The following is a 163,643-nucleotide window of genomic DNA, read 5'->3' on the forward strand; positions in this document are numbered from 1 at the left end:
GCGTCGGCGGCGCCGTTGTTCTTCGTGATGTCCAGCCGGAAGTGCTTGTAAGCCGTATCCGTAGTGAAATCGTATGATTTGGTCTGGGCGGCCGCAGAGATGCGGCCGCCCCTCACTCGTGAGTCCTGCAGCAAGTTTCGGTGTTCGCGGTACGGATCAGGGCCGGGCGGACCGACGCCTGCCGAACCGGGGGTTCACTGGCCCTGTTCGTCGCGGCGGCGCTGCCACCGTTGCTCGATCCGGTTCATCATCGACCGGCGCTGCTTGGGATGTCGGCGTTCGCCTCCGCCCCCGCTCTCGCTCCCCGCCTGCGGCTGCTCGCCGGGCTTGGGCGCTTTGCGCCACCCGGTGACCGCCAGCACGGCACAGCCCAGCATGACGAGGAAGCCCACCACGCTGATCCAGATCTGCTGGGCGACCATTCCGGCCATGAGGAGCGCGATACCCACCAGAAAACCGGCCACCGCCTGGTAGACCCGTCGCCGGGTGTACCTGCGCAGCCCGCTTCCCTCAAGCGCTGTCGCGAACTTGGGATCTTCGGCGTACAGCGCTCGCTCCATCTGCTCGAGCATTCGCTGCTCGTGCTCCGAGAGCGGCACGGAGTCCTCCTCGTCGTCGGCCGCGGGGGGCGACCGGTATGCGGCCCTTCCAGAATAGGCAGGGATTCGCCCCCGTGAAACCCGCCCTCTAGCCATAGCCAGTCCGGACCGCCATGTCGGTCCGGCTGCTGAGGCGTAGATTCCCCGACCGCCGATCCGTCATGCCGGATGGTGTCACCCGATCATACGGGGCCTGCGCCCCGATCGGGTGTTCTGGGCCGTACTCCGTCTGCAGCTGCGTTGCTGATCAGCCGTGCTCCGGCCGCTCCACGGCCGCGTTCGGGCCGTGTCCGCGTCATCGCTCAGGCGCGCTTCTCGCCCAGAACGTGCAGCTGGGTCGCCACCGAATGGAACGCCGGCAGTTCCGCGACGGCGGCCTCGAGCCTCAGGAGCGCATCCAGCGCGCCCGACTCGGTGTCCACGAGAACCCCCGGCACGAGGTCCGCGAACACCCGCACACCGTGGACCGCGCCGACCTCCACCCCTGCGGCCGACACCAGCCCGGCGAGCTGGTCGGCGGTGAACCTGCGCGGCACGGGGTCGCCCTCCCCCCAGCGCCCCGCCGGGTCCGTCAGCGCCTGCTTGGCCTCGGTGAAGTGCCCGGCGAGCGCGCGGGCCAGGACGGCACCGCCGATACCGGCGCCCAGCAGGCTGAGCGCACCGGACGGGCGAAGCGCGTCGACCGCGTTCCGTACGCCTTCGGCGGGGTCGTCCACGTACTCCAGGACACCGTGGCACAGGACCGCGTCGTAGCCGGTGCGCTCCACGACGTCGAACAGGCCGAGGATGTCGCCCTGAACGCCGCGGACCCGGTCGGCCACCCCGGCCTCGGCGGCGCGGCGCTCCAGCGCGAACAGCGCGTTGGGGCTGGGGTCGACGACGGTGACCCGGTGACCGAGACGGGCGACGGGCACCGCGAAGTTGCCGGTGCCGCCGCCCGTGTCCAGTACGTCCAGGGCGTCCCTGCCGGTCGCCTTGACGCGGCGCTCGAGAGCGTCCTTCAGGACCTCCCAGACCACGGCGGTACGGAGGGAGGCACGGGGGCGCAGCTGATCCGACACGGCAGTTGACTCCTCGGCACGATGCCGCCACGGACGGCGGAGCGTGAACGGTGCAGGTGGTACGGGCTCTCCACCCTATTGCCTTGCACCGCCGTCCCGGTCACCCCGCGTCGCACCGCCTCCCGGCCTGTTACCGGGGCCGGTCCTTCCGTGGCTGCGGAAGGACCGGCTGGAGCACCAGGAGCCGCTCGACCAGGCGCAGGAACATGGCGGCGTCCCTCAGCAGATCGTCGGCGTCGCGGCTGGTGGCCGCGCCCGGTATACCGGCCTCCGCCCGGGCCCTGCGCGGGGCCCCGGAGGCGAACAGGGCGCTCCATTCGGTGAGTTCGGGGGCTATCTCCGGGAGGACCTCCCAGGCGCTGCGGATCCTCTCCCGGCGGCGCCTGCTGGTTTCGGGACGGCCACGGGCGGCGAGCACGGCGGCTGCGGTACGCAGCGCGGCGAGGTGAGCGGTGGCGTACCGCTCGTTCGGCACGTCGAGTACGGCGGCCTCGTCGAGGCCCGAGTGGGCCTGGACGAGCAGATCGAGAGCGGCGGGCGGCGCAGTGGTGCGACGCGTAACGGGGTGGACGTCGGTTGCCGGACCGGTCAGTGAGGGGGCAGGGCTGCCTGCGCGGCGCCGCGGAGCGGCGGCTGCGGACGAGCTGGCCATGACGAACCTCCTGTCGTCGTGTGACGGCTTCGTGGCCGTATGTATCCATCGTGACGGCCACCACTGACAATCCCTTCCCTGCTATCGCTGACCTGGCACTTTGCTTCGAGCGCGAGTTCGGGCTAGTTTTTTTGCACTGACTGGTCAGTTCAAAAATGGGGGTGGGGTTGTGGACAGCCCGCACGGGGCGGAAGTGAGCGCCGAGGACTTCGGGCTCGAAGGGCCGCGCGGCTGGGCCTTCCGGGGAGTGGACTTCACCGCGGATCCCGGAACGCTCGTCGCGATCGAGGGTCCGTCCGGCTCGGGCCGTACCTGCCTGCTGCTCGCGCTCACCGGCCGGATGCGCTCCACTCAGGGGCACGCGGAGGTCGGTGGTCAGCGCATGCCCGGCCGGCTCGCCGCCGTCCGAAGGATCAGCTCGCTGGGCCCGGTGCCCGGGGTCAGCGAACTCGACCCCGCCTTCACCGTCGCCGAGCATCTGCGTGAACGGGCCCTGCTGCAGCGCCGCTTCGACGGATCCCTGGGCACCCTGCTGGAGCCCCGGGCCCGGCGGAGGGCGACGGCCCGGGCCGCCGTCGACGCCGCGCTGGAGGCCGTCCGTCTGGACACGTCCGCCCTGCCCAAGGCCGAGCGGACCTCCGTACGGGACCTGGAGAGGCTCGAAGCCCTGCGGCTGTCCCTCGCCCTCGCACTGATGGCCAGGCCCCGGCTCCTCGCGGTGGACGACACCGACCTCAAGCTCTCGGACGCGGACCGTGCCGAGGCCTGGGAGCTGCTGGGCGCCCTCGCGGACGCCGGGACGACGGTGCTCGCCGTGTGCAGCGAGGCACCTGAGGACGCGTTGACCGTACGGACCGGAACAGGCGCCACGCGCGAGCAGCCGGACGGAGCGGCCGGCGGCTCCACCGGCGAAAACGACACCGCCAGGAACGACACCGCTGGGAACGACACCGCCGCGACCGACACCGCCGGGAACGACATGAGCGAGAACGCGCCGACCGAGGACGACACGACCGGAGAGGGGACGGCCGATGCGATCGCCGAAACTGGCCGCGCTTGAGCTGAGGCGGTTCGGCAGGGGCCGGATGCCGCGGGCCGCACTCGTGGCCCTCCTGCTGCTCCCCCTGCTGTACGGGGCCCTGTACCTGTGGTCCTTCTGGGATCCGTACGGGCGGCTCGACAGGATTCCCGTCGCGCTCGTCAACGACGACAGGGGCGCGAGCGCGGAGGGCAAGCGCGTCGCGGCAGGCGACGAGATAGCCGGCAGGCTCCTCGACTCCAAGGTCTTCGACTGGCACGAGGTCGACTCCGCCGAGGCCCGCAGGGGCGTCGAGGACGGAACGTACTACCTCTCGCTGACCATGCCGTCCGACTTCAGCAGGCGGATCGCATCGAGTTCCGGCGACTCCCCGGAGACCGGCGCCCTGCAGGTCCGTACGAACGACGCCAACAACTACATCGTCGGGCAGATCTCCCGGACCGTGTTCGCCGAGGTCCGCAGCGCCGCGTCGACGAAGGCCTCACGCGGTTTCCTCGACCGGATCTTCATCAACTTCTCCGGCCTCCATGACGCGACGGCGAAGGCTGCCGCGGGCGCCGACGACCTCAAGGGCGGCGTCGCCAAGGCGAAGAAGGGCTCGAAGGACCTCGCGGCCGGGCTCAAGGACGCCAAGGCGGGCAGCGGCACCCTGTCCGCAGGGATCGTCAGGCTCAACAAGGGTGCCGGCGACCTCGAGACCGGATCCCGGCAGGTCGCCTCCGGTACCCAGCTCCTCGCCGACAAGGTCAACAAGGTCGCCGGCGACGTCCGTCCGTTCCTGAAGGACAACGGCAGGACGATCGGGGCCACGGCGCGGCTGGTCGCCGACTCCTCGAAGACCGTGCGGGACAACCTCGATCTGCTGGTCGAGGCCGCGCCCACCGCGTCGGCCGCCGCCCACGCGGCCTCCGACGATCTGGCCGACGTCTACCGCATCCGCTGCACGGAGCAGCCGCTGCCCGACCCGGGCGTGTGCCCGCAGCTGAAGCGCGCCAGGACCGCGGCTGCCGATGTCGCGAAGGTCTCCGACGACCTGAACACCCTGGCCACCAACCAGAACGGGGACCTGAAGAAGCTGCGCGCCCAGCTGACCACCCTGCAGAAGCAGGCCGACGCCCTCGCCGAGCGTTCGCCGAACCTGGACACGGACCTGGAGTCCGCCGTCTCGAAGATCAACTCGCTCAACACCGGTGCCCACAAGGTCGCCAAGGGCGCCGACGCACTTCACACGGGGCTCGGTACCGCGAAGACCGGGTCCGCGAATCTGGACAGCGGGCTCGGGAAGCTCAAGAAGGGGGCCAAGAGTCTGGACAGCGGGCTGTTCCGGCTCAGTGACGGGTCCGCGACCCTGGCCCAGGGGCTGAACGACGGTGTCGGCAGGATCCCGGACTACGACAAGAAAGACCGCGACGCCCGTACCGGTGTCATGGCCGACCCCGTGCAGTTGGCCTCCTCGTCGCTGCACGCGGCTCCCAACTACGGCACCGGCTTCGCCCCGTACTTCATCCCGCTCTCCCTCTGGGTGGGGGCGATGGTGGCGTACATGCTGATCCAGCCGCTCAACCGGCGTGCGCTCTCGGCCGGCGCACCGGCCTGGCGCATCGCCCTCGCCGGCTGGCTGCCGGTCGCCGCGATCGGCCTGCTCCAGGTGGTCGCCCTGATGTCCGTGCTGCACTGGCGGCTCGGCCTGCAGATGGCGCACGCCGCCGGGACGATCGGCTTCCTGGCCCTGGTCACCTGCTGCTTCGCCGCGATCGTCCAGTGGCTGAACGCACGCTTCGGCGCGGCGGGACGGATCCTCGTGCTGGCGGTGCTGATGCTCCAGCTGACCTCCGCAGGTGGCACGTACCCCGTCCAGACCAGCCCCGGCTTCTTCGGCGCGATCCACCCCTACCTGCCGATGACGTACGTCGTGGAGGGGCTGCGCCGGCTGATCACCGGGGGCGGGCTCGGCCCGGTCTGGCAGGCCTGCGCCGTGCTGCTGGCCTTCACCGCGGGGGCTCTGGCACTGACGGCGCTCTCCGCCCGCCGCAAGCAGGTGTGGACCCTGGACCGGCTGCATCCGGAGCTCAGTCTGTGAGTGCGCCGGGACCTGTGAGAATCGACCGTATGGACAGCAGTAGCACCACGCGCCGCCAGGCCACGCGGCAGAAGCTCTACGAGGCGGCTGTGACCCTCATCGCGGAGAAGGGCTTCTCGGCGACCACGGTGGACGAGATCGCCGAGCGTGCCGGGGTGGCCAAGGGCACGGTCTACTACAACTTCAAGAGCAAGACCGAACTCTTCGAGGAGCTGCTGCGGCACGGCGTCGGACTGCTCACGCAGTCGCTCCGCTCCGCGGCCGAGGAGACCGACGAGCGCGACGGCACCCGGGTGGAGGCCCTGGACGCGATGATCCGGGCCGGTCTGGTCTTCATCGACCGCTATCCGGCCTTCACCCAGCTGTACGTCGCCGAGCTCTGGCGCACCAACCGCGCCTGGCAGTCGACCCTCCTGGTGCTGCGCCAGGAGGCTGTCGCGGTGGTCGAGGGCGTGCTCCGGGAAGGTGTCGCGAACGGTGAGCTCAGCGAGGAGATCGACATCCAGCTGACGGCCGCCGCACTCGTCGGGATGGTCCTGGTGGCGGCGCTCGACTGGCAGGCGTTCCAGCCGGAGCGGTCGATCGACGACGTGCACTCGGCCCTGTCCCTGCTGCTGCACGGGCGCGTCAGCGGACGCTGAGGCGACCCGGGAGCACACGGCACACGAAGACGCCGGCCCGGTGGAATTCGATCCCCCTCGAATGTCCACCGGACCGGCGTCCTCGGTGCTTTCGCGGCGCCCTTCCCCGTGACCCCGATTCCCCCGTGGTCCCCGGGCTCCGCGTCGTACACCCCCGTTGCGTCCGGAGTGCCGCGCCGTTCCGCCGCCCCGTGCCGGCGGTCCGGGCACTGCGCCCCTTCCGTGGTCTCCACTCTGCCGTCCGTGCAGGTGGAGGCCCATCCGCGTCCCTACTCATCTCCCCCACTAGGTACGCATACTCAGAGCTGTGTGCGGGGGCCCACCCGGGGCCGGCGGCGACTGGTTACGATCGCGTCCGTGTCCGTACTCCCCCTGGTGTTCACGAGTGGCTGGGCGAGCGGGATCAACGCCTACGCGGTGGTCCTGCTGCTCGGCGTCTTCGGCGCGACCGGGCTCACCGACGAGGTGCCCGAGTCGCTGCAGCGCACCGATGTGCTCGTGGCGGCCGGGGTGCTCTTCCTGCTCGAGGCGGTGGCCGACAAGATCCCCTACGTGGACTCGGCCTGGGACGCGGTCCACACGGTCGTACGCCCGGTCGCCGGGGCGGTCGTCGCGGCCCTGCTGGCGGGCGAGAGCGGATCGCTGCCGGAGCTCGCGGCCGCGGCGGTCGGCGGTTCCACCGCGCTGATGAGCCATCTGGTGAAGGCGGGCACCAGGATGGCGGTCAACACCTCACCCGAACCGTTCAGCAACGTCGCGGTGAGCGTCGCGGAGGACCTCGGAGTCGCCGGAATCATCACCTTCGCCCTGTTCAACCCCGTGGCCGCGGCCGTCATCGCCGCGACGCTTCTGGTGCTCGGCCTGGTGATACTGCTCTTCCTCGCCTCGCGCATCCGGCGCTTCCTGCGTCGCAGAGCACAGCGACGCGAAGAGAAACGCATGGCCGAAGCGGGCGGGCACCGGCCTCAGGAGTGAGCTGTCGGTGCCACCCCTTAGGGTCACTGACATGGCACGAATTGCGGTGATCGGCGCCGGGGCGGGCGCGATGGCAGCGGCCGCCCGGCTGGCCGTGGCAGGCCACCGGGTGACGGTGTACGAGCGGTCCCGGACCTTCGGCGGCTCGCTCGGCCGGTATGCCCGTGAGGGGTTCGTCTTCGACACCGGGCCCTCGCTGCTGCACCTTCCCGCGGTCTATCGCGACCTGTTCGTCAAGACCGGCAAGGAACCCCTGGAGCAGCGTGTCACGCTCACCCAGGTCGACCCTGCGAGCCGCCACCATTTCGCGGACGGCACCGCGGTCTCCCTGCCGAACGCCTCGCGGGCCGGGGTCGTCGGCGCACTGGACGGGGCACTCGGCAAGGGAGCGGGAGCCCGCTGGGGGGAGTTCCTGGACCGGGCGGGGACGGCGTGGGACCGTTCGCGCAGGCCGCTGCTGGAGGAGCCCCTGCGGGACGACCGGCAGGTGCTGGGCCGCGATCCCTACCCCGCGCTCCGCCGACGCAGGCTGCTGTCCGTCCGGGAGGCGGGCACGGTCGCCGAGATCGGTGCGTGGGAGCTGGCGGACCCCCGGCTGGCCGCCCTGCTCGACGGGTACGCCCTGTCGTACGGCCTGGACCCCCGCCGCGCCCCCGCGGCCGCCGCCCTGCTGCCCTACATGGAGGAGACCTTCGGCAGCTGGTACGTCGCCGGGGGCATGCGTGCGCTCGCCGAGGCGGTGTACGAGCGGTGCCTGGCGCGCCGTGTGACGTTCGTCTTCGGTGCCGAGGTGGTCCGGGTGACCGAGAAGGACGGACGGGCCACGGGCGTCGAACTGGCGGACGGCGAGAGCGTCGAGGCCGATCATGTGGTCCTGGGCGCGCAGCCGTGGCCCGGGCTGCTGTCCGGTCAGGAGGGGCGGCCCGGCCCGGAAGCAGGAGAAGCACAGGAGGACGGGCAGGGTCCGGTGCCGGGCCGCTTCCTGGTGCTGCTGTCGCTGCGCGGCGCCCGGGAGGCAGGTGCGGTGCACCGGAGCGTGGTGCACGGCGAGGACGGGGCCGCTGAGCAGGACGCGGTGTTCGGCGGACGGACCGCGGAGCGGCCCACCGTGACGGTGCTGCGTCCCGACGACCCCACGACCCGCCCCGACGAGGCGCACGAGGCGGTGACCCTGATGGCGACGGTGGCCCCGCACGGTCCGGTCGACTGGACGGACGCGGCGCTGCGCGAGCGGTACGCGGACGTGCTGATCGATCGCGCCCGCGTAGCCGTTCCCGGGCTGCGGGAGCGCATACTCCACGCCGAGGTGCGCACCCCTGCCGAGACCGCCGCCGAGACCGGCGCCGAGGGCGGTTCGGTGCCCGCGCCCGCGCTGGCGGGAGCACGGGGCACGTACCTGCACTCCGGGAACCGCACCGGAATGTCCGGCCTGTATCTGGCGGGCGGCTGGTCGCATCCCGGCGGCGGACTGGCGCACGCCGGGATGTCGGGTGCCCTGGTCGCGGGGCTCGTGGTGGAGGGTGACGGCTTCCGCGGCTCGCAGTGAGCCGCAGAGCGCTCGTCGTCGTGACCGGCCCTGACCGTGACCGACCCTGACCGTGGACGGTCAGTAGCGGTACTGCTCGTTCTGGCCGGTGTCGTACCCGTTGCCGTACGGGGCGGGCTGCTCGGGCGGCAGCGGGGGGTACTGCTCGCCCTCGCGCTGCTGCGGGACCCAGACGCCTCCCGGCGGCGTCTCCGGTGCGTACGGCTCGGCGTAGGGGGCCGTGTACTGCTGCTGGCCCCCGTAGCTGTCGTAGCCGTTGCCGTAGCTGTCGTACGAGGTGTACTGGCCGGGGCCTGCTGCCGCGCCGGTCCCGATGTACGGGTCGGAGTAGGGGGCGTAGTCCGGCGCCGGTGTGCCGTAGTCGTACTGGCCGGTGTAGGAGTCCTGGCCTTGGCCCTGGTAGGCCTCCTGGCCCGGATAGTCACCCTGGCCCTGGTAGGCGCCCTGGCCGCTGTAGGTGTCCTGGGCCGGCTGCGCGTAGTCGGTGTACGGGTCGTAGGCGCCGTACTGCTGCTGCTCGTCCTGCTGCTCCCGGCTGCCGGCGGCTGCGTAGGCGGCATCGGTGTATATGCCGTACTGCCCGGTGTCGTCCGGCAGCGGCTGCGGCTCGTAGACCGCGGATGCCGCGGTCTCCTCCCCGGCGTCCGGGACGGGTTCCTGGTACTCCAGGCCGGAGACCTCGAGCGTGGGTTTCCGGCCGGGTGCGCCGCCGGGCGCTCGGCGACGGCGGCTCTCACCGGGGCTGCCGCCTATGGCCCAGCCCGTCGAGAAGCCCCGCCGGAAGGAGAGGGTCACATACGTCTGGCCCGTCGCGAAGGCGATCGCGCCGAGGGCGATCACCAGCACGGAGGGAATCAGCACACCGAGAACCACACCGAGGAAGCCGCCGAAGGCGAGCAGCCGCCAGCGCAGCCGCGCCTTGTACTGCAGCAGCACCTCGCCCAGCAGCCACAACGCCACGACGCCGAATGCGATGTAGAGGACCGTCCAGCCCACGCCCGCCCCCTCCTACGGCCACCGCCCCGGTTGGTGGCGGGTACGGCCGGTCACGACTGCTTGTGCAGTCCGAGATTCTCGTAGATCTCGAGTGTTGCCGTCGAGTTGTTGAGCGTAATGAAGTGCAGCCCCGGGACACCCTCGGAGAGCAGCTTCGCGCAGAACTCCGTGGCGAACTCGATGCCAATGGAGCGTACAGCGGCGGGATCGTCCTTCGCGGCGAGGATGCGCTCTTTCAGCGAGGAAGGCAGGGACGCGTTGCTGAGCTGCGCGAATCTCTCCAGCTGCCGGACGCTGGTGAGCGGCATCACCTCGGGAATGACGGGGGTGTCGCAACCGGCAGCGACGACGCGGTCACGCATCTGCAGATAGCTCTCCGGCTGGAAGAACATCTGGGTGATCGCATAGTCGGCACCCGCGCGGCACTTGTCCACGAAATGCCTGATGTCGGTGTCCCAGTCGGCCGACCGCGGGTGCATTTCGGGAAAGGCCGCGACGCCGACGCAGAAATCGCCGGACTCCTTGATGAGTCGGACGAGATCCGCCGCGTACCGCACGCCCTGCGGGTGCTCGACCCACTCGGCCATCGGGTCACCCGGCGGGTCTCCGCGCACCGCGAGGATGTTGCGGATGCCTGCGTCGGCGTACTGCCCGACCATGTTGCGCAGCTGGGCGACGGAGTGGTCGACGGCGGTGAGGTGCGCGACGGGGGTGAGCGTGGAGTCGGCGGCGATCTGCTGGGTCGCCCGCACCGTCCCCGCACGCGTCGAACCGCCGGCTCCGTACGTCACGGAGACGAAGCTCGGGCCCACCGCCTCGACCCGCCTCAGGGCGTTCCAGAGGTTCCGTTCGCCCTTCTCGGTCTTGGGCGCCCAGAACTCGAACGAGTACGACGTTTTGCCGGTCGCGAGCAGCTCACGCACGGTGCGAGCGTGATCTGTCCTGGTGGAAGGTGTGCCGAGAGCCATACTGGGAGGTTAACCAGGGCTCGGCGGTACCCCAACCAGACCGGGCCTTTTCGCCCGGATTAATGGGATTGCTGTCCACCCCTCGGACAGCCGCTCCCCCGGAGCGCGAGGCGCGCCCTGCTCAGGCCGTGCGCGCCCTGACGCGCGCGGCGAGTGCCGCGGCCGCCGCAGCGGGATCCGACGCTTCGGTGATCGCCCGCACGACCACGACCCGTCGTGCGCCCGCGTCCAGCACCTCGTCCAGATTGCCCGCGTCGATTCCGCCGATGGCGAACCAGGGGCGCGGCTGGTCGAGTGAGGCGGCGTAGCGGACGAGCCCCAGACCCGGGGCGTGCCGGCCGGGCTTGGTCGGGGTGGGCCAGCAGGGGCCTGTGCAGAAGTAGTCCACGCCCGTTTCGGCGACGGCGGCGTCGACCTCGGACTCGGCGTGGGTGGAGCGGCCGATCACCGCCTCGGCGCCGATGACGGCGCGGGCGGCGGGCACCGGCAGATCGCCCTGCCCGAGGTGCAGCACGTCGGAACCGATGGCGTGGGCGACGTCGGCCCGGTCGTTCACCGCGAGGAGTTTGCCGTGCCGCTTGCAGGCGTCCGCGAACACGGCCAGGTGTTCGAGCTCCTCGGCGGCTTCCATGCCCTTGTCCCTCAACTGCACGATGTCGACGCCGGAGGAGAGCACGGCATCGAGGAACGCGGGAAGGTCGCCCTGCTGTCTGCGGGCGTCCGTGCAGAGGTAGAGCCGGGCGTCGGCCAGCAGCGAGCGAGGCGTGGACATGGTGGATTTCCCCCCGTTGAGTAGGTCGTCGGCCCGGCAGGCCGACGACCCGATGGTCGCCGGCCCGGCGGGTGCCGGTCACGGCAGAGTGCGGGCCGTGCAGCACGGCCCGCACCCCGCGAACGGTCGTCCGGTCAGACGGCGAGCGCCTGGGCCCGGCGCTTCACCTCCGTACCGCGATTCTCACTCAGCGCCTGCGCGGGCGTACCGGGCAGGCTCGGGTCGGGGGTGAAGAGCCACTCCAACATCTCTCCATCGCTGTAGCCGTCGTCCCTCAGGAGCGTCAGGGTCCCTGCGAGTCCCTTGACCACCTTGTTGCCGTCGATGAAGGCGGCAGGTACCTGGAGCGTCCGCCTCTCACCACGTCGTACGGCGATGAGCTGGCCCTCCTTGACCAACTGCCGTACGCGCGTCACCTCGACATCGAGCATTTCCGCGATGTCGGGAAGGTGGAGCCAGTCGGGGACGAGAACATCGATCTTTGCGTCAATCTCGGTCACAGGGACAAGCCTGCCATCCCGGACCGACAGTCGGTAGCCGGGCCGCCCGTAAGGAGGTACCCGGGTCCTACAGTGCCGCTGTCCTCAGCGGTACGGAGGGGTCCGCGGCACGCACCGGATCGACGCGCGCCCCGGCTTCGATGAGCTTGCGGGCCTGGGCGAGGTCGCGCGGCCGGCTGACGGCGATCACCGCCACCAGAACGCCTTCGCGCAGCCAGCAGACCGTCCAGGACGGGTCCGCCGGGTCGCCGCGCCACAGCATGGTGTCGGCTGCTGCGTGGTGACCGGCGTACTGCACGAACCGGCCGAACTGCTCGGACCAGAAGTAGGGCACCGGGTCGTATGTCCGGGGCTGCCCGTCAGCGAGGGCGGCTGCGAGCGTCCGGGGCCCCTGGAGGGCGTTGTCCCAGTGATGGACGAGCAGCCGCTCGCCGTAGCGGGCGGAGGGGAACGAGGCGCAGTCACCCACCGCGTACACGTCGGGCAGGGAGGTGCGCAGCGAACCGTCCGCGGTGATCGAGCCGTCCGGGCCGAGCGCGATGCCGGAGTCTTCCAGCCAGCCGGTGGTGGGGCGGGCGCCGATGCCCACGATCACCGCTCCGGCGGGGATCACCCGGCCGTCCGCCAGGTGGACGGCTCCGGGGTCGACGCGCGCCACCCGGGCGCCGGTGAGGAGTTCGGCTCCGCTGTCGGCGTACCAGCGGGCCATCGGAGCGGCGACGTCGGCGGGCAGGGTGCCCGCGAGGGGGCGTTCGGCGGCTTCGACGACGGTGACCGCGCAGCCCGCGGCACGGGCCGCGGTGGCGAATTCGGCACCGATCCAGCCGGCTCCCACGACCACGACGTCGTGCTGCCGCTCCAGGACGGGCCGCAGCCGTGCGGCATCGTCGACGGTGCGGAGCAGATGGACACCGGGCACACCTTCGGAGCCGGGCAGGACGACGGGCTCGGCCCCGGTGGCGAGGACCAGCACGTCGTACGGGACGGGGCCCTGGGGGGTGTCCAGTTCGTGTGCGGCGGCGCGCAGTCCGCTCACGTCGAGGCCCAGGCGCAGCGTGATGTCCAGCGCCTCGAAGTCGACGTCGAATGCGGAGTCCTCGGCCTTGCCGAGCAGGACCGCCTTCGACAGGGGCGGCCTGTCGTACGGCTGGTGCGGTTCCGCGCCGATCAGGGTGACCTGACCGGCGAAGCCCTGCTCGCGCAGGGCCACGGCGGTCTGCACGCCGGCCATGCCCGCGCCGACGACCACGACCCGGCGCGGCTGCTGTCCCGATTCCCGCTGTTCCGTCTGCTCGCTCACCCGGCCACCCTAGTCACCTGACGTTGCGTCAGGTGGGGAGCTCCTCCACCACGCTCGTCCCGCTGCCCTCCTGGGACTCCCACTCCCACCGCTCGTCCAGTCGCACCCGGCCGTCGGGAAGTTCCGTGACGGTCGAGACGCAGTGGCCGCCGGAGGTCGTTCCGTCCTGCTTCAGCTGCACATAACGGAAGTCCAGGGTGTCTCCCTCCCTGGTGCCCACGAGGTGTCCGCGAACGACGTCACCGCCCGCGTACGCGGCCCAGATCCGTCCCTCCCGCTCCCGGTAGGCGAAGCGTGTGCGGGTGCCGACCTGGCCGGGTGCCTGGTCTGCGACGGGCGACAGGACGAGTCCGTCGAGTGAACGGGCCACGGCGGCTGCTCCCTTACTGGCTGCGGGCGGCGGGGTTTAGGGTGGCCAACGTAAGGCACTCGCGGGAGCCCGGACGCACCGGGCTGAGAGGGAGGCTGGCCGGCCTCCGACCGTACGAACCTGATCCGGGTCATGCCGGCGAAGGGAGGGGCTGGACGCCCATGCGCATCTCCGAGAACGGATCCGACGTCCTTGTCGTCGGGGGCGGCATCATCGGCCTGGTGACCGCGTGGCGGGCGGCCGGGCGCGGCATGTCCGTCGCGGTCGCCGATCCCGATCCGGGCGGCGGGGCGGCCCAGGTCGCGGCCGGAATGCTCGCCGCCGTCACCGAACTCCACTACGGCGAGCAGACGCTGCTCGGCCTCAATGTCGCCTCCGCCGCACGCTATCCGGCGTTCGTGGCCGAACTGGAGGAAGCGAGCGGGCAGGAGACGGGCTTCCGTGCCTGCGGCACGCTGGCGGTCGCACTGGACTCCGACGACCGGGCCCATCTGCGGGAGCTGCACGCCCTGCAGCAGCGTTCGGGGCTGCAGTCGGAGTGGCTGAGCGGCCGCGAGTGCCGCCGGCTGGAGCCGATGCTCGCCCCCGGCGTGCGCGGCGGGCTGCGGGCCGACGGCGACCACCAGGTGGATCCCCGCCGGCTGGCCTCGGCCCTGGTCACCGCGTGCGAGCGGGCCGGTGTGGTCTTCCGCCGGGCCCGGGCGGAGCGGCTCAGTGTGACGGGTGGCCGGGCGGCCGGAGCGGTCCTCACGGACGGTACGGAGCTGAGCGCCGACCAGGTCGTGCTGGCCGCAGGCAGTCTCAGCGGCAGGCTCGCCGGGGTCCCCGAGGAGGTCGTGCCACCGGTCCGCCCGGTCAAGGGGCAGGTGCTGCGGCTGGCCGTGCCGCCCGCGTACGCCCCGTTCCTCAGCCGGACCGTACGGGCCGTGGTCCGCGGCAGTCACGTCTACCTCGTCCCGCGCGCCAACGGCGAGCTGGTCGTGGGCGCGACCAGCGAGGAGATGGGCTGGGACACGACGGTCACCGCGGGCGGGGTCTACGAACTGCTGCGCGACGCCCACGAACTGGTGCCGGGCATCACCGAACTGCCGCTGACCGAGACCCGCGCGGGCCTGCGTCCCGCATCTCCGGACAACGCCCCGCTGCTGGGTCCGACGGCCCTGCCGGGCCTGCACCTCGCCACAGGTCACCACCGCAACGGGGTACTGCTGACGCCCGTCACCGGTGACGTGATGGCCCACGTGCTGACCACCGGCGAACTTCTCGCGGAGGCCCGCCCCTTCGCGCCGAGCCGCTTCGCGCCCTCCGGCCGGGGCCCCGCCTCACCGAACACCTCCCCCGGAGCCCTCACTTCAGCACCTCAGGAGCAGCCCGCATGACAGAGCCCCTGCCCACCACCGTTTCTGCACCTGCGTCGTCCGCGTCCGCGTCCGTCTCCGTCTCCGTGAACGGGGAGCACCGCAGCGTCCCGGCCGGTACCGCCCTGGACACCCTGGTCGCGACCCTGACCACGGCGCACTCCGGTGTCGCCGCCGCGGTCAACGAGGCCGTCGTGCCGCGCAGCCAGTGGCCCGTCACCGCCCTCGGCGAGGGTGACCGCGTCGAGGTCCTCACCGCGGTCCAGGGAGGCTGACCATGTCGGACGATCTCTTCACGCTCGGCTCCACCACCTTCTCGTCCCGGCTGATCATGGGAACGGGCGGTGCGCCCAGCCTCGAGGTGCTGGAGCGCTCCCTGATCGCCGCGGGAACCGAGCTGACCACCGTCGCGATGCGCCGGCTCGACCCGACCGTTCAGGGCTCGGTGCTCTCCGTCCTGGAGCGGCTCTCCATCCGCGTCCTGCCGAACACCGCCGGCTGTTTCACCGCGGGCGAGGCCGTGCTGACCGCCCGGCTGGCCAGGGAGGCGCTCGGCACCGACTGGATCAAGCTGGAGGTCGTGGCCGACGAGCGGACTCTGCTGCCCGATCCGATCGAGCTGCTCGACGCCGCCGAGACCCTCGCGGACGAGGGCTTCACCGTCCTTCCGTACACCAATGACGACCCGGTCCTCGCCCGGAAACTCCAGGACGTGGGGTGTGCGGCGATCATGCCGCTCGGCTCCCCCATCGGCTCCGGGCTCGGCATCCGCAACCCGCACAACTTCCAGCTGATCATCGAGCAGGCCGCGGTTCCGGTGATCCTCGACGCGGGGGCGGGGACCGCTTCGGACGCCGCGCTGGCGATGGAGCTGGGGTGCGCCGCTGTGATGCTCGCCTCAGCGGTGACCCGGGCGCAGGAGCCGGAGCTGATGGCGGCGGCGATGCGGCACGCGGTGGACGGCGGGCGCCTGGCGTACCGGGCCGGCCGGATCCCGAGGCGGCATTTCGCCGAGGCGTCCTCGCCCGCCGGGGGCCGGGCGGTGCTGGATCCGGAGCGCCCGGCCTTCTGACACGGCCGCCCGACCGGCTCGCACGGCTGCTCCACCGGCCGCTCCCAGGTCACAACACGTACATGCCCCTGTCACGGCTCGGCTTCAGAACGGTCCCCGGGCTGCCCCGGCCCGTCCGTCGTGTCCGTGGCGACTCGTAGACTCGACCCGTGGATACGACCCTCCAGGACCCCCTCGTCGGGCAGCTGCTCGACGGCCGCTACCGCATCGATGCGCGCATCGCCGTCGGCGGTATGGCCACGGTCTACCGGGCCGTGGACACCCGTCTCGACCGGGTGCTCGCCCTCAAGGTGATGCATCCGGCCCTGGCGACCGACGCCGCGTTCGTCGAGCGCTTCATCCGTGAGGCCAAGTCCGTGGCCCGGCTGGCGCACCCCAATGTGGTGGCCGTCTTCGACCAGGGCGCCCAGGGCGCGTACGTGTACCTGGCGATGGAGTACGTCGCGGGGTGCACCCTGCGCGATGTCCTGCGCGAGCGTGGCGCCCTGCAGCCGCGGGCCGCACTGGACATCCTGGAGCCGGTCCTCGCCGCGCTCGGCGCCGCGCACCGGGCGGGCTTCGTCCACCGCGACATGAAGCCGGAGAACGTCCTGATAGGGGACGACGGCCGGGTGAAGGTCGCCGACTTCGGTCTCGTACGGGCGGTGGGCACCGTCACGGACACCACCGGCTCGCTCCTGGGCACCGTCTCGTACCTCGCGCCGGAGCAGATCGAGCACGGCACGGCCGATACCCGCGCCGACGTGTACGCCTGCGGAGTCGTGCTGTACGAGATGCTGACCGGCGGCAAGCCGCACACCGGTGAGACCGCCGCACAGGTCATCTACCAGCACCTCAACGAGGACGTCCCGGCCCCGTCCCGTGCGGTTCCGGGCCTGGCCGCCGGGCTGGACGAGCTGGTTGCGGGCGCCGCCGCCCGCAACCCCGAGGCCCGGCCCCATGACGCGGTGGCCCTGCTGGCCCGGTCCCGCGTGGTGCGCGCCGGTCTGACCGAGGAGCAGCTGGACGCGATGCCTCCGCAGGCGATCGCCGAGGCGCATGACGGCGCCGACGACCGTACGAGTGTGATCCCGCGGGTCATCCCGGCCGGCCAGGGCACCGCGCACCACACCAGCCGCCTGGAGATGCCCCCGCTGCCGCCGCGGACGGGTGGCCGCAGGCGGCGGTTCGCCGCCGGATCCCGGCGCGGGATGTTCACGGCGCTCGTGGCCCTCCTGCTGGTCCTGGGAGTCGGTGCGGGTGTCTGGTACATCAATTCGGGGCAGTTCACCCGGGTCCCTTCGCTGCTGGGCCAGACCCAGACGGCGGCGGAGAAGCGGCTCGCGGGCGCCGGTCTCGACGTGGGGGGCGTCAGGCGTTCCTACAGCGACACGGTGGATCGCGGCAGGGTGATCAGCAGCGATCCCGGATCGGGCGAGCGGATCCGTGGCAATGACGCGGTGGGGCTGGTGATCTCGCGCGGGCCGGAGATCGTGCAGGTGCCCGACGTCGAGGGCATCGCGCTCGCCGATGCCCGACGCGAGCTGAAGAAGGTCGGCCTGGTGCCGGGGATGGTGACCCGGGAGTTCAGCGAGGAGATCGCACGGGGCGAGGTGATCCGTACGGATCCTGCCATCGGTACCGATCGCCACCCCGACTCGGCGGTCGCCCTGGTCATCAGCAAGGGCAGCCCGGTCGACGTCCCGGACGTCACGGGGCTCGACGTCGAGGCGGCGAGGGCAGCGTTGGAGGAGGCGGGTCTCAGAGCCGAGGTGCTGCCCGACCGGGTCGACTCCGTCGAGGCCGAGGGCACCGTCGCCCGCCAGACGCCCGGCGACGACGCGGAGGCCGCGGAGGGCGACACCGTCGAGCTCACGGTCTCCAAGGGCCCGCGCATGCTCGACGTCCCGGATGTCACCGGGAAGGACGTGGACGAGGCCAGGAGCACACTGGAGGAGGCAGGGTTCGAGGTCAAGGTCGACCGCGCGTTCCTCTCCTTCAGCGACACGATCGCGAGTCAGTCGGTCGACGGCGGCGAACAGGCCCCGGAAGGCTCCACGATCACCATCAAGACCAAGGGTCTCTAGTACGCATGCGCAACCCAGTTGGCGGTCACGTCCCGGTGGCGGGGGGCCTCGCGAAGGTCGGCCTCGGCTATGCGAGGGAGCTGGCGGCGGAGGCCGTACAGGTCTTCGTCGCCAATCCGCGCGGGTGGGCGGCACCGCAGGGAAACCCGGCGCAGGACGAGCTGTTCCGCTCGGAGTGCGCGGCGGAGTCCATCCCCGCGTACGTCCACGCCCCGTATCTGATCAACTTCGGCTCGCACACCGAGGCCACCGTCGAGAGGTCCGTCGAGTCGCTGCGCCACTCGTTGCGCCGGGCCAGGGAGATCGGCGCCCTGGGCGTGGTGGTGCACACGGGGTCGGCGACCGGAGGGCGACCGCGGTCCGAGGCCCTCGCCCAGGTGCGTACGCACATGAGGCCGCTGCTCGACGAGCTGACCCATGACGACGATCCGTTTCTGCTGCTGGAGTCGACGGCCGGGCAGGGATTCTCGCTCTGTTCACGGACCTGGGACTTCGGCCCGTACTTCGAGGCCCTGGACTCCCACCCCAAGCTGGGGATCTGCCTGGACACCTGCCACATCTACGCGGCGGGCCACGACCTGGCGGGCCACGGCGGCATGCGGCAGACCCTGGATCTGCTGGTGGAGACGGTCGGCGAGGGCCGGCTGAAGCTGATCCACGCCAATGACTCCAAGGACGTCGTGGGCGCGCACAAGGACCGTCACGAGAACATCGGCGCGGGCAACATCGGCGCCGAACCCTTCCGGGAGCTGTTCTCGCATCCGGCGACCGAAGGGGTGCCGCTGATCATCGAGACGCCCGGCGGCAAGGAAGGGCACGCGGCGGACGTGGCGCGTCTGAAGGAACTCCGGGGCCCTGTCGGCCTGTGAGGTGAGCGCGACGGGGTACTCCGTGCGGGTGTACCCGGCTGCCGCGGGGTCAGAGCTCGGGGCCGTCCCCGGGCTCCTCCTGGTAGGAGTAGCGCTGCTCGCTCCACGGATCGCCGATGTTGTGGTAGCCGCGCTCCTCCCAGAATCCGCGGCGGTCGGCGCTCATGTACTCGATGCCGCGGACCCACTTGGGGCCCTTCCAGGCGTACAGGTGCGGCACGACCAGCCGCAGCGGGAATCCGTGTTCGGCGGTGAGGAGTTCGCCGTCCTTGTGGGTGGCGAAGAGCGTGCGGTCGGACATGAAGTCGGACAGCCGCAGGTTCGAGCTGAATCCGTATTCGGCCCAGACCATCACATGGGTGACATGGGGTGCGGGCGGCGCCAGTTCCACGACCGAGCGCGCGAGGACCCCGCCCCATTCGGCTCCGAGCATGCTGAACTTCGTCACGCAGTGGAGATCGGCGACGACCGAGGAGTACGGCAGCGCCGAGAAGTCCTGGTGGTTCCAGCAGCGCTTCTCACCGTCCGCCGTGGCCCCGAAGACCCTGAACTCCCAGCGGTCGGGCTTGAACTTGGGCACCGGCCCGTAATGGGTGACCGGCCAGCCACGCTGCAGTCGCTGCCCCGGCGGTAGCCCGGACTGCTCTGCTGTGCCGCGTTCCCGGCTTTCCGGCTGACCCATGCCTCCATGGTGACAGACAGGCAGGGGTGGTTATGACCAGGGGAGACCCGATTCGGGCAACTCGTACTAAGCATGCACTTACTGGACGGCTGCGGGGTGCGATGCAAGGATGCGGCGCAAACATGCCCAGTTCACCGGTTGGAAGGAGCCTCTGCGATGCAGGGCGACCCCGAGGTCCTCGAGTTTCTGAACGAACAGCTGACCGCCGAATTGACTGCCATCAACCAGTACTTCCTGCACGCCAAGATGCAGGACAACTTCGGCTGGACGAAGCTCGCCAAGTACACGCGGGCCGAGTCGTTCGACGAGATGAAGCACGCCGAGATCCTCACTGACCGGATCCTCTTCCTGGAGGGCCTGCCCAACTACCAGCGGCTCTTCCACGTTCGCGTCGGCCAGACGGTCACCGAGATGTTCCAGGCCGACCGCCAGGTCGAGGTGGAGGCGATCGACCGCCTGAAGCGGGGCATCGACGTGATGCGCGCCAAGGGCGACGTCACCTCGGCGAACATCTTCGAGTCGATCCTGGCGGACGAGGAGCACCACATCGACTACCTCGACACCCAGCTGGAGCTGGTGGAGAAGCTCGGGGAGCCGCTCTACATCGCACAGCTGATCGAGCAGCCGGAGAGCTGACCCGCCCGGCCCGTCCGTGGGGCCCGGGTCCGCGAGAGGCCCTGGCGCGCCCGGCCCGCCCGCTCAGGCGGCGTCGGAGAGCCGGATGTCCGGCGGACCGGCGAAGGTGACGGGCGCACCGGCAGGGGCGCCCGTCGGCTCCGTCCGCCCTTCGATGAGCTCGCGACGCGGGCAGTCGCCGCGTCCGAGCAGTGCCTGGATCCTGCGGACGCAGCCGCCGCAGTCCGTGCCCGCCTTGCAGGCGGAGGCTATCTGGCGAGGCGTGCACGCCCCGTCGTCCGCATGCTTCTTGACCTGCTGTTCCGTGATGCCGAAGCAGGAGCAGACGTACACGCGGTTCACCTCCCGACGGGGTCGATCGCTGCGCCGTCCCGATGTTTCGGTGAGGCTAACCTAACCTTACCCGTCGCGCCAGGCCCGCAAAAGCCCCGGCTACGACTGTGGGGCACGGATCACATGGATCCGTGCCCCACAGGTGCTCTCAGCGGTGCTTCCTACTGGTCGCGGTACATCTCGGCGACCAGGAAGGCCAGGTCGAGGGACTGGCTGCGGTTGAGGCGCGGGTCGCAGGCGGTCTCGTAGCGCTGGTGCAGGTCGTCCACGAAGATCTCGTGGCCGCCGCCCACGCACTCGGTGACGTCGTCACCGGTGAGCTCGACGTGGATGCCGCCCGGGTGGGTGCCCAGGGCCTTGTGGACCTCGAAGAAGCCCTTGACCTCGTCCAGGACGTCGTCGAAGCGGCGCGTCTTGTGTCCGGACGCGGCCTCGAAGGTGTTGCCGTGCATCGGGTCGGTCACCCACACCACCGTGGCTCCGGAGGCGGTGACCTTCTCGACCAGCTCGGGGAGCTTGTCCCGGACCTTGTCGGCGCCCATGCGGACGATGAAGGTCAGCCGGCCCGGCTCGCGGTCGGGGTCGAGACGGTCGACGTAGCCGAGCGCCTCGTCGACGGTGGTCGTCGGGCCGAGCTTGATACCGATGGGGTTGCGGACCTTCGCGGCGAACTCGATGTGCGCGCCGTCCATCTGGCGGGTGCGCTCACCGACCCAGACCATGTGACCCGAGGTGTCGTACAGCCGGCCGGTGCGCGAGTCGGTGCGGGTGAGCGCCGACTCGTAGTCCAGCAGGAGCGCCTCGTGCGAGGCGTAGAACTCGACCGCCTTGAACTCGGCCGGGTCCGTGCCGCACGCCTTCATGAAGTTCAGCGCGTTGTCGATCTCGCGGGCCAGGGCCTCATAGCGCTGGCCGGAGGGAGAGGACTTCACGAAGTCCTGGTTCCAGGCGTGCACCTGGCGCAGGTCGGCGTAGCCGCCGGTGGTGAAGGCGCGGACCAGGTTCAGCGTCGAGGCGGATGCGTGGTACATCCGCTTCAGCCGCTCGGGGTCCGGGATGCGGGCTTCCTCGGTGAAGGCGAAGCCGTTGACGGAGTCGCCGCGGTAGGTCGGCAGGGTCACGCCGTCGCGGGTCTCGGTCGACTTGGAGCGCGGCTTGGAGTACTGGCCCGCGATCCGGCCGATCTTGACCACGGGCACGGAGGCCGCGTAGGTGAGGACGGCGCTCATCTGGAGCAGCGTCTTCAGTTTGGCCCGGATGTTCTCGGCCGACACCGCGTCGAAGGCCTCGGCGCAGTCACCGCCCTGCAGCAGGAACGCCTCGCCCTTGGCAACAGCCGCCAGGCGGGCACGCAGCTGGTCGCACTCGCCCGCGAAGACGAGCGGCGGATACGATTCGAGCTCCGCGAGCACATCGCGCAGAGCCTCGGCATCGGGGTACTCGGGCTGCTGCGCCGCGGGAAGGTCACGCCAGGTGTGGGCACCGGCGACGGAGGTATTGGCGTTCACGGTCACAGCCCCAACATTACGGGGTCGCGGAGCGCGTCCGGCCATGCGCTCAACAATTGAGACACACGCTCGTTTGTCCTGTGGATCCGCTAGGGTTCGGGACATGTTCGCGCAGACGATTCAGAACTGGTGGTGGACCGCTCATCCGGCGGCCCGCTGACTCATCGCGCGTACAGACTTCGCGAAGGCCGCCCGAGGGGCGGCCTTCTCTGCGTTTCGGAGCCGGGAGCCGTTCCTCCATCCGGAAGGAACTCCCATGCCCGACCGTGTCACCGACCTGGTTCGCAGACTGCTCCGGGACGACTGCCCTCCCTTCGCGCTGCTGCGCAGGCGTACACCCGGCCGGGACCACGACACCGTCGAGGTCCTGATCGGCGGGGTCCACGAGGTGGACAGGCTCGCCGATCTCCCCGTGGGCGAGCAGCCTGCCCTGGCCATGGTGCCGTTCCGGCAGATCGCCGAGCGCGGCTTCGACGTACGCGACGACGGCACCCCGCTGGCCGTGCTGGTCGCCCAGGAGTCCTGGGAGCTGCCGCTGGACGAGGTGCTGGCGCGGCTGCCCGCCCATGGCGTACGGGTCGAGGACGGTGCCTTCGACGTCCCCGACGGGGAGTACGCGGACATCGTCCGGCGGGTCATCGAGGACGAGATCGGGCAGGGCGAGGGCGCGAACTTCGTGATCCGGCGGACCTTCGAGGGCGAGATCCCGGGCTTCGGCCGGGCCGACGCGCTGGCGCTGTTCCGGCGGCTGCTGGCCGGTGAGCGGGGCGCGTACTGGACGTTCGTCGTGCACACCGGGGACAGGACGCTGGTCGGCGCCAGTCCCGAGGTGCACGTGCGGATGTCCGGCGGGACCGTCGTGATGAACCCGATCAGCGGGACCTACCGCTACCCCGCCGAGGGGCCGAGCGCCGAGAGCCTGCTGGCCTTCCTCGGCGACCGCAAGGAGACCGAGGAGCTCTCCATGGTGGTCGACGAGGAGCTCAAGATGATGTGCACCGTCGGCGACATGGGCGGTGTGGTGATCGGCCCCCGGCTCAAGGAGATGGCCCACCTCGCGCACACCGAGTACGAACTGCGCGGGCGCTCCTCGCTGGATGTGCGCGAGGTCCTCAAGGAGACGATGTTCGCGGCGACGGTCACCGGTTCCCCGGTGCAGAACGCCTGCCGGGTGATCGAGCGGTACGAGCCCGGTGGCCGCGGCTACTACGCGGGCGCACTGGCCCTGCTGCGCCGGGAGCCCGGCGGGACGCAGACGCTGGACTCCCCCATCCTGATCCGTACCGCGGACATCTCGGCCGGCGGCCGGCTGCGGGTACCGGTCGGGGCGACGCTGGTGCGCCACTCCGACCCGGCGGGCGAGGTCGCCGAGACGCATGCGAAGGCGGCAGGTGTCCTCGCGGCGCTGGGCGTCCGGCCCGGCCGGCCCGAGGCGGAGGCGGGCCGCCCGCAGCTGGCCTCCGATCCGCGGGTGCAGGCGGCCCTGGACGACCGGCGCGGCGGTCTCGCCCCCTTCTGGCTGCGCATGCAGGAGCGCACCCGGGAACTGTCCGGGCACGCGCTGGTGGTGGACGGCGAGGACACGTTCACCGCGATGCTGGCGCATCTCCTGCGCTCCTCGGGCCTCACGGTGTCGGTGCACAGGTACGACGAGCCCGCCCTGCGCGAGACGGTACGGGCGCATGAGGGACCCGTTGTCCTGGGCCCGGGGCCCGGCGACCCCGGGGACGCCTCGGATCCGAAGATGCGTCTGCTGCGCGGGCTGACCGCCGAGCTGGTCGCGGAACACCGCCACGGGCTGCTGGGCGTATGCCTGGGCCATGAGCTGATCGCGGCGGAGCTGGGCCTGGAGATCGTACGGAAGACGGTGCCCTACCAGGGTGCGCAGACCCGCATCGAACTGTTCGGCCGGCCCGAGACCGTCGGTCTCTACAACAGCTTCACGGCACGCTGCGACGAGGCCGCCGCCACCGAACTGGGGGCGCACGGCATCGAGGTGAGCCGGGACGCGGGCTCCGGGGAGCTGCACGCGCTGCGGGGCAAGGGCTTCGCCTCGGTCCAGTTCCACCCGGAGTCGGTGCTGACGCTGCGGGGGGCCGCGATCGTCACCGGGCTGCTGGCGGCACTGCCGGTGGCCGGCTGAGGATCCGTGGGGCCCCGGGCGGCCGGGGCCCTACGGAGCGGCCGGGACGAGGACGTTGGCGCTGCGGCGGCCCGCCAGGTAGTCGGTGACGTTCTGCACGGTGGCTTCGATGATCTGCCCCACCGCGTCGCGCGTGTAGTACGCCTGGTGCGAGGTCACGATGACGTTCGGGAAGGTGACGAGCCGGGCCAGGGTGTCGTCGTCGACGCCCTCCAGGGACTTGTCGAGGTAGAACAGCCCCGCCTCCGCCTCATACACGTCGAGTCCGACTCCGGTGAAGCGGCCGGCCCGCAGTTCGGCGACGAGCGCCTCGGTGTCGATGAGCCCGCCGCGGCTGGAGTTGACCAGGATCGCGTCGTCCTTCATCGCGGACAGGCTGTCCTTGCCGATGAGGTGGTGGGTGGCGGGCAGCAGCGGTACGTGGAGGCTGATCAGGTCGGCCTCGGCGAAGAGCTGCTCCCTGTCGACGTAGGTCATGCCGAGCGCGGTGCAGGCGGGGTTCTCCGCGACGTCCCAGCCCAGCAGATTCATCCCGAAGCCGTGGGCGATCCGGGTGAACGCCTCACCGATCTTGCCCGTGCCGACCACACCGGCCGTGCGGCCGTGCATGTCCCGCCCGAGGAGCCCGTCGAGCCGGAAGTCGAAGTCACGGGTGCGGCTCACCGCGCGGACGATGTTGCGGTTGACCGCCATGGCGAGGGTCCAGGCGAATTCGGCGACCGAGTGGGGCGAGTAGTACGAGACCCTGGCGACGCGCAGTGCGAGGCGTTCGGCGACGTCGAGGTCGATGTTGTTGAAGCCGGTGGAGCGCTGGGCGATCATCTGCGTGCCGCCCGCCGCCAGGGTCTGCAGGACGGGGCCGCCGAGGTCGGCGTTGACGCTGGTGGAGATGATCTCGTAGCCGGCCGCGATGGGTGCGGTGTCCTTGGTCAGGAAGACGTCCAGGCAGCGGACGTCGTGCAGTCCGGCGAAGGCCTGCTCGATCAGTGGCTTCTCGTCGGACTGCACACCGAATGCCAGGATTTCCACGACGTCTCCCGGGTTGGGGGTGGGGCCTGTCGTCGCGAATATACGGCCCGCACCCCCGGTGCGCCGGTCAGCCGAAGAAGACCCCGGCCTCCGCGTACAGGGCGGGATCGACGGTCTTGAGGCGGGCTGTCGCCTCCCTGATCGGGACGCGTGCGATGTTCGTGCCCTGCAGCGCCACCATGATGCCGAAGTCGCCGTCGTGCACGGCTTCGATGGCGTGCAGCCCGAAACGCGTGGCGAGCCAGCGGTCGAAGGCACTGGGTGTGCCGCCGCGCTGGACATGCCCCAGGACCGTGGTCCTGGCCTCCTTGCCCGTACGCCTCTCGATCTCCTTGGCCAGCCATTCACCGACCCCGGAGAGCCGGACGTGCCCGAAGGAGTCGTGCGACCCGTCCTTGAGGACCATCTCGCCGTGCGCGGGAGCCGCACCCTCGGCGACCACCACGATCGGCGCGTAGCTCGCCCCGAAGCGGGAGGTCACCCAGTCGCAGACCTGGTCGATGTCGAAGCGCTGTTCCGGGATGAGGATGACGTTGGCGCCGCCGGCCAGACCGGAGTGGAGGGCGATCCAGCCCGCGTGCCGGCCCATCACCTCGACGACGAGGACGCGCATATGGGATTCGGCCGTGGTGTGGAGCCGGTCGATCGCCTCGGTCGCGATGCCGACGGCCGTGTCGAAGCCGAAGGTGTAGTCGGTGGCGGAGAGGTCGTTGTCGATGGTCTTGGGAACGCCGACGCACTTGATGCCGTACTCGTCGGACAGGGTCGCCGCGACGCCGAGGGTGTCCTCGCCGCCGATCGTGATGAGGGAGTCGACCTCGTACTTGGCGAGGTTCTCCCTGATCCGGCGGACGCCCTGCCCGGCGTACTCGGCGTCGAACGGATTGGTACGGGAGGAGCCGAGGATCGTGCCGCCGCGCGGCAGGATGCCGCGCACCGCCGGGATGGAGAGCGGCACTGTCTCGCCCTGTAGTGGTCCGCGCCAGCCGTCCCGGAAGCCGGTGAAGTCGTAGCCGTACTCCTGCACGCCCTTGCGGACGATGGCGCGGATGACCGCGTTGAGTCCGGGGCAGTCGCCGCCCCCGGTCAGTACTCCGACCCGCATGGAAGCATCCCTTCGCCGAAGTGAGCTCTCTACGGGTCACGCTAATGGTGATCCAGCTCACTCCGGGATGGGTCGGACGGTCAATTCCCTTGCAGCGGGGGGTGTTTGTTCCCGTCAGGCGTCGTCGAGGCCGGTCTCGATGGCGTACCGCACGAGCTCCACCCGGTTGTGCAGCTGGAGTTTGCCCAGGGTGTTCTGCACGTGGTTCTGCACGGTGCGGTGCGAGATGACCAGGCGTTCGGCGATCTGCTTGTACGAGAGTCCCTTGGCCACGAGCCGCAGCACCTCGGTCTCGCGGTCGGTGAGCTGCGGGGCCTTCGGTTCGTCGGAGGCGGCCGGGGCGGGGTCGGAGGCGAGCCTGCGGTACTCGCCGAGGACCAGTCCGGCGAGACCGGGGGTGAAGACCGGGTCGCCGGCCGCCGTTGCGCGCACGGCGTCGGTCAGCTCCTGGGTGCTGGCCGATTTGAGCAGATAACCGGTGGCGCCCGACTTCACGGCCTCCAGGACGTCGGCGTGCTCACCGCTGGCGGAGAGCACCAGGACGCGCAGCCCGGGGTGGGAGCCGACGAGCTCCTTGCAGACCTGGACGCCCGGCATGCCGGGCAGGTTGAGGTCCAGGACGAGGACGTCGGGGCCGGCCGCCTTGGCGCGGCGCACGGCCTGCGGGCCGTCACCCGCGGTCGCCACCACGTCGAAGCCGGACTCGGCCAGGTCACGGGCCACGGCGTCGCGCCACATCGGATGGTCGTCGACGACCATCACCTTGATGGTCCGCTCCTCGGATGCCTGGGTGTTCGGTGTACTCATCGGGCCGATCCTGCCTTCCCCCGTGAAACCTTCGGAACCTTCAACTCGACCTCGGTGCCCTGTTTGGGTACCGAGATCAGCTCTGCTGTGCCGCCCAGCTCGCGCAGCCGCCCGCGGATCGACAGGGCGACGCCGAGCCGCCCTTCACCCTCCGCCTGGTCGAGCCTGCCCTCCGGGATGCCGGGCCCGTCGTCCCGGACCGTGACGATCACCTCGCCCGGCTCGTCCTCGACCAGGATCCAGGCCTGTGCGCCCTGCCCGGCGTGGACCCGCACGTTGTCCAGCGCGGCGCTCACCGCGGCGGCGAGTTCACGCGCGGCGGCGGGCGCGAGCAGCACCGGGGCGCCGGGTTCCGCGAAGCTGACCCGGGAGCCCGCGTGCCGGGCGAGGAGGGTGCGCAGGTCGCATTCGGACGGCCCGGACTCCTCGTCGTCGATGTCCACGTCCACGGTGCGGACCACCGCGCCCTCGGCGGTGTCCTCGGAGACCCGGGTGGTGGGCACCAGGCCGCTGGAGACCAGGGTGCGCAGGGCGACCTCCTGCTCGCCCGCCATCCTGCCCAGCTCGGCGGCCTCGCCGCCGAGCGCCGAACCACGGCGCTGCACCATCGCGAGGACCTGCAGCACGCTGTCGTGGATGTCGCGGGCGAGGCGCTCGCGTTCACGGGTGGCGGCCTCGATCTCCAGGGCACGGGCCAGGGTGCGCTCACTGGCGCGGGCCACCTCGACGACGTAGCCGATCGCTATCGACGCGACCCAGACCAGCAGGACGTTGTGGAAGGTGTCCCGGCTGGGCTCGCCGCGCTCGACGATGTTGGCGACGGCGACGAGCGTGGAGGCGAAGGCCGCCCAGCGCCAGCCGCCCTTGAGCGCGAAGGCGAGGACGGAGCCCGCGGTCCAGATCGAGGGGAGGGTCGGGCCGTCGACGTGCTGGGCACTGAAGTCGGCGAGCGGGGTGAGCAGGATCCCCGTCAGGGCGATGGCGAGGTCGATGCCGAGGAAGCGTTTGGTGCAGCTCGCGGCGCCCGCCACCCTGGGGAGTGTGGCCAGCGTCCAGATGCTCATGACCGCGAGAAAGGCGATGGCCACCCAGGGCCGGTCGTACGTCTTGTCGCGGAAGCCCGCGAGCAGCACCGCGTAGATCAGGGTCAGTACGCGGTACGCGGTCAGCGCACGCCACAGCGGCTGCTCGACCGACATCCGTACGACCCGCTCGATCCTGGCCATGTCCCCTCCCCCGTTTCCTGCCCCCGGACGGTGAACGACGCTGTTACGCGCCGGACCGTTCCGTCCCCTTCTTCTTCGCTTCTTCGGCGATCTGACGCTTGGCCGCGGTCGCGTAGATGTCCACGTACTCCTGGCCGGAGAGCTTCATGATCTCGTACATGACCTCGTCGGTCACCGAGCGCAGGATGAAGCGGTCGCCGTCCATGCCCTGGTAGCGGCTGAAGTCGAGCGGCTCGCCGATCCTGATGCCGGGCCGCATCAGCTTGGGCACCACCTGGCCGGGCGGCTGGATCTTCTCCGTGTCGATCATCGCGACGGGGATGACGGGTGCGCCGGTGGCGAGGGCCACCCGGGCGAGACCGCCGGGCTTGCCGCGGTAGAGCCGTCCGTCGGGTGACCGGGTGCCCTCCGGGTAGATACCGAAGAGTCCGCCGCTCTCGATGACCTGGATGCCCGCCTTTATGGCCGCCTCACCTGCGCCGCGGCCGCCGGAACGGTCCACCGGGAGCTGGCCCACACCCTTGAAGAAGGCGGCGGTGAGCCTGCCCTTCACTCCGGGGGCGGTGAAGTACTCGGCCTTGGCGATGAACGTCACCTTGCGGTCGAGGACGGCCGGCAGGAAGAACGAGTCGGAGAACGACAGATGGTTGCTCGCGAGGATCGCCGGCCCCTGTGCGGGGATGTTCTCCAGGCCCTCCACCCACGGCCTGAAGGCGAGCTTCAGAGACCCGCCGATGGAGAACTTCATTGCGCCGTAGATCAACTCGGATGCCTCCTGTTGTGCTGTCCGTCCGACCTTAGCCTGTGAGGCCTCGGCCACTTCCGCCCGGCCTGTGACGGTGCTCACCGCCGCGGGAGGCGCCCCGGGGCGGCCGGCGGCGGGAAAACGACGGCCGGGGACGACGTCTGGGACAGCGACGGCCCTGGTCGGTGTCGGTCCGGTCGCGTACGGTGAAGTAATCCTTTTGCACTCCCCTCGCACGCCCCCGTCCCGCTCATGAACAGGAGACCCCGGTGCCGGTCCTTCCTGGAGCCGAGCCGTTCCGCCACGAGGGCGGAGAGGTCGGCGTCCTTCTCTGTCACGGATTCACCGGATCGCCTCAGTCGTTGCGCCCCTGGGCCGACTACCTGGCGGAGCGCGGCCTGACCGTGTCCCTCCCGCTGCTGCCCGGACACGGCACGCGCTGGGAGGACATGGCGGTCACGGGCTGGCAGGACTGGTACGCGGAGGTGGACCGGGAGCTGCGCGTCCTCCTGGCCCGGTGCGAGCAGGTCTTCGTCTTCGGGCTCTCCATGGGGGGCGCTCTGTCGCTGCGCCTCGCGGCGAAGCACGGCGACTCGATCCGGGGCCTGGTCCTGGTGAACCCGGCGAACAAGGTGCACGGGCTGTCCGCGTACGCCCTGCCGGTCGCCCGGCACCTGGTGCGGACGACGAAGGGGCTGACCAGCGATATCGCGCTGGAGGGTTCCGAGGAGGTCGGTTACGACCGGGTGCCGCTGCACGCCGCGCATTCGGTCCGGAAGTTCTTCCGGCTGGTCGACGCCGAACTGCCGCAGGTCACGCAGCCGATGGTGCTGCTGCACAGCCCGCAGGACCATGTCGTACCTCCGGCGGACTCGGCCCGGATCCTCAGCCGGGTGTCGTCGAGGGATGTCGAGGAGATCCTGCTGGAACAGAGCTACCACGTGGCGACGTTGGACCACGATGCGGAGCGGATCTTCGATGAGAGCTACCGGTTCATCGGCCGCCTCGCACCCAGCGTCGGTAGAAAGGGGAGCACGTCCGGTGGCTGAGCATGACGCGGAGCGAGCAGGCAGTGACGAGGAGCGCGAACCGCGTCCCACGGAGGGGGCGGCCGTCCCCGAGAGCACGGAGGACGTCCGGCCGCTGGACGAGGCCGCGGCCTGGGAGGCGATCGTCGCCGGATACGGCGAGGAGCCGCCGGACCCGCCGGGCGCCAAACCGTTCAAGTCGATCGATGACCTCGCCCTGCTGGAGGACGACCAGCTCAACACCCTGCCCGGTACGGACACGGGCGCGGGTGACGACGCGGACAAGGGTGCGGGCAAGAAGGCGCCCGGCAAGCCGCCGGAGAAGAAGCCGCTCGGAAGTTCGGTGGTCTTCGCTCCCGGGGTGGCGGGTCCGCGCGACTACGACGTGGTGGAACCCCAGGACGGCGACGTCGATGATCCGGACGACAGCGAGGAGGGGCATTTCGTCCCTCCGGAGCCGCCGCCGCTGCCCGAGGCCGATGTGACGGCGAAGTTCGCCTGGCTCGCGGTCGTCGGCGGCCCGGTGCTGATGCTGGTCGCGGTACTGCTGCAGTGGGACATGACGTGGTGGCTCACCACGCTCTGCATCGGCGGCTTCCTGGGGGGCTTCGCCACCCTGGTGGCCCGGATGCCCCACGACGAGGACGAGGACAACGACCCGGGGCGCGGCGCGGTCGTCTGACCCCGACGGGCCTTCAGCCCGCCGCGGGCACTCCGAGGGCGGCCAGTACGGGCAGATGGTCCGTGGCCGCCCGAAGGTCCGCTTCGGTGACTCCGGGCAGACCCGCCGGGACGCCGCATCCGAGCACCTCGATGCCGTCGGTCGCGAAGACCGCGTCGATGCGCTTGCCCGGTGCGTGGGGCGGGAAGGTGTACTCGCCACCCCAGGGGCGTACGGACCGGCAGTCCTGGAGCCGGCCGGCGAGCCGCCGGAACGCCCGCCCTTCCGGTACGTCGTTGAGGTCTCCCGCCACGACGGCGTGGGGGACGTCCATCGCGTCGAGCTGTGCGAGCAGGAGCTCCGCCTGGGCGTGGCGTTCCTCGCGCTGCAGGCTGAGATGGCAGCTCACGACCCCCAGCCTGGCCCCCGCGATCCGTACCACCGCCGTGGCCAGGCCCCGCCGGTGAAGTCCGGGGGTGAGCGGCAGCAGGACGTCCTCGGTGCGTTCCACCGTGGCGCGCAGGGAGCACAGCAGCAGCGGTCCTGCCGCGGGGGCGCCGCCGCCGAGGATCACCAGGTCGGTCATGGCGGCGAGCCGGGCCGCCGCCTTGCGCCAGCGGAAGAAGCGCGGGGCCTCCTGGACGCACACCAGGTCGGGTGCGCAGGCGCGGATGACGCGGGCCAGCGCCTCGGTGTCGTCGCGCAGCGAGCGGACGTTGTAGCTGAGCACCCTGATGACGGCCGAACCGTCCGGCTCGGTACGGGAGTCGGGCAGCGGCATCGGCGTCGTGACCATGCGAAGCACGATACGACGGACGCCCGTCGCGCCCCGCGGGGCGCGACGGGCGTCCGTCGTCGTCGTGCTGACGGGCTCAGCCCTGGCGAGCCAGGTCGGCCGCACCCACCAGGCCTGCCTTGCCGCCCAGTTGGGCCGCGAGGACCTGGGCGTGCGGACGCCACTCGCCGCCGATCAGCCAGCGCCGGAACGACTTGCGGATCGGGTCGAGGACCAGTTCGCCCTCGTCCGAGACGCCGCCGCCGACGATGAACGCCGACGGGTCGAAGAGCGACGCGAGGTCGGCGAGTCCGGCTCCGGCCCAGCGGGCCAGCTCACGGAACGAGTCGACGGCCACCAGGTCGCCCTGCCGGGCGGCCTCGCTGATGTGCTTGCCCTCGATGCCGTCGACCGTGCCGTCGCCGAGCGACAGCAGTATCGCGGCGTTCTCCGGGGTGGCGTTGGCGCGCTGCTTCGCGTACCGGACGAGTGCCCGCCCGGATGCGTACTGCTCCCAGCAGCCCTGGCTTCCGCAGCCGCAGAGCAGGCCGTCCGGGACAACCCGGATATGACCGAATTCCGCCGCCACGCCGAAGCGTCCGCGGCGCAGCTTGTTGCCGATGATGATGCCGCCGCCGAGGCCGGTGCCGAGCGTGATGCAGATGACGTCGTCGTGCCCCTGGCCGGCACCGAAGCGGTATTCGCCCCAGGCCGCCGCATTGGCGTCGTTCTCGACGACGACCGGCAGGCCGACGCGCTGCTCGACCTTGTCCTTGAGCGGCTCGTGGCGCCAGTTGATGTTCGGAGCGAACAGCACGGTGGCGCGCTTGTCGTCGACATACCCGGCTGCGCCGATGCCGACCGCCTCGACTTGGTGCCCCTCGCTCGCCCCGGCCACGGCCGAGCAGATGGCGTCGACGATGCCTTCGGCCGTCGGCGGGGTCGATACCTTGAACATCGAGAGGATCCGGCCCTCTTCGTCGACCACTCCAGCCGCGATCTTCGTGCCGCCGATATCGACGCCGATGGTGAGTCCCATGAATCCCTCAGTTTCGGTCGAGCCCCGCTACGGCCAACCGTACCCGAGCCGGGGACGGGTATTTCCTGCCCACGGTCAGTCCAGGTCGATGTGTTCACTGCCGCCGGGACCCTCGTCACGCGGGTCCGAAGGGTCGTCGGCGGCCTTTTTCGCCGGGCCCGGGGTACTTGTCGTACTACCCGTCGAGCCTCCGGCGCCCTCGGTGCCGCGGGTCCAGCGGCCTTCCTGGCCCTCGACCGCGGAACGGTAGGCGGCGAGAAGTTCGTTGCCGGCGGCGGCGAGATGGTCGAAGAGGTCCGGATTGCGCTCGATGACCGGCTCGACCGCGGACTTGGCCTGCCGGATCACCTGCTGGACGGTGCCCTGGGCGGCCATGCCGAGCAGCGGCGACTGGAGGGAGGTGACCTTGTCGGCCACCGCGTCGATCAGCTTGCGCAGCTCTTCCGCGGCGGATCCGGGCTGCGGCCCGTACTGGGCCCGCCGACGGGCCTTCTCCGCCTCGAGGTCCTCGGCGCAGGCCTCGGCCCACGCGTCGTCGTCGACGGGACGATCGGTGGCTTCACTCATGGCGGACTCCTGCGACGCGGTTGCCTGTGGTGGCCCCACGGGCCACGTACTACCGACGTTACCCGAACGGTGGTACGCCGTTCATCGTGTCCTCGGCCAGAGCGTGGGGTCCGGCGTGAACCGGACACGCAGGACCCCTTCGGTCAGCGCGGCCCCTGAGACGGTGCAGCGGCGCAGCGCGGACTCCAGGCGCACGATCCGGTGGAACGCACCCACGGTGAGGAGCAGTTCGTCACCGCGCCGGACGAGCCGCAGTTCCTCCTTGACGGCTCCGGGCAGGGGCAGGCACCAGACGAGGACGCCGTCGCCCCCCTCGCTCCGGGAGTCCTCCGTCCACGAGGGGTCCCCGGCACGGCCCGGTGTCCGTTCGTCGGGTGCGCAGGCCTCACCCAGGAGGGCGAGGTCGTCGAGGCCCTGCGGGTCACGTCCGAGGTGGGCCACCTCGGTCAGCGGGGTCCCGGGGGCCCATACCTGGTGCCAGCGGTCCAGGCTCTTCTCCTGCTGGGCGGCGAGACCGGCGAACCAGGGGTCGGACGAGTGCCGGGGCAGGACGCGGTTGGCCACCAGCGTGTCGACGCGCAGCCCGTGCAGGGCCAGTCCGGTACGGGCGGCGCCAAGGGTGTCCTCGGCGGCCGGCCCCGGTTCGGCGACCAGCCGCACGGTGGTGGAGCTGTCCTCGATCAGTGCCTCGACCGCGGCGAGCTCGGCGTCCTTGCGGGCGGCGGCCTCGTACAGCCACTGCGCCGGCATGGGGACACCGGCGAGCTGGGCGAGCATAGGGCGCAGTGCACGGGCTGCCTGGCGTTCCTGGGGCAGGAGGCGGCGCAGGTAGCGGCGCAGCTGCCCGGGCAGGGCGAGCAGGGCGAGGGCGTCGGCCAGCGGGGGGAGGTCGACGACGAGCACGTCGTAGCCGTCCTTCGACCAGTCGCCCTCGGCCGCGCGGCGCAGGGTGTGCAGGAGGGCGAGCTGGGCGCTGCCGGGCAGCTCGGTGAGTTCCTCACCGTCCAGCCGGCCCGCGCCGAGCAGGTCGAGCGCTCCGGACGCCCGGTCCTGGAGGGCGACGAGTTCGCTGCGGAAGTGTTCGCCGGAGTCGATGCGGGCGTGGTGGAGCCCGTCGGTGACCTCGGTGGGTCCGGTGCCGGCCGGGAAGCCGGGTACGGCGTCCGCGGAGATCAGGAGGGTGCGCCGGCCGCTGCGGGCCGCAGCCAGTGCGGTCGCCGCGGCGACGGTGGTACGGCCTGCGCCGCCGGGGCCGGTGACGAGGACCGTACGCACGTGATCAGGCCTTCGGGACGGACTCGACGCGCTTCTTCAGTCCGGCCAGGGCACGGTCGATGATGACCTTCTCGGCCTTGCGCTTGATCATGCCCAGCAGCGGGATCTTGACGTCGACGGCCAGCCGGTAGGTGACCTCGGTGCGGTCGCCGCCGACCGGGGCCAGCGCGTAGCTGCCGTCGAGGGCGCGCAGCATCTGGGACTTCACGAGGGTCCAGCTGACCTCGTTCGCGCCGTTCCAGGTGTAGGCGAGGACGTGGTCGTCCTTGATCGCTCCGGCGTCCAGCACCAGCCGGACCTGCTCGGCGCGGCCCAGGTCGTCGGTGGCCAGGATCTCGGCCTCCTTCACCTCGCCGGTCCATTCCGGATAGCGGGCGAAGTCGGAGATCACTCCCATGACGTCGGCCGGTGCCGCCTCGATCGTGATGCTCGAGCTGGTGTGTTCAGCCATCGCCGTGGCCCTCCAGTGCGGTGTACCGGTCGCGTTCGGCAGAGGCCTGCCGTGTGCAGGCTATCGCGTACCCGACGCGGCCCCGGCCACGCCCCGGCCGCAGGCCCGGACCCGCGGCCCTCACCACTCCAGGGCCCAGGGCCGCCCGGTCGACGCGAAGTGGCCGACGTTGACGCACTCGGTGACGCCGATCCGCATCCGTCGTACCAACGGCTGGTGAACGTGGCCGAAAATCGCGTACCTCGGGCGGGTGCGGTGAATGGCGTCCAGGAGCGCGCGGCTGCCGCGCTCGAAGCGGCGGGCCACCGTGTCGTACGTCAGCTCGGGCACATCGGGCGGGATGTGCGAGCACAGGACGTCCACCGGTCCGAGCCCTTCGACCTTGGCTGCGTACTCCTCGTCACTGATCTCGTACGGGGTGTTCATCGGGGTTCTGAGACCGCCTCCGACGAACCCGAAGACCCGGCCGCCGATCTCCACGCGCTCGCCGTCCAGGACCGTGGTGCCGGGGCCGGCGAACTCGGGCCACAGAGCGGGCACGTCGACGTTGCCGTAGGTGGCGTATGTCGGGGTGGGCAGCACGGCGAACATCTCGGCGTACTGCTTGCGCACGGCTCCCAGGATCGCGGCGTTGCGGTCCCTGCCCGCCCACAGGGCGCGGCCGAAATCACGCGCCTCCTCGAAGCGGCGTGCGGTGCGCAGCTCGACGATGCGGTCCGCGTTGTCCTTCCCGAACAGGTCCGGGAAGATGCCGCGCGAGTGGTCCGCGTAGTCGAGGAAGAGGACCAGGTCACCGAGGCAGATCAGGGCGTCCGCGCCGTCCCCGGCGCGTGCCAGCGCCTCCGTGTTGCCGTGCACGTCACTGACCACGTGCACACGCGTTCCGCGGGTGCCGGTTGCGTCTCGACCGTCCGGTCCGCTGGCTCGCATGGAGATCACCCTAGGTTCTCCGCACCCGCGCTGGGTAGAGCCCACCGGACCTGCGGTTACTTCCGGGTCGTGACAGGGGTGGACTAATGTGCACCCGAGGACCACTTGTATGTGTGATGCATAAGACATCTGGCCGGAACCCCCTATCCGGAACCGAGTACTGATGGGTAACGTCCCGCCAGTCCAGTCGTGCTCACCCCACTGAGCATCTGCCAGTCTTGGACCGATCCGGTGCGTCACACAGAGCCGTGGAACCGGAGCCCGATGAGGAGCAGCAGTCTTGCGCGAGTTCAGCCTTCCGGCCCTGTACGAGGTCCCAACGGACGGCAACCTGACGGATCTCATCCGCCGCAATGCCGCTCAGCATCCCGATGTCGCGGTGATGAGCCGCAAGGTGGCCGGCGTCTGGACGGACGTCACGGCCACCCAGTTCCTGGCTGAGGTCAGGGACGCCGCCAAGGGCCTGATCGCGGCGGGCATCGAGCCCGGCGACCGGGTCGCCCTCATGTCCCGCACCCGCTTCGAGTGGGTCCTGCTGGACTTCGCCATCTGGAGCGCGGGCGCGGTCACCGTGCCGGTCTACGAGACCAGCTCCGCCGAGCAGGTCCAGTGGATACTCGGCGACTCCGGTGCGGTCGCGGTCATCGTGGAGAGCGACGCCCATGCCGAGTCCGTCGCCTCGGTGCGCGACGCGCTCCCCGGGCTGGGGCACGTGTGGCAGATCGACCGGGGCGCGGTCGGCGAGCTGACCGCCTCGGGCGCCGTCGTCTCCGACGAGACCCTCGATCTGCGCATGGTGAGCGCCAAGGCCGACGACCCGGCCACCATCGTCTACACCTCGGGCACCACCGGCCGCCCCAAGGGCTGCGTGCTGACGCACCGCAGCTTCTTCGCGGAGTGCGGCAACGTCGTGGAGCGGCTGAAGCCCCTCTTCCGTACGGGTGAGTGCTCCGTCCTCCTCTTCCTTCCCGCCGCGCACGTCTTCGGCCGGCTGGTCGAGGTCGCCTCGGTGATGGCCCCGATCAAGCTCGGCTGTGTGCCGGACATCAAGAACCTCACCGACGAGCTGGCCTCGTTCCGTCCGACGCTGATCCTCGGTGTGCCACGGGTCTTCGAGAAGGTCTACAACTCGGCGCGCGCCAAGGCGCAGGCCGACGGCAAGGGCAAGATCTTCGACCGGGCGGCCGACACGGCGATCGCTTACAGCCGCGCGCTGGGCACGCCGCAGGGCCCGTCGGTGGGCCTGAAGGTCAAGCACAAGGTCTTCGACAAGCTGGTGTTCAGCAAGCTGCGGGCCGTGCTCGGCGGTCGCGGTGAGTACGCGATCTCGGGCGGCGCGCCGCTCGGGGAGCGGCTCGGCCACTTCTTCCGTGGCATCGGCTTCACGGTGCTGGAGGGTTACGGCCTCACCGAGACCTGCGCGGCCACGGCCTTCAACCCGTGGGACCGGCAGAAGATCGGTACGGTCGGCCAGCCGCTGCCCGGCTCGGTCGTGCGCATCGCCGACGACGGCGAGGTGCTCCTGCACGGCGAACAGCTGTTCACGGGGTACTGGAAGAACGACGCGGCGACGGCCGAGGCACTGGCCGACGGCTGGTTCCACACGGGCGACATCGGCACGCTCGACGAGGACGGCTATCTCGCGATCACCGGCCGCAAGAAGGAGATCATCGTCACGGCGGGCGGCAAGAACGTCGCCCCGGCGGTGATCGAGGACCGGATCCGTGCACACGCCCTGGTGGCCGAGTGCATGGTGGTCGGCGACGGACGGCCGTTCATCGGCGCCCTGGTCACTCTCGACGAGGAGTTCCTCTCCCGCTGGGCCGAGGAGAACGGCAGGCCGGCCGGTTCCACGGCGGTGTCGCTGCGCGAGGACGCCGATCTCCTGGCCGAGGTGCAGCGAGCGATCGACGACGGCAACGCGGCGGTGTCGAAGGCGGAGTCGGTGCGCAAGTTCCGCATCCTGGCCCAGCAGTTCACGGAGGAGGCGGGCCACATCACGCCGTCGCTGAAGCTGAAGCGCAACGTCGTGGCGAAGGACTTCGCCGACGAGGTCGAGTCGATCTACCGCGCCTGAGCGCACGACGGTACCGGCCGTACGACAGGGCCGTACACCTGGCAAGGGGCCCGCACCACAACGGTGCGGGCCCCTCCCCGTACGCGGTCAGAGCAGTGTCTTCAGCTCCTCCGCGAGCAGGTCCCAGCGCCACTTCTCCTCGACCCAGGCCCTGCCCCGCTCCCCCATCCGCCGGCGCAGTTCGGGATCACCGAGGAGGGTGATGATCCGGTCGGCGGACTCCTCGGCCGAGCCGCCCCGCACCACCCACCCGGTCTCGCCGTCGAGCACCGCGTCGGGAGCACCGCCCGAGTCGCCCGCCACCACCGGCAGCCCGGTCGCGGACGCCTCCAGGTACACGATGCCCAGGCCTTCGACGTCGAGCCCGCCGCGCCGGGTGCGGCAGGGCATGGCGAACACATCGCCGGCGCCGTAGTGCGCGGGCAGCTCCTCCCACGGCACCGCTCCGGTGAATCGCACGGAGTCCTGGACCCCCGTCTCGGCGGCCAGCTTCTTCAGCTGCCCCGCGTACGGGCCGCCGCCGACGATCAGCAGGACGGCGTCCGGCACCCGCGCCAGGATGGCGGGCATGGCGAGGATGAGGGTGTCCTGGCCCTTGCGCGGGACGAGCCGCGACACACAGACGACGACGGGCCGGTCCGCGAGCCCCAGCCGGGCCCTGACGCGGTCACCGCCCGAGGACGGGTGGAAAGTCGACTCGTCGACACCGGGCGGCAGCTGCACCATGCGTCCCGCGGCTTCGGGGGTGAGGGCCGCGGCGATCCTGGAGCGGGTGTACTCGCCGAGGTACGTGATCGTGTCCGTGCCCTCGCCGATGCGGCGCAGCAGCTGCCGGGACCCGGGCAGCTGGGCCCAGCCCGCCTCGTGCCCGTGGGTGGTCGCCACGATGCGGCGTGCTCCGGCCCTGCGGAGCGCGGGTGCCATCAGGCCGAGGGGGGCCGCCGCGCCGAACCAGACGGAGGAGCATTCGTGTTCGCGCAGCAGCCGGACCGCCTGCCGGGTGACTCGCGGGGTGGGCAGCAGCATCGTCGTACGGTCGCGCACGACGGTGAAGGGCTGTTCCGCGTCGAAGGCGGCGGTGGCCTCCTGGCCCTCCGTGCCGCGCTTCCAGGTGGAGGCGTAGACGACGAGCCGGCCGGGGTCCACGCGCAGGGCCATGTTGTGCAGGAAGGCCTGGATGCCACCGGGGCGGGGCGGGAAGTCGTTGGTCACGATCAAGGTCTTGTCCATCGCCGCCGACAGTACCGGGCTGCCGACCGGCCCTGCTTGACGGCTCCCGCACATCAGGCAACGGCATCATGACGGTTATGCGTCTGCTCCTCGCCACCTGGATCCTCACCCGAGCGGCGCTGCTGCTCTGCGTCTTCAAGGTGTTCACGGTGCCGGGCCCGGACCTCACGAGTGACGTCTCGGTGATCTACCAGGGCTGGTACGAGGTGCTCCGCGCCGGTTCGTACCCGCTGGAGGACGTCACCTGGCAGTACCCGCCCGCCGCCGCGCTGGCGGTGCTCGCCCCGGCCCTGCTGCCCTTCCTGGAGTACGCGTCCGCCTTCTTCTTCGTCGTACTGGCATGCGACGCCGTGGTGCTTCTGCTCCTGCTGTACGCGTCCGGCCGTCCGGGCACCCGTGCGGCGGGCACCTGGGTGTGGGTGGTGGGTGTGCCGCTGCTCGGGCCGACGGTGTACGCCCGGTACGACCTGATGGTGACGGCCGTCGCGGTGGCGGCGCTGCTGGCCGGGGTGCGCCACCCGCGGGTTCTGGGGGCGCTGGCGGCGTTCGGTGCGCTGATGAAGGTGTGGCCGGTCCTGCTGCTGGCCGGTACGCCCCGGGGGCGTGCCACGCGGCGCTCCTGGTCGGCCGCGGCGGCGACGGCCGGCGGACTCCTCCTGGTGGCGGCGGCTCTGCCCGGTGCGTTCGCGTTCCTGACGTTCCAGCGGGACCGGGGGCTGGAGGTCGAGTCGCTGGGGGCGCTGGCCTTCCACCTGGCGCGGCAGTTCGGCTGGGAGGGCCGGGTGGAACTGCGGTACGGCTCGATGGAGTTCGCCGGTGCCCACGTCGGGCAGGTGAGCACCCTGGCACTGGGGCTGAGCGTCCTCGCCCTCGGCTGGCTGCTGGTGTGGCGGCTGCGGGCCCGCACGTTCGCGGTGCACACCCCGGCGGACGCGGCGTTCACGGCGGTGCTGCTGTTCACCACGACCAGCCGTGTCATCAGCCCGCAGTACATGGTGTGGCTGGTCGGTCTGGCCTCGGTGTGCCTGGTGTTTCGCGGAAGCCGGATGGCCCTGCCGGCCTGCCTGGTCCTGGTGGCCACCGGCGTCACCCTGCTGGAGTTCCCGCTGGGGTTCGCGCATGTGGTGGCCAGTGACGCGGAGGGCGTGACGCTCCTCGTCGTACGCAACGGCCTGCTGGTCGCGGCGACGCTGTGCGCCGGGCGGCGGCTGTGGCGGGGGACGGTGCCGGGGACACGGGCCGGTCGCGAGGGCCGGCTCAGCCGAGCCGAGAGCGCAGATACTCCCGCCAGCGCACCGTGAACTCCTCCGGAGTCGTACCGAGCACCGTCTGCATGGCCTGTTCCACCGCCCCGTCCCGCCCGGAACGGGCCCCGACGGCCTTGTAGAAGGCGATCAGCGACTCCTCGCCCCAGTCCTGCGCGATCAGCTCGCAGGCCAGCCAGCCGCCCTCGTACGCCTTCGCGAGGGTGGCCGCGTCCCCGTCGAAGCCGAAGTCCTCGTCCACCGGCAGCCGCGCGGGCAGTTCGGCGCGGCGGACGGCGCCGGTCAGCTCGGGTGCGATCTCCTGGGCGGTACGGCTCTCCTGCCGGTAGGCGGCCCGGTCGGCGAAGCCCTCGGAGAGCCAGACCGGTGTGGCCGCGGAGGTGTGGGCCCTGGTGGCCACGTGGGCGGTCTCGTGGGTGAGAACGACTCTCTGACCGAACTCGCCGAGCATTCCGTACGCCTGCGGATTGACGATCACCCGGTCCGCGGGCGCCCGGCCCCTGCCGCCGACCTCACCGGTGGTGACGGCCGCTATGCCCCGGTAGCTCGCCACGGGTGAGCCGAGGAGGCCCGCCATGTCCTCCACGGATTCCGGCACGAGCACGACCACCCGCTCCGCCCAGGGCTCCGGCCAGCTTCCGGAGACGGCCGGCACGGCCCGGTCCGCGGTGTCCGCGATCCGGCGCAGCTCCCGCTCACGGCGGCCGACGCCGAGGACGAGGCTGTGCGTGCCGCGTACGACCTGGACGTCGCCCTGCTGCCACAGCAGCCCCGGAGCGTCCTGGCCGGCCCGGTCCGCGGCGATGTACCAGGTCCCGTCCTCGCCGCGGCGCACCAGTTCCACGGTGCGGGCGGACGACATCGGGGCGTTGTCGTAGCCCTTGAAGCGGTAGCGCAGCTCGACGTCGGCAGTGACCCGGCCGGAGCCGTTGCCGGTCACGTCCTTCACCTTGTACGCCCAGGACTCCAGGGGTACGTCGGCAAGGTTCTCCAGTTCGGTGCGCTGGGCCGCCCGGAACGACGTGGCCCGCGGGTCGAGCGAGGCCAGGTAGGCGTCGGTGTCGTGCCCCATGACCGCGGCGGCCCTGCGGTCCAGGGTGGTGCCGACCTCCCGGGCGGTGAGGCCGGCTGCGGAGTCGTGCGGCACGGAGCAGGCGGACGCGAGGAGCAGCCCGGCGAGCACGGCGCCCGCCGTGCTCCGTGTGCGGGTGCACCCCCGCCGCGCGTTCCGCGTCCGAACAGCCATCCTGCCGATCGTACGGTCAGACGCGGGTCACCGAGGAGACGGGCATCATGCCGACGGGGTCGTAGCGCACCGGGGCGCCGGGGTACGGGGCGTGGATGACCTGGCCGTTCCCCGCGTACATCCCGATGTGGCTCGCGTCGGCACGGTAGGCGACGAGGTCCCCGGGCATAGCCTCCCCGAGCGGCACCATGCGGCCCGCGTTCCGCTGGGCCTGCGAGGTCCGCGGCAGGCTGACCCCGGCCTGGGCGTACGCCCACTTCATCAGCCCGGAGCAGTCGAACGCGGACGGGCCGTCGGCGCCCCACACGTACGGGCTGCCGAGTGCCTGCCGGGCGGCCATGAGAGCCGCCAGCCCGCGTGCGGAGGCGGCACCGGGAGGAGGGAGCGCCTCCTGTCCGGCGGAGCGCGAAGCGCGGCCGAGGCTCTCGCGGTCCTCGGCGGGCAGTGAGTGCAGCAGCTGCCGGGCCCGGGCCAGCTTGCCCTCGACGGTGCGCTTGTGCCGGGCGACGGCCGCCCGGTTGCGCTCCAGCCCGGCGAGGGCGCCGGTGGCCTCGGCGCGGGTCTGGGCGATCCTGCGCTGGGCCTGCCGGAGTTTGTGCAGCAGAACGGCCCTGCGGTCGCCCAGCCGGTCCAGGGCGGCGGCCCGCTCCAGGAAGGTGTCCGGGTCCGAGGAGAGCAGCAGCGCGAGCGAGGGGTCGATGCCGCCCGAGCGGTACTCCGCACCCGCCATGGAGCCCAGGGCGGTCCGCATCCGGTTGATGCCTTCCTGGGCACGGGCTGCCGCGTCCTGGGCCCTGTCCACCTCGCCGCGCAGCAGGCCGACGTTCTCCCGGGCCTTGTTGAACTGCTCGGTGGCGCGCTCGGCCTCCCCGTACAGCTGGTCGACCCTGGCCTTCGTGCTCTCCCGCGGTCCCTGCGGTTCTGCGCCCGCCGGGGCTGCTCCGAGGGTGGCCGCCGCGGTGGCTGCGGCGGCCGACAGGACGGTGGCCCGGATGCCCCTGGTGGGGCCGGGCCGGGTGGGACGGCGATGCGACACCACAGGAAGCCGCACTCCCTTCCGCTGTACGCAGATGTGCGCAGCCCCTGCCGCCCTGGAGGGCGGACCGACGACCGGGAGCTGCACGGCAGCGCAGACAGTAACCGGACGGCTACGGAGCGACCAAAGGCCGCGCCCGGGTCCGCGCGGGGTAGGAACGGCTCCGCCCCGCCGGTGACCTGTCGGTCTCCGGCGGGGCGGGGCTCAGCGAAGGGTGTGGCGATTCGCTCGTTCGGGCGTCAGATCCGCACGCCGAACTGGAAGGTGCCCATGTAGTCCATCGACTCGTAACGGACCACGGCGCCCGGCTTCGGGGCGTGCAGGATCTGGTTGTTGCCCGCGTACAGGCCCACGTGCGAGGTGTTGTTGAAGAAGACCAGGTCGCCCGGCTTCAGGGCGCTGCGGCCGATCCGGACACCGTCGTTGATCTGGGTGTACGTGGTGCGGGTGATCTGGACGCCGGCTTGGGCGTAGGCCCACTGGGTCAGACCCGAGCAGTCGAACGAGTTGGGGCCGGTGCCGCCGGAGACGTACGGCTTGCCCTGCTGCGTGGAGGCGGCCTGGAGGGCGGCGCCGCCAAGAGCCGAGGCGGGGACCTCGTTGCCGAGGGAGACGCGCTCACCGGCGGCGCGGCTGGCGCGCTGGTCGTCCGCGGCCATCTTGGCCCGCTCGGCGGCGGTGAGGGTGTTCAGGAGCTTCTGGGCGTCGGCGAGCTTGCCCTGGAACTTCTTCTTGTTCTCGCCCAGGGTCTTGCGCACGTCGGCGAGGTCGCCGAGCTTCGCCTGGGCTTCCTTGCGTTGCTGAGCGAGGGTGCGCTGCTTGGACTGGATCTTCTGCAGCGACTCGGTCTGCTTGGCCGTCAGCTGGTCGAGCGCCGAGGCCTGGTCGAGGAAGGTGTCCGGGTCCGAGGCCAGGAAGAGCTGGACGGACGGGTCGATGCCACCGGAGCGGTACTGCGCCGTGGCGAGCGAACCGAGCTCACCACGCATGGTGTTGAGCTCGTCCTGGCCGCGGGCGACCTTGTCCTGGATCGCGTCGACCTGCTTCTTGAGCTTGTCCTGCTGCTCCTTGGCCCCGTTGTACTTCTCGGTGGCGGCCTCGGCCTCGTGGTAGAGCTTGTCGACCTTCGCCTTGACCTCGTTCTTGGTCGGCTTGGGATCGGCGTGCGCAGCCTGGGAAGTCAGGGCCACGGCCGCAGCGGCGGTCGCGGTGAGCACGGTCACGCGGGTGCGGCTCGGCTGCTTGGGACGACGGTGGGACGCCACGAAGGCGAGCTCCTTCTTCCTCGAGCCGCCTACCGGGCTGTGGGGGACTGAATCCCCGGCTCCGTGCACGTCACGGACTCGGCGGTTCCTTCGCTGCCACCCCTGGTGGGTGATCAACCGTGCGAAGGTTCGAGGCCTGACCCTAGTGACCATCCTGTGATCAGTTCAAATCCTCACAGGAAAAATCTCGTCACACCAGGCACTTCTTTACTTTCATCACACCGCGTGTAGTGACGACTTGACGGTACGTTCCCAAAATTCCGGCAAGTCACGCATGTCGCACATGGCGAACTAGACGCGCGAAAGGCGCTTCAGGAGCAATGCGGACGCGACCGGCCGGGCTCCCGCCTTCGCCACCCCGTCGGCCACTTCGCGGTCGGTGGACACCACCACGACGGGCCTGCCCGGCGGTTCCGCGCGGGCCAGCTGCCTGATCAGCTCGTCGGCCGTCACCCCTGCCTTGCTGAACAGCACACGCACCCCGCGCGGCGGCGCGAGCAGGACGGGTGCGGCCAGTTCGGCCCCGTCGAAGACACAGGTCATCTCGGCTCCCGTCTGCGCGGCGAGGACCGAGAGGCCGCCCAGGAGCCGCAACCGCTGCTTCTCCAGCGGCATCTGCGGATAGCCGGTCTTCGTGACGTTGTAGCCGTCCACGATCAGGTGCGCCTGCGGCAGCGCGAGCAGCTGGTCGAGCAACGCCGGATCCGTCTCCGAAAGGGCCCTGGCCGCAATGTCCTTCGGTGACATGCGGCCCGGCTCCACCGCCTCGACACTGTCGGCCGGGCGGATCGACGACGGCGGCAGCGCAAGTTCACGGCGGAGTCCCTGAGCCGCGTCGAGCACGGTGTCCAGGAGCAGCCGCAGCCGCATGTCCTCGACGGAACGCCCTTCCCTGGCCGCCCTGCGGCCCGCCTCGACAGAGGTCTCCGCCTCGGCCAGGCGCGCCTTCAGCCGCCGGGACTCACTCTCGGCGGCGGACACCTGGGCGGCCGCCTCGGCCCGCACGGTGTCCGTCTCGGCGCTGCCCCTGCGCAGGGCCGCCTCGCCGCGTTTCACCTCGCTGAGGGCGCTGCGCAGTTTGCGCTGCAGGGATTCCGCTTCCTTGCGGGCCGCGTCCAGTTCCGAGCGCAGCCGCTCGGTCTCGCTCCTGGTGTGGGTGCGGGCGTGGGCGAGCTCCTCGCGCAGCCTCTCCAGCTCGCGCCGGATCTCCTCGTCCACCCGCTCGGCATCGGCCCGCTGGACCTCCTCGCCCGCCGCGGCCACCAGTTTGACCCAGCCGGCCGGCCGCAGCACGTACGCCGCCGCGGCCACATCGACCGGATCGGCGGCCGCGGGCGGCGCGCCGGACTCCAACGCTGCGGCCAGCTCCGGCTGGCCCTGGTTGATCCGCTCACCGATGCGACGGCGGAAGACCGGATCGCTCTCGAGGGCGGCCGCCATCGCGTTGCCCGCGAACTTGGCACGCCTGGTCGGGGTGAAGCGGGCGTACTGCCTGAGCTGAGGGGGCAGTTCGCCGACGGTCAGACCGCCGAAGGCGTCGGAGACGAGCGCCACGACCTTGCGGCGCACACCCTCGGGCAGCGGACGGTCGAGCGACTCCGCGGCGCCGTCGGCCGCGTCGGCCGGTCCGGCGCCGCCTGTCGGCTGCTCCACCATCCATCACCCCAATATGTCTGTCCGCACGGCCCCGTCAGGAGTCGGCACCCGGCCTGTCGACCAGCTCGATCTGGTCCACCGCGTTGCACCAACGACAGCGCACCGACTCGATGGTCTCACTGACCACCTCCCGCTCCTCGACACTCGACTCCCCGGCCAGGTCGAGGTGGACGTACTCCACGACCTTGGAGGAGCGCGTCACATCGAAGCGGGTGAGATTGCCGCAGAGCGTGCAGCGCCAGCGGGTCCCGTCGGTCGGCGTGGGAACCGTCGTCATCGTTGCGTCCTCTTTCGTCGAGCTCGTACTGCCCAGGTCTTCGATCTCGCGGTGCGCCGTCGAACTGCGAATGTCCTGCGGTAACCCTACGGCCTCGGGTTTACCCATCGGCACGGCGAGGCGATCTGTCATGGTCTCCGCCGGTGCGTCATGCTCTGTACGTGATCGATTGGCGGGATGCCGGGTGGCGGGAGCGGGCCAGGGAGTTCGGGGCCGCGGCCTCGGCGGGCGGCGCACCGGTCACGTACGGCCTCATCGCCGTCTGTTCCGCCGTGTTCCTGATCAGCCCGCTCTCCGGCTTCAACCCGGCCTACGGCACGGCGGACGCCCTGCTCGCGGCGCAGGCCGGGTACTTCGAGCGGTGGGGCGTGATCCCCAGCGAACTCCTGGACGGCTCCGCGCACGCGGCCCTCACCCCGCTGACCGCCCTCTTCGTCCACGGGAGCTGGCTGCACCTGCTGGGCAACATGCTGTTCCTGTACGTGTTCGGGGCGATGGCCGAGGAACGCATGGGCCGGGCCGAGTTCGTCTTCTTCTACGTCTGCTGCGGCTATCTGGCCCTGGTCGTCTACGCGGTCGCGCACTCCGGATCCGACCAGACCCTGGTGGGCGCGTCGGGGGCGATCTCGGCGGTGCTCGGTGCGTTCCTCTACCTCTTTCCCCGGGCCCGGGTCACGAGCCTGTTCCCGTTCCTCTTCTTCCTGCCGCTGCGCTTCCCCGCCTGGATCGTGCTCGTCTTCTGGTTCGCACTGCAGTGGCTGGCGGCGCAGGGCGCGGGCAGCGGCCCCGGCGTGGCCTACCTCGCCCATGTCGCGGGCTTCGCGGCCGGGTTCCTCTACGCCTGGGGGCGCTACCGGGGTGGGGCTAGAGTGAAGTCTCCAGCCACGGCCACCGAGGGAGAAAGCCAGCCGTGATCACCGCGATCGTGCTCATCAAAACCAGCGTGGACCGGATTCCCGAGATCGCCGAGGCCGTCGCCGCGCTGGACAGCGTCAGCGAGGTCTTCTCGGTCACCGGTACGTACGACCTGATCGCCATGGTCCGGGTGGCCAAGCACGACGATCTGGCGGATGTCATTCCCGGCCGGATCAGCAAGATCCCCGGTGTCGAGGGCACCGACACGCACGTGGCGTTCCGTACCTACTCGCAGCACGACCTCGAGGCGGCCTTCGCCATCGGTCTCGACGCGTAGGACGCACGGCGTGCGGCTTCGGCCGGGGACGGGGCAGTTGCCTCCCGTCCCCGGCCGAAGTCGTACGCGGCCGGTTCAGACCTGCGCCGCACCCCTGTCCGGGACGCAACGGCCGTCCTCGGTGCGGTAGGTCCAGCGGGCACCCGCGCCCACCAGCTCGCGGACCGCGCCGAGGAACCGCTCGATGTGCTCGTCCGGCGTACCGGCCCCGAAACTCACCCGGATGGCGTTGAGGGACCTCTCGCCCGGCTCGGCCTCCGGGGCGCCGCACTCGCCCGGGTCCTGCGGCTCACTGCCCAGCAGGGTCCGTACGAGCGGGTGGGCGCAGAACAGGCCGTCACGGACCCCGATGCCGTACTCCGCGGAGAGCGCCGCGGCGAAGTGCGAGCTGTTCCAGCCCTCGACCACGAAGGAGATGACCCCGACCCTCGGGGCGTCGTCGCCGAACAGGGAGAGCACCTTGACCGCGGGGACCTCGGCCAGGCCTTCGCGGACCCGGGTGACGAGCTGCTGCTCGCGCGCGACGAGCTGGTCGAAGCCGGCCTCGGTCAGGGCCTTGCAGGCAGCGGCGATGGAGTAGACGCCGATCACGTTGGGCGATCCGGCCTCGTGCCGGGCCGCCGTGGTGTGCCACTCCACGTCGATGCCGCCGTCGGCGCGCCGGGCCACCTTCCGGGAGGCGCCGCCGCCCGCGAGATACGGCTCCGCGTCCCGCAGCCAGTCGGCCCGGCCCGCGAGGACGCCCGAGCCGAACGGCGCGTACAGCTTGTGCCCGGAGAAGGCGACCCAGTCGACGTCCAGTTCCGCGATGTCCACCGGGTGATGGGGCGCCAGCTGCGCGGCGTCGAGGACGATCCGGGCACCGTGCGCGTGGGCGGCGGCGGCCAGTTCCTTCACCGGCCACAGCTCGCCGGTGACGTTCGACGCGCCCGTCACACAGACCAGTGCGGGCCCGTAGGGGTCGCGGCCGGCCAGCGCGCGCTCCAGCGTCACGACTGCCTCGGCGGGGGTCCTGGGGGCGTCGAGGCAGGTCACCCGGGCGTCTCGCCAGGGCAGCAGCGAGGCGTGGTGCTCGGTCTCGAACACGAACACCTCGCAGTCCGCGGGGAGTGCGGCGGCCAGCAGGTTGAGGGAGTCCGTCGTCGAGCGGGTGAAGACCACCTGGTCCTCGGCACGGCAGCCGAGGAACTCCGCGACGGTGACGCGGCTGCTCTCGAAGAGGTCCGTGGAGAGCTGCGAGAGGTAGCCGGCGCCGCGGTGCACGCTGCCGTAGTACGGGGCGTAGGCGGCCACGTCGTCCCACACCCGTTGCAGGGCCGGGGCGCTGGCCGCGTAGTCGAGGGCGGCATAGGTGACTTCGCCGCCCGTAACCAGCGGAACAGTGACGTCCGCCCCCAGAACCGGCAGGGGGGCACAAATGGTCTGGTCGGCGGCAGCGGTGGAGACAGACATGGCGAACTCCCGTGACAGGCAGGCGAAATCCCGGCGCCGGCAGATGCGCGGCAGCGCAGGGAAAGAGAAAAGGGTGCGCGGAGGAGGGCCTTGAGCCCTATCGCATTCGCTTGCTCACAAGAGGCTCCCTGGGGACCAGGACCCCGGGGGTCGGCATTCACAGATGCCTAGGGGCCCGCGCTTGCCGCAGACCTCGCTGCCTGCGGCCTGGTCTTCACCCGGGGCACCCCGCCACGGACGGAGGGTTGCCGGACAGCGAGCCGGGGCTTATTCGCTGTCACTCATGACCTGCGCAGCATCTTGCCATACCTGACCACATGCGCAAGGGCGCAGTCCGCGATCCGGACTGCGGCCCGCCTCGCACGTCCCTCTTCAGGCGTTGCTGGCGGCCACCCAGCGCTCCAGCGCCCTCTTGGCGGCTCCCGAGTCGATCGCGTCCGCGGCCTTCGCGATCCCGGCCGCGATCTGTTCGTTCAGCGTGCCCTCGCCCGGGTCGAGCGCGACCAGCGCGGCAGCGGAGTTGAGGAGGACCGCCTCGCGTACGGGACCGGTCTCCCCGTCCAGCATCCGCCGGGCCACGTCCGCGTTGAACGAGGCGTCGGCACCACGCAGCGCCGAGACCGGCACCAGGTCCAGGCCGACGTCCCGCGGGTCGAACGCCTCTTCGCGTACGGCCCCGTCCCGGACGATCCAGACCCGGGAGGTCGCCGTGGTCGTCAGCTCGTCGAGGCCGTCGTCGCCCCGGAAGACCAGCGCCGAGTTGCCCCGGTCGGCAAGCACACCCGCGACGATCGGCGCCATCTTGAGGTCGGCGACGCCGACGGCCTGGGAGCGCACCTGGGCCGGATTGGTGAGCGGGCCGAGGATGTTGAAGGTGGTCGGCGTGCCGAGCTCCTTGCGTGCCCTCGCCGCGTGCCGCAGGGCGGGGTGGAACTTCACCGCGAAGCAGAAGGTGATGCCCGCTTCCTCGGCGACCCGGACGACGCCCTGCGGGGTCAGCTCGAGGTTGACGCCGAGCTTCTCGAGCACGTCGGAGGCGCCGCTCGCCGAGGAGGAGGCGCGGTTGCCGTGCTTGACGACCTTGGCGCCGGTCCCGGCGACGACGATCGCCGACATGGTGGAGATGTTGACCGTCTTCGCCAGGTCACCACCGGTGCCCACGATGTCGACCGTGCGGCCGGGCACCTGGATGGTGTGGGCGTGCTCGTACATGGTGCGTACGAGTCCGGTGACCTCGTCGACGGTCTCGCCCTTGGCACGCAGGGCGATCACGAAGCCGGCGATCTGCACGTCGGTGGCCTCGCCGCTCATGATGCGGTCCATGGCCCACGCGGTGTCCTCTGCCGTCAGGCTCTCGCCGCGCAGGAGGGGCATCAGCACGCCGGGCCAGGAACGGTCCGCCACGCTGTCGCCGCCGTCCGGGGTCACAACGTTCATGGTCCGCTCCTGGGGTCCACAGCCGATAAAAGGATCCCCCCACCCTATCCAGCCCCGGGGACGGCGAAGAGCCCCGTCCATCGAATGGACGGGGCTCCTGCCGTGGCGATCAGTTCAGGTGATCAGTGGTGGCCGTGGCCGCTGGTGATCTCCTTGTACTCCTCGGCGGAGGGCTTGGCGATCTGGCTCTGCTCGCCGTAGTAGCTCTTGCTGAGCTTGGCCCGCAGCTTCTGCAGCGCCGAAGGCTTGCGCTCGACACCGTTCTCGTCGACCGTCGGGCCGATCTCGACCGGCTTGTACTGCTCGTGCGCGGTGAGCGTGTGCAGCTGACCCTGGCTGAGCGGCTCGTGGATCTCGACGAACTCACCGTGCGGCAGGCGCTTGATGGTGCCGGACTCGCGTCCGTGCAACACCTTGTCCCTGTCGCGGCGCTGGAGGCCGAGGCAGATCCGCTTCGTCACGATGAACGCGATGACCGGGCCCACGAAGATGAAGATCCGGACGAACCAGGAGATGGCGTTCAGCGACAGGTGGAAGTGCGTGGCCCACAGGTCGTTTCCACCACCGATGAAGACGATGACGTACTCCGTGATCCATGCGACACCGAAGGCCGTACGGGTCGGGGCGTTGCGCGGGCGGTCCAGGATGTGGTGCTCGCGCTTGTCCCCGGTGACCCAGGACTCGATGAAGGGGTAGACCGCGATCGCCGCGAGCACCAGGCCGAAGGCCGTCAGCGGGATGAACACACCCAGGACGAGCGTGTGACCCCACAGGTTGATCTCCCAGCCCGGCATCACTCGGATCAGACCCTCGGCGAAGCCCATGTACCAGTCGGGCTGGGCGCCGGTGGACACCTGGTCCGGGCGGTACGGGCCGAGGGCCCAGATCGGGTTGATCGAGGCGATGCCCGAGATGATGGCGATGACACCGAAGACGAGGAAGAAGAACCCTCCGGCCTTCGCCATGTACACCGGCAGCAGCGGCATGCCGACGACGTTCTTGTTGGTCTTGCCGGGACCCGCGAACTGCGTGTGCTTGTGGTAGAAGACCAGGATCAGGTGGGCCACGACCAGGCCGAGCATGATGCCCGGCAGCAGCAGGATGTGGATCGAGTAGAACCGGGCCACGAAGTCGCCGCCGGGGAACTCCCCGCCGAACAGGAACATCGAGATGTACGTACCGACGATCGGCGTCGCCAGGATCGCGCCCTGGGTGAAGCGGACACCCGTGCCGGAGAGCAGGTCGTCCGGGAGCGAGTAGCCGGTGAACCCGGTGAACATGCCCAGGACGAACAGCAGGAAGCCGAACATCCAGTTGATCTCACGGGGCTTGCGGAACGCACCCGTGAAGAAGACGCGCATCATGTGCACGAACATGCCGGCCAGGAAGATCAGCGCGGCCCAGTGGTGGATCTGCCGTACGAGCAGACCACCGCGGACGTCGAAGCTGATGTCCAGCGTCGAGGCGTAGGCCTCGGACATCCGGATGCCCTGCATCGGCTCGTACGAGCCGTGGTACACGACCTCGTTCATGCTCGGGTGGAAGAACAGCGTCAGATACACACCCGTGAGGATGATGATGATGAAGCTGTAGAGGCAGATCTCACCGAGCATGAAGGACCAATGGTCCGGGAAGATCTTGCGCATGTTGGCCTTGGCCAGGCCGTAGATGCCCAGCCGGCCGTCTGCCCAGTCGGCTACCCGCTCACCGGCGGGCGCCTTGCGCTTTGAATCCGTCGCAGTAGTCATCCGCGCTCCCAGAAGGCAGGACCGACGGGCTCTTCGAAGTCGCCGAGCGCCTCGAGGTTGCCCTCGCTGTTCACACCGATCCGCAGCTGCGGAAGGGCGTGACCGGCCGGACCGAAGATGACGCGGGCGCCGTCGGAGAGGTCGAAGGTGGACTGGTGGCACGGGCAGAGCACGTGGTGCGTCTGCTGCTCGTACAGGCTGATCGGGCAGCCGACGTGGGTACAGATCTTGGAGAAGGCCACGATTCCCTCGTGGGCCCACTCACGCTCACGCTTGTCCTTGATGTTGTCCGGCTCGATGCGGATGATCATCAGGGCAGCCTTGGCGATCTGCGTCTGGAAGTCGTGCGCGTCCTCCTCCAGGCCCTCGGGCATGGCGAAGGTCAGCGAACCGACGACGACGTCCTCGGGGCGAAGCGGCTCCATCGTGTTCATGTTGATGAGCTGCTTGCCCTTGGCCCACAGGGTCGAGCGGAGCTTCTTCTCCGGCAGCGGGCCGAGGTCGCGCAGCAGCATGACGCCGGAGAGCGGCACCAGGGCCAGCGCACCGAACATGGTGTTGCGGATCAGCTTGCGCCGCCCGATCGCCGACTCCTTGGCACCGTCCGCGAAGTCGGCGAGAACCTTCGCCTTGACCTCGGGCTCGGCCTCGATGGCGTGCCGGTCGTCGGCGACCTCCACGTCGGACATCAGGGTGCGCGCCCAGTGGACGGCCCCCGCTCCGATGCAGAAGAGCGCCACGCCCAGGGTCAGGCCCAGGGAGAAGTTGAGCGAGCTCACGTGCCCGAACGGCCAGATGTAGACGATCTGGTCGACCGGGAAGATGACGTAGGAGGCGATGAACGCCACCGTGGCCAGCATGGACAGCGTGAACATGAAGGCGACGGCTCGCTCGGAGCGGCGCGCGGCACGTTCGTCGATGTCCTGGATGCGCGGCCGGTGGGCCGGCAGCCCGGGGTCGGCGAACGGATCGCCGGCTCCCTCTACCGCGCCGTGCGCGGCGTCCTGCTCTGCGGGCAGGACCTCTTCTGGAATCTCTTGGCTACTCATGACTTCTTGGCCTTAGCGGTGTGGGCCGCGACCCAAACGGCAATTGCGACGAGGGCACCGAGCCCGAAGACCCACGCGAACAGACCTTCGCTGACGGGTCCGAGACCACCGAGGCTGAGGCCACCGGGGCTTTCGGCGTCGTCACCGTTGACGGTCTTGATGTACGCGATGATGTCCTTCTTCTGCTGCTCCGGCATGGTGCTGTCGGGGAAGGACGGCATGCTCTGCGGGCCGGTCTGCATGGCCTGGTAGATGTGCTTCGGGCTCACGCCTTCGAGGTTCGGGGCGTACTTGCCGTGTGTCAGCGCGCCGCCCTCACCGGTGAAGTTGTGGCACTGCGCGCAGTTCGTACGGAACAGGTCGCCGCCCTTGGCCACGTCGGCGCCCGCGGGGTCGACCTGGCTGTCGGTGGGGGTGATCGGACCGGCGCCCAGGGACGCGACGTACGCCGCGAGCTGGTCGATGTCGGCCTGGGAGTAGACGACCGGCTTCTTCGGTACCTGGGCACCCGGCTGCTGGGCCGGCATACGTCCGGTACCGACCTGGAAGTCGACGGCGGCTGAGCCGACGCCCACGAGGGACGGCCCGTCGGAGGTGCCCTGACCGCCGGTTCCGTGGCAGCTGGCGCAGCCTACGGAGTAGAGCTTCTTGCCCTCGTCGATGGCGAGGGACTGGGCGGTTTCGTCGGCCTGCGCCTTACCCGCAGGCGCAAACGCGGCGTACAGCCCCCCGGTAGCCGCCAGCGCGAGGAGTAGTACGACGACCGCCGCCAGCGGATGGCGTCGTCGTGCGGAGAGCTTTTTCACGGATTACCCCGGTGTCAGGATCTTCTGCGTCGATGGTGGGTGGGTGCGAGCCCGGTTACTTGATCATGTAGATCGTGGCGAACAGGCCGATCCAGACGACATCGACGAAGTGCCAGTAGTAGGACACGACGATGGCGGCTGTGGCCTGCTCGTGGGTGAATCTCGAGGCCGCGTATGTCCTGCCCAGTACGAGCAGGAAGGCGATGAGACCGCCTGTCACATGCAGACCGTGGAAGCCGGTCGTCAGGTAGAACACCGAGCCGTACGGGTCGGAGGACAGGGAGAGACCCGCCTCCTTGACCAGCTCGGTGTACTCGAGGACCTGGCCTCCGATGAAGATCGCACCCATCACGAACGTGATGATGAACCAGGTGCGGAGCTTCTTCACATCGCCCCGCTCCGCGGCGAATACGCCGAGCTGGCAGGTGAGAGAGGAAAGCACCAGGATCGTGGTGTTCGTCGCCGAGAACGGGAAGTTCAGATGGTGGGCCATCTCCTTCCAGTGAGCGGGTCCCATCACCGATCGCAGGGTGAAGTACATCGCGAAGAGGGCCGCGAAGAACATCAGCTCGGAACTCAACCAGATGATGGTTCCGACGCTGGTGAGGTTCGGCCGATTGACCGACGGGTGCGCGTGCCCGGTTTCTACTGTCGTTGCTGTCGCCACGACCGACATTATGTCGGTCGCTTATCCAGCCCTCACTCCGGGGGGTGCCGTTCGGTGTGTCAGTGGGGTGTGTCCTCACCGAACGGCCCAGCGAAACGCTGGCATCAACGGTGCTGACAGACTGTCCGCCGGAGTACGATCCGCCCAACGGTTCATGCCCCGAGAGCTCAGAGCGCCCCGAAGACACGGATGTCACGGAGGAACAATGCAGCCGACCGCCACGGTCCTGGTCTACAGCGACGACGCCAACACCCGTGAGCAGGTGAGGCTTGCCGCGGGCCGCAGGCCCGCGGCCGACGTGCCTCAGGTGGAGTTCCTGGAGTGCGCGACCCTCCCGGCCGTCCTGAGCGCGCTGGACGGCGGCGGTGTCGATGTCTGCGTGCTGGACGGCGAGACGGCTCCGGCGGGCGGTATGGGCGTCTGCCGGCAGATCAAGGACGAGATCTTCGACTGCCCGCCGGTGCTCCTGCTGATCGGGCGCCCCCAGGACGCCTGGCTGGCCACGTGGAGCCGTGCCGACTCCGCGGTGACCCATCCGGTCGACCCGGTCGACTTCGCGGACGCCCTGGCCGCCCTGCTGCGCGCCAGGCTCTCCGTGGAGGCCTGAGACGGAGGGGCCCCGAACCCCTCCGCGGTGTCCTTCGAGGGCGCGGCGCACTCCCGGCCGGTCAGACCCGCGGGCGCAGCCGCGCCGCCTCGACGTCGGTGCCCGAGTCCGGTGTGCCGCCCCCGTGCAGGGCGCTGCCCTTCCGCCAGGCGTCCCAGTCCAGGTTCCAGTCGCCGAAGCCGTTGTCGAACGGCGTCATCGTCTCGCCGTCACTCCCGACGACCTTGACGATGTCGCCCTCACGTACGGTCTCGAAGAACCATTGGGCGTTGGCGGTGCTCATCCCCGTGCAGCCGTGGCTGACGTTGGCACTGCCCTGTGAACCGGTCGACCAGGGCGCCGCGTGGACGTACTCACCGCTCCAGGTGACGCGTGTCGCCCAGTAGACGGGCAGGTCGTACGACTCCGAGGACCCGGCGGCGATGCCGACGCTCTCCCCGCGCATACGTACGAACTGCTCCTTGGCCAGCACCACCTTGACGCCGTTGCGCGTGTCGAAGCCGGGCTTGCCCGTGGTGACCGGCAGAGTGTTGATCACCTCACCGTTGCGCAGCACGGTCATGGAGTGGTCGGAGGCGTCGGTGATCGCTTCTATGCGGTCGCCGGTGGTGAGCTTCAGCGGTTTCGCGGCGGCACCGTAGAGGGCGTTGGTGACCTTGATGCCCGAGAGGTTGCTGCGTACGTCGATGGTGGCGTCGGAGGGCCAGTAGTCCTTGGGCCGGTAGTGCAGGGTCTTGTCGTCGACCCAGTACCAGGAGCCCGTGACCGCGGGCGTGGACCGGACCTGCAGCCCGCGCTCCACGGTCGCCCTGGCCGCCTTGTCCTTGACCGGAGCGCTGAGTTCCGCTGTGAGGGGCTGTCCGACGCCGTAGGTGCCCGCCTGTGGGCCGAAGGCGACCTTGAGGAACTTCTTGGCCGAGGTCGTCCCGAAGGCGTAGGTGCGGCTGCCGGGGGCTCCGTCGCCGTTCTCGGTGGAGACCTTGACGGTGTACCGGGTGCCGGCGGCGAGCGAGGTGGTGGAGTGCCACCGCCGTCCGTCGGCGGCGAGTTCGCCCGCCAGATGGCGGCCCTGCGTGTCGACGGCCGTCACATCGGTGATGCGTACGTCGTCATCCTTGACGGTGACTTCGAGGGGCTTGTCGGGGTCGGCCTTCTCGCCCTTGGAAGGGCCGTTGAAGGAGACCAGGTCGGCCGCGTCGTACGGCTTCAGCGACAACGGATGGCCATCGGGTTCGCCACAGGCGGTCGCACCTGCAACCAGGGTCACGACCAGCAGAGTGCAGCTCACTACGGTGCGGATGCGCGGCGTGTGGTTCATGAACCCACGCTAAGAAGATTCATCCGATCCAGCGCGTTCAGCGACTGCAAACGGGGGCCCGCCCCGCTCATTGCTGAGCGGGGCGGGCCCCCGTAAGGGTGTAACGGGTCCTACGGACGGCGCGGTCTCACTGGGTGCGGTTCTCACCGCGGTAGTACTCGAAGACCCAGCCGAAGAGGCCGATCAGCAGCAGCGGGGCCGAGAAGTAGGCCAGCCACCAGCCGAAGACGACGCCCAGGAAGAGCAGGGCGCCACCGATGGCCAGCGAGAGCGGCTGCCAGCTGTGCGGGGAGAAGAAGCCCACTTCACCGGCTTCGTCCGCGACATCGGCTTCCTTGTTGTCCTGGGCCATCTTGTCGACCCTGTTGGCCGTGAAGGCCAAGTAGAAGCCGATCATGATGGTCAGCCCGAAGGACAGGACGAGCGCGGTGGTACCCACCGGCTCCTTGGACCAGACGCCGTACGTGATGGCCATGGCCAGCATGAAGACGCTCAGCCAGATGAACAGCTTGCCCTGGATCTTCACTTGCCGGCCTCCTTGCCGCCGACGAGGACCTTGTCACCATCGGAGTGGTGCTCCAGCAGCTCGAGCGCCGCGATCTCCGGGTGGTGCAGGTCGAACGCCGGGGATTCGGAACGGATCCGCGGCAGCGTGAGGAAGTTGTGCCGCGGGGGCGGGCAGGACGTGGCCCATTCGAGCGAACGGCCGTAGCCCCACGGGTCGTCGACCTCGATCTTCTTGCCGTACTTGGCGGTCTTCCACACGTTGTAGAAGAACGGCAGCATCGACAGGCCGAGCACGAAGGAAGAGATCGTCGAGATCGTGTTCAGCGCGGTGAAGCCGTCCGCCGCGAGGTAGTCCGCGTAACGACGGGGCATACCTTCCGCGCCGAGCCAGTGCTGCACCAGGAACGTGCCGTGGAAGCCCACGAACAGCGTCCAGAAGGTCATCTTCCCGAGCCGCTCGTCCAGCATCTTGCCGGTGAACTTCGGCCACCAGAAGTGGAATCCGGCGAACATCGCGAAGACCACGGTGCCGAAGACGACGTAGTGGAAGTGCGCCACCACGAAGTACGAGTCGGAGACGTGGAAGTCCAGGGGCGGCGAAGCCAGGATCACGCCGGTCAGACCACCGAAGGCGAAGGTGATCAGGAAGCCGACGGACCAGAGCATCGGTGTCTCGAAGGACAACGACCCCTTCCACATCGTGCCGATCCAGTTGAAGAACTTCACACCGGTCGGTACCGCGATGAGGAAGGTCATGAACGAGAAGAACGGCAACAGCACACCGCCCGTCACGTACATGTGGTGCGCCCACACCGTCACCGAGAGGCCGGCGATGGAAATCGTCGCCGCGATGAGACCGATGTAGCCGAACATCGGCTTCCGGCTGAACACCGGAATGATCTCGGAGACGATTCCGAAGAACGGCAGGGCGATGATGTACACCTCTGGATGGCCGAAGAACCAGAAGAGGTGTTGCCAGAGCAATGAGCCGCCATTGGCCGCGTCGAAGATATGCGCACCGAATTTACGGTCCGCCTCCAGCGCGAAGAGCGCGGCGGCCAGGACCGGGAACGCCAGCAGGACCAGAACACCGGTCAGCAGGACGTTCCAGGTGAAGATCGGCATGCGGAACATCGTCATGCCGGGGGCGCGCATGCAGATGATCGTGGTGATGAAGTTGACCGAGCCGAGGATCGTGCCGAAGCCGGAGAAGGCCAGACCCATGATCCACATATCGGCGCCGATGCCCGGCGAGCGGACCGCGTCCGACAGCGGGGCGTAGGCGAACCAGCCGAAGTCGGCCGCACCCTGAGGGGTGAGGAACCCGGCCACCGCGATGATCGAGCCGAAGAGGTACAGCCAGTACGCGAACATGTTCAACCGCGGGAACGCCACATCGGGCGCGCCGATCTGCAGCGGCATGATCCAGTTCGCGAACCCGGCGAACAGCGGCGTCGCGAACATCAGCAGCATGATCGTGCCGTGCATCGTGAACGCCTGGTTGAACTGCTCGTTCGACATGATCTGCGTACCCGGCCTGGCCAGCTCGGCGCGCATGAAGAGCGCCAGCAGGCCACCGATGCAGAAGAAGGCGAACGACGTGATCAGGTACATCGTGCCGATGGTCTTGTGGTCAGTGGTGGTCATCCACTTGACGACGACACTCCCCGGCTGCTTGCGCCGTACCGGCAGCTCGTCCTCGAACGAGTCGTCTGCTGCCGCGGCACCCTGGGATTCATTGAGGATGCTCACAGTTTGTTCGTCTCCGCATTCCTGGCCGGGTCCGTCTGCTCGATGCCTGCCGGCACGTAGCCCGTCTGACCCTTCTCCGCCAGCTCCTTGAGGTGCTGCTGGTAACGCTCCGGAGAGACGATCTTGACGTTGAAGAGCATCCGGGAGTGGTCGACGCCGCAGAGCTCGGCGCACTTGCCCATGTAGGTGCCCTCCTTGTTCGGAGTCACCTCGAAGGAGTTCGTGTGGCCCGGAATGACGTCCTGCTTCATGAGGAACGGCACCACCCAGAAGGAGTGGATGACGTCACGCGAAGTCAGAACGAAGCGGACCTTCTCGCCCTTCGGCAGCCACAGGGTCGGACCCGGGTTGCCGTTCTGCGGGTTCCTCGTACCGGGGATGCCCACGTCGTAGACGCCGCCGGCGTCCGCGGGGAAGTCCTTGCGGTACTTGTCGGGGATGGCGTCGAGTTCCTTCGGGATCTCGCCGGTGGAGGGCGAGCCCTCCACGTTCTCGATGTAGTTGAAGCCCCAGCTCCACTGGTAGCCGACCACGTTGATGGTGTGGGCGGGCTTCGGTGTGAGCTCGAGGAGCTTCGATTCATCGCGTGCGGTGAAGTAGAAGAACACCGAGACGATGATGAGGGGGACCACTGTGTACAACGCCTCGATGGGCATGTTGTACCTGGTCTGCTGAGGTACCTCCACCTTGGTCCGGCTACGCCGGTGGAAGATGACACTCCAGATGATCAGCCCCCAGACAAGGACACCCGTGGCGAGCGCTGCCGCCCACGAGCCCTGCCAGAGGGACAGGATGATCGGGGCCTCTTCCGTTACCGGGGTGGGCATACCGAGGCGCGGGAAATCCTCCCAGTTGTATGAACAACCGGAGGCCGTCGCCAGGACCAGGCCCGCAGTCAGCACCTGCGGCAGCTTCCGCCGCATCGGGCGCCGCGACAAGCGGTCGGAGCCGTTGGGACTCACGTAGCGCCTTCCCGAGAGTCTCGCCCGCACGGTCGGCGCGCCCGTCTCACTTGGTCGGTCGCCGGCCCTGACGCGGGCAGGGGTTTGGATGTTTATGCGGACCAAACCCTACTGGACGCTATTTGGGGTCGCGCGGGGAGGGTGCCCAACGCGCCGCCCGACTCCCCGAAGGGGTGGAATCCGGCCCTCCGGCGGTCATCTGACGCTCCCTCTCCCGGCTCGGGCGGCGGCCCGCCCCCAGGTCGGCGCCGGTGCGGGCTAGCGTGGCGGTGTGTCCTACTTCGATACCGCCTCCTCCGCTCCCCTGCACCCCGTCGCCCGTCAGGCGCTGCTTGCCTCGCTGGACGAGGGCTGGGCCGATCCCGCCCGCCTGTACCGCGAGGGGCGGCGGGCCGGACTGTTGCTGGACGCGGCCCGGGAGGCCGCGGCGGAGGCCGTCGGATGCCGGCCTGACGAGCTCGTCTTCACCTCCTCGGGCACCCGGGCGGTGCACTCCGGGATGGCCGGGGCCCTTCACGGCCGTCGGCGTGTCGGCCGCCATCTGGTGGTCTCCGCAGTCGAACACTCGTCGGTGCTGCACTCCGCTGCGGCGCTGGAGGCGGCGGGTGGGTCGTTCACCGAGGTGCCGGTGGACCGGGCCGGTGCGGTAGACCCGTCGGCGTACGGCCGGGCGCTGCGGGCGGACACGGCGCTGGCCTGCCTGCAGTCGGCCAACCATGAGGTGGGGACCGTGCAGCCGGTGGCCGAGACCGCCGGGATCTGCGCCGACGCCGGCGTTCCCCTCCTGGTGGACGCCGCGCAGTCGCTGGGGTGGGGGCCGGTGCCCGGCGGGTGGTCCCTGCTGACCGCCAGCGCCCACAAGTGGGGCGGACCCGCGGGGGTCGGCCTGCTCGCCGTCCGCAAAGGTGTCCGGTTCGCCCCCCAAGGCGCCGCCGACGAACGGGAGTCGGGCCGCGCCGCGGGCTTCGAGAACATCCCGGCGATCGTGGCCGCGGCGGCCTCGCTGCGCGCGGTGCGCGCCGAAGCGGCGGCGGAGTCCGTACGGCTGCGGGCCCTGGTGGACCGTATCCGCACCGCGGTGGCCGGTGTGGTGCCCGATGTGGAGGTGGTCGGCGATCCGGTGCGGCGGCTGCCGCACCTGGTGACCTTCTCCTGTCTCTATGTCGATGGAGAGACCCTGCTGCATGAGCTGGACCGGGCGGAATTCTCTGTTTCATCCGGTTCGTCCTGCACAAGCAGCACGCTGACTCCCAGCCATGTCCTCAAAGCCATGGGGGTGCTCACGGAGGGAAACATCCGCGTGTCGCTCCCCGCCGGGACCACCGACGCCGAGGTCGACCGGTTCCTGGAGGTGCTTCCCGGCCTGGTGGCGGGGGTACGGGAGAAGCTCGGGGCTCCCGCCGCGGTGGTCCCCTCCCCCGCCTCAGCCGCCTCGCTGGTCGTCGACGCACTCGGCAGGCGCTGCCCGATTCCGGTGATCGAGCTCGCAAAGGTGATCGGAGAGGTACCCGTGGGCGGCACGGTGACGGTCCTCGCCGACGACGAGGCCGCCCGGCTCGACATTCCCGCCTGGTGCGAGATGCGCGAGCAGGAGTACGTGGGTGAGGAGCCGGCGGACCGGGGTTCGGCCTTCGTGGTCCGCCGGCTCGTGTGAGCCCGTCCTAGGAGAGGTGCGCCCGGACCTCGGTGGCGGCCTCGTCGCCGTACGCCTTGGTGAAGCGGTCCATGAAGTGGGTGCGGCGCAGGGTGTACTCCTGGGTGCCGACCGTCTCGATGACCAGGGTCGCGAGCATGCAGCCGACCTGGGCGGCACGCTCCAGGCCCACGCCCCACGCGAGGCCGGAGAGGAAGCCGGCCCGGAAGGCGTCGCCGACGCCGGTGGGGTCGGCCTTCCGCTCCTCCTCGGCGCAGCCGACCTCGATCGGGTCCTGACCGGCCTGCTCGATGCGGACGCCGCGGGCTCCGAGGGTGGTGACGCGGTGGCCGACCTTCGAGAGGATCTCCTCGTCGCTCCAGCCGGTCTTGGACTCGATGAGCCCCTTCTCGTACTCGTTGGAGAAGAGGTACGTGGCGCCGTCGAGGAGGATCCTGATCTCGTCGCCGTCCATCCGGGCGATCTGCTGCGAGAAGTCGGCGGCGAACGGGATCCCGCGGGAGCGGCACTCCTCGGTGTGGCGCAGCATCGCCTCGGGGTCGTCGGCTCCGATGGAGACGAGGTCCAGGCCGCCGACGCGGTCGGCGACGCTCTTCAGCTCGATCAGCCGGGCCTCGCTCATCGCGCCCGTGTAGAAGGAGCCGATCTGGTTGTGGTCGGCGTCCGTCGTGCAGACGAAGCGCGCCGTGTGCAGGACCTCGGAGATCCGGATCGATTCGGTGTCGACGCCGTGCCGGTCGAGCCATGCGCGGTAGTCGTCGAAGTCGGCCCCGGCGGCGCCGACCAGGATCGGCTCGGTGCCGAGCAGCCCCATGCCGAACGCGATGTTGGCGCCGACACCGCCGCGGCGTACGTCAAGGTTGTCGACCAGGAAGGACAGCGAGACCGTGTGCAGCTGATCCGCGACCAGCTGGTCGGCGAATCGGCCGGGGAAGGTCATGAGGTGGTCGGTGGCGATGGAGCCGGTGACTGCAATGCGCACGGGGAGGCTGCTCCTGCGGAAGGCGAAGGGAACGCGTGAGCGCGCCCTCCGGGACGGCATGACAGTTCACGCTACCCGGTGGCGCCATCGGACCTGAAGGGGAAAACTACCCGATAGTAGGTCTTTCTACCTGAGCTCCACCGTGCGTACGGTGCGGATATGAGGAACAACATCGTTTCGCGCGAGTCCGAGATGAGCCTGGCTGAGCTGCGAGGTGACTGTGCACGCATGGCGCCCCACTGGGTCGTACCCGTGAAGACTGCCACTGAGCCGGTGACGCCGTCCTTGATTCACGGGGTCACGGTGCCGCCCTCCTCGGCCCGCCTGATCGACGCCATGTCCGAGTACGGGGACTGACCGGTCGTCCGTAGGGGCGGCTCCCCCGCGCACCGCGGTGGAACCGCACGCTCCCCTGCTCCGTCCCACCGTTGTCCCCACTCGGGGGACAGGCGTTGAGCCAGTGGCGGCTATGCAGTCGAAGGAGCGATCCGGTGAGCACCGAGCAACCCGAGAATGACGTGACCGGCCCCCGGCGGCGGCGTTCACCGCTCGCGGTGGCGTCGGTGGCGGCAGCTGTGCTGCTGGTCGGAGGCGGCGGGCTGTACTGGGCGTCGAACACTCCGGGCGAAGCCGGCCCCGGACTCGGCCCCGACCCCGGCTCGCCCCCTCTGCTCTCGCTGAACATCGCTGCGGACAGCGGCCCCTCGGCGCCTCCGCAGGGCATCGCGCCGGGCGAGCCGGATCCCCACGGCGGCGGGACCGTCTACCGCGCCTCGGGAGACCTGCCCGAAGGTCCGGACAAGGCCGCCGTCCACCGCGCGGCGGGGACGGTGACGTCGGCCGAGGTGGCCCGCCTGGCGAAGGCCCTCGGGGTGCAGGGGACGCCGCGCGCCGACGGCACTGCCTGGAAGGTGGGCGTCGACGGGGACGGGTCGGGACCCATCCTGCGGGTGACCGAGCAGGCTCCCGGCACCTGGACCTTCGCCCGGTACAGCCCCGGCGGCCCGGACGCCTGCGAGTCGGTCTCGGTCTGCTCGAAGGACGCGGCACCGGGGACCGGCACCGGCTCGCCGGTGAGCGAGAAGGCCGCCAAGGCCGCGGCGGTGCCGGTGCTCAAGGCCGTGGGGCAGGGCGGCGCCGCACTCGACGCGCGCCAGGTGATGGGCTCCGTACGGGTGGTGAATGCCGACCCCGAGGTCGGCGGGCTGCCGACCTACGGCTGGTCCACAGGGATCCAGGTGGGCGCCGGTGGCGAGGTCGTCGGCGGCAGCGGGCAGCTGAAGGGCCTGGAGAAGGGCGACACCTACCCGGTGATCGGTGCGGACGAGGCGCTGAAGCAGCTGAACGCCGAGAACCGGCGGAACGCGAAGCCGTCCGTCGGCGGCTGCGCGTCACCCGTACCGCTGGAGGGCGACCCGTCCTCGCCGAAGACCGGCTGCGCCTCGCGGAGCGGGGCGCCGGTGGCCACCACCATGACGGTCGACAAGGCTGTTCTGGGACTCGCGGCGCAGTACGTGGACGGGGAGCAGACGCTCGTCCCGTCGTGGATCTTCTCCGTGCGGCCCGACGGCGGTGGCCCCGGGAGCACCGTCACCCAGGTCGCCGTGGACCCGGACTACCTGGCGAAGAAGGACGGCACGGAGCCGGCGCCCGAGCCCACGAAGGACCCGGGGACGGACCCGGGTGACGCGACCGGCAGCGGGCGGCAGGTCATCTCGTACAGCGCCGACGGGCGGACGCTGGACGTGACGTTCTGGGGCGGCGTCTGCAATACGTACGCGGCGCACGCCGAGGAGAGCGGGTCGACGGTCCGGGTGACGGTCACGGAGTCGGAGCCGGAGCCCGGGAAGGCCTGCATCATGATCGCCAAGGAACTGACACGGACGGTGACACTGGACGCGCCGCTCGACGGCCGGAAGGTGCTCGACGCGTCGGGCGCGACGGTGCCGCGCGGCTGAAGCCGCACCGCACGCGGACGACAGCGGCGGCGCTCCCGGGGTCCGGGAGCGCCGCCGCTGTCGCGTCAGGTCTAGCTGAAGGAGTCACCGCAGGCGCAGGAGCCCGTGGCGTTCGGGTTGTCGATCGTGAAGCCCTGCTTCTCGATCGTGTCCACGAAGTCGACCGAGGCGCCGCCCAGGTACGGGGCGCTCATGCGGTCGGTGACAACCTTGACGCCGCCGAAGTCCTTGACGACATCGCCGTCGAGCGAGCGCTCGTCGAAGAAGAGCTGGTAGCGCAGGCCGGAGCAACCTCCGGGCTGAACGGCGACGCGCAGAGCGAGGTCGTCACGGCCCTCCTGCTCCAGCAGGGTCCTGACCTTGTCTGCGGCGGCGTCGGACAGGAGGATGCCGTCGCTCACGGTGGTGGTCTCGTCCGATACGGACATCTGCTTCTCTCCCGGGTTGTACGGAGTGCTTGCCGACGGTCCAACCATCGGGGCCTCGGATTCATTCCGGGCCGGGCGCTTGTCTGTTCCCTTCATGCTCGCACACCGCACCCTCGGCGGGATGCGTCACATCGACGCTATCGGCATCGTCAATCTGACGTGATCCGGTTATGATAGATAGCGTCAATTAGACGAAAAGGCTTGTTCGCAGAGTTCGCAGAAAAGAAAGGGTGCGTGTCGTGACCACCGCCCAGCCCCTGGATGTCCAGCCGACACCCCTCGCCCTGCTGCTGCTCGGCCGCGAGGCCGACCCGAGGAGTGAGCGCGGCGTCGAATGCCCCGGCGACCTGCCCTCCCCGTCCGACCCGGACCTCGTGGAGCGCGCTCGCGCAGCCAAGGAGAAGCTCGGGGACAAGGTCTTCGTCCTCGGACACCACTACCAGCGCGACGAGGTCATCCAGTTCGCGGACGTCACCGGCGACTCGTTCAAGCTCGCCCGGGACGCGGCCGCGCGGCCCGAGGCGGAGTACATCGTCTTCTGCGGCGTGCACTTCATGGCCGAGTCCGCGGACATCCTGACCGGTGACGACCAGAAGGTCGTCCTGCCGGACCTGGCGGCGGGCTGCTCGATGGCCGACATGGCCACGGCGGAGCAGGTCGCCGAGTGCTGGGACGTGCTGACGGAGGCGGGCGTCGCCGACCAGGTCGTTCCCGTCTCCTACATGAACTCCTCCGCCGACATCAAGGCCTTCACCGGCCGGCACGGCGGGACGATCTGCACCTCGTCGAACGCGAAGCGGGCGCTGGAGTGGGCCTTCGCGCAGGGCGAGAAGGTGCTCTTCCTGCCGGACCAGCACCTGGGGCGCAACACCGCCGTGCGGGACATGGGGATGACCCTGGAGGACTGCGTCCTCTACAACCCGCACAAGCCGAACGGCGGCCTCACCGCCGAGGAGCTGCGGAACGCGAAGATGATCCTGTGGCGCGGGCACTGCTCGGTGCACGGGCGCTTTTCGGTGGAGTCCGTCAACGACGTGCGGGAGCGGATCCCGGGTGTCAACGTGCTGGTCCACCCGGAGTGCAGGAACGAGGTCGTGGCGGCCGCGGACTACGTGGGCTCGACCGAGTACATCATCAAGGCCCTGGAGGCGGCCCCGGCCGGTTCGAAGTGGGCCATCGGTACGGAGCTGAACCTGGTACGCCGCCTGGCGAACCGTTTCGCCGCGGAGGACAAGGAGATCGTCTTCCTCGACAAGACGGTGTGCTTCTGCTCGACGATGAACCGGATCGACCTGCCGCACCTGGTGTGGACACTGGAGTCGCTGGCCGAGGGGAACCTCGTCAACCGGATCCAGGTCGACCCGGAGACGGAGAAGTACGCGAAGTTCGCGCTGGAGCGGATGCTGGCACTGCCGTAGGGCGTGACGGGGGCGGACCCGGCCGCGGCAGGGGCGCCTGCCCGGGCCCGGCCGCGCGGCCGTTCCCACACGTCGCCTGAAAGGGAAGGCCCCCGACGCCGTCGTACGGCGTCGGGGGCCTTCCTGTGTCGCTACGAGGGCCGTCAGGCCTTCGCGGGCTCCGGCTCGTCGGAGGTGGCTTCCTCCGGCGTCCCGGGGGCCGTGACGCCCGCCTTCGCCTCGCGCTTGGCCGCCTTCTTCTTGGCGCGGCGCTCCTTGCGGAGCTCGACCATCGCGTAGAGCGTCGGCACCAGGAGCAGCGTCAGCAGCGTGGAGGTGATCAGACCGCCGATCACCACGACCGCCAGCGGCTGGGAGATGAACCCGCCCTCGCCGGTGACGCCGAGCGCCATCGGGAGGAGGGCGAAGATCGTCGCCAGTGCCGTCATCAGGATCGGGCGCAGACGGTGGCGGCCGCCCTCGACGACTGCCTCGACGACGCCCATCCCCTGCGATCTGTACTGGTTGATCAGGTCGATCAGCACGATCGCGTTCGTCACCACGATGCCGATCAGCATCAGCATGCCGATCATCGCCGGGACGCCCATCGGGGTGCCGGTGATGACGAGGAGGCCGATGGCGCCGGTCGCCGCGAACGGGATGGAGACCAGCAGGATCAGCGGCTGGATGAGCGACCGGAAGGTGGCCACCAGCAGCATGAAGACGATCGCGATGGCCGCCAGCATGGCGAGGCCCAGCTTCATGAAGGCGTCGTCCTGGTCCTGGGAGACGCCGCCGATGGATGCGGTGGCGCCGTCCGGGAGGTCCAGGGCGTTGATCTTCGTCTGGAGCGAGGCGCTGACCGCGCCGGTGTTGTCACCGGTCGGCTTGGCGGTGATCGTCGCCGCGCGCTGTCCGTCGATCCGGGTCATCGTGACCGGCCCGGGGACCAGCTTCACGTCGGCGATCTGACCCAGCTGGACCGGGCCGAGCTTCAGGGCCTTCAGTTCGGCCATGGTGGTGGCCGGGCTGGACGACTTCACGATGACGTCACGCTCGGTGTCGTCCATGATCGCCTTGCCGGACGGGGTGCCGCGCACCGCGCCGGCGACCGCCGCGCCGAGCGTGGTCTCGTTGAATCCGGCATCCGCGGCCTTGTCGTTGGCCTTGACCGAGATACGCGGAACGCTCTGCGCCAGGTCGCTCTGGACGTCGGTGACGTCGTCGAGCTTCGCCACCTCGGTCCGGACCGCTTCGGAGGCCCTCTTCAGGATGTCCGCGTCCGCGGCCTTCACCACGACGCTCAGGTCCTGGCTTCCGAAGCCGTCACCCGCGGCGATCGTCGTGTCGCCGATGCCGTCGAGCGTGCCGAGGGCCTCGTCGATCCTGTCCTGGGTGGCGTCGAAGTCCGCCGAGTCCTTGAGGGTGACCTGGTAGGAGGCCTGGTTGGCTCCCGTACCGCCGCCGAAGGCCGCCATGAAGCCGGAGGAGCCGACGGTGACCTGGTAGTCCTTGACGCCGTCGTCGGCCGCGAGGACCTTCTCGACCTTCTGCGCGGCGGCGTCGGCCGCCTCCAGGCTGGTGCCGGGGGTCAGCTCCTGCTTGATGGAGAGGACTTCCTGCTCACCCTGGTCGAAGAAGTTGGTCTTCAGCAGGGGTGCCATTCCGAAGGTGCCGAACAGCACCACGAAGGCGATGACGATGCTGGTGACACGGCGCCGTGTCGCGAAGCGCAGCACGGGGACGTAGAGCCGCTGGAGCCGGCTCGCGGCTTCCTTCTCCTCGGCCTTGCGGCGCGCCTCGTCCGGGTTCTCGGCGGTGCCCTTGGGGGCGCGCAGGAACCAGTACGAGAGGACCGGGACCACGGTCAGCGAGACCAGCAGGGAGGCCAGGAGGGCCGCGGTGACGGTCAGGGAGAACGAGCCGAAGAGCTGGCCCACCATGCCGCCCACCAGACCGATGGGCAGGAAGACCGCGACGGTGGTGAGCGTGGAGGAGGTGACCGCGCCGGCCACTTCCTTGACCGCGGTGATGATCGCCGAATGGCGCTCCTCGCCGTAGCCGAGGTGCCGCTTGATGTTCTCCAGGACGACGATCGAGTCGTCGACGACCCGGCCGATCGCAATCGTGAGCGCGCCCAGCGTGAGCATGTTCAGCGAGAGGTCGCGGGTCCAGAGCACGATCAGCGCGAGGACCACGGACAGCGGGATGGAGACCGCGGTGACCAGGGTCGAGCGGATCGACGCGAGGAAGACCAGGATCACGATGACCGCGAAGAGCAGTCCGAGCGCGCCCTCGGTGGTCAGGCCGGAGATCGCCTTGGAGACGGCCGGCCCCTGGTCCGAGACGACGGTCAGCTCGGCGCCGGAACCGAGGTCCTTGCGCAGGTCGGGGAGCTTGTCCTGGACGGCGTCCGAGATGGCGACGGCGCTGCCGTCCTTGTCCATCGTGGCCATCACGGCGAGGCTCGGCTTGCCGTTCGTACGGGTGATGGAGACCGCGGTGGAGGGCTCCTGCTTCACCGTGGCGATGTCGCCGACGCGGACCGGCTTCCCGGGCTTGCCGGTGGCGGGGTTCTGCGCGGAGACCTTCAGGTCCTCGATCTGCTTCAGCGAGGTGAAGGAGCCGCCGACCTGGATGGTGCGGCTCTTGCCCGCCTCGGAGAAGGAACCGGCCGGGACGGTGGCACCGCCGGCCTGGAGGGCCTGGGCCAGCGAGCCGGCGTTCAATCCGGCGGCGGTGAGCTTCCTGTCGTCGGGGACGACGGAGACCTGGAGTTCCTGGACGCCGTCGACCGCGACCTGGCCGACGCCGTCGATGTCCTCGATGGCCGGGACGACCGTGCGGTCCAGCTGGTCGGCGAGCGCCTGCTGGTCCTTGTCGGAGGTGACGGCGAGGACGACGGTCGGGATGTCGTCCGTCGAACCGGCGATGACCTGCGGGTCGACGTCCTCGGGCAGCTGGATGCGGGCACGGTTCACGGCCTGCTGGATGTCCGCGACGAGCTGCTTGGTGCCTTCGTCACCGAAGTCGAAGCTCGCCATGATGACGGCGTTGCCCTCGCTGGCGGTCGAGGTGATGCCCTCGACGCCGTCGACGGCCTTGATGGCGTTCTCGAGAGGTTCTACGACCTGCTTCTCGACCACATCGGGGGACGCACCCTGATAGGGGGCCAGCACCGACACCATCGGGAGTTCGATGGTGGGCAGCAGCTGCTGCTTGAGCTGCGGGATCGCGATCGCTCCGAAAACGAGCGCGACGATCGAGATCAGCCCGATAAGGGCCCGTTGCGCGAGGCTGAATCTGGACAGCCAGGACATGGGTGGGTCTCTCTTCTGTGGCTTACGCGGCAGATGGGCGGCTGCTCAGGGAGCAGAAAAAAGGGGGACACAGCCCGCCCGCCTATACGATCGCCGATCCCGGGGACGGATTCGTCGCCCCCCGGGTTGCATTCTTATGTCGCGCATACCGCAGCTGGAGTACGCCGGATCTCCACCCGTCACTCCGCCCTGGGACGCACCAGGCCCGATTCGTACGCAATGACAACCAATTGGGCCCGGTCCCGGGCGCCCAGCTTCGCCATGGCCCTGTTGACATGGGTCTTCACGGTGAGCGGGCTGACGGCGAGCCGCTCGGCGATCTCGTCGTTGGAGTGCCCGCCCGCGACCAGGACGAGCACCTCGCGCTCCCGCACGGTGAGCGCGCCGAGCCGCTCGGCGTACGCCGCGGCGTCCGGACCCTCGCCCGCGCTGCCGCCCTGAGCAAGGAACGTGGCGATGAGCCCCTTGGTCGCGACCGGGGAGAGCAGCGCCTCCCCTGCCGCGGCGATGCGGATGGCGTTGAGCAGCTCGTCCGGTTCGGCACCCTTGCCGAGAAAGCCGGACGCACCCGCGCGCAGGGACTGCACCACGTACTCGTCCACCTCGAAGGTGGTGAGCATGACGACACGTACACCCGCGAGATCCGGATCGGCGCTGATCATCCGGGTGGCGGCGAGCCCGTCGGTGCCGGGCATCCGGATGTCCATCAGCACCACATCGGCGCGGGTCGAGCGGGCCAGTTCCACCGCCTGTGCGCCGTCCGCGGCCTCACCGACGACCTGCATGTCGGGCTCCGAGTCGACCAGCACCCGGAACGCGCTGCGCAGCAGCGCCTGGTCGTCGGCCAGCAGCACCTTGATCGGTGTCATGCGCGTCCCCCCGTGCTGTCCGCCGTGCCCGGCTTCTCCGGCTCACCCGTGCGCGTCATGACGGGCAGGATCGCATGGACCCGGAATCCGCCGCCGTAACGGGGGCCCGCGGTGAGGGTGCCGCCGAGCGCGGTGACGCGTTCGCGCATGCCGATGAGGCCGTGGCCGCCGCCGTCGCGCTCCTCGTACGGGTTCGTTCCGTCGTCCGCGGGCCTCGGCGCGCCCCTGCCGTTGTCCAGCACCGTGATCTCCGCGGTGCTCCCGACCCGTACGACGCTCACCTCGGCCTTCGCGTCGGCACCCGCGTGCTTGCGCACATTGGTGAGCGCTTCCTGGATGATCCGGTAGGCCGCGAGGTCGACGGCCGCGGGCAACGGGCTGTCCCGGTCGGTGCAGGCCACCTCGACGGGGAGTCCCGCGTTGCGGAAGGTGTCGACGAGCTCGCCGAGGACCGCGAGGCCGGGGGCCGGCTCGGTGGGCGCCGCGGGGTCGCCGGACTGGCGCAGCAGCCCGACCGTGGTCCTGAGCTCGCGCAGTGCGGAGCGGCTGGCCTCACGGACGTGGGCGAGCGCCTCCTTGGCCTGGTCGGGGCGTTTGTCCATGACGTGGGCGGCCACCCCGGCCTGGACGTTGACCAGGGCGATGTGGTGGGCGACGACGTCGTGCAGGTCCCGGGCGATCCGCAGCCGCTCCTCGGCGACCCGCCGTCGGGCCTCTTCCTCACGGGTCCGCTCGGCCCGCTCGGCGCGTTCCCTGATCGCGTCGATGAACGCGCGTCTGCTGCGGACCGCGTCACCGGCGGCTGCGGCCATGCCGGTCCAGGCGAACACGCTGAGGTTCTCCTGGCTGTACCAGGGCGTCGAGCCGACCACCATCGCCGCCACGGTCAGCACCGCCATCGTCAGCAGCCCGACCCGCCAGGTGGTGGGGCGGTCGGTGCGGGACGCGACGGTGAAGAGCGCGATGACCGCACTCATCACCACGGGGGCGGGCGGGTCCATGAGGGTGAACTCGGCGGCGGACAGCAGCCCGGTCACGGCGAGTACCGCCATGGGATCGCGCCGCCGCAGCACGAGTGCGCCGGCGCCGAGCACCATGAGCAGCACGCTCGACGGTTCGGGGGTGCGGACGCCGAAAATCGGCCCGTGCCCCGGATTCGGTTCGGCGAACGACGCACAGATCATGCAGGCGAGCACGGCCAGGGCGAGCGCCGCGTCGAATACCAGGGGATGGCCGCGCAGCCAGCGTCGGGCGCGCACGAGCCCGGTTCCGAGGGTGGTCACGTCAAGCTACGGTACGGCGTGTCGCGCACATTTCTGTCCCTGCGGTGTGCGGATCCGACCACAGAACGGCCCCGAGCCCCAGAACGCCCGTGCCACTGTGCCCCGCGCCGGTGGGACCGGGCGGGGCACAGTGCGGGAGTGGGGAGCGAAGCGCTCGGTCAGCCGGGGATGAGCCCGTCGTCACGGAGCATGGCGCGCACCTCTTCGAGGGTCGCGTCAGGAGCCGGCAGGATCAGCTCGGACGGCTCCAGGGAGTCGTCCGGCAGCGGCGAGCCGAGCTCGCGCACCTTGTCGAGGAGCGCGTGGAGAGTGGTGCGAAAGCCGGGGCCGTCGCCGCTCTCCATCTCTGCGAGCAGTACGTCGTCGAGCTTGTTCAGCTCGGCGACATGACTGTCGGCCAGTTCTACCTGGCCCTCCCCCATGATCCGTACGATCATGACGCCGCCCTTACTGCTTGTCGAACTTGTGCGGGGACTGCTGCGACTGCGGTGCCGAGTCCTGCGCACCGCCTTCGATGGCCTGCTGGGAAGAGGAGGAGCCGCCGGCCAGTTCGGCCTTCATGCGCTGCAGCTCCAGCTCTACATCCGTACCACCGGAGATCCGGTCCAGCTCGGCGGCGATGTCGTCCTTCGCCGTCCCGGTCGGGTCGTCCAGGGCACCGGAGGCCAGCAGCTCGTCGATGGCTCCGGCGCGCGCCTGCAATTGCTGGGTCTTGTCCTCGGCCCGCTGGATCGCGAGGCCGACGTCACCCATCTCCTCGGAGATGCCGGAGAACGCCTCACCGATCCGGGTCTGTGCCTGGGCCGCCGTGTAGGTGGCCTTGATCGTCTCCTTCTTCGTACGGAAGGCGTCGACCTTGGCCTGCAGCCTCTGGGCCGCGAGGGTGAGCTTCTCCTCCTCACCCTGCAGCGTCTGGTGCTGCGTCTCCAGGTCCGTGACCTGCTGCTGGAGGGCGGCGCGCCGGGACAGCGCCTCTCGGGCCAGGTCCTCGCGACCGAGCGCGAGCGCCTTGCGTCCCTGGTCCTCCAGCTTGGACGACTGCCCCTGCAGCTGATTCAGCTGCAGCTCGAGCCGCTTGCGCGAGGTCGCCACATCGGCGACGCCGCGGCGTACCTTCTGAAGCAGCTCCAGCTGCTTCTGGTACGAGTAATCGAGGGTCTCGCGCGGATCCTCGGCCCGGTCAAGGGCCTTGTTTGCCTTCGCGCGGAAGATCATTCCCATACGCTTCATGACACCGCTCATGGGCTTCGCGCGCCCCCTTCTGACGGACTGAGCTCCAGCACTCCAACAGAACCCACAGTACGGGCCCTGCCTCTATTACCGCACTGTTCGGGTACGGATGTGCTCCTACCCAAGGACGACTGCCACCTGCGACCACTCCCGCCCAGGGAGTAGAGGAACATCAGGGAAACCGGTGGCGACGTCCGTTCTGCCCCTGTCGGGACACCTTTCAGGACGCAGGCCGTTGCCGGATCGTTCCCGCCCGGTCCTGACTTGCCCGGACCGACCCCGTACCCTTGGGTTTTGTGTTCCGTAGCCGTTCCAAGGAAGAGAAGGCCCCCACCAACAAGGTGACGGCGGACCTCTCCAAGCAGCCCCGCGACCCTCAGGCTCCCAAGGGTCGCCCCACCCCCAAGCGCAACGAGGCCCAGACGCAGCGCCGACGTGCTTCGAGCGGCACGCCGACCGATCGCAAGGAGGCCACGAAGCGACAGCGCGAAGCGCGCCGCGCGGACCTGGCCAAGCAGCGTGAGGCGCTCGCGTCGGGTGACGAGCGTTATCTCCCCGCACGTGACAAGGGGCCCGTGCGGCGCTTCGTCCGTGACTTCGTGGACTCACGCTTCTGCATCGCGGAGTACTTCCTTCCGCTCGCAGTGGTCATCCTGATCCTCAGCGTGATCCAGATCAAGAACATCCAGAACATCTCGCTGCTGCTCTGGCTCGGCGTGATCGTGCTGATCGTGGTCGACTCCATCGGCCTCGCGTTCCGGCTCAAGAAGCAGCTCGCCGAGCGCTTCCCGGACACACCCAAGCGCGGCGCCGTGGCCTACGGCCTGATGCGTACCCTCCAGATGCGTCGACTGCGGCTTCCGAAGCCGCAGGTCAAGCGGGGAGAGCGGCCCTGAGCACGGAGACCTCCGGTTTCACGGGGGTCTCTTCGCAATGGCTGGACGGGCTCGGCGGACTGCGCAACACGGTCCGCCAGGAGCTCGTCGCCCGGCAGCTGGACGAGCAGATAGCCGCGCGCTTTCCCGTGGGGAGGCGACTGCGGGTGCTCGATGTCGGCATGGGCCAGGGCACGCAGGCGCTGCGCCTGGCCCGGGCCGGACACTCCGTGACCGGTCTGGAGTCCGACGGCGAGATGCTTCGGACCGCCCGGGAGTCCCTCGCGGGCGAGCCCGAGGGCATCCGGGAGCGGGTGCGCCTCATCGAGGGCGACGGCCGCGACACCGGGGTGCACTTCCTGCCCGGCAGCTTCGACGTGGTGCTCTGCCACGGCGTCCTGATGTACGTGCCCGAGCCTGATCCGATGTTGGCGGGCCTGGCCCGGATGCTGGCGGCCGGCGGGCTTCTCTCGCTGCTCGTGCGGAACGCGGACGCGCTGGCGATGCGGTCCGGGACCGCGGGGGACTTCGGCGGGGCTCTCGCGGCTTTCGACACGGATACGTACACCAACCGGCTCGGCCTCCGTGTGCGGGCCGACCGGCTCGACGCGCTGACATCCACGCTCGCCGGGATCGCCGCACCGCTGCACGCCTGGTACGGCGTGCGGGTGTTCACCGACAACGTGAGCAACGACGACGAACTGCCCGGCGCCCAGGAGCTGGAGCAGGTGCTGGCAGCCGAGGACCGTGCGGGGCGGACCGATCCGTACCGCAGGGTGGCGGCGCTGCTGCATCTGTGCGGGGTGCGCGGCTGAGGGCCGTCTGTCCCCGGCGGGGTTCGGCGAACCCCGGGCCGTACGTCTGATCGGCCCATCAGCGCATGCCCCGTCCTGGGCCCCCTGGCGATACTCCGGGCATGGACGCATCCTCCTCCCGCGGCCGAGCCCGCCGCCTGCTGCTACCTCTGATCGCCGGTGCCTGCGCGATCGCCCTGGCGGGCGGCTGTTCCGGCGCGGGTTCCTCCCCGGCCGGCGCCCCCGTGCAGCAGGGCGCGGTGGCCCGGGCGCCGGGTGATCTCGAGAGCCAGTACCAGAACGTCATCAGGGATGTGTTGCCCTCGGTCGTGCAGATCGGCGCCGGGAACAGTCTCGGCTCCGGCATCGTCTACGACGACAAGGGCCATATCGTCACGAACGCGCACGTCGTGGGAAGCGCGAAGACCTTCGACGTCACGGTCGCCACCGGTGAGAAGGGGCTCAAGGCCTCCCTGGTCTCCTCCTATCCGGAACAGGACCTGGCGGTCGTCAGGCTGAACGACATCCCGGGCGGGCTGAAGGCCGCGACGTTCGGCGACGCCGAAAAGGTCGAGGTGGGGCAGATCGTGCTGGCCATGGGCTCGCCGCTCGGCCTGTCCAGCAGCGTCACCCAGGGCATCGTCTCCGCTTTGGGGCGGACGGTCAGCGAGAGCAGCTCGGGCGGTGGCACCGGGGCGACGCTCGCCGACATGGTGCAGACCTCGGCGGCGATCAACCCGGGCAACAGCGGCGGGGCGCTGGTGAACCTGGACAGCGAGGTGATCGGCATCCCGACGCTCGCGGCGGCGGATCCGCAGCTGGGCGGCAGTGCGGCACCCGGGATCGGATTCGCGATCCCGGTCTCCATGGTGCGGACGGTCGCGGACCAGATCATCAAGTCCGGCAAGGTCACGGACTCGGGCCGGGCGGCGCTGAACATCACGGGTCGCACTGTCGTCGACGACGACTACCAGCCGGCCGGTGTCGCCGTCGTCAGCCTGCAGAAGGGCGGGGCCGCGGAGAAGGCGGGTCTGCGCACCGGAGACGTCATCACCGCGATCGACGACACCCCCGTCACGACGATCACCTCGCTGTCGGAGGCCCTGGCGGGCGAGAAGCCGGGCGGGCGGGTCACGGTGACGTACTCGCGCGGCGATTCGACGAAGACGGTCGAGGCCACACTGGGCGAGATCTGAGCCGATGCCTCACGGCACCCGGCCCGGCACCCTGGCGGGTGGCGGGCCGGATCTCTGTCGCGGGGCGGGGCAGCCGGAAGGCCTAGTCGGCCTGGAGGCTCATCGGGCCGTAGATCTTCGTCGCGTCCTCGAACAGCGACACCTGGTCGGCACCGCCCTCCAGGAGCTCCTTCCAGAACTCACCGATCCAGGACTCCGCATCGCCCTGGGTCGTGAACTCCTCCGGCTGCAGAGCCGGCTCCGTCTCCGTACCGTCGGACTTCTCGAACCGCCACGTCCACGCCATGTCCGCCTCCTGGGTCACGTTGCTGCCCGAAGCCTAGTACCTGGCCCGGGCGCGCAGGTGAAGCATGGACGCGGGAGGATCAGGAGCGTGGAACTGACTCTGCTCGGCACCGGAGCCCCCGACGGGCTGCCGCGGCCCGACTGTCCCTGCGCCGCATGCGCGTCGGCCCGTGGTGAGCGGGCGCGGGCCGCGACCTCGCTGCTGGTCGACGACGCGCTGCTGCTCGACCTCACTCCGGGCGCCGTGTTCGCCGCGGCCCGCGCCGGCCGTTCGCTCACCGGCGTGCGCCAGGTGCTGCTGTCCCACCCGCATGACGGGCCCGCGGTGGAACTGCCCGCCTCGCTCCCGTCCGCGGGCCGCGTACCGGACGGCCAGGAGCTGACGCTGATCAGCGGGCACCGGGTGCGGGCGGTGGCGATGGACGCTCCGGGCACCGGGTACGAGGTGACGTCTCCGGAAGGTGAGCGGCTGCTCTACCTGCCGCCGGGGGCCGCGCCCGCCGGTCTGGCCGACCGGATGGCGGATCCGTACGACATGGTCGTCGCCGATGTGGTCGCGCGGCCGGACGCCGTGGCCCGGCTGCGGGCCGTGGAGGCGATCGGGTCCACCACCGAGGTCGTCGCCGTCCACCTGGACCACGACGCGCCGCCCGGCGACGAGCTGCACCGCAGACTCGCGGCCGCGGGTGCGCGGGCCGTGCCGGACGGGACGACGCTGAGGGTGGGTGAGTACCACGCGGTGCCCGATATGCCCCGGCGCACGCTGGTGACGGGTGGCGCACGGTCGGGGAAGTCGCTGGAGGCCGAGCAGCGCCTGGAGACGTTCCCCGAGGTGGTGTACGTGGCTACGGGCGGCCGGCGGAACGGCGACGCGGAATGGGTGGCCCGGATCGGGCTGCACCGCGAGCGCAGGCCCGCCGCGTGGCGCACCGAGGAGACGTGCGAGCTGGTGGCTCTGCTGGAGGCGGACGGCCCGCCGCTGCTGATCGACTGTCTGTCGCTGTGGCTGACGGACGCGATGGACCGGGTTCAGGCGTGGGACGACGCCCGATGGGCGGACGGTGGCGAGGAGGCACTGCGGGAACGGGTCACGGAACTGGTCCGGGCGGTGCGCGGGACGCGCCGTACGGTCGTCGCGGTGACCAACGAGACCGGATCGGGTGTGGTCCCCGCGACGGCATCGGGGCGGCGCTTCCGGGACGAACTGGGCCGTCTGAACGCCGCGTTCGCCGACGAGTGCGAGCACGTGCTGCTGGTGGTGGCGGGGCGGGCGCTGGTGCTGCGGGGCTGAGCCGCGGGCCGGGGCAGGGCCCGAGCCTCGGGCGGGTGCGGGGACCGGGGGCGCGGAAAGCTGCCGGGTACTGTTCCGCACAGGAGCCCTCGGCCGGGTTCCCGCCCACCATGTGACGACCCGCGAGGCAGACCCCCGTGAATCTGGACGACTTCTCCGACCTCATCGAACGCCCCGACGGCGGCGTACGGCGCGACGCCGAGGAACGCCGGGAGCGGCTGACCGTCCCGCCCGGCGCTCTCGGCCGGCTGGACGAGCTGGGTGAGTGGCTGTCGGCCGCCCAGCAGTCCGTACCGGTCAAGCCCGTGGACCAGCCGCGCGTGGTGCTGTTCGCCGGTGACCACGGGGTGGCGGAGCTGGGGGTGTCCGGCCGGGAGGCCGGCACCGCGCACGAGCTGGTGCGGGCCGCGCTGGACGGGGCGAGCCCGGTCGCGGTGCTGGCCCGCCGCTTCGGCGTCCCCGTACGGATCGTGGACGCCGGTCTGGACTGCGACCCCGCACTGCTGCCCGAGACGGTCGTGCGGCACCGGGTGCGGCGCGGCAGCGGCCGTATCGACGTCGAGGACGCGCTGACGGCCGAGGAGGCCGAGCAGGCCGTTCACCTCGGTATGCGGATCGCCGACGAGGAGGCCGACTCCGGCACCGATCTGGTGGTGCTCGGCGATCTGAGCGTCGGCGGTACGACGGCGGCCTCGACCCTGATCGCGGCCCTGTGCGGCACGGACGCCTCCGTGGTGACCGGGCGCGGCGGTGCGGGCATCGACGATCTGGCGTGGATGCGCAAGTGCGCCGCGATCCGGGACGCGTTGCGCCGGGCCCGGCCCGTTCTCGGCGATCAGCTGGAGCTGCTGGCCGCGGTGGGCGGCGCGGATCTGGCGGCGATGACCGGTTTCCTGCTGCAGAGCGCGGTGCGCCGGATGCCCGTGGTGCTGGACGGGGTGGTCTCGGCGGCCTGCGCGCTCGTGGCCCAGCGGGCGGCCTTCAGGGCGCCGGACTGGTGGCTTGCGGGGCAGGTGAGCGGTGAGCCGGCGCAGATGAAGGCGCTGGACCGGATGGCGCTGACGCCGCTGCTCGATCACGGGGTGACCGTGGGCGGCGGCAGCGGGGCGCTGCTCGCGCTGCCGCTCGTCCAAGCCGCGGCGGCGCTGGCCGCCGAGCTGCCCGAACGGACGGAGGAGCCTGTGGAGAAGCCCGCGGACGAGACCGCCGAGGACACCGTGGAGGAAGCCTCCGGGGAGGGCGAGCCCGCGGAGACCACCACCGCCTGATTTCAGCCCTTGGGGGAGGGCCCCGGCAGCGGTGTCCGGTCGGGGGCCCCGCCGATCAGGTCCTGGAACCTGCGGCGCGGCCCCGCCCAGCGCACATCGTGGTGGTACGCCCTCAGCACCGCCCTGGCGCGCGCCCGGTGCCGCTTGCGGTACAAGCGTCTGGCCCACGGCGAGGCCGGCCTGGCCAGCCGGATCGCGGCGATCAGCGCGATGAACGGAACGAGGGTGCCGATCACGGCCATGCGGGCCTTTCCCTTGAACAGGGCGATCAGCACGAAGCCGAAGTTGACGACGTACGTGAGGATGACGCCCAGTCTGTTCTGCTGCTGATCTCCGCTCAGTTCGTCGACTCCCAGCGGCGAGAATCCGGCGAGGACCAGCACGACGAGCGAGGCGGTGAGGACCACGACCTCCACGCTCTGGCGGCCCTCCTCCGTCCAGTACACGTCGTCGAGGTGCAGGATCAGCGCGAACTCGTCGAGTACCAGACCGGCCCCCACCCCGAAGATCACCGCACAGATCCCGGCGGCGACACCGTGCTGTCCGGAGGCGACCGCGCCGAAGCCGCCGACCACCGAGAGGACGACGCCCGGCACCACGTGGTGGATGTGCACGCCGCCGGGCGTGATGTTGCCGAACGGCCCCTTCCCGGCCCTGATCATGCGGGTGATGACACGGGTGATCGCGAACGTCAGCACGAAGGAGCCCAGCGCGAGAAGCAGCGGGAGCTTGCCCGGTTCGACGATGTTCTGGTTGAGCCAGTGACCCATGCCACCTACTCCCGATGATCCGCGTACGAGTCATTTGTCATGATGTGCCCAATCTAGCGCCGCCCCGCACCGGCTAGCCTGCGCGCGGTGACCTCCCTGAACAGCCACGGCCTGCGTTTCGCCTTCGGCACCCTGACCGTGCTCCCCGTCCGTGTCTCCCGCTGGGACCGCGAAGCCGCCCGCGCCGGCATGCTCTGCGCCCCGCTCGCGGGACTCGTCGTGGGACTGCTCGCGGCCGTGCCCGGGGTGCTGTTCCTGCTCGCCGGATCGGGTCCCCTGCCGGCGGCGGTCGCCTCCGCCGCCGTGCCCGCCGCCCTCACCCGGGGCCTGCATCTGGACGGGCTCGCGGACACCGCCGACGGGCTCGGCAGCGCCAGGCCCGCCGAGGAGGCACTGCGGATCATGAAGCAGTCGGACATTGGTCCGTTCGGTGTCATCACCCTGCTGTTCGTCCTGCTGGCACAGGTCGCCGTCCTCTTCGAGCTGTACGGGCAGGGCTGGGCACACGGCGCCCTGGGGGCGGTCGTCGCCGCGGTCACCGCCCGGCTCGCGCTCACTCTGGCCGCGCGCCGGGGCGTCCCGCCCGCCCGTCCCGAGGGCCTCGGAGCGGCGGTGGCAGGCACGGTCACACTCCGTACCGCACGGGCCGTCGCCGTCGTGGTGGTGGCGGGCTGCGCGGGGGCCGGTGCGCTCCTCGGGGGGTACGGGGCGGTGCACCACGCCCTGGCGGCGCTGGCCGGTCTCGGGGCCGCGCAGCTGATGCTGCGCCACTGTGTGCGGCGCTTCGGCGGGGTGACGGGCGATGTGTTCGGCGCCCTGGAGGAGACGGCGGTCACCGTCGCCCTGGTGGCGCTCGTCCTCGGCTGAGGGCTGTCAGCAGGTCCGGCGCCAGACCCCGAGTTCGTACTTCTTGAGCAGCGAGCTCAGCCGGAGCTTCCGGGACCCGGGGCAGAAGTCCGCCACCGGCACTTCGTACTCCGCGTGGAGGACGGCCTTGCCCGCCTCGATGAACGGTGTCAGGGCCTCGCATTCGTCGTACTGCGCGCACTGTTCGTTGACCGCGAAGTCGAAGTCGTCCACCAGCTCCGGGATCTGGGGCAGGTCGTTCTTCAGGCCGACGGCCAGGTGGTGGCGGTGGGCGAGGCGGGCGATCAGCCGGTTGTAGCGCAGCTGGTCGTCCGCGGTGAGCGGGAAGCCCGTGGTGTTGAGGTAGCCGTCCATGTTGTCCGGCTCCACGGCGTCGAAGCCCTTCTTCGCGCACATGGCGATCCGGGCCTCCATCAGCGGTTCCAGGATGTCGGTGCGGCGGATGTCGAGCCACCACTCCCCCTCCCAGCCGTTGCTCTTCCCGCGTACGGAGGCGGGGAACTTCCCGGCGTCCGGGCGGAAGTCCTCCCACGCGCCGGTGGAGAGGTAGCAGATGACCTTGCGGCCCCGGCGATGCAGCTCGGCCACCGTCTCCGCGTCCTGGTCGAACCCGTCGATGTCGTAGACGGGCGCGTCCACGCTCGTGTCCACCCGGCCCGAGAGCTGCCACTGCCAGTCCACGCCCGGTTCCGGCTGCCAGCGCTGTACGGCCGTCGGCCGCGCCGGCTCCGCGGCCGGGGCGCAACCGGCCAGTACGGCCGTCAGCACCAGCAGGGCGCGGGGCACCGGCCATCGTGTCCTCGTGCCCCGCATGTCGTCTCCCCCGCTCGCCTGCCAGGTCAACGACCCTATCCCCGTGGTCCGTTCCGCCGTACGGGGCCTGCCGGCCCAGGCGGTGTACGGCCGGACGGCCCCGCCCCTGTGAGCCGGAAGCGGACGCGCGCGTAGGCTCGTTCCCGGCGCATTGTCGGCGGCATCTACGATGCGCCGGGCACGGTCGGCCCACCCCTCGACCGGCACACCACTCAACGGAAGCGAGAATTCACCACCGTGACTGCTCTCACTCTCAGCACCGCAGGTGCGGCGACGCTGCGCGCCGACGCACTCGTCGTCGGCATCGCCAAGGGCGCCAAGGGTCCGGTCGTCGCACCGGGCGCCGAGGCCGTGGACAAGGCGTTCGACGGAAAGCTCGCCACCGTCCTGGAGACCCTGGGCGCCTCCGGTGCCGAGGGCGAAGTGACCAAGCTTCCCGCACCGTCCGGTCTCAAGGTCCCCGTCGTCGTCGCGGTCGGGCTCGGCCCGGTCCCCGAGAAGGACGACGCCTACGACGCGGAGGCACTGCGCCGCGCCGCCGGCAGCGCCGCCCGTGCGCTGACCGGCTCGAAGAAGGCCGGCTTCGCGCTGCCGACGGAGTCCTCCGAGGACGCCGAGGCCATCGCCGAGGGCGCCCTGCTCGGCGCGTACGCCTTCACCGCCTACCGGGGCGGCGAGAACAAGCTCGCCCCCAAGGGCGAGAAGGACAGCGGCCCGAAGCTGCCGCTCGCCGAGGTCGCCCTGCTCGGCACCAAGCCGCGTGACAAGGCGTTCAAGGCCGCCGCGGAGCGCGCCACCGCGGTCGTCGAGGAGATCAACCGCGCCCGCGACCTGATCAACACCCCGCCGAACGACCTGTACCCCGAGTCCTTCGCCGCGGTGGCCACCGCGGCCGGCAAGGAGCACGGCATCAAGGTCCAGGTCCTCGACGAGAAGGCTCTCGTCAAGGGCGGCTTCGGCGGTCTGCTGGGCGTCGGCCAGGGCTCGACGCACGGCCCCCGCCTCGTCCGGCTCGGCTACACCCACCCGAAGGCGGAGAAGACCCTCGCCCTGGTCGGCAAGGGCATCACGTACGACTCGGGCGGCATCTCGCTCAAGCCGGCCGGCCACAACGAGACGATGAAGTGCGACATGAGCGGCGCCGCCGCCGTGCTCGCCGCCGTCGTCGCGGCCTCCCGGCTCGGCCTCCAGGTCAATGTCACCGGCTGGCTGGCCCTCGCCGAGAACATGCCGTCGGGCAACGCCACCCGCCCGGGTGACGTGCTGCGCATGTACAGCGGCAAGACCGTCGAGGTCCTCAACACCGACGCCGAGGGCCGGCTCGTCCTCGGCGACGCGCTGACCCGCGCCTCGGAGGAGAACCCCGACGCGATCGTCGACGTGGCGACCCTGACGGGCGCGATGGTCTTCGCCCTCGGCAACCGCACCTTCGGCGTGATGGGCAACGACGACGCCTTCCGTACGGCCATCCACGAGATCGCCGAGGAGGTCGGTGAGGCGTCCTGGCCGATGCCGCTCCCCGCCGACATGCGCAAGAGCATGGACTCCCCGACCGCCGACCTCGCCAACATCGGCGAGCGGATGGGCGGCGGCCTGGTGGCCGGTCTGTTCCTGCAGGAGTTCGTGGGCGAGGGCATCGCCTGGGCCCACCTGGACATCGCGGGACCCGCCTTCCACGAGGGCGCGCCGTACGGCTACACGCCCAAGGGCGGCACCGGATCCGCGGTCCGCACCCTGGTCAAGCTGGCGGAGCGCACCGCCGCCGGGGATCTCGGCTGAGTTCCACACGGCCACACGGCATTCGCTCGCGCCGTTCGCGCGCAGCGATACGGCCCCGGGCATACGTCCGGGGCCGTACGTGTTCACCTCAGTGGCTCTGACCGGCCTCTTTCCGAAACTTTGCACGTACAGCCAACCGTCCGAGCCGGACCTCCGTCCGTCTCAGACCAGGGGCCCGCGTCCCGCTCGCCCTCAACAAGTGCGAAGATGGGTTCTCGGCAGGACAGGGCCCCCACCACAGGGCCGAACAACACAAGCGGCCGAACACCAGCCGACCGGCCGGTCACACCCCAGCGAGGGGCCCGGCGTACGGCGCACATGCATGGAGGACGTGACGTGGCGAACGACGCCAGCACCGTTTTCGACCTAGTGATCCTCGGCGGTGGTAGCGGCGGGTACGCCGCGGCCCTGCGCGGAGCGCAGCTGGGCCTGGACGTCGCACTGATCGAGAAGGGCAAGGTCGGCGGCACCTGCCTGCACAACGGCTGTATTCCCACCAAGGCGCTGCTGCACGCCGGAGAGATCGCCGACCAGGCCCGCGAGGCCGGTCAGTTCGGTGTCAAGGCCACCTTCGAGGGCATCGACATCGCGGCCGTCCACGCGTACAAGGACGAGGTGATCTCGGGTCTGTACAAGGGCCTGCAGGGTCTCATCGCCTCGCGCAAGGTGCACTACATCGAGGGTGAGGGCCGGCTCTCGTCGCCCACCTCGGTGGATGTCGACGGCCAGCGCATCCAGGGCCGCCACGTCGTGCTCGCGACCGGCTCCGTGCCGAAGTCGCTGCCCGGCCTGGAGATCGACGGCAACCGCATCATCTCCTCGGACCACGCGCTGAAGCTGGACCGTGTACCGAAGTCCGCGATCGTCCTGGGCGGCGGCGTCATCGGCGTCGAGTTCGCCTCGGCGTGGAAGTCCTTCGGCACCGAGGTCACCATCGTCGAGGGCCTGAAGCACCTGGTCCCCGTCGAGGACGAGAACAGCTCGAAGCTCCTTGAGCGCGCGTTCCGCAAGCGCGGCATCAAGTTCAACCTCGGCACCTTCTTCGACAAGGCCGAGTACACGCAGGACGGCGTGCGTGTCACCCTCGCCGACGGCAAGACCTTCGAGGCGGAGGTGCTGCTGGTCGCGATCGGCCGCGGCCCGGTGTCGCAGGGTCTGGGCTACGAGGAGGCCGGCGTCGCGATGGACCGCGGCTACGTCCTCGTGGACGAGTACATGCAGACCAACGTTCCGACGATCTCGGCCGTGGGCGACCTCGTCCCGACCCTCCAGCTCGCCCACGTCGGCTTCGCCGAGGGCATCCTGGTGGCGGAGCGGCTGGCCGGTCTCAAGACCGTGCCGATCGACTACGACGGCGTGCCGAAGGTGACGTACTGCCACCCCGAGGTCGCCTCCGTCGGCATCACCGAGGCCAAGGCCAAGGAGATCTACGGTGCGGACAAGGTCGTCGCCCTCAAGTACAACCTCGCGGGCAACGGCAAGAGCAAGATCCTGAAGACCGCGGGCGAGATCAAGCTCGTCCAGGTCAAGGACGGTGCCGTGGTCGGCGTCCACATGGTCGGTGACCGTATGGGCGAGCAGGTCGGCGAAGCCCAGCTGATCTACAACTGGGAGGCGCTGCCGGCCGAGGTCGCGCAGCTCATCCACGCCCACCCGACGCAGAACGAAGCGATGGGCGAGGCGCACCTGGCTCTGGCCGGCAAGCCTCTCCACTCCCACGACTGATCCAGTCCCGGGCGCGACGACCGACCACTTCCGCACTTTCGTAAGGAGCAACTGAAACCATGTCGGTTTCCGTAACCCTTCCGGCGCTCGGCGAGAGCGTCACCGAGGGCACTGTCACCCGTTGGCTGAAGGCCGAGGGCGAGCACGTCGAGGCCGACGAGCCGTTGCTCGAGGTCTCGACCGACAAGGTCGACACCGAGATCCCGGCCCCCGTGTCCGGTGTCCTGGCGTCCATCAAGGTCGCCGAGGACGAGACCGTCGAGGTCGGCGCCGAGCTGGCCGTCATCGACGACGGCTCGGGCGCGCCCGCGGCGGCTCCGGCCGCCGAGCCCGAGGCTGCCCCGGCTCCTGCTGCCGAGGCCGAGCCGCCCGCCGCCGAGGCCCCCGCCGCTCCGGCCCCCGCGGCCGCTCCGGCTGCGTCCGGTGGCGCCGAAGGCACCGACGTCACCCTCCCCGCGCTCGGTGAGAGCGTCACCGAGGGCACGGTCACCCGCTGGCTGAAGGAGGTCGGCGAGGAGGTCACGGAGGACGAGCCCCTGCTCGAGGTCTCCACGGACAAGGTCGACACCGAGATCCCCGCCCCGGTCTCCGGCGTGCTGCTGGAGATCGTGGTCGCCGAGGACGAGACCGCCGAGGTCGGCGCCAAGCTCGCCGTCATCGGTGCTCCGGGTGCCGCCCCGGCCGCTGCTCCGGCGGAGGCTGCTCCGGCTCCCGCCGCCGCTCCGGCTCCGGCCGCCGCCGCTCCGGCAGCCCCGGCTCCGGCTCCCGCCCCCGCCGCTCCGGCAGCCCCGGCTCCGGCTCCGGCGGCGCCCGCCGCCCCGGTCGCGGCTCCGGCCGCTTCGGCGCCCGTGGCCGCCGCTCCGGCACCCGCCGCTCCGGCACCCGTCACCCCGGCACCGGTCGCTGCGGCCGCGCCTTCCGGTGACGACGGCGCGTACGTCACGCCGCTGGTCCGCAAGCTCGCCGCCGAGAACGGCGTCGACCTGGGCGCGGTCAAGGGAACCGGCGTCGGTGGCCGTATCCGCAAGCAGGACGTCGTCGCCGCCGCGGAGGCCGCCAGGGCCGCCGCTGCCGCTCCGGCTCCGGTCGCCGCCGCCCCGGCGGCGAAGGCCACGCCGAAGCTCGAGACGTCCCCGCTGCGCGGTCAGACGGTCAAGATGACCCGCATGCGCAAGGTCATCGGCGACAACATGATGAAGGCGCTGCACTCGCAGGCCCAGCTGACCTCGGTCCTCGAGGTCGACATCACCAAGCTGATGAAGCTGCGCAACCTGGCGAAGGAGTCCTTCGCCGCCCGTGAGGGCGTCAAGCTGTCCCCGATGCCGTTCTTCGTGAAGGCGGCGGCCCAGGCACTGAAGGCCCACCCGGTCGTCAACGCCCGGATCAACGAGGACGAGGGCACCATCACGTACTTCGACTCGGAGAACATCGGCATCGCCGTGGACGCCGAGAAGGGTCTGATGACCCCGGTCATCAAGGGTGCGGGCGACCTGAACATCGCCGGTATCGCGAAGAAGACCGCCGAGCTGGCCGGCAAGGCCCGCGGTGGCGGCCTCACCCCGGACGACATGTCCGGTGCGACCTTCACCGTCAGCAACACCGGTTCGCGCGGTGCGCTGTTCGACACCGTCATCGTGCCGCCGAACCAGGCAGCCATCCTGGGCATCGGTGCCACCGTCAAGCGTCCGGCGGTCATCGAGACCGCCGAGGGCACCGTCATCGGTGTCCGCGACATGACGTACCTCTCGCTCTCCTACGACCACCGCCTGGTGGACGGCGCGGACGCCGCCCGTTACCTGACGACGGTCAAGGCGATCCTCGAAGCGGGCGAGTTCGAGGTCGAGCTCGGCCTCTGAGGCACGCGGCTGTAACCAGCCTCACCAGCGGCGCCCCCGTCCGGAACACTCCCGGGCGGGGGCGCCGCCGTATTGTCTAGACACCACAGGTCGCCCCTGGCCGCCGTGTTGGTGGAGAGCAGCACCGGTTCGCCCCGAAGGAGCCCGTCATGACCCCGCCCGTCGTCCACTCGCTGCGCGAGCAGATCCGCGAGCACATCGTGGACGGGATCGTCAGCGGGCGCTGGAAGCCGGGCGAGCGGATCGTGGAGCGCCGTATCGCGACCGAGCTGGAGGTCAGCCAGACGCCCGTGCGCGAGGCGCTGCGCGAGCTGGAGACCCTGCGGTTGATCGAGTCGGCCCCCAACAAAGGCGTGCGCGTGCGGAATCTGACCGCTGCCGATCTGGAGGAGAGCTATCCCGTACGGGCCGGGCTCGAGCAGATCGCGGCGGAGCTGGCGGCTCCGGCACTCGGCGAGGACTGCTCGGCCCTGACCCCGCACGTGGCGGCCCTGTACGAGGCGGACCGGCTGGCCGACGGCGAGGCGCAGGTGCGGCACACGGTGGCCTTCCACCGGGAGATGGTGCGGGCCGCGGGGAACGCCGTCCTGCTGCACACCTGGGAGGGGCTGGGCATCGAGGTGTTCACGGCCCTGTCGATCCGCTGGCTCGGCACGGTGCAGAAGTCGTACGCGGAGGAGCACGAGGCCCTCATCGACGCGTTCCTGCGGCGGGACCCGCGGATCGCGGTGCTCGTGAAGGAGCACGTCCTGGGGTGCGCGCCGCGCGCCTGAGCCCGATGCGCGCCCCTGGTGCGAACCGGCGCGGAGGCGTGTACCCATCTGCGACATCGAGCGCTCGGGTGTGCAGCTCAGGGCCCGTTTCACCCTAATAATCCCGTCACTCCGTGCCCCATTTCGAGGCACCCCATGCCACTTTCTTCATATCGAGAAGTTTTGCCTTTCATCCTTTGATCGATCATCGATCGGCGACTTACAGTTCAGATGCGGGCCCACCGGCCCCATCGCCCTGTCCTGCCAGCCAGGGCCTTCTCCACCCCCCTCCACTCCGGAAGGCGGCGATCATGACCGACCCCGTAGCAAAACATCCGAGCGAGCTCGACCAGCTCCCGGACCGCGACCCCGAGGAGACCGCCGAATGGGCGGCCTCCCTGGACGCCGTCACCAAGGCCGCGGGCCCGCACCGCGCCGCATACCTGATGCGTCGTTCGCTCCAGCACGCGGAGGGCGCCGGCATCGCGCTGCCCAAGCTGCTGGAGACCGACTACGTCAACACCATCCCCACCTCCGCGGAGCCCGCCTTCGACGGCGACCTGGAGATGGAATCGAGGATCACCGCCTGGAACCGCTGGAACGCGGCTGCGATGGTCACCCGCGGCGCCCGGTTCGGCGTGGGCGGCCACATAGCCACGTTCGCCTCGGCAGCCTGGCTGTACGAGACCGGGTTCAACCACTTCTTCCGCGGCAAGGAGGGGGACGGCTCCGGCGACCAGCTCTACATCCAGGGCCACGCCTCGCCCGGTATCTACGCCCGTGCCTTCCTCGACGGCCGGATCAGCGAGCAGCAGCTCGACAACTTCCGCCAGGAGTCGGGCGGCGAGGGCCTGCCGTCCTACCCGCACCCGCGGCGGCTGCCCTGGCTGTGGGAGTTCCCCACCGTGTCGATGGGCCTCGGCCCGCTCTCGGCGATCTACCAGGCGCGCTTCAACCGCTACCTGGCCAACCGCAACATCAAGGACACGTCGAACTCGCACGTCTGGGCCTTCCTGGGCGACGGCGAGATGGACGAGCCCGAGTCGACCGCTGCCCTCGCCCTCGCGGCCCGTGAGCAGCTCGACAACCTGACCTTCGTCATCAACTGCAACCTGCAGCGCCTCGACGGCCCGGTCCGCGCCAACTTCCGCGTGGTCCAGGAGCTGGAGGGCGCGTTCCGCGGAGCCGGCTGGAACGTCATCAAGACGCTCTGGGGCAACGCCTGGGACGAGCTGTTCCAGCTGGACACCACGGGCGCGCTGATCCGCCGCCTCCGCGAGGTGCCGGACGCGCAGTTCCAGACGTACGCGACGCGCGACGTGGCGTACATCCGCGAGCACTTCTTCGGCACCGAGCCCGCGCTCGCCGAGCTGGCGAAGCTGCTGAGCGACGCCAAGATCGCCGAGTGCTTCTACAGCTCCCGCGGCGGCCACGAGGCCCGCAAGGTGTACGCCGCCTACCGTGCCGCGGTGGAGCACAAGGGCGCGCCGACCGTGATCCTGGCCCAGACGGTCAAGGGCTACACGCTCGGCAAGGGCTTCGAGTCCAAGAACGCCAACCACCAGATGAAGAAGCTGTCGATCGACGAGTTCAAGAGCATGCGCGAGCTGCTCGGCCTCCCGATCCCGGACAGCGCCTTCGAGGACGGGCTGGTCCCCTACGGCCACCCGGGCGCCGACTCCCCCGAGGTCCGCTACCTCCAGGAGCGCCGTGCCGCCCTCGGCGGTCCGGCCCCCGCCCGCCGGGTGCACGCGGCGGCACTGCCGCAGCCGGAGGAGCGCGCCTTCAAGGCCCTGTACAAGGGGTCCGGCAAGCAGGAGATGGCCACCACCATGGCGTTCGTCCGCCTGGTGAAGGACCTGATGCGGGACAAGGAGACCGGGAAGCGCTGGGTGCCGATCGTCCCGGACGAGGCCCGCACCTTCGGCATGGAGTCGCTGTTCCCGTCGGCCGGCATCTACTCGCCTCTGGGCCAGACGTACGACCCGGTCGACCGCGACCAGCTGATGTACTACAAGGAAGCCAAGGACGGCCAGATCCTCAACGAGGGGATCACCGAGGCCGGCGCCATGGCCGACTTCATCGCCGCCGCCACGTCGTACGCGACGCACGGCGAGACGATGATCCCGTTCTACATCTTCTACTCGATGTTCGGCTGGCAGCGGACCGGCGACCAGATGTGGCAGCTCGCCGACCAGCTGGGCAAGGGCTTCATCGTCGGCGCGACGGCGGGCCGTACGACGCTGACGGGCGAGGGCCTGCAGCACGCGGACGGCCACTCGCACCTGATCGCGTCCACGAACCCGGCGTCGCTCAACTACGACCCGGCGTTCGCGTACGAGGTCGCGGTGATCGTCAAGGACGGTCTGCGGAGGATGTACGGCCCCGAGGCCGAGAACGTCTTCTACTACCTGACGGTCTACAACGAGCCGAAGCAGCAGCCCGCGATGCCGGAAGGCGTCGAGGAGGGCATCGTCAAGGGCCTGTACCGCTTCAAGGAGGGCACGCCCACCACGGCGGACGCGCCCCGCGTGCAGCTCCTGGGGTCCGGTACGGCGATCCACTGGGTGCTGAAGGCCCAGGAACTCCTGGCCGCCGACTGGGGTGTCACGGCCGACGTCTGGTCCGCCACCTCGTGGGGCGAGCTGCGCCGTGACGCGCTGGAGGCCGACGAGGCGCTGCTCCGCGGTGAGCAGCAGGTGCCGTACGTGACCCAGGCGCTCTCCGGTGCGCCGGGCCCGGTCCTCGCGGTGAGCGACTGGATGCGCGCGGTGCCGGACTCGATCAGCCAGTGGGTCGAGCAGGACTGGTCCTCGCTGGGCACGGACGGCTTCGGCCTCTCCGACACCCGCGACGCGGCCCGCCGCCACTTCGGTGTGGACGCGCAGTCGATCGTGGTCGCGGCCCTGGCCCAGCTGGCCCGCCGCGGCGAGGTCCCGGCCTCGGCGATCAAGGAGGCCCGGGAGCGGTACGGGCTGTAGGCAGCGGGAGGGCGGGGCAGGTGCCGGACAGGTCCGGCACCTGCCCCGCCCTCGTCGCGCGGCGCCCACAATGGCTCCATGCGTGCTGCCCGCCTCATCAAGATGGTCCTGCTCCTGCAGTCCCGGCCCACCATGACCGCCGCCGAGCTGGCGAGGGAACTGGAGGTCTCGGAGCGCACCGTGACCAGGGACGCCCAGGCCCTGTCCGAGGCGGGCGTGCCCGTGTACGCGGACCGGGGGCGGGCGGGCGGGTACCGGCTCGTCGGCGGCTACCGGACCCGGCTCACCGGCCTGGCCCGTCACGAGGCCGAGGCGCTCTTCCTGTCCGGGCTGCCCTCGGCCCTGCGTGAGATGGGGCTCGACGACGCCGCGTCAGCAGCCCGGCTGAAGGTCTCGGCCGCCCTGCTCCCCTCGCTCCGGGACGCCTCGCAGAGCGCCTCCCAGCGCTTCCACCTCGATGCCCCCGGCTGGTACCACGAGCCGGTCACCCCCGAGCTGCTGCCCGCCGTCGCGGAGGCGGTCTGGGACGACCGCGTGGTCCGGGCGAGCTACCGCCGCGGGGCCACGAGCGGCGAGGTGGAGCGGGAGATGTCCCCGTACGGGCTCGTCCTGAAGGCCGGGGTCTGGTACCTCTGCGCCCGGGTGGCGGACGACTTCCGGGTGTACCGGATCGACCGGTTCACCGCGGTCGCCGTGTCGGCGACCCGGTTCGAGCGGGACGAGCGCTTCGATCTGCCCCGGTTCTGGGAGGAGCGCGCCGCACAGTTCGCCCGGTCGATCCTGCGTACCGAGGTGACGGTGCGACTGTCCGAGGCGGGGGTGCGCCGACTGCCGTACGCCGTGGACAGGGCCGCTGCGGAGGAGGCGCTGGCCGCGGCCTCTCCGCCGGACGCGGACGGCCGGCGCACGCTCACCCTGCCGGTCGAGTCCGAGGATGTCGCGTACGGCCAGCTGCTCTCCCTCGGGCCGGAGTTGGAGGTCCTGGCACCCGCCGCCCTGCGCGAACGTGTTGCCGATGCCGCCGAACGCCTGCGCGACCTCTACGGCTGAAGGCTTCATTTCGGTGTCTCCGCGTGCGTCGCCCGCCGCCAAGGCCGATGCTGGACCAGTGATGGACGAGACGGAGTTCTGGGAGATCATCGACAACACCCGCGAGGCCGCCGACGGCGACCCCGAGGACCACGCCGACCTGCTCGTCGAACGGCTGGTGCGGCTCGATCCCGACTCCGTGCTGGATTTCGCCAGGCACTTCGAGGCCCGCTACAACCGCGCGTACCACTGGGACCTGTGGGGCGCGGCCGCCGTGCTGCTCGGCGGGGCGAGCGATGACGCGTTCGACTTCTTCAGGTGCTGGCTGATCGGGCAGGGCCGTGAGGTCTTCGAGGGCGCCGTGCACGAACCCGACAGCCTCGCCGAGCTGCTCGACGACTTCGACGACGAGCTCGACGGCGACGGCGAGGATCTCGGCTATGCCGCCGACGAGGCGTACGAGCAGCTCACGGGTGTGGTCGCACCGGACCTGGGCCTGCCGCCGCAGGCCACCGAGCCGGCGGGCACGCCCGTCGACTTCGAGGACGACGCGGCGCTGTCGGAACGGCTCCCCGCGCTCTGGAGCCGCTTCGGCCCGATCTGAACCGGCACGCCCCGCGCGCGAAACCGCTCAGGACGGCAGGTCGGCGGGCGGAAGCTCAGGACGACCGCTCAGGGCAGCAGCGAACGGCCCATCAGAACATCGTCGGCGTACCGCCCGTTCAGGAAGAACTCCCCGGGCAGTACGCCTTCGACGGCGAAGCCCTCCGCTGCGTAGAGCTTCCGCGCAGGCATGTTGTGCCCGAGTACGCGCAGCGTGAGCCGCCCCGCGCCCTGCCGCCGCGCCTCCGCGTACGAGGCGCGCAGCAGCTCACGCGCGACACCGTGGCCCCGCGCCCACTCGGCCACGGCGAGGCCCTGTATCTGCCGCACGTGCGCGTTGCAGGCCAGCGGCGTCGCCGGAGCGAGCCGGATGTACCCGGCGATGTGCTCCTCGCCCGCGTCGGTGACAGCTGCCGCCACCAGGAACTCCCCCGGCCGGTGCCGCCCGTCGAAGAACGGCTCGTACGGGGGCCGGGGCCTGGGCTGCACGGCGTGCAGCGTCGACCAGGTGGCGCGGTCGAGCTCTCCGAGCGCGCTCTCGTCCGCCTGTACGGCGGGTCGGACGGGCAGGAGGGAGTGGAACCGCGGCTCGGACATGCGTGCCACTGTGCCACGCCGTGTTCCGCGTGACCGAGGGTCCATGGGGCAGGATGGAGGCCATGCAGCGCTCCCGTATCGCCGTCACAGGATCGACCGGCCTCATCGGAGCGGCGCTCGTGCGCTCGCTGCGGGCCGACGGGCACGAGGTGGTGCGCCTGGTACGCCGCCCCGCCGCGACCGGCGACGAGGTGGAATGGGACCCGAAGCGCCAGTACGTGGACGTGGCGGGCCTCGTCGGATGCCACGCGGTCGTCCATCTCGCGGGGGCCGGGGTCGGCGACCACCGGTGGACCTCGGCGTACAAGCAGGAGATCCGGGACAGCCGCGTCCTGGGCACGGCGGCGATCGCCGAGGCCGTCGCCTCGCTCGACGAACCGCCGAGGGTCCTGCTGTCCGGATCCGCCATCGGCTACTACGGGGACACCGGGGACCGTGCGGTCGACGAGAGCGCGCCGCCCGGCGAGGGCTTCCTGCCGTCGGTGTGCGTGGAGTGGGAGGAGGCCACGGCCCCTGCCGAGGAAGCGGGCGTAAGGACGGTGCACACCCGGACGGGTCTCGTCGTCGCCCGGCAGGGCGGGGCCTGGGGCCGCCTCTTTCCGCTGTTCAGGGCGGGGCTCGGCGGACGCCTCGGGAACGGGCGGCAGTACTGGAGCTTCATCGCCCTGCACGACCACATCGCGGCGATGCGGCACATCCTGGACACCGAGTCGCTGTCCGGCCCGGTGAATCTGACCGGGCCCTCCCCCGCCACCAACGGCCAGGTGACGGCCGCGATGGGGCGGGTGCTGCGCCGCCCGACCCTGTTCACCGCCCCGGCGCCCGCCCTGCGCGTCGCCCTCGGGGACTTCGCCGAGGACGTACTGGGCAGCCAGCGGGTGCTACCCGGCCAACTTCTCGACTCGGGTTTCTCGTTCGCCTTCCCCGGTATCGACGCCGCCATCCGCGCAGCACTGCGCTGAAACCGTCCGCCCGGCCGCACGGCCGGGCCGGCCGTCCCGCACAGCGGCGCAGCTCAGCGGTCCCGGCAGGCCACTTCGACGCCTCCGGCCGGGACGGCCGGCCGCCGCTCCGGCACCGCCCGTGGGGGGTCCGTGCGACCCCGTGCACCGGTGCCCCCAGGTGCGCGCGACTGCGCCTGCACCAGCCATCCATCTAGCCTCGACCCGAACTCCGGCATTCCGGGGGCCTGTTGGGGGCAAGAGCCTCCCACCAGTCGCGCCGACTCGGGGAGGGGTACGTGTTTACGGCACACACGGCACACCACGCGGATGTGGTCATCATCGGGGCCGGGATCGCCGGCCTGTCAGCAGCGCATCGACTGACCAGTGCAGGAGTGAACGTCAGCGTCCTGGAGGCCGCGCCGCACGTCGGCGGCCGGATGGTCACCCACGATGTGGACGGGTTCCTGCTCGACCACATAGGTCCACTGCTCAGCTCCGCGTACCCGGAACTGAGCACCACCCCGGGCCTCGACGGCCTGCTGCTGCGGGACTTCGCCCCCGGGGTTCTCGTCCACAGCGGAGGCCGCCGGTACCGCGCCGGTGACGTACGGAGCGCAAGGGGCGCACTCAAAGCGGTGCGCACCCGATCGAGCGCCCCCCTCGCGCCCCTGGGCGGGGCGATCGAACAGGCCCGGCTGGGTTCCTGGCTCGGCCGCCTCGCCGCCACACCGCCGGCCCGGATCCTGGCCAGGCCCGACCGGACCGCACTCTCGGCCCTGTCGGCGCGTGGTCCCTCCCCGCGGATGGTCAGCGGTTTCCTGCACCCCCTGCTCACCGCACTGCTCAGCGACCCCGCGCTCACCACGTCGAGCCGCTGCGCCGAGCTCGCGCTGCGCAGCTACGCGCGCGGCAGGCTCTGCGTACCGTCGGGCGGTTCCGCGGAACTGCCCCGGCTGCTGGCGGCCGCCCTGCCGCCCGGCACCGTACGCACCGGGGTGCACGTCACGGCCGCAGACATCACGTCCGTGCGCACCAAGGAGCACGGCGAACTGGGTTGCCACTCCCTGCTGCTGGCCACCGGAGCCGGCGCCGCCGCGGAGTTGCTGCCCGGTCTGCGGATGCCGGCCTTCCACCCGGTGACGGTGCTTCACCACACCGCGCCCGCTCCGCCGCCGACGGGAGCGCACCTGCTGCTGGACGCGGACCGCTCGGGTCCCGTCACGCACACCGCCGTGATGAGCGAGGTCGACCCCTCGCGCGCGCCGCACGGCCGGACGCTGATCACCTCCACGGTCCTCGGCCCCCCGCCACCGGACCTCGACCGCACGGTCCGCGAGCACCTCGCCGTGCTGTACGGCACGCCCACGCACGACTGGGAGCTCCTGGCGGCCCATCACGACCCGGAAGCGGTGCCCGCGATGCCACCTCCGCACGATCTGCGCCGGCCGGTACGGGTCCTGGCCGGCCTGTACGTGTGCGGCGACCACCGCGACACGAGCACGGTCCAGGGCGCCCTGCACTCCGGGCAGCGCGCGGCCTCGGCGATCCTCGCCGACCTGGGGATACGGCAGGAGCCCGGGGGCGGGGCCGCGCTGCCCGCCGCCGCGTAGGCAGGCTCAGCCGAGCGCGGCGACCCGGTCTCGGTAGCCCCGCACGGCCACCGCGTCCCGGTACGGCTCGAGCCGGCGTTCGAAGTCCCGCACGTACTCCGTGGCGCGCACCGACCTCATCTCGGAAGCCTGCTGGGCCGCCTCGGCGCCCAGCAGGCAGGCCTGGTCCAGCTCGCCGAGCCCGAGCCGTGCGGAAGCGAGCACCACGCGGCAGAACAGCCTGCTGCGGGCGTACGCCGGAGCGCGCAGCTGGAGCGACCGCTCGGCGTGCTGCACGGCGACCCGGTACTGCTGCAGATCGCGATGGCAGTGGCCGAACTCGTCGGCGAGCTGCGCCTCGTCGAAGTAGCGGGCCCAGTGCGGCACGTCGTCCCCGGGACGCTCGGACTGCAGGGCCCGTTCCGCGCGGACGAGTGCGGCGATGCACGCCCGGGTCTCCCCGAGCACCCCGTGCCCGCGCGCCTCGACCGCGTGCAGCAGTGCCATGACCACGGGCGGCGCCGAGGACCCGATCCCCTGCTGGGCGACCCGGGCGAGCTGCACCGCTTCCCTGCCGTGCCCGAGGTACACCGCCTGCCGGCTCATCGTGATCAGGACGAACGAGCCGTACCCCCGGTCGCCGGCCGCCTGCGCGAGCCGCAGCGCCTGGACGAAGTAGCGCTGGGCGAGGCCGTGCGCGGCGATGTCGTACGAGGTCCAGCCCGCCAGCCGGGTCAGATCGGCCGCCGCGGAGAACAGCCGCCTGCCGACGGCCTCGCCGTAGGTCCCCCGGAGCATGGGCTCGGCCTCGTGCTCCAGGTACCTGACGAGGGCCTGCCGGGCGTGGCCGCCGCCGTAGGCGTTGTCCAGGGTGCGGAAGAGCTCACCGACCGACCGCAGGGCGGCGACGTCACCGTTGCCGACCCGCTGGCCGGGTCCGCGGTCGGTCTGCCGCTGACGGGGTACGCCGAGGGGCGCCTGCGCCGGGGCGGGCGGCCGGGCCGGACCCGGACCCCGGGTGCCTGAACGGCCGCCGTGGGCGGGCGCCCCGGGTGCGCCCCCGGGGCCGTGATGCGTGTGGGCGCCGCCGGACGCGTGGAAGCCGTTCGACGTGCGGACGGCGCCCGCGTCTCCGGGTGTGCGCGGGGCGGGCAGGCCCGCCGTGCCGTGCGCCGCAGCTCCGTTCGCGCTGCTCGCAGGGCCCGCGCCACCGGTGCCGCCGCGGGAAGCGGCTGCCGCCGTCGCCGGTTCTCCGCGTCCGACCCATTCGTCGGCCCGCCCGATCAGCCAGTCCCGGCTGGGCACGACGAGTCCGGCCGGGGTGAACGCGATCTTGCGCAGCTCCGCATGGCTGCCGGAGTCCTTCCGCCACAGCCCGCTGACGATGTCGACGGCCTCGGCGGGCGTGGCCGCGAACTCCAGCCCGGCATAGACGGGGGCGCACGCGTCCAGCCCCAGATCCTGCGCGGAGAGCCGGCGCCCCAGCCGCCGGGTGAAGACCTCCGCGATCAGTGCGGGGGTGGTTCCCCTCGGCTGCTGGCCGCGCAGCCAGCGGGTCACCGAGGTCTTGTCGTACCGCAGATCGAGGCCGTGTTCGAGGCCCAGCTGATCCACCCTGCGGGCCAGACCCGCATGGGAGAATCCGGCTTCCGCGATGAGCGCAGCGAGCCGCCTGTTGGGGGTGCGCTGCGGAGGTCGTTCCGACATCAGCTGTACGGTCTCCTGCCTTCGGGGCCGGGCGGGGAGCCCTTATGGAACGGCGCGAATTTAGCTGTCCCGGCAGCCGCCCCAAGGACCTTCGCTCCACATTCATCCGATCGTGTGAGGATTGTGGACATCGCTGACGCGACGGCCGGGAGAGAACCTGCCGGACGTCCGTCCCCCGAGCGGTCGTACAGTGGCTCAGGGCGCATATCAGTGCATGGTGCCGTGGTCCCGGGGACACCCCCCGGCCTCCCGACACCCGAATAGGGAGGCACCCGAGTGAGTGAGCTGCGGTTCGTCCGTCTGGGATTCGGCGAGGAAGCGGTCGACTACCAGGAGGCCTGGCAGAAGCAGCGGGAGGTGCACGCGGCCCGGTTCGAGGACTCCGTACCCGACACCTGCCTGCTCCTCGAGCACCCGCCCGTCTACACGGCGGGGAGGCGCACGACCGACAGTGAGCGCCCCCTGGACGGCACCCCCGTCATCGACGTGGACCGCGGCGGGAAGATCACCTGGCACGGTCCGGGCCAGCTCGTCGGCTATCCCATCCAGAAGCTGCCGCGGCCGGTCGACGTCGTCGCCCACGTGCGGCGGCTGGAGGACGCCCTGATCCGGACGGCCGCCGACTTCGGTGTGGAGACCTCCCGGGTCGAGGGCCGCAGTGGTGTCTGGGTCCTGGGCGACCCGGTCGAGGAGCGCCCCGCGCTCGGCGGACTGTCCCTGGACTTCGACCCCCGTCTGCACGACGAGGAGTTCGACGCCCGGCTGAACGGCCCCGAGTACGCGCCGTCCAACGCCGGCCAGCGCCGCGAGGACCGCAAGCTGGCCGCGATCGGCATCCGGGTCGCCAAGGGTGTGACCATGCACGGCTTCGCGCTGAACGTGAACCCGGACAACACGTGGTTCGACAGGATCGTGCCGTGCGGCATCCGGGACGCGGGCGTGACCTCGCTCTCGTACGAGCTGGGCCGGGAGGTCACGATCGCGGAGGTGCTGCCGGTCGCCGAGAGGCACCTCCGGGACATCCTGGAGAACGCGGAGCTCGCGCCCCGGACCGTCGGGGCCGCCGCCCCGGGGACCGCGGTCGCCCCCGCCTGAGCACCGGGCCGGGAATAGGCCCTGTCGGCCACAGGTTGGGCAGACGTAAGGCCGTTCTAACCACGGGCGTACCCTGGTGTTCGCCGAAGAATCCAATGCAGCGAAAGCAAAGGGGTGCCGGAGTGTCCGGTGTCGCACCCGACGGGCGCAAGATGCTGCGCCTGGAGGTCCGAAACAGCCAGACCCCCATCGAGCGCAAGCCGGAGTGGATCAAAACCCGGGCGAAGATGGGCCCCGAGTACACGAAGATGCAGAAGCTCGTGAAGAGCGAGGGTCTGCACACCGTGTGCCAGGAGGCCGGCTGTCCGAACATCTACGAATGCTGGGAAGACCGCGAGGCGACCTTCCTCATCGGCGGCGACCAGTGCACCCGGCGCTGCGACTTCTGCCAGATCGACACGGGGAAGCCCGAGGCGCTCGACCTCGACGAGCCCCGCCGTGTGGGCGAGTCCGTGGTCACGATGGATCTGAACTACGCCACGATCACCGGCGTCGCACGCGACGACCTGGAGGACGGCGGTGCCTGGCTGTACGCGGAGACCGTGCGCCAGATCCACGCCCAGACCGCCGAGCGGGCGACCGGCGCCACCAAGGTGGAGCTGCTGATCCCCGACTTCAACGCGGTCCCCGAGCAGCTCGCCGAGGTCTTCTCCTCGCGCCCCGAGGTGCTCGCGCACAACGTCGAGACGGTGCCCCGGATCTTCAAGCGGATCCGCCCCGGTTTCCGTTACGAGCGCTCCCTGGAAGTCATCACCCGGGCCCGTGAGGCCGGTCTGGTGACCAAGTCCAACCTGATCCTCGGCATGGGCGAGACCCGCGAGGAAGTCAGCGAGGCGCTCCAGGACCTGCACGACGCGGGTTGCGAGCTCATCACGATTACGCAGTACCTGCGGCCCACCCCGCGGCACCACCCGGTCGAGCGCTGGGTGAAGCCGCAGGAGTTCGTGGAGCTGAAGGACGAGGCCGACGCGATCGGCTACTCCGGCGTGATGTCGGGGCCGCTGGTGCGCTCCTCGTACCGCGCAGGCCGCCTCTTCAAGCAGGCGATGGAGGCCCGGGGCGCGACCGTCGCGTGAGCGACCGTGGCCGCCCAGGCCGTGTGAATCCGCGCACAAGAAGCTACTGAGCAGTAATGGCTGATTCGATGCGGCCCGTACGCTCCCCGCAGGTCCGGGGCCCGTATGGGCCGCGTCGGCGTGCGCGGCGCCGAAATCAGGGTTTCATTGGTGTTTGACCGACCGGTCATGCACTGGTAACACCAAGCAGTGACCCTAGGTACACACACAGCGGCAGCCCCGAGGCCGCCGCAGTCACTGCTTCCCGCTACCCAGTGCGCGCCCGGTGCGCGCATCCGCTCCGAGGGGGAACAACCACGATGCACGCCGCACCGGTACGAGCCAACGCGATCCCGTCCGTCACCACCGCACTCCGCGCCGTCGAGTCGCTGCTGATGAGCAGCGGCCAGCGCACCGCCCGCCGGAACGCCTGGACGGCGGTCCTCGAGGACCGCCGCAGGGCCCAGGACCGGGTCGAGGCACAGCATGTACTGGAGGCCGTGGCCGACCGCCGTTCCTAGGCCGGTCCGGGGCCACGTAAACTTCAGTACATGGCGAGGAAGGCAAACACCACTGAAGGCGCGGACAGCGCCGAGAACGCGGGGCGGCTCAAGCAGATCGCCCTGACCTACAAGATGACCAGGCGGACCGACCCCAAGATCGGTCTTGTCGTCGCGGGTGTGGGAATCGTCACCTTCGGTGTCCTCCTCGCGATCGGTTTCTTGATCGATCACCCGATCTACGCGGGCATCCTGGGCTTCGTACTGGCCCTCCTCGCAATGGCGATCATCTTCGGACGACGTGCCGAGCGCGCGGCCTTCGGGCAGATGGAGGGACAGCCGGGCGCTGCGGCGGCCGTGCTGGACCGTGTCGGCCGCGGCTGGAGCACCACTCCGGCGGTCGCGATGAACCGCAGTCAGGACGTCGTCCACCGGGCCGTCGGCAAGGCGGGCATCGTGCTGGTCGCCGAGGGCAACCCGAACCGGGTGAAGAGCCTGCTGGCGGCGGAGAAGAGGAAGATGGCCCGGATCGTCGTGGACGTGCCGGTGCACGACATCATCGTCGGCGACGGCGAGGGCCAGGTGCCGCTCAAGAAGGTGCGCACCAAGATGCTGAAGCTCCCGCGGGTGCTGACGGGCGCGCAGGTCACCGCGGCCAACGACCGGCTGCGGGCCATGGGCGACCTGATGAGCAACATGCCGCTGCCGAAGGGCCCGATGCCGAAGGGCATGCGGATGCCGCGCGGCGGAAAGATGCGCTGACGTACTTCGTACGGAACGAGGGCGGCCCCGGACGATATCGTCCGGGGCCGCCCTCGTTGCTCCGCGCTCTCGGGCGCCTGTCTCAGATGCGTACCTGTACGGCGCGGGCCAGCCGGTCGTGGAGACCGCGGCTGTCGCGGTCCCAGACCAGGGCGGGGATGACCAGGAGCAGCAGTACGGTCCGGACGATCACCCGCCCGGTGCCGAGCCGGCCGCCGCCCTCGGCGACGACCCGCAGGCCCAGGATGCGCTTGCCCGGGGTGGAACCGATGGTTCCGACCGTCAGCAGGCTCAGCACGAGGAAGACGCCCAGCGCCCAGTTTCCGGCCGCCTGTTGGTCACCTTGAGCGAGCAGCCCGTATGCGATCACCATGCACATGGTCCAGTCGATGAAGAGTGCCCCGAAGCGCCGGCCGAGCGGGGCCACGGACCCCGGGCCTTCCTGGGGCAGACCGAGGCGCTCGCCCCGGTAACCGAAGTCGGCGCCCATCTCCTCGGCCGCCGCGCGGGGCCCCGAGAGCCACGATCCGATTGCTTGCCTGTTGTCCACCCGTCCACGGTACTGCGCCCGTGTTTGCACTTGGCCGGGCGGGGCACTCATAAACGTCGCTGAGGTGCCGCTGCCCCCCGGCCTGGTTAACTTGGGCGAAACAAATGGGTCATGCCTGAGAAATCCTGCCTGCCTATGGTCGGGTCCAGCGTGTGCCACCGCACTGGCCGCACGAAAGAGCTGCAACCCCGCCCTTCTCCGGGTCGGGAGTAGGAGGAGTTGGATGTTCCAGAACGCCGACGACGTGAAGAAGTACATCGCCGACGAAGACGTCAAGTTCATCGACGTCCGGTTCTGCGACCTGCCCGGTGTGATGCAGCACTTCACCATCCCGGCGGCAGTCTTCGACCCGAACGAGGAGCTTGCGTTCGACGGCTCGTCGATCCGCGGTTTCCAGGCCATCCACGAGTCCGACATGGCACTCCGCGCGGACATCTCGACCGCCCGCGTCGACCCGTTCCGCCGCGACAAGACCGTCAACATCAACTTCTTCATCCACGACCCGATCACGGGCGAGCAGTACAGCCGTGACCCGCGGAACGTGGCCAAGAAGGCCGAGGCCTACCTCGCCTCGACCGGTGTCGCCGACACCGCGTACTTCGGTCCCGAGGCCGAGTTCTACGTCTTCGACAACGTCCGCTTCCAGACGTCGGCGAACGAGAGCTTCTACCACATCGACTCCGAGGCCGGCGCCTGGAACACCGGGTCCGAGGACAACAACCGCGGCTACAAGGTCCGCTACAAGGGCGGCTACTTCCCGACCCCGCCGGTCGACCACTTCGCCGACCTGCGTGCCGAGATCTCCCTGGAGCTGGACAAGAACGGCCTCCAGGTCGAGCGCCAGCACCACGAGGTCGGCACCGCCGGCCAGGCCGAGATCAACTACAAGTTCAACACGCTGCTCGCCGCGGCCGACGACCTGATGCTCTTCAAGTACATCGTGAAGAACGTCTCCTGGCGCAACGGCAAGACCGCGACCTTCATGCCGAAGCCGATCTTCGGTGACAACGGCTCGGGCATGCACGTCCACCAGTCGCTGTGGCAGGGCGGCACGCCGCTCTTCTACGACGAGCAGGGTTACGCCGGCCTGTCGGACATGGCCCGCTACTACATCGGCGGCATCCTGAAGCACGCCCCGTCGCTGCTGGCCTTCACCAACCCGACGGTGAACTCCTACCACCGCCTGGTCCCGGGCTTCGAGGCCCCGGTCAACATGGTGTACTCGCAGCGCAACCGGTCCGCCGCGATGCGTATCCCGATCACGGGCTCCAACCCGAAGGCCAAGCGCGTCGAGTTCCGCGCCCCGGACCCGTCCTCGAACCCGTACCTGGCGTTCTCGGCCCTGCTGATGGCCGGCCTGGACGGCGTGAAGAACAAGATCGAGCCCCCGGAGCCGATCGACAAGGACCTCTACGAGCTGGCTCCCGAGGAGCACGCGGGCGTCCAGCAGGTCCCGACCTCGCTCCCGGCGGTCCTCGACGCCCTCGAGGCGGACCACGACTACCTCCAGGCCGGCGGCGTCTTCACGCCCGACCTGATCGAGACGTGGATCGACTACAAGCGCACGAACGAGATCGCCCCGATCCAGCTGCGCCCGCACCCGCACGAGTTCGAGCTGTACTTCGACATCTAGGAACGCCACAGGTCGGAGCGGGTTTCCGCTCGCCTGGGCCGTCTGTGGGCCGTCGGCCGTGTTCTTCCCGTCCCGGAAGACACGGCCGACGGCCTTTCTGCGGTCGGTGCTCAGGCTGCGGCTGCCGAGGCCTCCCCGGAATTACTAGAATGTGCGTGGCTGTGACGGGCGGTCCGTCCGGCGTCGTCCATGGAAGCGTGACTTCGATGGGTGGGCGCTTGGTGATGTGTGCAGCCGGCACGTAGGACACCGAGGTGGGTAGCGGCACGTCACGAAGTTTGCAAGCGGCGCGAGCAACCCGTTCAGGTAGTCCGCCGCCCGCTCGCGGGGCTCCGACCTGCCGAAACGGTGGGCGAACCGGGCATGGAACCCGGCTGTCCCCTCGGACCACGACTCGACCTGCTCCACCGTCAACGATTCATCGCGCAGCCGGAACAACGAGCCAATCCAACACCTGTGACGGCAGATGCGGTTGCAGTGCTAACCCACGCTGCCGCGGGTCACGCGGACACCTGTGCCGACCGTGGTCACCTTGGTGTTGCCGTAGCCGGCGCACTCTCCGTATTCCTTGCTCCACGTGGTCGTGCCGGACAGGGAGCCGGAGGACGGTCCGCCGAACGTGACGTCGTACCGTTGCTGCTGGTCGCAGCTGGGCACGTCGTAGTACTCGATGAACCCCGCCTGTGAGGCCTTCAGGTTGCCGGAACCGACGGGCAACCTGTAGGTGCCGATGGAGATCTGCTGTCCGGTGTTGTTGTCGACGACGCTGCCCGCCCAGGTGTCCGTGCCGGCCTGGGCCACCACGACGCGGAAGGTGTGGCCGTACACGGCGTCGAAGTCCACGCCGCAGCTGACGCCGGCGCCGCCGTCAGCCCCGTCCGAACAGTTGGCGTGGGTGCTTGTCGTGCCGCTGATGAAGGAGGAGAACACCCCACGCAGGCGCTGGTGCCCGTTCGCATCCGGTCGCGGCTGCAGTCCTGTGTACCCGAGCTCGCTCTGCCCGGTGAACCCGTACTGCATCGCGAAGTAGGTCCCGGTTATATGGGCGGTGCCGGTGTTCACGGTGATCGGGAAGTTGAGGGATGTCAGTCCCCCGCTGGGAGCCCCGCTGATGGACCACGACAGGGCTTCGTTCCCGCCGAAGGTCTGTGCCTGTGCGGCAGGTGCTGCGATGAACGGGACGAGTGTGGCCAGGGCTGCTACCACAGTGCGTGTCAACGCTCGTTTCATCTGAATTCTCCTCGAGGGGGTGTGGAAAATCGAGCCTGTTCGTGGCCGGTCGGCCACGCCTTCTCGGACGAGGGCCGCAGGCACCGTCGACTGCGCCACAGTTGTCGCGGTGTGTCTGAGCCGACTCTCCTGCCTGGGCTCGGGGGCCGACGGCCGGCCTGTTTCCCAAGGCTTCGCGACACGGATGCTCAGAGGCGTCCTTCGGGCCCGCGGCACTGAGCCCGGTGACAGAACACGCCGCTCGGCGTCATCCGGTAGCGGTGCCGGGGCCTTCTGCACGCACCCCGAACACCGGTGCCCCACTGTCCAGTTCTCTCCCATCGGCGTGAGCGAAGGCGCAAGGCGCACACAAATTGCCATGCACCTGTCAATAACCCGAAAAGCGTCCTGCTCGACCCGGAAGAGCCGTGCGCCCGCAGCCGCCACGCCAGTAGGAACTTCTTCGTTCGCCGGAACCCTGCAGCCCCTCGTCCACGGGAGACTATGGCGCCTCCCGCCGAACAGTGTCAATAGTTGCTTGCAAACAGGCAACTTCGCGCAAAATCAAGCATTCACGCCGATGGGTATCGTGCGGTTGTCCGGACGGACGGTGACCGGCGACGCCCGCGAACCCTTCAGTTCTTCGACATCCAGGAACGCCACAGGCAGAAGCGGCTTCCCGCTCGCCTGAGCCGTCTGTGGGCCGTCGGCCGTGTTCTTCCCCTCCCGGAAGACACGGCCGACGGCCTTTTCACGCCTGCACGCGAAACTCCTGACCGCACGCCCCGGCGGTTCCCTAGGTTGTCCCCATGAGTGAGGAAGATCAGCCGAGGCTGTTCAGCAACCGGTGGGCGGACGCGGTGGGGCCGGGTGGGGACGAGCCCGCCCGTGACCGGTGCCATTGCCTGGACAGGCGCGGGGAGCACAGCGGGAAGCAGGTCGGCTTCCATCCCGACCGGCAGGACACCTCGGCGCCGGGCTGGCTGCACCTGCTGCAGCTGATCGACGAGGCGGCGGCCGACGGCCGGGAGGTGTTCAAACCGCTGGTCGAACTGAGCCCTGGTGAGCGGCGCCAGATCGTCACGCTGCCGTCGGCCATCGCCGAGCTGACCGCGGTCAGGCATCTCGTCCTGTACGGCAGCAACCTGGTGCGCGTCCCGCCCGAGATCGGGGCGATGACAAGCCTGGAGGAGTTCAGCCCGTACACCTCGTACCGGCTGCACTGGCTCCCGTACGAGATCACCCGCTGCGCCGGGTTGCGGGAGAGCACGGTGAGTACGCGGGCCCTGTACGGCAACGTCAAGTACCGGCCGCCCTTCCCCCTGCTCCGGCGGGCGGACGAGTGGGCCCTCGCGGCGGTGGAACCCCATCGGTGGGGTGCCGAAGCGATCCGCAGCTGCAGCGTCTGCGACGGCCCGCTGGAGGACGGTCGGCTCCGGCAGGTCTGGATATCCCTCGTCGTGGCGACCGATGTCCTGCCGTTGCTCGTCAACGCGTGCTCGGCGGAGTGCGTGGCTGCGCTCCCGGCTCCCGCGGAGGGCTACGTCACCACGCCGCACCGCGGCGGGCCGGATATCGGCCGGCCGGCGCGCTACTGACGGTGCCGCCGGGAGTGGTCGAAGCCCGCCGACCCGTTCCAGCCGTTCCGCCGCCCGCGAAACCGGCGACAGGGCGCCCTCGACGGGGCAGTACTGAGGCGACGGGTTCCCCCGATGAACGGACCACCCCATGGCGCGGACAGCGGCGTACGACCGGATCGCGGACTGGTACGAACGGGATTTCCTCGGCGGCCCGGCGGGCGGAGCAACTGCCGGCAACCCCCGCGGCCTCGGTCATCTCCTGGGTGAGCTCCTCGGCGCAGGAGCGGGGGCCGCCTGTCTGGAGATCGGCTGTGGCACCGGCGTCCACGCCGCACGGCTTCGCGAGCTGGGCTGGGATCCCCTCGGCATCGACCTGTCCGCCGGAATGCTGGGCCATGCCCGCGGCCGCCTGCCGGTCGCGCAGGGAGACGCCGCGCAGCTGCCGATCCGCGACGGATCCGTGGCTGCGGTCGTCGCGGTGATGGTGCACACCGACATGCCCGACTACCCGGCCGTGCTCCACGAAGCGGCGCGGGTGCTACGGCCCGGTGGGGTGTTCGTGCACATCGGTGTCCATCCTTGTTTCTGCGGCGGGTTCGCCGACCGTACGGATGCCGATGCCGTCGTGGTCCGCCCCGGATACCTCGATGCGGACCGGACCACGGCCTCGTGGACGGACCAGGGACTGCGCGACAAGGTCGGAGCGCGGCATCTGCCTCTGCCCGGCCTCCTCCACGGCTTCCTCGATGCCGGTCTCGCGCTCGAGCGGTTCGCCGAGCACGGTGGCCCCACGCCGATCGTCATGGCGGTGAGAGCCCGCCGAACCGGGCAGGCGGCGAGCTGAACCGTGTTCGGCCGCTCGCCGCCTGCCCTCGGTGCGCCGTCAGCCCGCCAGAAGCTCGCGCAGTTCCGCGACCGCCTCGCGGAGGCGGTCCGCGAAGGCGTGCATCTGGGCGGCGACCGGGAGCGGGGTGCTCAGGTAGAGGTTGAAACGGTCGGGCAGCAGGACGTAGGCGATGCCGATGCACTTGCTGCTCGTGGAGCCGAAGCCGAAGTACTGGATGTTCTCCGACGGCGCCGAGCTGGTGCTGAGGTAGTCGTCCCGCATCGTGAGCCAGCCCGGTGAGCGGTACAGGGCGGGCTGTTCGGTGATCCCGAGCTCGGCACCGCGGCGGCGCTGGATGAGTTCCAGCTCCCACAGGTGCTGCTCGGGGGCGTCCCCGGCCTGGCATTCCTTCGCACGGGTCACATGGGCGGTCGCGGCGGCGCGGAAGGCGGCGCGGCGGGTGTCGCGGTCGGTCGCGGGGTCGTCCATCGCCGCCACGAAGGCGGGCATCTCCGGGGTGACGACGCGCATCGCCTCGGTGCGGCCGTGCCGGAACTGGCGGGTCGCGATCGACTCGTACGTGGCGCCGAGGTGCCCCTTGGCGCGCTGGTGGGCCAGCTGGTAGGCGACCTGGACGAACGCGTCCGGTGAGACGCCGAGCGCCTTGGCCGCGGTGCTGCCGAAGTCGTCGAAGGAGACCGTGCTGGTGGCGGTGGCGGCACCGTACGCGGCGAACGCCTCGGCAGCCGTGCGGACTTGGGTCCGCTGGGCGTCGTCCAGCTCGAACGCGAGGGGCTGCGGGACCGGTTGGCCCTGGGCGCGGGCGCCGGACAGGCGGGCGTGCTCCTCGGGCGAAGTGCTGAGCAGCGCGTCGGTGAAGCTGAGGATGGTCGTCCCGTCGAGCTCGCAGTGCTCCACGTTGATGCCGGCCCGGCCGTCGGAGTAGACGACGAAGGAGACGGCCTTGTCGAACCAGCGGTTGCCCCGGTCCCCGTACAGCAGTTCGTCGCAGGTGGCCTTGGTGTCCTCGGGGGCGAGGTCCTCCAGGCAGACGCAGAACAGTGCCGTCTCGATGTCGTCCAGCGTCTCGGCGTTGCGGGGGTGGGCGAGGAGGGTGTCCCGGGCCGCCGCCCATTCCGCGCGCGCCATGCTGGTGAGGTGGCCGGCCCGGTCCGCCTTGTCCGTGTGCACGTCGGCCTTGGTCACGGCGCGCAGCCCGGCTTCGATCTCGTCGAGGCTGTGCGGGGCACCGTCCTCACCGAGCACGTCCAGCCGGAACATGCTGCCCCGGAAGAACACCATGATGTGCCGGGCCGTGGAGGGGCCGGGCGCGCTGTCGCTGTACGGGGCGCGGACCGTGTCCAGCGGGACGCCGGGGATACGGGTCGTGGAGAACAGGTACTTGTTCTGCACCATCGACTGGGGAACTCCGCGCTGCTCCACCGGCGCGATGAGGCCCTCGTCCAGCTGCCGCTTGTAGTTGAGCGCCCCGGCGACGAGGCCGGCCGCCCGGTCGAGCTGCCCCTGGCCGTTGTCCTGGAACAGGAAGAAGAAGTTGGCGTTGAGCGCGATCCGGTCCCGGCGGCCGAGGTAGCGGTACGGCCAGAAGGTGTCGAGCCAGCTGTGCACACCCTCGGTGCCGTCGTACTCCTCCAGCGCCGCGTGCAGGACCCGGCCGGGTCCGTCGGGCCGCAGGAAGGCGGCGACCTCGGCCTCGGTCGCCGCCCGCTCCTCGGCGGTCAGGAGCGGCGCGCTCCAGGCGAGGAACCTTTCGCAGCTCGCCTCGAGCGTGGGCAGCGGCACGCGCGGCAGGTCGCCCTCCCGGGCGAAGGTGGCGCTGACCGCGACTTCCTGGCTGACGTTCAATTCGGCTCTGCTTTCGGTTGGTGGGAAGGGTGGCGGGTGTCAGTTGGGGCGGGAGAGGTAGAGCTGTGCGTACATCCAGCCTTCCTCCTCCAGGCCCCGCGCATCCACTCCGGCCGCCGCCATGCTGTCCAGTACGCGTGTCTGTTCCTGCGGGTCGGCGAACTTCCGCTGCTTGAAGACGTCGTCGACCCGGACAGTGCGGTATCCGAGCCCGGCCAGGGCGTCCTCGACCGGGTCGAAGGGGAACATCCGCAGGACGAAGTGCGCCATCCAGGGGCGCCGTTCGCCCTGCGCCCGTACGACGCGGGTGAGGGTCCGCTCGGTGACGTAGCCGATGCAGCCCGTCGAGATCACGATGTCCGTCCCGGCGAGCCGGGCGTGCTGTTCCGGTGTGGGGTCGTCGCTCTCCAGGTCGGCGTGGACCGTCTCGTCGAGGAAGCCGGCCGCGCGGGCGTAGGCAAGTGCGCTGGTGGAGGCGTCCAGGCCGGTGAAGCGGAGGCCGTGCGCGGGTCTGCGGGAGCGGGAGAGGTCGCGGTCGCGGTCCAGGAGCTCCTCGCGGGACAGCTCGGTGGCGTCACCGTAGCGCGCGTACAGCTCGTCCATGGTCGCGTCGTACTTGAGCAGGGCGGCGTTGATCCCGTAGGAGCAGCCGATGTCCAGGACGGTCGGAACGTCCACGTCCTCGGCCTCCCGGTACTCCTTGATGAGCTTCTCGAAGTAGGGCTTGGCCTGTTGGGGGACGCAGTAGCCGAGGGGGCGGAGCACCTGGAAGTACGTGCGCGGGTCGGGCGCGGTGTAGATGTGGTCGAGCGAGACTTTTCCGTTCGCGTCGAAACGCAAGGGGCTTACTCCTCCGTGGATCGCGGGGCGGGGCAGGAACGGTCTGCGCGGGCCGCCCCTAGTCCAGGAGCTTGTCGCCCCGTACGGCCCGGCCTTCGGCGGCCAGGTGCGCGGGCAGGACGCGGCCGAAGAGCTGCCGGGTGCGTGCCACGCTCCCGATGACGCCGGGGCGCTCGCTGTAGGCGAAGATCGCGGAGTGGCGTGCCACGTCGCCCCGCACGGGGCTGACGCGGTGCAGTGAGTAGCGGCCCTTGAAGAGCTGCAGGTCGCCCGGCCGCAGGGGCAGCCGGTCGCCCTCGGTGCTGCCGTCCAGAACGTCGCGGACGGCGTCGAAGCGCTCGTCCTCGGCGGTCCTGATGTTCGGGCAGTACTCGAAGTCACCGCCGGACCTGGCCTGCTGGGTCAGCATGCTCACCGTGTACTCGTTGGTGTCGAAGTGCCACGGGTGCTCCATCCCCGGCCGTACGACGTTGAGGACGAGCCCGGAGAGCGGGTCGGCGAGCTCGTACAGCCGCGGCAGTCCGAAGCAGTCGGCGACGAAGCGCTGGAACAGCTCGTGCGTGTGGAGCCGGCTGATGAGGGCGCCCTCGGGGATGCGGTCGCGCGCGACGAACGCGTTGCCCCGCTGGAAGGTGCGCCGGCCGGGGTGGTCCTCGGGCAGGTCCGCGTCCACGGCGATGTTGTAGACGTTGACGGTCTCGACGTCGAAGTACGCCTGGGGTGCGATGGCCGCGCACTCCTGGCGCAGGACGTCGTGGAGGGACGGGCGGATGAAGTCCGGCAGGACGGTGCAGCCGACCGTGGCCAGTTCGTGCCGGGCCCTGTCGATCACCGCCCGCCCTTCGACGCTTCCGGGGTCGGACAGGGGGTAGCGGTCCGTGTCGACCACCTGGTCGAGCGTGATGGCTTGCAGAGTGCTCAATTCGACCCTCTCCACGCGCGTCGATAACTCAACTGGGGAGTAACAGAGTTGAAGTTCCCACAGCGCCCATCACGTTGTCTGTGACACGACACACCTTGCCGCTGGTCAGCCGAGATCGATCACCGGGCGGACATTGAAGTCCTCGAACATGTCCTCTCCCTCGGGGCCGTTGAGGAAGTCCGCCATGGACGGGTTGTGGTTGGCGGTTGCGAGTGGCAGCCACTCCATGAAGGTGCCGTAGCCCCCGCAGGCCGCTTCCCCGCCGTCTCCGCCGTATACGGAACCGGGGTCGGAGGTCATCTCCGCCGTGTCGTAGACATCGAAGGCGATGCGCAGGCCGAAGGCGTTGGGGCGGTGCTGCGGCCCGGGTCCGCTGCCGTACGGAGGTGTGTCCGTCGGATGGTCGTCGCCCCAGCGGAACAGCGTCCGCGCCCCTGCCCCGCAGGCGTGCTCCCACTCGTCGGGAGCCGGCGGCCGCAGACCGCGCTCGGCGAGCAGCGCGGTCACCAGTCCGGGGAGTTCGGGGAGCTTCCCGGGCTCGACCGCCATCAGCACGGTGGGCAGCGTGACCGTGCGCCGCGGCGTCATCACGCGCGCGAGGTGGGCCCGGGGGTCCTCGTCGAAGCCGAAGCCTCCGGCGAGGCTCTCCTCCCGGTACGAGACGAGCTGCTCGGGCGTCGGCTGCCAGGCGTCCGGATCGAAGCCGACGGTCACCCGGCCCCCGGGTATCAACGCGTACTCCTCACCGGCCCGTTCGACGACGGCCCGGTGCAGGACACCGTCGAGGTGCGGGGCGCTGTCCACCCGGACGAGCCGGCCGTCCACCCGGCGGGCGGCTTCCTCGGCGCAGCGCGCGGCTGCGTCCCGGTCCAGGGCGCGCCAGTGGTCGAAGGTCAGGTCGGCGAATGACATGACGCGCAGTCTGGCATCCGGTCCCGGACGGACATGCCTGTGCCCCCGGTCTCCCGGGGGCACGGGCGCCGGTGTCAGCGGCCGTAGCGGATCAGGGCGCGGACCATGCGGCAGGTGGTGTCGGACGGCGGGTGGATGGCGAGGCGTTCGGCTGTCGCACGGATCCTGTCGTTGTCGGCGCTCGACGGGTGGTAGACGCCCGTGTCGAGCAGGGCTATCGCCAGGCGCATGGCCTTGAGGCGGCGGTTGTGGGAGACGTACCACTCGCGGGGCCTGCCCGCGGGGAGCGGCTTCTTCCGCAGCGGCTTGTTCAGCGGCTCGGTCGTGACTGTGGCAACGGCCATCGGCAACCTCCTGGCACGGTGGTGGAACCCTCACGAACTCCCTCCATTTTACTGCCCGCCACTGACAATCGCCCCTGGCCAGAGGCCCTTTCGAGGATCCCTCCCGTACCCTTGGCCCCATGGAGATCTGGATCAACCCCGCCTGTTCCAAGTGCCGCAGCGCAGTCGATCTGCTCGACGCCGAGGGCGCCGACTACACCGTCCGCCGTTACCTGGAGGACGTGCCCTCCCCCGACGAGATCCGGGCGGTCCTCGACCGGCTCGGGCTGGAGCCGTGGGACATCACCCGGACCCAGGAGGCCGTCGCGAAGGAGCTCGGGCTCCAGGAGTGGCCGAAGGAGGCGGGTTCGCGCGAGCGATGGATCGAGGCGCTGGCGGAGCACCCGAAGCTGATCCAGCGTCCGATCATCACCGCCGACGACGGGACGGCCGTGGTGGCACGGTCGGAGGGCGCCGTACGGGACGCGCTCGGACGGTGAACGGGCCTGCCCCATGCCCTCCTGGCATGAGCGTCTGTACCGGCTTCGTCATCAGCGGCACCGTGGACGGCGCGGACGCCACCTCCACCCCGGACGAGGTCACCGCACTCCTCGGGGACGGGTACGCGGAGACCTGCCGCACGGACCAGTTGCTGCGGTCCTACAGCCTCGCCGAGTTCGCGTGGCAGCGGGATTCGCCGAAGGCGCCGTGGCAGGGGCTCCATGTCATGGTGCAGGCCCACCGGCTCGAAGTGCCCCTGCTCGTCGACGACCTGGCGGCAGCTCTGGACCGGCTGGGGTTCCCGCTCGTCGAGGTGGCCCCGGACGGGCTGGGGTGCCGGCGCTTCGTACGCGAGGACAGCGGGGTCGGCTTGCTGGTCGACGAGGAGGACGGGACGGTGCTCAAGCTCTCGGCGCCCGCATGGTTCGGGCCGGGGCCCCGGAGCGAGCGGGCCCGCTGGTCGCCTGAGAGCCTCCGGGACCAGGTGGTGCATCTGGCGGGGCTCGACCAGGACGCGCGGGAGCGGTGGGCAGCGCGGCGTTGTCCGGAGCAGCCGCAGGAGCGCGCGGCCTGGTGGTGGTTCCTGTGGATGGCTTCCGTCCGGAAGGGCGCCGGGGGCACGGACGAGGAGCGGGCCCGCCGGGCGGGGCTCGGGCTCTGGCTGCTCCGGGAGTGCGAGGCGGCCGGTGCCGTCGACCGCGCGGAGGCCCTTCTCCTGATGGCCCGGTCCGGGCTGCTGCCGCCGGACGAGACGGTACGCGCATGTCTTGACGGCATCCCGGTGTCCCGCGCCGACGTGGCGACCCGGGACACGACGGCGTACGCCCGCGAGAACATCACGGTGATGAACCTCTCCCGGCAGGCCAAGCGCCTCTCGCTCGCCACCCGTGAGCACCTGCCCCACGTCCGCGACCCGGAACTGCGGGCCGAGGCGGAGGCATGGCTGGCACTCAGGGCCCGGCTGATGTAGCCGGATCAGCGTTCGTCCGTGCCCGCGCGCTTGGCCGTGGCGAGGGCGATGCGGTTCCAGGTGTTGATCGTGAGGATCAGGGCCAGGAGCTGGGCCAGTTCCTGCTCCCCGAAGTGCGTGGCGGCGCGCTCGTACACCGCGTCGGGCACTCCGGTGTCCGCGACGCGGGTGACCGAGTCCGTGAGGGCGAGCGCCGCCTGCTCCTTCGCCGTGAAGAAGTGCTCCGCCTCCTGCCATACGGCGACCATGTGCAGCCGCTCCTCGCTCTCGCCCGCCTTGCGGGCGTCACAGGTGTGCATGTGGAGGCAGTACGCGCAGTGGTTGAGGTGCGAGGAGCGGATCTGGACCAGCTCCACCAGCGTCGGGTCCAGGCCCTCGCGGGCCGCCGCGTCGAGGCCGATCACGGCGCGGAAGACCTTGGGGGCCGCCTTGGCGAAATTGAGCCGGACGGTGGAGGCGGGGGCGGAGGCTTCGGTGGCGGGCTTGATCTCTGTCGTCGTCATGGGTACGAATCTAGGAGGTTCACTGACTGGTTACGGGGTGCATTCAGGTGACGGACTCATGGGTCAATTCTGCGGAGATCCTGGGCAGTGATCTGCCGCTCGAGCTGTCGGGCACCGGCAACCGGCGGGCCGTTCTGATGCGGGCACTGCGCGAGGCGATCCGGAACGGCCGGCTCGCCCCGGGGACCCGGCTGCCGCCGTACCGTTCGCTCGCCGTGGATCTCGGGCTGGCCCGCAACACCGTGGCCGACGCCTACGCCGAACTCGTCGCCGAGGGCTGGCTCGCCGCCCGCCAGGGTTCGGGGACCAGGGTTGCCGAAAGGGCCGTGCCCCTCACCCGGCCGTACCGGCAGCGCACCCGCGAGCGGCCCTCCCGGCCGGTTCACGATCTCGTCCAGGGGAGGCCGGACCCCTCGGTCTTCCCGCGGACCGCCTGGCTGGCCTCGGCCCGTCGGGCACTGGACCGGGCCCCGCACGACGCCTTCGGGCCCGGTGATCCGCACGGCCGGCCCGAGCTGCGCGAGGCCCTGACCGACTATCTCGCCCGGGTACGCGGCGTGCGAACCTCACCCGAGCGGATCGTGCTCTGTTCGGGCGCCGCCCACGGGCTGCGGCTGCTGGCGGACGTGGTGGGCAGGCCGTGGGCGGTCGAGGCCTACGGGCTGCCGTTCCATCGTGAGCTGCTGGCCGGTCACGGGGTGCGGACCCGGCCGGTCACCGTCGACGAACACGGTGCGCGGATCGGCGAGTTGGGGAGGGGGGAGCGGGCGGTGCTGCTCACCCCGGCGCACCAGTTCCCCACCGGTGGCCCGCTGCATCCGGAGCGCCGTGCCGCCGCGGTCGACTGGGCGCGGGCGACCGGCGGTCTGGTCGTGGAGGACGACTACGACGGGGAGTTCCGCTACGACCGGCAGCCGGTGGGCGCGGTGCAGGGACTCGATCCCGAGCATGTGGTGCTGCTCGGATCCGTGAGCAAGAGCCTCTCCCCCACGCTGCGGATCGGCTGGATGGTGCTGCCCGAACGGCTGGTGGACGGTGTCCTCGCGGCGAAGGGCGAGCGGGAGCAGTGGTCGAGTGCCACGGAGCAGCTGACGCTCGCGGATTTCGTCGAGTCGGGATCGTACGACCGTCAGGTGCGCCGGATGCGCCAGCGTCACCGGCGGCGCCGCGATCAGCTGGTGACCTCGCTGGAGCGGCATGCCCCGCAGGTACGGGTGTCCGGGATCGCCGCGGGACTGCACGCCGTACTGGAACTGCCGCGCGGCACGGAGCGGTCGGTGGTGCGGGCCGCGGCCTGGCAGGGGCTGGCGGTGGACGGGCTCTCCTCGTACCTGCACCCGGCCGCCGTCGGCGCCGGAGCACGGCGGGACGGGCTGGTCGTGGGGTACGCGACACCGCCCGAGCACGCCTACGAGGAGGCGCTCGCCGCGCTGTGCCGGGCACTGCCCCCGGAGTGACACCGGGCCGGCCGTTGAAACGAAGAGGCCGGTTACCCGTACGTAGGGACACACACGCACCGCACCGGCCGGAGTGCAGCTCGCGCTCCGGGCCGGGGACAGGAGCCCTACGTGTCACGCAAGAAGACCATCGGCCGGAAGAAGAAGCTCGCCCTGCTCGCCGGGGCCGTCGCGCTCGCCGGAGGAACAGCGGCCGTGCTGGCCGGGACCAGTCAGGCGTCGCAGTCGCCGTCGGCGGACGCCTCGGTCGTCTGTACGGGGCTGGCCACGGCCCGGAGCAACAACGAGCAGTTCATCGCCGGGCAGCGGGCGAATCCGGACGCCCTGTCGGCGGCGCGGATCGAGAACCGGGAGGCGGTCCTCGCGGAGATCGGGCGCCAGCAGGCAGCCTCGGGATGCGGGGGCGAGGCCGCTCCGCCCGCCGCTCCCCCGGCACAGCCCCCTGCCGCCTCGCAGCCCGGGGAAGCACCGGCCGGGGAAGCGCCGGAGGCTCCGGCCGGGGAACCGACGGACGCCGCGCCGCCCGGCGGAGCGGACCAGGCGGCCGGGGAGGTCGTCTGTGCCGGGTCCACCGTGACGCTCTCCGGCGAGGGCGGCGCCCCTGCCGCGTCCAGCAGCCAGTTCCCCGTCGGCACCGAGCTGAAGGTGACCAACCTCGACAACGACAAGGCGACGACCGTGAAGGTCACCTCCGTTTCGGGCAGCTGCGCGCTGCTCAACAACGCCGCGTTCGAGCAGGTCCGCGAGCCCGGCAAGTTCCTGATCCGCAACGCCCGTATCGAGCGCGTGGGCTGAGCGAGGAGGAGCCGGGGTTCAGGAGCGCGCGGGCACCGGCCCCAGTCCCGCTTCGGCCTGCGCGAGCAGCTCCGTGATCCGCAGCCCGAACCGTGCGTCGCAGGGGTGCGCCACTCCCGTACGCGCCGCCTCCGCCAGTGCGTCCACGGCCGCCCGGAACCCACCGAGCGCGTCGTCGTACCCCGTGGGCAGGGCGGCCGTTCCGTGCTCGCCCCTGAACTCGACGTCCGTCCCCACCGCGCCCACCGGTGCGTCCAGTGCGAGCGTCACCGTGCTGGACGCACCGGAGGTGTGCCGGAGCAGCAGGTGCGTGGTGTCGGCCGGTCCGCGTGCCGCGACGACCTCTGTCACATCCCCCAGCACCGGGATCAGCACCGAGAGGGCGTGCGGGCCGACGTCCCACAGGGCGCCCTTCTCGCGGCGCCAAGCCGACGCGGCGAACTCGTTGCTCGTCCCCGGGGCGTAGAGCGCACCGAGCCACTGGGCCCGGGCCGTGAACCAGCCGCCCGCCGCGGCCTGTTCGGCGATCCACCGGGCCGTTCCGGCGGCGAACCGGAGCGTGCAGAAGACCACCGAGGCGACCTGGGCCCGCTCCGCGGCCTCGGCCACCTCGCGCGCGCCCGCCACCGTCGTGGCGACCGGCTTGTCCATCAGCAGGTGACAGCCGGCGGCCGCGGCGCGCGCCGCCAGGGGTGCCTGGATGTCGGGCGGCACGGCGAAGGCGACCGCGTCGCTCACCGCCAGGAGCGCGTCGATGCCCTCGTCGCCGGTGTACGCCTCGGTGCCGTGGGCTGCGGCGAGCGCCTCCGCGGCTTCGGGCCGGCGGCCCCAGACGCCGCTCAGCACGACGCCGGGGTGTTCGGCGAGGGCGGGGGCATGGGTCATGCGGGCCCATGGGCCCGCACCGACGAGGCCGATCCGCATCGGGGTACCCGGGGCGGGGCGGTGCGGTGTGGACGCAGCTGGTGTGGTCATGCAGCCAGTGTGCCCGGCCCCTCCTCCGGCGTGGACCGGGGCCTCGCTCCGGCGCAGACCGTATCCAGTGCGCCGTACGGTGAGACGCCTCGGGGCCCGGGGCACCTGCTGCAGGGCATTCACAGGAAACCTCGGTAACACGTGGTTCACATTCGGGCAACGGACGGGAAATCGCGCCTTGCCAAGCTGCGCACCATAGACCGCAGCACCCGCAAAGGATGGCGTCCGTGACGTTCAAGGCTGAGTACATCTGGATCGACGGCACCGAGCCGACCGCCAAGCTTCGTTCCAAGACGAAGATAATGACCGATGGCGCGGAGCTGCCCATCTGGGGCTTCGACGGTTCGAGCACCAACCAGGCCGAGGGGCACGCCTCCGACCGGGTCCTGAAGCCGGTCTTCTCGTGTCCGGACCCGATCCGCGGCGGTGACGACGTACTCGTCCTGTGCGAGGTCTTCAACATCGACATGACGCCGCACGAGTCCAACACCCGCGCCGAGCTGCGCCCGGTCGCCGAGCAGTTCGCGGGCCAGGAGCCGATCTTCGGCATCGAGCAGGAGTACACGTTCTTCGACGGCCACCGTCCGCTCGGATTCCCCGAGGGCGGTTTCCCGGCGGCTCAGGGCGGCTACTACTGCGGTGTCGGCTCGGACGAGATCTTCGGCCGCGACATCGTCGAGAAGCACCTCGACAACTGCCTGAAGGCGGGCCTCGCGATCTCCGGCATCAACGCCGAGGTCATGCCGGGCCAGTGGGAGTTCCAGGTCGGTCCGGTCTCCCCGCTGGAGGTCTCCGACCACCTGTGGATCGCCCGTTGGCTGCTGTACCGCACCGCCGAGGACTTCAACGTCTCCGCCACCCTCGACCCGAAGCCGGTCAAGGGCGACTGGAACGGCGCGGGCGCGCACACCAACTTCTCCACGAAGGCGATGCGCGAGGGCTACGAGGCGATCATCACCGCCGCCGAGTCGCTCGGTGAGGGCTCGAAGCCGATGGACCACGTCAAGAACTACGGCGCGGGCATCGACGACCGTCTGACCGGCCTGCACGAGACCGCCCCGTGGAACGAGTACAGCTACGGCGTTTCCAACCGCGGCGCCTCGGTGCGTATCCCGTGGCAGGTCGAGCAGGACCAGAAGGGCTACATCGAGGACCGTCGTCCGAACGCCAACGTCGACCCGTACGTCGTCACGCGGCTGATCGTCGACACCTGCTGCACCGCGCTGGAGAAGGCCGACCAGGTCTGATCGCACGCTCACCGAGCAACGGGGTGCCCGCCGGGAACGTACCGGCGGGCACCCCGTTTCCAGTGGTTCCGGGGTCACGCGGGTCCCGGTGGCACCAGGACGGGAGGGGCTGGTGAGGAAGCTAACGCAAAGGGGCCGTATCGACGGGTGAGAGGACTCTGCTGCGCCGCCCCAATCTCTGCTTCAATGGAGCCATGGCCAGCTTCCAGTACACCTCGTCGGGTCGCAGCGACCTCGAGCCGTTCTGGCCCTCTCGTCAGCATCATGACTTCGACCGGGTGTGTTGCCGCGCGTGGAACGCGCAGGCCCTCTAAAGCCGCTCACCCCGGTCTTCGGCCCGCGCGCACGACGTACGTCCCTCGACGACTCCTCGCGCGAAAGAGCTGACCCTCATGGCGAACACTCGTACCCTCTCCACCGCGTCGGCTGCCACCGCGGCCTCCGCGGTGTCCGCTGCGGCCACCACCACCGCCCGCAACACCCTCTCCCCCAACCGCCACCGGCTGCGTGCCGTCGACCGTGACGAGGTCGTGGAGCTCGCCGATGTCGCCGGTTTCCTGCCGCCGGGCGCGACCTGGCTGCCCGCTCCGCAGCACACGCTTCCGGCACTGCCCGGCCGGCCGCCGATGATCGGCTACCTGGTGCTCGTCCCCGCGGACCAGCAGCCTGCGCTCGCCGGGGCCGTCGCCTCCTCCCAGCACCGGCAGTTCGTACCGGAGCCGGTCTCCGAGGCTCCGGCCGGCGGTCCCGTCCGGATCGACTCCACCCGGCGCACCGCGGCCGTGGACGGGGTCACCCTCGATCTCACGTACCTCGAGTTCGAGCTGCTGGCGCATCTGGTGGCGCATCCGCACCGGGTGCACACCCGCGACCAGCTCGTGACGACGGTCTGGGGTTACGGACACGTGGGCGACGGGCGCACCGTCGATGTCCATGTCGCCCGGCTGCGCCGCAAGCTGGGTGCCGAGCACCGCCGTTCGATCCAGACCGTCCGGCGCGTGGGCTACAAGTACGCCCCCTGACGGGCAGGGGGAGGCCCCGGGTTCCGGAGCCTCCCCCACGTCGGTATGCGGGGTCAGCCGCGCGCCCCCGCCCTCACCTGGCCGGCGGCCGGCTCGGCGGGCTCGCTGTGCTCCAGGCCCGGCAGCCGGGAGAGTCCGCGCGGAACCCGCCAGTTCCGCTCGCCCAGCAGCAGCATGACCGAGGGCAGCAGGACCATCCGTACGATCGTGGCGTCCAGCAGCACCGCGACGGCGAGGCCGACGCCCATCTGCTGCATGTCCTGCATGGACAGGGTTCCGAAGACCGCGAAGACGGCCACCATGATGGCCGCGGCGCCCGTCACCGCTCCCGCGGTGCGCCGGATGCCCGTGTCGATCGCGGAGCGGGTGTCCAGTCCGCTGTCACGGGCTTCACGGATCCGCGAGACGACGAACACGTGGTAGTCCATCGAAAGGCCGAACAGGACCACGAGGACGAACAGCGGCATCCAGGACTCGATCGCACCGACGCCCTCCGAGCCGATCAGCTCGGCGCCCCAGCCGTGCTGGAAGACGGCGGTCATCACCCCGTACGCGGCGCCGACGGAGAGCAGGTTGAGCAGGATCGACGTCACCGCGACGACGTAGCTGCGGAAGCAGAAGAGCATCAGGAGGAAGGTGACGGCGGTGATGAACGCGAAGACCGGGACGATGCCGCGCTTCAGCTGGTCGTTGAAGTCGGCGGACGAGGCCACCTCACCGGTGACGTAGGCCTCGGCGCCCGTCCCGTCGAAGGCGTCCGGCACCCGCCGGTCCCGCAGTTCGGCCAGGTCGTCCTCGCCGCCGGGCAGGGGGACCTCGATCTCCGCGACGTTCTGCGCCGCGTGAACGGTCACCCGGTCGAAGGACGCGAGCGCCGCACGGACCTCCGGTGCGCCGATGTCGTCGGCCCTGACGACGACGAGGGCGGGGGCGGGGCCGCCCGGGAAACTGTCGGAGATGCGCTCGTAGTCGATCGCCAGCTGCGAGTCGGAGCCGAACTGCTTCTCCAGGCCGAGCTGTTCGGTCTTCATGCCGAGCGCGGGCGCGGCCAGGGCGAGCAGGACGAGGACCGCCGCCACGGCGAAGACCTTCGGCGCGGCCAGGACCGGCCCCAGCACCTTGCCCGCGATGCCGCCGCTCGCCTTCGCGCCCCGCTTGCCGCGCCGGTTGAGGAGCGGTACGCGCCCTGCGTCGATCCGGTCGCCGAGCCAGGACAGCAGCGCGGGCAGCACGGTCACGGAGCCCAGCATCGCGATGAACACGACGATGATCGTGGCGAGGGCGAAGCCCTTGAACAGCAGCAGGCCGGACAGGAACATGCCGGCCATCGCGACCATGACGGTGAGCCCGGAGACGAGGACGGCCCGGCCGCTGGTGGCGGCGGCGATACGCAGCGCGGTCTCGGCGTCGCGTCCCGCGGCCCGTTCGTCGCGTTCGCGTCGCAGGTAGAAGAGGCAGTAGTCGACGCCGACGGCGAAGCCCATCAGGAACATCACGGAGTACGTGGTCTGGAAGAGGTGCAGCTGGTGACTGGCGAGCGACAGCAGCCCGAACGCGGCCATGCAGGCGGTCAGCGCGAGGCCGACCGGCAGCAGCGCGGCCACCACGGCACCGAAGGCGACCAGCAGGATGCCCAACGCCAGCGGAACGGCGGTGAACTCGGCCTGCCGGAAGTCCTCGGAGAGCAGATCGCCGAGCCACTTCCCCGCGCTGGCCTCACCGAACTGATGGATCGCGACGTCGCCGTGGCGCTCACGGACATCGGACACCGCGTCCAGTACCGGCTGAACCCGGTCGGCGGAGGTCGCCGCGTCGCCCTTCATCTCGAAGGTGATCAGCGCGTCCTTCCCGTCCTTCGAGGGGACCGGGGCCGCGATGTTCCGGACCTCTCCGGTCCTGCTCAGGGCAGCGGTGATCTCACCGGCTGCCGTACGCCAGTCACCGGCACCGGCTGCGGACACCATGACCAGCTCACCGGCGGGGTGACCGAGTCCCGCGTCGTCGAGGATCTGCTCGGCCCTGGCGGAGTCGCCGGCACCGTTCTCCGACTCGGACATCTCGACCATGCCGGATGCCCCGCCGATGCCGGCGGCGAGCACGACGAAGAGCAACCAGCCGAGAACGGCTGTCTTACGGTGGTGTGCGCTCCACACACCGATGCTTGCCGCGAGGTTGCGCCTCATGCGGATTTCGCCCCCAGAAGTGATGTCGGACAGGATGCGTCCGAATCTAGGAACCGGAGGGCCGGCGCCCCAGCCGCCGGAGCCCCCTCTCCGGGAGCCGTAGCACCAGGCCGTGAGGGTGGTGCTGAGTACACCCCGCCCGGGTGGTGGAACGGCTGACGGTCCGCAGGGGGCGCGGGCGAGACTGTTCTGCGAACGGGGTCCGGCCGGGACCCGGCGAGGGGAGAGCACGATGGAAGAGACACGGAGCCGGATCAGGGCCTCGATGCTGGCGGCCTGGCGGTCGTTCGTCCTGTCGTTCGCCTCCACAGCGGGGTCGATCACCCTCTTCGTGCTGGCGGTGCTCTCCATCGCCTTCGTCCTGCTGGGCATAGGGCTGATCACCACGCCGTACGTGCTGCACCTGGTGCGCAGGCACGCCAACCAGCGCCGGCTCCTGGCGGTGACCTGGTCCGATGTCCGCATCCCGATTCCCTACCGGCGGTTCCCGGCGGACCTGCGCACCGGTTTCACCGGACAGGTGGAGCGCACGGTGTTCATGCTGAAGGACCCGGCGACCTGGCGGGACCTGCGGTGGCTGCTGGTCGACATGACAGCCGGCTATGTGCTGCTGACCGTGTCCTTCGCGCTGATGGTCTACCCGGTGGAGGGGATCGTCCTGGCGGCCGGCCTGTGGCGGGTGTTCGAGGACAGCACATACTGGTACGGATTCGTGCCGGTCAGCAGCCAGGCGACGGGGTTGGCAGCCGCGGCCCTCGGCGTCGTGCTCTTCCACGTCGGTCTCCGGGCGAGCCGGCCGCTGCTGCGCCTGCACTTCGTGCTCGCCCGGTCGGTGCTGGCGCCCACCCACGAGCAGGAGATGGCTCTGCGGATCGACCGGCTCACCGAGACCCGGCACGAGGCCGTGGACACGGCGGCGTCCGAACTGCGGCGCATCGAGCGGGACCTGCACGACGGGGCCCAGGCCCGGCTGGTCGCCATGGGCATGAATCTGGGCACCATCGAGGCGCTCGTCGAGAAGGACCCGGCGCAGGCGAAGAAGCTGCTGGCGATGGCTCGTGCGTCCTCCGCGGAGGCCCTCACGGAGCTGCGCGATCTCGTACGGGGCATTCACCCGCCGGTCCTCGCCGAGCGCGGGCTCGGGGACGCGGTGAAGGCCCTGACTCTGCGGCTGCCCGTCGAGTCCGAGGTGAACGTGGAGCTCGTGGGGCGGGCCGAGGCACCCGTCGAGTCGGCCGCGTACTTCGCGGTCAGCGAGGCCCTGACCAACGCGGTGAAGCACTCGGGCGCCGAACGCATCTGGGTGGACATGCACCACGCCGAGGGAATGCTGCGGATCTCCGTCACGGACAGCGGCAAGGGCGGCGCGGCGATCGGAACCGGTTCGGGACTGAGCGGAATCGAACGCCGACTGGGTACATTCGACGGCGTACTGGCCGTCAGCAGCCCTGCCGGCGGCCCCACCATGGTGACCATGGAGATCCCTTGCGCGTTGTCCTAGCCGAAGATCTCTTCCTGCTCCGCGACGGCCTGGTGCGCATGCTCGAGGCCTACGACTTCGAGATCGCGGCAGCCGTGGAGACCGGGCCCGAACTGACCAGGGCCCTGGCCGAGTTGGAGCCGGACGTCGCCGTCGTCGACGTCCGGCTCCCGCCGTCGCACACGGACGAGGGCCTGCAGTGTGCGCTGGCCGCCCGCCGCAGCCGGCCCGGCCTGCCGGTCCTGGTGCTGTCGCAGCATGTGGAGCAGCTGTACGCACGGGAGTTGCTGGCCGACGGCAACGGCGGCATCGGCTACCTCCTGAAGGACCGGGTCTTCGACGCGGACCAGTTCATCGACGCGGTGCGCCGGGTGGCGGCGGGCGGCACGGCGATGGATCCGCAGGTCATCTCGCAGCTGCTGTCGCGGCGGTCCCAGGACAAGCCGATCGGCGGGCTCACGCCCCGGGAGCGCGAGGTCATGGAGCTGATGGCGCAGGGCCGTTCGAACGCGGCGATCGCGGGGCAGATGGTGATCACGGAGCGGGCGGTGGCCAAGCACACCTCGAACATCTTCGGAAAGCTCGGCCTGCCGCCGTCGGACGACGACAACCGCCGGGTGCTCGCGGTGCTCGCCTATCTCGACCGGGGCTGACCCCGCCCCGCGATCGTGCGACCGGGCCGGTCGTCGGGCCCTCAGCCCGCGAACCACCGCTCCGCGTCCAGCCGGAACGCGTGGGCGGGTGCCATGGCGCGCAGGTCGGCCTCCAGCGCCCGCACCCGCTCGGCGCCCAGCTCCCGGACCCAGTCGGCGCGGAGCCGGTCGAAGCCCTCGGCGGACCTGGCCAGCATGTCGATGCCGCGGGCGGTGAGCCTGACCAGTTTGCGCCGGCCGTCCTCGGGATCGTCGACCCGTTCCACGTAGCCGAAGCCCTCCAGCTTCTCGACGGTCTTGCCCGCGGCCTGTTTGGAGACCCCGAGCCGTCGCCCGATCTCGCTGGCGCTCGCCCCGTCGCGGCCGACGGCCTGGAGTGCGAAGCCGTAGGCGGGACGTACGTCCGGGTGGCCGTGCGCAGCCAGCTCGTGGTGCAACTCGTCGATGATCGAACGGAATCCGGCGAACAGCAGCATCGGCAGCTCGAAACCGGCTCCCGCCCTCCCTTCCTCCGGCTCAGCCATTGCACACTTCGACAACCTGGTTTACCTTTTCGTCAATCACGTTGTCGAGTTTACCGCGAGAGGACCGCCATGCCCGCACCCGCGTTCCCCGACCACACTCTCCACTCCGCACCGCCCGCCTCACGGCGCACCATGGAGGCCGTGACGAAGAAGCAGGGCGGTCACCTCCCGTCCGCCGTCGCCCGGCTCGCCACCTCGCCGGAACTGCTCAACGGTTTCCTCCAGGCCTCCGCCACCTTCGAGGCGAGCACCCTGGACCCACTGTCGCGCGAGGTCGTCGTCATGACGATGGCCACCCGCAACGCGTGCCACATCTGCGTGGCCATGCACACGGCGAGTCTCACCGCGCTCGGAGCCGCCCCGGAACTCATCACGGCCCTGCGTGCCGCCGAGCCGCAGACCCTGCCGGACGAACGGCTGGAAGGGGTACGCCGGTTCACCCTCGCCGTCCTCGCGACAGCGGGCGCGGTCGACGACGAGGCGCTGCAGGACTTCCTGTCACTGGGCCACACCCCCCGCAACGCCCTGGAAGTGGTCCTCGGCATCGGCGCCTACACGATGTCGACGCTGGCGAACCGGATGACGGGAGCGCCGGTGGATGACCGGTTGGCCGCCTTCGCCTGAGACTTGGGTATGGACCGTTCCGGGCGTTCGGGCCGTTTTGGGCATGGAGATTCCCACGAATTCCACAGCGCTCTGAACGGTCCGGATGCCCGCTCCGTATGGGACGTCACGCTTCTCCCTCGAAGCAGAGGAGTTCCATGGGACGCACATCGCGCAAGAAACGTTCGACACTCGCCAACCGGGCGATTGTCGCTTCGGTCGCTCTCGCTCTGGGCGGAGGTGGGTTGGTCGCCGTCAATGTCTACGCAAGCGCGGGAGAAGGGTCGTGGGGCTCACCCCCCGACCGCACCCGGAACGCCGGCCGGCAGATGTCCACCATCGACTGCCCCGACGCGGGAATCGCCCTCCCCGACGTGCCCGAACAGGCGCGCCCGGAGGTCGACCGCGAACTCGCGGCAATGGATACGCAGATCACCGACGCGTACAAGCAATTCGCGGACCGGAAGGAGCAGATCGCACAGGACCCGAACCTTGCCGAGAATGCGGTGCTCGGCCCGCTGAAGAACAAGCGGGCAGCCAGTCTCGACCGGATCGGCATTGCCATCGAACGCAATGCGGCGCAGCGGCCGCAGGGTCTGAACGGCCTCGCACCGTGCAGCCTGCGCGCCGATGACGACGACCAGGGCGGCGGGCAGGGCGGCGGGCAGGACGGAGGCCAGGGGGGCGAGGACGGCGCGGACCAGGGTCAGGACGGCGGCCAGGACGGCGGCCAGGACCAGGGCGGCGGCGACCAGGGGGCCGATCAAGGGGCCGACCAGGGCCAGGACGGCGGCCAGGACGGCGGCGACGACCAGGGCGGGGACGGTGGCCAGCAAGGAAATGGCCCCGAGGCCTCCGACTTTGTCGACATCCAGTCGGTCCAACCCAATGTCGACAGGCCCCGAGCCCGCCGGGGCGCCTCCCGCGGTACGTTCACCACCGACTGCGGTCGGAACGAGAACGGCAAATTCAACCCTGATAACGTCATTGCCGCACCAGGAGTGAGCAACGGTGCTCACCACATGCACGATTACGTCGGAAATCAGGCCACGGATGCCTTCTCCAGTGATGACGACCTGGCCGGCGGTGAATCGACCTGCCGCAATCAGGGCGACAAATCCACGTACTACTGGCCGGTCCTGCGCCTGCAGAACGGACAGGACGAGAACGACGTGGGCGCCGACGGCGGCGGCAAGGACCAGAACATCGGAGAGATTCAGACTCCGTCGCAGGTCACGCTGAAATTCGTGGGTTCCCCTGCCGGGAAGGTCACGGCAATGCCGCGCTTCCTGCGGATCATCACCGGTGACGCCAAGGCATTCGTCAACGGCGATGCCAACGCCAACGCGTCCTGGAGCTGCACCGGATTCGAGGACAGGCAGCTCAAGGACAAGTATCCGATCTGCCCGGAAGGCAGTCAGGTCGTGCGTTCCTTCGCCTTCCAGAGCTGCTGGGACGGTCAGAACACCGACAGTGCGAATCACCGCACCCATGTGGCGTTCGCCCAGGACGACGGGCGGTGCCCGAACGGCTTCAGGGCCATTCCTCAGCTGGTGCAGCGCATCGTGTACGACGTGCCGCCGGGCCCCGGCTTCGCCGTCGACTCCTTCCCTGAGCAGCTGCACAAGCCCGTCACCGATCACGGAGACTTCATCAACGTGTTCGACGACCAGCTGATGAAGAAGGTGGTGAGCTGCGTCAACGGCGGGCGCAAGTGCCGCTGACGCGGCCCTGACGCCCCCGTTCCCCCCACACAGCGGCACCTCCCCCCGTTCCTGCGCGGTCAGCTCCCGTGGTGACCGGAGTGCCCGCCCTCGCTCCCCCCATTGCCACTGCTCCCCGAGTGGTGAGGCGAGGCGGTCTCCACTGTCCCCCCGAGCCGGCCGCGCAGTGCTGCGACCACCTTCGCGTCACCGACCGCGACCCACCTGCGGCCGACCAGGTACGAACCGCCGTAGTCGTTGGCCTCGTTGATCCACTCCCGCTGGCCGCGGTCGGTGGCGAAGGTGGCCAGCACATAACGCCCGTCTCCGGTGGTGCAGTTGGCCTGTCGGATCTCCTCGGCATCGGTCTGCAGGTTCGGCTCGCAGCGCGCCCTCGTCGCCAGCTGCTCCAGCGTCCCCGTAGCAGTCGGCGGCGCGGCGGGCCTGTCGTCGCCGTCCGCTCCCCCGCCGCAGGCGGCAAGCAGGGCAAGCCCCGCAAGTACGGCCGCTGCGGCCCGGGGGCCCCGGCCTCGTCCTCGTCGCCACTCAAGCTGCTTCACCATCGGGCCATCGTGCCCCGGTGCCCCCTCCCCGTGCGGCGGAACTACGGATTGCGGCCAAGGGCTCGACAGCGTGCGACGACCGGCCGGGGCGTGCGCCCCCGGGCGTACCGGAGTGACCATCGCACCATTCGCTCGTTCTGCTGAACGTGCCCCCTCTACGAGCAGTACCGTCGTCCGCCGGCCGGCCCTGCGCGGAACAGGCCGATACGGACCGGGCCGAGGCCGCGCTCGTCGAGCACTACACGCGGCTGGTCAGGATCGGATATCTCGTGCTGCCGCCCTCGTTCGGCCGCAACCGCCGGGTGCTGACGGCGCACTGGCTCGCCCAGCGCTCCCTGCCCCGGTCGCGCAGCGCGCCTCCGGAGGCGGCTCTGCCGAGGCCGCGGCATGCTGCCGGAGCCGCCTCGGCCGAACAGGGTTACGCCTATCTGCGGCTCCGGGTGGTGCGCTCCGCGCTGGAGGCGGGACAGCCGCTGCGGCGGTTCGCCCGGCCCCGGCGCGTGCAGCTGCCGCCCCTGCTGCCGCAGGTGTGGGGGCTGCGGCTCCTCCCGCACTCCTGCGGTGCGGAGGAACTGGCCCTGGAGCAGTCCCTGGCCGAGGTCTCGGGACCCTGCCGGGCCGCCCATGTGCTGCGCGCCCTCGAAGGCCTCGCGGACGCGGAGGTGTGCCGGGTCCTCGGTGCGGCGGGGGTCGCCGACCCCCCGGCCGCCCTGCTGGAGGCGGACGCGCTCGCGGGGTCCCACGCGCTGCTCGCCTCGCCCGAGTTCGACCCGTGCTCCCTGCACGCCCGGGCGACGGATCTGCCGCGCCGCCGACGGCGCGGGCGGGCCGTCGCGGCCGGGCTCGGCGCGCTGCTGGTGTGCGGGACGCTGCTGCTGATGCCGGGCGACGGTCTGGGCCCGGGCTCCGTCTCCGCGCCGCCCTACTCCCGTAACGCAGCCGCCGAACAGGCTCTGGATCCGGCCGCGTTGCGGCGGGTGCCCGCCGGGTTCTGGCAGAGCTCGGCCCGCAGGGACTTCACGGCCTGGCCGGCCCGGGGCGACCGGACCGATGACACCCGGCTGCTGGGCCGGGCCCTCGCCACCTGGGCCCGGCCGGGCCGTGCGGTGGCCTCGTCGGCGACGCCCGGGACACCCGCCGGTCCGCCCATGGGTCCACCGCAGCTCCTGTACGCGGGCGAGGTCGACGCGGCGGCGGTGGTGCTGTTCCACGACGGGCTGCGGATCGTGCGCTACGCCGAGCCGCGCAACGCCGATCCGGCCGGGGGCGCCGCGCTCGACTTCGCCCGGGTGGACGGCGCCGACTCGGTGGCAGCGGGCGCCCTCGTCGTGCAGCGCCGCAAGGGCCGGATCCGCTATCTGACGGCGCCCTGGGTGCGTGGGGCAGCCGTACGGGATCTGCTCGCGCCGCACGGCGCCGCGCGGCCCCTGCGCCGCGACCGGCACGGGGTGACCGCTGCGATGACCGCTCCTGCGGCCTCGGCCGGCTGCCGCTCCTGGGACGCCCTGGAAGTACGGGAGGGTGCAGCGGTCCGGCTGTTGACCGATCTCGGCGAGCTGACACCGGTCCGCCTCACCTCGGGTGCTCCGTCGGCCCCGCACGACGTGTCGGACCGGTCCGAACGGGAGAGCTGGGCGCGCACCGCCTGTCTGCTGCCGGCCGTGCGTTCGCGCGGGGTCCGATCGGTGAACTCCTGGCCGTACGCGAAACAGCCGCTGCCCGAGGGCGAGGGGGCAGCCCTGTGGCTCTGCACCCGGGCGGAGACCTGGCGGGGGACGGGCAGCAGGGTGCTGGCCCAGTTCCAGGCGCCGCCCGGGCTTTCGGGCGGGACCGGTACGCCGGGCGCCGTCGCGGCGCGCTCCGAGGACTCCCCCGACTGCGGAGTGCGCAGACCGCGGGTTCTGGCGGGCGTGCTGTGGAAGTCGGACGGCGGGCGCTGGTACGTACTCGCGGCCGGTTCCCGGCAGTTCGCGTCCCTGTCCGCGACGGGCGGGGTCAGGGGCCGGGCGGACGGGCGCCTGCTGGCCGTACGGGCCCGGGCGGGCGACCGGGCGCAGCTCGACGGGCTGTTGGCGGACGGCAGCCGGGTGAGGGCCCTGCGCTGAGGTGGCGCCGTCCGGCCCCCGTTAGGCTGTGGGTATGACGACCGGTGTGCGGCGCAGGATGGGCGTCGACGAGCGCAGGCAGCAGTTGATCGGCGTCGCCCTGGAGTTGTTCAGCCACCGCTCCCCCGACGATGTGTCGATCGACGAGATCGCGGCTGCGGCCGGTATCTCGCGTCCGCTCGTCTACCACTACTTCCCCGGGAAGCAGAGCCTGTACGAGGCCGCGCTGGGGCGTGCCGCCGACGAGTTGTCCGGCCGTTTCCTGGAGGCGCACGAAGGGCCCCTGGGCGCAAGGCTGCTGCGCGTGATGGGCCGGTTCTTCGACTTCGTCGAGGAGCACGGGCCGGGCTTCGCCGCGCTGATGCGGGGCGGTCCGGCAGGCGGCTCGTCGACGGCCGACGTCCTGATCGACGGGGTGCGGCAGGCCGCGTACGAGCAGATCGTCGCCCACCTCGGTGTCAAGGCCCCGCCCGCCCGGCTGGAGCTCGTGGTGCGGTCCTGGGTGTCGCTGGCCGAGTCGACGGCCCTGCTCTGGCTGGACGGGCGGCGCATTCCGCGGGCCGAACTGGAGTTGCAGCTGGTCCACGACTTCGCGGCGCTGGCCGCGGTGAGCGCCGCGTACGACCAGGAGATGGCGGGCATCGTGCTGCGGGTCTTCGCGCAGGAGCCGGCGGACGGCCCCTTCGGAGATCTGCTGACACGGCTCTCCGTCCTGGCGCCCGCCGCACCCGCCGTCCCGCCGCAGCGGCTGCCTTAGCTCCTGAAGGACGCGTCCAGGTCCCGGACCTCGGCCGAGGTGTGGACGGTGAAGCCGTCGAGGGGCTTCAGGTGCCCGGCCAGCAGCTCCAGAACTGCTTTCGTGAGGTGCGCCTTGGTCTCGGGAGTTCGGCCGGGCCGCATCGCGATCGAGACGTTCACGAGGGAGTCGCCCGTGGCGGCGTCACCGACGAAGGAGTCCTCCGCCCGGCGGAACCGGGTCTTGCAGCCGGAAATCCCGGTGGACACGGTCTCGGCGACGAGCGGGTGCAGAGCCAGGGCGAAGCCGCGGCGGTCGAAACTGTCGTCGAGCTCGGCGGAGTAGTCGACGGTGATCTGCGGCATCAAGCGCTCCTGATTGCGGGTGCGGGCTGGGTCGCATACATGTACAGCGTGCATGGACGTGTACGACCTCAGCTTCGCGTGATCGCGCCGCCCGCACAAGGGAGTCCCTCGCGAAACGGGCCGGCCGGCCCCCGGCTCCGCACCGATGGGGGCGCGGAGCCGGAGACCGGCCGGGGGGAAACGAGGGCGTCAGCGCTGGGAGAACACGGCGACCGTGCGTCCCGGGACGGTGAAGCTGCCCGACTTCCCTTCGTACGCGGACTTCTTGACCTCGGCGTCCGCGCCCGCCGCCTGGACGGGGTGCAGGGTGTACGTCTTGCCGGCCAGCTCGGGGATGTCCTGGCTCTGCGTAGCCGGGGTGGCGTTCATGACGATGAGCAGCTTGCCCAGGCGCATGGTGATCACCCCGGGTGTCTCGTCCTTCCCGGAGAGCGGGAAGGACAGGGCGCCCTGCACCTGTTCGGTGGTGGCGAGGTCGAACTCCTTCTGGGTGGTGCGGATGGTGAGCAGGTCCTGGTACGCGGCGGAGGCACCGGTGATCTGCGCGCACCCGGGGGTGAGCGCGGCAGAAGTCAGCAGCGGCTTCCCGTAGACCCACTTGTCCTTGTTGTCGGCGGCGGGCGGCAGTCCGCGGCCGAAGCCGTTGCCCTTGCGGCAGTCCCAGTGCAGCGCGTTGAACCAGTCGCCGCTGTCGTACGAGTTGCGGTCGAGCGACTTGGAGCGCAGCAGGTCGGTGCCTGCCTGGGAGAGCGAGGGGCCCTGTGAGAGTGCGGCGGTCGCCATCGCGAGGACCTGCATGCGGGCCCGGTCGGCGGCCGGGGTGTCCGCGGGGAGCTTGAAGGCGAGGGCGTCGTACAGCGACTCGTTGTCGTGGGCGTCGGCGTAGGCGAGCGCGTCGCCGGGCACCGCCGCGTATCCGGCGGGGGCCCCGTTGTAGTCGACGGCCGAGCCCTTGACCGTGCGGCCCTGGGTGTCGGTGAAGGTGTAGTCGGCGAGGTTGCCGGTCAGGCCGACCTTGATCAGGTCCTGGTAGTGGAGCAGCCGGGCCTTCTGTTCGGCTTCGGTGCCGTTGGCGGGTGAGGTGTTGGGGTCGGTGTAGAGGCCGGAGGCGAAGCCCTGGACGCGGGGGTCCTCGTCGAAGGGGCCGCCGCCGCGTACGGCGTCACGGGCCCGGTCGGAGAACGTGGCGATGCCGGTGCCCGCCATGTTCTTCTGCGTGGCCTGGACGAAGCGGGCGTCATCGGCGATCTCGCCGAAGTTCCAGCCCTCCCCGTACAGGATGATCTTCTTCCCGTCGACACCGTCCTCGGCGACGGTCAGCTCGTCGAGCGCCTTGCGGACCGCGAGGATGTTGGCCTTCGGGTGGTGTCCCATCAGGTCGAAGCGGAAGCCGTCGACCTTGTACTCCTTGGCCCACGTGACGATCGAGTCGACGACGAGCTTGCCCATCATCGTGTTCTCGGGGGCGGTGTTGGCGCAGCACGTCGAGGTGGCGACGGTGCCGTCCTCAAGGAGCCGCTGGTAGTAGCCGGGCACGATGCGGTCGAGTACGGACTTGTCGTCCTGGCCGGAGGCGACGGTGTGGTTGTAGACGACGTCCATGACGGTCCGCAGTCCCGCGCCGTTGAGGCCCTGCACCATCTGCCGGAACTCGACGGTGCGCTTCGTGCCGTCCGGGTCGGAGGCGTAACTGCCCTCGGGGACCGTGTAGTGCAGCGGGTCGTAGCCCCAGTTGAAGCCGTCCTTGGCGGCGGCCTTCGCTACGCAGGCCTGCTGCTCCTCGGAGTCGGGGGCGTACACGGACAGGTCGCAGGCGGGCTTGTCCTGGCCGGACTTCTTCTCCGGGATGGTCCCGATGTCGAAGGCGGGCAGCAGGTGGACGTAGCCGGTGCCGGAGTCGGCGAGTTCCTTGAGGTGCTTCATCCCGTCGGAGCGGGTGTCGGTGAAGGCCAGGTACTCGCCGGGGTGCTTCGACGTCCCGTCCGCGATCGAGAAGTCACGGATGTGCAGTTCCTGGATCTGCGCGTCGCGCAGCGGGGCCGCGGCGGGCTTCCTCAGGCCGGACCAGCCGCTCGGGGCCAGCTTCGGGTCGTCGAGGTCGACGACGAGGCTGCGTGCGGAGTCGGCGGTCAGGGCGGTGGAGTAGGGGTCGGTGACCTTGTTGGTGACCATCTTCTGGACGGTGGGCGCCCAGACGTTCACGGCGTACCGGTAGGGCTTGCCGTTCCAGCTCTTCTTCCCGGTGACCGACCAGACGCCGGTGCGGTCGTCGCGCCGCATCGGGACGCTCTTCCCGTCGAGTTCGAGGGCGACGGTACGGGCGGTGGGTGCCCAGACGGAGAGTGTGGGGCTGCCCTTGCGGAAGACCGGGCCGAGGTCGGCGCGGCTCGCGGCGTTCCCGTACAGGCCGTCCAGGATTCCGGCGGTCTGCACCCCGGTGGCGGCGAGCAGGGCGCCGTTCGCAGCGCGCTGGGTGGCGATCAGCTGGCCGCGCAGCGACTCCTTGACCCTGTCCCGGTCGCGGGCGTCGACGGTGAACGCCGGGTAGTCCTTGAGGTGCGGGTACTTCGCCTTCTGCGCGTCGGTGAGCTCGGTGGTGTTGAGCCGGAGCCACCGGCCCTCGTCGGTCAGGGCGCCGTCGGCGACGGAGATCCCGCCGTCCTTCGCGTACACGAGCTGCTGGCTAGTGGCGTCGGTTGCCTTCACCTTCCAGACGACGGTGCCGGCGTCGATCCACTGGGCCTCGGCCTTGGTGAGGTCGGGAGTGGGCGCGCCGCCGGTCTGCGGCAGCAGGCAGCCGGGCTTCCCGCCGAGCATCCAGACCTCGTGCCCGTACGAGGCGATGTCCAGGGACTGGTCGCTGGGGAGGTCCTTCTCGTCGCCCTTGTGGAGGATGTAGCTGAGCGAGGTGGCGCCGTCGGTGAGCGGTACCTCGTACGTGGCGCCGTAGGCGTCGGTCTTCACGGGCAGCAGGGGCTTGGCCCAGTCCGTGGGCGCCGCGGCCCCGGTCCAGGTGTGCAGGCCCCAGCCGTCGTAGTTGCCGTCGGCGCGGTGGTAGTGCAGGACGGCCTTGGAGGTGTCCTGCGGCGGGTTGGCTCCGTCGGGTGCCTCGGTGGCCTGCCCGTCCTTGCCCTGCTCGACCCAGACCTGGCCGGTCTTCGCGAGGTCGACGGTGCGCTCGGGGCCGTCGGCGGTGCCGTTCTTCTCGACCGTGTACGGGACCGATGAGGTGCCCTCGGCGAGGTCGATCCAGGCGAAGGCGCCGTAGGCGTCGCGCCCGATGAAGTCGGCCGTGCTGTCGCCGGACTTCAGCTGCCAGCCCTCGTAGTCGCCGTCCGCGCGCTTGTAGTGGACGACGGCCTGGTCGCGCTCGACGGCGACCGGCTTGGGGGCGGGCGGTGCCTGTCCGGCGGCCGTCGAGGCGAGAGCACTCGCGGTGCGGCCGGCGCGGTCGACGACCACGGCCTTGTAGCGCAGCGGGGTCCCTGCCTTGACGGACTCGTCCAGGTGCTGGGTGACCTTGTACGGGGCGTGGTCGGCGGAGCCGAGGGTGCGCCACTTCCCGTTGCCGGTCTGTGCGGCGAACACGACGCGGTTGAGCTGCCCGCCGTCCACGTCCGCGGTGATCTCGACGGTGCCGGTGGCTCCGGCGGCGGGGGCCTTCAGGGTGAGCGAGGGCTTGGTGGCCGGGGTGCCCAGCGGCTTGTCGGCGCGCAGCACGATGCTGGAGAGGGCGGGCACGGTGACGCTGATCTTCTTGTCGGCGCCGCTGCGGATGGCGGCGGAACCGCCGTACAGCGTGCGGAAGTTCATGCCGGCCGAGCCGGTGGCGACCTCGACGGTCTTCGCCTCGGTGCCGTTGTTGGTGGCGACGACGTACTCGTACGGCCGCTTGGTGTCGGTACGCGAGTAGGCGTACACGGAGCCTTCCGCGTATCGCTCGGTCTGGGTCCCGTCACGCAGCGCCGGGTGTTCCCGGGTGAGCTCGGCCAGGGCCGCTATGGACCGGTAGAGCGGGTGCCGGGTGTCGTACGCGTCGGAGGCGTGCGTGCGGTCGGTGCCCAGCTGGTCGTCGTCGAGGTAGTCGGCGGTCTTCGAGGCGAAGAGCGTCTGGCGGGCGTCCTTGTCGCCGCCCGCTCCGGTGAAGCCCTGCTCGTCGCCGTAGTAGATCACCGGGTTGCCGCGGCCGAGGAACATCAGCTCGTTGGCGAGGCGGGCACGGTCGAGGAGTTCGGCGTCGGAGGCCTTCGGGTTGTCCTGCTTCAGGAAGGTGCCGATCCGGCCCATGTCGTGGTTGCCGAGGAAGGTCACCTGCTCGTAGGCGTTGGCCTTGTCGCTCGTGTACCGGTAGTCGTGGCCGTAGACCGCGGCGAGCTTCGAGGCGGGTGCACCTTGGGAGGCGTACTGGCGGGCGGCTTCCTGGAAGGGGAAGTCGAGCGTCGAGTCGAGCCGGCCCCGGGTGACGTAGGGCGAGGTGATGGCGGTGTCGGCGGAGTAGACCTCGCCGAACATGAAGAAGTCGTCCCGGCCGCGCTTCGCCGCGTAGTCGTCGAGTGCGGTGGCCCACTGGGTCCAGAAGTCGAGGTCGACGTGCTTGACGGTGTCGATGCGGAAGCCGTCGATGTCGAAGTCGCGGACCCACTTCTCGTAGATCTTCTCCATGCCGGACACGACCTCGGGACGCTCGGTCCACAGGTCGTCGAGGCCGGAGAAGTCGCCGTACTCGGTGGACTCGCCCGCGTAGGTCGAATCACCCCGGTTGTGGTACATCGTGGTGTCGTTGAGCCAGGACGGGACCTTCTTGCCGGCGTTCACCGGCGTGTACGGGAAGGAGTCCGCGTCGGTCTTCGCGACGCCCTGCGCGTCGTCGAAGGGGCGGCCGTCCTCGTCGAGGTACGGGAAGGCGCCCTTGGGCTTGTAGCCGTACTTCTTCTCGGCGTAGTCGACGGTGTCGGCGGTGTGGTTGGTGATGACGTCGAAGAAGACCTTGATGCCCTTGCCGTGGGCTTTGTCGATCAGCTTCGTCAGGTCGGCGTTGGTGCCGAAGTGCGGGTCGACCTGGGTGAAGTCGGTGATCCAGTACCCGTGGTAGCCGGCCGAGGCGTTGTCGCCCGCGCCCTGGACGGGGCGGTTCTTGAAGATCGGGGCGAGCCAGATGGCGGTGGTGCCGAGGCCCTTGATGTAGTCGAGCCTGTCGGCGAGCCCCTTGAGGTCGCCGCCCTGGTAGAAGCCCTTGTCCGTGGGGTCGTAGCCGGTCTCCAGCCGTGAGCCGGTGAGCCCGCCGCGGTCGTTGGAGGTGTCGCCGTTGGCGAACCGGTCGGGCATGACGAAGTAGAACTGCTCACGGGTCAGGTCGTGCCTGGCCGGCTCCTTGGCGAGCGCGGCGTCCGAGGGCGGGGCCGGGGGTCTGGGTGCGGCAGCTGCGGTGGCCGCCGGTACGACGGGCAGCAGCGCCGCGCACAGTGCGGCAACGGCCCCCCGCCGGAGGGTGGTTCGGGACACGGGAGGGTTCTCCTCGACTTTCAGGGGTGGGTCCTGGTGGAGCTGGTGCGGGCCGGGGACGCACCGCCGCGCGTCCCCGGTCCGCCGAGCGGTCGCGGTCAGCTGCGCCAGATGTCGGCGGTCAGCGTGACCTTGCCGGAGGCCGACACGGTGGCGGTGCGGTTCGCACCGCTCTCCCAGGTGACGTTGCCGCTCGCGTCCTTGCGGAGGTACTTGTACTCGAACGCCGTGCCGGCGGGCAGGCTGACGTCGAGCTTCCAGACGGGGTACGTCGCCGGGTCGAGCTTGAGGGCGCTTCCCGGGGCCCAGCTGCCGAGGGCGGCCTGGCTGCCGGTGACGTAGATGTTCTGGCCGAGCTGGGTGGTGGCGTTGACGCCGAAGGAGGCGCCGGACCGGCCGGTGCCGGGGTCCGGGTCCGGGGTCGTGCCGCCGCCGGAACAGGTGCGGGCGCCGACGTGCAGGGCCACGGCGGTGTTGGCGCCGAGAGTGGCGGTGAACTGCCCCGAGCCGTTGACGGTTACGCCCTTGCCGGACTGGACGTCGCAGTAGTCACCGGCGGCCAGCGACGTCTGGAACGTGCGGGTCAGCGAGGAGCCCTCGTGGTTGATCGCCACGTACGCCTTGGCGCCGCGTCCGAAGGCGATCTGGTCGCCGCCGTTGTCCCACCAGTTCGAGACGGCCTGGCCGCGGGCGGCGTTGCGGAAGCCGACCATGGAGGAGATCTGGCCCCAGGCGTGCTGGCACTTCCAGCCGTCGCTGTAGCAGGCGTTCACCTGGCCGCCGTTGGGCGGGCCGGCGTCCTTGTCGGCCCACTCGTAGCCGGAGTGGATGTCCGGGGAGCCGTACGGGTAGGCGAGCATGAAGACGTTGGCCAGGGTGTAGTTGGCGCCGTCCTTGTAGTTCAGGGTGTCGCCGCCGCGCTCCGTGTCGTGGTTGTCGACGAAGACGGCGGACTTGCCGGACTCCATGAAGCCCCAGCCCTCGCCGAAGTTCTTGAGGTTGGCGAGGTTCTCGTTGTTGAAGACCTGCTTGAGGCTGCGGCCGTAGCGGAACTCCTGGACGTCCCCGCTGCCGAGGTACTCGGAGGGCGATACGGCTTCGCCCGCGCCGTAGATCGCTTCGTGCTTCCAGTAGACGCCCGTGTTGCTCAGCCGGGACTTGATGTTGGAGAGGTCGCCGGCCGGTATGTGCTTGGCGGCGTCGATGCGGAAGCCGTCGACGCCGAGGGAGAGCAGGTCGTTGAGGTACGTCGCGATCCGGCCGCGCACGTAGTCCTCACCGGTGTCCAAGTCGGCCAGGCCGACCAGTTCGCAGTTCTGGACGTTGCCCCGGTCGCCGTAGTTGCTGATCTGCGACTGGCAGTCGTTCATGTCGCCGGCCGAGTAGGTACCCGGGTAGTCGTACTTGGAGTACGAGGACCCGCCTGTGCCGGTGCCCGAACCGGCCGACATGTGGTTGATGACCGAGTCGGCGATGACCTTGACGCCCGCGCCGTGGCAGGTGCTGACCATGTTCGCGAAGGCCGTACGGTCGCCGAGCCGCCCCGCGATCTTGTAGCTGACCGGCTGGTACGACGTCCACCACTGGCCGCCCTGGATGTGCTCCTGGGGCGGCGAGACCTGGACGAAGCCGTAGCCGGCCGGACCGAGGCTGTCGGTGCAGGCCTTGGCCACGGAGGCGAACTTCCACTCGAACATCACTGCGGTGACGTCCTTGTCGCCGGGCGGCGCGGCCTGGGCGGTTCCGGCGGCGCCGAGCCCCGTGGGGACGGCAAGAACAGCGGCGCCCAAGGTGAGGGCGAGCGCGCCAGACAAAGGTCTGCGTGCCATGACATTCCTCCTGCGGTGGGGGAAGTGCGGGGATGGCGGAGCAGCCTCACCGGGCAACGCGCCGTGCCGTCAAGGCTTGTGAAGGTTCTTGCAGCAAGAATGCAAAAGCTGGGGTGCAGCAGACCGTACGAGCCTGACCTGCCCCGGTCAACCCCCTGGACACGTCACGATTACACCCCGCTCACATCGACGAAATATCGGAGATTTCTTCCTGCAAGGTCTTTCGCAAGATATTGCGGGGCTGTTAAATTCATCCCGACTCCGGCCCGGCCGGCCGGGGGTCCCGGTACGCCGGAACCCCACGCGCCCGGCCGGCCGGGCCGGTCACGGCACAGAGAGGTCCGGAGTCGCTCAACTCCCCGCCGGCCCATCCCGGGCCGACTTCCGGACCTCTCCTGTGCTGTAGCCCGCCTCCGGGGCAACCCGCTCACCAGGGCCAGTGCGGGTCCTCCCAGCGGGCGGATTCGGTGAGGCCGAGCAGCCGTATCACGTGGTGCAGCTCTTCCGAGGCGCCCTGGGAGACGAGACGTGCGGGTGCGTGCCGGATCAGCCAGGCGCCCAGCTCGCCGAGCTTCTCCTCGTCATGCTCCCAAGCACTCCACGGGAGTCTGTCGCAGAGCAGGTCGAGCCCCCACAGGTCCACAGCCTCCGCCAACTGCCGGTCGGCCGCGGGATGGGCCGTCGCGTCCCACACCGCGAGCCAGGGAGTCACCGTGCCCGAGGCCTCGGCGCACAGGGCCAGGAGCTCGTACGCCGGTACGGCGGCGTCGGGCGCCGTGAGGCTGTCGGACCACCACGCGTGCAGGAACTCCCGGACGGAAGCAGCCTGATCGGCAGGCCACCGCCACCAGTAGCCGCGCCCGAAGGACCGGCCGGCGTCCACCATGTCGAAGAGTGGCACCTGACCACCGACGAGGTCTGCCGCGAACCGGGGCAGGATGCGACGCAGCACCGCCCCGTGATCACGCCAGTCGCTCGCCTGCCAGGTGCGCCGCAGCAGGTCCGGGTCGAGTTCCACGTCCGGCGTCTTGAGCCGGGCGAGGTCCTCGGCGCTGCCCCAGTGGCATTCGCAGTTGTCCTCGTCCGGGACGGCCGTCATCCCACGAAAGGTGGTGGCGAGGCCGTCGAGCGCGGCATCGAGACGGAGTCGTGGCGCGGTCCGGTCAGCAGGGGTCATGGCTGTCGCCTTTGTGACTCCGGACGGTCGCACCGGCCGAAGAGCGCTACGTTACCGGGCACCGGCGCAGCCCGGAGGTGGGCCCGCTTCCGGACCTCTCACCGTACGAGCGGGCGGAGCCGGGCCTTGCAGGTCACGTTCCCGCAGCGACGAGGGACCGTGCGAAGAAGTGGTCCGCACGCGAAAGGCCGGGTCCCCCCCTCCGGACCCGGCCCCGTTCTTCGTCTTCGCGCCCGGTCAGGCGCTGCGCACAGCCGCCGTCGAACCGCGTACCACCAGCTCGGGCTGGAACACGCACTCCGTGCGCTGCACGGGACTTCCGGCGATCTCCTCCAGCAGCGCTCCCACGGCCGCGGCAGCCATCGCGTGCACCGGCCGGCGCACCGTGGTCCTAGCGCCAGGGATCGAGGGCGAGTTTGCCCAGGGTCCGGCCCGCTTCGAGCTGCCGCAGTACTGCCGGCCCCTCGGCAAGGGGATGCACCTGTGGGGTACCGGGCGGATACACGCCGCCGGCGATGAGTGCCTCGAGCTCGACGATCAACGACCGGTAGAGGGACGGGGCCGCGACCGCCAGCGCACCGATGTGCAGCCCCTTGATCTGGACCGGGTGAGTGAAGACCAGGTCGTGTGTGGTCAGCGTGGCATCGCCGGAAGCGGCACCGAACACGACGACTCGCCCGGTGAAGGGCCTGGCGACCGACAGGCTCACCTCGAACGTGGCCTGCCCCACCGATTCCAGGACCAGATCGACACCGCCGGTCAGGCGGGTGATCTCCGCGGCCAGATCGGGGCGACGGCTGTCCAGGACCTCGTCGGCGCCGAGCGCTTCGACGGTGTCGTGTTTCTCCGGTGACGCCGTGGCGATCACCCGCGCACCGTAGTGGCGGGCGAGACGAACGGCAGCCTGCCCCACGCCTCCCGCCGCGGCGTGGACGAGGACCACCTCACCCGCCTCGATGCCGCCCAACGGCTTCAGTGCCGCCAGGGCGGTGGCCCAGTTGAGCACCAGGCCGAGAGCTCCGGCGTCACTCCAGCCGGACGGTACGGGAAGTACGCCCGCGGCCGGCAGCGTCATGTACTGGGCGAAGGCACCCGGGCCGGCTCCGACGACGTGGGTGCCGAGCCGCAGCGGGCCGGCGACATCCGGACCGACGCCCACGATCTCGCCGGCGGCCTCGAAGCCCGCCACATAGGGGGCCTGCGGGCCGCCTCCGTAGGTGCCACGGGTCTGCATGACGTCGGCGAAGTTGACCCCGGCGGCACCGACGCGGATCAGGTACTCACCGGGCCCCGGGGCAGGGAGGCGGATATCGGTCGTGAGGGTCAGGTCCCTCGGCCCTCGGTGCGACTGCTGGACCAGTGCTCGTACGGTCCGCTCAGCGGTGTGCTGCTGCTCGTTGGTCTCCATGCACCGAACGTAGGAACCTGACACTGGTGTCAAGGTCAAGTGACGGTCAGAGGTTCGTTCGACGGGCCTCTCGAAGATAGGCGTCGAGTGCCGCCTGCTGATCGCTGAGAGCGGCGATGCGAGCGGTGAGCCGGTCGCGGTGGCTCTGCACCTCGCGCAGGAACTCCGCGCACACCACGTCGGTTCCGGCCTCGGATCCGTCGACGAGGCCGGGCAGGGCATCCCTGATCAACCGCACGGGGAGCCCGGACTCCAGCAGCGAGCGGATGACGAGGACCCGATCGATGGTGGACCGGCAGTAGTCGCGGAACCCGTTGCCGAGACGGCCGGGGACGATCAAGCCCTCGTCCTCGTAGTGCCGCAACGATCTCGCACTCGCGCCGCTGGCCCTGGAGGCTTCACCGATTCTCATGCTTGAGGCCAACGTCCGGGAACACCGCGCTCTTCCCGCAATCACTCTGCCGGTGAGGCCGCTTCGTGCGGTGCGCCGACCATGGGTTTCTGCACAGGATCAGGCAGCTGTGGACAGGTCGGTGCGGCAGTCGCGGCAGTGGCCGGGGTGGCGCGAGCGGAAGGCGCGGTCGCAGCGGTCGCAGTTCTGGAGCGGGATGACGATCGCGCGTGGGCGTACGGCTTCCAGCTCGCGCGCGCCGGGCAGCGGGGGCGGCAGGAGTGTGGTGATCCGGTGCCGCAGAAGCTTGGCGGGGTGTCTCAGCGGTACGGGCAGGTCGGCGGTGAGGGCATGCCGGATGGTGTCGGGACGCGCATCACGTTCGAGCCAGGCGGCGACCCCGGAAGCGAGAGCGCCGATGTCCGCCTCGGAGAGCACCAGTTGAGGTGCGTGGCGGCGCAGATCGGCGAGGATCGCGGCGGCCGCGCGCCGCAGTTCCGGGGTGAGCGACTGCGGCTGCGGCAGCGGTGGGGGTGGGACCGTACGGGCCGTGGGCGCCGGTACGAGGACCGTGGCGGGCTGCGGCGGCGCGGGGGTGGGCGCCTGCTGCGGCGGCGGAGGGGGTGACGGCGCGAACTCCCTCGGCGGCGGCACGGGCGGCTCGGGCCGTGAGGGCCTGGCCGCACTGCGCGCGGGCCGAGGCGGCGGTGGCGTAGCACTGGCGGCGTCCGCGCCCGGCTGGTTGCACGACACCGTACGCGTGACGATCCGGCCGTCGGCGAGGCGTACGCGGCTGCGGTGCAGGTAGCCGACCGCCTCCAGCTCCCGCAGGGCGGCGGCGATACGGGTCTCACTCTCCGGGAAGCGTTCGGCGAGGCGCTTGATGCCGATCTTCGCTCCGGCGGGCAGCGACTGGATGTGCACGGCCAGGCCGATCGCGACGAGGGACAGGCCGCGATGCTGGGCGAGGTGGTTGCCGATGACGGTGAAGCCGCCGGTGTGCCGGACGTTGCTGTGGATCACGCCGGATGCAGCGGTCCGGGCGCACGGGGGCGCGGTAATCTGCTGGGTACCCATCGGGAAGCCTCTTACTTCCTCGGTGGTCAGGCCCTCGATCGAGATTGGCGTCTCGTCGGGGGCCGTCGCATGTCTGTGGCGGTCGGGGCGAGCATATGCCCGGCAACCGGCACCAAATCCAGCCCAGTTGCCACATGTCACCCGAGTGAGTGACGAAGGGCGCATCGGGGAGGGTTGGGTTGGGAAGGGTGATTTCCCTGGTTCTTTCAAAGCCTTTTTGACGTCGTGGGCCACCGCGTCACGATCCACCGGGTCGCGGGCACCCGCGACCCGGTGTCAGCGGTCACGGCGCAAGATCGATTTCGGCCCAGACCGTCTTGCGCGGGGCAGGTCCGACGTCGACGCCCCAGCGGTCCGCGAGCGCCCCGACGATCAGAAGACCTCTCCGCGACTCCGCGTCACCAGCGGGCACAGCGAAGGCTTCGGGCAGCGGAGGAAGCCGATCGCCACGGGTGTCGGTCACCTCGATACGGAGGAGCGCCTCACGGTGGACCGTGAGGCCCAGCCGGAAGTCCCGTCCTGGCACACGGCCGTGCACGACGGCGTTCGCGGCCAGCTCGGCCACGATGTGCGCGGCCGACTCGACGGGCAGGCCCCAGTCACCCAGGTGCGCGGCGGTGAGCAGGCGGGCGAGCCTGGCACCCCGTCGGGTGGGAGAGAGCAGCACGGTGAACTGCCGGGCCGGAGCGGAATGTTCGGTTCGGGTGATTTCTTGGGTCACGCCCTTCAGCGTGATCCCGACTGCCTACCGTGAAGCGGAGGACGGCGGTTACGTACGGTGATTGTCCAGTCCTTGTCCAGCGCTGTCCCGGCTGTCCAGGGTGACTCGCGGGGACGACAGCGGTTGAGGCAGGAACGGCAGGCGCGTCGGAAGTGGGGCACGGATGAGCGTGGACGAGGCTGACTGGGACGTCGATCCGGACGACGAGTCGGGGGCAGCGCTGGTCGCGTCCGTGGGCCGCCAGATCAAGGCTTGGCGGGAGGCGGCAGGCATGCGGGCCGGGGAGTTCGGAACGGCGATCGGGTACGGAGAGGACCTCGTCTACAAGGTGGAGGGCGGCAGGCGCATTCCCCGGCCGGAGTTCCTGGACAAGGCGGACAAGGTACTGGGGGCGGGCGGCAAACTCGCGCTGATGAAAAGGGAGTTGGCGGAGGTCCGGTACCCGAAGAAGGTACGGGAGCTGGCGAAGCTGGAGGCTCGAGCTGTCGAGCTGGAGGCGTATCACCACCACAACATCAATGGCCTGTTGCAGACCGAGGCGCATATGAGGGCGCTGTTCGCCTCGTGGCTGCCGGCCTACACGGAGGACGAGATGGACCGGGTGGTTGCTGCTCGCCTGGCCCGACAGTCCATCCTCGACCGGGCGCCCCTCCCGTCCCTGAGCTTTGTCCAGGAAGAGGTAACGCTCCGCCGTCCCGTCGGAGGCACAATGGTTCTGCGCCGCCAACTCGAACTCCTCCTGGAGGTCGGGCGGTTGCCGAATGTGGCCATCCAGGTGATGCCGACGTGTCGCGAGGAGCATCCCGGGACGGGTGGACTGATCGAGGTGCTGAGATTCCCGGACGGCAGTGCGGTGGGGCGGTCCGAGGGTGCGTTCAGCGGCCGCCCGGTCTCCGACCCGAAGCAACTCAGGATCCTCGGACTGCGCTATGGCATGATCCGGGCGCAGGCGCTTACGCCACGTGAGTCACTGGCTTTTATTGAGCAACTGCGGGGAGAAACATGATTAACAAGCCCTCCGGTGAGGGAGCCGCGGAACTGCAGTGGCTCAGGAGCAGCTACAGCAGCAGTGGTGACGGCAACGACTGCGTCGAGGTCGCCACCACCCCCCGCGCGGTGCACGTCCGGGACTCCAAGAGCGTTTCCGGCCCCCATCTCGGTTTCACCCCCGTCACGTGGGAAGCCTTCGTCACGTACGCCTGCGAAAGCTGACCCTGCCGCAGGATGTCAGTCGCCGTTGCTACGGTTCGTCTCATCGGTTTCAGGCGTGGCGAGCGGCGGTTTCGGCGATCTGCTGCAGCGCGGCCAGGTGGCCGACCAGCGCCTTGCGCCCGTCCTCGGTGAGCGCCAGCCACGTCCGGGGAGTCTTTCCGACGTGCCCTTTGCGGACTGCGACGAAGCCGAGTTCCTCCAGGGCGGTGATGTTCTTCGACAGGTTCGAGGGCGACAGATCGCAGTACTCCTGGACTGCCCGGAACTCTGCTTCGTCACAGCCCGACAGGAACGCGGCGATCCTGAGGCGGTTGGTGGTTCTGAAGGCATCGTCCAGTTCGTCGGTCATGGACGTACCTGCTTTTGCAGTGACACCCAGGTATAGATGCCCAGGAGCAAGCCCACGCCGGCGTAGATCCAGCGGGTGTTCGGAGTGGCGGCCAGAGCGGAAACCAGGACGGCAACGCAGCACACGCCGACGGTCCGCCACTTCTGTCGAGCCGGGCCGCGCAGACCGCTGACGCCCTGCCTGGCGCGGACCCGCAGCACGAGCTGAGCGGCCGCCAGTGCACACAAGATGCCCGCGGCAATGGTCGCCGCCTTCACCCATCCGATGGAAGGGCCGACACCTGCCAGAGCTATCGAGGCGGCGACCAGGGCGGCACAGACGGGCGGGGCCCAACGCGGCAGCACAGGCGTGACGGAGGCGTCGTAGGACTGGCGGGCCTGCTCGAGGTTACGTCGGGCTTCTTCGGCATCCATGGTTGCCACGATGGCATGTACTTTCCTGATTTTCAAGTACTACCTGCATGGAAAGAGCTCGGCGTCAGCACTGCTCTCCGGATGCGTCCACCAGGGGCGACTGGCCCCGCTTGGCATCTGCTGTCGCACGCCGTCGCCTGGCGTGACATTGCAGGGGTCAAAGCCACTCGTCGACAGCAACTACCAGCACGGTTGCTTCTTTGGCGAACGGCTGGCTTGTCGTATCCCGTAGCCACGGCGCGGTGTCATTTCAGCCGGTTGATACCCCGCTCGACCGCGTGCCGCGCCTCGTAGTCGGTTTTGTCGAACTTCGGCGGTCGGCCGCCTGGGAGCCGCGCTTCTTGCGGTTGCGGATCTGGTCGGCCTTGTCCGGGATGGTGCAGCGGATGCTGCGCTCGCGCAGGTAGTCGCGGTTCTTGCGGGAGGCGTAGGCCTCGTCGGCGCGCACTCGCCGCGCTCGGGTACGGGTCTTCCGAGCCCGAGGCGGGGTACCCCGATCCGGCCCAGGGCCACCTCGAACTGCGGAGAATCACTGCGCTGTTTCGATACACGCCCTGTAGTGCCGCCCCGCCTGCTCACGGAGCGCCTCGATGAACGCCGTGGCGTGCGGGTGGTCGCGGCGGCCGAGCGTGGCAACGCCGATGTGCCGAGCCGGAGTCGGCGGCTTGATCGGAACGGCTCGCAGCCCAGGCACCTCCGGGACGAGCGCGATGGAAGGGATCAGGGAGATTCCCATTCCCGCGGCGACGAGTGACCGGGCGAAGAAGTAGTCCGTGGTGGTGCCGCGCACCTCCGGCTCGAAGCCCGCGCGTGCGGCGTAACGGCGCAGGTACGCCTCGGTCTTGAGGCAACCGAGCACCCAGGGCTCCGCTGCCAGTTCGGCGATGTCGAGCGACCGGCGGCCGGCGAGTCGATGCCCCTCCGGCATGACGACGTGCAGGGGATCTTCGAGGATCGGGGTCCAGTGCAGGCTGGAACCCGTACCCGGCCCCACGGGCAGCGGCCCGTCGAAGTGGTAGGCGAGTGCGAGGTCGACAGCTCCTTGGCGGACCAGGGGCACGGTGTCCTCGGGCTCGCCCTCCCTGACGTGGAGCTGGGTCTGGGGGTGGGTTGCCATGAGCCGGCGGAGAGCACCGGGCAACAGGTGCCTGCCGCCACTGGTGAAGGTGGCGACGGTGAGCTGTACGCGGCCCGTGCTGAGCCGCTCGACCTGTTGTTTCGCCTGTTCGAGCTCGGCTGCGACGGATTCTGCCGCCCCGACCATGATCCGACCGGCCTGAGTGAGGGTCACCCCGCGCGTGCTGCGTGTCACCACCTGGGCACCGAGGCTGCGCTCCAGTGCCGCCACGTGCTGGGAGACGGCGGAAGGGGTGAGGCGGAGGGCCACGGCCGCCCTGTTGAAGCTGCCGTGGTCCGCCACCGCACGCAGGACGCGGAGCCGCTGCACATCGATCAACAGTTTTCCTTAATGAGTCGCCAGTAAGTCACCACTTCCGCTGATGACGATAGGTCTCCAGGATGGGGGCATGCAAAGGATCTGCGTCATCGGCGGAAGCCGCTACTTCGGAAAGCTCCTGGTCGAGCGCCTGCAGTCGGCGGGCCATCGGGTCACGGTGATCAATCGCGGCTCCGCCCGGCCGCCCGTCGGCGTCGAGCACCTGGTCGTCGACCGCGACGACGAGGCCGCCCTCGGCGCCGCACTCGGTTCGCGCAGCTTCGACGTGGTCGTCGATCAGGTCTGCTACACCCCGGTGCAGGCCGCGATCGCCGCCCGCGTCTTCGCCGGCCGTGCCCGGCGCTACGTCATGACGTCCACGATCGAGGTCTACGACCCTGCGACGGCCGCACTGCCGGCCGTGCCGGCGGGAACCCCGGTGCCGGAGGAGAACGTGGACCCGAGCGCCTGGCCGGTGGCCATGGACCTGCCCTGGCACGACGAGGCGTACGTGGAGGCGCACTACGCCGAGGGCAAACGCCAGGCGGAGGCCGTGTTCTCCCGGGACGGCAGCTTCGCGTTCGTCTCTGTGCGCAGCGCTCATGTGCTCGGCGGCGGTGCGGAGGAGTTCACCGGGCGGCTGGCGCACTACACCGAGCGTATCCGCCGGGGCGAAGAGATCGCTGTGCACGCGAACGCGCGGCCGACGGTGTTCATCCATTACCAGGAGCTGGCGGACCTGCTGCGGTGGGCGTCCACCGCCGCCGACTTCACGGGTCCGGTCAACGCCTGCTCCGACGGTCTGCTCGACGTGCGTGAACTGGCTGCGGCTGTCGCCGCGCAGACCGGCCGGGAGCCCGTCCACCGGACCGTCGCGGAGGGCGGGACGGCTTCGCCGTTCTCCTTCGACCGCGACTACGCCATGAGCAACACCCGTGCGAAACGGCTGGGCTTCGCCTTCTCCCACGTCACCGACTGGCTGCCCGGCGCCGTCGCCGAGACCGTCAGCGCGTCCGCCACCCCCGCCACGTAGGGAGCCGGCCACCATGCAGTTCCGCAGCATCGCCGACACCGCCGTCAGCGCCGTCGGGCTGGGCGCAATGCCGCTGTCCATCGAGAACCGGCCCGACGAGGCGCGGGCCGTCGCCACCGTCCACGCGGCCCTGGACTCCGGCGTCACGCTCATCGACACCGCCGACAGCTACCACTGGCACGCCGACGAGGTGGGCCACAACGAGCTCCTGATCGCCCGCGCCCTGGCCCGCTACGGCGGCGACACCTCCGGCGTCCTGATCGCCACCAAGGGCGGCCGTGGCCGTCCCGGTGACGGCAGTTGGACCGTCACCGGCACCCCCGCCCACCTCAAGCGCGCCGCCGAAGCGTCCGTCAAGCGCCTGGGGGTCGAAGCCATCGGCCTGTACCAGCTGCACAAGCCGGACCGGGCCGTGCCCTGGGAGGAGTCCGTCGGCGCCCTGCGCGACCTGCTCGACGCCGGAACGATCCGCGCCGCCGGCATCTCGAACGTGACCGCCTGCCAGATCCGCCAGGCGCATCAGATCCTCGGCGACGGACTCGTCTCGGTACAGAACCAGTACTCGCCCGCCGTCCGCGACAGCGAGCCCGAGCTGCGGCTGAGTGCCCGGCTGGGCCTGGCGTTCCTGCCCTGGAGCCCTCTCGGTGGCATCTCCCGCAGTTCCCTCGACGGCCCCTCGGGCCCGACGTCCACCGGCACCGCTTTCCAGCGCATCGCGGCCGAGCGCGGCGTGAGCCCGCAGCAGATCGCCCTGGCATGGCTGCTGAGCCGCTCCCCGACGGTGATCCCGGTGCCGGGAGCCAGCCGCCCGGCCTCCGTCCGGGACTCGGCTCGAGCCGCGGACCTGGAGCTGAGCCCGGAGGAGCTCTCACAGCTCGAGGACGCGCTGCCGGGCTGAACCCTGCGACCGGGCACGCGAAAGGCCGGGTCCCCCCTCCGGACCCGGCCCCGCTCCCCGCTCGTTCAGCCGACCCGCACCGCCGCGGTGGACCCGCGCACCACGAGCTCGGGCTGGAACACGTATTCCGTGCGCTGCACGGGACTTCCGGCGATCTCCTCCAGCAGTGCTCCCACGGCCGCGGCGGCCATCGCCTGCACCGGCTGGCGCACCGTGGTCAGCGGCGGGTCCGTGAACGCGATCAGCTGCGAGTCGTCGAAGCCGACGACGGAGACGTCGCGCGGGACGTCAAGTCCCCTTCCCCGGGCCGTCCGGACCACGCCCAGTGCCATCAGGTCGCTGCCGCAGACGATGCCGGTGCAGCCGGCATCGAGCAGGGCGCCTGCCGCGACCTGGCCGCCCTCGACGCTGAACAGGGTGGAGCAGACGAGGAGTTCGGCCTCCTCGCGGTCCATGTCCAGCAGCGAGACGGCCGCGTCGACGAAACCGTCGCGCTTGCGCCGGGAGGGCACGTAACGCTGCGGTCCGATCGCCAGACCGACCTTCCGGTGCCCGAGTTCGGCGAGGTGCCCGACGGCCATCCGTACCGCGGCCGTGTCGTCGGGCGAGACGAAGGGGGCGCTGATGCGCTCGTTGTAGCCGTTGATCAGGACGAACGGCACGCCGCGGTCGCTGAGCGCGGCATACCGTGCCGGGTCCGCCGACGTGTCGGCGTGCAGCCCGGAGAGGAAGACGATCCCGCCGACGCCACGCTCGACGAGCTGTTCGACCAGCTCGTCCTCGGTGGCGCCGCCGGGCAGTTGGGTGCAGAGCACGGGTGTGTAACCGTGCCCGGCGAGGACCTGCTCCACGGACTGCGCGAACGCCGGGAAGATCGGGTTGGTGAGCTCGGGCGTCACCAGCCCGATCAGCCCGGCACTGCGCTGCCGCAGCCGTACGGGCCGCTCGTAGCCGAGGATGTCGAGGGCCGCGAGCACCCGCTGACGCGTGGTGTCCGCGACTCCCGGCTTCCCGTTGAGCACCCTGCTGACGGTCGCCTCGCTGACCGCGGCCTGACCGGCGATGTCGGAGAGCCGCAGCGCCGGTCCGGTCCTGGGTGCGGGGACGGTCACACCGTCCACCACACCGTGGTGTCCGCGGGCAGCTCCACCGTGTCGCCGTCGACGGCGACCGGGGCGCTGGCGAGCAGCAGGGTGCCGGGGGCGGTCAGCCGTACCGGGGCGCCCGTGGTGTTGACCGTGCAGACGAAGCCGGAGCGGCCCAGGGCGAGCACGCCCTCGGGGGCGTCCAGCCAGTCCACGTCCGTGCCGGCGCCGAGCCCGGGGTGCTCGCGGCGGGCGGCGATCGCGGCGCGGTACAACTCCAGCGTGGAGCCCTCCACACCGGTCTGCGCCTCGACGGAGAGCGCGCTCCAGCCGGCGGGCTGCGGCAGCCAGCTGCTGCCGTCGCCGAAGCCGTACGAGCTGCCTTCGCGGGTCCACGGGATCGGCACGCGGCACCCGTCGCGGAAGCCGTCCTGGCCCTCCGCGCGGAAGAACGACGGGTCCTGGCGCGCCTCGTCGGGCAGGTCGGTGACGTCGGGCAGGCCGAGCTCCTCGCCCTGGTAGACGTACGCGGAGCCGGGCAGCGCCAGCATCAGCAGCGTGGCGGCGCGGGCCCTGCGCAGCCCCGTGACGGGGTCACCGGGGGTACGGATCTGGGTGCCCAGGCCAGGCGGGTTGGCGAAGCGCGTGGTGTGACGGGTGACGTCGTGGTTGGAGAGCACCCAGGTGGTGGGGGCGCCCACCGGACGCATCGCGTCGAGCGAGGAGTCGATGACCTTGCGGAGTTCGGCGGCGTCCCAGGCGGTCGACAGGTACTGGAAGTTGAAGGCCTGGTGCATCTCGTCGGGGCGCACGTAGTTGGCGGTGCGCTCGACGGTGGGGGTCCACGCCTCGGCGACGAGAATCCGGTTGCCGGGGTACTCGTCGAGGATGGTGCGCCAGCTGCGGTAGATCTCGTGCACACCGTCCTGGTCGAAGAACGGCATGACATCGTTGCCCAGCAGTTTCAGCTGATCGTGCGTGCCGAGGTCGGGCAGTCCCTCGGCCTTGACGAGGCCGTGGGCGACGTCGACGCGGAAGCCGTCGACACCCATGTCGAGCCAGAAGCGCAGGATCGAGCGGAACTCGTCGGCGACGGCCGGGTGCTCCCAGTTGAAGTCGGGCTGCTCGGGCGCGAAGAGGTGCAGGTACCACTCGCCGGGGGTGCCGTCCGGGTCGGTGGTCCGGGTCCAGGCGGGGCCGCCGAAGATGGACTCCCAGTCGTTGGGCGGGAGTTCGCCGTCGGCACCCTTGCCGGCACGGAAGTGGTAGCGCTCGCGCAGGGCGGAGCCGGGGCCCTCGGCGAGTGCGCGCTTGAACCACTCGTGCTGGTCGGACGAGTGGTTGGGCACCAGGTCGACGATGATGCGCAGGTCCAGGCCGTGGGCCTCGCGGATCAGGGCGTCGGCGTCCAGGAGCGAGCCGAACATCGGGTCGATGGCCCGGTAGTCGGCGACGTCGTAGCCCGCGTCCGCCTGCGGGGAGGCGTAGAAGGGGCTGAGCCAGACGGCGTCGACACCGAGGTCCCTGAGGTACGGGAGCCGTGCGGTGATGCCCGCGAGATCGCCCATGCCGTCGCCGTTGCCGTCGGCGAAGCTCCGTGGGTAGACCTGGTAGATCACCGCGTCCTGCCACCAGCCGGTGCGGTTGCCCGGGGCGTCGTCGGACGTGCCGGTGGAGGGGGCAGCGAGGTGCTGGGTCATGTCGTCCCTGGGGTGTCTGGGTGGGGAGCGGCGCCGGGACCGGGTCGGGGATCCGGCGCCGCCGTGACGGGGTGCGTTCGGTCGTGCGTGCCCTGGGCGTCAGCCCTTGACGGCTCCGGCGGACATTCCGGTGACCAGGTGCTTCTGCGCGAAGAGGAAGACCAGTGCCGCGGGGATCGCGATGAGGACGGACGCGGCGGTCATCGGACCCCACTGGGCTCCGTACTGGTTGACGAACTTCTGCAGTCCGCCCGCGAGTGTGAGGTTCTCGTCGCCGACCATGAAGGCGGAGGCGTACGCCACTTCGCCCCAGGCGGTGATGAAGGAGTAGAAGGCGGTGACGGCGAGTCCGGGCTTGGCGAGCGGCAGGATCAGCCGCCAGAACGTGCCGAACGGGGTGAGGCCGTCGACCTGCCCCGACTCGTCGATCTCCATCGGGATCGTGTCGAAGAAGCCCTTCATCATCCAGGCGCAGAACGGCACCGAGATGGTGAGGTAGGTGATGACGAGTCCGGCCGGCTGGTTGAGCAGGCCGATGCCCGCCATGATGTTGTAGATCGGCACGATCAGGACGGCGACCGGGAACATCTGGGTGATCAGCAGCGTCCACATCAGCCCGCGCTTGCCGGGGAAGCGGAAGCGGCTGACGGCGTAGCCGGTGGTGGCGGAGACGAAGACACCGATGACGGTGGAGAGCCCCGCGACGACCACGGAGTTGCCGAACCAGCTCAGGAACTCGGTGTCCTTGATCAGGTTCGTGTAGTTCTCGAACGTCGTCTCTTTGAAGAAGTCCGTCGTCGTGGCGAACTTGGCGGGCTTCAGCGAGGTCAGCAGGACCCACAGCACCGGGAAGACCGCGATCACGGACGCGACGATCAGGGTGACGTGCAGGGCCACGGACGCGGCCGGGGAGCGGTCGCCGCGCTTCCGGGGCCTGCGGGCGGCGTGCCGGGCGGAGGTTTCCGTGAGAGTGGTCACCAGTTGTCTCCCTGCGTGCGGAGCACTCGCCGGTACACCATGGCGAAGAGCATCAGGAGTACGAGGATCAGCACGCCCCAGGTGGAGGACTGCGCGAAGTCGCGCGGGCTGATCTCGAAGGAGAATTTGTAGGCCTGGGTGACCAGGATCTGGGTCGCTTCACCGGGTCCGCCGCGGGTCAGCAGGAAGATCACCGGGAACATGTTGAAGGTCCAGATGGTGGAGAGCAGGATCACCGTGGTGGACACCGGGCGCAGTCCGGGGAGCGTGATGTGCCGGAAGCGCTGCCAGGCGGTGGCGCCGTCCATCTCGGCCGCTTCGTACTGCTCCGAGGGGATGGACTGCAGTCCGCCGAGCAGGGCGACCATCATGAACGGCACGCCGAGCCAGACGTTGACGGCGATGACGGAGAACTTGGCCCAGGTGGGGTCGTTGAGCCACGGTATGCCGTCGATGCCGCCGCCGCCGAGGATCTTGTTGAGCAGCCCGCGGTCCTCGTTGTAGAGGAAGCGCCAGGCGAAGACCGAGACGAAGCCGGGGATGGCCCAGGGCAGGATCAGGGCCATGCGGTAGGCGGAGCGTCCCGCGATACGGCGGTTGAGGATGTTGGCGAGGCCCATGCCGAGGCAGAACGTGATGCCTACGCAGGAGACCGTCCACACCAGCGTCCAGCCGAGCGTGCCGAGGAACTGGGTACCCGTCAGCGCGTCGACGTAGTTGTCCACGCCCACGAACTTGTAGGTGGCGGGCAGTTCGTTGACACCGATGGACCGTGCGACGTTGCGCTCGTTCGCGTCGGTCAGCGACAGCCAGATGCCGCGGCCCAACGGGTAACCGATGATCACGCCGATGACGATCACAACGGGGGCGACCATGGTCCAGGCGTACCAGTGGACCGACATGGCCCGCCGGAGCTTGCTCGGTGGTGCGGATTTACCAGTACCGCGGCTCCGGCCGCGGGCGACAGTGTCGCCCGCGGCCTTCGCCACCGACTGGCTGGTGTGGACAGCCATCAGTCGGCCTGCCTTCCTGAGTTACTTCCAGCCCTTGAGGAGCTTGCGGTAGGAGTCGCCGGTCGTGGACGCGGCCTTCTCCGGCGTGGTCTGGCCGGTGAGGACCTTGGTGTACTCGGTGACGAGCGGCGCGAAGAGGCTGCCGGTCTCCGGGATCCACGGGCGCTCGACGGCGGTCTCGACGACCGGCTTGAAGAAGCCGACGATCTCGCTGTCCACGGCCTCCTGCTTGGCGTACGCGGAGGTGCGGGTCGGGAGCAGGTTCAGCTCACCGGCGGTCTGCGCCTGGGTCTCCACCGAGGTCATGTACTCGACGAAGGCGTAGGAGGCGTCGAGGTTCTTCGAGCCCGCGTAGACGGCGAGGTTGTGGCCGCCCTGCGGGGCACCCTGCGAGGCCGAGCCGGCCGGGACCGGGGCGATGCCCAGGTTGGCCTTGTCGGCGAACTCCTTGCCGGTCAGCGTGTCGGCGACGGCCCACGGGCCGTTGATCATCATGGCGACCTTGCCGTCCTTGAACGACGACTGCATGTTCTCCCAGCCGTCGGTCGCGTCGGTCTTCGCGGCGCCGGAGTCGACGAGGTCCTTGACGGTCTTGAACGCCTTGACGCCCTCGGGCTTGTCCACCGTGACGGACTTGCTGGAGGCGTCGACCAGGTCGCCGCCCTCGCCGTACAGGAAGGAGAGGAACCAGTACGCGTCGTCGCCGCGCAGGTAGAGGCCGGTCTTGCCGGTCTTGTCCTTGATCGCCTTGGAGACGGTCTTCAGGTCGGCGATGTTCTTGGGGACCTCGACACCGGCCTCCGCGAAGATCTTCTTGTTGTAGAAGATGCCCATGGAGTCGATGACCTGCGGGACCGCGTACGTCTTGTCCTTGTACTTGGTCGACGCGGCCGCCTGCTCGAGGAAGTCCTTCTCGTTCTTCAGCGCGGCGGTGCCGTCCAGCGGGGCGAGGTAACCGAGGTCGGCGAACTCGGGGGTCCAGGCGACCTCGGAGCGGATGACGTCGGGAGCACCGGCGCCGGCCTGCGCCGCGTTCTTGAACTTGTTCTGCGCCTCACCGAAGGGCACGTTGACGTACTTGACGTCAACCTTCGGGTGCTTCTTCTCGAAACCCTCGGCAAGCTTCTTGAAGACCTTGTCCTCGCTGCCGACCGTCGAGGTGTCCCACCAGGTCACCGTGCCGGAGAGCTCGCCCGAGCTCTTGCTGCCGCCGGTCTCGTCATCACTGCCGCAGGCGGTTGCCGCAAGCGCCAGGGCCGCGACCAGGGCGGTGGCCGTTATGCCACGTCGCATCTGAACTCCTTCAACTGCCGTACCGCTCCGTCGCGGCGCCGGGTCGACGTGAACGTAACAAGGATGAAAGACGACCGAAAGACTTTGCGGAAGATTTCTGCAAGCACCGACGATCGTTACATTGGCGTGTCCGCAAGGTTGCCGTCAAGCCTCTTGACGGGAGCCCTGTATCCCTGCCCACACCAGGCCAGAGCCCCTCTCCACACGGTGCGACGATCCGACTGCGGGCAGCTGACAGCGTCCGCAAGGCCTTGCAAGATGTTGCTACGGAGAGACCGGCGGGCCCTCGCTCCTGGGCCCGGCCGCCCAAAAACTGCGCATGGTGGGCAATACGACACGCGCCCGGTACAGTCCCCTCATGACCGCACGGCTTGCCGATATCGCAACTCAGGCGGGGGTCAGCGAAGCTACGGTCAGCCGCGTACTGAACGGCAAGCCCGGTGTTGCAGCGACCACCCGCGAATCAGTCCTCGCGGCGCTCGACGTCCTCGGGTACGAACGCCCCGTCCGGCTGCGGAGGCGCAGCGCGGGCCTCGTCGGCCTGATCACGCCCGAGCTCGAGAACCCGATCTTCCCGGCACTGGCCCAGGTGATCGGCCAGGCGTTGACCCGGCAGGGCTACACGCCGGTGCTGGCGACCCAGACGCCCGGCGGCTCCACCGAGGACGAGCTGACCGAGATGCTCGTCGACCGCGGCGTCTCGGGCATCATCTTCGTCTCCGGTCTGCACGCCGACACCTCGGCCGATATGCAGCGCTACGAACAACTGCGGGCCCAGGGTGTTCCCTTCGTCCTGGTCAACGGCTTCTCGCCCAAGGTGCAGGCGCCGTTCATCTCCCCCGACGACCGTGCCGCGATGCGGCTCGCGGTGACGCACCTGGTGTCCCTGGGGCACCAGCGCATCGGTCTCGCGGTCGGCCCGAAGCGCTTCGTTCCCGTACTCCGCAAGATCGAGGGCTTCCACGCCACGATGCGGGAGCAGCTCGGCCTCACCGCGGAGGCGGTGGAGGAGCTGATCCAGCACTCTCTGTACACGCTGGAGGGCGGCCAGGCCGCCGCCTCGGCGCTGATGGAGCGCGGATGCACCGCGGTGGTGTGCGCGAGCGACATGATGGCGCTCGGCGCGATCAGGGCCGCACGCCGGATGTCGCTGGACGTACCGCGCGACCTGTCGGTGGTCGGCTACGACGACTCGCCCCTCATAGCCTTCACCGATCCGCCGCTGACCACGATCCGTCAGCCCGTGACAGCGATGGGTCAGGCGGCGGTGCGTACGCTGCTGGAGGAGATCGGCGGTACGCCGGCCCCGCACAGCGAATTCGTCTTCATGCCTGAGCTGGTCGTTCGCGGCTCGACGGCTTCGGGCCCCGGCCCCGGCCCCGGCCCAGGATCCCTCCCTCGTCGTTGAGGTGCAGAATGTGCGACCGGAACCCGACCGGAGGATCATCGGGCGGAGTGGGACGTATCTGGCAGACTCTGCGCCTATGGGTGATTCGCACGTGACCACACAGGAAGACCGCATGGCGGCCAACCCGTCACCCTTCGTGGACGAAGCGGCGGCCACCGGATCGACACAGGTCGTCGGCCGGACACGATCGTGGTCCCTGCGCTCGCTGCGGTCCCCGCGTCGCCCTCGCCTCTGGTTCGAGATCCTCCTGATCGCGGTCAGTTACTGGCTCTACTCACTGGTGCGCAACGCCGTACCCGAGCAGCAGGCCGCGGCCCTCCGCAACGCCGACTGGATCTGGTCCCTCGAGCACGCGGTGGGGCTCGCCTTCGAGGAGACGGTCAACCAGGCCGTCAACTCGGTGACATGGCTGATCGTGTCGATGAACTACTACTACGCGACGCTGCACTTCGTCGTGACCATCGGTGTGCTGATCTGGCTGTTCCGCCGACATCCCGGCCGCTACGCGGCGTCCCGGCTGATCCTCTTCTCGACGACGGCCGTCGCCCTGCTCGGCTACTACCTGTTTCCGCTGGCACCTCCGCGACTGATGAGCGGCGGGGGCTTCATCGACACGGTGATGCTCCACCAGACCTGGGGTTCGATGGCTTCGGGCAACTTCAAGCACATGTCGAACCAGTACGCGGCGATGCCGTCGATGCACATCGGGTGGTCGCTGTGGTGCGGTCTGACCGTCTGCGCCCTGGCCACCGCCCCGTGGGCGCGGATCCTGGGCCTGCTCTACCCGGTGGCGACACTGGTCGTGATCGTGGCGACCGCCAACCACTTCTGGCTGGACGCGGTGGGCGGCATGGCCTGCCTGACGTTCGGCTACGCGATCTCGTACGCCTGGTACGGGCGGCTGCCGCACCGGCTGCCACGGCGGCCGGCGACCGCGGGGGGCCGTGGCCGCATGCGCTCGCTGCTGCCGGTCCTGGCACGCCGCACCCGCCGCGACGTGCCGCACCCGTCCGACGAGCCGAGCCCCGTCCCGGCCCACTCGGCCCCTCCGGGCTCCGGCTGACCCCGTCCCGGGGCTCCGCCCCGGACCCCGCTCCTCAATCGCCGGAGGGGCTTGATCTGCCTCACCCCGCCGCCCCGTAGAACCGCTCCTCCACCACCGCCCGCGCCCGCCGCGTGATCCGCCGGTAGTCCTCCAGCATGTCCCCGACGTGCCCAGGCTCGTACCCCAGGTACCGCCCGACCGCCGTCAGCTCCCGCGGGTTCGAGGGGAACGTGTCGCCCGGCCGCCCCCGTACCAGCATCACCGCGTTGCGCACCCGTGTGGCCAGCACCCACGCCTCGTCCAGCGTCTGCGCCTCCTCCACCGGGATCAGCTCCGCCGCGCACGCCGCGGCCAGTGCCTCACGCGTACGCGTCGTCCGCAGGCCCGGCTCGGCCCAGCCGTGCTGCATCTGGAGCAGCTGCACCGTCCACTCGACGTCGCTCAGCCCGCCCCGGCCCAGCTTCATGTGGAGCGTCGGGTCGGCGCCCCGCGGTATGCGTTCGGACTCCATGCGCGCCTTGAGCCGCCGGATCTCCCGGACGGCGTCCTCACCCAACCCCTCCGCGGGGTAGCGCAACGGATCGACCAGCTCGATGAACGCGCGCCCCAGCTCCTCGTCCCCCGCCATGGGCTCGGCGCGCAGCAGCGCCTGGCTCTCCCAGACCAGCGACCAGCGACGGTAGTAGACCTCGTACGACTTCAGCGTGCGGACCAGCGGGCCGCTCTTGCCCTCGGGACGCAGGTCGGCGTCGATGATCAACGGCGGGTCGGCGGTCGGCAGCTGCAGCAGCCTGCGCATCTCCGTGATGACGGTGTTCGCGGCCCGGGCGGCTTCCTCGTCGCTCACGCCCTCCCGCGGGGCGTGCACGAACAGGACGTCCGCGTCCGAGCCGTAGCTCAGCTCGTGCCCGCCGAACCGGCCCATGCCGATGACCGCGAACCGGGTCGGCAGGGTGTCGCCCCACTGCTCGCGCACGGCGGCGCGCAGGGCCCCCGAGATGGTGGCGGCGTTCAGGTCGGTGACCGCGGGTCCGACCCGGTCGACGAGCGCGCCCGGATCCTGTTCCGCGGGGTTCTCCTCGGTGCCGTACGAGCCGATCAGGTCGGCGGCCGTCGTACGGAAGAGCTCACGCCGCCGCACCCCGCGCGCCACCGCGACCGCCGACTCGGCGCCCGCAGCACGGCCCACCGCGGCCAGCACCTCCTGCTCCAGATGATCCCGGGTGCGCGGCTTCAGCCCTTCCGGGTCGCCGAGGATGGCGACGGCCTCCGGGGCTCGCATGAGCAGGTCGGGGGCGAGACGGCCGGCGGACAGGACCCGGGCGAGGTTCTCCGCCGCCGCGCCCTCGTCCCGCAGGAGCCGCAGGTACCAGGGGGTCTTGCCGAGCGCGTCGGACACCTGGCGGAAGCCGAGGAGCCCCGCGTCCGGGTCGGCGGAGTCCGCGAACCAGCCGAGCAGGACGGGCAGCAGCGTGCGCTGGATGGCGGCCTTGCGGGACACACCGGACGACAGGGTCTCCAGATGGCGCAGGGCAGCCGCCGGATCCGCGTATCCGAGGGCTTCCAGCCGGACGATGGCGGCCTTCGCGCTGAGCCGGGTCTCGCCGGGCGCCAGCTGGGCGACGGCGTCCAGCAGCGGCCGGTAGAAGAGCTTCTCGTGCAGGCGCCGCACCACCGCGGCGTGCCGCCGCCACGCCTTGTTGAGTTCGGCGACGGGGTCCGTGCGCAGCCCGAGGGAGCGCCCGAGCCGCCGCAGGTCCGACTCGTCCTCGGGCACCAGGTGCGTGCGGCGCAGCTTGTAGAGCTGGATGCGGTGTTCCATGGCGCGCAGGAAGCGGTACGCCTCGTCCAGCTGCGCCGCGTCCGCCCGCCCGACGTATCCGCCGTCGGCGAGCGCCCGCAGGGCGGCCAGGGTGGAGCCGGCGTGCAGGGTGGCGTCGCTGCGCCCGTGGACGAGCTGGAGCAGCTGTACGGCGAACTCGACGTCCCGCAGTCCGCCGGGCCCGAGCTTGAGCTCACGGTCGACCCGGTCGACGGGGATGTTGTCGACGACGCGACGGCGCATCTTCTGTACGTCGCCGACGAAGTTCTCCCGGTCGGCGGCCTGCCACACCAGCGGGGACACCGCCTCGACGTACTCCGCGCCGAGCGCGGGGTCACCGGCGACCGGCCGGGCCTTCAGCAGGGCCTGGAACTCCCAGGTCTTGGCCCAGCGCTGGTAGTAGGCGAGGTGCGAGGTCAGGGTCCGCACCAGCGGCCCGTTGCGGCCCTCGGGGCGGAGGTTGGCATCGACCGGCCAGATGGTGCCTTCGACGGTAGTGTCGGCGCAGATCCGCATCATGTGGGCGGCGAGGCGGGTGGCGGCCTGCATGGCCGCGCTCTCCTCCTCCCCGTCCACCGGCTCCCCCACGAAGATCACATCGACGTCGGACACGTAGTTCAGCTCGTGTCCGCCGCACTTGCCCATCGCGATGACGGCGAGCCGGCACCGGGCGGCGTCGGCGGGGGCGGCGGTGCGGGCGATGGCGAGTGCGGCGCGCAGGGTGGCCGTCGCCAGGTCGGCGAGCTCGGCGGCGACCTGCGCGAGGTCGGTGGTGCCGCAGACGTCGCGGGCCGCGATCGACAGCAGGGAACGGCGGTAGGCGACCCGCAACGAGTCCGGGTCGACCGCGTCGACGAGCATGCGTTCGAATTCGGCGACGCCGGGGTGCAGATCGGTGGCCTCGTACGTGACGAGCACCTGCCAGTCGCGGGGGTAGCGCGCCAGATGGTCCCCGAGCGCCTCGGAGGCGCCGAGTACGCCGAGGAGCCGGTCCCTCAGCGGCTTGGCGGTGACGAGCGTGTCCAGCAGGACCTGCCGTTCGTCGGCCTCCTCCGCCTCCACGATCCGGACGAGACTGTGCAGGGCCAGGTCCGGGTCGGACGTGGCACCGAGTGCGTCGAAGAGGACGGGATCGGACCGTACGGAAGAGAGCTCGGGCAGTTCCAGGAGCCGTTCGGCTGCGGACGGATCGGTGAAACCGTGCCGCAGCAGTCGTGTGAAGTTGCTGCTCCTGCGCCCAGGCACCGTCGTCATCCCGTGTTCTCCTGCCCGCGGACCCACGCGTGTCCGCCCTTCGAGCCTAGCTGTGCGCCGATGAATTCGGAGCGGGAGCGGAGTCCGTACTTCGCAGGCACGATGAACGGAACGATCACGCCGAAGGCTCTCAGGAGGCCGTCATGCCGGACGGGAACGCCACCCCGGACACCGGCCTGGACCCCCGGTACAGCGGCGAGAACGCCACCGCCCGCCCCTGGCCCGAGGCGGTCGCCCTCCTGACGGACGCCGAGCTGTACCGGCTCACCACGGTCCGCCCGGAGGGCCGCCCTCACGTCACCCCGCTGATCGGGGTCTGGTCGGACGGGGCCCTGCACTTCTGCACGGGCGCGGCGGAGCGCAAGGCGCGGAACCTCGCCGCCAACCCGGAGGTGGTCCTGACCACCGGCGCCAACACCCTCGACGAGGGCTTCGACGTGGTGGTCGAGGGCCGGGCCGCCCGGGTGACCGACGAAGCCCGCCTGATCGCGCCGGCCGAGGCCTGGGAGACGAAGTACGGCAGCGACTGGCACTTCGGCGTCACCGACGGCATGTTCTCCAACGGCGCCGGCGGCCGAGCGGAGGTCTTCGCGGTGACGCCCCGCACCGCCTTCGGCTTCGCCAAGGGCGACCCGTACGGCCAGACCCGCCGGCGCTTCACCTGACCTGCCCGGCGCTTCGCCCGACCGTGCCGGAACCGCGCGGGGCCGGCGGCACCCGGCCACCGGCTGCACGGGGGCGGGTCCCGACGGCGGCAACCGGCTACACCGGGCGGGTCCCGATCACCACCGTGGCGTACAGCTCCTCCGAGACGACCACCCGCGCCCTCAGCCCGCTTCCGCCCACCGTCTCCGCGGCACGCTCCGCCTGCCGCTCACTCGTCTCGACGAGGAGGCTGCCGCCGGGTGCCAGCCAGTCGGGCGCTGCGGCGACCACGCGCCGCATGACGTCGAGGCCGTCCCCACCACCGTCGAGCGCCACACGCGGTTCGTGCACGCGCGCCTCGGCCGGCAGCAGTTCGACGTCATCGGTCGGCACGTACGGCACGTTGGCGAGCAGAACGTCGACGCGCCCGCGCAGCGAACCGGGCAGCGGCTCGAACAGGTCGCCCTCGTAGACCTGCCCGAGCGCACCGACATTGCGCCGGGCGCACCGCACGGCGGCGGGTTCCACATCCGTGGCGTGCAGTTCGACGTGCGGCAGCGCCGCCGCCAGCGCCGTACCCAGGGCCCCTGAACCGCAGCAGAGGTCGACGGCGACGGCCGGCTTCCGCCCGGCGAGTGCCACGGCCTGGCGGACCAGGAATTCGGTACGGCGGCGGGGCACGAAGACCCCGGGGTCCACGGCTACGCGCAGCCCACAGAACTCGGCCCATCCGAGCACGTGTTCAAGTGGCAGACCGGCAACGCGGCGTTCGACCATGGCGGCGAGTTCCGCGGGACCGGCGGCGGTGGAGAGAAGGAGCTCGGTCTCGTCCTCGGCGAAGACACAGCCGGCGGCGCGGAGCGTGGTGACGATCGAGGAGACGGTGTGCGGTGAAGCGAATTCCTGCATGCGGAGGAGCCTTTCGGAAAACCGATGGGCGCTCCGCGATCGCCTATGCCGTGTCGGGCACGCGACGGCGAGTGGTGAGCACCCGGCCTGCTGAAGCGGTAATGGGTCTCACCTCCTGGGTCGGTCCCGGTCTCGGGACGGGTCACCTTACCCGAGTCGGGCCGTTCACCACACGCCCTGCTCCCGGGACAGGTGCGTTCCGAGCGTGTGCCCGTCGGCCCGGCGGAAGACGTCGGCAGGAACGTCGTCGGCCGACAGCACCCGCGCGCGGCTGAGGCGCAGTTGGGTGCCACTGCGGCCGATCACCGACACGGGCGGTGAGTCACCGGCACGGGTGGTGCGTCACCGGGTCTCGACGTAGCACGTGACCACCGGATCGGCACCGATGCCCCACCTGGCCTCACCGGGCCAGCTGTACCAGAAGTGACCCTTCTCGGATGACTCCCGGGTCCAGGCGGCGGGCGCCGACCCGTACGCCTGTCGGCACGCGTCGCCGGCCATCCGCTTCGCCTTCCTGTCGCCCGGGTACGCGGCGTCGAACCGTGCGTGGGAGAAGACGCGAACCTCGTGGGGCTGCGCGCAGGGGACGGACACCACCAGGTCGAGGGTGCGGGTGCCCGTGGTGAGATCGGCGCAGCCGCCCTTCTTCACGTCACCGACCGCTGTGACGGCCCCCTTGGCGTCGAGCGTCTGCTCCGAGGCTGCCGGCATGACCGGCGCGGACTTCCCGAAACCGCTCACCTGCAGAACGGCTCGCAAGCCGGTCACCTCGCCCAGGGCACTGTCCTTCTTGTCCAGCAGGGCCGAGAAGTCCGCCTCCGCCCGGGTGACCCGCCCCTTGGCGTCCGCGGACATGCTGAGCGACACGGGCGTCTGCGTGCTGTTCGGGTCGATGTTCGCGGTGAGTTCGGAGCCCAGGTCCTTGGGGAACAGGCGCAGGGCGTTGAACGCGGTGAGTTCCGCCAGGTAGGTGCGGCCGCCCTTCTTGGTCGCGGGCGATTCCTTCACTTTCTGGGCTCCGCTCAGAATCTCCAGGAGCGTGCCGCCGAAAGCGGACTCGGCTCCTCGCAGCGCATCGATCGCGGCACCGGCACCGAACGCCTCCGAAGACCCTTCGTAACGCAGCCAGTAGCCGGCCTCGCCCGCACGCAGCCGGATGCTGTCCGGCTCGACCGCCACCCGGGTACGCGCGGGTGAACGGCCCTCCCCCAGCCGGACGCCCAGCAGTGCGTCCTGGGCCTCGTCCGGCAGGTCCTCAGCGAGTGTCCAGTCGATCGAACCGACGGCCCGGCCGCCCGGGAAGTCGAGCCGTCCCGAGGTCTTCTGCACCGTGTCACCCGACGGAGAGGTGAAGGTCAGCGTCTGGGTGAAGCTCGCGGTACGCGCCGCCTGGGTCGCCAGGAGCGCCTGGCGGGGCTGCTGCTCGACCGGCACGCCGTAGACCGGGTGGGCGGGCTTGTCGTCCGCGGAGCCGCCGGCACAGGCGGTCAGCAGCAGGGTGGCCGACAGGGCGGCGGCGCACAGAGGGAGGAGGCGTCTTCTGATCACGTCGGTTCGACCGCGAAACCGCCTGAGCGGTTGCCCTCCCCGGGGTAACGGAACGATCACCCGCCCCCTGACATTGCTCACCAGGAGCGGCGGAGCCGTACTCCCGCGTGCCGTCACGGTGCTCCCCCTTTACGGCATCCCTGGCATGGGCATGGTTCGAGCTGGGGACAGTACCGAACACACGGGGGGGCAGCCCATGTTCGATGGCGTCAGAAACAACCGCAGACTGAAAAGGATCGCCCGGAAATGGTCCTGGTTCCGCGAGGACGTCTTCGACGCGGTGTCCGACTTCACATGGTCCCGCTCTATGTGGGTGATCGTGGGCAACGCGGCCACATTCCTCAGCGCCCTCGCCGCGTTGGTGCACAACTGGTCGCGCCCGCTCTCGTTCGCGGACTATGCCGTCGTCCAACTCGCCTGCCTGGCCTGCCAGGCGGTCGCCCTCATCCCGGTCGTACGGCCGGGACGGGCGGCGACGCCACGAGACGTCGATGATGTGTCCGAGGGGCAGCAAAGCCTGGCGATGACCACCGCCTGCGGTTCGTGGCTCTTCGGCGTGTTCCCGGGCGCGGGCCTGCTCGTCTTCTTCGGCGTGGACGTGGACAGCCCGCCGTGGGCCGCCGTGTTCTACTCGGGAACGGCCGTCATGCTGGCCTGCATAGCGGGCGCGATCACCGCTGTAGCCGTCTCCGACAAGGTAGGGACACGGCTCCGCGAAGCGGCCGGGCCGTCGGCCGGGTCCGACTGGGGCGACGGCGGGGACGGTGCCGACACGGACTCGGGCGGCTTCGACGGGGACTGAGCAGCTGCGCCGTCTGTGAGCACCGGGTTGGAGTGCTCAGGCCCATGGCCGGCGCCCACACCCACCCGAGAGGCGATTCGGCCTCAAAACAAAGCCAGTTGGCGTGCTCAGGCAATTCCTATACTGACCGGATGATCACTGTTCCGACAGGCGCTCTCGAAGTGGCCATGGTCCAGGCGGGCACACGCGCCGCAGACACGTTGCGTGACACCACCGCGTTCGCCCGGCGTATCGAAGACCTCGGCTACCGGCGACTCTGGTACGCCGAGCACCACCATTCCCCGGCCATCGGAGCGTTCCCACCGGTCGTCCTGACCGCCCACACCGCCGCGTCGACGTCGTCCATCCGGATCGGCTCCGGGGGCGTCCTCGCACCGAACCACGCACCGATCATGCTGGCCGAACAGTTCGGCACCCTGGCGGCCCTGCACGAGGACCGGATCGACCTGGGGATAGGCAGAGGCCCCGGCACCTTCGACGAGACCACGGCTCGGGCCCTGCGCCGGGGCGCGGGCCCGACGACGGACGACGAGTACCGCGACGATGTCGCCTCGACGCTGCGCCACTTGCTGGACGAGGTCGCGCTGGGTCCTCTCCCGGAGCCGTGGTTGCTGGCGTCGAGCACGGCCGGTGCGTCACTCGCCGGGGAACTCGGCCTGCCGATCGCCTTCGCCCATCACATCCGCCCGGACAACACTCTGGCCTCGCTGAGCCGCTACCGCGAGAGCTTCACACCGTCCCGGTGGTGCGCGCGGCCGCGTGTGCTGATCTGCGTGGAGACGGTGTGCGCCGGGACCGAGGAGGAGGCGTCCTGGCTCGCCGGCCCGATGAACGTCGTCAAGGCCGGACTCCTCCAGGGGCGGGGCGACATCCCGTTCCCCACCCCCGCGCAGGCCGCGGCCCACCCGTTCACCGCGGAGGAGAAGCGGGCGCTGACGAGTTTCCGTGCCCACCAGGCACACGGTGCGCCCGACACCGTGGCACGGCAGTTGACCGACCTGGTGGAGCTGACCGGTGCGGACGAACTCATGCTGGTCACGCCGGTCCACGCGTTGGCCGACCGCCTCAGGTCGTACGAACTCGTCGAGCAGCACGTCATGTCGCCGCCACCGCAGCAGCCGTGACGGCCGAGCGGGGGATGCCTCCCCTTTCCCCGGGCAGCGGAAGGTAGCACCTTCCTCCGACACCTCAGCCTGGACCGGAGACGTTGCACGAGGGCCGGGAGTTGGGCCCCGATTTGGGCCCGAGGGCCCACAGGGAAATCGCTCTGGTGACCTACTCTCGCCGCTGGGGGGTGGATGAGTATGTCGTTTCATGCTGATGTCGTCGGGGCGGGCGGTGTCGCGCGACGCGCGATGCCGCAGCAACTGGTGGTCGCGCGCTGGCTCGTGTACGTGCTGTTCGGGGCGACGGTCGTGGGCGGCTTCGGCCTGCTGCTCTCCGCCGCCCAGGTGGACGCGCTGGGCGGCCTGTTGCTCGGCATGCTGCTGTACGCGGCGGCGCCCGGTGTCACCGGGTGGCTGCTCGCACGCCGGGCGTGGACGGGCGGCAACGGGGTCCGCTGGGGGCTGATCGCCGTACAGGCCTGGCTGATATCCGGCGGCCTGGCCAACCTGCGGGACGGCTCGGTCCAGGGCCTCACCCAACTCGTGCTGCCCATCGTGATCCTGGTCTTCCTGTGCACGAAGGACTCGCGGGAGTGGTTCCGTTCGGCGCCGTCCCATCGGCAGGAGCGGCCGCCGTTCTCCCTCCCCCACATGATCACCTGGCGTCGGGACCGCGGTCAGTCGGCGGTGGAGTACACCGGCCTGGTCGTGATGGTGGTCGCCATCATCACTGCGCTGATACTCAGCGGTGTCGGCGGAGAGATGTCCGCTCGGCTGAAGGAGGCCATCTGCTCCGTCGTCGGCCAGTCCTGCCCGGCCGACGGTGGCGGTGAGACGCCCCAGGCGGGCGACGAAACGGGCGACGGCACGGACGGTTCCGTAGACGGAGGCGTGACCACCGGCGGCACGGGCGGCAGCACGGGCGGTACGGAAGGCA

151 protein-coding genes, 2 pseudogenes and 2 riboswitches are annotated in these 163,643 nt (G+C 70.5%); of the genes and pseudogenes, 68 read left to right on the forward strand and 85 right to left on the reverse strand.

Annotated elements, in window-relative coordinates; genetic code table 11:
• Positions 1-194: 194 nt before the first annotated feature.
• From ABZS61_RS00005 to ABZS61_RS00015, 3 genes are all read right to left on the reverse strand, one after another.
• Complete coding sequence (locus ABZS61_RS00005) at positions 195-599, reverse strand: DUF3040 domain-containing protein (protein WP_351175133.1); 405 nt, start codon at positions 597-599, stop codon at positions 195-197.
• Between the two features lie 302 nt (positions 600-901).
• Positions 902-1,660 (reverse strand): methyltransferase, encoded by a 759-nt coding sequence (locus tag ABZS61_RS00010; RefSeq protein ID WP_356413625.1) that lies wholly within the window; start codon positions 1,658-1,660, stop codon positions 902-904.
• 130 nt (positions 1,661-1,790) lie between these two features.
• A complete protein-coding gene (locus ABZS61_RS00015; protein ID WP_356413628.1) occupies positions 1,791-2,312 on the reverse strand; it encodes an SAV_6107 family HEPN domain-containing protein in 522 nt (173 codons plus the stop codon).
• Positions 2,313-2,481: 169 nt separating this feature from the next.
• Here ABZS61_RS00015 and ABZS61_RS00020 point away from each other — a divergent pair, with 169 nt between their 5' ends.
• From ABZS61_RS00020 to ABZS61_RS00040, 5 genes are all read left to right on the forward strand, one after another.
• Positions 2,482-3,372: an ATP-binding cassette domain-containing protein gene (locus ABZS61_RS00020; RefSeq protein WP_356413630.1), complete on the forward strand. Its 891-nt coding sequence runs from the start codon at positions 2,482-2,484 to the stop codon at positions 3,370-3,372.
• Positions 3,344-5,431 carry a YhgE/Pip domain-containing protein gene (locus ABZS61_RS00025; protein WP_356413633.1) on the forward strand — a complete coding sequence of 696 codons (2,088 nt, stop codon included), beginning with the start codon at positions 3,344-3,346 and terminating at the stop codon, positions 5,429-5,431. The genes ABZS61_RS00020 and ABZS61_RS00025 overlap by 29 nt, the downstream gene beginning before the upstream one ends.
• A 29-nt stretch (positions 5,432-5,460) precedes the next feature.
• On the forward strand, positions 5,461-6,072 hold the full coding sequence (locus ABZS61_RS00030; protein ID WP_329211977.1) for a TetR/AcrR family transcriptional regulator: 612 nt from the start codon (positions 5,461-5,463) through the stop codon (positions 6,070-6,072).
• A gap of 357 nt (positions 6,073-6,429) precedes the next feature.
• Positions 6,430-7,047, forward strand: a complete 618-nt coding sequence (locus tag ABZS61_RS00035) for a DUF4126 domain-containing protein (protein ID WP_356413637.1) — start codon at positions 6,430-6,432, stop codon at positions 7,045-7,047.
• Positions 7,048-7,078: 31 nt separating this feature from the next.
• Positions 7,079-8,593, forward strand: a complete 1,515-nt coding sequence (locus ABZS61_RS00040) for an NAD(P)/FAD-dependent oxidoreductase (protein ID WP_356413640.1) — start codon at positions 7,079-7,081, stop codon at positions 8,591-8,593.
• Positions 8,594-8,653: 60 nt separating this feature from the next.
• Here ABZS61_RS00040 and ABZS61_RS00045 read toward each other — a convergent pair whose 3' ends face one another.
• From ABZS61_RS00045 to ABZS61_RS00070, 6 genes are all read right to left on the reverse strand, one after another.
• The gene (locus ABZS61_RS00045; RefSeq protein WP_356413643.1) at positions 8,654-9,589 is read right to left on the reverse strand and encodes a hypothetical protein; all 936 of its coding nucleotides are present in this window, start codon (positions 9,587-9,589) and stop codon (positions 8,654-8,656) included.
• Positions 9,590-9,639: 50 nt separating this feature from the next.
• On the reverse strand, positions 9,640-10,557 hold the full coding sequence (gene metF / locus ABZS61_RS00050; protein ID WP_356413646.1) for a methylenetetrahydrofolate reductase [NAD(P)H]: 918 nt from the start codon (positions 10,555-10,557) through the stop codon (positions 9,640-9,642).
• 121 nt (positions 10,558-10,678) lie between these two features.
• Positions 10,679-11,329: a thiamine phosphate synthase gene (thiE, locus tag ABZS61_RS00055; RefSeq protein ID WP_356413649.1), complete on the reverse strand. Its 651-nt coding sequence runs from the start codon at positions 11,327-11,329 to the stop codon at positions 10,679-10,681.
• Between the two features lie 134 nt (positions 11,330-11,463).
• Positions 11,464-11,829, reverse strand: a complete 366-nt coding sequence (locus ABZS61_RS00060) for an Rv2175c family DNA-binding protein (RefSeq protein ID WP_356413651.1) — start codon at positions 11,827-11,829, stop codon at positions 11,464-11,466.
• Positions 11,830-11,896: 67 nt separating this feature from the next.
• Complete coding sequence (locus tag ABZS61_RS00065; RefSeq protein ID WP_356413653.1) at positions 11,897-13,129, reverse strand: FAD-dependent oxidoreductase; 1,233 nt, start codon at positions 13,127-13,129, stop codon at positions 11,897-11,899.
• Between the two features lie 28 nt (positions 13,130-13,157).
• On the reverse strand, positions 13,158-13,499 hold the full coding sequence (locus tag ABZS61_RS00070) for a hypothetical protein (RefSeq protein ID WP_356413656.1): 342 nt from the start codon (positions 13,497-13,499) through the stop codon (positions 13,158-13,160).
• A 51-nt stretch (positions 13,500-13,550) separates the two neighbouring features.
• Positions 13,551-13,663, forward strand: a riboswitch (TPP riboswitch).
• On the opposite strand from ABZS61_RS00070, the gene thiO reads away from it, so the two are divergent.
• The 5 genes from thiO (at position 13,661) to ABZS61_RS00095 (ending at position 18,864) form a co-directional block, all read left to right on the forward strand.
• Complete coding sequence (gene thiO, locus ABZS61_RS00075) at positions 13,661-14,878, forward strand: glycine oxidase ThiO (protein WP_356413658.1); 1,218 nt, start codon at positions 13,661-13,663, stop codon at positions 14,876-14,878. (Overlaps the previous riboswitch by 3 nt.)
• Positions 14,875-15,132 carry a sulfur carrier protein ThiS gene (thiS, locus tag ABZS61_RS00080; RefSeq protein ID WP_356413661.1) on the forward strand — a complete coding sequence of 86 codons (258 nt, stop codon included), beginning with the start codon at positions 14,875-14,877 and terminating at the stop codon, positions 15,130-15,132. The genes thiO and thiS overlap by 4 nt, the downstream gene beginning before the upstream one ends.
• A gap of 2 nt (positions 15,133-15,134) precedes the next feature.
• Positions 15,135-15,929 carry a thiazole synthase gene (locus tag ABZS61_RS00085; RefSeq protein WP_356413664.1) on the forward strand — a complete coding sequence of 265 codons (795 nt, stop codon included), beginning with the start codon at positions 15,135-15,137 and terminating at the stop codon, positions 15,927-15,929.
• 149 nt (positions 15,930-16,078) lie between these two features.
• A complete protein-coding gene (gene pknB / locus ABZS61_RS00090) occupies positions 16,079-17,995 on the forward strand; it encodes a Stk1 family PASTA domain-containing Ser/Thr kinase (protein WP_356413667.1) in 1,917 nt (638 codons plus the stop codon).
• A 5-nt stretch (positions 17,996-18,000) separates the two neighbouring features.
• Positions 18,001-18,864, forward strand: a complete 864-nt coding sequence (locus ABZS61_RS00095; protein WP_356413670.1) for a deoxyribonuclease IV — start codon at positions 18,001-18,003, stop codon at positions 18,862-18,864.
• Positions 18,865-18,913: 49 nt separating this feature from the next.
• Here the strand turns inward: ABZS61_RS00095 and ABZS61_RS00100 are convergent, their stop codons facing one another.
• Entirely contained in the window at positions 18,914-19,546 is a 633-nt protein-coding gene (locus ABZS61_RS00100) for a sulfite oxidase-like oxidoreductase (protein ID WP_356413673.1), read from the reverse strand.
• A gap of 156 nt (positions 19,547-19,702) precedes the next feature.
• Here ABZS61_RS00100 and bfr point away from each other — a divergent pair, with 156 nt between their 5' ends.
• Positions 19,703-20,182 carry a bacterioferritin gene (bfr, locus tag ABZS61_RS00105; protein ID WP_329211947.1) on the forward strand — a complete coding sequence of 160 codons (480 nt, stop codon included), beginning with the start codon at positions 19,703-19,705 and terminating at the stop codon, positions 20,180-20,182.
• Positions 20,183-20,245: 63 nt separating this feature from the next.
• Here the strand turns inward: bfr and ABZS61_RS00110 are convergent, their stop codons facing one another.
• Together ABZS61_RS00110 and ABZS61_RS00115 are read right to left on the reverse strand one after the other, a co-directional pair.
• Complete coding sequence (locus ABZS61_RS00110) at positions 20,246-20,515, reverse strand: (2Fe-2S)-binding protein (RefSeq protein ID WP_356413678.1); 270 nt, start codon at positions 20,513-20,515, stop codon at positions 20,246-20,248.
• Between the two features lie 161 nt (positions 20,516-20,676).
• Positions 20,677-22,023 carry a class II 3-deoxy-7-phosphoheptulonate synthase gene (locus ABZS61_RS00115; RefSeq protein WP_356415096.1) on the reverse strand — a complete coding sequence of 449 codons (1,347 nt, stop codon included), beginning with the start codon at positions 22,021-22,023 and terminating at the stop codon, positions 20,677-20,679.
• Positions 22,024-22,126: 103 nt separating this feature from the next.
• Here ABZS61_RS00115 and ABZS61_RS00120 point away from each other — a divergent pair, with 103 nt between their 5' ends.
• Both ABZS61_RS00120 and ABZS61_RS00125 read left to right on the forward strand, forming a co-directional pair.
• Positions 22,127-22,183 carry a trp operon leader peptide gene (locus ABZS61_RS00120; protein WP_079159714.1) on the forward strand — a complete coding sequence of 19 codons (57 nt, stop codon included), beginning with the start codon at positions 22,127-22,129 and terminating at the stop codon, positions 22,181-22,183.
• Between the two features lie 96 nt (positions 22,184-22,279).
• The gene (locus ABZS61_RS00125; RefSeq protein WP_356413680.1) at positions 22,280-24,166 is read left to right on the forward strand and encodes an anthranilate synthase family protein; all 1,887 of its coding nucleotides are present in this window, start codon (positions 22,280-22,282) and stop codon (positions 24,164-24,166) included.
• Positions 24,167-24,196: 30 nt separating this feature from the next.
• On the opposite strand, the gene ABZS61_RS00130 is transcribed toward ABZS61_RS00125, so the two are convergent.
• From ABZS61_RS00130 to ABZS61_RS00150, 5 genes are all read right to left on the reverse strand, one after another.
• A complete protein-coding gene (locus tag ABZS61_RS00130; RefSeq protein ID WP_356413683.1) occupies positions 24,197-25,195 on the reverse strand; it encodes a 2-hydroxyacid dehydrogenase in 999 nt (332 codons plus the stop codon).
• 67 nt (positions 25,196-25,262) lie between these two features.
• On the reverse strand, positions 25,263-26,300 hold the full coding sequence (locus ABZS61_RS00135; protein ID WP_356413686.1) for a 6-phosphofructokinase: 1,038 nt from the start codon (positions 26,298-26,300) through the stop codon (positions 25,263-25,265).
• 114 nt (positions 26,301-26,414) lie between these two features.
• The gene (locus ABZS61_RS00140) at positions 26,415-27,107 is read right to left on the reverse strand and encodes a response regulator transcription factor (RefSeq protein WP_356413689.1); all 693 of its coding nucleotides are present in this window, start codon (positions 27,105-27,107) and stop codon (positions 26,415-26,417) included.
• On the reverse strand, positions 27,104-28,333 hold the full coding sequence (locus tag ABZS61_RS00145; RefSeq protein WP_356413691.1) for a DUF5931 domain-containing protein: 1,230 nt from the start codon (positions 28,331-28,333) through the stop codon (positions 27,104-27,106). The genes ABZS61_RS00140 and ABZS61_RS00145 overlap by 4 nt, the downstream gene beginning before the upstream one ends.
• A 43-nt stretch (positions 28,334-28,376) precedes the next feature.
• Positions 28,377-29,096, reverse strand: coding sequence for a lysophospholipid acyltransferase family protein (locus ABZS61_RS00150; RefSeq protein WP_356413694.1), 720 nt, complete (start codon positions 29,094-29,096; stop codon positions 28,377-28,379).
• 251 nt (positions 29,097-29,347) lie between these two features.
• Between ABZS61_RS00150 and ABZS61_RS00155 the strand changes: the two genes are divergently transcribed.
• The gene (locus tag ABZS61_RS00155; RefSeq protein ID WP_356413696.1) at positions 29,348-30,127 is read left to right on the forward strand and encodes an alpha/beta fold hydrolase; all 780 of its coding nucleotides are present in this window, start codon (positions 29,348-29,350) and stop codon (positions 30,125-30,127) included.
• Positions 30,120-30,788: a hypothetical protein gene (locus ABZS61_RS00160; protein ID WP_356413699.1), complete on the forward strand. Its 669-nt coding sequence runs from the start codon at positions 30,120-30,122 to the stop codon at positions 30,786-30,788. Before ABZS61_RS00155 ends, ABZS61_RS00160 begins: the two co-directional genes overlap by 8 nt.
• Positions 30,789-30,801: 13 nt before the next feature.
• Here ABZS61_RS00160 and ABZS61_RS00165 read toward each other — a convergent pair whose 3' ends face one another.
• The 6 genes from ABZS61_RS00165 to ABZS61_RS00190 form a co-directional block, all read right to left on the reverse strand.
• Positions 30,802-31,563 (reverse strand): endonuclease/exonuclease/phosphatase family protein, encoded by a 762-nt coding sequence (locus tag ABZS61_RS00165; RefSeq protein ID WP_356413702.1) that lies wholly within the window; start codon positions 31,561-31,563, stop codon positions 30,802-30,804.
• Between the two features lie 76 nt (positions 31,564-31,639).
• Positions 31,640-32,581 (reverse strand): ROK family glucokinase, encoded by a 942-nt coding sequence (locus tag ABZS61_RS00170; RefSeq protein WP_356413705.1) that lies wholly within the window; start codon positions 32,579-32,581, stop codon positions 31,640-31,642.
• Between the two features lie 75 nt (positions 32,582-32,656).
• A complete protein-coding gene (locus ABZS61_RS00175) occupies positions 32,657-33,148 on the reverse strand; it encodes a DUF5304 domain-containing protein (protein WP_356413707.1) in 492 nt (163 codons plus the stop codon).
• 81 nt (positions 33,149-33,229) lie between these two features.
• Positions 33,230-34,423 (reverse strand): ArsA-related P-loop ATPase, encoded by a 1,194-nt coding sequence (locus tag ABZS61_RS00180; protein WP_356413710.1) that lies wholly within the window; start codon positions 34,421-34,423, stop codon positions 33,230-33,232.
• Positions 34,424-34,427: 4 nt separating this feature from the next.
• On the reverse strand, positions 34,428-34,874 hold the full coding sequence (locus tag ABZS61_RS00185; protein ID WP_329211922.1) for an SRPBCC family protein: 447 nt from the start codon (positions 34,872-34,874) through the stop codon (positions 34,428-34,430).
• 120 nt (positions 34,875-34,994) lie between these two features.
• Positions 34,995-35,804, reverse strand: coding sequence for a metallophosphoesterase (locus ABZS61_RS00190; RefSeq protein WP_356413714.1), 810 nt, complete (start codon positions 35,802-35,804; stop codon positions 34,995-34,997).
• 280 nt (positions 35,805-36,084) lie between these two features.
• On the opposite strand from ABZS61_RS00190, the gene ABZS61_RS00195 reads away from it, so the two are divergent.
• Positions 36,085-37,881 (forward strand): AMP-dependent synthetase/ligase, encoded by a 1,797-nt coding sequence (locus tag ABZS61_RS00195; protein WP_356413717.1) that lies wholly within the window; start codon positions 36,085-36,087, stop codon positions 37,879-37,881.
• A gap of 87 nt (positions 37,882-37,968) precedes the next feature.
• Here ABZS61_RS00195 and ABZS61_RS00200 read toward each other — a convergent pair whose 3' ends face one another.
• On the reverse strand, positions 37,969-39,111 hold the full coding sequence (locus ABZS61_RS00200; RefSeq protein WP_356413720.1) for a glycosyltransferase family 4 protein: 1,143 nt from the start codon (positions 39,109-39,111) through the stop codon (positions 37,969-37,971).
• 68 nt (positions 39,112-39,179) lie between these two features.
• On the opposite strand from ABZS61_RS00200, the gene ABZS61_RS00205 reads away from it, so the two are divergent.
• Positions 39,180-40,412, forward strand: a complete 1,233-nt coding sequence (locus tag ABZS61_RS00205; protein ID WP_356413723.1) for a glycosyltransferase 87 family protein — start codon at positions 39,180-39,182, stop codon at positions 40,410-40,412.
• Here ABZS61_RS00205 and ABZS61_RS00210 read toward each other — a convergent pair.
• From ABZS61_RS00210 to ABZS61_RS00230, 5 genes are all read right to left on the reverse strand, one after another.
• The gene (locus tag ABZS61_RS00210) at positions 40,369-41,622 is read right to left on the reverse strand and encodes a hypothetical protein (protein WP_356413727.1); all 1,254 of its coding nucleotides are present in this window, start codon (positions 41,620-41,622) and stop codon (positions 40,369-40,371) included. The two genes, ABZS61_RS00205 and ABZS61_RS00210, sit on opposite strands and share 44 nt — an antisense overlap.
• 16 nt (positions 41,623-41,638) lie before the next feature.
• The gene (locus tag ABZS61_RS00215) at positions 41,639-42,661 is read right to left on the reverse strand and encodes a C40 family peptidase (RefSeq protein WP_356413730.1); all 1,023 of its coding nucleotides are present in this window, start codon (positions 42,659-42,661) and stop codon (positions 41,639-41,641) included.
• Between the two features lie 236 nt (positions 42,662-42,897).
• Positions 42,898-43,923 (reverse strand): NlpC/P60 family protein, encoded by a 1,026-nt coding sequence (locus ABZS61_RS00220; RefSeq protein ID WP_356413733.1) that lies wholly within the window; start codon positions 43,921-43,923, stop codon positions 42,898-42,900.
• 291 nt (positions 43,924-44,214) lie between these two features.
• Positions 44,215-45,576, reverse strand: coding sequence for an NYN domain-containing protein (locus ABZS61_RS00225; protein WP_356413736.1), 1,362 nt, complete (start codon positions 45,574-45,576; stop codon positions 44,215-44,217).
• Between the two features lie 37 nt (positions 45,577-45,613).
• Positions 45,614-45,856, reverse strand: a complete 243-nt coding sequence (locus ABZS61_RS00230) for a hypothetical protein (RefSeq protein WP_329211905.1) — start codon at positions 45,854-45,856, stop codon at positions 45,614-45,616.
• 161 nt (positions 45,857-46,017) lie between these two features.
• Here ABZS61_RS00230 and ABZS61_RS00235 point away from each other — a divergent pair, with 161 nt between their 5' ends.
• Positions 46,018-46,770 carry a rhomboid family intramembrane serine protease gene (locus ABZS61_RS00235; protein ID WP_356413741.1) on the forward strand — a complete coding sequence of 251 codons (753 nt, stop codon included), beginning with the start codon at positions 46,018-46,020 and terminating at the stop codon, positions 46,768-46,770.
• Positions 46,767-47,048, forward strand: coding sequence for an Lrp/AsnC ligand binding domain-containing protein (locus tag ABZS61_RS00240; RefSeq protein WP_123470113.1), 282 nt, complete (start codon positions 46,767-46,769; stop codon positions 47,046-47,048). The genes ABZS61_RS00235 and ABZS61_RS00240 overlap by 4 nt, the downstream gene beginning before the upstream one ends.
• 75 nt (positions 47,049-47,123) lie before the next feature.
• Here the strand turns inward: ABZS61_RS00240 and ABZS61_RS00245 are convergent, their stop codons facing one another.
• From ABZS61_RS00245 to ABZS61_RS00270, 6 genes are all read right to left on the reverse strand, one after another.
• On the reverse strand, positions 47,124-48,500 hold the full coding sequence (locus tag ABZS61_RS00245) for an aminotransferase class V-fold PLP-dependent enzyme (RefSeq protein WP_356413745.1): 1,377 nt from the start codon (positions 48,498-48,500) through the stop codon (positions 47,124-47,126).
• A gap of 172 nt (positions 48,501-48,672) precedes the next feature.
• Positions 48,673-48,789: riboswitch (SAM riboswitch) on the reverse strand.
• An 83-nt stretch (positions 48,790-48,872) separates the two neighbouring features.
• Complete coding sequence (gene trpD / locus ABZS61_RS00250; protein ID WP_356413748.1) at positions 48,873-49,937, reverse strand: anthranilate phosphoribosyltransferase; 1,065 nt, start codon at positions 49,935-49,937, stop codon at positions 48,873-48,875.
• A 122-nt stretch (positions 49,938-50,059) separates the two neighbouring features.
• On the reverse strand, positions 50,060-51,685 hold the full coding sequence (locus ABZS61_RS00255; RefSeq protein WP_356413751.1) for a cytochrome bc complex cytochrome b subunit: 1,626 nt from the start codon (positions 51,683-51,685) through the stop codon (positions 50,060-50,062).
• Positions 51,682-52,734, reverse strand: coding sequence for a Rieske 2Fe-2S domain-containing protein (locus ABZS61_RS00260; RefSeq protein ID WP_356413753.1), 1,053 nt, complete (start codon positions 52,732-52,734; stop codon positions 51,682-51,684). Before ABZS61_RS00260 ends, ABZS61_RS00255 begins: the two co-directional genes overlap by 4 nt.
• Positions 52,731-53,540: a c-type cytochrome gene (locus ABZS61_RS00265; protein WP_356413756.1), complete on the reverse strand. Its 810-nt coding sequence runs from the start codon at positions 53,538-53,540 to the stop codon at positions 52,731-52,733. The genes ABZS61_RS00260 and ABZS61_RS00265 overlap by 4 nt, the downstream gene beginning before the upstream one ends.
• Before the next feature lie 55 nt (positions 53,541-53,595).
• Entirely contained in the window at positions 53,596-54,216 is a 621-nt protein-coding gene (locus ABZS61_RS00270; protein WP_329211890.1) for a heme-copper oxidase subunit III, read from the reverse strand.
• A 196-nt stretch (positions 54,217-54,412) separates the two neighbouring features.
• On the opposite strand from ABZS61_RS00270, the gene ABZS61_RS00275 reads away from it, so the two are divergent.
• Positions 54,413-54,814, forward strand: coding sequence for a hypothetical protein (locus tag ABZS61_RS00275; RefSeq protein ID WP_356413760.1), 402 nt, complete (start codon positions 54,413-54,415; stop codon positions 54,812-54,814).
• Between the two features lie 61 nt (positions 54,815-54,875).
• Here the strand turns inward: ABZS61_RS00275 and ABZS61_RS00280 are convergent, their stop codons facing one another.
• The 4 genes from ABZS61_RS00280 to coxB all read right to left on the reverse strand — a co-directional run bounded on the left by ABZS61_RS00280 (position 54,876) and on the right by coxB (position 59,353).
• Positions 54,876-56,132, reverse strand: a complete 1,257-nt coding sequence (locus tag ABZS61_RS00280; protein ID WP_356413763.1) for an Ig-like domain-containing protein — start codon at positions 56,130-56,132, stop codon at positions 54,876-54,878.
• Positions 56,133-56,259: 127 nt separating this feature from the next.
• Entirely contained in the window at positions 56,260-56,658 is a 399-nt protein-coding gene (locus ABZS61_RS00285; RefSeq protein WP_356413766.1) for a cytochrome c oxidase subunit 4, read from the reverse strand.
• On the reverse strand, positions 56,655-58,391 hold the full coding sequence (ctaD, locus tag ABZS61_RS00290; RefSeq protein ID WP_356413769.1) for a cytochrome c oxidase subunit I: 1,737 nt from the start codon (positions 58,389-58,391) through the stop codon (positions 56,655-56,657). Before ctaD ends, ABZS61_RS00285 begins: the two co-directional genes overlap by 4 nt.
• The gene (gene coxB / locus ABZS61_RS00295; protein WP_356413772.1) at positions 58,388-59,353 is read right to left on the reverse strand and encodes a cytochrome c oxidase subunit II; all 966 of its coding nucleotides are present in this window, start codon (positions 59,351-59,353) and stop codon (positions 58,388-58,390) included. Before coxB ends, ctaD begins: the two co-directional genes overlap by 4 nt.
• A 271-nt stretch (positions 59,354-59,624) precedes the next feature.
• On the opposite strand from coxB, the gene ABZS61_RS00300 reads away from it, so the two are divergent.
• Positions 59,625-61,007, forward strand: a complete 1,383-nt coding sequence (locus ABZS61_RS00300) for an aminotransferase class V-fold PLP-dependent enzyme (RefSeq protein ID WP_356413775.1) — start codon at positions 59,625-59,627, stop codon at positions 61,005-61,007.
• Positions 61,008-61,014: 7 nt separating this feature from the next.
• Here ABZS61_RS00300 and ABZS61_RS00305 read toward each other — a convergent pair whose 3' ends face one another.
• On the reverse strand, positions 61,015-61,989 hold the full coding sequence (locus ABZS61_RS00305; protein ID WP_356413778.1) for a carbohydrate kinase family protein: 975 nt from the start codon (positions 61,987-61,989) through the stop codon (positions 61,015-61,017).
• Positions 61,990-62,148: 159 nt separating this feature from the next.
• On the opposite strand from ABZS61_RS00305, the gene ABZS61_RS00310 reads away from it, so the two are divergent.
• Together ABZS61_RS00310 and ABZS61_RS00315 are read left to right on the forward strand one after the other, a co-directional pair.
• Positions 62,149-62,346, forward strand: coding sequence for a hypothetical protein (locus tag ABZS61_RS00310; protein WP_356413781.1), 198 nt, complete (start codon positions 62,149-62,151; stop codon positions 62,344-62,346).
• A 134-nt stretch (positions 62,347-62,480) separates the two neighbouring features.
• Positions 62,481-63,947, forward strand: coding sequence for a hypothetical protein (locus ABZS61_RS00315; protein WP_356413784.1), 1,467 nt, complete (start codon positions 62,481-62,483; stop codon positions 63,945-63,947).
• Positions 63,948-64,018: 71 nt separating this feature from the next.
• On the opposite strand, the gene ABZS61_RS00320 is transcribed toward ABZS61_RS00315, so the two are convergent.
• Positions 64,019-64,375 (reverse strand): iron-sulfur cluster assembly accessory protein, encoded by a 357-nt coding sequence (locus ABZS61_RS00320; protein ID WP_056784314.1) that lies wholly within the window; start codon positions 64,373-64,375, stop codon positions 64,019-64,021.
• Positions 64,376-64,605: 230 nt separating this feature from the next.
• On the opposite strand from ABZS61_RS00320, the gene nadA reads away from it, so the two are divergent.
• A complete protein-coding gene (gene nadA / locus ABZS61_RS00325; RefSeq protein ID WP_356413787.1) occupies positions 64,606-65,793 on the forward strand; it encodes a quinolinate synthase NadA in 1,188 nt (395 codons plus the stop codon).
• A 143-nt stretch (positions 65,794-65,936) separates the two neighbouring features.
• Here nadA and ABZS61_RS00330 read toward each other — a convergent pair whose 3' ends face one another.
• The 5 genes from ABZS61_RS00330 to ABZS61_RS00350 form a co-directional block, all read right to left on the reverse strand.
• Positions 65,937-69,092: an efflux RND transporter permease subunit gene (locus tag ABZS61_RS00330; protein ID WP_356413790.1), complete on the reverse strand. Its 3,156-nt coding sequence runs from the start codon at positions 69,090-69,092 to the stop codon at positions 65,937-65,939.
• Between the two features lie 179 nt (positions 69,093-69,271).
• Entirely contained in the window at positions 69,272-69,961 is a 690-nt protein-coding gene (locus tag ABZS61_RS00335) for a response regulator transcription factor (RefSeq protein WP_329211868.1), read from the reverse strand.
• The gene (locus ABZS61_RS00340; protein ID WP_356413793.1) at positions 69,958-71,244 is read right to left on the reverse strand and encodes a histidine kinase; all 1,287 of its coding nucleotides are present in this window, start codon (positions 71,242-71,244) and stop codon (positions 69,958-69,960) included. Before ABZS61_RS00340 ends, ABZS61_RS00335 begins: the two co-directional genes overlap by 4 nt.
• Before the next feature lie 158 nt (positions 71,245-71,402).
• Entirely contained in the window at positions 71,403-71,681 is a 279-nt protein-coding gene (locus ABZS61_RS00345; protein WP_356413796.1) for a hypothetical protein, read from the reverse strand.
• Positions 71,682-71,691: 10 nt separating this feature from the next.
• Positions 71,692-72,474 (reverse strand): PspA/IM30 family protein, encoded by a 783-nt coding sequence (locus ABZS61_RS00350; protein ID WP_351173641.1) that lies wholly within the window; start codon positions 72,472-72,474, stop codon positions 71,692-71,694.
• A 296-nt stretch (positions 72,475-72,770) separates the two neighbouring features.
• Here ABZS61_RS00350 and ABZS61_RS00355 point away from each other — a divergent pair, with 296 nt between their 5' ends.
• From ABZS61_RS00355 to ABZS61_RS00365, 3 genes are all read left to right on the forward strand, one after another.
• Entirely contained in the window at positions 72,771-73,370 is a 600-nt protein-coding gene (locus tag ABZS61_RS00355; protein WP_356413800.1) for a DUF3043 domain-containing protein, read from the forward strand.
• Positions 73,371-73,429: 59 nt separating this feature from the next.
• On the forward strand, positions 73,430-74,164 hold the full coding sequence (locus ABZS61_RS00360) for a methyltransferase domain-containing protein (RefSeq protein ID WP_356415100.1): 735 nt from the start codon (positions 73,430-73,432) through the stop codon (positions 74,162-74,164).
• Positions 74,165-74,265: 101 nt separating this feature from the next.
• Positions 74,266-75,339 (forward strand): trypsin-like peptidase domain-containing protein, encoded by a 1,074-nt coding sequence (locus ABZS61_RS00365; RefSeq protein WP_356413803.1) that lies wholly within the window; start codon positions 74,266-74,268, stop codon positions 75,337-75,339.
• A gap of 82 nt (positions 75,340-75,421) precedes the next feature.
• Here ABZS61_RS00365 and ABZS61_RS00370 read toward each other — a convergent pair whose 3' ends face one another.
• Positions 75,422-75,625, reverse strand: a complete 204-nt coding sequence (locus ABZS61_RS00370; protein WP_327119322.1) for a hypothetical protein — start codon at positions 75,623-75,625, stop codon at positions 75,422-75,424.
• Between the two features lie 87 nt (positions 75,626-75,712).
• Here ABZS61_RS00370 and ABZS61_RS00375 point away from each other — a divergent pair, with 87 nt between their 5' ends.
• Together ABZS61_RS00375 and cobT are read left to right on the forward strand one after the other, a co-directional pair.
• A complete protein-coding gene (locus tag ABZS61_RS00375; RefSeq protein ID WP_356413806.1) occupies positions 75,713-76,915 on the forward strand; it encodes a bifunctional adenosylcobinamide kinase/adenosylcobinamide-phosphate guanylyltransferase in 1,203 nt (400 codons plus the stop codon).
• Between the two features lie 137 nt (positions 76,916-77,052).
• Complete coding sequence (gene cobT / locus ABZS61_RS00380) at positions 77,053-78,183, forward strand: nicotinate-nucleotide--dimethylbenzimidazole phosphoribosyltransferase (RefSeq protein WP_356413809.1); 1,131 nt, start codon at positions 77,053-77,055, stop codon at positions 78,181-78,183.
• A gap of 2 nt (positions 78,184-78,185) precedes the next feature.
• Here cobT and ABZS61_RS00385 read toward each other — a convergent pair whose 3' ends face one another.
• Positions 78,186-78,953 (reverse strand): hypothetical protein, encoded by a 768-nt coding sequence (locus ABZS61_RS00385; protein WP_356413812.1) that lies wholly within the window; start codon positions 78,951-78,953, stop codon positions 78,186-78,188.
• 87 nt (positions 78,954-79,040) lie between these two features.
• Here ABZS61_RS00385 and cobS point away from each other — a divergent pair, with 87 nt between their 5' ends.
• Positions 79,041-79,820: an adenosylcobinamide-GDP ribazoletransferase gene (gene cobS, locus ABZS61_RS00390; protein WP_356413815.1), complete on the forward strand. Its 780-nt coding sequence runs from the start codon at positions 79,041-79,043 to the stop codon at positions 79,818-79,820.
• Between the two features lie 6 nt (positions 79,821-79,826).
• Here cobS and ABZS61_RS00395 read toward each other — a convergent pair whose 3' ends face one another.
• The gene (locus tag ABZS61_RS00395) at positions 79,827-80,633 is read right to left on the reverse strand and encodes an endo alpha-1,4 polygalactosaminidase (protein ID WP_356413818.1); all 807 of its coding nucleotides are present in this window, start codon (positions 80,631-80,633) and stop codon (positions 79,827-79,829) included.
• Positions 80,634-80,870: 237 nt separating this feature from the next.
• Between ABZS61_RS00395 and ABZS61_RS00400 the strand changes: the two genes are divergently transcribed.
• The 7 genes from ABZS61_RS00400 (at position 80,871) to ABZS61_RS00430 (ending at position 91,359) form a co-directional block, all read left to right on the forward strand.
• The gene (locus ABZS61_RS00400) at positions 80,871-82,412 is read left to right on the forward strand and encodes a leucyl aminopeptidase (RefSeq protein ID WP_356413821.1); all 1,542 of its coding nucleotides are present in this window, start codon (positions 80,871-80,873) and stop codon (positions 82,410-82,412) included.
• Positions 82,413-82,748: 336 nt separating this feature from the next.
• Positions 82,749-84,137: a dihydrolipoyl dehydrogenase gene (lpdA, locus tag ABZS61_RS00405; RefSeq protein WP_356413824.1), complete on the forward strand. Its 1,389-nt coding sequence runs from the start codon at positions 82,749-82,751 to the stop codon at positions 84,135-84,137.
• 59 nt (positions 84,138-84,196) lie between these two features.
• Positions 84,197-85,993 carry a 2-oxoglutarate dehydrogenase, E2 component, dihydrolipoamide succinyltransferase gene (gene sucB, locus ABZS61_RS00410; RefSeq protein ID WP_356413827.1) on the forward strand — a complete coding sequence of 599 codons (1,797 nt, stop codon included), beginning with the start codon at positions 84,197-84,199 and terminating at the stop codon, positions 85,991-85,993.
• Between the two features lie 149 nt (positions 85,994-86,142).
• Entirely contained in the window at positions 86,143-86,766 is a 624-nt protein-coding gene (locus ABZS61_RS00415) for a GntR family transcriptional regulator (RefSeq protein WP_329211843.1), read from the forward strand.
• A 290-nt stretch (positions 86,767-87,056) separates the two neighbouring features.
• A complete protein-coding gene (gene aceE, locus ABZS61_RS00420; RefSeq protein WP_356413831.1) occupies positions 87,057-89,726 on the forward strand; it encodes a pyruvate dehydrogenase (acetyl-transferring), homodimeric type in 2,670 nt (889 codons plus the stop codon).
• A gap of 78 nt (positions 89,727-89,804) precedes the next feature.
• Positions 89,805-90,776 (forward strand): YafY family protein, encoded by a 972-nt coding sequence (locus tag ABZS61_RS00425; RefSeq protein WP_356413834.1) that lies wholly within the window; start codon positions 89,805-89,807, stop codon positions 90,774-90,776.
• Between the two features lie 61 nt (positions 90,777-90,837).
• A complete protein-coding gene (locus ABZS61_RS00430; protein WP_356415103.1) occupies positions 90,838-91,359 on the forward strand; it encodes a DUF4240 domain-containing protein in 522 nt (173 codons plus the stop codon).
• A gap of 68 nt (positions 91,360-91,427) precedes the next feature.
• Here the strand turns inward: ABZS61_RS00430 and ABZS61_RS00435 are convergent, their stop codons facing one another.
• A complete protein-coding gene (locus ABZS61_RS00435; protein WP_356413837.1) occupies positions 91,428-91,955 on the reverse strand; it encodes a GNAT family N-acetyltransferase in 528 nt (175 codons plus the stop codon).
• Positions 91,956-92,017: 62 nt separating this feature from the next.
• Here ABZS61_RS00435 and ABZS61_RS00440 point away from each other — a divergent pair, with 62 nt between their 5' ends.
• Positions 92,018-92,917, forward strand: a complete 900-nt coding sequence (locus tag ABZS61_RS00440) for a TIGR01777 family oxidoreductase (RefSeq protein WP_356413840.1) — start codon at positions 92,018-92,020, stop codon at positions 92,915-92,917.
• 278 nt (positions 92,918-93,195) lie between these two features.
• Complete coding sequence (locus ABZS61_RS00445; protein ID WP_356413843.1) at positions 93,196-94,509, forward strand: NAD(P)/FAD-dependent oxidoreductase; 1,314 nt, start codon at positions 93,196-93,198, stop codon at positions 94,507-94,509.
• A gap of 6 nt (positions 94,510-94,515) precedes the next feature.
• Here the strand turns inward: ABZS61_RS00445 and ABZS61_RS00450 are convergent, their stop codons facing one another.
• Complete coding sequence (locus tag ABZS61_RS00450) at positions 94,516-96,195, reverse strand: regulator (RefSeq protein WP_356413846.1); 1,680 nt, start codon at positions 96,193-96,195, stop codon at positions 94,516-94,518.
• Between the two features lie 276 nt (positions 96,196-96,471).
• On the opposite strand from ABZS61_RS00450, the gene lipB reads away from it, so the two are divergent.
• The 4 genes from lipB to ABZS61_RS00470 all read left to right on the forward strand — a co-directional run bounded on the left by lipB (position 96,472) and on the right by ABZS61_RS00470 (position 99,607).
• Positions 96,472-97,290, forward strand: coding sequence for a lipoyl(octanoyl) transferase LipB (lipB, locus tag ABZS61_RS00455; RefSeq protein WP_356413849.1), 819 nt, complete (start codon positions 96,472-96,474; stop codon positions 97,288-97,290).
• Between the two features lie 122 nt (positions 97,291-97,412).
• Entirely contained in the window at positions 97,413-98,366 is a 954-nt protein-coding gene (lipA, locus tag ABZS61_RS00460; protein WP_356413852.1) for a lipoyl synthase, read from the forward strand.
• 299 nt (positions 98,367-98,665) lie between these two features.
• Positions 98,666-98,866, forward strand: coding sequence for a hypothetical protein (locus ABZS61_RS00465; protein WP_356413855.1), 201 nt, complete (start codon positions 98,666-98,668; stop codon positions 98,864-98,866).
• Between the two features lie 30 nt (positions 98,867-98,896).
• Positions 98,897-99,607, forward strand: coding sequence for a DUF4191 domain-containing protein (locus ABZS61_RS00470; protein WP_356413858.1), 711 nt, complete (start codon positions 98,897-98,899; stop codon positions 99,605-99,607).
• Between the two features lie 82 nt (positions 99,608-99,689).
• On the opposite strand, the gene ABZS61_RS00475 is transcribed toward ABZS61_RS00470, so the two are convergent.
• The gene (locus ABZS61_RS00475) at positions 99,690-100,157 is read right to left on the reverse strand and encodes an RDD family protein (RefSeq protein ID WP_356413861.1); all 468 of its coding nucleotides are present in this window, start codon (positions 100,155-100,157) and stop codon (positions 99,690-99,692) included.
• Between the two features lie 223 nt (positions 100,158-100,380).
• Here ABZS61_RS00475 and glnA point away from each other — a divergent pair, with 223 nt between their 5' ends.
• Entirely contained in the window at positions 100,381-101,790 is a 1,410-nt protein-coding gene (glnA, locus tag ABZS61_RS00480; RefSeq protein WP_351173582.1) for a type I glutamate--ammonia ligase, read from the forward strand.
• Positions 101,791-102,270: 480 nt separating this feature from the next.
• On the opposite strand, the gene ABZS61_RS00485 is transcribed toward glnA, so the two are convergent.
• On the reverse strand, positions 102,271-103,020 hold the full coding sequence (locus ABZS61_RS00485) for a hypothetical protein (protein ID WP_356413864.1): 750 nt from the start codon (positions 103,018-103,020) through the stop codon (positions 102,271-102,273).
• A gap of 788 nt (positions 103,021-103,808) precedes the next feature.
• Between ABZS61_RS00485 and ABZS61_RS00490 the strand changes: the two genes are divergently transcribed.
• Positions 103,809-104,597, forward strand: a complete 789-nt coding sequence (locus ABZS61_RS00490) for a leucine-rich repeat domain-containing protein (protein ID WP_356413867.1) — start codon at positions 103,809-103,811, stop codon at positions 104,595-104,597.
• Between the two features lie 130 nt (positions 104,598-104,727).
• Complete coding sequence (locus ABZS61_RS00495; protein ID WP_356413870.1) at positions 104,728-105,423, forward strand: class I SAM-dependent methyltransferase; 696 nt, start codon at positions 104,728-104,730, stop codon at positions 105,421-105,423.
• A 39-nt stretch (positions 105,424-105,462) separates the two neighbouring features.
• Here the strand turns inward: ABZS61_RS00495 and ABZS61_RS00500 are convergent, their stop codons facing one another.
• From ABZS61_RS00500 to ABZS61_RS00520, 5 genes are all read right to left on the reverse strand, one after another.
• A complete protein-coding gene (locus ABZS61_RS00500; protein WP_356413873.1) occupies positions 105,463-107,271 on the reverse strand; it encodes a choline/carnitine O-acyltransferase in 1,809 nt (602 codons plus the stop codon).
• A 39-nt stretch (positions 107,272-107,310) separates the two neighbouring features.
• Positions 107,311-108,111, reverse strand: coding sequence for a class I SAM-dependent methyltransferase (locus tag ABZS61_RS00505; protein ID WP_356413876.1), 801 nt, complete (start codon positions 108,109-108,111; stop codon positions 107,311-107,313).
• A 58-nt stretch (positions 108,112-108,169) separates the two neighbouring features.
• Positions 108,170-109,033 carry an arpA protein gene (locus ABZS61_RS00510; RefSeq protein ID WP_356413879.1) on the reverse strand — a complete coding sequence of 288 codons (864 nt, stop codon included), beginning with the start codon at positions 109,031-109,033 and terminating at the stop codon, positions 108,170-108,172.
• 105 nt (positions 109,034-109,138) lie between these two features.
• A complete protein-coding gene (locus ABZS61_RS00515; protein ID WP_356413882.1) occupies positions 109,139-109,945 on the reverse strand; it encodes a hypothetical protein in 807 nt (268 codons plus the stop codon).
• Positions 109,946-110,019: 74 nt separating this feature from the next.
• Positions 110,020-110,289: a hypothetical protein gene (locus tag ABZS61_RS00520; protein ID WP_329211809.1), complete on the reverse strand. Its 270-nt coding sequence runs from the start codon at positions 110,287-110,289 to the stop codon at positions 110,020-110,022.
• 119 nt (positions 110,290-110,408) lie between these two features.
• On the opposite strand from ABZS61_RS00520, the gene ABZS61_RS00525 reads away from it, so the two are divergent.
• Both ABZS61_RS00525 and ABZS61_RS00530 read left to right on the forward strand, forming a co-directional pair.
• Complete coding sequence (locus ABZS61_RS00525) at positions 110,409-110,768, forward strand: ArsC/Spx/MgsR family protein (protein WP_356413886.1); 360 nt, start codon at positions 110,409-110,411, stop codon at positions 110,766-110,768.
• 26 nt (positions 110,769-110,794) lie between these two features.
• Positions 110,795-111,739 (forward strand): hypothetical protein, encoded by a 945-nt coding sequence (locus ABZS61_RS00530; protein ID WP_356413889.1) that lies wholly within the window; start codon positions 110,795-110,797, stop codon positions 111,737-111,739.
• A 5-nt stretch (positions 111,740-111,744) separates the two neighbouring features.
• Here ABZS61_RS00530 and ABZS61_RS00535 read toward each other — a convergent pair whose 3' ends face one another.
• Positions 111,745-112,242 carry a carboxymuconolactone decarboxylase family protein gene (locus ABZS61_RS00535; RefSeq protein WP_356413892.1) on the reverse strand — a complete coding sequence of 166 codons (498 nt, stop codon included), beginning with the start codon at positions 112,240-112,242 and terminating at the stop codon, positions 111,745-111,747.
• 47 nt (positions 112,243-112,289) lie between these two features.
• Between ABZS61_RS00535 and ABZS61_RS00540 the strand changes: the two genes are divergently transcribed.
• On the forward strand, positions 112,290-113,699 hold the full coding sequence (locus ABZS61_RS00540) for a PLP-dependent aminotransferase family protein (RefSeq protein WP_356413895.1): 1,410 nt from the start codon (positions 112,290-112,292) through the stop codon (positions 113,697-113,699).
• A gap of 111 nt (positions 113,700-113,810) precedes the next feature.
• Positions 113,811-114,494, forward strand: coding sequence for a hypothetical protein (locus ABZS61_RS00545; RefSeq protein WP_356413898.1), 684 nt, complete (start codon positions 113,811-113,813; stop codon positions 114,492-114,494).
• An 18-nt stretch (positions 114,495-114,512) separates the two neighbouring features.
• Here ABZS61_RS00545 and ABZS61_RS00550 read toward each other — a convergent pair whose 3' ends face one another.
• Positions 114,513-115,469, reverse strand: coding sequence for a Gfo/Idh/MocA family oxidoreductase (locus ABZS61_RS00550; protein WP_356413901.1), 957 nt, complete (start codon positions 115,467-115,469; stop codon positions 114,513-114,515).
• Between the two features lie 227 nt (positions 115,470-115,696).
• Between ABZS61_RS00550 and glnII the strand changes: the two genes are divergently transcribed.
• Together glnII and ABZS61_RS00560 are read left to right on the forward strand one after the other, a co-directional pair.
• Positions 115,697-116,716, forward strand: coding sequence for a glutamine synthetase (gene glnII / locus ABZS61_RS00555; protein ID WP_329211796.1), 1,020 nt, complete (start codon positions 115,697-115,699; stop codon positions 116,714-116,716).
• Between the two features lie 392 nt (positions 116,717-117,108).
• Entirely contained in the window at positions 117,109-117,738 is a 630-nt protein-coding gene (locus ABZS61_RS00560) for a winged helix-turn-helix domain-containing protein (protein WP_351176055.1), read from the forward strand.
• A 53-nt stretch (positions 117,739-117,791) separates the two neighbouring features.
• On the opposite strand, the gene ABZS61_RS00565 is transcribed toward ABZS61_RS00560, so the two are convergent.
• On the reverse strand, positions 117,792-119,921 hold the full coding sequence (locus ABZS61_RS00565; RefSeq protein ID WP_356413906.1) for an MMPL family transporter: 2,130 nt from the start codon (positions 119,919-119,921) through the stop codon (positions 117,792-117,794).
• Between the two features lie 232 nt (positions 119,922-120,153).
• On the opposite strand from ABZS61_RS00565, the gene ABZS61_RS00570 reads away from it, so the two are divergent.
• Together ABZS61_RS00570 and ABZS61_RS00575 are read left to right on the forward strand one after the other, a co-directional pair.
• The gene (locus ABZS61_RS00570; protein ID WP_356413909.1) at positions 120,154-121,422 is read left to right on the forward strand and encodes a sensor domain-containing protein; all 1,269 of its coding nucleotides are present in this window, start codon (positions 120,154-120,156) and stop codon (positions 121,420-121,422) included.
• On the forward strand, positions 121,407-122,054 hold the full coding sequence (locus tag ABZS61_RS00575) for a response regulator transcription factor (RefSeq protein ID WP_356413912.1): 648 nt from the start codon (positions 121,407-121,409) through the stop codon (positions 122,052-122,054). The genes ABZS61_RS00570 and ABZS61_RS00575 overlap by 16 nt, the downstream gene beginning before the upstream one ends.
• Positions 122,055-122,095: 41 nt before the next feature.
• Here the strand turns inward: ABZS61_RS00575 and ABZS61_RS00580 are convergent, their stop codons facing one another.
• Positions 122,096-122,578, reverse strand: coding sequence for a MarR family transcriptional regulator (locus ABZS61_RS00580; protein ID WP_356413915.1), 483 nt, complete (start codon positions 122,576-122,578; stop codon positions 122,096-122,098).
• Positions 122,579-122,647: 69 nt separating this feature from the next.
• Between ABZS61_RS00580 and ABZS61_RS00585 the strand changes: the two genes are divergently transcribed.
• Positions 122,648-123,202, forward strand: coding sequence for a carboxymuconolactone decarboxylase family protein (locus ABZS61_RS00585; RefSeq protein ID WP_356413918.1), 555 nt, complete (start codon positions 122,648-122,650; stop codon positions 123,200-123,202).
• A gap of 137 nt (positions 123,203-123,339) precedes the next feature.
• Complete coding sequence (locus ABZS61_RS00590; RefSeq protein ID WP_356413921.1) at positions 123,340-124,905, forward strand: DUF1996 domain-containing protein; 1,566 nt, start codon at positions 123,340-123,342, stop codon at positions 124,903-124,905.
• A 59-nt stretch (positions 124,906-124,964) separates the two neighbouring features.
• On the opposite strand, the gene ABZS61_RS00595 is transcribed toward ABZS61_RS00590, so the two are convergent.
• Entirely contained in the window at positions 124,965-125,447 is a 483-nt protein-coding gene (locus tag ABZS61_RS00595; RefSeq protein ID WP_356413924.1) for a hypothetical protein, read from the reverse strand.
• A gap of 146 nt (positions 125,448-125,593) precedes the next feature.
• On the opposite strand from ABZS61_RS00595, the gene ABZS61_RS00600 reads away from it, so the two are divergent.
• The gene (locus tag ABZS61_RS00600) at positions 125,594-127,552 is read left to right on the forward strand and encodes a hypothetical protein (RefSeq protein ID WP_356413926.1); all 1,959 of its coding nucleotides are present in this window, start codon (positions 125,594-125,596) and stop codon (positions 127,550-127,552) included.
• 34 nt (positions 127,553-127,586) lie between these two features.
• Complete coding sequence (locus tag ABZS61_RS00605) at positions 127,587-128,309, forward strand: TetR/AcrR family transcriptional regulator (RefSeq protein WP_356413929.1); 723 nt, start codon at positions 127,587-127,589, stop codon at positions 128,307-128,309.
• Here the strand turns inward: ABZS61_RS00605 and ABZS61_RS00610 are convergent.
• The 9 genes and pseudogenes from ABZS61_RS00610 to ABZS61_RS00650 all read right to left on the reverse strand — a co-directional run bounded on the left by ABZS61_RS00610 (position 128,306) and on the right by ABZS61_RS00650 (position 140,758).
• Positions 128,306-128,653: an isomerase gene (locus ABZS61_RS00610; RefSeq protein ID WP_356413932.1), complete on the reverse strand. Its 348-nt coding sequence runs from the start codon at positions 128,651-128,653 to the stop codon at positions 128,306-128,308. The genes ABZS61_RS00605 and ABZS61_RS00610 overlap by 4 nt on opposite strands.
• A 189-nt stretch (positions 128,654-128,842) precedes the next feature.
• A complete protein-coding gene (gene pulA / locus ABZS61_RS00615; RefSeq protein WP_356413936.1) occupies positions 128,843-134,155 on the reverse strand; it encodes a pullulanase-type alpha-1,6-glucosidase in 5,313 nt (1,770 codons plus the stop codon).
• A 98-nt stretch (positions 134,156-134,253) separates the two neighbouring features.
• On the reverse strand, positions 134,254-135,984 hold the full coding sequence (locus ABZS61_RS00620; protein ID WP_356413939.1) for a carbohydrate-binding module family 20 domain-containing protein: 1,731 nt from the start codon (positions 135,982-135,984) through the stop codon (positions 134,254-134,256).
• A 427-nt stretch (positions 135,985-136,411) separates the two neighbouring features.
• Entirely contained in the window at positions 136,412-137,161 is a 750-nt protein-coding gene (locus tag ABZS61_RS00625) for a hypothetical protein (protein WP_356413942.1), read from the reverse strand.
• 237 nt (positions 137,162-137,398) lie between these two features.
• Positions 137,399-137,551 (reverse strand): annotated as a pseudogene (locus ABZS61_RS00630) (LacI family transcriptional regulator); the annotation flags it as partial.
• Between the two features lies 1 nt (position 137,552).
• Complete coding sequence (locus ABZS61_RS00635) at positions 137,553-138,569, reverse strand: NADPH:quinone oxidoreductase family protein (RefSeq protein WP_356413945.1); 1,017 nt, start codon at positions 138,567-138,569, stop codon at positions 137,553-137,555.
• A 46-nt stretch (positions 138,570-138,615) separates the two neighbouring features.
• Positions 138,616-138,981 (reverse strand): MerR family transcriptional regulator, encoded by a 366-nt coding sequence (locus ABZS61_RS00640; RefSeq protein ID WP_356413948.1) that lies wholly within the window; start codon positions 138,979-138,981, stop codon positions 138,616-138,618.
• A gap of 99 nt (positions 138,982-139,080) precedes the next feature.
• Entirely contained in the window at positions 139,081-140,037 is a 957-nt protein-coding gene (locus ABZS61_RS00645) for a helix-turn-helix domain-containing protein (RefSeq protein WP_356413951.1), read from the reverse strand.
• A 283-nt stretch (positions 140,038-140,320) separates the two neighbouring features.
• A complete protein-coding gene (locus tag ABZS61_RS00650) occupies positions 140,321-140,758 on the reverse strand; it encodes an ATP-binding protein (RefSeq protein ID WP_356413954.1) in 438 nt (145 codons plus the stop codon).
• Between the two features lie 163 nt (positions 140,759-140,921).
• On the opposite strand from ABZS61_RS00650, the gene ABZS61_RS00655 reads away from it, so the two are divergent.
• Both ABZS61_RS00655 and ABZS61_RS00660 read left to right on the forward strand, forming a co-directional pair.
• Positions 140,922-141,764: a helix-turn-helix transcriptional regulator gene (locus tag ABZS61_RS00655; protein WP_356413957.1), complete on the forward strand. Its 843-nt coding sequence runs from the start codon at positions 140,922-140,924 to the stop codon at positions 141,762-141,764.
• A complete protein-coding gene (locus ABZS61_RS00660; protein WP_356413960.1) occupies positions 141,761-141,970 on the forward strand; it encodes a DUF397 domain-containing protein in 210 nt (69 codons plus the stop codon). Before ABZS61_RS00655 ends, ABZS61_RS00660 begins: the two co-directional genes overlap by 4 nt.
• Positions 141,971-142,019: 49 nt before the next feature.
• Here the strand turns inward: ABZS61_RS00660 and ABZS61_RS00665 are convergent, their stop codons facing one another.
• The 4 genes from ABZS61_RS00665 to ABZS61_RS00680 all read right to left on the reverse strand — a co-directional run bounded on the left by ABZS61_RS00665 (position 142,020) and on the right by ABZS61_RS00680 (position 144,188).
• Positions 142,020-142,319 (reverse strand): transcriptional regulator, encoded by a 300-nt coding sequence (locus ABZS61_RS00665; RefSeq protein ID WP_356413963.1) that lies wholly within the window; start codon positions 142,317-142,319, stop codon positions 142,020-142,022.
• Positions 142,316-142,732, reverse strand: a complete 417-nt coding sequence (locus ABZS61_RS00670; protein WP_356413966.1) for a hypothetical protein — start codon at positions 142,730-142,732, stop codon at positions 142,316-142,318. The genes ABZS61_RS00665 and ABZS61_RS00670 overlap by 4 nt, the downstream gene beginning before the upstream one ends.
• Before the next feature lie 250 nt (positions 142,733-142,982).
• The gene (locus ABZS61_RS00675; RefSeq protein ID WP_356413969.1) at positions 142,983-143,180 is read right to left on the reverse strand and encodes a hypothetical protein; all 198 of its coding nucleotides are present in this window, start codon (positions 143,178-143,180) and stop codon (positions 142,983-142,985) included.
• Between the two features lie 81 nt (positions 143,181-143,261).
• Positions 143,262-144,188 (reverse strand): LysR family transcriptional regulator, encoded by a 927-nt coding sequence (locus ABZS61_RS00680; protein ID WP_356413972.1) that lies wholly within the window; start codon positions 144,186-144,188, stop codon positions 143,262-143,264.
• 70 nt (positions 144,189-144,258) lie between these two features.
• On the opposite strand from ABZS61_RS00680, the gene ABZS61_RS00685 reads away from it, so the two are divergent.
• Both ABZS61_RS00685 and ABZS61_RS00690 read left to right on the forward strand, forming a co-directional pair.
• Positions 144,259-145,200 carry an NAD-dependent epimerase/dehydratase family protein gene (locus tag ABZS61_RS00685; protein WP_356413974.1) on the forward strand — a complete coding sequence of 314 codons (942 nt, stop codon included), beginning with the start codon at positions 144,259-144,261 and terminating at the stop codon, positions 145,198-145,200.
• 13 nt (positions 145,201-145,213) lie between these two features.
• Positions 145,214-146,098: an aldo/keto reductase gene (locus tag ABZS61_RS00690; protein ID WP_356413976.1), complete on the forward strand. Its 885-nt coding sequence runs from the start codon at positions 145,214-145,216 to the stop codon at positions 146,096-146,098.
• A gap of 65 nt (positions 146,099-146,163) precedes the next feature.
• Here ABZS61_RS00690 and ABZS61_RS00695 read toward each other — a convergent pair whose 3' ends face one another.
• The 5 genes from ABZS61_RS00695 to ABZS61_RS00715 form a co-directional block, all read right to left on the reverse strand.
• Positions 146,164-147,222, reverse strand: coding sequence for a LacI family DNA-binding transcriptional regulator (locus ABZS61_RS00695; protein WP_356413978.1), 1,059 nt, complete (start codon positions 147,220-147,222; stop codon positions 146,164-146,166).
• The gene (locus ABZS61_RS00700; RefSeq protein ID WP_356413981.1) at positions 147,207-148,883 is read right to left on the reverse strand and encodes a glycoside hydrolase family 13 protein; all 1,677 of its coding nucleotides are present in this window, start codon (positions 148,881-148,883) and stop codon (positions 147,207-147,209) included. The genes ABZS61_RS00695 and ABZS61_RS00700 overlap by 16 nt, the downstream gene beginning before the upstream one ends.
• Before the next feature lie 99 nt (positions 148,884-148,982).
• The gene (locus tag ABZS61_RS00705) at positions 148,983-149,861 is read right to left on the reverse strand and encodes a carbohydrate ABC transporter permease (RefSeq protein WP_351180341.1); all 879 of its coding nucleotides are present in this window, start codon (positions 149,859-149,861) and stop codon (positions 148,983-148,985) included.
• A complete protein-coding gene (locus ABZS61_RS00710; protein ID WP_356413985.1) occupies positions 149,858-150,874 on the reverse strand; it encodes a sugar ABC transporter permease in 1,017 nt (338 codons plus the stop codon). The genes ABZS61_RS00705 and ABZS61_RS00710 overlap by 4 nt, the downstream gene beginning before the upstream one ends.
• Before the next feature lie 21 nt (positions 150,875-150,895).
• Positions 150,896-152,167: an extracellular solute-binding protein gene (locus ABZS61_RS00715; protein WP_356413988.1), complete on the reverse strand. Its 1,272-nt coding sequence runs from the start codon at positions 152,165-152,167 to the stop codon at positions 150,896-150,898.
• A 358-nt stretch (positions 152,168-152,525) separates the two neighbouring features.
• On the opposite strand from ABZS61_RS00715, the gene ABZS61_RS00720 reads away from it, so the two are divergent.
• Positions 152,526-153,575 (forward strand): LacI family DNA-binding transcriptional regulator, encoded by a 1,050-nt coding sequence (locus ABZS61_RS00720; RefSeq protein ID WP_356413991.1) that lies wholly within the window; start codon positions 152,526-152,528, stop codon positions 153,573-153,575.
• 76 nt (positions 153,576-153,651) lie between these two features.
• Complete coding sequence (locus ABZS61_RS00725; protein WP_356413994.1) at positions 153,652-154,638, forward strand: phosphatase PAP2 family protein; 987 nt, start codon at positions 153,652-153,654, stop codon at positions 154,636-154,638.
• A gap of 61 nt (positions 154,639-154,699) precedes the next feature.
• On the opposite strand, the gene ABZS61_RS00730 is transcribed toward ABZS61_RS00725, so the two are convergent.
• Entirely contained in the window at positions 154,700-157,696 is a 2,997-nt protein-coding gene (locus tag ABZS61_RS00730) for a bifunctional [glutamine synthetase] adenylyltransferase/[glutamine synthetase]-adenylyl-L-tyrosine phosphorylase (protein ID WP_356413997.1), read from the reverse strand.
• A 143-nt stretch (positions 157,697-157,839) separates the two neighbouring features.
• Here ABZS61_RS00730 and ABZS61_RS00735 point away from each other — a divergent pair, with 143 nt between their 5' ends.
• Positions 157,840-158,361 (forward strand): pyridoxamine 5'-phosphate oxidase family protein, encoded by a 522-nt coding sequence (locus ABZS61_RS00735; protein ID WP_356414000.1) that lies wholly within the window; start codon positions 157,840-157,842, stop codon positions 158,359-158,361.
• Positions 158,362-158,458: 97 nt separating this feature from the next.
• On the opposite strand, the gene ABZS61_RS00740 is transcribed toward ABZS61_RS00735, so the two are convergent.
• The 3 genes from ABZS61_RS00740 to ABZS61_RS00750 all read right to left on the reverse strand — a co-directional run bounded on the left by ABZS61_RS00740 (position 158,459) and on the right by ABZS61_RS00750 (position 160,798).
• Positions 158,459-159,250, reverse strand: coding sequence for a putative protein N(5)-glutamine methyltransferase (locus tag ABZS61_RS00740; protein WP_356414004.1), 792 nt, complete (start codon positions 159,248-159,250; stop codon positions 158,459-158,461).
• Positions 159,251-159,415: 165 nt separating this feature from the next.
• Positions 159,416-159,562: a hypothetical protein gene (locus tag ABZS61_RS00745; protein ID WP_356414007.1), complete on the reverse strand. Its 147-nt coding sequence runs from the start codon at positions 159,560-159,562 to the stop codon at positions 159,416-159,418.
• A 30-nt stretch (positions 159,563-159,592) separates the two neighbouring features.
• Positions 159,593-160,798, reverse strand: a complete 1,206-nt coding sequence (locus ABZS61_RS00750) for a hypothetical protein (protein WP_356414010.1) — start codon at positions 160,796-160,798, stop codon at positions 159,593-159,595.
• A gap of 196 nt (positions 160,799-160,994) precedes the next feature.
• Between ABZS61_RS00750 and ABZS61_RS00755 the strand changes: the two genes are divergently transcribed.
• The 3 genes and pseudogenes from ABZS61_RS00755 to ABZS61_RS00765 form a co-directional block, all read left to right on the forward strand.
• A complete protein-coding gene (locus ABZS61_RS00755; protein ID WP_356414013.1) occupies positions 160,995-161,600 on the forward strand; it encodes a hypothetical protein in 606 nt (201 codons plus the stop codon).
• A gap of 131 nt (positions 161,601-161,731) precedes the next feature.
• The gene (locus ABZS61_RS00760) at positions 161,732-162,724 is read left to right on the forward strand and encodes an LLM class flavin-dependent oxidoreductase (protein WP_356414015.1); all 993 of its coding nucleotides are present in this window, start codon (positions 161,732-161,734) and stop codon (positions 162,722-162,724) included.
• Between the two features lie 180 nt (positions 162,725-162,904).
• Positions 162,905-163,643, forward strand: a pseudogene (locus tag ABZS61_RS00765) (hypothetical protein); the annotation flags it as partial.

Source organism: Streptomyces sp. NPDC005566, from assembly GCF_040605575.1.
Classification (GTDB): Bacteria; Actinomycetota; Actinomycetes; order Streptomycetales; family Streptomycetaceae; genus Streptomyces.

Excerpts from the sequence above, each read along its gene's own strand:
- ABZS61_RS00370 (WP_327119322.1), bottom strand. The coding sequence starts at position 75,625 with ATGGCGTGGACGTGGCGGTTCGAGAAGTCCGACGGTACGGAGACGGAG.
- ABZS61_RS00275 (WP_356413760.1), top strand. The coding sequence starts at position 54,413 with ATGCAGCCGACCGCCACGGTCCTGGTCTACAGCGACGACGCCAACACC.
- ABZS61_RS00550 (WP_356413901.1), bottom strand. The coding sequence starts at position 115,469 with ATGACCACACCAGCTGCGTCCACACCGCACCGCCCCGCCCCGGGTACC.
- ABZS61_RS00440 (WP_356413840.1), top strand. The coding sequence starts at position 92,018 with ATGCAGCGCTCCCGTATCGCCGTCACAGGATCGACCGGCCTCATCGGA.
- ABZS61_RS00620 (WP_356413939.1), bottom strand. The coding sequence starts at position 135,984 with ATGGCACGCAGACCTTTGTCTGGCGCGCTCGCCCTCACCTTGGGCGCC.
- ABZS61_RS00165 (WP_356413702.1), bottom strand. The coding sequence starts at position 31,563 with ATGGTCACGACGCCGATGCCGCTGCCCGACTCCCGTACCGAGCCGGAC.
- ABZS61_RS00435 (WP_356413837.1), bottom strand. The coding sequence starts at position 91,955 with ATGTCCGAGCCGCGGTTCCACTCCCTCCTGCCCGTCCGACCCGCCGTA.
- ABZS61_RS00270 (WP_329211890.1), bottom strand. The coding sequence starts at position 54,216 with ATGTCGGTCGTGGCGACAGCAACGACAGTAGAAACCGGGCACGCGCAC.
- thiE (WP_356413649.1), bottom strand. The coding sequence starts at position 11,329 with ATGTCCACGCCTCGCTCGCTGCTGGCCGACGCCCGGCTCTACCTCTGC.
- ABZS61_RS00690 (WP_356413976.1), top strand. The coding sequence starts at position 145,214 with ATGCAGTTCCGCAGCATCGCCGACACCGCCGTCAGCGCCGTCGGGCTG.
- ABZS61_RS00740 (WP_356414004.1), bottom strand. The coding sequence starts at position 159,250 with ATGCAGGAATTCGCTTCACCGCACACCGTCTCCTCGATCGTCACCACG.
- ABZS61_RS00135 (WP_356413686.1), bottom strand. The coding sequence starts at position 26,300 with ATGCGGGTCGGAGTACTGACCGGGGGCGGCGACTGCCCCGGACTCAAC.
- ABZS61_RS00530 (WP_356413889.1), top strand. The coding sequence starts at position 110,795 with ATGAGCGTCTGTACCGGCTTCGTCATCAGCGGCACCGTGGACGGCGCG.
- ABZS61_RS00565 (WP_356413906.1), bottom strand. The coding sequence starts at position 119,921 with ATGAGGCGCAACCTCGCGGCAAGCATCGGTGTGTGGAGCGCACACCAC.
- ABZS61_RS00685 (WP_356413974.1), top strand. The coding sequence starts at position 144,259 with ATGCAAAGGATCTGCGTCATCGGCGGAAGCCGCTACTTCGGAAAGCTC.
- trpD (WP_356413748.1), bottom strand. The coding sequence starts at position 49,937 with ATGAACGTTGTGACCCCGGACGGCGGCGACAGCGTGGCGGACCGTTCC.
- ABZS61_RS00495 (WP_356413870.1), top strand. The coding sequence starts at position 104,728 with ATGGCGCGGACAGCGGCGTACGACCGGATCGCGGACTGGTACGAACGG.
- ABZS61_RS00610 (WP_356413932.1), bottom strand. The coding sequence starts at position 128,653 with ATGCCGCAGATCACCGTCGACTACTCCGCCGAGCTCGACGACAGTTTC.
- ABZS61_RS00465 (WP_356413855.1), top strand. The coding sequence starts at position 98,666 with ATGCACGCCGCACCGGTACGAGCCAACGCGATCCCGTCCGTCACCACC.
- ABZS61_RS00585 (WP_356413918.1), top strand. The coding sequence starts at position 122,648 with ATGCCCGCACCCGCGTTCCCCGACCACACTCTCCACTCCGCACCGCCC.
- ABZS61_RS00710 (WP_356413985.1), bottom strand. The coding sequence starts at position 150,874 with ATGGCTGTCCACACCAGCCAGTCGGTGGCGAAGGCCGCGGGCGACACT.
- ABZS61_RS00700 (WP_356413981.1), bottom strand. The coding sequence starts at position 148,883 with ATGACCCAGCACCTCGCTGCCCCCTCCACCGGCACGTCCGACGACGCC.
- ABZS61_RS00030 (WP_329211977.1), top strand. The coding sequence starts at position 5,461 with ATGGACAGCAGTAGCACCACGCGCCGCCAGGCCACGCGGCAGAAGCTC.
- ABZS61_RS00185 (WP_329211922.1), bottom strand. The coding sequence starts at position 34,874 with ATGGCTGAACACACCAGCTCGAGCATCACGATCGAGGCGGCACCGGCC.
- ABZS61_RS00605 (WP_356413929.1), top strand. The coding sequence starts at position 127,587 with ATGACGACCGGTGTGCGGCGCAGGATGGGCGTCGACGAGCGCAGGCAG.
- ABZS61_RS00430 (WP_356415103.1), top strand. The coding sequence starts at position 90,838 with ATGGACGAGACGGAGTTCTGGGAGATCATCGACAACACCCGCGAGGCC.
- ABZS61_RS00365 (WP_356413803.1), top strand. The coding sequence starts at position 74,266 with ATGGACGCATCCTCCTCCCGCGGCCGAGCCCGCCGCCTGCTGCTACCT.
- ABZS61_RS00595 (WP_356413924.1), bottom strand. The coding sequence starts at position 125,447 with ATGGTGAAGCAGCTTGAGTGGCGACGAGGACGAGGCCGGGGCCCCCGG.
- ABZS61_RS00125 (WP_356413680.1), top strand. The coding sequence starts at position 22,280 with ATGCCCGACCGTGTCACCGACCTGGTTCGCAGACTGCTCCGGGACGAC.
- ABZS61_RS00645 (WP_356413951.1), bottom strand. The coding sequence starts at position 140,037 with ATGGGTACCCAGCAGATTACCGCGCCCCCGTGCGCCCGGACCGCTGCA.
- ABZS61_RS00515 (WP_356413882.1), bottom strand. The coding sequence starts at position 109,945 with ATGTCATTCGCCGACCTGACCTTCGACCACTGGCGCGCCCTGGACCGG.
- ABZS61_RS00255 (WP_356413751.1), bottom strand. The coding sequence starts at position 51,685 with ATGACTACTGCGACGGATTCAAAGCGCAAGGCGCCCGCCGGTGAGCGG.
- ABZS61_RS00310 (WP_356413781.1), top strand. The coding sequence starts at position 62,149 with ATGAGGAACAACATCGTTTCGCGCGAGTCCGAGATGAGCCTGGCTGAG.
- ABZS61_RS00570 (WP_356413909.1), top strand. The coding sequence starts at position 120,154 with ATGGAAGAGACACGGAGCCGGATCAGGGCCTCGATGCTGGCGGCCTGG.
- aceE (WP_356413831.1), top strand. The coding sequence starts at position 87,057 with ATGACCGACCCCGTAGCAAAACATCCGAGCGAGCTCGACCAGCTCCCG.
- ABZS61_RS00085 (WP_356413664.1), top strand. The coding sequence starts at position 15,135 with ATGTCGGACGATCTCTTCACGCTCGGCTCCACCACCTTCTCGTCCCGG.
- ABZS61_RS00330 (WP_356413790.1), bottom strand. The coding sequence starts at position 69,092 with ATGTCCTGGCTGTCCAGATTCAGCCTCGCGCAACGGGCCCTTATCGGG.
- ABZS61_RS00395 (WP_356413818.1), bottom strand. The coding sequence starts at position 80,633 with ATGCGGGGCACGAGGACACGATGGCCGGTGCCCCGCGCCCTGCTGGTG.
- ABZS61_RS00655 (WP_356413957.1), top strand. The coding sequence starts at position 140,922 with ATGAGCGTGGACGAGGCTGACTGGGACGTCGATCCGGACGACGAGTCG.
- ABZS61_RS00535 (WP_356413892.1), bottom strand. The coding sequence starts at position 112,242 with ATGACGACGACAGAGATCAAGCCCGCCACCGAAGCCTCCGCCCCCGCC.
- ABZS61_RS00760 (WP_356414015.1), top strand. The coding sequence starts at position 161,732 with ATGATCACTGTTCCGACAGGCGCTCTCGAAGTGGCCATGGTCCAGGCG.
- ABZS61_RS00425 (WP_356413834.1), top strand. The coding sequence starts at position 89,805 with ATGCGTGCTGCCCGCCTCATCAAGATGGTCCTGCTCCTGCAGTCCCGG.
- ABZS61_RS00230 (WP_329211905.1), bottom strand. The coding sequence starts at position 45,856 with ATGACGACGGTTCCCACGCCGACCGACGGGACCCGCTGGCGCTGCACG.
- ABZS61_RS00730 (WP_356413997.1), bottom strand. The coding sequence starts at position 157,696 with ATGACGACGGTGCCTGGGCGCAGGAGCAGCAACTTCACACGACTGCTG.
- ABZS61_RS00025 (WP_356413633.1), top strand. The coding sequence starts at position 3,344 with ATGCGATCGCCGAAACTGGCCGCGCTTGAGCTGAGGCGGTTCGGCAGG.
- ABZS61_RS00560 (WP_351176055.1), top strand. The coding sequence starts at position 117,109 with ATGGCGAACACTCGTACCCTCTCCACCGCGTCGGCTGCCACCGCGGCC.
- ABZS61_RS00485 (WP_356413864.1), bottom strand. The coding sequence starts at position 103,020 with ATGAAACGAGCGTTGACACGCACTGTGGTAGCAGCCCTGGCCACACTC.
- ABZS61_RS00415 (WP_329211843.1), top strand. The coding sequence starts at position 86,143 with ATGACCCCGCCCGTCGTCCACTCGCTGCGCGAGCAGATCCGCGAGCAC.
- ABZS61_RS00320 (WP_056784314.1), bottom strand. The coding sequence starts at position 64,375 with ATGTCCGTATCGGACGAGACCACCACCGTGAGCGACGGCATCCTCCTG.
- ABZS61_RS00735 (WP_356414000.1), top strand. The coding sequence starts at position 157,840 with ATGCCGGACGGGAACGCCACCCCGGACACCGGCCTGGACCCCCGGTAC.
- ABZS61_RS00175 (WP_356413707.1), bottom strand. The coding sequence starts at position 33,148 with ATGAGTGAAGCCACCGATCGTCCCGTCGACGACGACGCGTGGGCCGAG.
- sucB (WP_356413827.1), top strand. The coding sequence starts at position 84,197 with ATGTCGGTTTCCGTAACCCTTCCGGCGCTCGGCGAGAGCGTCACCGAG.
- ABZS61_RS00715 (WP_356413988.1), bottom strand. The coding sequence starts at position 152,167 with ATGCGACGTGGCATAACGGCCACCGCCCTGGTCGCGGCCCTGGCGCTT.
- ABZS61_RS00210 (WP_356413727.1), bottom strand. The coding sequence starts at position 41,622 with ATGGCTGTTCGGACGCGGAACGCGCGGCGGGGGTGCACCCGCACACGG.
- ABZS61_RS00450 (WP_356413846.1), bottom strand. The coding sequence starts at position 96,195 with ATGTCGGAACGACCTCCGCAGCGCACCCCCAACAGGCGGCTCGCTGCG.
- ABZS61_RS00095 (WP_356413670.1), top strand. The coding sequence starts at position 18,001 with ATGCGCAACCCAGTTGGCGGTCACGTCCCGGTGGCGGGGGGCCTCGCG.
- ABZS61_RS00490 (WP_356413867.1), top strand. The coding sequence starts at position 103,809 with ATGAGTGAGGAAGATCAGCCGAGGCTGTTCAGCAACCGGTGGGCGGAC.
- ABZS61_RS00385 (WP_356413812.1), bottom strand. The coding sequence starts at position 78,953 with ATGGGTCACTGGCTCAACCAGAACATCGTCGAACCGGGCAAGCTCCCG.
- ABZS61_RS00100 (WP_356413673.1), bottom strand. The coding sequence starts at position 19,546 with ATGGGTCAGCCGGAAAGCCGGGAACGCGGCACAGCAGAGCAGTCCGGG.
- ABZS61_RS00725 (WP_356413994.1), top strand. The coding sequence starts at position 153,652 with ATGGGTGATTCGCACGTGACCACACAGGAAGACCGCATGGCGGCCAAC.
- ABZS61_RS00260 (WP_356413753.1), bottom strand. The coding sequence starts at position 52,734 with ATGAGTAGCCAAGAGATTCCAGAAGAGGTCCTGCCCGCAGAGCAGGAC.
- ABZS61_RS00670 (WP_356413966.1), bottom strand. The coding sequence starts at position 142,732 with ATGGATGCCGAAGAAGCCCGACGTAACCTCGAGCAGGCCCGCCAGTCC.
- glnA (WP_351173582.1), top strand. The coding sequence starts at position 100,381 with ATGTTCCAGAACGCCGACGACGTGAAGAAGTACATCGCCGACGAAGAC.
- ABZS61_RS00590 (WP_356413921.1), top strand. The coding sequence starts at position 123,340 with ATGGGACGCACATCGCGCAAGAAACGTTCGACACTCGCCAACCGGGCG.
- ABZS61_RS00525 (WP_356413886.1), top strand. The coding sequence starts at position 110,409 with ATGGAGATCTGGATCAACCCCGCCTGTTCCAAGTGCCGCAGCGCAGTC.
- ABZS61_RS00660 (WP_356413960.1), top strand. The coding sequence starts at position 141,761 with ATGATTAACAAGCCCTCCGGTGAGGGAGCCGCGGAACTGCAGTGGCTC.
- ABZS61_RS00580 (WP_356413915.1), bottom strand. The coding sequence starts at position 122,578 with ATGGCTGAGCCGGAGGAAGGGAGGGCGGGAGCCGGTTTCGAGCTGCCG.
- ABZS61_RS00635 (WP_356413945.1), bottom strand. The coding sequence starts at position 138,569 with ATGGAGACCAACGAGCAGCAGCACACCGCTGAGCGGACCGTACGAGCA.
- ABZS61_RS00345 (WP_356413796.1), bottom strand. The coding sequence starts at position 71,681 with ATGATCGTACGGATCATGGGGGAGGGCCAGGTAGAACTGGCCGACAGT.
- metF (WP_356413646.1), bottom strand. The coding sequence starts at position 10,557 with ATGGCTCTCGGCACACCTTCCACCAGGACAGATCACGCTCGCACCGTG.
- ABZS61_RS00665 (WP_356413963.1), bottom strand. The coding sequence starts at position 142,319 with ATGACCGACGAACTGGACGATGCCTTCAGAACCACCAACCGCCTCAGG.
- ABZS61_RS00755 (WP_356414013.1), top strand. The coding sequence starts at position 160,995 with ATGTTCGATGGCGTCAGAAACAACCGCAGACTGAAAAGGATCGCCCGG.
- ABZS61_RS00470 (WP_356413858.1), top strand. The coding sequence starts at position 98,897 with ATGGCGAGGAAGGCAAACACCACTGAAGGCGCGGACAGCGCCGAGAAC.
- ABZS61_RS00280 (WP_356413763.1), bottom strand. The coding sequence starts at position 56,132 with ATGAACCACACGCCGCGCATCCGCACCGTAGTGAGCTGCACTCTGCTG.
- ABZS61_RS00040 (WP_356413640.1), top strand. The coding sequence starts at position 7,079 with ATGGCACGAATTGCGGTGATCGGCGCCGGGGCGGGCGCGATGGCAGCG.
- ABZS61_RS00335 (WP_329211868.1), bottom strand. The coding sequence starts at position 69,961 with ATGACACCGATCAAGGTGCTGCTGGCCGACGACCAGGCGCTGCTGCGC.
- ABZS61_RS00140 (WP_356413689.1), bottom strand. The coding sequence starts at position 27,107 with ATGAGTACACCGAACACCCAGGCATCCGAGGAGCGGACCATCAAGGTG.
- ABZS61_RS00145 (WP_356413691.1), bottom strand. The coding sequence starts at position 28,333 with ATGGCCAGGATCGAGCGGGTCGTACGGATGTCGGTCGAGCAGCCGCTG.
- ABZS61_RS00205 (WP_356413723.1), top strand. The coding sequence starts at position 39,180 with ATGACGGTTATGCGTCTGCTCCTCGCCACCTGGATCCTCACCCGAGCG.
- thiS (WP_356413661.1), top strand. The coding sequence starts at position 14,875 with ATGACAGAGCCCCTGCCCACCACCGTTTCTGCACCTGCGTCGTCCGCG.
- ABZS61_RS00015 (WP_356413628.1), bottom strand. The coding sequence starts at position 2,312 with ATGGCCAGCTCGTCCGCAGCCGCCGCTCCGCGGCGCCGCGCAGGCAGC.
- ABZS61_RS00720 (WP_356413991.1), top strand. The coding sequence starts at position 152,526 with ATGACCGCACGGCTTGCCGATATCGCAACTCAGGCGGGGGTCAGCGAA.
- ABZS61_RS00190 (WP_356413714.1), bottom strand. The coding sequence starts at position 35,804 with ATGCGAGCCAGCGGACCGGACGGTCGAGACGCAACCGGCACCCGCGGA.
- thiO (WP_356413658.1), top strand. The coding sequence starts at position 13,661 with ATGCGCATCTCCGAGAACGGATCCGACGTCCTTGTCGTCGGGGGCGGC.
- ABZS61_RS00625 (WP_356413942.1), bottom strand. The coding sequence starts at position 137,161 with ATGACCCCTGCTGACCGGACCGCGCCACGACTCCGTCTCGATGCCGCG.
- ABZS61_RS00520 (WP_329211809.1), bottom strand. The coding sequence starts at position 110,289 with ATGGCCGTTGCCACAGTCACGACCGAGCCGCTGAACAAGCCGCTGCGG.
- bfr (WP_329211947.1), top strand. The coding sequence starts at position 19,703 with ATGCAGGGCGACCCCGAGGTCCTCGAGTTTCTGAACGAACAGCTGACC.
- ABZS61_RS00170 (WP_356413705.1), bottom strand. The coding sequence starts at position 32,581 with ATGGGACTCACCATCGGCGTCGATATCGGCGGCACGAAGATCGCGGCT.
- ABZS61_RS00640 (WP_356413948.1), bottom strand. The coding sequence starts at position 138,981 with ATGAGAATCGGTGAAGCCTCCAGGGCCAGCGGCGCGAGTGCGAGATCG.
- ABZS61_RS00200 (WP_356413720.1), bottom strand. The coding sequence starts at position 39,111 with ATGGACAAGACCTTGATCGTGACCAACGACTTCCCGCCCCGCCCCGGT.
- ABZS61_RS00350 (WP_351173641.1), bottom strand. The coding sequence starts at position 72,474 with ATGAAGCGTATGGGAATGATCTTCCGCGCGAAGGCAAACAAGGCCCTT.
- ABZS61_RS00245 (WP_356413745.1), bottom strand. The coding sequence starts at position 48,500 with ATGTCTGTCTCCACCGCTGCCGCCGACCAGACCATTTGTGCCCCCCTG.